General features: G+C 61.1%; 199 protein-coding genes, 2 tRNA genes, 9 pseudogenes and 1 riboswitch (2 of these 211 cut by a window edge). Of the genes and pseudogenes, 113 read left to right on the top strand and 97 right to left on the bottom strand.

From position 1 onward, the window contains the following. The 4 genes in view from BA011_RS19715 to BA011_RS19700 are tightly spaced (each overlapping or abutting the next) and all read right to left on the bottom strand, a layout consistent with a single transcriptional unit that may run on beyond the window. On the bottom strand, nt 1-252 hold the 5' portion of the coding sequence (locus BA011_RS19715; protein ID WP_017962632.1) for a helix-turn-helix domain-containing protein. 126 nt of this gene lie to the left of the window's left edge; 252 of the gene's 378 nt are visible here — the first part of the coding sequence; it begins with the start codon at nt 250-252; its stop codon lies beyond the left edge, outside the window. Then, on the bottom strand, nt 249-815 hold the full coding sequence (locus BA011_RS19710; protein WP_017962631.1) for a Smr/MutS family protein: 567 nt from the start codon (nt 813-815) through the stop codon (nt 249-251). The genes BA011_RS19715 and BA011_RS19710 overlap by 4 nt, the downstream gene beginning before the upstream one ends. Then, on the bottom strand, nt 815-1,933 hold the full coding sequence (locus BA011_RS19705; protein WP_017962630.1) for a murein transglycosylase A: 1,119 nt from the start codon (nt 1,931-1,933) through the stop codon (nt 815-817). Before BA011_RS19705 ends, BA011_RS19710 begins: the two co-directional genes overlap by 1 nt. Continuing rightward, entirely contained in the window at nt 1,926-2,630 is a 705-nt protein-coding gene (locus tag BA011_RS19700) for a Tim44/TimA family putative adaptor protein (protein WP_017962629.1), read from the bottom strand. Before BA011_RS19700 ends, BA011_RS19705 begins: the two co-directional genes overlap by 8 nt. Before the next feature lie 131 nt (nt 2,631-2,761). Between BA011_RS19700 and BA011_RS19695 the strand changes: the two genes are divergently transcribed. Together BA011_RS19695 and secB are read left to right on the top strand one after the other, a co-directional pair. Then, nucleotides 2,762-3,268 carry an FxsA family protein gene (locus BA011_RS19695; protein WP_065282599.1) on the top strand — a complete coding sequence of 169 codons (507 nt, stop codon included), beginning with the start codon at nt 2,762-2,764 and terminating at the stop codon, nt 3,266-3,268. A gap of 101 nt (nt 3,269-3,369) precedes the next feature. After that, nucleotides 3,370-3,852, top strand: coding sequence for a protein-export chaperone SecB (gene secB / locus BA011_RS19690; protein WP_003544086.1), 483 nt, complete (start codon nt 3,370-3,372; stop codon nt 3,850-3,852). A 66-nt stretch (nt 3,853-3,918) separates the two neighbouring features. On the opposite strand, the gene dnaQ is transcribed toward secB, so the two are convergent. The 5 genes from dnaQ to BA011_RS19665 are packed head-to-tail and all read right to left on the bottom strand — an operon-like array spanning nt 3,919 to nt 7,552. Then, entirely contained in the window at nt 3,919-4,641 is a 723-nt protein-coding gene (gene dnaQ, locus BA011_RS19685) for a DNA polymerase III subunit epsilon (RefSeq protein WP_065281687.1), read from the bottom strand. After that, entirely contained in the window at nt 4,634-5,245 is a 612-nt protein-coding gene (gene coaE, locus BA011_RS19680; protein WP_065281686.1) for a dephospho-CoA kinase, read from the bottom strand. Before coaE ends, dnaQ begins: the two co-directional genes overlap by 8 nt. Continuing rightward, nucleotides 5,245-6,102 carry a shikimate dehydrogenase gene (locus tag BA011_RS19675; RefSeq protein WP_065281685.1) on the bottom strand — a complete coding sequence of 286 codons (858 nt, stop codon included), beginning with the start codon at nt 6,100-6,102 and terminating at the stop codon, nt 5,245-5,247. Before BA011_RS19675 ends, coaE begins: the two co-directional genes overlap by 1 nt. Continuing rightward, on the bottom strand, nt 6,095-6,694 hold the full coding sequence (locus BA011_RS19670) for a Maf-like protein (RefSeq protein ID WP_065281684.1): 600 nt from the start codon (nt 6,692-6,694) through the stop codon (nt 6,095-6,097). Before BA011_RS19670 ends, BA011_RS19675 begins: the two co-directional genes overlap by 8 nt. A 36-nt stretch (nt 6,695-6,730) precedes the next feature. Further along, nucleotides 6,731-7,552, bottom strand: a complete 822-nt coding sequence (locus tag BA011_RS19665) for a pyruvate, water dikinase regulatory protein (RefSeq protein ID WP_011649834.1) — start codon at nt 7,550-7,552, stop codon at nt 6,731-6,733. 401 nt (nt 7,553-7,953) lie between these two features. On the opposite strand from BA011_RS19665, the gene hemE reads away from it, so the two are divergent. The 8 genes from hemE to BA011_RS19625 all read left to right on the top strand — a co-directional run bounded on the left by hemE (nt 7,954) and on the right by BA011_RS19625 (nt 16,733). Continuing rightward, nucleotides 7,954-8,985 (top strand): uroporphyrinogen decarboxylase, encoded by a 1,032-nt coding sequence (hemE, locus tag BA011_RS19660; RefSeq protein WP_065281683.1) that lies wholly within the window; start codon nt 7,954-7,956, stop codon nt 8,983-8,985. A gap of 2 nt (nt 8,986-8,987) precedes the next feature. Continuing rightward, the gene (hemJ, locus tag BA011_RS19655; protein ID WP_065281682.1) at nt 8,988-9,524 is read left to right on the top strand and encodes a protoporphyrinogen oxidase HemJ; all 537 of its coding nucleotides are present in this window, start codon (nt 8,988-8,990) and stop codon (nt 9,522-9,524) included. A gap of 197 nt (nt 9,525-9,721) precedes the next feature. After that, nucleotides 9,722-10,987, top strand: a complete 1,266-nt coding sequence (gene rho / locus BA011_RS19650) for a transcription termination factor Rho (RefSeq protein ID WP_012759538.1) — start codon at nt 9,722-9,724, stop codon at nt 10,985-10,987. A 103-nt stretch (nt 10,988-11,090) separates the two neighbouring features. Continuing rightward, a complete protein-coding gene (mnmE, locus tag BA011_RS19645) occupies nt 11,091-12,410 on the top strand; it encodes a tRNA uridine-5-carboxymethylaminomethyl(34) synthesis GTPase MnmE (RefSeq protein WP_065281681.1) in 1,320 nt (439 codons plus the stop codon). A gap of 74 nt (nt 12,411-12,484) precedes the next feature. Beyond that, nucleotides 12,485-14,362: a tRNA uridine-5-carboxymethylaminomethyl(34) synthesis enzyme MnmG gene (gene mnmG / locus BA011_RS19640; RefSeq protein WP_065281680.1), complete on the top strand. Its 1,878-nt coding sequence runs from the start codon at nt 12,485-12,487 to the stop codon at nt 14,360-14,362. 25 nt (nt 14,363-14,387) lie between these two features. Continuing rightward, nucleotides 14,388-15,005 carry a 16S rRNA (guanine(527)-N(7))-methyltransferase RsmG gene (rsmG, locus tag BA011_RS19635; RefSeq protein WP_065281679.1) on the top strand — a complete coding sequence of 206 codons (618 nt, stop codon included), beginning with the start codon at nt 14,388-14,390 and terminating at the stop codon, nt 15,003-15,005. Between the two features lie 19 nt (nt 15,006-15,024). Next, the gene (locus BA011_RS19630) at nt 15,025-15,819 is read left to right on the top strand and encodes a ParA family protein (protein ID WP_065281678.1); all 795 of its coding nucleotides are present in this window, start codon (nt 15,025-15,027) and stop codon (nt 15,817-15,819) included. 32 nt (nt 15,820-15,851) lie between these two features. Further along, entirely contained in the window at nt 15,852-16,733 is an 882-nt protein-coding gene (locus BA011_RS19625; protein ID WP_017962618.1) for a ParB/RepB/Spo0J family partition protein, read from the top strand. 193 nt (nt 16,734-16,926) lie between these two features. On the opposite strand, the gene holA is transcribed toward BA011_RS19625, so the two are convergent. The 3 genes from holA to leuS are packed head-to-tail and all read right to left on the bottom strand — an operon-like array spanning nt 16,927 to nt 21,119. Further along, a complete protein-coding gene (gene holA / locus BA011_RS19620; RefSeq protein WP_065281677.1) occupies nt 16,927-17,967 on the bottom strand; it encodes a DNA polymerase III subunit delta in 1,041 nt (346 codons plus the stop codon). Nucleotides 17,968-17,977: 10 nt separating this feature from the next. Further along, the gene (gene lptE / locus BA011_RS19615; protein ID WP_065281676.1) at nt 17,978-18,499 is read right to left on the bottom strand and encodes an LPS assembly lipoprotein LptE; all 522 of its coding nucleotides are present in this window, start codon (nt 18,497-18,499) and stop codon (nt 17,978-17,980) included. Further along, entirely contained in the window at nt 18,489-21,119 is a 2,631-nt protein-coding gene (leuS, locus tag BA011_RS19610; protein WP_065281675.1) for a leucine--tRNA ligase, read from the bottom strand. The genes lptE and leuS overlap by 11 nt, the downstream gene beginning before the upstream one ends. A 200-nt stretch (nt 21,120-21,319) precedes the next feature. Here leuS and BA011_RS19605 point away from each other — a divergent pair, with 200 nt between their 5' ends. The 3 genes from BA011_RS19605 (at nt 21,320) to BA011_RS19595 (ending at nt 25,056) form a co-directional block, all read left to right on the top strand. Further along, nucleotides 21,320-21,979: a YggS family pyridoxal phosphate-dependent enzyme gene (locus tag BA011_RS19605; RefSeq protein ID WP_065281674.1), complete on the top strand. Its 660-nt coding sequence runs from the start codon at nt 21,320-21,322 to the stop codon at nt 21,977-21,979. 75 nt (nt 21,980-22,054) lie between these two features. Further along, nucleotides 22,055-23,965, top strand: coding sequence for a propionyl-CoA synthetase (locus BA011_RS19600; protein ID WP_065281673.1), 1,911 nt, complete (start codon nt 22,055-22,057; stop codon nt 23,963-23,965). Between the two features lie 155 nt (nt 23,966-24,120). Next, a complete protein-coding gene (locus BA011_RS19595) occupies nt 24,121-25,056 on the top strand; it encodes a flagellin (protein ID WP_017962612.1) in 936 nt (311 codons plus the stop codon). A 76-nt stretch (nt 25,057-25,132) separates the two neighbouring features. On the opposite strand, the gene BA011_RS19590 is transcribed toward BA011_RS19595, so the two are convergent. Further along, nucleotides 25,133-25,837 (bottom strand): DUF1013 domain-containing protein, encoded by a 705-nt coding sequence (locus BA011_RS19590; RefSeq protein ID WP_032984599.1) that lies wholly within the window; start codon nt 25,835-25,837, stop codon nt 25,133-25,135. A 228-nt stretch (nt 25,838-26,065) separates the two neighbouring features. Here BA011_RS19590 and acs point away from each other — a divergent pair, with 228 nt between their 5' ends. Next, a complete protein-coding gene (gene acs / locus BA011_RS19585; RefSeq protein ID WP_065281672.1) occupies nt 26,066-28,021 on the top strand; it encodes an acetate--CoA ligase in 1,956 nt (651 codons plus the stop codon). 226 nt (nt 28,022-28,247) lie between these two features. On the opposite strand, the gene BA011_RS19580 is transcribed toward acs, so the two are convergent. Next, nucleotides 28,248-28,472: a DUF1674 domain-containing protein gene (locus BA011_RS19580; protein WP_065282598.1), complete on the bottom strand. Its 225-nt coding sequence runs from the start codon at nt 28,470-28,472 to the stop codon at nt 28,248-28,250. Between the two features lie 110 nt (nt 28,473-28,582). Here BA011_RS19580 and htpX point away from each other — a divergent pair, with 110 nt between their 5' ends. The 4 genes from htpX to purH all read left to right on the top strand — a co-directional run bounded on the left by htpX (nt 28,583) and on the right by purH (nt 34,635). After that, nucleotides 28,583-29,545 (top strand): zinc metalloprotease HtpX, encoded by a 963-nt coding sequence (gene htpX / locus BA011_RS19575; RefSeq protein WP_065281671.1) that lies wholly within the window; start codon nt 28,583-28,585, stop codon nt 29,543-29,545. Next, nucleotides 29,536-30,924 carry an RsmB/NOP family class I SAM-dependent RNA methyltransferase gene (locus BA011_RS19570; protein WP_065281670.1) on the top strand — a complete coding sequence of 463 codons (1,389 nt, stop codon included), beginning with the start codon at nt 29,536-29,538 and terminating at the stop codon, nt 30,922-30,924. Before htpX ends, BA011_RS19570 begins: the two co-directional genes overlap by 10 nt. Before the next feature lie 215 nt (nt 30,925-31,139). Then, complete coding sequence (locus BA011_RS19565) at nt 31,140-32,813, top strand: heparinase II/III family protein (RefSeq protein ID WP_065281669.1); 1,674 nt, start codon at nt 31,140-31,142, stop codon at nt 32,811-32,813. A gap of 205 nt (nt 32,814-33,018) precedes the next feature. Then, the gene (purH, locus tag BA011_RS19560) at nt 33,019-34,635 is read left to right on the top strand and encodes a bifunctional phosphoribosylaminoimidazolecarboxamide formyltransferase/IMP cyclohydrolase (protein ID WP_065281668.1); all 1,617 of its coding nucleotides are present in this window, start codon (nt 33,019-33,021) and stop codon (nt 34,633-34,635) included. Between the two features lie 46 nt (nt 34,636-34,681). Here purH and BA011_RS44855 read toward each other — a convergent pair whose 3' ends face one another. From BA011_RS44855 to BA011_RS19540, 5 genes and pseudogenes are all read right to left on the bottom strand, one after another. After that, nucleotides 34,682-35,200 (bottom strand): MFS transporter, encoded by a 519-nt coding sequence (locus BA011_RS44855; protein WP_151343501.1) that lies wholly within the window; start codon nt 35,198-35,200, stop codon nt 34,682-34,684. Then, nucleotides 35,186-36,130 (bottom strand): annotated as a pseudogene (locus BA011_RS19555) (IS481 family transposase); the annotation flags it as partial. The gene BA011_RS44855 and the pseudogene BA011_RS19555, both read right to left, overlap by 15 nt. Nucleotides 36,131-36,187: 57 nt before the next feature. Further along, nucleotides 36,188-37,078: pseudogene (locus tag BA011_RS19550) on the bottom strand (MFS transporter); the annotation flags it as partial. A 26-nt stretch (nt 37,079-37,104) separates the two neighbouring features. Next, nucleotides 37,105-41,880 carry an NAD-glutamate dehydrogenase gene (locus tag BA011_RS19545; RefSeq protein ID WP_065281667.1) on the bottom strand — a complete coding sequence of 1,592 codons (4,776 nt, stop codon included), beginning with the start codon at nt 41,878-41,880 and terminating at the stop codon, nt 37,105-37,107. A gap of 61 nt (nt 41,881-41,941) precedes the next feature. After that, nucleotides 41,942-42,184 carry a hypothetical protein gene (locus tag BA011_RS19540; protein ID WP_237352493.1) on the bottom strand — a complete coding sequence of 81 codons (243 nt, stop codon included), beginning with the start codon at nt 42,182-42,184 and terminating at the stop codon, nt 41,942-41,944. Here BA011_RS19540 and pdxY point away from each other — a divergent pair. From pdxY to BA011_RS19525, 3 genes are all read left to right on the top strand, one after another. Further along, complete coding sequence (pdxY, locus tag BA011_RS19535; protein WP_062940004.1) at nt 42,156-43,031, top strand: pyridoxal kinase PdxY; 876 nt, start codon at nt 42,156-42,158, stop codon at nt 43,029-43,031. The genes BA011_RS19540 and pdxY overlap by 29 nt on opposite strands. Nucleotides 43,032-43,102: 71 nt before the next feature. Further along, entirely contained in the window at nt 43,103-43,744 is a 642-nt protein-coding gene (locus BA011_RS19530) for a carbonic anhydrase (RefSeq protein ID WP_065281666.1), read from the top strand. A 96-nt stretch (nt 43,745-43,840) separates the two neighbouring features. Beyond that, nucleotides 43,841-45,460 carry a GGDEF domain-containing protein gene (locus BA011_RS19525; protein ID WP_065281665.1) on the top strand — a complete coding sequence of 540 codons (1,620 nt, stop codon included), beginning with the start codon at nt 43,841-43,843 and terminating at the stop codon, nt 45,458-45,460. 45 nt (nt 45,461-45,505) lie between these two features. Here BA011_RS19525 and BA011_RS19520 read toward each other — a convergent pair whose 3' ends face one another. The 3 genes from BA011_RS19520 to BA011_RS19510 form a co-directional block, all read right to left on the bottom strand. Continuing rightward, nucleotides 45,506-46,327 carry a lytic murein transglycosylase gene (locus BA011_RS19520; RefSeq protein ID WP_065281664.1) on the bottom strand — a complete coding sequence of 274 codons (822 nt, stop codon included), beginning with the start codon at nt 46,325-46,327 and terminating at the stop codon, nt 45,506-45,508. 278 nt (nt 46,328-46,605) lie between these two features. Beyond that, nucleotides 46,606-47,640 (bottom strand): aspartate-semialdehyde dehydrogenase, encoded by a 1,035-nt coding sequence (locus BA011_RS19515; protein ID WP_065281663.1) that lies wholly within the window; start codon nt 47,638-47,640, stop codon nt 46,606-46,608. 111 nt (nt 47,641-47,751) lie between these two features. Further along, nucleotides 47,752-47,961, bottom strand: coding sequence for a hypothetical protein (locus BA011_RS19510; RefSeq protein WP_065281662.1), 210 nt, complete (start codon nt 47,959-47,961; stop codon nt 47,752-47,754). Between the two features lie 273 nt (nt 47,962-48,234). Here BA011_RS19510 and BA011_RS19505 point away from each other — a divergent pair, with 273 nt between their 5' ends. Next, on the top strand, nt 48,235-50,121 hold the full coding sequence (locus BA011_RS19505; RefSeq protein ID WP_065281661.1) for an MFS transporter: 1,887 nt from the start codon (nt 48,235-48,237) through the stop codon (nt 50,119-50,121). A 152-nt stretch (nt 50,122-50,273) separates the two neighbouring features. On the opposite strand, the gene lpxE is transcribed toward BA011_RS19505, so the two are convergent. Together lpxE and leuB are read right to left on the bottom strand one after the other, a co-directional pair. Next, nucleotides 50,274-51,008 (bottom strand): lipid A 1-phosphatase LpxE, encoded by a 735-nt coding sequence (gene lpxE / locus BA011_RS19500; protein WP_186806464.1) that lies wholly within the window; start codon nt 51,006-51,008, stop codon nt 50,274-50,276. A 254-nt stretch (nt 51,009-51,262) separates the two neighbouring features. Next, nucleotides 51,263-52,375, bottom strand: a complete 1,113-nt coding sequence (gene leuB / locus BA011_RS19495) for a 3-isopropylmalate dehydrogenase (protein ID WP_065281659.1) — start codon at nt 52,373-52,375, stop codon at nt 51,263-51,265. A 166-nt stretch (nt 52,376-52,541) separates the two neighbouring features. Between leuB and BA011_RS19490 the strand changes: the two genes are divergently transcribed. Next, nucleotides 52,542-53,474: a pyridoxal-phosphate dependent enzyme gene (locus BA011_RS19490; RefSeq protein WP_065281658.1), complete on the top strand. Its 933-nt coding sequence runs from the start codon at nt 52,542-52,544 to the stop codon at nt 53,472-53,474. A 61-nt stretch (nt 53,475-53,535) separates the two neighbouring features. On the opposite strand, the gene leuD is transcribed toward BA011_RS19490, so the two are convergent. From leuD to BA011_RS19475, 3 genes are all read right to left on the bottom strand, one after another. After that, on the bottom strand, nt 53,536-54,144 hold the full coding sequence (leuD, locus tag BA011_RS19485; protein WP_065281657.1) for a 3-isopropylmalate dehydratase small subunit: 609 nt from the start codon (nt 54,142-54,144) through the stop codon (nt 53,536-53,538). A 134-nt stretch (nt 54,145-54,278) separates the two neighbouring features. Next, nucleotides 54,279-54,701 (bottom strand): VOC family protein, encoded by a 423-nt coding sequence (locus BA011_RS19480; RefSeq protein WP_011654037.1) that lies wholly within the window; start codon nt 54,699-54,701, stop codon nt 54,279-54,281. A gap of 130 nt (nt 54,702-54,831) precedes the next feature. Then, nucleotides 54,832-55,065 carry a hypothetical protein gene (locus BA011_RS19475; protein WP_017962593.1) on the bottom strand — a complete coding sequence of 78 codons (234 nt, stop codon included), beginning with the start codon at nt 55,063-55,065 and terminating at the stop codon, nt 54,832-54,834. 138 nt (nt 55,066-55,203) lie between these two features. On the opposite strand from BA011_RS19475, the gene BA011_RS19470 reads away from it, so the two are divergent. After that, the gene (locus BA011_RS19470; protein WP_065281656.1) at nt 55,204-56,124 is read left to right on the top strand and encodes an HpcH/HpaI aldolase/citrate lyase family protein; all 921 of its coding nucleotides are present in this window, start codon (nt 55,204-55,206) and stop codon (nt 56,122-56,124) included. Next, nucleotides 56,124-56,330: a DUF1737 domain-containing protein gene (locus tag BA011_RS19465; protein ID WP_017962591.1), complete on the top strand. Its 207-nt coding sequence runs from the start codon at nt 56,124-56,126 to the stop codon at nt 56,328-56,330. The genes BA011_RS19470 and BA011_RS19465 overlap by 1 nt, the downstream gene beginning before the upstream one ends. Nucleotides 56,331-56,434: 104 nt before the next feature. Here the strand turns inward: BA011_RS19465 and BA011_RS19460 are convergent, their stop codons facing one another. Further along, on the bottom strand, nt 56,435-56,872 hold the full coding sequence (locus tag BA011_RS19460) for a metallopeptidase family protein (RefSeq protein ID WP_003543974.1): 438 nt from the start codon (nt 56,870-56,872) through the stop codon (nt 56,435-56,437). Between the two features lie 161 nt (nt 56,873-57,033). Between BA011_RS19460 and BA011_RS45150 the strand changes: the two genes are divergently transcribed. The 5 genes from BA011_RS45150 (at nt 57,034) to bfr (ending at nt 63,869) form a co-directional block, all read left to right on the top strand. Beyond that, the gene (locus BA011_RS45150; RefSeq protein WP_065281655.1) at nt 57,034-57,978 is read left to right on the top strand and encodes an ImuA family protein; all 945 of its coding nucleotides are present in this window, start codon (nt 57,034-57,036) and stop codon (nt 57,976-57,978) included. Nucleotides 57,979-58,018: 40 nt separating this feature from the next. Continuing rightward, nucleotides 58,019-59,434, top strand: coding sequence for a Y-family DNA polymerase (locus BA011_RS19450; protein WP_065281654.1), 1,416 nt, complete (start codon nt 58,019-58,021; stop codon nt 59,432-59,434). Further along, a complete protein-coding gene (locus BA011_RS19445) occupies nt 59,431-62,895 on the top strand; it encodes an error-prone DNA polymerase (RefSeq protein WP_065281653.1) in 3,465 nt (1,154 codons plus the stop codon). Before BA011_RS19450 ends, BA011_RS19445 begins: the two co-directional genes overlap by 4 nt. 124 nt (nt 62,896-63,019) lie before the next feature. Continuing rightward, nucleotides 63,020-63,418, top strand: a complete 399-nt coding sequence (locus BA011_RS45145) for a (2Fe-2S)-binding protein (protein WP_017962586.1) — start codon at nt 63,020-63,022, stop codon at nt 63,416-63,418. Continuing rightward, nucleotides 63,384-63,869 (top strand): bacterioferritin, encoded by a 486-nt coding sequence (bfr, locus tag BA011_RS19435; RefSeq protein ID WP_003543950.1) that lies wholly within the window; start codon nt 63,384-63,386, stop codon nt 63,867-63,869. The genes BA011_RS45145 and bfr overlap by 35 nt, the downstream gene beginning before the upstream one ends. A gap of 166 nt (nt 63,870-64,035) precedes the next feature. Here the strand turns inward: bfr and BA011_RS19430 are convergent, their stop codons facing one another. The 6 genes from BA011_RS19430 to rsfS form a co-directional block, all read right to left on the bottom strand. Next, nucleotides 64,036-64,569, bottom strand: a complete 534-nt coding sequence (locus tag BA011_RS19430; RefSeq protein WP_065281651.1) for an RNA pyrophosphohydrolase — start codon at nt 64,567-64,569, stop codon at nt 64,036-64,038. Nucleotides 64,570-64,606: 37 nt separating this feature from the next. Continuing rightward, the gene (locus tag BA011_RS19425; protein ID WP_065281650.1) at nt 64,607-65,803 is read right to left on the bottom strand and encodes a divergent polysaccharide deacetylase family protein; all 1,197 of its coding nucleotides are present in this window, start codon (nt 65,801-65,803) and stop codon (nt 64,607-64,609) included. 77 nt (nt 65,804-65,880) lie between these two features. Continuing rightward, nucleotides 65,881-67,203, bottom strand: a complete 1,323-nt coding sequence (locus tag BA011_RS19420) for a S41 family peptidase (protein WP_065281649.1) — start codon at nt 67,201-67,203, stop codon at nt 65,881-65,883. Continuing rightward, nucleotides 67,193-68,596, bottom strand: a complete 1,404-nt coding sequence (locus tag BA011_RS19415; protein ID WP_065281648.1) for a murein hydrolase activator EnvC family protein — start codon at nt 68,594-68,596, stop codon at nt 67,193-67,195. The genes BA011_RS19420 and BA011_RS19415 overlap by 11 nt, the downstream gene beginning before the upstream one ends. Before the next feature lie 172 nt (nt 68,597-68,768). Beyond that, nucleotides 68,769-69,251, bottom strand: a complete 483-nt coding sequence (gene rlmH / locus BA011_RS19410) for a 23S rRNA (pseudouridine(1915)-N(3))-methyltransferase RlmH (RefSeq protein ID WP_027668015.1) — start codon at nt 69,249-69,251, stop codon at nt 68,769-68,771. A 117-nt stretch (nt 69,252-69,368) separates the two neighbouring features. After that, on the bottom strand, nt 69,369-69,812 hold the full coding sequence (gene rsfS, locus BA011_RS19405; protein ID WP_032984631.1) for a ribosome silencing factor: 444 nt from the start codon (nt 69,810-69,812) through the stop codon (nt 69,369-69,371). Between the two features lie 210 nt (nt 69,813-70,022). Here rsfS and BA011_RS19400 point away from each other — a divergent pair, with 210 nt between their 5' ends. Continuing rightward, nucleotides 70,023-70,400 (top strand): winged helix-turn-helix domain-containing protein, encoded by a 378-nt coding sequence (locus BA011_RS19400; RefSeq protein WP_062939935.1) that lies wholly within the window; start codon nt 70,023-70,025, stop codon nt 70,398-70,400. On the opposite strand, the gene modC is transcribed toward BA011_RS19400, so the two are convergent. The 7 genes and pseudogenes from modC to obgE form a co-directional block, all read right to left on the bottom strand. Further along, nucleotides 70,401-71,468, bottom strand: coding sequence for a molybdenum ABC transporter ATP-binding protein (gene modC / locus BA011_RS19395; RefSeq protein ID WP_065281647.1), 1,068 nt, complete (start codon nt 71,466-71,468; stop codon nt 70,401-70,403). After that, nucleotides 71,465-72,165 (bottom strand): annotated as a pseudogene (modB, locus tag BA011_RS19390) (molybdate ABC transporter permease subunit). Before modB ends, modC begins: the two are co-directional and overlap by 4 nt. Before the next feature lie 263 nt (nt 72,166-72,428). Further along, the gene (modA, locus tag BA011_RS19385; protein ID WP_065281646.1) at nt 72,429-73,220 is read right to left on the bottom strand and encodes a molybdate ABC transporter substrate-binding protein; all 792 of its coding nucleotides are present in this window, start codon (nt 73,218-73,220) and stop codon (nt 72,429-72,431) included. Nucleotides 73,221-73,747: 527 nt separating this feature from the next. Beyond that, complete coding sequence (locus BA011_RS19380) at nt 73,748-74,410, bottom strand: nicotinate-nucleotide adenylyltransferase (protein ID WP_065281645.1); 663 nt, start codon at nt 74,408-74,410, stop codon at nt 73,748-73,750. Further along, nucleotides 74,385-75,668, bottom strand: coding sequence for a glutamate-5-semialdehyde dehydrogenase (locus tag BA011_RS19375; protein ID WP_065281644.1), 1,284 nt, complete (start codon nt 75,666-75,668; stop codon nt 74,385-74,387). Before BA011_RS19375 ends, BA011_RS19380 begins: the two co-directional genes overlap by 26 nt. After that, nucleotides 75,661-76,830 (bottom strand): glutamate 5-kinase, encoded by a 1,170-nt coding sequence (gene proB, locus BA011_RS19370; RefSeq protein ID WP_065281643.1) that lies wholly within the window; start codon nt 76,828-76,830, stop codon nt 75,661-75,663. Before proB ends, BA011_RS19375 begins: the two co-directional genes overlap by 8 nt. Continuing rightward, nucleotides 76,817-77,905 (bottom strand): GTPase ObgE, encoded by a 1,089-nt coding sequence (gene obgE, locus BA011_RS19365; RefSeq protein ID WP_065281642.1) that lies wholly within the window; start codon nt 77,903-77,905, stop codon nt 76,817-76,819. The genes proB and obgE overlap by 14 nt, the downstream gene beginning before the upstream one ends. Nucleotides 77,906-77,989: 84 nt before the next feature. On the opposite strand from obgE, the gene BA011_RS19360 reads away from it, so the two are divergent. After that, nucleotides 77,990-78,856, top strand: coding sequence for an endonuclease/exonuclease/phosphatase family protein (locus tag BA011_RS19360; RefSeq protein ID WP_065281641.1), 867 nt, complete (start codon nt 77,990-77,992; stop codon nt 78,854-78,856). A gap of 191 nt (nt 78,857-79,047) precedes the next feature. Here BA011_RS19360 and BA011_RS19355 read toward each other — a convergent pair whose 3' ends face one another. The 4 genes from BA011_RS19355 to rplU all read right to left on the bottom strand — a co-directional run bounded on the left by BA011_RS19355 (nt 79,048) and on the right by rplU (nt 81,035). After that, nucleotides 79,048-79,635, bottom strand: a complete 588-nt coding sequence (locus tag BA011_RS19355; protein ID WP_065281640.1) for a GNAT family N-acetyltransferase — start codon at nt 79,633-79,635, stop codon at nt 79,048-79,050. Next, on the bottom strand, nt 79,632-80,288 hold the full coding sequence (locus BA011_RS19350; protein ID WP_065281639.1) for a GNAT family N-acetyltransferase: 657 nt from the start codon (nt 80,286-80,288) through the stop codon (nt 79,632-79,634). The genes BA011_RS19355 and BA011_RS19350 overlap by 4 nt, the downstream gene beginning before the upstream one ends. A 126-nt stretch (nt 80,289-80,414) precedes the next feature. Continuing rightward, nucleotides 80,415-80,684 carry a 50S ribosomal protein L27 gene (gene rpmA / locus BA011_RS19345; protein WP_003543909.1) on the bottom strand — a complete coding sequence of 90 codons (270 nt, stop codon included), beginning with the start codon at nt 80,682-80,684 and terminating at the stop codon, nt 80,415-80,417. 33 nt (nt 80,685-80,717) lie between these two features. Beyond that, nucleotides 80,718-81,035 (bottom strand): 50S ribosomal protein L21, encoded by a 318-nt coding sequence (gene rplU, locus BA011_RS19340; RefSeq protein WP_003543907.1) that lies wholly within the window; start codon nt 81,033-81,035, stop codon nt 80,718-80,720. Between the two features lie 304 nt (nt 81,036-81,339). Between rplU and BA011_RS19335 the strand changes: the two genes are divergently transcribed. Together BA011_RS19335 and BA011_RS19330 are read left to right on the top strand one after the other, a co-directional pair. After that, nucleotides 81,340-81,429, top strand: a tRNA-Ser gene (locus BA011_RS19335). A 901-nt stretch (nt 81,430-82,330) separates the two neighbouring features. Beyond that, nucleotides 82,331-82,840: a hypothetical protein gene (locus BA011_RS19330; RefSeq protein ID WP_151343499.1), complete on the top strand. Its 510-nt coding sequence runs from the start codon at nt 82,331-82,333 to the stop codon at nt 82,838-82,840. A 340-nt stretch (nt 82,841-83,180) separates the two neighbouring features. Here BA011_RS19330 and BA011_RS45140 read toward each other — a convergent pair. The 4 genes and pseudogenes from BA011_RS45140 to BA011_RS19315 form a co-directional block, all read right to left on the bottom strand. Further along, nucleotides 83,181-83,270, bottom strand: a pseudogene (locus tag BA011_RS45140) (thioredoxin); the annotation flags it as partial. 6 nt (nt 83,271-83,276) lie between these two features. Then, nucleotides 83,277-84,908, bottom strand: a complete 1,632-nt coding sequence (locus BA011_RS19325; protein WP_065281637.1) for an ArnT family glycosyltransferase — start codon at nt 84,906-84,908, stop codon at nt 83,277-83,279. Between the two features lie 300 nt (nt 84,909-85,208). Next, nucleotides 85,209-85,769 (bottom strand): DsbA family protein, encoded by a 561-nt coding sequence (locus tag BA011_RS19320; RefSeq protein ID WP_065281636.1) that lies wholly within the window; start codon nt 85,767-85,769, stop codon nt 85,209-85,211. A 34-nt stretch (nt 85,770-85,803) separates the two neighbouring features. Beyond that, nucleotides 85,804-87,237, bottom strand: a complete 1,434-nt coding sequence (locus BA011_RS19315) for a DUF6880 family protein (protein ID WP_065281635.1) — start codon at nt 87,235-87,237, stop codon at nt 85,804-85,806. A gap of 200 nt (nt 87,238-87,437) precedes the next feature. Between BA011_RS19315 and BA011_RS19310 the strand changes: the two genes are divergently transcribed. Next, nucleotides 87,438-87,692 carry a DUF2934 domain-containing protein gene (locus BA011_RS19310; RefSeq protein ID WP_026158941.1) on the top strand — a complete coding sequence of 85 codons (255 nt, stop codon included), beginning with the start codon at nt 87,438-87,440 and terminating at the stop codon, nt 87,690-87,692. 33 nt (nt 87,693-87,725) lie between these two features. Here BA011_RS19310 and BA011_RS19305 read toward each other — a convergent pair whose 3' ends face one another. Next, complete coding sequence (locus tag BA011_RS19305; protein ID WP_065281634.1) at nt 87,726-88,295, bottom strand: GNAT family N-acetyltransferase; 570 nt, start codon at nt 88,293-88,295, stop codon at nt 87,726-87,728. Between the two features lie 157 nt (nt 88,296-88,452). Beyond that, nucleotides 88,453-89,097, bottom strand: coding sequence for a ThuA domain-containing protein (locus tag BA011_RS19300; RefSeq protein ID WP_065281633.1), 645 nt, complete (start codon nt 89,095-89,097; stop codon nt 88,453-88,455). Between the two features lie 237 nt (nt 89,098-89,334). On the opposite strand from BA011_RS19300, the gene galE reads away from it, so the two are divergent. Further along, nucleotides 89,335-90,318 carry a UDP-glucose 4-epimerase GalE gene (gene galE, locus BA011_RS19295; RefSeq protein WP_025396443.1) on the top strand — a complete coding sequence of 328 codons (984 nt, stop codon included), beginning with the start codon at nt 89,335-89,337 and terminating at the stop codon, nt 90,316-90,318. Then, nucleotides 90,296-91,856 (top strand): annotated as a pseudogene (locus BA011_RS19290) (alkaline phosphatase family protein). Before galE ends, BA011_RS19290 begins: the two are co-directional and overlap by 23 nt. A 15-nt stretch (nt 91,857-91,871) precedes the next feature. Here BA011_RS19290 and BA011_RS19285 read toward each other — a convergent pair. Continuing rightward, entirely contained in the window at nt 91,872-92,369 is a 498-nt protein-coding gene (locus tag BA011_RS19285; protein ID WP_065282597.1) for a DUF1993 domain-containing protein, read from the bottom strand. A gap of 374 nt (nt 92,370-92,743) precedes the next feature. Between BA011_RS19285 and BA011_RS19280 the strand changes: the two genes are divergently transcribed. The 13 genes and pseudogenes from BA011_RS19280 to BA011_RS19225 all read left to right on the top strand — a co-directional run bounded on the left by BA011_RS19280 (nt 92,744) and on the right by BA011_RS19225 (nt 114,065). Continuing rightward, nucleotides 92,744-93,673 (top strand): sugar ABC transporter substrate-binding protein, encoded by a 930-nt coding sequence (locus BA011_RS19280; protein ID WP_065281632.1) that lies wholly within the window; start codon nt 92,744-92,746, stop codon nt 93,671-93,673. Nucleotides 93,674-93,742: 69 nt separating this feature from the next. Next, complete coding sequence (locus BA011_RS19275) at nt 93,743-95,284, top strand: sugar ABC transporter ATP-binding protein (RefSeq protein ID WP_065281631.1); 1,542 nt, start codon at nt 93,743-93,745, stop codon at nt 95,282-95,284. A gap of 34 nt (nt 95,285-95,318) precedes the next feature. Next, on the top strand, nt 95,319-96,344 hold the full coding sequence (locus tag BA011_RS19270) for an ABC transporter permease (protein ID WP_017962559.1): 1,026 nt from the start codon (nt 95,319-95,321) through the stop codon (nt 96,342-96,344). Between the two features lie 249 nt (nt 96,345-96,593). Further along, nucleotides 96,594-97,652, top strand: coding sequence for a dipeptidase (locus tag BA011_RS19265; protein WP_065281630.1), 1,059 nt, complete (start codon nt 96,594-96,596; stop codon nt 97,650-97,652). A gap of 37 nt (nt 97,653-97,689) precedes the next feature. Beyond that, entirely contained in the window at nt 97,690-99,333 is a 1,644-nt protein-coding gene (locus tag BA011_RS19260; RefSeq protein ID WP_065281629.1) for an ABC transporter substrate-binding protein, read from the top strand. 18 nt (nt 99,334-99,351) lie between these two features. Beyond that, nucleotides 99,352-100,419 carry an ABC transporter permease gene (locus tag BA011_RS19255; RefSeq protein WP_065281628.1) on the top strand — a complete coding sequence of 356 codons (1,068 nt, stop codon included), beginning with the start codon at nt 99,352-99,354 and terminating at the stop codon, nt 100,417-100,419. Next, on the top strand, nt 100,416-101,339 hold the full coding sequence (locus tag BA011_RS19250) for an ABC transporter permease (RefSeq protein ID WP_065281627.1): 924 nt from the start codon (nt 100,416-100,418) through the stop codon (nt 101,337-101,339). The genes BA011_RS19255 and BA011_RS19250 overlap by 4 nt, the downstream gene beginning before the upstream one ends. Beyond that, complete coding sequence (locus BA011_RS19245) at nt 101,336-102,169, top strand: ABC transporter ATP-binding protein (protein ID WP_065281626.1); 834 nt, start codon at nt 101,336-101,338, stop codon at nt 102,167-102,169. The genes BA011_RS19250 and BA011_RS19245 overlap by 4 nt, the downstream gene beginning before the upstream one ends. Next, nucleotides 102,166-102,915 (top strand): ABC transporter ATP-binding protein, encoded by a 750-nt coding sequence (locus BA011_RS19240; RefSeq protein ID WP_065281625.1) that lies wholly within the window; start codon nt 102,166-102,168, stop codon nt 102,913-102,915. The genes BA011_RS19245 and BA011_RS19240 overlap by 4 nt, the downstream gene beginning before the upstream one ends. 162 nt (nt 102,916-103,077) lie before the next feature. Beyond that, on the top strand, nt 103,078-103,266 hold the full coding sequence (locus BA011_RS19235) for a hypothetical protein (RefSeq protein WP_020052143.1): 189 nt from the start codon (nt 103,078-103,080) through the stop codon (nt 103,264-103,266). A gap of 127 nt (nt 103,267-103,393) precedes the next feature. Then, nucleotides 103,394-103,558, top strand: coding sequence for a hypothetical protein (locus BA011_RS44370; RefSeq protein WP_003543858.1), 165 nt, complete (start codon nt 103,394-103,396; stop codon nt 103,556-103,558). A 650-nt stretch (nt 103,559-104,208) separates the two neighbouring features. Beyond that, nucleotides 104,209-112,727 (top strand): annotated as a pseudogene (locus BA011_RS19230) (GH36-type glycosyl hydrolase domain-containing protein). A 99-nt stretch (nt 112,728-112,826) separates the two neighbouring features. Continuing rightward, nucleotides 112,827-114,065 (top strand): OpgC family protein, encoded by a 1,239-nt coding sequence (locus tag BA011_RS19225; protein WP_065281624.1) that lies wholly within the window; start codon nt 112,827-112,829, stop codon nt 114,063-114,065. Between the two features lie 49 nt (nt 114,066-114,114). Here BA011_RS19225 and BA011_RS19220 read toward each other — a convergent pair whose 3' ends face one another. Both BA011_RS19220 and BA011_RS19215 read right to left on the bottom strand, forming a co-directional pair. After that, the gene (locus BA011_RS19220; RefSeq protein WP_065281623.1) at nt 114,115-114,468 is read right to left on the bottom strand and encodes a VOC family protein; all 354 of its coding nucleotides are present in this window, start codon (nt 114,466-114,468) and stop codon (nt 114,115-114,117) included. Nucleotides 114,469-115,569: 1,101 nt separating this feature from the next. Continuing rightward, nucleotides 115,570-117,333 carry a glucan ABC transporter ATP-binding protein/ permease gene (locus BA011_RS19215; RefSeq protein WP_065281622.1) on the bottom strand — a complete coding sequence of 588 codons (1,764 nt, stop codon included), beginning with the start codon at nt 117,331-117,333 and terminating at the stop codon, nt 115,570-115,572. A gap of 319 nt (nt 117,334-117,652) precedes the next feature. On the opposite strand from BA011_RS19215, the gene BA011_RS19210 reads away from it, so the two are divergent. The 3 genes from BA011_RS19210 (at nt 117,653) to BA011_RS19200 (ending at nt 122,831) form a co-directional block, all read left to right on the top strand. Further along, nucleotides 117,653-118,408 carry a helix-turn-helix transcriptional regulator gene (locus tag BA011_RS19210; RefSeq protein WP_065281621.1) on the top strand — a complete coding sequence of 252 codons (756 nt, stop codon included), beginning with the start codon at nt 117,653-117,655 and terminating at the stop codon, nt 118,406-118,408. Nucleotides 118,409-118,623: 215 nt separating this feature from the next. Beyond that, the gene (gene pyc / locus BA011_RS19205) at nt 118,624-122,088 is read left to right on the top strand and encodes a pyruvate carboxylase (protein WP_065281620.1); all 3,465 of its coding nucleotides are present in this window, start codon (nt 118,624-118,626) and stop codon (nt 122,086-122,088) included. Nucleotides 122,089-122,258: 170 nt separating this feature from the next. Beyond that, entirely contained in the window at nt 122,259-122,831 is a 573-nt protein-coding gene (locus BA011_RS19200) for an NADPH-dependent FMN reductase (protein WP_065281619.1), read from the top strand. A 148-nt stretch (nt 122,832-122,979) separates the two neighbouring features. On the opposite strand, the gene BA011_RS19195 is transcribed toward BA011_RS19200, so the two are convergent. The 4 genes and pseudogenes from BA011_RS19195 to BA011_RS19180 all read right to left on the bottom strand — a co-directional run. Further along, nucleotides 122,980-123,741 (bottom strand): amino acid ABC transporter ATP-binding protein, encoded by a 762-nt coding sequence (locus tag BA011_RS19195; RefSeq protein ID WP_065281618.1) that lies wholly within the window; start codon nt 123,739-123,741, stop codon nt 122,980-122,982. Beyond that, nucleotides 123,738-124,418: an amino acid ABC transporter permease gene (locus BA011_RS19190; RefSeq protein WP_027668542.1), complete on the bottom strand. Its 681-nt coding sequence runs from the start codon at nt 124,416-124,418 to the stop codon at nt 123,738-123,740. The genes BA011_RS19195 and BA011_RS19190 overlap by 4 nt, the downstream gene beginning before the upstream one ends. Before the next feature lie 198 nt (nt 124,419-124,616). Further along, entirely contained in the window at nt 124,617-125,390 is a 774-nt protein-coding gene (locus BA011_RS19185) for an amino acid ABC transporter substrate-binding protein (protein ID WP_065281617.1), read from the bottom strand. Nucleotides 125,391-125,542: 152 nt separating this feature from the next. Continuing rightward, nucleotides 125,543-125,883 (bottom strand): annotated as a pseudogene (locus tag BA011_RS19180) (EamA/RhaT family transporter); the annotation flags it as partial. Between the two features lie 118 nt (nt 125,884-126,001). On the opposite strand from BA011_RS19180, the gene BA011_RS19175 reads away from it, so the two are divergent. The 4 genes from BA011_RS19175 to hisC all read left to right on the top strand — a co-directional run bounded on the left by BA011_RS19175 (nt 126,002) and on the right by hisC (nt 130,456). Next, a complete protein-coding gene (locus BA011_RS19175) occupies nt 126,002-126,778 on the top strand; it encodes a DeoR/GlpR family DNA-binding transcription regulator (RefSeq protein WP_065281616.1) in 777 nt (258 codons plus the stop codon). Nucleotides 126,779-126,840: 62 nt separating this feature from the next. Beyond that, a complete protein-coding gene (locus BA011_RS19170; RefSeq protein ID WP_065281615.1) occupies nt 126,841-128,031 on the top strand; it encodes an MFS transporter in 1,191 nt (396 codons plus the stop codon). A 96-nt stretch (nt 128,032-128,127) separates the two neighbouring features. Next, nucleotides 128,128-129,378 carry a flavodoxin-dependent (E)-4-hydroxy-3-methylbut-2-enyl-diphosphate synthase gene (ispG, locus tag BA011_RS19165; protein ID WP_017995512.1) on the top strand — a complete coding sequence of 417 codons (1,251 nt, stop codon included), beginning with the start codon at nt 128,128-128,130 and terminating at the stop codon, nt 129,376-129,378. A 16-nt stretch (nt 129,379-129,394) separates the two neighbouring features. Beyond that, on the top strand, nt 129,395-130,456 hold the full coding sequence (gene hisC / locus BA011_RS19160) for a histidinol-phosphate transaminase (RefSeq protein WP_065281614.1): 1,062 nt from the start codon (nt 129,395-129,397) through the stop codon (nt 130,454-130,456). Nucleotides 130,457-130,465: 9 nt separating this feature from the next. Here hisC and BA011_RS19155 read toward each other — a convergent pair whose 3' ends face one another. Continuing rightward, nucleotides 130,466-131,380 (bottom strand): polyprenyl synthetase family protein, encoded by a 915-nt coding sequence (locus tag BA011_RS19155; RefSeq protein WP_065281613.1) that lies wholly within the window; start codon nt 131,378-131,380, stop codon nt 130,466-130,468. 135 nt (nt 131,381-131,515) lie between these two features. Here BA011_RS19155 and mtgA point away from each other — a divergent pair, with 135 nt between their 5' ends. The 5 genes and pseudogenes from mtgA (at nt 131,516) to BA011_RS19135 (ending at nt 133,986) form a co-directional block, all read left to right on the top strand. Next, a complete protein-coding gene (gene mtgA, locus BA011_RS19150; protein ID WP_151343498.1) occupies nt 131,516-132,253 on the top strand; it encodes a monofunctional biosynthetic peptidoglycan transglycosylase in 738 nt (245 codons plus the stop codon). A gap of 92 nt (nt 132,254-132,345) precedes the next feature. Then, nucleotides 132,346-132,432, top strand: a pseudogene (locus tag BA011_RS45130) (DUF1868 domain-containing protein); the annotation flags it as partial. A 13-nt stretch (nt 132,433-132,445) separates the two neighbouring features. Beyond that, entirely contained in the window at nt 132,446-133,093 is a 648-nt protein-coding gene (locus BA011_RS19145; RefSeq protein ID WP_065281611.1) for a glutathione S-transferase family protein, read from the top strand. Between the two features lie 154 nt (nt 133,094-133,247). Continuing rightward, entirely contained in the window at nt 133,248-133,433 is a 186-nt protein-coding gene (gene rpmF, locus BA011_RS19140) for a 50S ribosomal protein L32 (RefSeq protein WP_003543812.1), read from the top strand. A gap of 145 nt (nt 133,434-133,578) precedes the next feature. Further along, on the top strand, nt 133,579-133,986 hold the full coding sequence (locus BA011_RS19135; protein ID WP_003543801.1) for a hypothetical protein: 408 nt from the start codon (nt 133,579-133,581) through the stop codon (nt 133,984-133,986). Here BA011_RS19135 and phaR read toward each other — a convergent pair. After that, entirely contained in the window at nt 133,981-134,553 is a 573-nt protein-coding gene (gene phaR, locus BA011_RS19130) for a polyhydroxyalkanoate synthesis repressor PhaR (RefSeq protein ID WP_017962532.1), read from the bottom strand. The two genes, BA011_RS19135 and phaR, sit on opposite strands and share 6 nt — an antisense overlap. A gap of 239 nt (nt 134,554-134,792) precedes the next feature. On the opposite strand from phaR, the gene BA011_RS19125 reads away from it, so the two are divergent. Both BA011_RS19125 and BA011_RS19120 read left to right on the top strand, forming a co-directional pair. Beyond that, nucleotides 134,793-135,974, top strand: a complete 1,182-nt coding sequence (locus BA011_RS19125) for an acetyl-CoA C-acetyltransferase (protein WP_025396413.1) — start codon at nt 134,793-134,795, stop codon at nt 135,972-135,974. 70 nt (nt 135,975-136,044) lie between these two features. Then, a complete protein-coding gene (locus tag BA011_RS19120; RefSeq protein WP_017962530.1) occupies nt 136,045-136,770 on the top strand; it encodes a beta-ketoacyl-ACP reductase in 726 nt (241 codons plus the stop codon). Nucleotides 136,771-137,181: 411 nt separating this feature from the next. On the opposite strand, the gene BA011_RS19115 is transcribed toward BA011_RS19120, so the two are convergent. Both BA011_RS19115 and BA011_RS19110 read right to left on the bottom strand, forming a co-directional pair. Beyond that, entirely contained in the window at nt 137,182-137,442 is a 261-nt protein-coding gene (locus BA011_RS19115; protein WP_003543792.1) for a YMGG-like glycine zipper-containing protein, read from the bottom strand. 27 nt (nt 137,443-137,469) lie between these two features. Then, nucleotides 137,470-137,625: a DUF3309 family protein gene (locus BA011_RS19110; RefSeq protein ID WP_017962528.1), complete on the bottom strand. Its 156-nt coding sequence runs from the start codon at nt 137,623-137,625 to the stop codon at nt 137,470-137,472. An 807-nt stretch (nt 137,626-138,432) separates the two neighbouring features. On the opposite strand from BA011_RS19110, the gene BA011_RS19105 reads away from it, so the two are divergent. The 5 genes from BA011_RS19105 to BA011_RS19085 all read left to right on the top strand — a co-directional run bounded on the left by BA011_RS19105 (nt 138,433) and on the right by BA011_RS19085 (nt 144,852). After that, the gene (locus BA011_RS19105) at nt 138,433-141,705 is read left to right on the top strand and encodes a helicase-related protein (RefSeq protein WP_065281610.1); all 3,273 of its coding nucleotides are present in this window, start codon (nt 138,433-138,435) and stop codon (nt 141,703-141,705) included. Nucleotides 141,706-141,707: 2 nt separating this feature from the next. Next, a complete protein-coding gene (locus BA011_RS19100) occupies nt 141,708-142,112 on the top strand; it encodes an RNA-binding S4 domain-containing protein (RefSeq protein WP_017962526.1) in 405 nt (134 codons plus the stop codon). A 194-nt stretch (nt 142,113-142,306) separates the two neighbouring features. Continuing rightward, nucleotides 142,307-142,645 (top strand): ferredoxin FdxA, encoded by a 339-nt coding sequence (fdxA, locus tag BA011_RS19095; protein ID WP_003567552.1) that lies wholly within the window; start codon nt 142,307-142,309, stop codon nt 142,643-142,645. Between the two features lie 393 nt (nt 142,646-143,038). Beyond that, nucleotides 143,039-143,611, top strand: a complete 573-nt coding sequence (locus tag BA011_RS19090) for a CarD family transcriptional regulator (RefSeq protein WP_003543775.1) — start codon at nt 143,039-143,041, stop codon at nt 143,609-143,611. Nucleotides 143,612-143,988: 377 nt separating this feature from the next. Next, the gene (locus BA011_RS19085) at nt 143,989-144,852 is read left to right on the top strand and encodes an RNA polymerase factor sigma-32 (protein WP_012759432.1); all 864 of its coding nucleotides are present in this window, start codon (nt 143,989-143,991) and stop codon (nt 144,850-144,852) included. A gap of 112 nt (nt 144,853-144,964) precedes the next feature. Here BA011_RS19085 and BA011_RS19080 read toward each other — a convergent pair whose 3' ends face one another. Together BA011_RS19080 and BA011_RS19075 are read right to left on the bottom strand one after the other, a co-directional pair. Continuing rightward, nucleotides 144,965-146,509 (bottom strand): M48 family metalloprotease, encoded by a 1,545-nt coding sequence (locus BA011_RS19080; RefSeq protein WP_065281609.1) that lies wholly within the window; start codon nt 146,507-146,509, stop codon nt 144,965-144,967. Between the two features lie 391 nt (nt 146,510-146,900). Continuing rightward, nucleotides 146,901-148,436 carry an MDR family MFS transporter gene (locus BA011_RS19075; RefSeq protein ID WP_065281608.1) on the bottom strand — a complete coding sequence of 512 codons (1,536 nt, stop codon included), beginning with the start codon at nt 148,434-148,436 and terminating at the stop codon, nt 146,901-146,903. 116 nt (nt 148,437-148,552) lie between these two features. Here BA011_RS19075 and BA011_RS19070 point away from each other — a divergent pair, with 116 nt between their 5' ends. From BA011_RS19070 to BA011_RS19055, 4 genes are all read left to right on the top strand, one after another. Then, entirely contained in the window at nt 148,553-149,080 is a 528-nt protein-coding gene (locus BA011_RS19070; RefSeq protein WP_027668531.1) for a MarR family winged helix-turn-helix transcriptional regulator, read from the top strand. Nucleotides 149,081-149,137: 57 nt separating this feature from the next. Further along, nucleotides 149,138-149,794 (top strand): thiamine diphosphokinase, encoded by a 657-nt coding sequence (locus BA011_RS19065; protein WP_186806462.1) that lies wholly within the window; start codon nt 149,138-149,140, stop codon nt 149,792-149,794. 3 nt (nt 149,795-149,797) lie between these two features. Further along, nucleotides 149,798-151,615 (top strand): ABC-F family ATP-binding cassette domain-containing protein, encoded by a 1,818-nt coding sequence (locus BA011_RS19060; protein WP_065281606.1) that lies wholly within the window; start codon nt 149,798-149,800, stop codon nt 151,613-151,615. Nucleotides 151,616-151,735: 120 nt separating this feature from the next. After that, a complete protein-coding gene (locus BA011_RS19055; RefSeq protein WP_065281605.1) occupies nt 151,736-152,365 on the top strand; it encodes a hypothetical protein in 630 nt (209 codons plus the stop codon). A gap of 71 nt (nt 152,366-152,436) precedes the next feature. Here BA011_RS19055 and BA011_RS19050 read toward each other — a convergent pair whose 3' ends face one another. Then, nucleotides 152,437-154,329 (bottom strand): ABC transporter ATP-binding protein/permease, encoded by a 1,893-nt coding sequence (locus BA011_RS19050; RefSeq protein WP_186806461.1) that lies wholly within the window; start codon nt 154,327-154,329, stop codon nt 152,437-152,439. A gap of 114 nt (nt 154,330-154,443) precedes the next feature. Then, nucleotides 154,444-154,521: riboswitch (SAM riboswitch) on the top strand. A 48-nt stretch (nt 154,522-154,569) separates the two neighbouring features. Between BA011_RS19050 and metA the strand changes: the two genes are divergently transcribed. The 6 genes from metA (at nt 154,570) to BA011_RS19020 (ending at nt 160,603) form a co-directional block, all read left to right on the top strand. Continuing rightward, on the top strand, nt 154,570-155,493 hold the full coding sequence (metA, locus tag BA011_RS19045) for a homoserine O-acetyltransferase MetA (protein ID WP_065281603.1): 924 nt from the start codon (nt 154,570-154,572) through the stop codon (nt 155,491-155,493). 225 nt (nt 155,494-155,718) lie between these two features. Next, nucleotides 155,719-156,741, top strand: a complete 1,023-nt coding sequence (locus BA011_RS19040) for an aldose epimerase family protein (protein ID WP_065281602.1) — start codon at nt 155,719-155,721, stop codon at nt 156,739-156,741. A 163-nt stretch (nt 156,742-156,904) separates the two neighbouring features. Continuing rightward, the gene (locus BA011_RS19035; protein WP_003543751.1) at nt 156,905-157,678 is read left to right on the top strand and encodes a GntR family transcriptional regulator; all 774 of its coding nucleotides are present in this window, start codon (nt 156,905-156,907) and stop codon (nt 157,676-157,678) included. After that, on the top strand, nt 157,675-158,706 hold the full coding sequence (locus tag BA011_RS19030; RefSeq protein ID WP_065281601.1) for an SIS domain-containing protein: 1,032 nt from the start codon (nt 157,675-157,677) through the stop codon (nt 158,704-158,706). The genes BA011_RS19035 and BA011_RS19030 overlap by 4 nt, the downstream gene beginning before the upstream one ends. Continuing rightward, nucleotides 158,706-159,857 carry an N-acetylglucosamine-6-phosphate deacetylase gene (gene nagA / locus BA011_RS19025; RefSeq protein WP_065281600.1) on the top strand — a complete coding sequence of 384 codons (1,152 nt, stop codon included), beginning with the start codon at nt 158,706-158,708 and terminating at the stop codon, nt 159,855-159,857. Before BA011_RS19030 ends, nagA begins: the two co-directional genes overlap by 1 nt. Before the next feature lie 17 nt (nt 159,858-159,874). Then, nucleotides 159,875-160,603, top strand: a complete 729-nt coding sequence (locus tag BA011_RS19020; protein WP_064649570.1) for an SIS domain-containing protein — start codon at nt 159,875-159,877, stop codon at nt 160,601-160,603. Between the two features lie 181 nt (nt 160,604-160,784). Here the strand turns inward: BA011_RS19020 and efp are convergent, their stop codons facing one another. After that, nucleotides 160,785-161,354, bottom strand: a complete 570-nt coding sequence (gene efp / locus BA011_RS19015) for an elongation factor P (RefSeq protein WP_017962511.1) — start codon at nt 161,352-161,354, stop codon at nt 160,785-160,787. Nucleotides 161,355-161,502: 148 nt separating this feature from the next. On the opposite strand from efp, the gene epmA reads away from it, so the two are divergent. The 9 genes from epmA to BA011_RS18970 all read left to right on the top strand — a co-directional run bounded on the left by epmA (nt 161,503) and on the right by BA011_RS18970 (nt 174,422). Next, a complete protein-coding gene (gene epmA / locus BA011_RS19010; RefSeq protein ID WP_065281599.1) occupies nt 161,503-162,564 on the top strand; it encodes an EF-P lysine aminoacylase EpmA in 1,062 nt (353 codons plus the stop codon). Further along, nucleotides 162,561-163,613 (top strand): lysine-2,3-aminomutase-like protein, encoded by a 1,053-nt coding sequence (locus BA011_RS19005; protein ID WP_065281598.1) that lies wholly within the window; start codon nt 162,561-162,563, stop codon nt 163,611-163,613. Before epmA ends, BA011_RS19005 begins: the two co-directional genes overlap by 4 nt. Nucleotides 163,614-163,876: 263 nt before the next feature. Then, entirely contained in the window at nt 163,877-164,128 is a 252-nt protein-coding gene (locus BA011_RS19000) for an acyl carrier protein (protein ID WP_017962508.1), read from the top strand. Beyond that, nucleotides 164,128-165,309, top strand: coding sequence for an acyl-CoA dehydrogenase family protein (locus tag BA011_RS18995; protein ID WP_065281597.1), 1,182 nt, complete (start codon nt 164,128-164,130; stop codon nt 165,307-165,309). The genes BA011_RS19000 and BA011_RS18995 overlap by 1 nt, the downstream gene beginning before the upstream one ends. 5 nt (nt 165,310-165,314) lie before the next feature. After that, nucleotides 165,315-166,223 (top strand): amino acid--[acyl-carrier-protein] ligase, encoded by a 909-nt coding sequence (locus BA011_RS18990; RefSeq protein WP_065281596.1) that lies wholly within the window; start codon nt 165,315-165,317, stop codon nt 166,221-166,223. Further along, a complete protein-coding gene (locus BA011_RS18985) occupies nt 166,214-167,206 on the top strand; it encodes a DUF1839 family protein (protein ID WP_186806460.1) in 993 nt (330 codons plus the stop codon). Before BA011_RS18990 ends, BA011_RS18985 begins: the two co-directional genes overlap by 10 nt. A 16-nt stretch (nt 167,207-167,222) precedes the next feature. Then, nucleotides 167,223-169,703, top strand: coding sequence for a glycoside hydrolase family 2 protein (locus BA011_RS18980; RefSeq protein ID WP_065281595.1), 2,481 nt, complete (start codon nt 167,223-167,225; stop codon nt 169,701-169,703). Between the two features lie 44 nt (nt 169,704-169,747). Continuing rightward, nucleotides 169,748-170,926 carry a glycosyltransferase family 4 protein gene (locus BA011_RS18975; protein ID WP_065281594.1) on the top strand — a complete coding sequence of 393 codons (1,179 nt, stop codon included), beginning with the start codon at nt 169,748-169,750 and terminating at the stop codon, nt 170,924-170,926. Between the two features lie 184 nt (nt 170,927-171,110). Then, nucleotides 171,111-174,422 (top strand): oligosaccharide flippase family protein, encoded by a 3,312-nt coding sequence (locus tag BA011_RS18970; protein WP_065281593.1) that lies wholly within the window; start codon nt 171,111-171,113, stop codon nt 174,420-174,422. A 69-nt stretch (nt 174,423-174,491) separates the two neighbouring features. On the opposite strand, the gene BA011_RS18965 is transcribed toward BA011_RS18970, so the two are convergent. The 3 genes from BA011_RS18965 to BA011_RS18955 all read right to left on the bottom strand — a co-directional run bounded on the left by BA011_RS18965 (nt 174,492) and on the right by BA011_RS18955 (nt 177,031). Then, nucleotides 174,492-175,670, bottom strand: coding sequence for a glycosyltransferase family 4 protein (locus tag BA011_RS18965; RefSeq protein WP_065281592.1), 1,179 nt, complete (start codon nt 175,668-175,670; stop codon nt 174,492-174,494). A gap of 147 nt (nt 175,671-175,817) precedes the next feature. Then, complete coding sequence (locus tag BA011_RS18960) at nt 175,818-176,054, bottom strand: Lrp/AsnC ligand binding domain-containing protein (protein ID WP_003543721.1); 237 nt, start codon at nt 176,052-176,054, stop codon at nt 175,818-175,820. A 68-nt stretch (nt 176,055-176,122) separates the two neighbouring features. Then, nucleotides 176,123-177,031 (bottom strand): LysR family transcriptional regulator, encoded by a 909-nt coding sequence (locus BA011_RS18955; protein WP_065281591.1) that lies wholly within the window; start codon nt 177,029-177,031, stop codon nt 176,123-176,125. 84 nt (nt 177,032-177,115) lie between these two features. Between BA011_RS18955 and BA011_RS18950 the strand changes: the two genes are divergently transcribed. From BA011_RS18950 to BA011_RS18925, 6 genes are all read left to right on the top strand, one after another. Further along, nucleotides 177,116-178,546, top strand: coding sequence for a VOC family protein (locus tag BA011_RS18950; RefSeq protein WP_065281590.1), 1,431 nt, complete (start codon nt 177,116-177,118; stop codon nt 178,544-178,546). A 68-nt stretch (nt 178,547-178,614) separates the two neighbouring features. Then, complete coding sequence (locus BA011_RS18945) at nt 178,615-179,898, top strand: NAD(P)/FAD-dependent oxidoreductase (protein ID WP_065281589.1); 1,284 nt, start codon at nt 178,615-178,617, stop codon at nt 179,896-179,898. Between the two features lie 26 nt (nt 179,899-179,924). Beyond that, a complete protein-coding gene (locus BA011_RS18940) occupies nt 179,925-181,463 on the top strand; it encodes an aldehyde dehydrogenase family protein (RefSeq protein WP_065281588.1) in 1,539 nt (512 codons plus the stop codon). A 211-nt stretch (nt 181,464-181,674) separates the two neighbouring features. Beyond that, the gene (locus BA011_RS18935) at nt 181,675-182,697 is read left to right on the top strand and encodes an iron ABC transporter substrate-binding protein (RefSeq protein WP_065281587.1); all 1,023 of its coding nucleotides are present in this window, start codon (nt 181,675-181,677) and stop codon (nt 182,695-182,697) included. 63 nt (nt 182,698-182,760) lie between these two features. Further along, nucleotides 182,761-184,428: an ABC transporter permease gene (locus tag BA011_RS18930; protein ID WP_065281586.1), complete on the top strand. Its 1,668-nt coding sequence runs from the start codon at nt 182,761-182,763 to the stop codon at nt 184,426-184,428. Beyond that, nucleotides 184,425-185,462: an ABC transporter ATP-binding protein gene (locus BA011_RS18925; protein ID WP_065281585.1), complete on the top strand. Its 1,038-nt coding sequence runs from the start codon at nt 184,425-184,427 to the stop codon at nt 185,460-185,462. Before BA011_RS18930 ends, BA011_RS18925 begins: the two co-directional genes overlap by 4 nt. Before the next feature lie 97 nt (nt 185,463-185,559). Here BA011_RS18925 and BA011_RS18920 read toward each other — a convergent pair whose 3' ends face one another. The 9 genes and pseudogenes from BA011_RS18920 to BA011_RS18880 all read right to left on the bottom strand — a co-directional run bounded on the left by BA011_RS18920 (nt 185,560) and on the right by BA011_RS18880 (nt 197,507). Then, a complete protein-coding gene (locus BA011_RS18920; RefSeq protein ID WP_065281584.1) occupies nt 185,560-186,894 on the bottom strand; it encodes a glucoamylase family protein in 1,335 nt (444 codons plus the stop codon). A gap of 254 nt (nt 186,895-187,148) precedes the next feature. After that, nucleotides 187,149-188,987 carry an ABC transporter ATP-binding protein gene (locus BA011_RS18915; protein WP_065281583.1) on the bottom strand — a complete coding sequence of 613 codons (1,839 nt, stop codon included), beginning with the start codon at nt 188,985-188,987 and terminating at the stop codon, nt 187,149-187,151. Between the two features lie 25 nt (nt 188,988-189,012). Next, nucleotides 189,013-189,768, bottom strand: coding sequence for a DUF1028 domain-containing protein (locus BA011_RS18910; RefSeq protein WP_065281582.1), 756 nt, complete (start codon nt 189,766-189,768; stop codon nt 189,013-189,015). Nucleotides 189,769-189,770: 2 nt separating this feature from the next. Continuing rightward, nucleotides 189,771-191,555, bottom strand: a complete 1,785-nt coding sequence (locus BA011_RS18905) for a gamma-glutamyltransferase family protein (RefSeq protein WP_065281581.1) — start codon at nt 191,553-191,555, stop codon at nt 189,771-189,773. 21 nt (nt 191,556-191,576) lie between these two features. Beyond that, nucleotides 191,577-192,452, bottom strand: a complete 876-nt coding sequence (locus tag BA011_RS18900; RefSeq protein ID WP_065281580.1) for an ABC transporter permease — start codon at nt 192,450-192,452, stop codon at nt 191,577-191,579. Further along, nucleotides 192,449-193,396 (bottom strand): ABC transporter permease, encoded by a 948-nt coding sequence (locus tag BA011_RS18895; protein ID WP_065281579.1) that lies wholly within the window; start codon nt 193,394-193,396, stop codon nt 192,449-192,451. The genes BA011_RS18900 and BA011_RS18895 overlap by 4 nt, the downstream gene beginning before the upstream one ends. A 125-nt stretch (nt 193,397-193,521) precedes the next feature. Continuing rightward, on the bottom strand, nt 193,522-195,030 hold the full coding sequence (locus BA011_RS18890) for an ABC transporter substrate-binding protein (protein ID WP_065281578.1): 1,509 nt from the start codon (nt 195,028-195,030) through the stop codon (nt 193,522-193,524). A gap of 92 nt (nt 195,031-195,122) precedes the next feature. Next, nucleotides 195,123-195,854 carry a FadR/GntR family transcriptional regulator gene (locus BA011_RS18885; protein ID WP_065281577.1) on the bottom strand — a complete coding sequence of 244 codons (732 nt, stop codon included), beginning with the start codon at nt 195,852-195,854 and terminating at the stop codon, nt 195,123-195,125. 211 nt (nt 195,855-196,065) lie between these two features. After that, nucleotides 196,066-197,507, bottom strand: a pseudogene (locus tag BA011_RS18880) (M81 family metallopeptidase). Between the two features lie 287 nt (nt 197,508-197,794). Between BA011_RS18880 and BA011_RS18875 the strand changes: the two are divergent. Then, on the top strand, nt 197,795-198,694 hold the full coding sequence (locus tag BA011_RS18875) for an HNH endonuclease (protein ID WP_065281576.1): 900 nt from the start codon (nt 197,795-197,797) through the stop codon (nt 198,692-198,694). Between the two features lie 134 nt (nt 198,695-198,828). On the opposite strand, the gene BA011_RS18870 is transcribed toward BA011_RS18875, so the two are convergent. Next, nucleotides 198,829-198,903: transfer RNA gene (locus BA011_RS18870), tRNA-Gly, on the bottom strand. Between the two features lie 256 nt (nt 198,904-199,159). Between BA011_RS18870 and BA011_RS18865 the strand changes: the two genes are divergently transcribed. The 4 genes from BA011_RS18865 to BA011_RS18850 all read left to right on the top strand — a co-directional run bounded on the left by BA011_RS18865 (nt 199,160) and on the right by BA011_RS18850 (nt 201,969). Beyond that, nucleotides 199,160-199,669, top strand: coding sequence for a prolyl-tRNA synthetase associated domain-containing protein (locus BA011_RS18865; RefSeq protein ID WP_065281575.1), 510 nt, complete (start codon nt 199,160-199,162; stop codon nt 199,667-199,669). 160 nt (nt 199,670-199,829) lie between these two features. Beyond that, nucleotides 199,830-200,804, top strand: coding sequence for a thioredoxin (gene trxA / locus BA011_RS18860; protein WP_065281574.1), 975 nt, complete (start codon nt 199,830-199,832; stop codon nt 200,802-200,804). Between the two features lie 280 nt (nt 200,805-201,084). Further along, complete coding sequence (locus BA011_RS18855) at nt 201,085-201,771, top strand: LON peptidase substrate-binding domain-containing protein (RefSeq protein ID WP_186806561.1); 687 nt, start codon at nt 201,085-201,087, stop codon at nt 201,769-201,771. A 9-nt stretch (nt 201,772-201,780) separates the two neighbouring features. Then, the gene (locus BA011_RS18850; protein ID WP_017962471.1) at nt 201,781-201,969 is read left to right on the top strand and encodes a Trm112 family protein; all 189 of its coding nucleotides are present in this window, start codon (nt 201,781-201,783) and stop codon (nt 201,967-201,969) included. 42 nt (nt 201,970-202,011) lie between these two features. Here BA011_RS18850 and BA011_RS18845 read toward each other — a convergent pair whose 3' ends face one another. Further along, entirely contained in the window at nt 202,012-203,226 is a 1,215-nt protein-coding gene (locus tag BA011_RS18845) for a ubiquinone biosynthesis hydroxylase (protein ID WP_065281573.1), read from the bottom strand. A gap of 84 nt (nt 203,227-203,310) precedes the next feature. On the opposite strand from BA011_RS18845, the gene tesB reads away from it, so the two are divergent. From tesB to BA011_RS18815, 6 genes are all read left to right on the top strand, one after another. Beyond that, a complete protein-coding gene (tesB, locus tag BA011_RS18840) occupies nt 203,311-204,195 on the top strand; it encodes an acyl-CoA thioesterase II (RefSeq protein ID WP_065281572.1) in 885 nt (294 codons plus the stop codon). 211 nt (nt 204,196-204,406) lie between these two features. Further along, nucleotides 204,407-204,757, top strand: coding sequence for a P-II family nitrogen regulator (locus tag BA011_RS18835; protein WP_017962468.1), 351 nt, complete (start codon nt 204,407-204,409; stop codon nt 204,755-204,757). 27 nt (nt 204,758-204,784) lie between these two features. Continuing rightward, on the top strand, nt 204,785-206,212 hold the full coding sequence (locus BA011_RS18830) for an ammonium transporter (protein WP_065281571.1): 1,428 nt from the start codon (nt 204,785-204,787) through the stop codon (nt 206,210-206,212). A 248-nt stretch (nt 206,213-206,460) separates the two neighbouring features. Then, nucleotides 206,461-209,154, top strand: a complete 2,694-nt coding sequence (locus tag BA011_RS18825; protein ID WP_065281570.1) for a DNA translocase FtsK — start codon at nt 206,461-206,463, stop codon at nt 209,152-209,154. Between the two features lie 139 nt (nt 209,155-209,293). Continuing rightward, complete coding sequence (locus BA011_RS18820) at nt 209,294-209,962, top strand: outer membrane lipoprotein carrier protein LolA (protein WP_065281569.1); 669 nt, start codon at nt 209,294-209,296, stop codon at nt 209,960-209,962. Between the two features lie 100 nt (nt 209,963-210,062). Beyond that, a complete protein-coding gene (locus BA011_RS18815) occupies nt 210,063-210,866 on the top strand; it encodes an exodeoxyribonuclease III (RefSeq protein ID WP_065282594.1) in 804 nt (267 codons plus the stop codon). A gap of 47 nt (nt 210,867-210,913) precedes the next feature. On the opposite strand, the gene BA011_RS18810 is transcribed toward BA011_RS18815, so the two are convergent. Continuing rightward, nucleotides 210,914-211,369, bottom strand: coding sequence for a cyclic nucleotide-binding domain-containing protein (locus BA011_RS18810; protein ID WP_011653915.1), 456 nt, complete (start codon nt 211,367-211,369; stop codon nt 210,914-210,916). A 112-nt stretch (nt 211,370-211,481) separates the two neighbouring features. Continuing rightward, nucleotides 211,482-212,165, bottom strand: a complete 684-nt coding sequence (locus BA011_RS18805) for a response regulator transcription factor (RefSeq protein ID WP_065281568.1) — start codon at nt 212,163-212,165, stop codon at nt 211,482-211,484. Nucleotides 212,166-212,332: 167 nt separating this feature from the next. Here BA011_RS18805 and BA011_RS18800 point away from each other — a divergent pair, with 167 nt between their 5' ends. Further along, nucleotides 212,333-212,854: a L,D-transpeptidase family protein gene (locus BA011_RS18800; protein ID WP_065281567.1), complete on the top strand. Its 522-nt coding sequence runs from the start codon at nt 212,333-212,335 to the stop codon at nt 212,852-212,854. Nucleotides 212,855-212,986: 132 nt separating this feature from the next. Continuing rightward, nucleotides 212,987-213,817, top strand: coding sequence for an aldo/keto reductase (locus tag BA011_RS18795; protein ID WP_065281566.1), 831 nt, complete (start codon nt 212,987-212,989; stop codon nt 213,815-213,817). A 156-nt stretch (nt 213,818-213,973) separates the two neighbouring features. Here the strand turns inward: BA011_RS18795 and leuC are convergent, their stop codons facing one another. The 11 genes from leuC to ffh all read right to left on the bottom strand — a co-directional run bounded on the left by leuC (nt 213,974) and on the right by ffh (nt 222,823). Next, nucleotides 213,974-215,383, bottom strand: a complete 1,410-nt coding sequence (gene leuC / locus BA011_RS18790) for a 3-isopropylmalate dehydratase large subunit (RefSeq protein ID WP_020052055.1) — start codon at nt 215,381-215,383, stop codon at nt 213,974-213,976. Nucleotides 215,384-215,685: 302 nt separating this feature from the next. Then, nucleotides 215,686-216,024 carry a hypothetical protein gene (locus tag BA011_RS41800; RefSeq protein WP_151343497.1) on the bottom strand — a complete coding sequence of 113 codons (339 nt, stop codon included), beginning with the start codon at nt 216,022-216,024 and terminating at the stop codon, nt 215,686-215,688. 11 nt (nt 216,025-216,035) lie between these two features. Beyond that, nucleotides 216,036-216,398 carry a hypothetical protein gene (locus BA011_RS18785; RefSeq protein WP_065281565.1) on the bottom strand — a complete coding sequence of 121 codons (363 nt, stop codon included), beginning with the start codon at nt 216,396-216,398 and terminating at the stop codon, nt 216,036-216,038. 71 nt (nt 216,399-216,469) lie between these two features. Further along, entirely contained in the window at nt 216,470-217,282 is an 813-nt protein-coding gene (locus BA011_RS18780; protein ID WP_065281564.1) for an amino acid ABC transporter permease, read from the bottom strand. 16 nt (nt 217,283-217,298) lie between these two features. Next, nucleotides 217,299-218,096 (bottom strand): transporter substrate-binding domain-containing protein, encoded by a 798-nt coding sequence (locus BA011_RS18775; protein ID WP_065281563.1) that lies wholly within the window; start codon nt 218,094-218,096, stop codon nt 217,299-217,301. A gap of 144 nt (nt 218,097-218,240) precedes the next feature. After that, the gene (gene rplS, locus BA011_RS18770; RefSeq protein ID WP_065281562.1) at nt 218,241-218,780 is read right to left on the bottom strand and encodes a 50S ribosomal protein L19; all 540 of its coding nucleotides are present in this window, start codon (nt 218,778-218,780) and stop codon (nt 218,241-218,243) included. Between the two features lie 286 nt (nt 218,781-219,066). Then, on the bottom strand, nt 219,067-219,798 hold the full coding sequence (gene trmD, locus BA011_RS18765) for a tRNA (guanosine(37)-N1)-methyltransferase TrmD (RefSeq protein ID WP_032987707.1): 732 nt from the start codon (nt 219,796-219,798) through the stop codon (nt 219,067-219,069). Continuing rightward, the gene (gene rimM / locus BA011_RS18760; RefSeq protein WP_026158926.1) at nt 219,798-220,367 is read right to left on the bottom strand and encodes a ribosome maturation factor RimM; all 570 of its coding nucleotides are present in this window, start codon (nt 220,365-220,367) and stop codon (nt 219,798-219,800) included. Before rimM ends, trmD begins: the two co-directional genes overlap by 1 nt. A gap of 112 nt (nt 220,368-220,479) precedes the next feature. Beyond that, nucleotides 220,480-220,851, bottom strand: a complete 372-nt coding sequence (gene rpsP / locus BA011_RS18755) for a 30S ribosomal protein S16 (RefSeq protein WP_012759371.1) — start codon at nt 220,849-220,851, stop codon at nt 220,480-220,482. Nucleotides 220,852-220,899: 48 nt separating this feature from the next. Continuing rightward, nucleotides 220,900-221,220 (bottom strand): chorismate mutase, encoded by a 321-nt coding sequence (locus BA011_RS18750; RefSeq protein WP_011427149.1) that lies wholly within the window; start codon nt 221,218-221,220, stop codon nt 220,900-220,902. 16 nt (nt 221,221-221,236) lie between these two features. Then, nucleotides 221,237-222,823, bottom strand: coding sequence for a signal recognition particle protein (ffh, locus tag BA011_RS18745; RefSeq protein ID WP_065281561.1), 1,587 nt, complete (start codon nt 222,821-222,823; stop codon nt 221,237-221,239). A gap of 492 nt (nt 222,824-223,315) precedes the next feature. On the opposite strand from ffh, the gene BA011_RS18740 reads away from it, so the two are divergent. The 6 genes from BA011_RS18740 to BA011_RS18715 all read left to right on the top strand — a co-directional run bounded on the left by BA011_RS18740 (nt 223,316) and on the right by BA011_RS18715 (nt 228,751). After that, on the top strand, nt 223,316-223,540 hold the full coding sequence (locus BA011_RS18740) for a hypothetical protein (protein WP_017962453.1): 225 nt from the start codon (nt 223,316-223,318) through the stop codon (nt 223,538-223,540). 118 nt (nt 223,541-223,658) lie between these two features. Then, nucleotides 223,659-224,564: a diaminopimelate epimerase gene (dapF, locus tag BA011_RS18735; protein WP_065281560.1), complete on the top strand. Its 906-nt coding sequence runs from the start codon at nt 223,659-223,661 to the stop codon at nt 224,562-224,564. Beyond that, a complete protein-coding gene (gene mtaB / locus BA011_RS18730) occupies nt 224,561-225,835 on the top strand; it encodes a tRNA (N(6)-L-threonylcarbamoyladenosine(37)-C(2))-methylthiotransferase MtaB (RefSeq protein ID WP_065281559.1) in 1,275 nt (424 codons plus the stop codon). The genes dapF and mtaB overlap by 4 nt, the downstream gene beginning before the upstream one ends. Nucleotides 225,836-225,851: 16 nt before the next feature. Continuing rightward, nucleotides 225,852-227,447: a signal recognition particle-docking protein FtsY gene (gene ftsY, locus BA011_RS18725; RefSeq protein ID WP_065281558.1), complete on the top strand. Its 1,596-nt coding sequence runs from the start codon at nt 225,852-225,854 to the stop codon at nt 227,445-227,447. 75 nt (nt 227,448-227,522) lie between these two features. Next, nucleotides 227,523-228,167, top strand: coding sequence for a septation protein A (locus tag BA011_RS18720; protein ID WP_065281557.1), 645 nt, complete (start codon nt 227,523-227,525; stop codon nt 228,165-228,167). Beyond that, the gene (locus BA011_RS18715) at nt 228,164-228,751 is read left to right on the top strand and encodes a DUF2585 domain-containing protein (protein WP_065281556.1); all 588 of its coding nucleotides are present in this window, start codon (nt 228,164-228,166) and stop codon (nt 228,749-228,751) included. Before BA011_RS18720 ends, BA011_RS18715 begins: the two co-directional genes overlap by 4 nt. A 186-nt stretch (nt 228,752-228,937) precedes the next feature. Here BA011_RS18715 and BA011_RS18710 read toward each other — a convergent pair whose 3' ends face one another. The 4 genes in view from BA011_RS18710 to ccmB are tightly spaced (at most 48 nt apart) and all read right to left on the bottom strand, a layout consistent with a single transcriptional unit that may run on beyond the window. Continuing rightward, complete coding sequence (locus BA011_RS18710) at nt 228,938-229,546, bottom strand: DsbE family thiol:disulfide interchange protein (RefSeq protein WP_065281555.1); 609 nt, start codon at nt 229,544-229,546, stop codon at nt 228,938-228,940. After that, entirely contained in the window at nt 229,543-229,722 is a 180-nt protein-coding gene (gene ccmD / locus BA011_RS18705) for a heme exporter protein CcmD (protein ID WP_017962446.1), read from the bottom strand. Before ccmD ends, BA011_RS18710 begins: the two co-directional genes overlap by 4 nt. Nucleotides 229,723-229,724: 2 nt before the next feature. Continuing rightward, on the bottom strand, nt 229,725-230,486 hold the full coding sequence (locus BA011_RS18700; protein WP_065281554.1) for a heme ABC transporter permease: 762 nt from the start codon (nt 230,484-230,486) through the stop codon (nt 229,725-229,727). A gap of 48 nt (nt 230,487-230,534) precedes the next feature. Further along, a protein-coding gene (gene ccmB, locus BA011_RS18695; protein ID WP_065281553.1) for a heme exporter protein CcmB crosses the window boundary here: on the bottom strand, nt 230,535-230,686 show its 3' end. 508 nt of this gene lie beyond the right edge of the window; the window shows 152 of its 660 coding nt (coding positions 509-660); the start codon falls outside the window, past its right edge; its stop codon occupies nt 230,535-230,537.

Genomic DNA, 230,686 nt, shown 5'->3' with positions numbered 1-230,686 from the left:
CAGGCCGGAGGTGTCGATCACGACGCGCGGGTCCGAGGAGCGGGCGAGCAGGAACAGTTCCTCGGCCTCATCCCAGATGATGTTGAAGTAACCGGCGATGCGCTGCAGCAGATCGAATGTCGGCAAACCACGCTTTCCATGTTCGAGCGCCGAGAGATAGGCAGGAGAGACATTCAGCGCTTCCGCCATCTCCTTCTGCGAGACGCCCTTGCGCGCCCGCAACCTGCGAACCGCCTCTCCGAAGGGTGTCATGGCCTTTCCCCATGCCGTCGCGACAGGCGAATGTAGAGCGCGCCCTCACCGCCATGATGCTGTGCGGCCGACTCATAGGAGGAGATCAGGTAGCGAAATTCCGGCTTCGAGAACCAGAGAGGCACTGCCCGCTTAAGCGCGCCGTCGCTGCCCATCGAGCTGCCCTTGCCCGTGATCACAAGCACATGGCGCATGCCGCGCTCGTGGGCGCGGATCAGAAAATCGAGAAGGATGGCATGGGCCTCGCTCTGCACCAGCCCGTGCAGGTCGATCCGCGCTTCGAGCGCCAGCCGACCCTTGGCGATCTTCCGCTTGACCGGCTTTTCCAGCGGATGATGCACCCCGGCCGATGGCTTTGCCATTGACGGTGCTGTCGGCTGCAGCGGCGTAGGTGTCGCGGGCGTCTGCTTTTCCTGTTCCCGTTCGGCCGCCGCTTCGGCTTCGGCAAGAAAGGCATCGAGTTCGGTCAACGCCCCCGCCTTGCCGGGCATCGGCCGCGTGCTGCGGGCGACCTTGCCCCAGAGGATCCTCTCGTCGGCGCTGAGCTTGCGATCCCTGGCCATCAGTCGAATCGTCCAGCGGCGGCATTGGTAATGAGGATGACGAAATCGGCCTCGTTGCGGACGGTGCCGGCACTTTCCCCGGCGATATCCCCCGAACCGGTAAAGATATCACCCCGCGCCGGCCCGACGATCGCCGAACCGGTATCGAGCGCCAGCATCAGCCTGCGGAACGGCCGGCCCTGGTCGAGATGGGTGAGGCTGTCGGCGCGAATGAAAAAGGGAAAGCCGAAGGTATGGATCATCCGGTCGACCGCAAGCGCGCGCCCAGCGAGAAGCGGCACCTTGGCGGCCGCGATCGGACCTGCCTGCGGATCGGCAACCGGTGCATCACGGAAAAAAATATAAGAGCGGTTATGCCATAACACTTCATCGACGCGCTCGGGATTGCGCGCCAGCCAGGCCCGGATCGCCTGCATCGAAATCTCGGCCCGATCGATCTCGCCGCGCTCGATCAGCAGCTTGCCGATCGCCGAGAAAGCATGGCCGGCCTTCGCCGCATAGGTGATGCGGCCGATACGACCATCCTCATAGCGTAGGCGGGCAGCACCTTGCACATGCACGAAGAAGACATCGACCTTCGACTTCGCCCAGGCGATTTCGAGGCCGCGGCCCTCGAGAAATCCCTGATCGATGGCGCGGCGGTCCGGATAGGCAGTGACGTGTCCCCCATGCAGACGCCCGAAAGCATAGGCCTTGTCGAGCCCGGCGGGCCGATTGGCGTCGTCGAGATCGATCAGATCGTCCGGACGCCGGTAGAAAGGAAAACGGAAAATTTCGTCCGGCCGATCCGACACGTCGATATCAGGTTCGTAGAAGGCGGTGACGAAACCGGAATTGCCGTCCTTGCGGCGAATCAGAAAGGGCCGGCAGTGCGTCTCGAAAAAGGCGCGCGCCGATTCCGGAGATGACGGCGTGAATTCTTCGGCGGCGGCGAGAAGCGGAAGGAGGTCTTCCGAGCTCAGGCCCAGCGATCCGGTGCGGTACGGTTTGACATCGGTGATCTGCCGCCGGCAGCTTCGCATGACTTCAAAAAGGCCGGAGGGATCATCATCCTTCCAGCCTTCCAGAGTGTCGAAGCTTATGGCCTGCAGGACGAAGTCCGATGCGTGGTCACTCATGTTCCGATTCGGTCGCCACGAGTTTCCAGTTCGGATCGCGCGAGCGGGTGTCGCGAGCAAAGGTCCAGACGTCGTTGACCTCGGCGACGTTTTCGGCGTCGCCTTCGATCAGCACATCCGCCTTGTCGTAGGTGGCCGATATCAGCTGGCTGGCGATGCGCACGGTGATCTGCGCTTCGCTGCCCTTCGTCTCCGCATGGGTGATTTCGGCCTTATCGATGCCGACGAAAGTGGACTTCACCTTCTCGCCCCGAGCTTCGCGCTCGCCGATCGCCGCATCGAAGCCGTCATAGACTTCGCGCGACAGCAAGTTCTTCAGCGTTTTCCGGTCGCCATCGGCATAGGCGATGACGATCATCTCGTAAGCCATGCGGGCGCCGTTCAGAAACTCCTTCGGGCTGAAGGCGGGGTCGGCCTTGTTCAGCGCACGCAGCGATTCGTTGAGCGGCGTTCCGGGCGCCGCGAAAGCATCGATGGCGGCGAAGCGATCTTCATCCTCCGTCGTCGCATCGCGCCGCGGCAGCGTCACGACCTTGCCGGCATCGGCGGCTTCGGCCGGAGCAGCATCCCGCGGTGTATAGAGATCGCGCGGCGGCTTCTCATTTCCTGTACGGCGCCCGAGCACGGAGCGGAGCTGAAAGAAAATCAGCACAGCCGCTACCAGGAAAAATAATGTGATGAAGTCGTTCGAACTCATATCGTATCGCAGCCGCCGTTAACATCTCTGATTTGTACTCCCATATAGTCTGCCTATACAGATGATTCAAATGATGGCTGGCATCTTCGCCGGCGCCAAGAGGAGACCGGCGAGCCCGGGACATGACGGACATGCGTTTTTCGATCCTGCCGGCCTTCATTCTGCTGCTGCCGTTCGCCGAAATTGCCGGTTTCGTCGTCGTCGGCCAGGCTATCGGATTGTGGCTGACGCTTGTTCTCGTCATGCTGGGTTTCGTTCTCGGCGTGGTTCTGCTGCGCCGGCAGGGCATCGGTATTTTGCGCCGCATGTCGAGCGAAGGACGAAATGGGATGATGCCGGGCCGCGACCTGCTGCGGCCGGCGATGAACGTTATCGCCTCGCTGCTCCTGATCATTCCCGGCTTCCTCACGGATATCATCGCGATCCTCATTCTCATTCCGCCGGTGCGCGATCTCGTCTGGCGGGCGATCGCCAAACGCTTCGTCGTCGTCAATGCCAAGGGCGGCTCTTCCTCCGGTCCGCAATCCGATTTCCGCGACCGCAAGCCGAACTCGAAGGTGGTCGATCTCGACGAGGAGGACTATCATAGGGAGCCGGATCGCAACTCGCCGTGGTCCGGCAAGCATCTTAGCGATTGAGGCACTGCGGCTGATCAACCGAGCCAAGCGCCCAGGGTTGTAAGCCCTTCCCTGAAATGTTAGATGGCGGCACCATTCCCATGCCCCTCGAGGAAAAGCCAATGGCAGACGATAACAACAGCAACGGTGCGGCCAACCCCACCCTTTCGATCCTTGCGCAATATACCAAGGATCTGTCCTTCGAAAATCCCGGTGCGCCGCGTTCGCTGCAGGCCCGCGACAAGGCGCCGACGATCAACATCAATGTGAACGTCAACGCCAACCCGCTTTCCGATACGGATTTCGATGTCGTGCTGTCGCTGAATGCCGAAGCCAAGGACGGCGACAAGACGGTTTTCCATGCCGAACTCACCTATGGCGGCGTTTTCCGCGTTGCCGGTTTCCCGCAGGAACACATGCTGCCGGTTCTCTTCATCGAGTGCCCGCGCATGCTCTTCCCCTTCGCTCGTCAGATCATCGCCGACGTCACCCGCAACGGCGGTTTCCCGCCACTGATGATCGACCCGATCGACTTCACGCAGATGTTCGCTCAGCGCGTTGCCGAAGAACAGGCCCGCGCCAAGGTTCAGGCCGTTCCGAACTGACCGGCTCTTTCTTGTCTGAGATGCGGATGCCCGGGCTGGTCCCGGGCATTTTCAATTTAGGACGGTTTAATCGAGATTGGCGTATTTCGCCCAGACGCTTTTTTCACCGAGCTTGGCGACGAGCGCCTCATGCGCCTGCTCCTCGGTTTGGCTGAGGCGCGGGGCGAGCGGCCGGGGCCGCTCGAGCACGGCGGCAATCACCACGTCGTCTTCCATCCCCGTGTCACCGCGAGCTGCGTGGTTGGATTTGCCGACCATGCCGAGCCCGAGGGCTGCCTGTCTGCCGCCGATCATCTCGATATAGACTTCGGCAAGCAGTTCGGAGTCGAGCAGCGCGCCGTGTTTGGTGCGGTGCGAATTATCGATGCCGTAGCGCCGGCAAAGCGCATCGAGCGAATTCGGCCCCATCGGATGTTTGCGCCGCGCCATCGACAGCGTGTCGAGCACCCGTTCCGGCAGGATTGGCGGCAAACCGATCCGCGCGAATTCTGCGTTGATGAAGCCCATATCGAAGGTGGCGTTATGGGCAATCCACTTCGCATCGCCGAAGAAGGTGAGGATTTGTTCGGCAACCTCCGCGAAAGGCTGTTTGTCCTTCAGGAATTCATCGGTGATGCCGTGCACCGCGAGCGCATCCGGATGAACCTTCTGATCTCCAGGATTGATGAAGATATGGATCGTGTTGCCCGTGGGGAAATGGTTGAAGAGCTCAATGCCGCCGATTTCGATGATGCGGTCGGCGCGGTTGTCGAGGCCGGTGGTTTCCGTATCGAAGATGATCTCACGCATTCCGGAAATCTCCCTTGGCAATCCGCGTTTTCAGGTCGGCGACGATCTCGAACACCCGTCCCCTCGTCGTCGCGATACTGTGACTGGTGTCGATCAGATAATCGGCCCGCCGCCGTTTTTCCGTGTCCGGCGTCTGGCGTGAGAGAATCATGTCGAACTTTTCCTCGGTCATGCCTTCGCGCGCAAGCACCCTTTGGCGCTGAATCTGTGGATCAGTGCTGACGACGACGACGACGTCCACTCTCGCCTCGGCGCCGGTTTCGAAAAGTAATGGAATATCGAGCAATACCATGTCGGCGCCGGCGGCGCGTTGTCGCTTCAGAAATTCCGCCTCGCGTTTGCTAACCAGCGGATGGACGATCGCTTCCAGGCGTTTGAAGCCGTCAGGATCAAGAGCGAGCTGGCGGCCGAGTTCACGCCGGTCGACTGCTCCATCCTTCATCGTGCCGGGGAAAGCGGCATTCACCAGGGGTGCAGCCTCACCGGCATAGAGATCGTGGACCACGGCATCCGAATCATTCACCGGGATTCCGGCGTCGGCGAAGAGCTTTGCCGCTGTCGATTTTCCCATTCCGATGGAGCCGGTGAGGCCGATCTTCAGCATCAGTGTGCTTCCATATCCGCTATGATGAGCGCGCGCAGCGCAGCGTCGACGATGGGGCGCTGGCCGAACCATTTCTCGAATCCGGGCACGGCCTGGTGCAAGAGCATGCCGAGACCATCGACGATGGGAAATCCTTGCTCTTCCGCTTGGGCCAGGATCGGCGTCTTCAAGGGCACGTAGACGATATCGGTGACGACGGCATCGGCTGCAAGGGGCGAGAAATCGAGTTGCGGCGCCGGCTCACCGTCCATGCCGAGCGAGGTGGTATTGATGAAGAGGCCGGCGCCTTTCATGACTTCGGCAAGCGCCCCGGCCGGATGGGCCTGGACACGCGGGCCAAAACGATCCGCGAGCTCATGCGCGCGTTCGACGGTGCGGTTGACGACGTGGATCTCCTTGAAACCGCGATCACGGACCGCCTGGATGATCGCCCGGCTGGCGCCGCCGGCGCCAAAGACGACGGCCGTGGAATGCCGGTCCCAGCCCGGATGGCGTTCGTCGAGATTGGCGATGAAGCCGCGACCGTCGGTATTCGTCGCATGCAGGGCGCCATCCTCCCGCCAGAGTGTGTTCGCGGCGCCGAGTTCGCGCGATAGCGCGTCCGGCTTGTCGGCGAGCCGGAATGCCAATTCCTTGTGAGGAATGGTGACATTGCCTCCGGTAAAACCGGAACTGCCATCCTTCAACGAGTGAATGAAATCGGCAAAGGCCTCGGGTGCCACTTCATGAGCGCGGTAGCTGCCTGGCAGGCCGAGCGTCTTCAACCAATATCCGTGGATCAATGGCGAGCGCGAATGCTTGATGGGAAAGCCCGTGACAAATGCTTTCGGCCCCAATGTTTCACGTGAATCACCCATCGATCGCTCCGAGTTCTCGCAATTCTTTTAAGAGCGGCAGCATCGGCAGGCCGAGAATGGTGAAATAATCACCCGCGATCTTTTCGAAGAGCTGGATGCCCTCCCCCTCCAATTGATAGGCGCCGACGCTGGAAAGCGCCCGCTCGCCAACCCGGGCCAGATGCCTGTCGATGAACTCCGCCGTTAGCGGCCGCATCGTCAGTTCGGCATGGGCGAGATGTTCCCACAAGACCACGCCATCGCTGACGATCGCGACGGCGCTGTTCAATCGGTGAGTTACCCCGGAAAGAGCCTGAAGATGGCTAGCCGCGTCGGCCAGGTCCTTCGGCTTATGGAAGACGTTGTCGCCGAGCGACATCGTTTGATCCGAACCGATGACCAGGCTTTTCGGAAAACGGCTGCTGACTTCCTCGGCCTTGGCCCTGGCCAGGACGAGGGCCACGGCATCAGGCTTAGCGCCGGCTTTTTCCAGCGGCGCTTCAACGGCCCGTTCATCGATCCTTGCGGCATGCGCCTCGAAGGATAGACCGGCATTTTCCATCAGCATCCGGCGAAAGGAGCTCGACGATGCAAGGATGAGTTTCGGCGTCATGGGTGGTTCCTCGGCGTGCCGGCTTTTCGTCAGCGCTTAGCGCAGCTTCGGCCGCAGGGCAACGATTGCCGCGGCTGTTTCCTCGATTGAGCGACGGGTAACGTCGATCAGCGGCCAGTTGTGGCGGGCGCAGAGAGAGCGGGCATATTTCAGCTCCTCCGAAATCGCGGCGCGATCGGTGTAGTGTTCGCGATCGAAACCCTGCGTCACCCCGAGCACACGATTTTCCCGCACCTGGGAAATACGGTCGGTGGTGGCGATCAGGCAGACGATCAGCGGTTTGCTCGCCACGAAGAGGCTCTCGGGCAATGGCACGCCATAGACGATTGGAATGTTCGCCGTCTTGATGCCTCGGTTGGCGAGATAGATGCTGGTCGGTGTTTTCGACGTACGGCTGATGCCGATGATCACGACATCGGCATCGTTGTAATCGTCGGGCATCTGGCCGTCATCGTGATCCATGGTGAAATTCAGCGCTTCGATGCGCGCGAAGTAGCCGGCATTCATGACATGCTGGGCCCCGACACGACGGCGAGACGGGGCGCCGAGATAGATCTGGAAGGCATTCATCACCGGCTCCAGCACATTCACCGAGGCGACGCCCATCTCGATGCAGCGTTCATCGATCAGGCTCGCAAGCTCCCGGTCGACAATGGTGTAGAGCACGATGCCGGGGGCGTCATCGATCGCCTGCAGAACCGGCAGCAGCTGCTTGCGATTGCGGATCAGCGGATAAACATGTTCGATCGGCTGCGCCGATCTGAACTGTGCCGACGCGGCGCGCCCGGCGGAGATCAGAGTCTCTCCCGTTGAGTCAGAAATCAGATGCAGATGAAAGAAGTTCGTTCTGTTCTCCACGCTATTTTCCGCTGCCTGTTGAAAAGACTGGATGAAACAGAGCTACGGCGGCGAGGCAGTCTCCGGCAAGGGAAAACATGCCTCCTTGTCCACATTTCGGATTCTGCGGATCGGTTTCGATTGGCCCTGTGGACGATGGGGAAGGGCTAGGCTTCTTGAATGCTCGTCCACAGCCTATCCACAGTTATGAGAAAAATCGCCGAGCTGGAAGGATTTGGAATCATTTTCGGATTCAGCTTCTCCCCGAAATTCGGACGAGATCGACAAATCTTTCCAATGTTCTTTTGCAGCCGCGCGACAAATGGCATCGGCGGTGGATGGATTTTAATCCTTGATAGTCACCGACTCTAAGAAATAGAAACCTTTTAAAAGATCTTTGTTTTTTTATAGGGAAGAAGCGCTTGAGCGATACGCGGCGAAAGATCATGAGGGTTTTGAGTGGCGAAAGCCTCTCCCCTCCTCCTCTCTGGCTGATGAGACAGGCTGGACGTTATCTTCCGGAATATCGGGAGACTCGGGCAAAGGCAGGGAGTTTTCTCGATCTCTGCTACACGCCTGAGCACGCCGTCGAAGTGACATTGCAGCCGATCCGCCGCTATGGCTTCGATGCGGCCATTCTGTTTTCCGATATCCTGGTCATTCCAGACGCAATGAAGCGAAATGTCCGGTTCACGCAGGGCCATGGCCCGGAGATGGATCCGATCGATGAAGCCGGGATCGGCAGTTTGAACGGCGAAGAGGTTGTCGATTATCTCAGGCCGGTTCTGGAAACGGTACGGCGGCTGCGTGAAGAGTTGCCAGCGGAGACGACGCTGCTCGGTTTCTGCGGCGCGCCGTGGACGGTTGCGACATACATGATCGCCGGTCACGGCACGCCGGATCAGGCCCCTGCCCGTCTCTTCGCCTACAAGCATGCCCGCGCTTTCGAGCATCTGCTGATGCTGCTTGCCGACGTATCGGCCGATTATCTCGTCGCCCAGATCGATGCTGGCGCCGATGCAGTGCAGATCTTCGATTCCTGGGCAGGTGTTCTCGGCGAGAAGGAGTTCGAGGCGTTCGCGATCAAGCCGGTTGCGCGGATGATCGCTTCGGTCAAATCACAACGGCCACATGCTCGCATCATCGCCTTTGCCAAGGGCGCCGGCTACCAGCTGAAAACCTATCGCCAGAAGACGGGTGCTGATGCGATCGGCCTCGACTGGTCGGTCCCGCTGGCCTTTGCGGCCGAACTTCAAAAGGATGGACCGGTTCAGGGCAACCTCGATCCGATGCGTGTCGTTGCCGGCGGCCGGGCGCTGGAGGAAGGCATCGATGATATTCTGCAGCATCTCGGCAATGGTCCGCTGATCTTCAATCTCGGTCACGGTATTACACCGCAGGCCGACCCAGAGCATGTGCGTCTGCTGGTGGATCGCGTGCGAGGCGGGGCGTGACGATGGAAAATCAAACCGATCGGAGATCTGGCGCCTACGCCCGGCGCCGGGCTCATTTTGCGCTGGCCTTCTTTGCGCTGATGGCGGTCGGGCTTTTTGCCTGGAACCCCGATAATCTCTACCTCTGGATCAAGGCGCTACATATCATCGCAGTCATTTCCTGGATGGCTGGGCTGTTCTACATGCCTCGGCTGTTCATCTATCACACCGATGCGGAGCCCGGCTCGGTGCAGTCGGAAACCTTCAAGGTGATGGAGCGCCGGCTGCTTCGAATCATCATGACGCCGGCGATGATGCTGACGTGGATTTTCGGCCTCTATCTCGCCTGGTCGGTTTATGGATTCCAGGGCGGCTGGCTGCAAGCCAAGATCGGTCTCGTTGTATTGCTGACCGCTGTTCATATGTTCTTCAGCCGCGCCGTCGGAGCGTTCGAGCGGGATGAAAATCGCCGCTCGGCGCGTTATTGGCGGTTCATGAACGAGGCCCCGACAGTGCTGATGATCCTGATCGTCATCCTCGTCGTGGTGAAGCCGTTCTGAGGAAAATCGTCCTCAGGTTAAATTTGCTTCATTTTAAGCAGCCCTCTTGCGGCAGCGATTGCGAGTCGCTATTTTCCGCGCATCTCATCTACGTGGCATGTGTGTAGAGTTCAGTCGTCTGCGAGCCCTTTCGCGGTACCGAATACGACCCAACATCGCCTTTCCCCTTTGAAATTAAAAAGAGTATTGGTCACTTCATGGCTGAAATGAAGCTTCAGGAACTTAAGAGTAAATCCCCGACGGATCTGCTGGCATTTGCCGAATCGCTCGAGGTCGAGAATGCAAGCACGATGCGCAAGCAAGAGCTGATGTTTGCGATCCTCAAGATGCTTGCCAGCCAGGATGTTGAGATCATCGGCGAAGGCGTCGTCGAAGTGCTGCAGGACGGTTTCGGCTTCCTGCGGTCGCCCAATGCGAACTACCTGCCGGGCCCGGACGATATTTATATCTCCCCGTCGCAGATCCGCCGTTTCTCGCTGAAAACCGGCGATACGGTCGAGGGCCCGATCCGTGGGCCGAAGGAAGGCGAGCGCTACTTCGCGCTGCTCAAGGTCAACACCATCAATTTCGACGATCCGGAACAGATCCGTCACAAGGTTCATTTCGACAATCTGACGCCGCTCTATCCGAACGAGCGCTTCAAGATGGAACTCGATATTCCCACCACCAAGGATCTGTCGCCACGTGTGATCGACCTGGTGGCGCCGCTCGGCAAGGGCCAGCGTGGATTGATCGTCGCACCGCCGCGTACCGGCAAAACCGTGTTGTTGCAGAACATCGCGCATTCGATCACTGCCAACCATCCGGAGTGCTATCTGATCGTCCTGCTGATCGATGAACGCCCCGAAGAAGTGACCGACATGCAGCGTTCGGTTCGCGGCGAGGTAATCTCCTCGACCTTCGACGAACCGGCCGTGCGTCACGTGCAGGTGGCCGAGATGGTCATCGAGAAGGCCAAGCGCCTGGTCGAGCACGGACGCGACGTTGTCATCCTGCTCGATTCGATCACGCGCTTGGGCCGTGCCTATAACACGGTCGTTCCCTCGTCAGGCAAGGTCCTGACCGGCGGTGTGGACGCCAACGCTCTGCAGCGGCCGAAGCGCTTCTTCGGCGCGGCGCGTAACATCGAGGAAGGCGGCTCTTTGACGATCATCGCGACGGCGCTGATCGATACTGGCAGCCGCATGGACGAAGTGATCTTCGAAGAATTCAAGGGTACCGGCAACTCGGAAATCGTCCTCGATCGCAAGGTCGCCGATAAGCGCATCTTCCCGGCAATGGACATCCTGAAGTCCGGCACGCGTAAGGAGGACCTTCTGGTTCCGCGCCAGGATCTGCAGAAGATCTTCGTGCTCCGCCGTATCCTGGCGCCGATGGGCACGACCGATGCGGTCGAATTCCTGATCGACAAGCTCAAGCAGACGAAGAACAATTCCGACTTCTTCGAATCGATGAACACATAATCCTTAGCCGGATTCACCCCTAAAGCTGGAGGCATCTCGCGATGCCGCCAGCTTTTCTATTTGAGAGGAATCGATTTCGATTCCAACCGATGAACCAGGCGATATGGCCATGTTGAACGATACCATATATGCACTATCGAGCGGCGCCCTGCCTTCGGGTGTTTCTGTCGTTCGAATCAGCGGCCCGCTGACCAGAGACATATTGGTGAAGCTCGTCGGATCCGTTCCGGAAGCCCGGTATGCGTCTTACCGAACGATTCGGACTCGTAACAATCAGCCGATCGACAGCGGCCTGGTGCTGTTTTTTCCTGCTCCGAATTCGTTTACCGGCGAGGATGTTGCCGAGCTGCAGATCCACGGCAGCAGAGCCGTGCTAGCGGCGCTGTTTCAGGTCCTTGGCGATATTCCGGGCTTGCGGATGGCGGTCGAGGGTGAGTTCTCCCGCCGGGCTTTCGAGAACGGCAAACTTGATCTGGTCGAGGTGGAAGGGCTGGCCGATCTCATAGGCGCCGAGACCGAAATGCAGAGACGTCTTGCGGTCGAACATAGCGCAGGCGGGCTTTCCGCAATTTACGATTCGTGGGCGGAACGATTGACGCGCGCTCGCGCGCTGATCGAGGCGGAACTTGATTTCCCCGACGAGGATGACGTTCCAGGGTCGGTATCGGATGCGGTCTGGGCCGATATGGCGAAGCTTCGCAGCGATATCGAGGATCACCTGGCGGCAGCTTCGGCCGGCGAGATTATCCGAGACGGCTTCAAGGTGGTCATCGCTGGTGCTCCGAACGCTGGAAAATCGAGCCTGTTGAACGCTTTGGCGCGTCGAGACGTCGCAATCGTGACGGAGATTGCCGGAACCACCCGCGATGTCCTGCAGGTTGATCTCGACATTGATGGTTACCTGATCAAGCTCTATGACACTGCGGGTCTTCGCGAGGCGGACAACAAAGTCGAAATGGAAGGTGTGCGGCGCGCGCGCGTGGCACTCCGTGATGCCGATCTTGTCCTGTTGTTAATCGACATGACGAAACCGCTGATCCCCGACGACTTGGAGCAGTCCTCTCCGCATGTTACTGTCGGGACAAAGAAGGATCTGACCGAAATAGCTTCGGGTCGGTATGATCTGCAGATTTCCACCGCGACGGGTGACGGTCTGCCGGAATTACGGCGGTTGATCGGCGATATCGTCGAGAGACGTTTTGCCGGCCTGTCTATGGCAATCCCCAGCCGGCAGCGGCATAAGGATTCGCTCACGAAATGTTTAGCGGCGCTCGATGCGGCAATATCGCAGCCGGGTGTGAATCTTGAGCTCCGGACCGAGCAGCTGCGAATTGCCGCGGAGTATTTGGGTAGAATTACCGGACGAGTGGATGTCGAACAATTGCTCGGGGTGATCTTCTCGGAGTTTTGTATTGGCAAATGATTCACGTGAAACCTTTGGAGCCAAAGGCCCCGGACGGTTTCACGTGAAACGCCTGCCGGATATGGAGTCTTGAATTGACGGATAATGTCTTCGACGTGATTGTGATCGGTGGCGGCCATGCGGGGTCGGAGGCTGCCAGCGCAGCTGCGCGCCTCGGGGCAAAAACCGCTCTGATTACGCATAGGCGGGACACGATCGGGGTCATGTCCTGTAATCCGGCGATTGGCGGGCTGGGCAAGGGCCATCTTGTTGGGGAGATCGATGCGATGGATGGCCTTATGGGTCGGGTCGCCGACGTTGCAGGCATTCAATTCAGGATGCTCAACAAGAAGAAAGGCGCGGCTGTCCGAGGACCGCGGACGCAGGCCGATCGAAAGCTTTATCGCCTGGCAATGCTGGCGGCGATCGAAGCGACGCCGAACTTGGATATCATCGAGGGTGATGCGTTTGATCTGGACGTTGTCGATGGTTGCGTTGCCGGCGTGATCATGAAGGATGGTCGGGCACTGAAAGCACCGGCGGTGGTTTTGACCACTGGAACGTTTCTGCGCGGTCTTATTCATATCGGGTCGGAAAAGACACCGGCCGGGCGTGTCGGTGAAGCGCCGTCGATCGGATTGTCTGCGACCCTCGCCCGCCTTGGGCTGCGGCTGGGACGTCTGAAGACCGGCACACCCGCCCGGCTGGACGGAAAGACGATCGACTGGCAATCCATCGGTCGACAGGGGGCTGACGAGGAGCTTGTCCCCTTTTCCTTTATGACAGACACGATTACCACGCCACAAATCGAATGCGGGGTCACCAGGACGACCGAAGCGACCCACCGCATCATTGTCGACAACATCATGCGCTCGGCAATGTATTCCGGGCAGATCGAAGGCGTCGGGCCTCGTTATTGCCCGTCAATCGAAGACAAGCTGGTGAAATTCGGAGAGCGGGATGGACACCAAGTCTTTCTCGAACCCGAGGGACTGGACGATGACACGGTCTATCCGAACGGGATTTCGACCTCCTTGCCGGCGGAGGTGCAGGCCGACTTCATCAAAACGATTCCCGGCCTCGAAGCGGCAAGAATACTGCAACCGGGCTATGCGATCGAATATGATCATGTCGATCCGAGAGAGCTGACTCCATCGCTGGAGGTCAAACGGCTGAGAGGCTTGTTTCTGGCAGGCCAGATCAATGGCACCACCGGATATGAAGAGGCGGCCGCGCAGGGGTTGGCAGCCGGGCTGAATGCCGCATTGCGAAGCGGCGATTCGGATCCGTTCCATTTCAGCCGGACGAGTTCTTATATTGGCGTCATGATCGACGATCTCACGTCGCGAGGCGTTACGGAGCCGTATCGAATGTTTACATCGCGTGCGGAGTATCGGCTGAGTTTGCGGGTTGACAACGCCGATATGCGCTTAACGCCGCTGGCCATGCGGCTTGGTTGCGTCAGTGACGCGCGCATACAGCGATTCACATCCTATCAAGCAGAGATCGAAACCAGTCGGGCGCTGTTACAGTCGCTGGCGGTTACACCGAATGAGGCGCGTCGCGCGGGCTTGAATATCAATCTCGATGGGCAGCGCCGAACCGCGTATGATTTATTGTCCTATCCGAATTATGATTTCGCCGCGCTCCGGCATGTTTGGCCGGATAAGCTCGGCATGATTGGACGGAAAGTTGCGGAGGCGCTGGAAATCGAGGCAGGCTATTCGGTTTATCTCGATCGACAAGCCTCGGCGATTGCCGATCAGCAACGCGACGAGGAGCGGCAGATACCGCTTGATTTCAACTACGACGCACTGTCCGGTCTCTCGAACGAGCTTAAGGTCAAGCTCAGTGCTGCTCGCCCGTTCAATATCGCCCAGGCTGCAATCGTTGAAGGGATGACGCCGGCGGCAATCGCGTTGCTGCTCGTGCACTTGCGTCGACTATCCTCTGCCGAGCGCCATAGCGCTTGATTACAAGATTTGAGAGTCTTTCAGAATGGAATTAAACGGTTTGCGTGTTTCACGTGAAACACAGGAACGGTTGCAACACTTTGCAGCGCTGTTTCAGAAGTGGGCAAAAGCAATCAATCTGGTGGCGCCGTCGACACTGGATGATCTGTGGCACCGGCACATCGCTGATAGCAGCCAGGTCTTTCAGATTCATCCTCAACCGATTACTTGGGTTGATCTCGGCAGTGGGGGCGGCTTTCCCGGCATTATTACGGCGATTTTTCTGGCCGAGCTGCAAGGTGGATGGGTCCATCTGGTCGAAAGCAACCATAAAAAGGCAGCGTTTCTGCGGACAGCGCTACGGGAGACACATGCGCGCGGCAGCGTCCATAGCATTCGAATCGAGGATGCCTATACGGAGGTTGGCGAATGTGGTGCGATTTCTGCGCGCGCCCTTGCGGATCTTGATGGGCTCATCGGTTATTCATCCCAATGGATGCTTGGCAAGGAAGATTGTCGTGGCTTCTTTCATAAAGGCCGGGATTACCTCAAGGAAATTGACAAAGCACGTGGTCGGTGGGAATTCGATCTGGTAGAACATAAGAGCGCCGTCGAGAAGGAATCTGTCATTTTGGAAATATCAAATCTCCGGCGCTTGGTTTAACAGATCGGATATTGCGGCAATGGCTGGCGAACGACATCGGATTATCACCATCGCAAATCAGAAAGGTGGCGTTGGCAAGACGACCACAGCAATCAATCTGGCAACGGCACTTGCTGCTATCGGCGAGCGCGTCCTGATCGTCGATCTCGACCCGCAGGGCAATGCCAGCACAGGCCTCGGTATCGATCGTCGTGATCGCAAGCTTTCCTCCTACGATCTGATGGTCGGTGATCGCGGGATCCCCGAAGTGACTCTCGAAACAGCGGTTCCTAATCTGTTTATCGTCCCGTCGACGATGGATCTTCTTGGCATCGAGATGGAAATCTCGCAGCAGAGCGATCGGGTGTTTAAATTGCGGAAAGCGCTGTCGTCGCCCGAAGCCGTGGCGTTTTCTTATATTCTTCTGGATTGCCCGCCGTCGTTCAATCTGCTGACGATGAATGCTATGGCGGCGGCGCATTCGGTCTTGGTGCCGCTGCAATGTGAATTTTTTGCGCTGGAGGGGTTGAGCCAGCTGCTTGAGACCGTCAGCCAGGTTCGGCGGACGGTGAACCCGCGTCTGGATATTCAGGGTATCGTCTTGACGATGTTCGATGCGCGCAACAATCTTGCCCAGCAGGTTGTCAATGACGTGCGTACGCATCTCGGGGACAAGGTTTACCACACGTTAATTCCGCGCAACGTCCGGGTTTCCGAGGCTCCGTCCTACGGTAAGCCGGCTATTCTCTATGACTTGAAGTGCGCGGGCAGTCAGGCCTATCTGCAGTTGGCCTCCGAGGTCATCCAGCGAGAACGGCAAAGACTGGCCGCGTGATATCATTTTAGGGGTGTAGGTGAGTGTAGATCATGAATGACGATGTATCAAAGAGGCGATTGGGCCGCGGTCTTGCGGCGCTGATTGGTGAAATGGATCAGCCTGTCCCGGTGGAAGCCGAGCGGACTATCAGCGCCGACAGAATGATCCCGATCGAGTTCGTCAGCCGCAACCCCCGCAATCCCCGTCGGTTCTTCGATGACTCGGAGCTGCACGATCTCGCAAGCTCCATTCGTCAACACGGTATCGTTCAGCCGATTGTTGTGCGGACGATGTCGCGGGATCGATATGAGATCATCGCCGGCGAACGACGCTGGCGCGCAGCTCAGCTTGCCGGGCTGATCGAGATTCCGGTCATTATCCGTGATGTGGATGATAAGACGGCGTTGGAAATCGCCATTGTTGAAAACGTGCAGCGCGCGGATCTCAATGCCCTCGAAGAGGCCTTGGGCTATGAGCAGCTGATCGCGGAATACGGCTACACCCAGAACGACCTCGGCGAAATTATCGGTAAAAGCCGCAGCCATGTTGCCAACTCGTTGCGCCTGTTGAAATTGCCTGATCCGGTTCGCGATCTGCTTGCTGCTGGCAGTCTATCGGCTGGCCACGCGCGCGCACTGGTTTCGACATCCGATCCGGCAAGTCTTGCCCGTACGATCGTTGCCAAGGGCATGTCGGTGCGTGATGCGGAAAAGCTGGCGCAAAACAATATCAAGGCCCAATCGGAGCCGCAGCAGGCGGCCTTGCGGCGAGATCAGAAAGATTCAGACACGCTGGCGCTGGAACGGACACTTTCCGATGCGCTCGGCCTTGATGTTGCGATCAATCACAAGGCAAGCGGTGGCCAGATCAAAATTTCCTATAAGTCGCTAGAGCAGCTCGAGGAAATCTGCCGCTTGCTCGAGAGGCGCTAGAACAGGATGATTTTAGGCCGGGTCGGCCTAAAATCTGAGTCCTGTTCTACATTATATAGTGAGAGCATGATGTCTCCGAAAACCGCTCACACTTTTCGGCATCATGCTCTAGAGCACCGACGCTTTAACTCCTTGAAACAAGGCATAGTGCTTCCGAAAATCGGTTATGATTTTTTGGGCCGACGTGCGCTGGTCAGGCGGATTTCCGGCCTGATTGAAGGGTAGTGGACAGAAGCGTTTGCATCGCCACGCTGTCTTCCAGCACCTGCCGCCGTCTGGTTTGCAGAATAGCGGCCTGTAGCCGATTGGATTCACGGGCGATGCTTTCCGCGGTCCACTGGCGCAGCGCCTGTTCGATGATCGGCTTGCGGCGGAAATGCAGATGCCGCCCCATTGTCTGCATGATTTGAGGCGGCTGCAGCCGTTTTTCATCCATTTCGGCGCGCATCGAATCCAGAAGCTGGAATTGCTTCAGGCATGCCTGCAGCACGAGAAAAATTGCAGTTTTCGAGCTGGTGATTTTTTGCATGGCGTGAAGAAAGGCGTTGAGATCACCGCCGAGGATGGCATCGACGGCGTCGTCAACCGAGATGGCGCTGGCGTCACCGATTATTTCGGTAACGTGATGTTCTTCGACCGTATCGAAGCCCCGGCAGTAAAGAGCAAGCTTGCGCACCTCGCTTCGGGAAGCGATCCTGTCGCCGCCGATCAACGCGATCAGCGCTTGTCGCGCGGGCGGCGTAATGCCGAGCTTCTCTGCACCGAGCTCCGTGTCGATCAATGCATTCAGGGCGCGGCTGTCATCAGCGTAGGAGGGGATCGTCATGACGGATCGGGCGGCTTCCGCGGTCTTGCGCAGCAGGGAACCCTTCTTGAGGTCACCGGCCTCGACGATCAGATTGGCGGCTTCGAGTGGTTTTTCGGCCAGCAGTGCCAAGGAATCGACGAGGTATTTCTCGTTGGCGGCACCGCGGATCCAGATCAGTTTCTCGCCGCCGAACAGACCGATCGACTGGACCTCGTCGACCAACCGACCGGGGTCTTTCTGCAGGTCGCCGATATCGAGCTTGGTCAGCGAGAAGGGATCATCGAGAGCAACACCGCTCTTGCCGGCGAGCAGGCTTGCCCGTTCGGAAACAAGACCACGATCCGGCCCGTAGATGACGTAAATCCGATAGTTCCGCGCCGATTTCTGCAGGAACGTCTCGAATTCGTGGGATTTTATCTCTGCCACATCTCCGCCCTCAGCGGCTGAGGGCAGCGGCGATATCGGCTCCCACGAATTCCGCCACCTGATCCGCCGCGCGGTTCTGGGCATCACGGATCGCGCGCTGCTTGGCGAATTCCTGTTCGGAAAAATCCACCAGCGCCGTGGTAGCGCGGCTGCCGGCCTTGATCACGTGATTGTCGCTCGCCGAACGCAGCGTGTAGGTGACGCTGACGGTCACACGGCCGGCGCGCGACGTGTCCGAGGAATCCGTCAGGAGCGTATCGGTAACAGACGAGGTAGCGCGAATCTCAACCTGATATTGCGGGTTTACCGCTTCACCGGCACCGCGCGACGCAAGGAAGATAAGGCGATTGCGCACCTGCTGCTCGACGCGGCTGCTTGCTGGGGAAAAGCCGACCGAGGAAAGCTTTTCGACGACACCGGAACTCTCGGAATAGAGCGGTCGGACCTGGCAGGCGGAGAGAAAAGCCGCCGAGGCAAGGATCATGGCGATGCCGGCATTGCGGGCCAGCTTGCAAGCGATATCAAACGACAATGTTTACAATCCTTTGGGGAACCACGATGATCTTCTTCGGTGCCTGTCCGTTCAGCGCGTTCTTCACCGCATCCAGATCCAGCACAGCGTTGGTGACGGCATTCTGATCTGCATCGCGAGAAATTGTCAATTCAGCGCGTTTCTTGCCGTTGATCTGTACCGGCAAGACGACATCGTTTTCGATGACGAGTGTTTCGTCGTATCGCGGCCAGCTTGTCCGGGCAAGCAGGCCTTCATTGCCGAGCGCGGCCCAGCATTCCTCAGCCAGATGCGGCGTCATCGGAGAGACGAGCTGAATCAGAATCTCGGCGGCATCGCGCACCGCCGCGCGATAGGTGGCATCACCCTCACCTGCCGCAACCCTCGTCATCGGTGCGGCCAGCGCGTTGACGAGTTCATAAATTCGGGCAACGGCCTTGTTGAACCAGAGCTTGTCATAGTCGTTCTCGACAGCCTTCAACGTCTTGTGGGCGGCCTGGGAGATCGACAACGCCTCCCCATCGGTTGCCGGCGCAGGTACCACGGCGGAGAGCGCGTCGGCTGCTTCGGAAATCAAGCGCCACAGACGCTGAGTGAAACGATGAGCGCCTTCGACGCCCGCTTCGGACCAGATGACGTCACGCTCGGGTGGAGAGTCGGACAGAACGAAGAAACGGGCGGTATCGGCGCCGTAGGAGGCGATGATATCGTCGGGATCGACAACGTTCTTTTTCGATTTCGACATCTTCTCGATCGAGCCGATCGCAACTTCCTCATTGTTCGCCAACAGGAAGGCTCGGCGTTTGCCGTCGAGTTCGTCGATGCGGATATCGGCGGGTGCCACCCATTCGCGGTTGGCGCCGGCGCCGCGGCTATAGGTTTCGTGGACCACCATGCCCTGGGTGAAAAGACCTTTGAAAGGTTCGGTGGCGGCGACGTGACCGGTCTCGCGCATGGCGCGGGTGAAGAAGCGGGAATAGAGCAAGTGCAGGATCGCGTGCTCGATGCCGCCAATATACTGGTCGACCGGCAGCCAGCGGTTTGCCGCCTCCGGATCGGTCGGCTTTCCTTCCCAGGGCGCGGTAAAGCGGGTGAAATACCAGCTCGAATCGACGAAGGTATCCATCGTATCCGTCTCGCGGCGGGCATCCTTGCTGCAGTTCGGGCAGGAGACATGGCGCCAGGTCGGATGACGGTCGAGCGGATTGCCCGGCTGGTCGAAGGTGACGTCGTCGGGCAGCTTGACCGGCAGGTCCGCCTTCGGCACCGGCACGACGCCGCAATCATCGCAATGGATGACCGGGATCGGGCAGCCCCAATAACGCTGGCGGGAAATGCCCCAGTCGCGCAGTCGGAAATTGACCTTGCGTTCGCCCTGCGGCGCATTGCCGAGCGAAGCGGCCGACAGCCGGTCGGCAACGATATTGAAGGCTTCCTCGGTCGTCTTGCCGTCGAGGAAGCGCGAATTGATCATCACGCCATCGCCGTCATAGGCGGTATCGCCGACGGCAAAGCTTGCCGCATCGCCATCCCTCGGCATGACGACTGCCACCACCGGCAGGCCATATTTGCGTGCAAAATCAAGGTCGCGCTGATCGCCCGATGGGCAGCCGAAGATGGCGCCCGTGCCGTAATCCATCAGGACGAAATTGGCGATATAGACAGGCAGCTCCCAGGAGGGATCAAGCGGATGCCTGACGCGGATACCGGTATCCATGCCCTTCTTTTCGGCGGTCTCGAGTGCTGCGAGCGAGGTGCCGGCGCGGCGGCACTCGTCGCAGAAGGCGTCGATATCAGGGTTCTTCGCGGCGGCATCCTTCGCCAGCGGATGATCGGCGGCGATCGCCAGGAAGGAAGCGCCGAACAGCGTGTCCGGCCGGGTGGTATAGACCGTCACTTCGCTCTCGCCGGCAGGTGCCGTTTCCGGCACGATCTCCCAGCGGATCGTCAGGCCTTCCGAACGGCCGATCCAATTCTTCTGCATCAGACGCACTTTTTCCGGCCACTGGTCGAGGGTATCCAGTGCGTCCAGCAGATCCTGGCTGAAGTCGGTGATCTTGAAGAACCATTGCGTCAGTTCGCGCTGTTCGACCAGCGCACCGGAACGCCAGCCGCGGCCATCGATCACCTGTTCGTTGGCGAGCACGGTGTTGTCGACAGGATCCCAGTTCACCTTCGACTGCTTGCGATAGACCAGGCCCTTTTCCAGGAAATCCAGGAAGAGGTGCTGCTGATGCTGGTAATATTCGACGTCGCAGGTGGCAAACTCACGGCTCCAGTCCAGTGAAAGCCCCATGGCCTTCAGCTGCGCCTTCATCGAGCCGATATTCTGGTACGTCCAGGATGCGGGATGCACGCCGCGCTCCATGGCGGCATTCTCCGCCGGCATGCCGAAGGCGTCCCAGCCCATCGGATGCAGCACGTTGTAGCCGCGGGCGCGCTTGTAGCGGGCGACGACGTCGCCCATGGCGTAATTGCGGACATGACCCATATGGATGCGCCCCGACGGATAGGGGAACATTTCGAGGACGTAATATTTTTCGCGCGGATCGGCGTTGTCGGTCTCGAAGACCTTGTCTTCATTCCATTTCTGCTGCCAGCGGGGCTCGGCATCGCGCGGGTTATAACGTTCGGTGGCCATGGTATTCGTATTTCCGGAAAATCAGGGGAGTTGGTCGAGACCTTCACCATGAAACCACCGTAGCGTCAAGTTTCGCAGGCGCTGCAAGCGTCCGATCTTGATCACGCGCAAGCGATTTCGCGAAGGCGGGCCTTGGCAAGCACAGGTTGGCTGGTTAGTTCATTGCCAATCCTTTCATGCTGGTATGTCGAGGCAAAACGATGGAACTTCAAGAGCGGTTGAACGACGTGCGGTCGCGGATCGCCGCCGCGGAACGCGAAGCAGGCCGATCGGCGGGCTCCGTTCAGCTCGTCGCGGTGTCGAAGACCTTCGAGGGGGACGCGATCCGGCCGGCCATCGAAGCCGGGCAGCGTGTGTTCGGGGAAAACCGGGTGCAGGAAAGCCAGGGCAAGTGGCCGGCGCTGAAGGCCGAGCATCAGGATATCGAGCTGCATCTGATCGGACCGCTGCAATCGAACAAGGCGGCGGATGCCGTCGCACTCTTCGACGTCATCGAGACGGTGGACCGGGAAAAGATCGCCCGCGCACTTGCCGAGGAGATGAGGCGGCAAGGCAAGGCGCTGCGGCTCTATGTCCAGGTCAATACCGGGCTCGAACCGCAGAAGGCGGGTATTGCTCCTGACGACACTCCAGCCTTCGTCGCCCTCTGCCGCGACGAACTCGGCCTTTCGATCGAAGGTTTGATGTGCATTCCGCCGGCCGAGGAAAATCCCGGACCGCATTTCGCCCTGCTGGCAAAGCTCGCGCTTAAATGCGGCGTCGAAAAACTTTCCATGGGCATGTCGGGCGACTACGGGACGGCTATCGCCTTTGGCGCCACCAGCGTACGTGTGGGATCAGCGATTTTCGGCACGCGCTGAAACGCTGCTTTGGTCGGGCTTCCTGTTCCCCTCAATGCCGCCTAGATTAGGTTTGCATGTCCTGGGGAGGAGCAGATGCGGAACGGCTATCATCAGGCCTATGCGGCCTGGAAACGCGATCCCGAAGCCTTCTGGCGCGAAGCGGCCAGTGACATCGATTGGTTCAAGCCAGCGGAGCGGGTGTTCTCGCCGAATGACGGCGTCTATGGCCGTTGGTTCTCAGACGCCGAAACCAATACATGCCACAATTGCCTGGACCGGCATGTGGCTGCCGGCCGCGGCGGCGAGACGGCGGTCATCTTCGACAGCGCAATGAACGGCGAGAAGCGCCGTTTCACCTATGATGAGATGCTTCGGGAGGTGATGGCCATCGCAGCAGCACTGGTCGAGCGCGGCATCGGCAAAGGCGATCGCGTCATCCTTTATATGCCGATGGTGCCGCAGGCGGTCTTTTCGATGCTCGCCTGCGCCCGCATCGGTGCGGTTCACTCCGTCGTTTTCGGCGGGTTTGCCGCCAGCGAACTTGCGGCGCGCATCGACGATTGCGCTGCGAAGCTGGTGATCACCGCGAGCTGCGGGCTCGAGCCTGGTCGCATCGTCGCCTACAAGCCACTGGTCGATCAGGCGATCGAGATCGCGCGTTCGAAGCCGGAGTGCTGTCTGGTGCTGCAGCGGCCGGAGCTTCGGGCAGATCTCGTCAGCGGTCGAGATCACGATTTTGAGGTGGCGATGGCGCAGCATCGTGGCGATGAGATCGCCTGTGTCTCCGTCAAGGCGACCGATCCGCTCTACATCCTCTATACCTCGGGCACGACAGGCCAACCGAAGGGCGTCGTGCGCGACAATGGCGGCCATATGGTCGCGCTCAACTGGTCGATGCGGAATATCTACGGCTTGAAGCCGGGCGAGGTCTTCTGGACGGCTTCGGATATCGGCTGGGTCGTCGGGCATTCCTATATCGTCTATGCCCCGCTGCTATCAGGCGTAACCACTCTGATCTTCGAGGGAAAACCGGTCGGCACTCCGGATGCCGGCACATTCTGGCGCATCGTTTCGGAATATCAGGTGCGGGTGCTCTTCACGGCGCCGACGGCATTCCGCGCCATCCGGCGGGAGGACGGTGACGGTGAACTGATGCGCCAATATCCCATGCCGGATTTGCGCGCACTGTTTCTTGCCGGCGAGAGGGCCGATCCGGAGACGTTGAAATGGGCTGAGCGCATGCTTGGCATACCCGTCATCGATCATTGGTGGCAGACGGAGACTGGCTGGCCGATCGCCGCAAATCCGCTTGGTCTCGGCGCTCTTCCCGTCAAGCACGGGTCGCCGGCGCTGCCGATGCCCGGCTACGATATCGCGGTGCTCGACGATGCCGGTCATCCGCTCGAGGCGGGAACACTCGGCAATATCGTCGTGAAGCTGCCCCTGCCGCCCGGCTGCCTGCCGACCCTCTGGAACGCCGACGAGCGTTTTCGCTCGGCCTATCTCGATGAGTTTCCCGGCTATTACAAGACGGCCGATGCCGGCTATGTCGATGAGGACGGCTATCTCTTCATCATGTCGCGCACCGACGACATCATCAATTGCGCCGGTCATCGGCTCTCGACGGGGGCGATGGAGGAGGTCTGTGCGCGTCATCCAGATGTCGCCGAATGCGCGGTCATTGGCGTGGTCGATGCGCTGAAGGGTCAGGCGCCCTGCGGTTTCCTGGTGCTGAAACGACATGTTTCCCGCGACGCGACGGCGATCGAATCAGAGGTCGTGGCGATGATTCGTGATTCGATCGGACCTGTCGCCGCCTTCAAGACGGCCATCACCGTTAACCGGTTGCCGAAGACACGCTCCGGCAAAATACTGCGCGGCACGATGCAGAAGATCGCCGACGGCATACCCTGGAAAATGCCTGCAACTATCGATGATCCAACGATTTTAGAGGAAATTGCCGAGGCGCTGCGCGGACGCGGTTTAGGCTCCTTGCCGATGTGAATTAAACTTTCGGTAAGCCTAATTGAGGAATTGTTAACCATGTTGATGCAAGCATTTGTTAACGGCAATGGCTTGCATAGCAGGCTTTGCATGACGCGGTCGCCGTTACCGGCTTAGTCCGGATTGCCCCTTTCTCAACGATTGTGGAACGGATCATGACAAGCATCCTCACCAACAACGCTGCCATGGCAGCGCTGCAGACTTTGCGCGGCGTAAACGATAGCCTCAAGGACACCCAAGGTCGCGTTTCATCGGGTTATCGTGTCGAAAAGGCGGCGGACAATGCCGCCTATTGGTCGATTGCGACGACCATGCGTTCTGACAACAAGGCGCTTTCGGCCGTCTCCGATGCGCTCGGACTTGGTGCAGCCAAGGTCGATACCGCCTATTCGGCCATGGATAGCGCGCTCGATGTCGTCAGCGAAATCAAGGCCAAGATCGTCGCCGCCACGGAAAAGGGTGTCGACAAGACGAAGATCCAGCAGGAACTCGACCAGTTTCAGGAGCAGTTGCTCAGCATTGCCCAATCGGCGTCCTTCTCCGGCGAAAACTGGGTTGCCGGCGCCTCCGGCACGAAGAGCGTCGTCTCGTCCTTCGTGCGCGATGGCAGCAATGCCGTCTCGGTCAAGACGACGGACTACGTGCTCAATTCAGGCACGCTTGGAAATGTGCTTTTCGGCATGACGAGCACCGGTGCGATCGAGACGAGCAGCGGTATCATTGGTACGGCCTTCAACGGAACCTATGGCGGTACCGTCATCGTCATGCCGTCGATATATGCTCTCGACATCACCGGTTTCACTCAGGGTCAGCTCGACGCAGCCCTGGCCGGTATCGAACTGGTTCTCGGCGCCATGACCGCCGCCGGCTCGGCGCTCGGCTCGATCTCGACCCGTATCCAGCTGCAGGAAACGTTTGTCAGCGGCCTTCACGATTCGATCGACTCCGGCGTCGGACGCCTGGTCGATGCCGATATGGAGGAGGAATCGAGCAAGCTCACGGCGTTGCAGACGCAGCAGCAGCTTGCCATCCAGTCGCTTTCGATCGCCAATAGCTCGGCGCAGAACATCCTCACCCTGTTCCGCAACTAATCGAAACAGGCAATCCGCAACAAAAACCCCGCCGGTCAGCTCATACCGGCGGGGTTTTTCATGAGATCGTGATATCTCAGTACTGATCGTCGTCTTCGTCCTTCGGGGCCGAGCGCAGCGAGCTCAGCTTGCGGAAGACGGCGTCGGCATCGATTTCCTTTTCCTTTTCCTCCTCGCGCTCGTAGCTCGGGGTCAGGCGCTCGGTGTCCTGGGCCGATTGCAGCGTTGCGCCCAGCTCGGCAGCGGTCGGCAGCGGACGGCCCTTGGAGGCCTTTTCCACTTCCATGTCGAGATCGATCTGGCTGCAGAGGCCAAGCGTGACCGGATCCATCGGCGCCAGGTTGGCGGAGTTCCAGTGGGTGCGCTCGCGGATCTGCTCGATCGTCGATTTCGTCGTGCCGACGAGGCGGGAAATCTGCGCGTCCTTCAGCTCCGGATGGTTGCGAACGAGCCAGAGAATGGCGTTCGGGCGGTCCTGACGCTTGGAAACCGGCGTATAACGCGGACCGCGGCGCTTGGATTCCGGCACCCGCACCTTCGGTTCGGAAAGCTTCAGCTTGTGGTTCGGATTGGCCTCGGCGCGGGCAATCTCGTCGCGGGAAAGCTGTCCTGTCGAGATCGGGTCGAGGCCCTTGATGCCCTGCGCCGCTTCGCCGTCGGCGATCGCCTTGACTTCGAGCGGGTGCAGTTTGCAGAACTGCGCGATCTGATCGAAAGACAGTGCCGTATTGTCGACGAGCCAAATGGCTGTCGCCTTCGGCATGAGCAGTGTTTGAGCCATGGATATAGTCCTTCTATCGTCCGCGCCGGTCGCGGTCCGTGGATTGTCACCACAATGTCCGGGAAATATGGCGCTATATAACCGCACTGTCGCAGAATTGCAATTCTTCCGAAATGAAATGACCTTTGTCTAATTGCCGTGACGATGCGAACTGCTATGAATTGCCGTGATTTCAAGTCCGGGCCATAGCTCACGCGGCCCGTCGCATGTCCCATGAGGAGGAGTTGCATGTCGGAGAAGATCTATCCGGTCACGAAGCCGGTGAAAGCGCGCGCCCTGATCGATAAGGAAAAGTACCTGAAATGGTACGAGGAAAGCGTCGAGAACCCCGACAAGTTCTGGGGCAAGCACGGCAAGCGGATCGACTGGTTCAAGCCCTATACCAAGGTCAAGAACACTTCCTTTACCGGCAAGGTTTCGATCAAGTGGTTCGAGGACGGTCAGACAAATGTCTCCTACAACTGCATCGACCGTCATCTGAAAACGAATGGCGACCAAGTGGCGATCATCTGGGAGGGCGACAACCCCTATATCGACAAGAAGGTCACCTATAACGAGCTCTATGAGCATGTCTGCCGGATGGCGAACGTGTTGAAGAAGCACGGCGTCAAGAAGGGCGATCGCGTCACCATCTATATGCCGATGATCCCGGAAGCGGCCTATGCGATGCTCGCCTGCGCCCGCATCGGCGCGGTGCATTCGGTCGTCTTCGGCGGTTTCTCGCCCGAGGCGCTGGCCGGGCGCATCGTTGACTGCGAATCCACTTTCGTCATCACCTGCGACGAAGGCCTGCGCGGCGGCAAGCCGGTGCCGCTGAAGGACAATACCGATACGGCGATCCATATCGCCGCCCGCCAGCATGTCAATGTCAGCAAGGTGCTGGTCGTTCGCCGCACCGGCGGCAAGACCGGCTGGGCGCCCGGCCGCGACCTCTGGTATCACCAGGAGATTGCTACCGTGAAGGCGGAATGCCCGCCGGTGAAGATGAAGGCGGAAGATCCGCTCTTTATTCTTTATACGTCCGGCTCGACCGGCAAACCGAAGGGCGTGCTGCACACGACGGGCGGTTATCTCGTCTATGCGGCGATGACGCATGAATATGTCTTCGATTATCATCACGGCGACGTCTATTGGTGCACGGCCGATGTCGGCTGGGTGACCGGCCACTCCTATATCGTCTATGGGCCGCTTGCGAACTGCGCGACGACGCTGATGTTCGAGGGCGTGCCGAACTTCCCGGACCAGGGCCGTTTCTGGGAAGTCATCGACAAGCACAAGGTCAACATCTTCTATACGGCGCCGACGGCGATCCGCTCGCTGATGGGTGCCGGCGACGACTTCGTCACGCGCTCCTCGCGCTCCTCGCTGCGCCTGCTCGGCACGGTCGGCGAGCCGATCAATCCCGAGGCTTGGGAATGGTACTACAATGTCGTCGGCGACAAGCGTTGCCCTGTCATCGATACGTGGTGGCAGACGGAGACCGGTGGCCACATGATCACGCCGCTGCCTGGCGCCACCGATCTGAAGCCCGGTTCTGCGACGATCCCGTTCTTCGGCGTCAAGCCGCAGTTGGTTGACAATGAAGGCAAGGTGCTGGAAGGCGCGGCCGACGGCAATCTCTGCATCACCGACAGCTGGCCGGGTCAGATGCGCACGGTCTATGGCGATCACGAGCGCTTCATCCAGACCTATTTTTCCACCTACAAGGGCAAGTATTTCACCGGCGATGGCTGCCGGCGCGATGCGGACGGTTATTACTGGATCACCGGCCGCGTCGACGACGTGCTGAACGTCTCCGGCCACCGGCTCGGCACGGCGGAGGTGGAATCCGCCCTCGTCTCGCATAATCTGGTTTCGGAAGCCGCGGTCGTTGGTTATCCGCATCCGATCAAGGGCCAGGGCATTTATTGCTATGTGACGCTGATGTCCGGTCACGAGGGATCGGATACGCTTCGCCAGGAACTGGTGAAACATGTGCGGGCCGAAATCGGCCCGATCGCCGCGCCCGACAAGATCCAGTTTGCGCCCGGCCTGCCGAAGACGCGCTCCGGCAAGATCATGCGCCGCATCCTGCGCAAGATCGCCGAAGACGATTTCGGTGCGCTCGGCGACACTTCGACGCTTGCCGATCCGGCAGTCGTCGACGATCTGATCGCCAATCGGCAGAACAAGGCGACCGCCTGATAGACCGAGCCGTTCCGGTCCCCTTTCGGGCTTCCGGGACGGCTCTTTTGTTTCCGCGTATTCGATGCGTGGTTTGCGGCATCCAAGCATGTTTACGGGCGAAGCCCTGAGAACACCGGCGAGCACGCCCGCTAGATGTGGCTGAAATACTTGTCGCTTAAGATGTAGTTAGCCGGATTCTTAACTCCATTCTGCTGCGGCCGGAGAAGCCAATAGCAATATCGGCTTAGAAATCGATCGCCCTGCCATTGATTTCGTAATCGCCGAAACGCGCCGGCTCAGCTCCGCCGCGGCCGCCGATCTCCGGCGGTAGCTCCAGCGGCTTCTGGTTTTTTCGCCGCTCCTCGGCTTCGGCAAGGGCGCGTCTGGCAGCCGGGGACAGCATCTTGCGCGGCGGCTCGGATCCCTCGGCCGTCGGCGTTTCGCTGTTGTCGTTATCGGCGTCCTGCATGGCCGTCTCCTGCCGGAAATATTGAAAATGGCTGATGAATAACCAAATCATAATGTGCCGGTGCCGGGATTGAAAGCTTGTGACGCCGAAATCGGAGATGGAGATCCGCCATGAACCTCGTTCGCACTGCCATGTTGCTTGCCTTCATGACGGCGCTTTTCATGTTTATCGGCTTCCTGATCGGCGGTCGGGCCGGCATGATGATCGCATTCGTCATTGCCGCCGGCATGAATTTCTTCTCCTATTGGAATTCCGACCGCATGGTGCTTTCGGCCTATCGCGCGCAGGAGGTCGATGAGCGCAACGCGCCGGAATTCTTTGCGATCGTGCGCGATCTCGCCCGCAATGCCGGCTTGCCGATGCCGAAGGTCTATCTCTACGACAGCCCGCAGCCGAATGCCTTCGCCACCGGCCGCAATCCCGATAATGCCGCCGTCGCCGCCTCGACCGGCCTGCTCAGCGCCTTATCTGCCGAGGAGGTCGCAGGCGTGATGGCGCATGAACTGGCCCACATCCAGTACCGCGACACGCTGACGATGACGATCACGGCAACGCTCGCCGGCGCGATCTCCATGCTCGGCAACTTCGCCTTCTTCTTCGGCGGCAACCGTGAGAACAACAGCAATCCTCTCGGCTTCGTCGGCGTCATCGTCGCGATGATCGTGGCGCCGCTCGCCGCCATGCTGGTGCAGATGGCGATCAGCCGCACCCGCGAATATTCGGCCGACCGCCGCGGCGCCGAGATCTGCGGCAATCCGCTCTGGCTTGCCTCGGCGCTCGGCAAGATCGCGCGCGGCGCTGCCCATGTGCCGAACGAGGATGCCGAGCGCAACCCGGCGACAGCGCATATGTTCATCATCAATCCGCTCTCCGGCGAACGCATGGACAATCTGTTTTCCACGCATCCGAACACGGAAAACCGCATCGCCGCGCTGCACGACATGGCGCAAGGCGGCATGAATGTCTCGACGCAGCCTGCTCGTGCTGCTAATCCGTCGCGCAAATCGCGCTCTGTTCCGGATACGGGTCTTGGTCGCGGTGGTTCGCAACCGCCAAAAGGTCCGTGGTCTTGAATTCAGACGGCACGAAGAAGCCATTCCGCAAGCATAAGCCCTCCACCGAGCGATCTGCTCCAGCAAAGCCCGGCCTGCAGGCCAGGGCCGCGGCGGCGAAAATTCTCGCTGCCGTCGTCGACCGCAAGCTGCCGCTCGACGGTGCTCTCGATCATGAACACGGCAATCCGGCCTATAGGGCGCTCGGCGAAAGCGACCGGGCGCTCGTCCGCGCCATCCTGAACACGACGCTACGCCACCTGCCGCGCATCGATGCCGCGATTGCCGGGCTGCTGGATTCGCCGCTGCCGGAGGGCGCAAGGGCGCTGCATCACGTGCTCGCAATCGGGGCGGCGCAGATCCTCTATCTCGACGTCCCGGATCATTCTGCCGTCGATCTCGCCGTCGAGCAGGCCAATCAGGATCCGCGCAATCGCCGTTTTGCCAAGCTGGTCAATGCCATTCTTCGCCGGCTCGGCCGCGAGAAGGAACAGGTTCTCGATGAGATCGGCAAGGTCGCGCCGATGCCGGCCTGGTTCATCGCCAGGCTGGAAAAGGCCTATGGCCGGGACGCGGCGCTGGCAATTTCGGAATCCCAGCTCGAACCGGCAGCAATCGATCTGACCGTCAAGTCCGACCCCCAAGGCTGGGCGAAGCGGCTGAACGGCGTCGTCCTGCCCACGGGCGGCGTGCGTCTCGCCGCCTTCGACGGCGGTATCCCCTCGCTCGAAGGCTTCGACGAGGGCGCGTGGTGGGTGCAGGATGCAGCGGCAAGCATCCCTGCGAAGCTTTTCGGCGAGCTCTCGGGCAGACGTACCGCCGATCTCTGTGCCGCACCCGGCGGCAAGACGGCGCAGCTCATCCTTGCCGGCGGCGTGGTCTCCGCCCTCGACCAGTCGGAAAACCGGCTGAGACGGCTGCGGTCGAATCTCGACCGGCTCGGTCTCAAAGCGGAGACGATTGCGGCAGATCTTACGACATTCGAGCCGGCGGAGTGTTTTGACGCGATTCTGCTCGATGCCCCTTGCTCTTCTACCGGCACGACACGCCGGCACCCTGACGTGTTGTGGACCAAGGGGCCTGAGGATATCGCCAGGCTGGCGGTGCTGCAGGAACGGCTGCTGCGGCATGCGCTGACATTGCTGAAGCCGGGCGGCACGCTGGTTTTTTCGAATTGTTCGCTCGATCCTGTCGAGGGTGAGGACGTTGTCGCCCGTGTTCTTTCCGATACGGATGCGGTCGAGCGCGTTCCGATCGGCGCCGGTGACTGGCCGGGCCTTGAGACGGCGATCACGCCGCTCGGTGAATTCCGCACGCTTCCCACCATGCTGAAAATGCCTGACGGCATCGGCTCCGGCCTCGACGGCTTCTATGCGGCGGTGCTGCGGCGCCTGGCCTGATTGCAAGGCGTGAGCGCTCGCGGCGAGCCTGCACTATACGAGGTGCTTCATAGCCTCGTGTCACGCATGCCGTTCTCCAAACCGCTCGCATGATTTCAGGTGAAACGCGTCAATGTGCGTATATTCGAACTTTGTCACGAATTAATTCATTGCGGACGATGAAATCGGCCACTTTTCACCTATTCTTAACCACGAGGGTCAATAGACAATAGAATATGCAGTCCGGTCGGCGTTTTGCGAGCATGTATGTTCGGGAGGCTTGGCGGCGCGCCTTGCGCCGCGTCGCGTTGTTGCGCCTGAAGCTCTTTCGCCATTCGATCAAGGTGCCGGAGCGTCTGATCGTCGCACCGACCGATCTGCGCAGCATCGATCCGCATGTGGCCGACGAGATCCTCAACGGACGGTTTCTCCTGGCCGGGCGCATGCTGGAAACCAACGAGAAGTCGCCCTTCACCTTCACCCTGCCCTCACGCCCCTTCGCGATCCGTCTTCACAGCTTCGGCTGGCTGCGGCATATGCGGGCGAACAAGACGGAGCGTAGTTCGGCTGTCGCCCGCGCGATCGTCGACAGCTGGCTTTCCATCCATGCCGGTCGCATGGAGGGGATTGCCTGGGAAACCGACGTCACCGCCCAGCGCGTTATTGCCTGGCTGTCGCATTCGCCGGTGGTACTGCAGAATGCCGATCGCGGCTTTTATCGCCGCTTCATGAAGTCGCTGGCGTTCCAGGTGAGGTTCCTGCACCGGATGGCGCCGTTCACCCTCGGCGGCCTGGAGCTGTTTCGGCTGCGTATCGCGCTGGCCATGGCCTCCGTCGCCATGCCGGCGCGCGCCTCTACGCTCAAAAGAGCGGCGCAGGCGCTCGACCGCGAATTCGATAGCCAGATTCTGCCGGATGGCGGCCATGTGTCGCGCAATCCGCGCGTCGGGCTGGAATTGCTGCTCGATCTGCTGCCGCTCCGGCAGACCTATGTCAATCTCGGCCATGACCTGCCGCAGAAGCTGATCTCCGGCATAGACCGCATCTATCCGGCATTGCGGTTCTTTCGCCATCAGGACGGGGACCTGGCGCTCTTCAACGGGGCGACCTCCACGCTCGCAAACGAGCTGATGTCCGTGCTGCGATATGACGAGACCGCCGGTCAGCCGTTCAAGGCCTTGCCGCATTCGCGCTATCAGCGGCTTTCCGGCGGAAAAACGGTGATCATTGCCGATACCGGCACACCACCTTCAGGAGGCGCGCTTCGCACCGTGCATGCCGGCAGCCTCTCCTTCGAGATGTCGTCCGGCCGTCATCGCTTCATCGTCAATTCGGGTTCGCCGAAATTTGCCGGGCACCGTTATGTCCAGATGGCGCGCACGACGGCGGCGCATTCGACCGTTATCCTCAACGACACCTCGTCCAGCCGTTTTTCGCCCTCGCCTTTCCTGAACCACGCAATCACCGAACCGGTGAGGACAATCACCGTCGAGCGTGCCGAAACCGAAGACGGACGCGACGGCATAAAGCTCAGCCATGACGGTTATCTCAGGGTGTTCGGGGTGCTGCACGAGCGTGAGCTGACACTCAATGCCGCAGGTTCGATCGTGACCGGCCGCGACCGGCTCGCCGTCCGCGAAGGATATGAGAGTGACGAGCCCCTGAAGGCCGTCGCCCGTTTTCATATCCATCCTTCGATCGTCCTGCATCAGAGTGACGGGGAGTCCGTGCTGCTGACGGCGCCGGACGGCGAAAGCTGGCTGTTTTCCGCGCCGGGCAATGAAGTGCTGATCGCCGAGGACATCTTCTTTGCCGACAGCTCCGGCATCTGCGGCTCGGACCAGATCGAGATCGATTTCGATCTTGCCGAGAAGACCGAAATCCGCTGGTTTTTGTCCCGCAAAGGCTAGAAGCGGATGATTTTGAGCCGAGCGGCCAAAATCGAGATCGCATCCACATCACGGAAGTAAAGTGCGATGCCGTCCAAAATGGCTCGTGCTTTTTGGCGTCATGCGCTGACGCCTGTTTGCGCGGCGGCAAAGCTGTGCTAACGCGGCGCCAGCATGCGAACATCCCTTGCGGATGTCCTCCCGAAGCCCGAACGGAGAAGGTTACATGGCCGTCATTTCCAAGAAGATCCCCGCCCCCGACAAGGTCGAAATCAAGACCGCGCTCATCTCCGTCTTCGACAAGACCGGGATCGTCGACCTCGCCCACGCCTTGTCTGCCAGAGGTGTGCGCCTGCTTTCGACCGGCGGCACGTTTAAAGCGATCACTGCTGCCGGTCTTGCCGTCACCGATGTTTCCGAAATCACCGGTTTTCCGGAGATCATGGATGGGCGTGTGAAGACGCTGCATCCAACGGTGCATGGCGGCCTGCTGGCGATCCGTGACGACAGCGAACACCAGGAAGCGATGAAACAGCACGGCATCGAGGGCATCGACCTCGCCGTCATCAACCTCTACCCCTTCGAGGAGGTGCGCGCAGCCGGCGGCGACTATCCGACGACCGTCGAGAATATCGATATCGGCGGTCCGGCGATGATCCGCGCATCGGCCAAGAATCATGCCTATGTGACGACCCTGACCGATCCAGCCGATTATGCCGAGCTGCTGGAGCAGCTTTCCGCAGATGACGGCAAGACGGCCTATGCCTTCCGCCAGCGGATGGCCGCCAAGGCCTATGCCCGCACCGCCGCCTATGATGCAATGATCTCCAACTGGTTCGCCGAGGCGCTGTCGATCGACACGCCGCGCCACCGGGTCATCGGCGGTGCGCTGAAGGAAGAGATGCGTTACGGCGAAAACCCGCACCAGAAGGCCGCCTTCTATGTGACCGGCGAGAAGCGTCCGGGTGTTTCGACGGCCGCTCTTCTCCAGGGCAAGCAGCTCTCCTACAACAATATCAACGATACGGATGCGGCCTACGAGCTCGTCGCCGAGTTCCTGCCGGAGAAGGCGCCGGCTTGCGCGATCATCAAGCACGCCAATCCCTGCGGCGTCGCCACCGGATCGAGCCTGGTCGAGGCCTACCGGCGGGCGCTTGCCTGCGATTCCGTTTCCGCCTTCGGCGGCATCATCGCGCTTAACCAGACGCTCGATGCCGAAACGGCCGAAGAGATCGTCAAGCTCTTCACCGAAGTGATTATCGCGCCGGATGTCACGGAGGAGGCGAAGGCGATCGTCGCCCGCAAACCGAACCTGCGGCTGTTGTCTGCCGGTGGCCTGCCCGATCCGCGTGCCGCGGGCCTGACGGCAAAGACCGTTTCCGGCGGGCTGCTCGTCCAGAGCCGCGACAACGGCATGGTCGAGGATCTGGAACTCAAGATCGTCACCCGGCGCGCGCCGACGGCGCAGGAACTTGAAGACATGAAGTTCGCCTTCAAGGTCGGCAAACACGTGAAGTCGAACGCCGTGGTCTATGCCAAGGACGGCCAGACGGCCGGCATCGGCGCCGGCCAGATGAGCCGCGTCGATTCCGCCCGCATCGCCGCGCTAAAGGCCGAAGAGGCCGCCAAGGCCCTTGGCCTTGCAGTCCCGATGACGCATGGCTCGGCGGTTGCCTCAGAGGCCTTCCTGCCTTTTGCCGACGGTCTTCTGTCGATGATCGCCGCAGGGGCGACGGCGGTTATCCAGCCGGGCGGCTCGATGCGCGACCAGGAAGTCATCGATGCCGCCAACGAACACGGCGTCGCAATGGTCTTTACCGGCATGCGCCATTTCCGGCACTGATCGGGTGCCGGCGGTGGCCGGCGCTCTTCCTTGAGCAGGTTCGTCCCTATGCGCGATCGGCCGGATAGGGTGTGCGGATCAAGAGCACCAGTCCGCCGGCGAGGAACAGGATCAGCGTTGCCATTCCGAGCCGCGGTGATCCGCTCATATAGGTCACCAGCGAGAAGAGCAGCGTCGCCATGAAACTGGTGGCGCGGCCCGAAAGCGCGTAGATGCCGAAGTAGCGGCCGGCTTCCTCGATGTTGACGCTGCGGGCGAGATAGGAGCGCGACGAAGCCTGCACCGGCCCGAAGGCGAGCCCGATCAGCAGGCCATAGAGGATATAGGCCTTTTCCGCCGCCGTGCCGAAGAGGCCGCCGGAATCTGCCGTCGGCAGCGGCATCAATCCGAACAGGGTGTAGCCCGGTCCTGTCGAAATGATACCGATGGTGGCGAGCAGCAGCATCGTGAGGCTGATGACGACGGTCACCTTCGAACCGACCCCCTTGTCGATGCGGCCGGCGATCAGGCAGCCGAAGATCGCAACGACATTCAGGATGATGCCGTAGATGTTTAGTCCCGGCATTTGATGGATAGGATCGATGATGAATCGATCTGGCTCGGAAGTCCACCTTTTGCAGATGAACTCGTAGGGGGTGAGGCCCTTTAGTGTCTTGAGCCTGCGCCCAAAATTGTAGGCGTCGATGAAGTCGGCGAGATGCTTTTTCAGTTGTGCGTGATCGTCGTAGTGGAAGCGCTTGACAGTCGCTTCCTTGATCGTCCGGTTCATCCGCTCGACCTGCCCATTGGTCCATGGGTGCTTAACCTTTGTCAGGCGATGCTCGATCTCGTATTCCTCACAGACTCGGTCGAAGATGTGCTGGAAGGCATTTTGGTCACAGGCCCGGTTGGTGAACTGGATGCCATTATCGGTCAGGATAGTATGGATGGTGTAGGGCACCGCCGCGATCAGGTTGCGCAGGAACTGGGCGGCATTCATCTTGCCAGCTTTGGCATAGAGCTCAGCGAAGGCGAACTTGGACGTGCGATCAATCGCCACGAAGAGATAGAGCTTGCCCTCAGCCGTCTGCACCTCGGCAATATCGACGTGGAAGTAGCCGATCGGGTAGCTTTTGAACTTTTTCTTCGGTTCTTTGTCGCCTTTCACTTCCGGCAGGCGTGAAATGCCGTGGCGCTGCAGACACCTGTGCAGGGACGAACGTGTCAGATGCGGGATCGTCGGTTGAAGGGCATAGAGGCAGTCATCAAGAGGCAGCAATGTATGCCTGCGAAAGGCGACGATGACGGCTTCTTCTTCAAGGGAGAGGATTGTCGAATGCGGGTCCTTCGGGCCTGTCGGAAGATCGGCCAATGATGTCCGTCTCTTCCATTTGGCTATTGTCTTCTGATTGACCCCATACCGCTTTGAAAGCGCTCTCAGGCTCTCTTCACTATTTTGTATTGCTCGACGGATTGCCTCTGTCGTTGTGGCGCTCCCGTGTAGAACCTGGCCCATAGTGCCTCCCTCCATTCTAAGGAAAATAATGCACCATCAAATGCCGGGACTAAACACGTAGATACCGATCTCGATCGTCGCCCAGCCAAACATGCCGGCCGCGAAGATACCGCCAAGGATCAGCAGGCCGTTGACGCCGTCCTGATAGATCATGCGGGCTATGAGGAATTTCAGGATACCGCGGCGCTCTCTGAGCTCGCCAAGCGTGTTTTTGAGTTCCCGCAAACCGGAGCGCACCGCGGTGCCGAAGGGAAGACCCTTGCCGACATCGGGCGTGAAGAAGAACATCGGCAGGGTGAAGATGAGATACCAGACGGCCGAGATCGGCCCGGTGATGCGTGCATCCTGGCCGGTCGCAGGATCGAGGCCGAACAGCGGATCAAGGCCGAGGATGGTCTTGCCGGTCTCAGGGCTCGCCGCCAAAAGCGTCACGACGGCAATGAGTACGATGATGCCGCCGAGGTAGCCGAGCCCCCAGGCGGTGTTGGAGAGCCTGCCGACCTCGTGCTTGCCGACCAGGCGCGGCATCATCGAATCGTTGAAGACGATCGAAAACTCGGCCGAGATCGAGGCGAAGATCATGAAAATGACGGGATAGAGAACGGGTGAACCCGGTGCGGCGAACCACAGGCAGAAAAGGCTGGCGATCTTGATGATCGCGAAGAAGCCGATCCAGGGTTTGCGTGCGCCGGACTGGTCGGCGATCGAACCGAGAACCGGTGAGAGCAGGGCGATGATCACCGAGGAGATCGTCGCCATGTTGCTCCACGTCGTCTGCGCGGAAACCGGGTCATCGGTCAGGCGGGAAACGAAATAGGGTCCGAAGATAAAGGTTGTGACCACGGTGAAGAAGGGCTGTGCTGCCCAATCGAAGAACATCCACCCCCAGATGCCCTTCTCCGTGGCCTTCGGCGGTTGCGTTCCTGTCCAGTCAATGCGATTCAACATCCGCTCCTTCTTTGACGCGGACTGTCTCACCTCACCCGGTCGCGCGCAAGATCGGTCAGGATACCTGCAGCAACGGTAATACGCGCGAGATTGGGATCGCCGCCGTCGCTTAGGGTTGAAAGCTCCTCGAGGATACGGTTGATGCGGATACGATCCTGCGCATGCCAGGCTTGAACGGGAAGCTTTTCCTTGCCGTGATCGGAAAGGGCCGAGATGACGATGTCGCGCCTTGCACTGGCGATCTGGTCGATGCTGCGGGCAAGCGCCAGATTCTCGTAATGGTCTGAGGTGAGGATCCGCCCGCCCGCCGCCAGCAGCCTGCCGATACGGAAGGTCTGCGACACGGCGATGTAGTTCTCGGCGGCGCGCACCAGCGGTTCGCCGGTGCGCTCGGCGATCTGCATGATCTCCGGCACCAGTGCGAAGATCGGGAGGCTGGCGATGTCGGCGGCGAGTTTTTCGGGCAGGCCCGCCTGGCTGTACTCCGCCTGGCGCACGGCGACCTCGCTGGCCACCTGTCCGGCGAAGGCGGTTTTCAGCTTCTTCAGGGCCGCCTGCAGCCGGCTAATCACTTCCGCCATATCGGCCTTGGTCATGCCCGTTTTCAGCAGCAGGCGCGTCAGCACGATAAAGCTGTGGCTGATCTCCTCGTAGATGCGGTTCTGCATGTCGCCTGATACCTTGCCGTCCAGGGCGTCCGTCTCGGCCCAGAGGTGGGTCAGGCCGAAACCGTCTCTAGCGACGATCGCGGCGCGCACCACTTCCGGTGCTGAAGCCGCCGTTGCGTCCATCATGGCGACGGTGAAGCTTGGCCCGCCGCGGTTGATCGCTTCGTTGGCAAGCACGGTCGCGACGATTTCGCGTTTCAGCCGGTGGCTGGCGATATCGCCGGCGTTCGACTTCTGCATCTTCACGGGGAAGTAATTAAAAAGCGTCGCGGCAAAATAGGGATCGTCCGGCAGATCGCTGGCGATCAGCGCGTCGAAGAGCACGATCTTGGCATAGGAAAACAGTACGCCGATTTCAGCCCGCGTCAGCGGCTTGCCGGCCGTATAGCGTTCTGTGAGAGTCTGGTCGTCCGGAAGAGTCTCCACCTTGCGGTTCAATTGCTTGGCGCCTTCTAGAACCGTCATGAAGCGCGCAAGTTCCAGGCCGTTTGCCGTGCCTTTGCGTTCCGTCAGCGAGATCGCCAGCGATTGCAGGTAGTTGTTGCGCAGAACCAGAGTCGCCACTTCGCCGGTCATCGAGGAAAGAAGCTGGTCGCGTTTTGCGCGCGTCAGGCGTCCGTCATGCATGGCGGCTGCCAGCGCGATCTTGATATTGACCTCGACGTCCGAGGTATTGACGCCGGCCGAGTTGTCGATGGCGTCGGAATTGCAGCGCCCGCCCTTCAGACCATAGGCGATACGGCCCTTCTGGGTGACGCCGAGGTTTGCGCCCTCGCCGATCACCTTGGCGCGCACCTCCGCCGCCGTGATGCGGATCGGGTCGTTGGCGCGGTCGCCGACTTCGGTGTCGGTTTCGGATGGCGCTTTCACATAGGTGCCGATGCCGCCAAACCAGAGCAGGTCGACCGGGCTCTTCAGGATCGCCATCATGATCTCGAAGGGCGTGGCCACGGTCTTGTCGATGCCGATCGCGGCAACCGCTTCCGGCGTCAGCGTGACCGATTTCGCTGCGCGCGAGATGATCATTGCACCCTTCGACAGTACGTTTCTGTCGAAATCCTGCCAGCTTGAACGCGGCAGGTCGAAAAGCCGCTGGCGCTCAGTCAGCGTCTTTTCCATATCGGGGTCGGGATCGATGATGATGTCGCGGTGATCGAAGGCGGCAATGAGCCGGATCTTCGGAGAGAGCAGCATGCCGTTGCCGAAGACGTCGCCCGACATGTCACCGACGCCGGCGACGGTGAAGGGCGTCGTCTGGATGTCGATGTCCATTTCGCGGAAATGGCGTTTCGCGGTTTCCCAGGCGCCGCGGGCGGTGATGCCCATCTTCTTGTGGTCGTAACCGGCCGATCCGCCGGAAGCAAAGGCGTCGTCCAGCCAGAAGCCGGCTTCCTGCGCCAGTGCATTGGCGGTGTCGGAGAAGGTCGCTGTGCCCTTGTCGGCGGCGACGACGAAATAGGGGTCGTCACCGTCGAGCCTGACCGTGTCCTTCGGCGGGACGATATCGGCGCCCGCTATATTGTCGGTGATCGAAAGCAGCGTGCGGATATAGGTCTTGTAAGCCTCACGGCCGGCATTGAAGATCTCGTCGCGGCTGCCGCCGACGGGGAGTTTCTTCGGATAGAAACCACCCTTGGCGCCGACCGGCACGATCACTGCGTTCTTGACCTGCTGCGCCTTGACGAGGCCGAGCACCTCGGTGCGGTAATCCTCGGCGCGATCCGACCAGCGCAGGCCACCGCGCGCCACCTTGCCGAAGCGCAGGTGTACGCCTTCCACCTCGACGCCATAGACGAACATCTCGCGGAAGGGTTTCGGCTGCGGCAGCCCGTCCACCAAATGCGGATCGAGCTTGAAGGCCAGCATCGGTTTCGGCGAGCCATCCGGGTTCTTCTGGAAATAATTGGTGCGTAGCGTCGCATCGACGATATTGACGTAGCGGCGCAGGATACGGTCGTCGTCGAGGCTCGGCACGTCGGCAAGCTCGGCCTCGATCGCCTGGTGCAGTTCGGCAAGCTTCTTGACGCGGGCCTTCTCCGAAAGCCTGGTGTCGAGCGTGTCATGAAAGAGACGAAAGATAGCAGCGGCGACACCGGGATATTTGTCGAGCGTCGTGGCGATATAATCCTGCGAATAGGCGATGCCGGCCTGGCGGAGATAACGCGCATAGGCGCGCAGCACGTTCGTCTCGCGCGCCGACAGCCCGGCCGAAAGGATCAGCCGGTTGAAGCTGTCATTGTCGATCGTGCCGGCGAAGGCGGCGACGAAGCCTTCCTCGAGGGCGGCCCCGTAACGCTGCAGATCGATCTCACCGCCATTGCGGGCCTCGAGTTCCATATCGTGCAGCACGACGAGTTTCTTTTCTCCATCGGCGACCGGCACCCCGATGTCGAAAGTGCGTTCACTGACGACGTTGAAGCCGAGATTCTCGAGAAGCGGCACGCGGCGCGACAGCGCCAGCTGGCCGCCAGCGTGGAAGATCTTCAAGGAAAGGATGCGGCCCTGTTCTTCCTGACGGTGGTAAAACTGAATGCGCAGCGGCTCGCCGGCGGCGCAGGCACCGATATCGGCGAGGTCGGCCACGGTTTCCTCCGGCGTGAAGGAATCCTGGAAGGCTTGGTCGACCGATATCTTCGGCGCCTTGGCGCCTGCCAGCGCCTCGAAACGGTCGTCCCAGCGGGCCGTGATTTCGCGGATAACCTGCTCGAGCTTTGACTGCGGAATGCGTGGCGTCTTGCCGCCCGAGCGGCCGATGATGAAATGCACGCGCGCCACGCCGCCTTCCGGGAAAGCCGGGTAATAGGCGGAGACACGGCCGTCATAGACAGTCTTCAGATAGGTGCCGATCCGTTCGCGGACGATCGAGTCATATTCCTCGCGCGGCACGTAGACGATTACCGAGACGAAGCGGTCAAAGTGGTCGATGCGCGGCAGGACGCGGACGCGCGGCCGATCGGCCAAGTCGTTGATCTGTTCGGCAAAACTTGCAAGCAGCGTTGTGTCGATCTGGAAAAGATCGTCGCGCGGATAGGATTCCAGCGTGTTGTCGAGCATGCGGCCGGAATGGCTCATCGGGTCGAAGCCGAAATGTTCCTTCACCTTCTCGATCTTGGAACGCAGCAGCGGGATTTCGGAGGCGAGCGAGGTATAGGCGGTCGAGGTGAAAAGGCCGACGATGCGCAGCTCGCCGGTGACGTTACCCTCCGCGTCGAAGCGCTTGACGCCGACATAATCCATATAGGCCCGGCGATGAACGATCGACTTAACATTCGCCTTGGTGACGATCAGGAAGTCGGGACCGTCGAGGAAGGCAAGGATCTCAGGCGTCGTCGTCACGGCGTCCTTGCCGGTGCGCAGCACCAGAACATCGGGGTTGGAAAGGATGCCGAGGCCTGCACCCTTGTCGCGTTCGACCCTGGCATCGGCGCCCTTGCCGGAATAGACATATTCCCGCATGCCGAGGAATGTGAAATTCTCATCGCGCAGCCAGGTCAGGAAAGCGACGGCTTCGTCGCGATCAACCTTCTTCCGGCTGGCGCCATTGGCCGCGAGCTCGGCAATCACTCCGTCGATCTTGGAAAGCATCGGCTTCCAGTCGGAAACCGACAGGCGGACCTGTTCGAGGACTTTTTCGATGCGTTTGACGAGATCGGCGGCCTGGGTGGAGTTGAGGGGTGCAATATGAAGCTGGATATGGCTGACGCGGTTGGCCGGGTCGCTCGGGTGATCGGCGGAATACGTCGTCGGCGCCTTGCCCTTTTCCATGATCAGGATGGGATGCACGGCCATGAACAGGTCGCGATAGGTGCTCGTCACTTCGCCCATGACCGATTCAAACAGAAAAGGCATGTTATGGTCGGTGACTGAAAGCACCGAGACGGCGATGCCATCAGGCGTCACATCGGCAATCGTGTCGATGCTGACGCGGGGCGCCTTGCCGTTCCAGACAGCAAGTTCCTTTGCCGAATGCACCGCGGAGAGCGCCAGCATTTCTGGTGTATAGAGTTCGAGATCGTCATTGCTTGCCCGGCCGAAGAGAATTTCCGGATCGAGATGCGCCTCGCCTGTCGCCTTGGCGATCTTGCGCGCGCTTTCGATCTGCTTTTCCCGTTTCGGATTGTGTCTGGCAGCCATGGATCGCCTCCCTCAATGTCTGATTTTCCGCAAGCTAGCAGAAGATTCTTCGAAAAAATCTCTAAAAGAGAGGTCCGGAGGATTGTTTTGACGCTTTTTTGGCGCTGGAAAAGAGAAATTGTAAGAGATTTTCCGTTTTCTTCGCCAAGTGAAAGCGAAAGTCCGTCTTCCGGATTTTCGTTCCGCCGAACATTTCCACGCCCGCATGAAGAATGGTTGACAGCGTGGCGTCAAAAAGATCATCAAACGCCGTCATCATTCGGATCTTGGATATCATGTCGGAAAATGCAGCGGGCGCAGTCATCGTCATTTCCAGCCATGTGGTGCGGGGCTCGGTCGGAAACCGGGCAGCCGTCTTTGCGCTGGAGACACTCGGTCATCCGGTCTGGGCCTTGCCGACCATCGTGCTGCCCTGGCATCCCGGCCACGGCCGCTCGACGCGGCTGACTTTTGCGGAAACGGATTTCGATGCGGCAATCGACGATCTGATCCGCGCGCCGTGGATCGGCGAAGTCAAGGCGGTGCTTTCGGGCTATTTCGGCAATGCCGCCCAAGCGCGCTCCGTCGCCCGGCTGATCGGTGCGCTGAGGCAAAACAATCCCGAGCTGCTCTATGTCTGCGATCCCGTCATGGGCGATCTTGGCGGTCTTTACGTGCCGGAAGCGACCGCTGAGGCCATTCGCGACCATCTCATTCCGCTCGCCTCGCTCGCGACGCCGAACCGCTACGAGCTCGCATGGCTTTCGGGGGCAGCCCTCGAAGACAACAGCGCGATCATGGAGGCGGCGCTCGCGCTCGGACCATCGCGCATGCTCGTCACTTCGGCGGTGCCGATGATGGCGGGCGGTACCGGCAATCTCTATCTTTCCGGCCGTCACGCCCTTCTTGCCGAGCATCGCGTCGTCGACAACCCGCCGAATGGTCTCGGCGACCTCATTGCCGCTGTCTTCCTGTCGCGCCTGCTTTCCGGGATCGAGGACGAAAAGGCGCTGCAGCTTGCCACCGCCAGCGTCTTCGAGGTGCTTGCGCGTGCCGTCAAGCGCGGCAGCAACGAGTTGATGCTGGCAAGCGATGCTTCCAGCCTTTCGACGCCGATGGCCATGGTGCAGATGCGCCGCCTCGTGCACCCGGCGCAGCGGCGGAAAAAGTGACGCATCTGCCAATATGTTCATTTTGCGGTGCAGCAGTTGATCTTGTCTTCGGCGCGCGCTAATCCAGAAGCATGCAGCGTTTTCCAAATCCCCTTCTGGACGGCTATCGCAACTTTATGAACGGGCGTTATGCCGACGCCCGCGACAGGTATCGACAGCTGGCCGAAAATGGTCAGAGTCCCCATACGCTTGTCATTGCCTGTTCGGATTCTCGCGCGGCACCGGAGCTGATCTTCGATGCCGGCCCGGGCGAGCTCTTCGTCATCCGCAACGTCGCCAACATGGTGCCGCCGTACGAGCCGGACGGGCATTTCCACTCGACCTCGGCCGCGCTCGAATTTGCCGTACAGGCGCTGAAGGTCTCCGATATCGTCGTGATGGGCCATGGCCGCTGCGGCGGCATCCGCGCAGCGCTCGACCCGAATGCCGAGCCATTGTCGCCCGGCGATTTCATCGGCCGCTGGATGTCGCTGGTCAAACCGGCCGCCGAGCAGATCCAGAGCAACGACGTGATGACGGCCGCCGAGCGGCAGACGGCGCTGGAGCGTGTCTCTATCCGCAATTCGATCAACAATCTCAGAACCTTCCCCGATATTAAGGCGCTCGAAGAAGCAGGAAAAATGCATCTTCACGGCGCCTGGTTCGACATCTCGACCGGTGAACTCTGGGTCATGGACGCCGAGACACGCGATTTCATTCGTCCCGAAATCTAGGGACATGCCAGTTTATCAGTTTTTTAAGGATTGTTGTTAAGCTCGCCGTCAATTGGTCGCGCACGACCGACGTTTTGATCACCGTGGCGATTGGCGATGAAGTTCGAAACAATCAAAAGGGTTATCCTGGCCGCCATCATGCTGCCCTTCGTCTTCATGCTCATTGAAGGCGTGGTCGTCATACGTTCTTCGGTCAAGCAATACTGGAACCTCGAAAAGGACCGGCAGTTCGCCGACGTGCTTGCCCGCGGCGGGTCGATCGCCGCCACGGAGATTCTGACTGAAATTGGCGCCACCCGCCGCTACCTCGCACATCCCAGCAGCAGGACTGCCGTCGACATGCAGCAAAGCCGGGTGACGCTCGATCGCGAACGTCACGCTTTCTATGCCAGCCTGCCCTCCCGCGATGCGCTCGACGAAGGGCTCGTCGGCGAATTATCGATTCTCAGCCTTGCCTACAGCCGCATCGTTGCTACGCGCAGTGCCGTCGACCAGGGCCGTTATGCCGGCAGTGATCCCGGTTCCATCTACTGGTATGCGGCTCTCAAGCAGCTTGCCGTCGTCGATGCGCTTTCGCCGCTGATCAGCGATCCGGTGCTGCTTGAGAAATCCAACCAGCTGATGGGCATCCTGCTGACCTACTACGGCGAAAGGCTGATCACCGGGATCGGCACCCGTTATCTCAACCAAGGCGTTTCCGCCAGATTGCCGGTGGAGCTCTTCGTGCAGGGCAAGGTCATGCTGGGCGAGGGTATGGATCACATGGTTTTCCATTCTTCCGCGCCGGTCGTGCGCAACATCGTTGCTTATCTTGGCCGCAGCAGCCAGGTAAAGGCGAATGCGATCACCGATGCCATTCTCGCCGGATCGCGGCCGACACCCGCCGTGCATGACGTCTGGGCCGCCGCGCAGAGCGAGCGCATGGCCTTCCTGCAGCAGAAGATGATCGAGGCTGCACAAGATATTCACGAGACCGGCGAAAATCTTTCGACGCGCTCGCACATACACCTGACGCGGATCCTGGCGCTGTGTGCCGGCCTGCTGATTCTCGCCACATTGGTGCTGCTGCTGGCGGCAAAGGGCCTGCGCCTGATCGACCGGCTGACCCAGGATCGGGAGACGCTGGTGGACGAGTTGCGCAGCGCCGCCCAGACCGATCTTCTGACCGGCCTCTACAACAGGCGCGGCTTCGAGGTCGCCGCATCCGCACTTCTCACGCAGGCCGAGCACGGATCACGCTGGATTTCCGTCGTGCTGTTCGACCTCGATCATTTCAAGAAGATCAATGACGTTCACGGGCATGACGCCGGCGATGCCGTGCTCCGGCAGGTCGCGGGCATCGCGCGCCAGAATTTCCGTTCCTTCGATCTGCTGGTGCGCCATGGCGGCGAGGAGTTCCTGGCGCTTCTGCCGGATTCGACGCCTGACGATGCGGCAATCGTTGCCGAGCGCGTACGGCTGGCGATCGAGGCGGCGGACATCCCCCTGCCGAGCGGCGATGTTCTCAAGGTGACGGCGAGTTTCGGATGCGCCGGACGGGCAAATGAAGCCACCAACCGGAACTTCGAGGATCTGGTCAAACGCGCCGACCTGGCACTTTACGCCGCCAAGGCCTCCGGCCGCAATTGCGTCGTCTCGGGACCAATCATCCAGGCCCCGGTGCAGGAGGAGCGACGCAAGGCGGCTTCCGGCGGCGGCTTTGATTCCCGCATATGAAAAACGCCGCATATCGCAGCGGCGTTTTGGCGTATTCAGTCGGGCCTATTTGCCGTCGATCTGCTGACCGATATAGGCGATCGCCTGCTGGTAGACGCTGGCGGCGTTCCAGCCCTGGATGGCGACGAAATTCGGCTCTCCAGGCTGATAGCCGGCGCCGGCGCGCCAGCCGTGGCCTTTGAGGAAATTCGCCGTCGAGGCCAGTGCATCGGCGCGGGAACCGACCATGTCGACGCGGCCGTTGCCGTCGCCGTCGGCGCCGAAGCGCACGACATTGCGCGGCAGAAACTGCGTCTGGCCGATTTCACCATGGGCAGCGCCCTTGGCCTGTGGGCTCAGATAACCCTCGGAGACGAGCTGGAGTGCTGCATAGAGCTGGTCGGTGAAATATTCCGAACGACGGCAGTCATAGGCAAGGGTCGAAACAGCCGACAGCGTATGCTGGTTGCCCATATAGCTGCCGAAACCGGTCTCCATGCCCCAGATCGCGATCAGCGGGCCGGCCGGAACGCCGAAACGGCGCTCGATCGAGGCAAAAAGCGCCTGGTTGGCTGCCTTCATGCTGCGACCGCGGGAGATGATCGTGGCACCGCCGCGCTTCTGCATGAAAGCGTCGAAGGAGAGCTTGAAGCTCTTCTGGCCGCGGTCGGCGGCAATCGTCGGCCTGTTGTAATTGACGTTGGCGAAAGCGCGGTCGAGGACCGAGCGGCTGACGCCGTTGGCTGCCGCTTCCTGCTTGAAGTCGGCGACCCATGCACCGAAACCGCTGCTATTATTGCCGCATTGAGCGCCCTGGGCCGCTGCCGGCAGCGCGTGGAGGACGCCCGCCGCCGTAAACGCCGCCAGAAAGAATGTTGTCATGCGCATGAGAAACCCCGCTTCCGATCTACTGAAGCGCGCCGCAGCCGATCGGGGCTATGCGACGCGCTCAAAGTCTTCGTTCTGTTCATGTCGCTGTCCCGAACCGCTGCACGGTTTTGGACGGCATGCTTTGGCTTGATGCCGGGCAGAATGCCAGCCGAAGGCGATCTTGTCACGAGCACCTTTTTCAGCAAGCGCTTATGGACAGAGGCGTCCACAACTCGGCAAAAAGCCCTGCCTTCATCATCAGCAGGGCTTTAGCATATTATGGTTTACAAATGGTATCAGGCGGCCTGCTTGCGCGGCTTGACGAGACCACGATTGACGAGCAACTCGGCGATCTGGATGGCGTTCAACGCCGCGCCCTTGCGCAGATTGTCGGAGACCACCCAGATGTTGAGGCCGTTTTCGACCGTCGCATCCTCGCGGATGCGCGAGATGTAGGTCGCATCCTCGCCGGCGGATTCATATGGCGTGATGTAGCCGCCATCCTCGCGCTTGTCGATGACGAGGCAACCCGGTGCATCGCGCAGGATGTCGCGGGCCTGGTCGGCGGTGATCTCGTTTTCGAATTCGATGTTGACCGATTCCGAATGGCCGATGAAAACCGGCACACGCACCGCGGTGCAAGTTACCTTGATCTTCGGGTCGAGCATCTTCTTCGTCTCGGCCAGCACTTTCCATTCTTCCTTGGTGTAGCCGTCCTCCATGAAGACGTCGATATGCGGAATGACATTGAAGGCAATACGCTTGGTGAACTTCTTGTTCTCGATCGGATCAGCGACGAAGACGGCGCGCGTCTGATTGAAGAGCTCGTCCATGCCGTCCTTGCCGGCGCCGGAGACCGACTGGTAGGTCGAGATGACGACGCGCTTGATCTTGGCAAAGTCGTGCAGCGGCTTCAACGCCACCACCAGCTGGGCGGTCGAGCAATTCGGATTGGCGATGATGTTGCGCTTGGTGAACTGGGTGATGGCATCCGGGTTGACTTCCGGCACGATCAGCGGCACGTCGGCGTCATAGCGCCAGGCCGAGGAATTGTCGATGACGATGCAACCCTGCTGGCCGATCTTCGGCGAGAACTTCTTGGAGATCTCGCCGCCGGCCGACATCAGGCAGATGTCGGTATCGGAAAAGTCGTAATTCTCCAGATTGGAGACCTTCAGCGTCCGGTCACCGTAGGAAACCTCGGTGCCCTGCGAACGCGAGGAGGCGAGGGCCACGACCTCATCGGCGGGGAAGCCTCGCTCCGAGAGGATGTTGAGCATCTCCCGGCCGACATTTCCGGTCGCTCCAACAACTGCTACTTTGAAACCCATTTCTCAAGCTCTCTTTCTCTTCTCTCCTCTTGTCCGGTGAGGGGAAAGGCGCGACTGATCGCGTCTTCCTGTCCCCAGCCGAGCCGGGGAGAGAGCGGCAGGCCAGAGACGTCAGACGGTTTTCGTCGTCGTTTTGGCCTTGGTTTTGGAAGAAACCGGAACGGCAATGTCCACCCCGGCAACTCGTGCCCGGTCACTGCGATCAGCAATGGCGTATTCGTCGCGAACCATGGAGATTCCTTTTCCGCTGTTGCTCTTAGAAGGTTTTCCACAGGAGTCAAGGTTTTTGCGTGAGCAGGCTGCTTCCGCCTGCCGCCGCAATCTCCGGTGCAGGCGCCGAGGGCGTAGCAGGTCTGTTTCGTGAAGCAGCAGAACCTTCCGATCCCCAAAATAGCATTGCCGGTAGGAGGCGACGCAGCGGCCTGATGGGGACGACGGAACGTGGTCTCATTAGACTAAAGTCATAATCCGAAAGCCTCTCTCTTTTTGATCTATCGTTTCTGGCACACTCCCGTCAGGCGTGTCGCGGCCAGGGATATGCTTTGAGGAGAAGTAGGCCGCACGCGTTGATCATCACTCTGTGGAGGACAGACAATGGCAAATGTCGCAAGCATCGACGGCGCGAAGGCCGGTCCGATGACCGGCGAGGAGAAGAAAGTCATCTTCGCCTCTTCGCTCGGCACCGTTTTCGAATGGTACGATTTCTATCTCTATGGTTCGCTCGCCACCTATATCGGCGCGACCTATTTCACCCAATACCCCGAGGCAACGCGTAACATCTTCACGCTGCTTGCCTTTGCCGCCGGCTTCCTGGTCCGCCCCTTCGGCGCGCTGGTGTTCGGCCGTCTCGGCGATCTCGTCGGCCGTAAATACACCTTCCTGATGACGATCATGATCATGGGTCTGTCGACCTTCCTCGTCGGCATCCTGCCGGGTGCCGCCACGATCGGTATCGCAGCCCCGATCATCCTGATTGCGCTTCGCCTGCTCCAGGGTCTGGCGCTGGGCGGTGAATATGGCGGTGCGGCAACCTATGTCGCCGAACATGCGCCGAACGGACGCCGCGGCTACTTCACCTCATGGATCCAGACGACGGCGACGCTCGGCCTGTTCCTGTCGCTGATCGTCATCGTCTTTGTTCAATATCTGATGGGTGCGGCTGAGTTCGCCGCCTGGGGCTGGCGCATTCCGTTCCTGCTCTCGTTCGTCCTGCTCGGCATTTCCGTCTGGATCCGCCTGAAGATGAACGAATCGCCGGCTTTCCAGCGGATGAAGGCGGAAGGCAAGGGCTCCAAGGCGCCACTGACCGAAGCCTTCGGGACATGGAAAAATGCCAAGATTGCGATCATCGCGCTGCTCGGCGCCACCATGGGCCAAGCGGTCGTCTGGTACGGCGGCCAGTTCTATGCACTGTTCTTCCTGCAGAACGTGCTGAAGGTGGACCTGTTCTCGGCCAATGTCATGGTCGCCATCTCACTTCTCCTCGGCACGCCGTTCTTCGTGATCTTCGGCGGCCTCTCCGACAAGATCGGCCGCAAGCCGATCATCATGGCTGGCCTTCTCATTGCGGCGCTGACCTATAATCCGCTGTTCAAGGCGATGACCTGGACGGCGAACCCGGGGCTTGCCGAAGCTCAGGCTTCGATTCGGGCAACGGTGACGGCTGATCCGGCGGACTGCAGGTTCCAGTTCAACCCGACCGGCACGGCGAAGTTCACCAGCTCTTGCGACGTGGCGACGGCGTTCCTGACCAGGAACTCGGTGCCTTACGACGTCGTGCCAGGTACCGCCGGACAGCCGGCAACGGTAAAGGTCGGCAACGCGACGATCCCAAGCTTCGACGTCGCTGCCGCTGGCGACAAGGCGAAGGGCATGACCGCCGGCTTCGAAAAAAGCGTGAACATTGCGCTTCAAGACGCCGGCTATCCGCTGAAGCGCGGTGTTGCCAAGGTACCGGATTCCAAGCTCGATGCCTTCATCGCCGCCAATCCGGAACTGGCGCTCAACGCCGATACCGTGCGCGCCGGCGAGAAGGAAGCAATGCCGGCAGCCAAGTTGGTCGAAGGCAAGCTGCTGACGGCGGATGAGGCCAATGGCGTCACCGACATGGCGGTCTACAACATCGCCAATGGCGGAAGTTTCGCCATGACCGCCGATCCCGCCCGCGTCAACTGGATCGGCACGATCGCCGTGCTGTTCGTCCTCGTCCTCTATGTGACGATGGTCTACGGCCCGATCGCCGCTCTGCTGGTCGAGCTTTTCCCGACCCGCATCCGCTACACCGGCATGTCGCTGCCCTATCACATCGGCAACGGCTGGTTCGGCGGCCTGCTGCCGGCGACGGCCTTCGCGATGAGCGCTGCCGCGGGCGATATCTACTACGGTCTCTGGTACCCGATCGTCTTTGCGACGATCACGCTGGTGATCGGCCTGATCTTCCTGCCGGAAACGAAGAACAGGGATATCCACGCAATGGATTGATGACGCATTCGCGTTCTGCAAACTTGAAAGAGGCCTGGCGCTCACAAGGCGCCGGGCTTTTTCGTCTTACCGCGCCGCGCGTCTCTTTGAACATGCAAAGTACTGTAACGACCGCATAATTTTTATTCGTAAATCAATTCTGATTTAAGGCATTATGCAGTGCGGAACAGGCGCTTGGCGAGCGGCCAACCATCCGGCGCCAGTTTGAAGAGCAGGCCACAGCGGGCATAGACGATCGCCGTCAGTAGCGAGAACCAGCCGCCGAAGGCGAGACCGGCGATGACGTCGCTTGGATAATGGGCGCCGACCATGACACGTGTCATGCCGAACCAGATCGCGCAGGCGATGAAGGCAACGCGGTAGCGCGGAAACAGAAGCGCAAAGGCGGCGAAGAAGGCACCGACCGTGGTGGAATGGCCGGACGGGAAACTTTCGAAAGCGGAATGGCCCGAAAAGGGTGCGAAGGAAAACATGCCATGATCGTGGAATTGATCGGGACGCGCCCTTCCGATCGCCCGTTTCAGGAGGTTGGCGAGAAGTCCTGACAAGACGACTGTGGTGAAGAGATAGGCACCGATCCAGCTGACATAAAGCGCCTGTGCCCTGGATCGCGCCGTCTTCAGGAGCTTGTAGCCCGCCCGGCCCTGAAAGAAGAGCAGGATGCTGCTGTATATCAACCACGCGGAATCGCCAAAACCGGTCAGGAGCTCGCCGAGTTGCTTCACCAGCCCGTGAGGTTCGCTGGCGCCAATCGGCGCATCGAAGAGAAGCATGGAAAGGATTACGGCGTTGATCGTGATGAAGAGACAGGCCTGCCAGCGCAAAGGCGGCATCGCAACATCGCTCCGGCGCCAGCGCCTATCCAGGGAATTCCAAAATGCCCGCATTAAGTCGTCCGTTCGATTTTAACCTCGAGGCCGCGCGTTCGAGAGCCGCCCTATCAGTTTGCACTGGCGCATAAGCCGGAAAATCGCGTCCAGCTTGCGAGTATGCGCTTGTGAAATCCCGCGCAAAAATACACGAGATTACGGCAGAGGCTAGGCGGTTGCGGATAATTCGACCGAGCCCGGCGGGTTGTCTTCCCTGAAAAGCCCCCGCATGCACGACACGAAGGGCAAAGGATTGTTTCACGTGAAATATATCAGACTGCTAGCGCCTTGAACTCGGCGAGGATTGCATCGCCCATCTCGACAGTGCCGACCTGAATGCAGCCGTCGGCCATAATATCGCCGGTGCGAATGCCCTTATCGAGCACATTGGCGATTGCTTTTTCCAGATCGTCGGCTTCCTTCACCATGTTGAAGGAGTAACGCAGGCACATGGCGAAAGACGCAATCATGGCGATAGGATTTGCGACGCCCTTGCCGGCAATATCCGGGGCGGAGCCATGCACCGGCTCATAGAGCGCCTTGCGCTTGCCGGTCTTGCCGTCCGGGGCACCGAGCGAGGCTGAAGGCAGCATGCCGAGCGAACCGGTCAGCATGGCGGCAACGTCGGAGAGCATATCACCGAAGAGATTGTCGGTGACGATCACGTCGAACTGCTTGGGCTGACGCACCAGCTGCATGCCGCCGGCATCGGCCAGCATGTGTTCGAGCTGGACGTCGGAATATTTCGCCTTATGCGTCTCGGTTACCACCTGGTTCCAGAGCACGCCCGACTTCATGACGTTGCGCTTTTCCATGGAGCAGACGCGATTCTGCCGCGTGCGGGCCATTTCAAAGGCGACGCCGGCGATGCGCTCGATCTCGTAGGTATCGTAAACCTGCGTGTCGATGCCGCGCTTCTGGCCGTTGCCGAGGTCGATGATTTCCTTCGGCTCGCCGAAATAGACGCCGCCCGTCAGCTCGCGGATGATCAAGATATCGAGGCCTTCGACCAGCTCCGGCTTCAGCGACGAGGCCGCAGCAAGGGCCGGATAGCAGATGGCGGGGCGCAGGTTTGCGAAGAGCTGCAGATCCTTGCGCAGGCGCAGCAGGCCGGCTTCCGGGCGCACTTCGTAAGGCACGCTATCCCATTTCGGGCCGCCGACGGCACCGAACAGAACGGCATCGGCGGCAAGCGCCTTCTGCATGTCGGCTTCCGAGATGGCAGCGCCATGCGCATCATAGGCGCAGCCGCCGACAAGGCCTTCGTCGGTGACGAAACCGGCATTCATCGCCTCGTTCATATAGGCGATGATCTTGCGGACCTCGCCCATGGCCTCGGGACCGATGCCGTCACCCGGCAGCAGGAAAAGATTGCGCGCTGTCATGAAACCCTCCTGGGAAAAACAAGTTGCGGTTTCTTAGACCCCGGAAATGGGCATTTCAAGCGACAGAAGCGGTGAATCGGTACGCTTCGCTCCGAGCCGCGGTAGTTGCTCCTGCGTCCGCAAACGGATTAGAACGGTGACCCTATCTTTATCCTGGATGGTTCCCATGCCTTTCGCGCCTCTCCACCTCGACACGCCCTTGCTCCAGACGGCACCTGGCTACAGCGCCAGCGGTAAACCGCTCTGGCTGAAGCTCGATGCGCTGCAGCCTTCCGGCAGCTTCAAGCTGCGCGGCGTCGGTCGGCTTTGCCAGCATGAGGTGGAGAATGGGGCGCGCGAAATCTTCTGCGCTTCCGGCGGCAATGCCGGCATTGCAGCGGCTTATGCCGGCCGGGCGCTCGGTGTGCCGGTCACGATCGTCGTGCCGGAGACGACGGCGGCCGACGTACGCCAGACGATTGCCGCAACGGGCGCGAATGTCCTCGTTCATGGTTCGGTTTTCGACGAGGCCAACGTCCATGCGGTCGAACTCGCCCGGAGCCGCAAGGCAACCTATGTGCACCCCTTCGACCATCCGCTTCTGTGGGATGGCCATGCCACGCTGATCGACGAGGTGGTGGCGAAAGGGGCAAAATTCGATTGCGTCATCACCAGCGTCGGCGGCGGCGGGCTGCTTGCCGGCATCGTCGAGGGCTTGAAGCGCAACGGGCTTTCCGATGTGCCTGTTATCGCCGTCGAAACGGAAGGGGCGGCTTCGCTGAACGCCAGCCTCAAGGCGAATGAGCGTACCACCCTTCCCGCCATTACCTCGATTGCCAATTCGCTCGGCGCGCGGCAGGTGGCGCAGCATGTCTTCGACCTGCCGAAGCAGCATCCGATCGAAAGTGTTCTCGTCAGCGACGCCGATGCCGTTGCCGCCTGCCTGAAATTCGCCGATGCGCAGCGCATTCTGGTCGAGCCGGCTTGCGGTGCGGCCCTTGCGGTTGCCGATGTGCATGCCGGGCTGCTTCAGCGCTTCGATAATCCGCTTATCGAAGTCTGCGGCGGCATCGGCGTGTCGCTCGACAAACTCAGGGGCTGGAAAGAAAAATTTCTTTGACCCACACTAAAGAAAAAGCCGGGCGTAAGCCCGGCTTGATGCGGTAACCGATTGGAAGGGCTCAGGCTGCCCAAGGGTGCGAAGCGGCGTTCTTCTTTTCGAAGCTGTCGATCGCCTTGCCCTTTTCCAAGGTCAGGCCGATATCGTCGAGGCCGTTCAGCAGGCAGTGACGCTTGAACTCGTCGAGATCGAACTTGATCAAACCACCATCGGGGCCGGTGATCTCGAGGTTTTCGAGGTCGACGCTCAGGATGGCGTTGGAGCCGCGCGAGGCGTCGTCCATCAGCTTGTCGAGATCTTCCTGGCTGACCTTGATCGGCAGGATGCCGTTCTTGAAACAGTTGTTGTAGAAAATATCGGCGAAGCTGGTCGAAATAACGCAGCGGATGCCGAAATCCAGAAGCGCCCAGGGCGCGTGCTCGCGCGAGGAGCCGCAGCCGAAATTGTCGCCGGCAACCAGGATCTTGGCATCGCGATAGGCCGGCTTGTTCAGCACGAAATCCGGGTTTTCTGAGCCGTCTTCGTTATAACGAGCCTCCGCGAAGAGGCCGGTGCCGAGGCCGGTGCGCTTGATCGTCTTCAGATAATCCTTCGGAATGATCATGTCGGTGTCGACGTTGACGACCGGCAAGGGCGCTGCAACGCCCGTGAGCTTCACGAATTTATCCATGACCCATGCTCCATTTCAGCAAATCTACTTCCTGAATTTGCATCTAGTCCAGTTTTTCGCCGAAATGAAGGAGAATCTTTCACAGACGGCGGCCACGCGACGTTTCGCGCGGTCCGCCCAATTGCGCCTGTCCCTTATTTGGACGGTGCGTTCAACCCCCAAAGGACGCCGAACGGATCACGAAGCTGGCCATAGCGGTCGCCCCAGAACATCAGTTCGACCGGCATGACGACTTCGGCGCCGGCGGCAACCGCGCGATCCCACCAGAAATCGATATCATCGATCACCAGCTGGATTGCAAAGCCTTCATGGCCTTTGAAGGGATGGCCGTATTCGGGATAGGCGTCCGACAGCATCAGGGAACTGCCGTTGATGTAGAGATGCACATGCATCGTTCTGCCGCTCTCGTCGACCGGCACGAGATATGCCTCTTCGGCGCCGAAAGCCTTTTTGTAGAACTCCGCAGCTTTCACCGCGCCGCCGACCGTCAGATAGGGCAGCAGGCCGTTCTTGACCGGTGGCATCTTGGTCGGGTTGCTCTCTGTCGTCGCATCCATGCTTGTCCTCCATTCGTTTTTTGAACGCCGGCTGAATGCCTGGCTGCTTCAAAGGACGTAGCATGGAAGCGTGATCCGACAGTGTCGGCCGAAATTTTTCAGCGAACTAAAATTTTCAGCGAAAAGGTGATCAGAGATCGATGATCGTGCCGCGACCGTCGTTCCACACCCGCATCTCGCGCTGGCCGTTGTTTGCCTTGGCGCGGACCGGAGCGGGCTTCATCTTCATCGAAAGCGCGCGTCCGACCATGAGCACGGTCAGGATGCCGCCGACGGCAAGCGTCACCGAAAAGGTGAGAAGCAGCATGGCCACGAAAACGGTGGCGCCGGCAAGCATGAGGAAGATGGAGCGAATGTTCTGCATGATTAGAGACCTTTCTTCGGAAAGGAATGTGGTCCTTCTCCTTCCTCTCTGCAAGGCAAGCATGGCTTTTTGTTGTTCTGCTAGATGTCTGGGGGCGGGCTGCTTGCTTCGGCTTTCAAAGCTTGGCACTAATTCGCCATGAGCCGAAACCCTACGACCCGCTCCATCCGCCTGCGCCGTTCGGTGCTGAGCGTGCCTGCCATCAATCCCCGCGCCCTCGAAAAAACCCATGCGGTCGATTGCGATGCGGTGATCTTCGATCTTGAGGATTCCGTGGCGCCGGAAAAGAAGGCGGAAGCGCGGGAAAATCTGAGGAATTTCTTTTCGGCTCGGCCGCTTCAAGGCAAGGAGCGGATCATCCGCATCAACAGTCTGTCCACCGATTTCGGTCTGGCGGACATGGAGCTGGTGACGGCGCTTGGTCCCGATGCCGTGCTGCTGCCGAAGGTCGACGAACCGCAGGATATCATGGCGCTCAGTGACCTTCTCTCCGAGGCCGATGCACCGGAAGATCTGCGCATCTGGGCAATGATCGAGACACCGCGCGGCATCCTGAACACGGCGGCCATTGCCGAAGCTGGGCGCACGCCGGGCTCACGGCTCGATTGTCTCGTCGTCGGGCTGAACGACCTGCGCAAGGAAACCGGCGTGCTGCCGCAGCCGGGGCGGGCCTATCTCGTGCCGTGGCTGATGCAGGTCGTCCTTGCGGTCAGCGCCTATGGGCTCGATGCGATCGACAGCGTCTTCAACGATTTCAGGGACGAACAGGGTTTCGATGTCGAATGTCTGCAGGGCCGGGCCATGGGCTTTGCCGGCAAGATGCTGATCCATCCGGCGCAGATCGAGCCCGCCAACCGGCATTTCGGCCCGGATCCGGCAGCGATTGCGGAAGCGGAGGCGATCATATCAGCCTTTGCCGACCCCGCCTCCGATGGGCTGAACGTCATCAATGCAGGCGGGCGGATGGTCGAGCGGCTGCATCTTGTCCAGGCGGAAAGTCTGGTCCATAAAGCGCGCCTGATAGCAGCCCGCCAGGCTGCAGCACGAAAGACGATGTGATGAAACTCTACCGCTTCCTGACCGGTCCCGACGATGCTTCCTTCTGCCATAAGGTCACCGCCGCCCTCAACAAGGGCTGGTCGCTGGAGGGCTCGCCGACCTATGCCTTCAATGCCGCAACCGGTGCGATGCAGTGCGGCCAGGCCGTCGTCAAGCATGTCGAAGGCAAGGACTACGATCCCGAGATGAAACTCTCCGAGCAGTGAGGTTTCAGCGCATAACCCCGAAAATCGTAATCGATTTTCGGAAAGGATTATGCGTGATTGAAAGTGATAGAACGTCCTTAGCGCGTCCTTGGACGCGCGGCGCTCTATCGCTCGGCGGCTTCCTCGGCGCTTGCCTCGATCCGCTCCATGTCATCGTCGCTCAGCCCGAAATGGTGGCCGATCTCGTGGATCAGGACGTGGGTGATGATATCGCCGAGCGTCTCGTCGTTCTCAGCCCAGTAGTCGAGAATGGGACGGCGGTAGAGGCGGATGCGGTTCGGCATCTCGCCGGTTTCCACCGTGAAACGTTCGGAAATGCCCCTGCCCTCGAAAAGGCCGAGCAGATCGAAAGGGGTTTCCAGCGCCATGTCCTCGAAAACGTCGTCATCGGGGAAATCCTCGATCTCGATCGTGAGGTTGGTCGTCAGCTGGCGGAATTCATCCGGCAGATGGCTGTAGGCCTCCATGGCCAGCGACTCGAAGGCGCTGATCGTCGGCGCATGGCGGTCCCGCCAATCATCGCTCTGGTCTATGCGGGCCATGAATATTCCTTCCTTTGGGGGCCCATATAGAACCTTTATCGCCGATTTTCGAGTGCGGAATCAAAGGCAGGAATATTTTCATAGAAAATGGCCGTTGACTCTTCATTAGCTCTCTGGAATCTATAAGAACATAACAGGAACAAGACGGATTGGAGAACGCCATGGCGCAGCACGCCCTGGCGCGCGAGCGGCTTTTTGCGCTCCGCGAAACCATCGCCAGGCTGGAGGGAAGGCCCGCGCCGGCGCTTGCCGCAGCGGAACGGGAAGCCTTGGCGGAAGGACATAAGGCCCGCCAGGAGCGCACGCTGCCGCCCCTGCCGTTTGGGGTGGAGGTTCTCGACGGGGCGCTGGAAGGCGGCCTGCCGCTCGATGCGATCACCGAATTCCGTTCCGCTCTGTCTCGCGATGCCGGTGCTGCAAGCGGGCTGGCGATGGCTGTTGCCGCGCGGCTGCAAAAACAGGAAGCGGATGCCGGCCGCCTTCTGCCGTTGCTCTGGATCGGCGATGCCGTCGGCACGCTGGAGGCCGGTCGTCCCTATGCCCCCGGGCTTCGGGATTTCGGCCTAAGCCCGGAGCGGTTTCTCCATGCCGCGCCGCGCAAGCTGGACGAGGCGCTCTGGCTGGCGGAGGCCGCGGTGGAAAGCGCTGCCTTCTCGGCCGTCATCTTCGAAGTACGGGGCAATCCCGCCCATTTCGGCCTGACCGAAAGCCGCAGGCTTAGTCTCAGGGCGCATGCTGCCCGCCGTCCGCTCTTTCTTGTCCGTCAGGCCGGGGCGGAGGAGGCAAGCAGTGCGTCCTTGCGTCTGCATGTCGAACCGGCCCCGTCCGCTCTGCGGCCGTTGCCGGATGGATCGAAACTTTCCGGCAGCATCGGCAATCCGATTTTTCGTCTGACGCTGGAGAAGAGCCGCAATCCGGCCGCTCTGTCCTTTCTTCTGGAGTGGAATCCCCATGAACGCGAATTTTTCCCTGTCGCCGAACCAAACCTCGTTCGTCCTCCAGGCGAACAGTCAGCGCATTCTGGCGCTCAGCTTCCCGCATCTGCCAACGGACCGCATCGCCCGCAGGCGATGGGGGCTCTCCTGGCGTTCGAAAGGGCGTCCTGAGACGCCGCCTATCGTCTGTTCCGGCAAGCTCAACAATGCCATGCGGCTGACGGCACTGGACGAGTTGGCCGAGAGGCTGGGGTTGAAGAAGGAGCTGGGCGTTGCCGAAGCGCGCGCCATGTACCCGCTGCTCGAGGTCGCGGAAGAGGATCCGGCAGCCGACCGCCGGTTGCTGGAGGCAATTGCCGACTGGTGCGACCGTTATACGCCGCTGGTGGCGTTCGACGGCAAGGACGGGCTGTTTCTCGACATTAGCGGCTGCGCCCATCTCTTCGGCGGTGAAAAGGCGCTTCTTAGGGATGTGCTGTCGCGGCTTTTCCATATGGGGTTCGATGCCCGCGGCGCGGTCTCATCGTCGCCCGGCCTTTCCTGGGCCGCGTCCCGCTTCGGGCAAGGCGGCGTGATCGAGGACGAAGAGACGGAACATGTGCTGATGTCCTTGCCGGTCGCAGCCTTGCGGCTGGAAGGACAAACCGTCGATGCCCTGAAGAAGCTCGGTCTGAAATATGTCGGCGACGTTATCGATGCACCGCGAGCGCCGCTGACCCGCCGGTTCGGCCCGGAACTGCTTCTGCGTCTCGACCAGGCGCTGGGACGTGAAGAGGAGCCGGTCTCGCCCCGGCGTCCTGTTGCCAGCCTTTCGGCCGAAAGCCGGCTGATCGAGCCCATCGGGACGGAAGAGCAGATCCTTGCCGTCACCAGGCAGGTCGCCTTATCGCTGCAGCCGTCGCTGGAGGTGCGGGGGGCTGGCGGGCGGGTGTTCGAACTGGTCCTGTTCCGCGTCGATGGCAGGGTCTTTCGTATCTCCGTCGGCGCTTCGCAGCCGCTTCGCGAACCAAAGTTCATCGCCGGGCTTTTTTCCGAGAGATTGCAGGCGGTCTATGACGATCTCGATGCCGGCTATGGCTTCGAGATCCTGCGGTTGAATGTGTTGCGGCACGATCCCTTCAACGAGACGCAGGGTGATTTCGAGGGCGACCGGCAGGGAGAGATCTCGCTTTCGGCCTTCGTCGACCGGGTCTCGGCCCGGCTTGGTGCGGATTGCCTGCAAAGCTTTCAGCTCCGCGAGAGCCATGTGCCGGAACGCGCCGTCATCACGGTTCCTGTGATGGAGAGCCTTCCCAGGCGGAAGGCAGCGCAGGACATCCAGCTTCCTTTCCGCGAAGAGCGCCCGCTACGGCTCTTTGCAACGCCGGAGCCCGTCGAGACCATACTTGCCGAAGTGCCCGATGGTCCGCCGCAGATCTTCCGCTGGCGGCGGATGCAGCATCAGGTGGCAAGAAGCGAAGGGCCGGAACGGATTGCCATGGAGTGGTGGATCGATGGGGATGACGCCGAGGCGCGTGACTATTTCCGCATCGAGGATGAGACCGGACATCGCTTCTGGATCTATCGGCGGGGCTTTTATGGTCAGGAGCTTGACCCTCGCTGGTTCATGCATGGCGTGTTCGCATGACAACCACGCGCGCATTCTTTGAGATCGGCACAAGGACGAATTTCTCGTTTCTTGAAGGCGCCTCTGGCCCGGAAGAGATGGTCGTACAGGCCGCTTATCTGAAGCTTGGCGGCCTCGGCATAGCGGACCGGAATTCGGTTGCTGGCGTGGTGCGGGCGCATGCGCAGGCGGAGCAACTTGAGGAGAGATACAAGAACAGGGATGAGATTCTGGCCGAAGCGAAGAAGGAAGGAAAAATGGAGGTCATCCTCGATCCTATCCGGGTTCAACCAGGCGCCCGTCTCGTCTTTTCCGACGGAACGCCTGATATCCTTGCCTATCCGCAAAACCGGCGAGGCTGGGCAAACCTCTGCCGCCTTCTGAGCGCCGGCAATCTGAAGGAGGAAGCGGTCAAGGGAAGCTGCATTCTGACGGAAGCGGAACTCATGGAATGGGGGGACGAAATGATGCTTGCCCTCGTTCCCGATCGCACCCTTGTCGATCATCAGGCGGCTCAGTCGACGCTGGAAGATTACCTGGAACGGTTTCGCAGACGCTTCCGCAAGGCTTTTTTTATGGCGCTGGCGCCAGCCTATGACGGCCGCGACAGGCAGGTCTTTGCGGTGCTTGCCATGCTTGCTGCCCGAAACCGTGTGCCGCTGATTGCCACCAACCAACCGCTTTACCATCATCCCGAACGCCGGCCGCTTTCGGATGTCGTGATCGCGATCCGGGAGCATGTACAGATAGCGCAAGCCGGTTTCCTGCTGGCGCCGAATGCCGAACGCTACCTCAAGGATTCACGTGAAATGGCCCGGATCTTCCGGGACTATCCCGGTGCGGTCGAGAACACGCAGGTATTTTTCGACAGCTTGACCTTTTCGCTGAAGGAACTGGAGCACAATTATCCGCCAGAAAACGATCCCGGCGAAACGCCGCAGGAGACTCTCGAAAGGCTGACGAGAGCGGGAGCGGTAAGACGCTATCCCGAGGGTATCCCGCCCAAGGTGGCGCAACAGATCGATTATGAACTGAAACTCATTGGGGATAAGAAATATGCCTCCTATTTCCTGACGGTGCACAGGATCATCCAGCACGCCCGCTATGAACTCAAGGTCTTGTGCCAGGGGCGCGGATCGGCGGCAAATTCGGTCATCTGCTATTGTCTCGAGATAACGGAAGTCGATCCCGAAAAGAGCACACTGCTCTTCGACCGCTTCATTTCGATGGATCGCGACGAACCGCCGGATATCGATGTCGATTTCGAGCATGACCGGCGTGAAGAGGTCATCCAGTTTATTTACAAAAACTACAAAAGAGAACATGCGGGACTGACGGCAGGGGTGACCACCTACCGCACCCGTTCGGCCGGCCGCGAGGTCGCCAAGGCCTTCGGGCTGTCGGAGGATGTCCAGTCGGCGATCAGCAGTCTCGTCTGGGGGTGGTCGGAGGACAATCTTTCCGAACGCGATGCCAAGGCGGCCGGCCTCGACGTCAAGGATCCGGTGACGCGGAACGTGCTGAAATATGCCTCCGAGCTTCTCGGCTTCCCGCGCCACCTCACCCAGCATGTCGGCGGCTTCGTCATCACGCGGGATCGGCTCGACGAGGTGGTGCCGATCATGAAGACGGCGATGCCGGATCGCTACATGATCGAGTGGGACAAGGACGACCTCGACAACGTCAAGATCCTCAAGGTGGATGTGCTGGCACTCGGCATGCTGACCTGTCTGCGAAAGGCTTTTTCGCTGCTTGAATTGCATTACGATGTGAAGAAGACGCTCGCAGACCTTGGCAATAAGGAACATGGGAACGAAGGCGAGCCGGTTTACGAGATGATGGGCAGGGCCGATACGCTCGGGGTCTTCCAGATCGAAAGCCGGGCGCAGATGAGCATGCTGCCGCGTCTCCGGCCGACGCGATTCTACGACCTCGTCATCGAGGTGGCGATCGTGCGGCCGGGTCCGATCCAGGGCGACATGGTGCATCCCTATTTGAAGCGCCGGGAGCAGCGGGCCAAGAACATTCCGATCGAATATCCGAGCAAGGAGCTGGAAACTGTTCTGGAAAGAACCCTCGGCGTGCCCTTGTTCCAGGAACAGGCCATGCAGATCGCCATTACCGCAGCAGGATTCAGGCCGGCGGAAGCCGACAAGCTTCGCAGAGCGATGGCAACATTCAAGAGAACGGGTACGATCGGTAACTTCGAAAAGCGGTTCATCGAAGGAATGGTCTCAAAGGGCTATGCCCAGGAATTCGCGCAGCAGTGTTTCAACCAGATCAAAGGCTTCGGCGAATACGGTTTCCCGGAAAGCCATGCCGCCTCCTTCGCGCTGCTCGTCTATGCCTCCTCATGGCTCAAGGCCTATTATCCCGACGTTTTCTGTGCGGCGATGCTGAATTCCCAGCCGATGGGGTTTTATGCACCGGCGCAACTGGTGCGGGATGCACGCGAGCACGGGGTCAAGATCCTGCCGGTCGATATCAATGAATCGAACTGGGATTGCGGCCTGGAGGAAGCTGCCTTCGATCGGAATGCCATCGATTTCCGGCATGAGAAGATGCGCGAGATCATCAAGACCCGCCATGCGGTGCGGCTGGGTTTCCGGCAGATCAAGGGCCTTTCGACAGACGATATGGAACGGCTCGTCAGCAATCGAGGCGAAGGCTACAGCTCGGTCCGCGATCTCTGGCTACGGTCGGGTCTGCAGAAATCCGTCATCGAGCGATTGGCGGATGCGGATGCATTCCAATCCCTCAAACTATCGCGACGCGACGCGCTCTGGGCGGTGCGGGCGCTGGATGTGAAGAGTGCTGCCGAGGAGCTGCCGCTTTTCGAGCAGGTCCGTCATGTCGACCTCCAGATCGAGCCTGCAGCAAAGCTGCCGGAAATGCTGCCCGGAGAGCAGGTCATCGAGGATTACCGTTATCTCTCTTTGTCGCTGAAGGCGCACCCCCTGTCCTTCCTGCGCGAGGAATTGCGCAAGGCCGGTGTGACACGCAATGTCGATCTGTTGAAGGTCGCGAACGGAAAGAGGGTGACGATCGCGGGCCTCGTGCTGGTGCGCCAGCGGCCGGGTTCGGCCAAAGGTGTGATCTTCATGACGCTGGAAGACGAGACCGGCGTGGCCAATGTGATTGTCTGGTCGAAAATGTTCGACAAATACCGCTCGGTCGTGATGGGCGCCCGGCTGGTGAAAATCCGCGGCAGGCTGCAAAGCCAGAGCGGGGTGATCCATACCGTCGTCGAGCATATCGAGGACATGACGCCGGCGCTCGGTATCCTGCAACGCGAGGCCCGGCGTTTCGGCGTCTGCGAGCGGGCAGACGAGGTGCTGAGGCCGGGTGCTGATCAGCGGCAGAAAAAGCTTGTAAATGCGCAGGAGAGGGCCGAGCTGGAAAAACGGGTGGTTGCCTCGGGCCGCCATGCGGGCGCGGCAGAAACGGCTCAGGTGATGCCGCGCGGACGCAACTTTCATTAAAAATGCATCGCATCGATCAAGACCATGCGGCGCGCTTCAATTGCCTTTATGGTTGTCATCACACTGAAACCGCTGCATAATCCCGGACGATATGCATGAAGGCCTCACCGGACACCGCTATTCAATGATGCGGGGCTCGAATTTTTTCTTGACAGCCACCATCTTCTTTAGCAGAAAACACGATAGTCAGTGTCATGTTTGGAATGAAGACGTGCTTGTCTGCAGCTGCAATTACATAACCGATAAAGAAATCCGGGAGGTTATCACCAACCTTCTCGATGAAGACTGTTGGCAGCTTATCGTGCCTGCGAAAGTCTACCACGCTATGGAAAAACGCGGCCGCTGCTGCGGCTGTTTCCCCAACGTCGTCGACCTCATTATCCAGACAACCGAGGAATATCACGCCCGTCGCCACTCGACGGAGGCCGAAATATTTGATTTCATGTCCCGCTTGAAACAATTCCATGAGGAAAACAGGAGAGCGGACATTGAAAGGCGACAAAAAGGTCATCGAGCGGCTTAACGAGGCGTTGTTCCTCGAACTCGGTGCGGTCAACCAATACTGGGTTCATTATCGTCTTCTTGAGGACTGGGGTTACACCAAGCTCGCCAAGAAGGAGCGCGCCGAATCCATCGAAGAGATGCACCATGCCGACCGGCTTGTTGCACGCATCATCTTCCTCGAAGGCCATCCCAATCTGCAGACCCTTGCACCTCTTCGCATCGGCCAGAACGTCAAGGAAGTTCTGGAAGCCGATCTTGCTGGCGAGTACGACGCCCGCGCGGCCTACAAAAAGTCGCGCGATATCTGTCATGACGCCGGCGATTACGTTTCCATGAAACTTTTCGAGGAGCTGCTGGCGGACGAGGAAGGTCATATCGACTTCCTCGAAACACAGATCGACCTGCTCGAGAAAATCGGCGAGAGCAAATACGGCCAGCTTAACGCCGATTCCGCCAACGAAGCCGAATAATATTCGAACGGGATGCCGGCCGCCTATGGCGGCGGCCGGTGTTATCTATCGAATTATCAGCTGCCAGCCACCGCGATCGGCTGCATCAAACCGGATTGAAACCGGTGCGCCTTATTTCCCTGCTGAAATTAAATGGAACTGATCAATCGCGATCACGCTGTATCGATCAGTCTTCCGAATGTAGTGCTGCTAGATGCTGGAACTCGGCCACCACCTGCTCGTAGACGGCGCGCTTGAAGGGGACGATCAGCCCCGGCAGTTGCTGCATCGGCTTCCATTCCCAGGCATCGAATTCCGGCTCGTGGCCGCCAGGCGGCGGATTGATGGCGATCTCGCTGTCGTCGCCGTCGAAGCGGAAGGCGAACCAGCGCTGCGTCTGGCCGCGGAATTTCCCCTTCAGCCCGATGCCGATCAGTGCCGGCGGCAGATCATAGTTGATCCAGTCTCTCGCTTCGGCAAGCAGGGTCACCGTCTTGATGCCGGTCTCCTCGTAAAGCTCGCGGTAGGCGGCGTCCAATGGATCCTCGCCCTTGTCGATGCCGCCCTGCGGCATCTGCCAGAGCTGTGGCGAGCCGTCATATTCGGAATTGCCGTCGGAGATGCGTCTTCCCGCCCAGACGAGGCCATCGCGGTTCAGGATCATCACGCCGACGCAGGGGCGGTAGGGCAGATCCTCGGCTTTCACGGTCGCCTGGCTCATCTTCTTCTCCGTTCCGGGATTCTTCTCAAGGATACTCTCAAGGATTCTTGGGGTCGTTGGAAAGGGCGGCAACGCCGACGATCTCGATGCCGCGCATCGCGGCCTCCTCGCTCCATTTGGCGATGGCGTCAACGCTCTCATCGAAAGCCGAGGCGACGCCGATCGCCTGGCCGTTCTTGCGGGCGATGCGCTCGAGCTCGTCGAGCTTCTTCAGGACGGCGTTGACATCGAGCTGGCCGTCGAGCTGCAGGTCGGCGAAGGCATAGGGCAGTTCGGTTCCCTTGGCGATCGCCGCCGTCTTCGACTGCGCCGATGTGCCGTCGTCGAGAAACAGCAGCCCGCGCTTGCCAATGTCGCGCATGACAGGTTCCATGGCGGCGGGATCAGAGAGGAAACGGCCGCCGAGATAATTCATGACGCCGGTATAGTTGGTGATCTCGCCCATCGCCTTGTGCAGGTTCTCGAGGTTGCGGGCGGCCGGTTTCGTGGTCAGCAGCGTTTCGGGGCCTGGATCGTTCGCCGGGTAATCAAAAGGTTCGAGCGGCACTTGGAGAAGGATCTCGTGACCGCCGCGGCGGGCTTCCTGCATCCAGCGCTGAAGGCTGTTGCCGCTTGCGGCAAAAGCGAAGGTGATCTCTTCCGGCAATTCCGCGATGGCGCGCTGCGTTCCGGTCTGGCTGAGCCCGAGGCCGCTGACGACAATGGCGATGCGGACGCCACGCGCGCCAGACGAGGGACGCGCATATTGATCCATCGGCCGCCGGCCATCGGGGCCGATAATCGGCAGCCTGCCAAAAGGTGTCTCTTCGAGCAGTGCTTCATTGGGTTGGGCTGCCATGCGCGGATCCTGGCCGATCTGCATGGCGTCGACCAGCACCGGCCCGCCGCCGTCGCGCGGGCGAGGGCTGTATTTGGTGACGACCGAGCCGTCGCCGGTGACCATCTGCTCGACATTGGCGCCCGAGCGCGGGTCGGCGCGGGGCATACCGTCTGCCGCTTGGCCCGTGGTGGCCGTCGGCGGCTGAGGGGTATTGGCAGGGGGTGTTGCGGCTTGTTCGCCCGCCGGCGGTTTGGTGCGTTCGAGCCCGTCGCCGCGAAATGCCGTATAGAGGGAAAAGCCGCCTATCGCAAAAAGGCAGAGACTGGCGGCGATCCGGCCGAGACGCAGGACACCTGGGCGCCGGCGGCCGGTTTTGCGGTTGCGGCCCAAAGGCGCATGCAGGTCCGTTCCCAATTTTTTGCCCGCTCCAAAACCGGGAAACAGCAGAAAGGCTCAAGGCCGGGCGAGGTGCCCGGCCTTGAGCTGATCGATTACTTGGCGACGACGGCCTTGTCCGGGTTCGGCGGGAAGGCCGGATCGGTCTTCTTGCCGCGCAGAAGGTCGAGCGCGTAGTTCAGCTGAACGTCGTCCTTCGGGTCCGGCGGGACGTAGGCAACGGAGCCCGAACCTTCGTCCGTCTCGCTCTGGCCCTTGATGTGGCCGCGCAGGCTGGATTCGCCTTCGGTCACCATCTTGCCTTGCAGTTCCTCCGGCAGCGGCTCCTCGACCTTGATGTCGGGGGCGATGCCGGTGCCCTGGATCGAGCGGCCCGACGGCGTGTAGTAGAGCGCCGTGGTCAGGCGCAGCGCGCCGTTTTCGCCAAGCGGAATGATCGTCTGGACGGAGCCCTTGCCGAAGGAGCGCGTGCCGAGAACGGTGGCACGGCGCAGATCCTGAAGAGCGCCGGCGACGATTTCCGATGCGGAAGCCGACCCGCCGTTGATCAGCACGATCACCGGCTTGCCATCCGTCAGGTCGCCCGGGCCGGCATTGAAGCGGCGGGTTTCATCGGGATTGCGGCCGCGGGTCGAAACGACTTCGCCGCGCTGCAGCAGGGCATCGGAGACGTTGATCGCCTGGTCGAGCAGACCGCCCGGATTGAGGCGCAGGTCGAGAACATAACCCTTCAGCTTGTCGGCCGGAACGGTGTCCTTGATCTTCTTGATCGCCTTTTCCATGTCGGGATAGGTCTTCTCGGTGAAGGAGATGATGCGGAGATAACCGACATCATCCTCGACACGCGACTTGACTGCCTGGACGGCGACGACGTCACGGACGATCGTCAGCTCGATCGGCTTGTCGGCACCCTTGCGGATTAGCGTCAGCTTGATCGGCGTGTTGACGGCACCGCGCATCTTCTCGACTGCATCTTCCAGCTTCAGGCCGCGCACGGACTGGCCGTCGATCTCGGAGATGTAGTCGCCAGCGAGAACGCCGGCCTTGGCGGCAGGCGTATCGTCGATCGGGGTGATGACCTTGACGAGTTCGTCTTCCATCGTAACTTCGATGCCGAGGCCGCCGAACTCACCCTTGGTCTGGGTGCGCATATCCTCGGCGTCCTTCGCATTCATGTAGCTCGAATGCGGATCGAGCGAGGAGAGCATGCCGTTGATGGCGTTCTCGATCAGCTTGTCTTCCGCAGGCGGCGTCACATATTGCGCACGCACACGCTCGAAGACATCTCCGAAAACCGAAAGTTCCTTGTAGGTCGAGGATCCGGCCGCTTCTGCCGGCACACCCGCCGAGTAAATGACGCTCATTGCGGTCGCACCCATCAATGCGCCGACCAGAACAAGAGAAGCCCTACGAATCATTGCGTGCCTTTCCAGTGTCTTTGGCGGTCCACCACGGCCGGGAATCGACCGGTTTACCGTCCTTTCGAAATTCAATGTAAAGCGTTGGCCGGTTCGTTTCCAGCGCCAATGCAGTTGCGCTTGCCACTCTTTTCGCGCCCATCACGGCAAGCGGCTCGCCGGAGAAAACGAATTTTCCCTGACGGGTATTGATCGTATCCATTCCCGAGAGAACCAGGTGGTATCCATCGCCCGCGTCGAGGATGATCATCTGGCCGTAACTGCGAAATGCGCCGGCGAAAACCACCAGACCATCCGCAGGCGCCGTCACCACTGTCTCTGGATTGGTGGCGACCGTCATTCCCATGGCCTCGTGCCCGGTGCCGTCGGCATCGCCGAACTGGCGCAGGATATCGCCCGTAACGGGCACCTCCAATTTCGCCTTCAATTCTCCGAAGGGATATGCGGGCGCAATGCGGTTTTTATCGGGCACGCCGCTGTCGGCAAGCGCCTTGGCCTGGGCGCGCTGCTCGTCCGTCAGCAGCTTGCGGTTCTCCTCCGCCTGGCGGGCGGCAGCGGCGGCGTCGCGCACCGAAGCGATCTCGGATTCCATCGATGCGACCAGGCCTTCAAGGCTCGTCGCCTTGCCCGCCAGTTCCTCCGAGCGTTTCCGTTCGGCCCCGAGTTCGGCGGCGTTGCTGCGGCTGAGCTTGTCGTTTTCGGCAAGCAACAGGTCCATGCGCCGCTCTTCCTCGATGCCATTGGTCATGGTCGCTGTCAGCGAGGTTTTCTCGGCAGCACTTGCGGTCTGCAATGCGGCGAGGCTTGCGAGGTCTGCGGCAAGCTTGTCGGTCTCCTTGCGGATGCCGGGCACGACGGCGCCGAGCAGAATGGCGCTGCGCACGGAGCCAAGCGCGTCATCGGGGGTGACGAGCAAAGCGGGCGGCGGGTTGCGGCCCATGCGCTGGAGCGCTGCCAGTACCTCGGCCAGCAGGCCGCGGCGGTCGTGCAGGGAGCGGCGGATGCCGTCCTCCTTGACGCCGAGATCGGCAAGCTTCTTCTCGCTTTCGAGGATCTGCTTTTCGAGCGCCTTGCGGCGGGCAGCGGAATCGATGAGTGCCTGGCGGATGCTTTCCGTGCTCTTTTCGAGATCGGCGATGCTCTGCTGAAGCGCGCTCACCTTGTCGGTGGAGAGGCTGATCGTTTTCGACAGAGTTTCGAGTTCGGCACGGGTCTGATCACGCTTGGCGGCAAGTTCTGCCGCCGGATCGGGCGGCGGCGCGGGCTCGGCTACCCGCTGCGGCGCAGGTTGTGCCGCCTCGGGCGCGGCATCCTGCGCCCGGACGATGAACGGATTTGCCAACATGACAACCACCGCCACACCGACGCCGGCCGCGATAGCCGGCAGGATCATGCGGTGTCGCCTGGTGGATGCTCTCGTCATGCGTGTTGGGGCACTTTCTCATATCGCGCGGAGACTAAGCTGATTTGGTACGCTTTGCCAGAAAGTTTGAAGGAGAACCGGCTGCCTAGCAAAACACGGCTGCGTGACATTGCGATTGCCGTCACATCAGGCCGATGCGGCATCAGACGCGGTGATAGGGGTGACCGGACAGGATGGTAACGGCACGATAGAGCTGCTCGGCGATCAGCGTGCGCACGAGCTGGTGCGGCCAGGTCATCTTGCCCAGGCACAGCGTCGCGTCGGCACGGTCGTAAAGCGAGGGATCGAGGCCATCGGCACCGCCGATCGCGATGGTCAGCTCGCGTTTGCCTTGGTCGCGATAGGAGCCGAGCAGGTTCGCGAAGGCTTCGCTGTCGAGCGCCTTGCCGCGTTCATCGAGAAGAATGAGGATGCTGCCATCGCCAAGCGATTTCAGAAGCATCGCCGCCTCTTCACGCTTGCGGGTCTCCGCGTTGGAGGCCCGGCTTTCGGCAACTTCGGCAACGCGGGTCAATTCGAGGCCGACGGCAGGGCCGGCCTTGGCAAAACGGTCGAAATAACGGGCGGCAAGATCCTTTTCCGGGCCGGACTTCAGCCGTCCCACCGTAAAAAGACCTATTCGCATTCATCCGCTCCCGCTCATGCGGCACATCGGGCGCACACTGCGCCACCGGCCGGCTTATCTGTTTGCCGGCCAGCCAATGCCACGTCTCAGGCGCCGGACAGAATGCCGGCTTGCCTGTCAGTGCCGTGTTTCTTCATCCATATCCGGAGCCGCCCACATCTTTTCGATGTTGTAAAACTCGCGGATTTCGGGACGGAACACATGCACGATAATGTCACCGGTGTCGATCAGGACCCAATCGCCGCCTTCCTGACCCTCGACGCGGGCCGTACCGAGGCCGTCGTCCTTAAGGTCGGTGAGCAGGTGATCCGAGATCGCCATGACATGCCTGTTCGAGCGGCCGGAGACGACAATCATGTAATCTCCCAGCGCCGATTTTCCGGCAATGTCGATGGTGACGATATCTTCAGCTTTGGAGTCCTCGAGGCTGGCGAGGACGGTTTCTAGGGCACGGGCGGCGGCATCGGCGCCACGTTCCGCACTCTTCGGGATAACGGCGAGCGTTTTTCCCTTGGCGTGTACTGTTGTCAGTGCTTTCCCTTTCCTGGAATGACAAACTATGCACAACACAGATCCGATCGAGACCGGATCATGGTTAAGATAGGCATCAAACCATTAATGTTTCAAGACATGCTAAGGTACAGAACGGCCGAAAATCCGATCTGCCGTTCGAATTGAAGTATTTGGCTGCTCGGGGCGGCCTCGTGCGGGCGGTGTACAGTTTCCATGCCGCAGCGTAAAGTGCGGCAAATTTCACGATCTCCAGATTCAATGACCGACTCAGCCGCAAAAACACTCGTGCCCGTCCTGCGAATCAGCTTCCCGGATGAGGATCGCCTCGGCCATGGCAAGATGGAACTGCTGGAGCATATCCGCCAGACCGGATCGATCTCGGCGGCCGGGCGGGCAATGGACATGTCCTACCGGCGGGCATGGCTGCTGGTCAGCGAGATGAACCGGATGTTCAACGAACAGGTGGTGGAATCGCAGCGCGGCGGGCAGAAGGGCGGCGGCGCGGCGCTGACGCCGTTCGGCGAGGAATTGCTCGGGCGTTTCCGCCGGATGGAAAGCACGATGCGCACGAGCCTTGCCGAAGATCTCGCCTGGCTCGAGGCCAAGCGCAACCTGCAGCAGGGCGAGCGCAGCTGATCAGGCCTCCAGGGCCACTGTCTTGATGACGGCGAAGACCGCCTTTCCCGGCCGAAGATCCAGTCGCTCGCAGGAGAGGGTCGTGATCCGGGAAAGAATGCTATCGCCGCCGCAATCGAGCCGGATTTCCACCGTTCCGTCCTCGGCCGAGGACATCCCTTCTATCCTTGCTTCCAGGATATTCAGCGCGCTGAGCCCCTCGGGCCTTGCGGTCGCCAGCATGACATCGCGGGAGGGAATGCGAATGCGGACCGATTTGCCGGGCGCAAGGGCGGCTCCCGGAATATGGAGCTGACAGGATTTCAGCGCGACCGTCGATAGATGGTGCCGCGCATCGAAGCTTTCCACCGTGCCTTCCAGCAGTGCGCCTGCCTCGCGCCGGTCGGAGGCGGTGGAGGGGCGGCTCAATATATCGACGGCGGGGCCCGTCGCTTCCACCTTGCCGTCGCGCATGACGACGACCTGGTTTGCCAGCCGCGCCACCTCGGCGATCGAGTGGCTGACATAGACGATCGGTATGTCGGTTTCGTCGCGCAGTCGCTCGAGATAAGGCAAAATCTCGGCCTTACGGGCATCATCGAGGGCGGCGAGCGGCTCGTCCATCAACAGCAGGCGAGGGGAGGAGAGAAGCGCGCGGCCGATGGCGACGCGCTGCTTCTCGCCGCCGGAAAGTTTCGCGGGGCTGCGCTCCAGCAGTGTCTCGATGCCGAGCAGGTCGACGATGTGGTCGAAGCTCTCGCCGCGCGCTGTTCTCGCCGCGAACCATCGGCCGTAGAACAGATTGGCGCGAACGCTGAGATGGGGGAAAAGCCGGGCCTCCTGGAAGACATAACCGAAACGGCGGCGATGTTTCGGGACGAAGGTACCGGTTTCCGTTTCGGTCAGGGGCTCGCCGTCGAGGATGACGCGGCCTTCGTCCGGGCGGGCAAGGCCGGCAATGATGCGGATCATCGAGGTCTTGCCGGAGCCGGAACGGCCGAACAGCGCGGTGACGCCCCGCTCGGAGGTGAAGGCGGCATCGAGCGAAAAGGCGCCGAGCCTCTGTTTTGCCTCGACGATCAGCGTCATTCCGGATCGATCCTCCGGCCGGCGAGACGGGCGAGGAATTCGGAGGCGAGCAGGGCGGCCATGGAAATAACGACGGCGACGAGGGTTAGGCGGAGCGCACCGGCATCGCCGCCCGGCACCTGGGTGAAGGTGTAGATCGCCGCCGACAACGTCTGGGTTTCGCCGGGAATGTTGGAGACGAAGGTGATCGTCGCGCCGAATTCGCCCATCGCCTTGGCAAAAGAGAGAATCATGCCGGCGATGATGCCGGGCAGGGTCAGCGGCAGGGTGATCGTCAGGAAAACCCAGACAGGGCCGGCGCCGAGCGTTCCGGCCGCCTCTTCCAGCTTGCGGTCGACCGCCTCGATCGACAGGCGGATGCTGCGCACCATCAGCGGGAAGGCCATGATGGCGCAGGCCAGTGCAGCACCCGTCCAGCGGAAAGACAAGACGATGCCGAAATACTGGTCGAGCAGGCTGCCGATCGGACCGCGGCGGCCAAACAGGATGAGGAGAAGGAAACCGGTGACCACCGGGGCAGGACCAGCGGCAGGTGAACGACGCCGTTCAGCACCGACTTGCCCCAGAACCGGCCGCGGGCAAGCAGCAGGGCGACAAGGATGCCGAAGGGCAGGCTTGCCAGCATGGCGACGATCGAGACGCGCAGGCTGAGCAGGATCGCCGTCCATTCCTCATTGCTCAAGCCCAGAGCGTCCAACAAGCGCTTCTATTCCTCTCAAAAATGAAGGCTCGCACATACAAGCCGTTTGTTGACAAATCTCGCTCTTTACTCAGCGTCGTCCTCGGCCCTGTGCCGAGGATCTGCTGCCTATCCAAAAATCGACCGGATGCAGATGCTCGGGACAAGCCCGAGCATGACGATAGAGTAGTTAGCGGTCCTCGTCAGCAGACTGACGCATCGCGATGTTGAGCCTCAAGTCAGGCCCTGACGTGCAAATCCGCAATCATTTCAAGCCTCGATCATTTCAGTGTGGTGAAACCCTGCGCCGTGAAGAAGGCGGCTGCCTTGTCGGATTTCAGGAAGTCGAGATAGGCTGTCGCATCCGGGTTCTCGCTCTCGGCAAGAATTGCGATTGGATAGATGATCGGCGGATGGGAATCGGGGGGGAAGGTGCCGACGACGGCGACACCCTTATCGGCTGCCGCATCCGTCTGGTAGACGATGCCATAAGGCGCTTCGCCGCGCGAAACGAGGGCAAGGGCAGCGCGCACGCTTTCGGCGCCGGCGACCTTGGTTTCGACCGATTTCCAGACGCCGAGCTTTTCGAGTGCGGCCATGCCGTATTTGCCGGCCGGAACCGATTTCGGCTCGCCCATGGCAAGCTTGCCGTCACCCAAAAGCCCGGCGAGATCGAAGCCTTGCTTGATCTCGACCGGCTTTGCCTTGGCCTTTTCGGCAACGAGCACGATGTGGTTGCCGACCAGGTTGAAACGGGTATCGGCCTTGATAAGGTTTTTCGTGGCGAGATAATCCATCCAGTCGAGGTCGGCGGAGATGAAGATATCGGCGGGTGCGGCGTTTTCGATCTGTCTGGCCAGCGCGCCGCTCGCCGCATAGGATACGACGGCGTTCTTGCCGCTTTCCTTCGCCCAGGCGGCATTGGCGGCGTCGAGCGCATCCTTGAGGCTCGCCGCCGCAAAGACGGTAAGTTTTTCAGTTGCGGCGGCAGGCGCCGGGAGCGCTGCTGCGCCAAGCCAGAGGACTGCGATTGCGGCGGTTGCCAGTTTCATCCATCGGCGGCTGTTCTGCATGATTCATTGCCCGAGTTCGAAATATTGCGACGAATATAACGGCCGAGGCGTCTTGGCTAGGGATATATCCAAGAAAATATAACCGTACTGAACCGCGGTGTTCGCAACGATCCTATAGTTACGCATTGTTGAAGTGCATGGCTTGAACCGCAGCGTGAGATCCATAGGTGAAAATACCCGAGCGACAGGTTGGCAAACCGCAAGGGCGCCCGGCGGCACAGCATGCTCCGCCGATTTCTGCCAAGAAAAACGGCAATGCCAAAGCCGGAAGGCTGTATAGGGTTGCAGGCAATGCATTGCTGCAATGCACCAATCGGTATTCATCTTCCTGCGAAATATGCTATAACACACTCATCGACACGGCTTCTCCTCCTCCCATAGCCGTTCGATAGGGTCGACAACACTCCTCCTCCCAGTTGTCGATCGAGTTTATAAGCCCGACGGATCTCCTCCCCCGTCGGGCTTTCTCGTTTTCGGGATCTCCTGAAATCAGGCTGGCGTATGCGTCTTGCGGTGCGCGCGGCGCTCTATTCGACGCCGCCCGGCGACGAGCCGTTGCGGATTGCCGTCGAGCTCAGGCCGGAGCGCGGTCCGTGGATGAAGGTCCAGGCCGGGGCACGTTTCTTCCAGAGAATACGGGCATCATCCTCGTCGACACGGGCGAAATCGAAGGTCCTGGCCATTTTCGAGGAGAGGAAGGACAGCGTCGCGCCCGGCCGGTCGATCACCGCGATCGGAAACGTGCGGGCAATCTCCTGCCATTTCTGCCATTTGTGAAAGGTCTGCAGGCTGTCTGCGCCCATGATCCAGATGAAATACACATGCGGATTGCGCGCCTTGACCCGGGCAAGCGTGTTGGCGGTGTAGCTGGTGCCGAGCGTCTGTTCGAAGGCGGTGACCTTGACGCGCGGATCGGCTGCAACACGCTCGCTTTCGGCAATGCGCTCGGCAAGTGGAGCGAGCTGGTTGCGGCTCTTCAGCGGATTGCCCGGGGTGACCATCCACCAGAGCTGGTCGAGGCCAAGCCGCTTGAGGGCGATTTCAGCGACGAGCGCGTGGCCCTGATGCGGCGGATTGAACGAACCGCCGAACAGTCCGACGACCATGCCGCGCTCGCTGTGCGGCATGCGAAGATAGTGGCGGTCCACATTCTCGGTCGTCACGTCAGGGCCGCGTCTGTCCGGCACCATGCACCCGATATTTGAAAGAGGTGAGCTGTTCGACGCCGACGGGGCCACGGGCATGCATCTTGCCGGTGGCAATACCGATTTCCGCACCCATGCCGAACTCGCCGCCATCGGCAAACTGCGTCGAGGCATTGTGCAGGAGGATCGCTGAATCGACTTCGGTGAAGAAACGCGCGACGACGGCAGGGTCCTCTGCGATAACAGCCTCGGTATGGTTGGAGGAATATGTCTGGATATGGGCGATGGCGCCCGATATGCCGTCGACGACGGCAACCGAGATGATCGCGTCGAGATATTCCGTCGACCAGTCCTCCTCGGTCGCGGGCTTCATGCCGGGTGCGACTTTCAGCACCGTTGCCGAAGCACGGATCTCGCAGCCGGCCTCGGTCAGAACCTCAAGCAGCGGCGTCAGATGCGTGCCGATCGCGGCGCCATCGACGAGCAGGGTTTCGGCCGCCCCGCAGATGCCGGTGCGGCGCATCTTGGCGTTGACGATGATCTTCTTGGCCATTTCGATATCGGCCGAAGCATCGACATAGATATGGCAAAGGCCTTCGAGATGGGCAAAAACCGGCACACGAGCCTCGCTCTGCACGCGGGCAACCAGGCTCTTGCCGCCGCGCGGCACGATGACGTCGATCGCGCCGTCGAGGCCCCGCAGCATGGCGCCGACGGCGGCGCGGTCGGTGACCGGCACGAGCTGGATAGCATGCTCTGGAAGTCCCGCTGCCTTCAGGCCCTCGACCAGGCAGGCATGGATAGCCTGCGATGAACGGCGCGAATCCGAGCCGCAACGCAGGATAACGGCATTGCCCGCCTTGAGGCAGAGGGCGCCGGCATCCGCGGTCACGTTCGGCCGGCTTTCGAAGATCACGCCGATGACGCCGAGCGGCGTGCGGACGCGCTCGATCTTCAGCCCGTTCGGCCGGTCCCAGGCAGCGATGACTTCGCCGACCGGATCGGCAAGGGCGGCGATGGCGCGGATTCCCGCAGCCATTTCGGCGATGCGCTTGTCGTTCAGCGTCAGCCGGTCGACGAAGGAAGCGAGCATCTCGGTGCCTTCGATATCCTTCAGGTCCTTGGCGTTCTCGGCAAGAATATGCGCTTTGTCCGCCAGGATCGCATCGGCCATGGCGTTCAACGCGCTGTTCTTAGCCTCGGTGGACGCAAAGCCCAGCGGTCGTGCGGCAGCCTTTGCCTTGCGGCCGATGTCGTTCATCAGCACGTCAATGTCAGGGCCTGGCGCAACGGTATCAAGCATAGCTCGCGTCCTTCTTCTGCCTTTCCGATTTCGAACCGATCTGCGCGGTCATCACCATGTCGTCGCGATGGACCATGGCGGCGCGCCCGGCATAACCGAGAATGGCCTCGATCTCGGCCGACTTGCGGCCGGCGATCCGACGGGCGTCGTCGGCATCGTAGCTTACCAGACCGCGGGCGATCTCACGGCCGGCCGGGCCGATGATCGCCACCGTGTCGCCGCGGCTGAAGAGGCCGGAAACGCTGCGCACGCCGGCGGGAAGCAGGCTCTTGCCGGCCCCGAGGGCGACGACGGCGCCGTCGTCGACATGCAGTTCGCCGGCCGGCTGCAGCTGCCCGGCAATCCAGGTCTTGCGGGCGGTAACGGGTGTGCCCGACGGCGCGAACCAGGAGGAACGCGCGCCGCTTTCGATTGCCGACAGAGGATTGTCGGTCTTGCCGGAGGCGATGATCATGGCGCAGCCTGATGCCGTCGCAATCTTGCCGGCATCGATCTTGGTGCGCATGCCGCCACGCGAAAGCTCGGAGGCCGCGCCTCCGGCCATTGCCTCGATCTCGGGGGTGATTTCAGCAATTGTCTCGAGGAACGTCGCGTTCGGATCGAGATGGGGCGGCGCGGTGTAGAGGCCGTCGATATCGGAGAGAAGAATGAGCAGATCGGCGCCGGTCATCGTCGCGACGCGGGCGGCCAGCCGGTCGTTGTCGCCATAGCGGATCTCGCTGGTGGCGACCGTGTCGTTCTCGTTGATGATCGGCACGGCGCCGATCTTCAAAAGCTGATTGATGGTGGCGCGCGCATTGAGATAGCGGCGGCGTTCCTCGGTGTCGCCGAGCGTCAGCAGGATCTGGCCGGCGACGATCTCGTCGCGCGACAGGCTTTCCGACCAGGCGCGCGCCAGCGCAATCTGGCCGACGGCGGCGGCCGCCTGGCTTTCCTCAAGCTTCAGCGCACCTGACGGCAGGTCGAGCACCGAGCGGCCGAGCGCGATTGCGCCCGAGGAGACGACGAGCACGTCGATGCCCTTGGCCTTCAGGCCCGAGATATCGGCGCACATGGCGTCGAGCCAGGCTTTCTTCAGCCCGGCCTTGCGGTCAACCAGAAGCGCGGATCCGATCTTGATGACGATGCGGCGGTAGCGGCCAAGCGGCTTACGGCTGGTCATCGTCCTCGCCCTTGTCCTCGCCCTCATCGGTGACGACCATGTCGCGATGACGCAGCTTCGGCACCTTGGCGGGCTTCTCCTCGGTATTGGCTTCGACGATGATGTCGCGTAGCGCACGCAGCACCTCGGTCATGCCCTTGCCGGTGACGGCCGAAATCTGGAATGGCGTCTTGCCGCAGGCCTTGGCCAATTCCTTGGTCTTCTTCTTCAGTTCGGCATCGTCGAGCACGTCGATCTGCGACAGCGCCACAATCTCCGCCTTGTCGGTCAGCTCGTTTCCGTAGGCTTCGAGCTCGTGCTTGACCGTCTTATAGGCCTTGCCGACCTTTTCCTCCTGGGCGGAGATGAGGTGGAGCAGCACGCGGGTGCGCTCGACATGGCCGAGGAAACGGTCGCCGATGCCGACACCTTCATGGGCGCCTTCGATCAAGCCCGGAATGTCGGCCAGGATGAATTCGCGCTCGTCGATGGTGGCGACGCCGAGATTGGGATGCAGCGTGGTGAAGGGATAGTTGGCGATTTTCGGCCGTGCACGGGTGACTGATGCCAGGAAGGTCGACTTGCCGGCATTCGGCATGCCGACGAGGCCGGCATCGGCGATCAGCTTCAGGCGCAGCCAGATGGTCTTTTCCTCGCCGGGCAGGCCGGGATTGGCCCAATCCGGCGCCTGGTTGGTCGAGGTTTTGAAATGGGCGTTGCCGAAGCCGCCATTGCCGCCATGGGCAAGACAGTAACGCTGGCCTTCGACAGTCAGGTCGCAGATCAGCGTTTCCTGGTCTTCCTCGAAGATCTGGGTGCCGACCGGAACCTTCAGCGTCACGTCGCTTCCGTTGGCGCCGGTGCGGTTCCGGCCCATGCCATGGGTGCCGATCGTCGCCTTGAAATGCTGCTGAAAGCGAAAATCGATCAGCGTGTTGAGGCCGTTGACGGCCTCGACCCAGACGTCGCCGCCGCGTCCGCCGTCGCCGCCATCGGGGCCGCCGAACTCGATGAATTTCTCGCGTCGGAAGGAAACGCTGCCGCCGCCGCCGTCCCCGGACTTGATATAGACCTTTGCTTCGTCGAGAAATTTCATTTTACTTCCAATATTCAGTGGCAGTTGGACGGCCCGTCTTGGCCCATTCGATATAGGCGGTTCCGACGGAGGTCAAAGATTATCGTGAATTTTGCGAGCTATAACATACAGTACGGCTTCGGTCTCGACGGCAGATACGATCTGGCGCGCATTGCCCGGAGCCTCGAGGGAGGCGATGTCATTGCGCTGCAGGAGGTGACCCGCGGCTTCTCCCGCAACGGTTTTGCCGACATGGTGGCCGATATTGCAGCCTTCTTTCCCGACTATTTCTGGGTGTATGGGCCAGCCTGCGACATGCATGTCGAAGCTGATGAAGACGGGCTGCAGCCGGCGAGCGGCACGCGATTCCAGTTCGGCAACATGGTGCTGTCGCGCTGGCCGATCCTCTCGACCCGGACGCTGCTTCTGCCGCGCAGCCGGACGATCGGCAAGATCAACCTGCAGCGCGGCGCAACCGAGGCGGTGATCGCAGCACCCGGCGGTGCGATCCGCGTCTACTCCGTCCATCTCGACCATGTCTCTGCCGACGAGCGCATCCGCCAACTGCAATTCTTGAACGCGCGTATCAATGCCTTCGTCCAGGAGGGTGGGTCGCTGACGGGGGGTGGTGAATTCGATCTGCCGGAGCCGCCGCTGCCGGAGGATTACGTGATCATGGGCGATTTCAACATGGAGCCGGAATCGCCGGAATATTGCGCGCTTGCCGGGGCTGGCGGCGGATATTACGGCCGTGTGGCGAGGATCGGCACGCCGGTCGACGCCTTTGCGGCGCTGGAGGCTTACTCGCCGGAGAGCTACAGCTGGATGGATCCCGAAGATCGCGGCAAACGCATGCATCTCGATTATTGCTTCGTCAGTTGCGGCCTGCAGAGCCGGTTGAAATCCGCCCGGATCGATACGCAATCCGTCGGTTCCGATCATTTCCCCGTATGGGTCGAGATCGGCGATTGAAGGAGACGCCGCCGGTGCGGCGGCGTCTCCTTTCTAGTCCTGGAGCATGATGTTGTCCGAAAACCGCATACACTTTTCGGCATCATGCTTACAGCGCCGCGCGTCTTTTCAGACGCGCAAAGGACGCTGTAACACTTTGAAAGCTGCATAATTTTATCCTTAAATCGATTCCGGTTTAAGGAATTATGCAGTCAGGCGACCTTCCGCGGCTGCAGCATGCCCGGCTGCAGCACGGTTTCGATGTGCGACACCATGGTGTTGCGGGCGAAACAATAGATTTCGCCGCAACCCGTCATGCGGAAACCGAGCTTCTCCTGCAGTCGCAGCGAAGCCGGGTTGTCGGCGAAGACGCCCGAATGAACAGGCGTCTCCGGCATGCGGCGCGAGAAGCGCTCGATGATCGCCGCCACCGCCTCGCTCATATAGCCGCGCCGCCAGTAATAGCGGTTCAGCCAGTAGCCGAGGTGCCAGCGGCCGTGGCGCAACTCGATCGACACGTTACCGATATGGACATCGTCCTTACCGGTAATCGCCAGCGGCCAGTCGGGCAGGGTGCCTGATGTGACCGGGATCAGCCAGTCCAGCGCATCCTGCCGGTCGAACGGCGCGGGTACGCGGGACAGCATGCGCGTGACCGCGAAATCGGAGAGCGATTCCGCGATATCAGGCGCATCGCTCAGCCTGTGGGGGCGGAGCGTCAGCCGGGCGGTCGAGATAACAGGCGCAGGACCGGGCATCATCGGCTTGACCTCAGGCCTTTGCAGTGCCGTCGTGCTCATGCGATGTTCCCCCAGCTTCGGAGGGACATCCAGGTCTTGCGGTCGAGCCTATACCATTCTACCGGCACATTGCTGCCGAGCGCCAGCGAGGCGGCGAGCCCCGAACCCTGGAACTGGAAGCCGCACTTCTGGATGACGCGGCGCGAGGCGACATTCATGACCCGGCAGCGGGCGTCGATCTGATCGACGTCCTGACGGGTCCTGAACACCATATCGACCAGGGCATGGCAGGCCTCGGTCGCATAACTCTTGTTCCAATAGGGCTCGCCCAGCCAGTAGCCGATCTCGACGGTCCTGCCGTCAGTCTGCGGCTCCACACCGCAGCAGCCGATAAAGGCGCCGTTTTCGGCTTTGGTGATCGCATAGACGCACTTGCTAATCTCGCCATTTTTCGTGCGACGCACGAAGTCGGCAGCATCATCGGCGGTATAAGGGTGCGGCATACGCGATACCATGGTGGCGACTTTGGCGTTATTGGCGAGATGGGCAAGGGCGTCGATGTCTTCTTCGTGGGGCGCGCGCATGACGAGCCTTTCCGATAACAAGACAGGGCAATCGGTCCTTAACCGTTCCGGCCTCAGCCGCTCCGTGGAAGACCGCTGGTCTTCCCGGGGAGACCGTGATTGGTCTACCCTTAACAATTCGCCTTGCATGGTTCAGTCCTCCTTGAGGGGTAAAGAAAAAGGGGAGATGGCGCCCCATCTCCCCTGTTTTCTAGACTGAACCTGATACGGCCAGCCGGGTCGATGAGACGCCGGCTGTTTTTGAGCGCTACCGGCTTATTCCGCTGCTTCCGCTTTCGGCATGACAGACACGTAGACGCGACCGTTGGCCTTGGTTCGGTAGTTCACATTGCCGGCGGTAAGTGCAAAAATCGTATGATCCTTGCCGAGGCCGACGTTGGAACCCGGATGCCACTCAGTACCGCGCTGACGCACGATGATGTTGCCTGCGATGACGGCTTCGCCGCCGAACTTCTTCACGCCAAGGCGCTTGGACTGAGAATCGCGACCGTTGCGCGATGAACCGCCAGCTTTTTTGTGTGCCATTGGAGTTCTCCTTTAAACCTTGTCCCGTTGATCTTACTTGGCAGCCACGATGTCCGTGATACGGACGACCGTGTGATGCTGACGATGGCCGCGCGAACGCTTCGAATTCTGACGGCGGCGCTTCTTGAAGGCGATGACCTTCTTGCCGCGGTTCTGTTCGACGACTTCTGCCTTGACAGAGGCGCCGGTAACGAAGGGCGCACCGATCGCAGCGTCGGCGCCTTCGCCGATCACGAGCACTTCGGTGAATTCAATGGAGTCGCCAGCGGTGGCTTCCAGCTTTTCGATGGTCAGCACGTCGTTGGCTGCCACACGGTACTGTTTACCGCCGGTCTTGATGACTGCGAACATTTTTTATCCTTTCATGTTCGTTCCAGCGCTCCCCGCTCATCCAGCAGGTGGCTGTCTTTTTATCAGTCGAAGTTAAGCAGGGATTTCAGAGGTGTAATCCTCGAACTCGTCCTGCCGGTGAAGCCCCGCGCGAGCGCGGGACGGCCAAGGCGCGGATTTCTCCAAACCTATTGCGCAGCCGAGATACGCGAGTGACAAAAAGGTGTCAAGGCAAAAGGATGGAATGCTTCGACTTTTCGGCTTGCCAGCCTGTCATTTGCCCGTTATGAGAACGCCCGCGCCGAACAAGCGCCGACCAGACCGCGGAGAGGTGGCAGAGTGGTCGAATGCACCGCACTCGAAATGCGGCATACCTGCAAGGGTATCGTGGGTTCAAATCCCACCCTCTCCGCCATATTTAAATGAAATTCGCCTTTTTTGTCTCGCCCCACGAGAATACCCGGCGAATCATGTCTGACGCATCGAAAAAGCGACGCCCCTTTTCAGATTGTCGTTCCCATCGAGCTCCTTGCTGGTCGAACCCCGCTACGAATGCCCTTAGGAATGATTTCGGTCGTCTCATTGAGGCGTGTCCTGCGTTTACTCTCCACCGTCTTGCCGGTGAATTCGATTCCCCGCAACGGCACCTTCGCACCGAGTCTCCAGACGCGATGCGCCACTTCGAAATCCGCCTGGAAAGCTCCCGGATCAAGTCCCGGAGGTCGCCGTCGATCGGAACCGGCGCGGCAGGCGAAGACCGCACCTGAAATGCTTGGCGCTCGGTGCCCTGCGCGACGGCGCGACGGTGGATGTTTCCAGCGCACCGAGCGCGGCGGCGGCAAGTTTGCTCAAGCCCTGCGTGCGGTGGTCAACAAATTTGGCTGGCTGGGTAAAGTTTGGCTTGGCGCCGGAGGTGTCGTATCCGAGCTGGGCTCAAATTATCGTCAACGGCGGCTCTACAATGTCACGAGTGTCGCTCAGCATTTGGAGCACCTTGTGAAGACCGCCGGAGGGTTGTGAGCTCTGTCATGGGTTTCCATGTTCAATGCGGTACGACGCATGCGTCAAGCGCCGACAGATGCAATGCTATTCGGGATACGAATCGATAGGTGCTTCAGGATGAGCAATACATCTGTGAATCTGATGGCGAGAGCCATCAGCATTTGGATAGCAGCCCTTGAAAAACACCCCGGTTGGAAAGATTACCGGAGAAAGCGCCTCGGCCATCGTTGCATTATGACGATCCCTTTTCTACCAGAGAACAGGTTGGCGATTTCGTTTTTCCGGCGGAGATTGAGCTTCAACACGACGTCATCATGAACTACCTGGGGCTGACCCAAACGCTAAACGTCTTAAAGCAGACGGAATATTACTTCAGGAACTATCCGTTCCGGAGCAAAGAGGTGAGTAAATACGATCATTTGACTAATGTTTGTGAGATGTACTTTAGTAGATTTTATGAAATGAAGGAGAGGCTTAAAAAACACTTCAAGGCGGTAAAGGTCGCAGTACCGGGCTACCAGCTTGATGTAGGTCCATTCATCAAGCTGTTTGAGCGCTCGTTCGATGAAGAACTACGAGCAAGGAATGGGATCCATCACCACGAGCGTTTTCAAGACCTGGCACTCGATCGAATCTTCCTGACAGAATCAATTGCGACCGCCAGAGAAGGTTCAGGATGGCGGCGCGAGCACAATGCTGATTATCGGCGAGTCTCGAAGGAGTGGGCAGAACGTGTTCGCCAAAGGGCAGCCATCTTGGATCTCTTCATGGAAGAGGTGGCCCGAGTTACTCTGGCCACTTGTAGCTTCTTGAAAGTGCCATAACTGTTGACATGCCTCGTTTGATAAACACCCGAATGGCGAATGATGTGTCTGGATATCAACGAGTTACAGCCAACTTGGTAGAGAGTCCCACGCTCTCCACCATAAGCTTCCCGGGCTTCAGTGTTTTGTGATTGCCGGGTTACTGCCGTGGCGGGCGCAGAATCACATCCATTCCAGGGCCGTACCAGAGTCGATTACGGAACTCGAAAGATTGCAAACGCCTATCCCGCTTGCAATGCGTCCTGCCTGATATCCATGACTGGAGAGAATTAGGCAGAAGACAAATACGCCGGTGGAATAATCTTGGCACACGGTCGGCTTCAGTTGCCCAGCGCCTTCTTCAGGCTCCAACCTCATCGCCGCCATCCATGTCGAGCTGCACCAGCCCGTCGATCATGAAGGTCGGCGAAACATGGATGCCAGATTGTCGCGGCTCTCATGGACGGGTGATCCTATAGATCAGCAAATTATGTAAATCCGCAAGCTTGGTTGCAGTCCTGTCCAGATGGTCGATAACCCCATCATGATGCTCGACGAACAGCCGGCCTTCCTTGTCGGTGGCATTCTTGGCCACGCCGAACAGATCCGCGCCCTGCGCGCGCAGTTCCTCGAGCTGCGCGATCGCAGTGGCGTCATCGGCAACGAATTTCGACCATTCCGCATCGCCTCCGCCGGGCGGGAACACCCAGCCGCGCGCCCTGCTGTAGTAGACTGCGACGGGATCGCCGACCTCAGGCGCGATGGCGACGACGAGGTCGCCCGGTTGCGCCAACCGTGCCAGTTCCTCGCCAAGCAGCTTGCCGTTCATGGCGATTGGCTTCTTCATCGTCCTGACGAGGGGTAAGGTCGACCAGGCAAGCGCGATGGCCACGATGAAGACCGAGCGAAGCACCACCGCCGGCGTCAGAACGGTTCTCGATGCAAGCGTTGCCAGAAGAAGCGCGCCGTGGCCGCAGAACATCGCGATAGGCACGTGGAAGATATGGAAGTTCCACACATTGCTGGTGATCTCGCCCGCCGCCGCCAGATAGAGGATGATGGCCGCAGTCAGCCACACATAGGGAATGGCCGAAAGGCTGCGTTGCTTAGGGTCTTCGGCGCGGCTGAGCGGTATCCACAAGCCGACGGCCAGCAGCACCAGGAACGGATAGCCGTAGAACCACAAGACTGAGGTGTTCCACAAGGATTTCAAGTAGAATCTGTCCCTGACATAAGTCCAGAAGCCGTAATCCCAGATATAGCCGCCGGTGCCGGCGACATGAAACGGCGGATAGCTGCGGCCGAGATAAATCGCCCAGCTGAAGTAAGCGCCGATGATGGCCAGGCTCAAAAGCCCCGACAGGAAGACCCAGGTCGCCTGCTTTTGCTTCTTCTCCCGAATCCAGCAGACCATCAGATAGAAGATGGCGGCGCCGGCCGCGATGCCTGGTGGCTTTGACAGCACGCCGAGCGAGAAGCTGACCGTGGCGAGCGGCAAGAGCCAGCCGCTGCCGCCGGCCCAGTATTTGGCGAACAGCCAGACGCCAAGAGTGACCAAGGCCAGCATCGCGGGATCGGGAAGAAAGGAGCTGTCGATCATGATCGCCGCCGGCATCAGCGCGTAGGCAAGTGCCGCCGCGTGGGCGTGCATCTCGTTCCAGCATAGCGCCGTCAGCCTGTGGAGCGAAAACACCGTCACCAGACCGAAGAATGCCGCAACCACGCGGCCGAACCAGTCCTGCCAGCCGAAGAGTTGGTAGAGCAAGGCTGTGAGATAGCTGACGATCTGGAACTCGCGGCCCTGATAGCTTGGCCCGGGCCCGGTCCAGCTGACCTCCGGAAAGAAGATGTTCCAGCTGCGCTGCTGGAAATTGTCGGCCATCATTGCGGTGCTTATCTCGCGCCAGCTGAAGCCGTCGACCAGCGGTAAGGTGATCTTATGAAACCTGAAGACGATGGCAATAAACAGGATCCCCAGCAAGATCGCAGTGTCGAGGCTCGGGTATTTGCGAGCAACCATGTCGCAGTCGCTCGTCTGCTGCAGACATTGCTGACCTTCGGCACGATTCAATTTCGGGTCGTCGCTCATCTGAACCGTGTCCTTCCCACTGACGCCCGACACGGCGCGATAGGTGCCGGCATCCGATCGAGAGGAAGATTTGGTTGAGCGGGATTAGGCCGTCGGCGCTGTCGGCTGCGAAGTGGCTCGTAGGCTTCACCGAGCAGCGGTTTGAAAGGCTTGCGGGGCGGCTTTTTCATGAGGGCAGTTCACCAGCAAAGCCTTAAAAAGCAATTAGCCCAGATTCATTACTGATTCCATCCCCGTACGAACACAATAAGGGCAGCGGCGAGACGGCTCACCTTGATAGTCTCTGGCACATGGCCAGCGTCAGCTCCCCAGCGCCTTCTTCACCCAGGATCCAACCTCGTCGCCGCTGCTCATGTCGGACTGCACCAGCCCGTCGATCATGAAGGTCGGCGAGACATGGATGCCGTTCTGCCGGGCATATTTGCAGTGCCATTTGATCTCCCGGTCGAGATCCGGGATGGCGAGGGCATCCTTCAGCTTGACGCCGCTGTAGCCTTCCAAGCGCTCGATGATCTGGTTCGGCGTTACATCCATATTCGGGCCGCCGGCATGGCGTTCAAACTCGAACTCCTCGCGATGGGCGGCAATGGCTGATATCACTTTCTTTGCTGTCTGCTTGCCGCCTTCCAGCGTCGAGGCTGCGATGATGCAGCGGACGAGGACGCCCGAATACATATGCCAAGGTTGCGACTGCAGGCGGATCTTCACGGTGATCTTGTCTTCGCCGGCCTGGCTCAGCAGTTCGTCGAACTTGTTGAACGCCCTGACCGAATAGGGGCAAGTCGGCTCCAGAAAGGCTTCGAAGATGCGGGGTCCGTTGTCCCAAGTCAGTGGATCGGCGTGCCAGGCGATGGTGGTCATGGAATTCCTCCGGAGGTGAGATGTCTGAAGCGACTTAGGTCACCAGGCTCCAGAAGCCATACCTCTTGCCGTGCCGACGTTTGAGTTCTGTGACATAGGCGTCATGGGATCTTGCGTTGCCGAAGTCATCGATATGAGGCGCAAAGGACGCGCAGTCCGCAAGATGCCTCGCCGCATGCTTATAGCGGCTGGAGCGGCCGCTCTCGAGCGTGAAATCGATCATGGAGCGCAAGACGATGGTTGCCGCAAGCGGATGTTTCTCCGCCAGAGCTTCGGCCGCCGCCGACATCAGCTCATAGAGATTGCCGTCCAGTTCCGCCTTCCGCCTCATCACGAGTTTCGCTGCTTCGGCGGGTGCCGGCCAAAGCAGGAAAAATGCAAGCGCCTGGTGGACGTCCGGGAAAGCCTGGGCATGGGCGAATGCCTTCTCCTCCGCCTCCAGATCGTCGAAGTCCGGCAGTCGCTTGAGGAAGGTGCGGAGATGCTGATCGTGCAGCGACTGCTCGAAGCACGTCCATCGATAGGTTTGAGCCTCCTCTCCCCGCCCCAGGGCCTCGAGTGTCTCGACGCGGGCGCGCTGCCATTCGAATGGCATGGCCCGGCTCTTCGTATCGACCTCATTCAGCATCTCAAGCGCTTCTTTCGCCCGGCCGGCCGAGACCAGACGATTGGCGATGTCGGCCGCAATCACCGGCATCCTGCGTGTTTTCTCGGGTTGCTGAGCGATGTAGGCATCAACATCGCCCTGGGCGTCGGCAATTTCCTGCAAGGCTATGCGCACCGTCAGATCCCGGTGCGTGCCGAAGATCTCATCTTCGTAAAGGGGGCTTGCGCTGCCCCAGCCGACGACCTTGCGCTTGTCATTAGCCGGCTTGTCGTTTGGCTCCTTGGACCATTGGACGAAGAGGGTCTTCAAACAATCGAGGCCATCCTTACCGAGAGCGGGCGCCATCGCCGCAATGAGGTTGTCGTACTGACCGTAACCATCATCTTGCACGGCTTTGAACACCTTTTCGGCCAGGACATTGGAGTCGATCTTGGCGGACGCGGCGATTGCGGCAGCATCCTCGCAAGCCTGATGAAAACTTTCGATGAGAGAACCGCTGCTGTCGCTGGATCTCTCAAAAATCGGATTCGCCAATGTGAGGAACTGCCATATCAGTTCGAAAGCCTCCTGGGGATCATCGGCGGCAACCGTTTCTGCAATCGTCTTGCGCTGGGTTTCCAGATCGCTTTTCAGCGCTTTCACTTTGTGCCAGTTGATGACGGTGCGAGCACGGGCAATGCTGGAAAGCCGCTTTCGCACTTCACGCGCCACCTCGGCACTGCCGTGATTGCCGGCAAGCTCCATTCGAAGCCGTCGCTTGTGGGCGGCACTGCCCATGCTGATCTCGATCAGCAGCTCGGCAAGGCGCTGTGCACCAAGGGATTCGAGATTTTTCGCATTGAGTGTTGTCTTGGCTGCCATCGGTCATCGCTGTCGTTTCTGCGGTGACCCTATCCTGGAGCCAGTACGGGGCCAAGGTCCGAGAATGTGTACGCGGGATAATCCTTCGGCACGTCGCTATTAGCTAAAAACTAACGCTGCCTCGTAACGACTCCTAAAGCCGGTTTTGGCACCTTGTTGCCTGTCGAATATTGCTTCCAAATTTCTCGCTGGGGTTGATTATGAGTCATAATAAAGACGCCTGGGTCAGCCAGCGCGCTTATTCACTATGGGAATCGGAAGGCAGGCCGGATGGGCGTGGGGAAAGCCATTGGGCGCAGGCGCTGAGGGAGTTCGAGCAGTTGGAGCGGACGAAGGCCTCGCCTGATGGAAACGACCTCATCGAGAAGCTCAAGGCCGCCGGGCGGCTGATGCGGATCTATGACGAGGCGGGTCCCGCCTTGGAGAACGACCGGCAGATCAAGGCGGCCCGCTAAGTCATATTATCAATCCCTGGGTTGCCGAAATATTCAGCGGCATTCGAGGCGAACGACCGGTCTTGCAGGCAGGCGTCTTGCCACTTCGGTGAAACCGGCATCCAGAAACATCGAGAGCGTTCCCGGATAAAGCTCGGCTCCGTTCGAGGCACGGGCTGCCTGGTCGACGGGGTATGCCTCGAGACATTCGGCTCCGTTTACCGTCGCAAATTCGACGGCATATTTCAGCAATAATCGCGATAATCCCTGCTGCCGGAACGACTTACGGACGATGAAGCAATTGATCGACCAGGCCGGCCTGTCATCGACTGGAGCAAAGGGTTTTGAACGGCGCAGCCGGTCGAACACGACGCGCGGCGCGACACCGCACCATCCGGCCGGCTCATTTTTGCAATAGCCGAGAATGCCGGGCGGGCGCGGTTGGGTGAGGAGGCTTCGGAACCAGTTACGATTCCCCTCGCCCCATCCTGCCTTGTAGTCGGCATTCGGAAGATACCAGTAGGCGCAGCGACAATTCCGGCCGTCGGCGCAATCGTCGAATACCGCTTCTATGTCGGCCAGGCGGTCGGCGGTGGCGGGGAAGAAAGAGAAGCGATCCTGCATCGGGGCAAGTTATGGCGCGGGCGGACGATCGGCAAGCGGCCGCCCCATGCCGGCCGATCAGGCGAGGCTGCCCTCCAGCCTGAAATCCGCGTTCTTTAGCCGCCGACATCGCCCGGATATCGTTGCCGATCCTCATCCGCGGGCGATCGTTCTGGCGCTACTGGCGTGCGGCCCAGCTGAGGCCACGCCGCAGGATGAGGGGCATATAGGGATGGTCGAACTCGGCCGCGACATGGCCGAGGGCGGAATAGAAGATGCGGCCGGCGCCGAAATGGCGCTTGAAGACGACGGGCATCACCACATTGCGGGCTGCCGGATCGTAGGCGCCGGTGAAGGTGGTGGTCGCCAGGATTTCGACGGTCGGATCGTAATGGAGATAATATTGCTCCGAACGATAGTCGAAATCGGGAATGCCCTCCATGACGGGATCGTCCTGGCGGGTGACGGCAACGCGGAAGTCGATGATGTTGCCGGGATGGGCGACCCAGGTGACGCCGGAGACATAGCGAAAAGGCGCGCTTTCCTTGAAGGACGTGGCGAGCGCGCCGTGATGGCCGGCGAGCCCGAGCCCGCCGCGCACGGCTTCGACGAGGCCAGCGGCATGCTCCTTCTCAAGCTTTTCGCCGGTAATGATCGGCACCAGCAGATCGGCTTTCGCCAGCGCCGCAGACCCGAATACGCCGAGATCGTCGGTCACCTCGACCGTAAAATCGTCTTCGCGCAGGAGATCGGCGACGATATCGGCGCATTGCTCCGGCTCGTGGCCTTGCCAGCCGCCCCAAACGATCAATGCCTTTCTCATTCGCGCTCTCCTAGACCGTTGATCATCACATGGTGGTGGGAAGCCCATTAGATCGGGCGACTGTGCAAATCACGCGAATAATTCAAGACTACTTGCTGATCCGGCACAAACCGCACGAATGGGACGACTTCGGCATTTAACGTATTGTCCATTGACGCCGATCGCAGTTCCTTCTTTTTATTGACGTGTATCTCGTCTAGGTTTCTTCCATCTCTCAATGAAAAATAAGGGTGGTGCATGGCAGGTGAAACGGTTCTTGTCGTCGGCGGTGCCGGCTATATCGGCTCGCATACATGCCTCGATCTGGCGAACAAGGGCTATAGGCCTGTCGTCTTCGATAATTTTTCGAACGGCCATCGCGAGTTCGTCCGATGGGGGCCGGCCGAGGAAGGCGATATTCGCGATCGCGCCCGGCTGGATGAGGTACTGGCCAAACACAAGCCGGCGGCGATCCTGCATTTCGCGGCGCTGATCGAGGTCGGGGAATCGGTCAAGGATCCGGTTTCCTTCTACGAGAACAATGTGATCGGCACGTTGACGCTGCTTTCGGCGGCACAGGCGGCCGGCATCAACGCCTTCGTCTTCTCCTCCACCTGCGCCACCTACGGCCTGCCGCAGAGCGTGCCGCTCGACGAGACGCACCGGCAGGTGCCGATCAATCCTTACGGGCGGACGAAATATATCGTCGAGCAGGCGCTTGCCGATTACGACCAGTACAGGAGCCTGCGCTCGGTGGTGCTGCGCTACTTCAATGCCGCCGGCGCCGATTTCGAGGGCCGGATCGGCGAATGGCATCAGCCGGAAACGCATGCGATACCGCTGGCGATTGATGCGGCGCTCGGCCGCCGCCAGGGTTTCAAGGTGTTCGGCAGCGATTACGAGACCCGCGACGGCACCTGTGTGCGCGACTATATCCATGTGCTCGATCTTGCCGATGCGCATGTGCGCGCCGTCGAGTATCTGCTGAAGGGCGGCGATTCCGTTGCGCTCAATCTCGGCACCGGCACCGGCACGACGGTGAAGGAATTGCTCGGCGCGATCGAGGATGTGTCGAACCGGCCTTTCCCGGTCGAATATATCGGCCGTCGCGAAGGCGATTCGCATACGCTGGTCGCCAATAACGACAAGGCGCGCGACGTGCTCGGCTGGGTGCCGCAGTATGATCTGTCTCAGATCATTCGCTCCGCCTGGGACTGGCATGCAAAATCCAACCAGCATTGAGAAAGCCCGCATTGAGAAAGCCCGCCGGCCGAACATCCTGCTGATCACGGCGGATCAGTGGCGCGGCGATTGCCTGTCGGCCGTCGGCCATGCCTGCGTAAAGACGCCTGCCGTCGATGCGCTGGCGCGTGAAGGCACCCTCTTCCGGCGGCACTATGCCGGGGCGGCGCCCTGCTCGCCGGCGCGGGCCACACTCTTATACCGGTCTCTATCAGATGAACCACCGCGTCTGCCGCAACGGTTCGCCGCTCGATGCTCGCTTCGACAATCTGGCACTGGCCGCCCGGCGGGCGGGATACGACCCGACGCTGTTTGGCTACACGGATACGGCGCCCGATCCGCGCGGGATGGATGCCGGCGATCCGCATCTGACGACCTACGAAGGCGTGCTGTCGGGTTTTACCGCCCGCCAGCTTTTACCGGAGCATGAGAAACAATGGCTCTCCTGGCTCAGGTCCCGCGGCCATGCGGATGCCGTCAGCCGCGACATCCATATTCCGGTTGGTGTCAGAGCTGGAGACATTTCCGATGCAGCGCCGGCCTATTCCAGCGAGGAGACCCAGACGGCGTTCCTGGCCGGCGAATTCATTCGCTGGATGGGCGAACAGGATAGGCCGTGGTTTGCGCATATCTCTTTCTTACGTCCGCATCCGCCATTCTCCGTGCCGGAGCCGTTCAACCGCATGTTCAAGCCGGGGGACGGACCGGTTTTTGCACGCGCGGCAAACTTCGAAGCCGAACAGGACAGTCATCCCTACCTCGCCTATGCCATGCCACGCTCCGACAAGGGCAACTTCATCCACGGTGCAGCGGGGCCGCTCAGCGGCTGGAACGCTGAGGATTTCGCCGCGATCCGGGCGATCTATTACGGCATGATATCAGAGGTCGATGCGCAGGTCAGCCGCATCTGGCAGGCCCTCAAGGATGCGGGCGCCTGGGACGACACACTTGTTATCTTCACCTCTGATCACGCCGAGATGGCGGGCGATCACTGGACGCTCGGCAAGGGTGGCTTCTTCGACGGCAGCTATCATATTCCGCTTGTCATACGCGATCCCGCAAGCAGTGCTGCGGGTGGGGTCGTCGACAAATTCACCAGCGCTGCCGATATTTTTCCGAAACTTTGCCAAAGGCTCAGCATCGACGCGAAGAACGGGCTCGATGGCCGGTCGCTCATGCCGTTTGTCAGGGGTGGGAGCGGACAGGGCTGGCGGGATGCGGCATTCTGGGAATTCGATTTCCGCGACATTGCGCATGGCGAGGCCGAGCGGCATTTCCGGCTGCGGCCCAACGAATGCAATCTCGCGGTGATCCGCGACGCACGGTTCAAATATGTGCATTTTACCGCTTTGCCACCGCTGCTCTTCAATCTTGCCGACGATCCGATGGAGCTCGACAATGTCGCGGCGGATTCGGCCTATGCGGCGATACGGCTCGACTATGCCGAGAAGCTGCTGTCGCTCAGAGCACGCCATCTCGATCAGACGCTCGCCTATACCGAGCTGACGGAAAGGGGGCCGGTGACGCACCGGCCCTGATATTCACTCAATCACTCAACCGAGATAATCGCGTTTGCCGATCGGCGCACCCTGGCTACGCAGGATGGCGTGGGCCGTTGCGACGTGGAAATAGAAATTCGGCAGGGCGAAGGTGGCGATATAGTCGTCACCCGGCAGCACGATACCACTCTTTCCCGGCAGGGTGATCTGGCGGGTTTGCGTGCCTTCCAATGCTTCCAGCGAGAAACCGGCGAGATAGGCTTCAGTCTTTGCCAGGCGCTCACGAAGGTCTTCGAACGCCGTTTCGTTATCCTCGAACTTCGGGGCGTCGGTCGCCGTCAGGCGGGCGAGCGCAAATTTGGCGGTGTCGCTGGCGCGCTGATACTGGCCGGAGAGCGGCAGCATGTCGGGCGCCAGGCGAGCGGCTACCAATATGGCAGGATCGATATTCTTCTCCTTGGCATAGGCTTCGGCCTTGTCGAGGTAGGTTTTCAGGCTGGCGAGGCCGCGCTGGAACATCGGAACGGTAAGGCGATACATCGAAATGGACATCTGTCCTGTCTCCAAAATCTTCAAATGATTGGGTCGCGGCGAGAGGTCGAAGGCGTCTGCGGCCGTGAGCCCGTCTTCGACCTCCCATAGATGGATGCTCGCCTGGTCTTTCACAACAGAGGGAATGCGGGCGTCGGTCCTGAAGCCTCGCATGGCATTGCGCTCTCTCCATATCTCGTCGCCGCTAAAGATACTTGACGTCGTCCCCAGAAAATGGAATGAATATTCCGCAGAACAGATTTGACGGTTTGTTTGTTCCGTTTTGCGGAGCGCCGCGGGAGAGGTGGCGCGGAGAATTGCGGCTTCAGAGCAAATGCCTGGAGCTCCGGCGTGAGGAGGGTGCAGCCGGGCACCGCTTTGTGGAGGAAGTGAAAATGAAAAAGTTTATCTTGGGCACTGCGATGGCGCTCGTCCTGTCGACGGCCGCTCACGCAGAAACGGTCGGCGTCTCGATGGCGAAATTCGACGACAATTTCCTGACCGTTCTGCGCAACGGCATGACCGATTATGCAAAGACACTGAGCGGTGTGACGCTGCAGGTCGAAGACGCGCAGAACGACGTTTCCAAGCAGCAGAGCCAGATCCAGAATTTCATCGCCTCCAAGGTCGATGCAATCATCGTCAACCCTGTCGATACCGATGCGACCACGGCGATGTCGAAGCTCGCAGCCGATGCCGGCATACCGCTGGTTTACGTCAACCGTCAGCCGGTCAACGTCGACACGCTGCCGGACAAGCAGGCCTTCGTCGCTTCCAACGAGCTGGAATCCGGCACGCTGGAAACCAAGGAAATCTGCCGTATTCTCGGCGGCAAGGGCAAAGCTGTCGTCATCATGGGCGAGCTCTCCAACCAGGCTGCGCGCATGCGGACCCAGGACGTCCATGACGTCATCAAGACCGATGAGTGCAAAGGCATCGAGATCGTCGAAGAGCAGACGGCCAACTGGGATCGTACCCAGGGTGCCGACCTGATGACCAACTGGCTCTCCAGCGGCATCGAGTTCGACGCCGTCATCTCCAACAACGACGAAATGGCGATCGGCGCCATCCAGGCGCTGAAGGCAGCCGGCAAGGACATGAGCAAGGTCGTCGTCGGCGGTGTCGACGCCACGCAGGACGCGCTTGCCGCCATGCAGGCGGGCGATCTCGACGTCACGGTGTTCCAGGATGCCGCCGGCCAGGGCAAGGGCTCTCTCGATGCAGCGCTCAAGCTCGCCAAGGGCGAAAAGATCGAGAAGAAGGTCTACATTCCCTTCCAGCTCGTCACGCCTGCCAACGTCAAGGACTTCGTCACCAAGAACTGAGGCGAATGCCACAAAGGATGCGGGCTTTGCCCGCATCCTTTTCGCCTACCCGTATCTGGAGGAGATGATATGGCCGTCAGCCCGACAACCATGGCCGCCGTGCGTGCAAGCGGCGCCGTCCCGAATGCGGAATATCTCTTGAGCGCAGAGGGTGTCCGCAAGGAATTTCCTGGTGTCGTCGCACTCGACGACGTGCAGTTCCGGCTGAAGCGCGCTTCCGTGCATGCACTGATGGGCGAAAACGGCGCCGGCAAATCGACCTTGATGAAGATCCTCGCCGGCATCTACACGCCCGATAAGGGCGACATTCGCCTGAAGGGGATCGAGATCCAGCTGAAATCTCCGCTCGACGCGCTGGAGAACGGTATTGCCATGATCCACCAGGAACTGAACCTGATGCCGTTCATGACGGTCGCGGAAAATATCTGGATTCGCCGCGAACCGAAGAACCGCCTCGGCTTCATCGATCACGGCGTGATGCACCGCATGACCGAGGAATTGTTTACTCGGCTCAATATTGGAATCGATCCTGATATCGAGGTCCGGCACCTCTCGGTCGCCAACCGGCAGATGGTCGAGATCGCCAAGGCGGTTTCCTATAATTCCGACGTGCTGATCATGGACGAGCCGACGTCAGCGCTGACGGAGCGCGAGGTCGAGCATCTTTTCCGTATCATCCGCGACCTCAAGGCCCAGGGCATCGGCATCGTCTACATCACCCACAAGATGAACGAGCTTTTCGAGATCGCCGACGAATTCTCCGTCTTCCGCGACGGCCGCTATATCGGCACGCACGCCTCGACCGACGTTACCCGCGACGACATCATTCGCATGATGGTCGGGCGCGAGATCACCCAGATGTTTCCCAAGGAAGAGGTGCCGATCGGCGAGGTCGTGCTCTCCGTCAAGGATCTGTGTCTCAAGGGCGTCTTCAACAATGTCTCCTTCGAGGTCCGGGCCGGCGAAATCCTCGGCGTGGCCGGCCTCGTCGGCTCCGGCCGGTCGAATGTCGCCGAAACGTTGTTCGGGGTTACGCCGGCAAGCTCCGGCTCGGTCGAGCTCTACGGCAAGCCGGTGACCATTTCTTCGCCGACCGAGGCCATCCGCAATCGGATGGCGTTCCTGACCGAAGACCGGAAAGATACCGGCTGCCTGCTGATCCTCGATATTCTCGAGAACATGCAGATCGCCGTTCTGCAGGACAGATACGTCAAGGGCGGCTTCGTGCAGCAGGGTGCAGTCGAGGCAACCTGCGAAGAGATGGCAAAAAAGCTGCGCGTAAAAACGCCCAATCTTTACGAGCGGGTGGAGAATCTTTCGGGCGGCAACCAGCAGAAAGTGCTGATCGGGCGCTGGCTGCTCACCAATCCGCGCATCCTCATCCTCGACGAGCCGACGCGCGGTATCGATGTCGGCGCCAAGGCGGAAATCCACCGGCTGGTCACGGAGATGGCGCGAGACGGTGTGGCGGTGGTGATGATCTCGTCCGAGATGCCCGAGGTTCTTGGGATGAGCGACCGCATTATGGTCATGCACGAGGGACGCGTGACCGGTTTCCTCAATCGCGATGAAGCAACGCAGATCAAGGTGATGGAGCTGGCTGCGCAGTGATGCGTTGACGGCGATTGCCCAAGGGAGGTTTGACATGACTACCAAGGCAGCAGAGGGCGCGGCTCCGCTCGCAACCCGGCAAAGGCGGCGGCGCATACCGACGGAGCTCAGCATTTTCCTCGTGCTCGTCGGCATCGCGCTCATCTACGAGGTGCTCGGCTGGATGTTCATCGGCCAAAGCTTTCTGATGAATTCGCAGCGTCTGACGATCATGATCCTGCAGGTCTCCGTCATCGGCATCATCGCCGTCGGCGTCACGCAGGTCATCATCACCGGCGGCATCGATCTTTCGTCGGGTTCGGTCGTCGGCATGACGGCGATGATCGCAACAAGCTTCGCCCAATCCTCGACCTGGGGACGAGCCGTTTTTCCCTCGCTGACCGACCTGCCTGCTTTCGTGCCTATCGTCGTTGGTCTGCTGATCGGGGCGGCCGCTGGCCTCGCGAACGGCGCGCTCATCGCCTACACGAAGATCCCGCCGTTTATTGCCACGCTTGGTATGTTCGTTTCGGCCAGAGGTGTCGCGAAGTGGTATACGAAGGGACAGCCGGTTTCCGGGGTCACCGAGCAGTTTCATTTCATCGGAACGAAAGCCTGGCCGGTTGTCGTCTTCCTGGTCGTTGCACTGATCTTTCACATTGCGCTGCGCTATACGCGCTATGGAAAGTTCACCTATGCCATCGGCGCAAACCCGCAGGCCGCGCGTGTTTCCGGCATCAACATCGAGGCGCATCTCGTCAAGGTCTATGTGATTGCCGGATTGCTTGCCGGTCTTGCCGGTATCGTCACGGCGGCACGTGCGGAAACCGCACAGGCCAGCATGGGCGTCGGATATGAACTCGACGCGATCGCTGCGACCGTCATCGGCGGCACTTCGCTCACCGGCGGCGTCGGTCGCATCACCGGCACTGTCATCGGCACCATCATCCTCGGCGTCATGACTTCCGGCTTCACGTTCCTCAGGATCGACGCCTATTACCAGGAGATCGTCAAGGGCCTCATCATCGTCGCGGCTGTCGTCATCGACGTCTACAGACAGAAGAAACGCCGCAAACACTGATCTCTGGCATGCGATGGTATTTGCGGGGGCTTCGGCCCCCGTTTCATTTTCAGCGCCGACGGATTTCTAAAAAAAGAGGTGGCGAATTCCGTCAGCTTTTCTATTCTGGCCGCTTCATTCGCCCTCTACAGCGCCGCGCGTCTGAAAAGACGCGCAAAGGACGCTGTAGCACTTTGAATGCTGCATAATTTTATTCTTAAATCGATTCCGATTTAAGGAATTATGCAGTAGGGCAGCGCAGGAAGACAGATGCAATTCGTATTTGACGGTCACAACGACGTTCTCCTTCGGCTCTGGACACATTCAAAAGACGGCAGCGATCCGATCTCGGAATTCGCAGACGGTACGACGGTCGGCCATATCGATGCGCATCGGGCTAGAGAGGGCGGTCTTTCAGGCGGTCTCTGCGCCATCTATATTCCTTCGGGCGATCTCGTCTTCGCCGATCCGGATGCCAGCGGTCGCTATATCACGCCGATGGCGGCGCCTCTCGATCCGCTGCCTTCGCTTGCCATCGCCAATGAAATGGCGGCGATCGCGCTGCGGCTCGACCAGGCCGGCGCCTGGCGGCTCTGCCGGACGGTGAAGGATATCCGCAGCGCCATGGCGGACGGCATTTTCGCCGCCGTCATGCATATGGAAGGCTGCGAGGCGATCGGCGCCGATCTCTCGGCGCTCGAGGTATTCTATGCGGCGGGGCTGCGGTCGCTCGGTCCGGTCTGGAGCCGGCACAATGTCTTCGGTCACGGCGTGCCCTTCGCCTTCCCGATGTCGCCGGACACGGCGCCGGGCCTCACCGATGCCGGCTTCGCGCTGGTCAGGGAATGCAATCGCCTCGGTATCCTGATCGACCTTGCCCATATCACCGAGAAGGGTTTCTGGGACGTGGCGAAGAAGACGGACCAGCCGCTGGTCGCCAGCCACTCCAATGCCCACGCCCTGACGCCGGTCGCGCGTAACCTGACGGACAGGCAGCTTGATGCGATCCGCGAAAGCCGCGGGCTCGTCGGCATCAATTATGCCACCGCCATGCTGCGTGCCGACGGCCGCTCGGACAGCGACACGCCGCTTGCCGACATGATCCGCCACATCGACTATCTTGTGAACCGCATCGGCATCGACTGCGTGGCGCTCGGATCGGACTTCGACGGGGCCACCATTCCCGAGGAAATCGGCGATGCAGCCGGTAATCAGAAGCTGATTGCCGCTCTCAGAGAGGTTGGCTATGCTGATGCCGACCTGGCAAAACTTGCCCGTGAAAACTGGCTTCGCATTCTGGCCCAGGCTTGGCGGGAGGACCACGCCTAAGCCTTTCGTATCCAATCAAAAAACAGGGGAACAGACCATGATGATGACCAAGCTCAACCGTAATTTCCGCCTGCTTTCCGCGGGAGCTGCGTTTTCACTGCTGATGATGGCCGCACCCTCGGCCTTTGCCGAGACGCCGAAGGATACGCTGGTCGAAGGTTTCGCCATCGACGATATCATCACGATGGATCCGGGCGAGGCTTTCGAGCTTTCGACCGCCGAAATCACCACCAACAGCTACAGCCTGCTCGTCCGTCTCGACATGGACGACACGTCCAAGGTGAAGGGCGATCTGGCCGAGAGCTGGAGCGTTTCCGATGACGGCCTTACCTATACGTTCAAGCTGAAGTCAGGCCTGAAATTCGCCTCCGGCAACCCAATCACCGCCGAAGATGTCGCCTGGTCGTTCGAGCGTGCCGTCAAGCTCGACAAGAGCCCGGCCTTCATCCTCACCCAATTCGGCCTGACCGGCGACAACGTCACGGAAAAGGCCAAGGCGGCCGATGCCGGCACCTTCGTCTTCACGGTCGACAAGGCCTATGCGCCGAGTTTCGTGCTCAATTGCCTGACGGCAACTGTCGCTTCCGTCGTCGACAAGAAGCTGGTGCTGGAGCATGTGAAGGCGGTGACGCCCGATGCCGACCACAAATACGACAATGATTTCGGCAATGAATGGCTGAAGACCGGCTATGCCGGCTCCGGCGCCTACAAGTTGCGCGAATGGCGCGCCAACGAAGTCGTCGTGCTGGAGCGCAACGACAATTATTATGGCGACAAGGCAAAGCTCAACCGCGTCATCTACCGCTACATGAAGGAAAGCGCTGCCCAGCGCCTGGCGCTCGAAGCCGGCGATATCGATATCGCCCGCAATCTTGAGCCGGGCGACATCGACGCCGTTTCGAAGAATCCCGATCTCGCGACAACGAGTGCGCCGAAGGGCACGATCTATTATGTCAGCCTGAACAACAAGAACGAGAATCTGAAGAAGCCGGAAGTCCAGGAAGCCTTCAAATATCTGGTCGACTACGATGCGATCGGCGCAACGCTGATCAAGGGGATCGGCGAGATCCACCAGACCTTCCTGCCGAAGGGCCAGCTCGGCGCGCTCGATGAGAATCCCTACAAGCTCGATGTCGCCAAGGCCAAGGAGCTGCTGGCCAAGGCCGGCGTACCCGACGGTTTCTCGATCACCATGGACGTGCGCAACAGTCAGCCGGTAACCGGTATCGCCGAATCCATGCAGCAGACGCTGGCGCAGGCCGGCGTGAAGATGGAAATCATCCCCGGCGACGGCAAGCAGACACTGACCAAATACCGCGCCCGCACCCACGACATGTATATCGGCCAGTGGGGCTCGGACTATTTCGATCCGCATTCCAATGCCGATACCTTTACCGGCAATCCCGACAATTCCGATGCCGGCACGGTGAAGACGCTCGCATGGCGCAACAGCTGGGAAGCGCCGGAGCTCGACAAGCAAGCCAAGGCAGCCCTTCTGGAACGCGATGCCGCCAAGCGCGCCGCCATATATCAGGACATCCAGAAGAAGTACCTGGCAAACAGCCCCTTCGTCTTCATCTTCCAGCAGACCGAGGTGGCCGGCTACCGCAAGAACCTGAAGGACTTCAAGCTGGGTCCGAGCTTCGACACCAATTTCGTCGGTCCGATCGCCAAGGAATAGTCCGGCAGGATTGGTCGCTTGAGCACCGTCGAAACAACGCAGGAAGCGCGGCCCCGAAAGGGCCGTGCTAGGGCCTTTGCAAAGGCGCTAGGGCGGTTTCTGTTTGCCGCCGTCACCACCTATCTCGGCCTTCTGGCCGTCACCTTCTTCATCGGCCGCGTCGTGCCGATCGATCCCGTGCTCGCCATTCTCGGCGACCGCGCGCCCAACCACGTCGTCGAGCGCGTACGCCAGGAAATGGGCTTCAACCTGCCGCTCTATCAGCAGTTTTTCATCTATATCAAAGGCATCCTGTCCGGCGATTTCGGCAATTCGGTGCTGACGACCAATCCTGTGATGGTCGATATCCGCCGTGTGCTGCCGGCAACAATCGAGCTCGCGACGCTCGGGACGCTCATCGGCGCCTTCGTCGGCGTACCGCTCGGCGTTCTCGCAGCGGTGCGCCGCGGCAGCATTGCCGACCAGGTGGTGCGCGTCGTCGGCCTGATCGGTTATTCGGTGCCGATCTTCTGGCTGGCGTTGATCTCGCTCGTCATCTTCTATGCGCGGCTGCGCTGGGTGGCTTTCCCCGGCCGCATCGACATCGTTTTTGAATATACCTTCACGCCGATCACCGGCCTTTACCTGCTAGACAGCGCCTGGCAAGGGCAATGGGACGTCTTCTACGATGTCTTCCGCCACATCATCCTGCCTGCCTCGCTGCTCGGCTATTTCTCGCTCGCCTATATCAGCCGCATGACGCGCAGCTTCATGCTGAACGAGCTTTCCCAGGAATATATCGTTGCCGCGCGCGCCAAGGGGCTTTCGGAAACGCGGGTGATCTGGGGCCACGCGCTGCGCAATGCCGCCGTGCCGCTGGTCACCGTGATTGCACTTTCCTATGCCGGCCTGCTCGAAGGATCGGTGCTGACGGAGACCGTTTTTTCCTGGCCGGGCATCGGGCTCTACATCACCAATTCGCTGCAGAACGCCGATATGAACGCCGTGCTCGGCGGCACGATCGTCATCGGTACTGTTTTCATCGGCATCAACCTTCTGTCCGATCTTCTCTACCGGACGCTCGACCCGAGGACGCGAAACCGATGACGGTTCCCGCCAACCCATCCCAGCCGATGAGCCGCCGTGAATGGCTGCTTTCCGACCGGCCGCAATCGCGCCTGCAGGCTCGCCTCGGCCGCACCTACGTCACCTGGCGGCAGTTCACGGCCAACAGGCTCGCCGTTGTCGGCCTGCTGATCATCGTGGCGCTGCTTTTTATCGCCGCCTTTGCCGATGTGCTCGCCACGCACAATCCCGTCGTCGGCGATCTTCGCAATGCCCGGCTGCTGCCGCCCGGCACGGGGGGATTCTGGCTCGGTTCGGATGACCAGGGCCGTGATATCTATTCGCGGCTGATCTATGGATCGCGATTGACGCTGCTCGTCGCCGTCATCTCGGCGCCGGTCGGGCTGATCGTCGGTACGGTCTCCGGTTATGCCGGAGGCTGGGTGGATGCGACGCTGATGCGCATCACCGATATCTTCCTCGCCTTTCCGAAGCTGGTGCTGGCGCTCGCCTTCGTCGCAGCCCTCGGCCCCGGCATTCAGAACGCGATCATCGCCATCGCCATCACCTCCTGGCCGCCCTATGCCCGCATCGCGCGCGCCGAGACGCTGACGGTCCGGCGTTCCGACTATATTTCGGCGGTGAAGCTGATGGGCGCCTCGCCTTTCCGCATTATCGTCCGCCACGTCATGCCGCTCTGCATCTCCTCGCTGATCGTGCGCGTGACGCTCGACATGGCGGGCATTATCCTGACGGCTGCCGGTCTCGGTTTCCTAGGCCTGGGGGCGCAGCCGCCGCTGCCGGAATGGGGGGCGATGATCGCCTCGGGACGGCGCTTCATCCTCGATCAATGGTGGGTCGCGGCGATGCCCGGTATCGCCATCCTCATCGTCAGCCTCGGCTTCAATCTCCTGGGCGACGGCCTGCGCGACGCGCTCGATCCGAAGGAGAGCGGCCAATGACGACACTTCTGACCGTGGACAAGCTCAAGGTCAGCTATGCCACGCGCACAGGCGTGATCGAGGCCGTGCGCGACGTCTCCTTCACCCTCGGCAAGGAAAGGCTCGGCATCGTCGGCGAATCCGGTTCCGGCAAGTCGCAGACCGGACGGGCAATCATGGGCCTGACGCCGAAACACGGCATCGTCACGGCCGACAGGCTTAATTTCAACGGCATCGATCTTATCAATGCCTCGGCCGGCGAAAGGCGCAGGCTGCGCGGCAAGCGCATCGCCATGATCCTGCAGGATCCGAAATATTCGCTCGATCCCGTCATGTCGATCGGGCGGCAGATCTGCGAAACGCTGCGCACGCATGAGAAGGTCGGCAAGACGGAGGCGCGCGAGCGCGCGCTCGCCATGCTGGAAGCGGTGCAGATCCGTGATGCGAAACGTGTCTTCGACCTGCACCCGCACGAGGTCTCGGGCGGCATGGGGCAACGCGCGATGATCGCCATGATGCTGATTGCCGGGCCGGAACTGCTGATTGCCGACGAGCCGACCTCGGCGCTTGACGTGACGGTGCAACTCGACGTGCTGAGGATCATGGACAGGCTGGTGTCCGAGCGCGGCATGGGGCTGATCTTCGTCTCCCACGATCTGAGGCTGGTCTCTTCCTTCTGCGATCGCGTCATCGTCATGTATGCCGGAAAGATCGTCGAGGAGCTGGCGGCGGCCGATCTCAAACATGCGCAGCATCCCTATACGCAGGGGCTGCTGAACTGCATGCCCGAGATCGGCGCAAACCGCCACCCGCTGCCGGTGCTCGACCGCAAGCCGGAGTGGGCGGCATGAGCGCAGCTCTCGAGATCGACGATCTCAGCGTCGTCTACGACCATTTTCATGCCTTGAAGAATGTCAGCATAACTGTCAAACGCGGCGAATCCTTTGGTCTCGTCGGCGAATCCGGCTCGGGAAAATCGACCTTGCTGCGGGCCGTTGCCGGACTTGCGCCGGTCAGCGGCGGCGCGATCAACATCGATGGCGAGCCGCTGAAAGGTTCGAAACGCAGCAAAGTCTTCTACCGGCGCGTGCAAATGGTCTTCCAGGACCCTTATGGTTCGCTGCATCCGCGCCAGACGATCGACCGGCTTCTGCTCGAACCGCTAGCAATCCACGGCATCGCCGACGGCGAGAAGCGCATCGCGCGCGCGCTTGACGAGGTCGGCCTCGGCAATGGTTTCCGTTTCCGCTACCCGAACCAGCTCTCCGGCGGCCAGCGCCAGCGCGTGGCGATCGCCCGGGCGCTGATCGTGGAACCGTCGATCCTGCTGCTTGACGAGCCGACATCGGCGCTCGACGCCTCGGTGCAGGCCGAGGTGCTGAACCTGCTGGAAGAGATCCGGCGCGACCGCAAGCTCACCTTCGTGATGGTCAGCCATGATCTCGGTGTCGTCACCCATATGTGTGAAAGGCTCGCCGTGATGCGCAACGGCGCCGTCGTCGAGCGGCTGAGCTCGCAGGAACTGGCGCAAGGCGCGGTTCACGAGGACTATACGAGAAATTTGATGATCGCGAGCAAGGGTTTCGTCAAAGCCTGAAAGTCAATCTTTTCAAACCGTTGAAAAGAAAAGACCGGCGGCGGTGTTAAGGATAATGCTTCCCTAAAAGACGACCATTCAGCTAGACTATTGACAGCTGCCTCGCTTCTGTCATGATCCCGTTAACGATTGTTAGCTTTCGTGATCGATGGAGGTTGATGCATGTTCTTTCTCGGTGGGATGACCATGGGTTACCTCGATCCTCCTGTTCGAGCCGATCGCCGGGAACAGATTTCGGCATCCATTCCTGCGGAAAAGGACCGTCGGCTGATCGAGACTTCCTCCAACCCGTCGCAGAACGAGAACGCCGTCGAGCGCTCGTTGATCTGGGCATGGCGCACGCTCTGCTAAAAGGGCTGGTTGAATTTTCTCTTCCGCTCGCTCTGGACGGAAATTTATCTCTACCTACTTGATAGAGAAGATAAGAATATAAGCGCGAGCCGCACAACCGGCCGCACGAGAACAACGGAGGCGACATATGGCAGATCTGGGTATTTCGCATGCTCACGTGAACCAATATGGTTCCGTACCGACCAAGAAGCCGCTCACCACGCGCCACAGGCTTCAGACGATGCTCCACGGCGCGATCTTCACTGCGGCGTTCCTGTTCGTCGTAGCCATGGTTTGCGGCGTCGTCGGGTAATCCGGCGGATGATTAAGCGTCGGCAGATGCCGGCGCTGCGGCGGTTTCTGCCTTTATTGAATTCCGGAACATTTAATTTGTCTCGGCATTCTCCTGACACTCGAATGTCAAAAGGAGAATGGTCACGAGAGACATTTTGTTATGGTGATCGGCATTCTGATCCCCATCGTTCTTCTGTACTTTTTTCACGCCATCCAAAACACGCCCGAGCGACCTTGATCTCGAGCGGAAGCGGCGTGGGCCACAACCGCCCAACCCGCCGCCAGACGCATGGTCAGGCGATCAGCGTCTTTCGTTTTTCTCGAATCGAAGAGCTCTTGCATTGCTGGAACCAGGTGCCGGCATTTTCGTCATTTCCGCCGCCCAGACAAGCTCGCCGGGCGGCGGCGCATGCCGCTTAACTTGAATTTTCCCGAGGGTGTCCAAATTTTCGACATGGCTTTCCCAGAGAGGGTATCGATGGTCTTGATCCCGTCGGGTCACGTCCTGAATAGGGCTTAGCCCGTTTGCATTGCTTGGCCCGAGTGTCGTTCACCCCCAGCTTCATCGATCTTTGAAGAATAGGGCTCCGTTCATGTAGCAGTCATGATAAGCAGTGCAAAAGGCTGAGCAAAACAGCCATAACTTTGTTTGGATCCAGAACCGAACCCATGTCTATTTCTCATCTTTCTCCGAGCCTTCCGCGCGAATCCGAGACGAAGCAGATCGATCACAATGGTTCGATCCGCTCGACCTATCTTTCGAACGAGGACATCAAGGCGATGGGCGATGCAGTCGCCCGCAACGGCGTCGACAAGCTGCCGGCTTTCGCCCCCTTCGATTTCTTCGCGCGTCATAAGGAAAACGAGAAGGAAATCCTGCGCGTCTACCGGACCACGGCGACCGACGTCGAGGCCGGCGAGACGATCACGCCGGCGGCAGAATGGCTGCTGGACAATCACTATATCGTCGAAGAGGCGATCCAGGAGGTGCGGCGCGACTTCCCCCGCCGCTTCTATCGCGAATTGCCGACCATGGTCGTCGGCGGCGTCGAAGTACCGCGGACCCTCGTGCTTGCCTGGCTCTATGTCGCCCATACCCACAGCACGATCTCGCAGGAAAGTCTGACGGCGCTGGTCGACGGCTTCCAGGCCAGCGAGACGCTCAGGATCGGTGAACTCTGGGCGCTACCCTCCCTCGTGCGCTACGTGCTCGTGGAAAATCTTCGTCGCATTTCGAGCCGTGTCGAAGCCAGCCGCCGCCTGCGTCGCCGCGCCAACGAGGCGGCCGACGAATTGGTGCGCCTTACCGATCCAGCCGCGGCGGCCGCCTATCTGAAGACGCTGGAACCGCTTGCTGAGGACAATACCTTCTCGACGCAGTTCCTCTATCGCCTGCGCGACGGCTCGCAGACGTCGAGCTTGGCGATCACTTGGCTCGACGAGCGGTTGGAACAGCTCGGCCGCAACACCGAAGAGGCGACGACGGCCGAACACAGCCGGCTCTCTTCCGGCAATGTGACGATGGGCAACATCATCCGCAGCCTTCGCGAGATCGACGATGCCGAATGGTCGGTCTGGGTCGAGCAGGTCAGCCATGTCGACAAGCTGCTCTGGGCGCATTCGGATTACGGCATCCTCGATTCCGGCTCGCGCAACAAATATCGCAAACAGATCGAGAAGCTGGCCAAGCGCTCGCCGCTGTCGGAAATGGAAATCGCCCAGTTGGCGCTCGACATGACCGATGCCGCCAAGGCCTCCGACGAGCCGCAGCCGCATGAACCGAATGTCGGCGGCTTCCTGTCGGGCGCACAGCGGCCGAAGCTCGAGGCGCGGGCGAATTATCGCCCGACGGTCACCCAGCATTTCGTGCGCGCCGTGCGCCGGTTCAACTGGCTGGCGATTGCCGTGCCCGTCATGCTGCTGACGGTCATCGCCATGGCGATCGTCGGCAAGTTCATGGCGAATGCCGGCATGGGTGCGGTCGAAATCGCCCTGCTGCTGATCATGTTCTCAGTGCCGGCGTCGGAGGGGGCGACAGGTCTCTTCAACACCTTGCTATCCTTCTTCGTGACGCCGGCGCGCCTCGTCGGCTACGAGTTCAAGGAAGGCATTCCGGAAGATGGGCGCACGCTGCTCGTCGTGCCCTGTCTGATCTCGAACCGTGACAGCGTCGACGATCACGTGCGCAATCTCGAGGTTCATTATCTCGCCAATCCGCGCGGCGAGATCTATTTCGCGATGCTCAGCGACTGGCCGGACAGCGACGTCGAGGAAACGCCTGCCGATCTCGAGGTTCTCGACTATGCGCGACGCGAGATCGCCAACCTCTCCGCCCGCTATGCTTATGATGGCAAGACGCGTTTCTATCTGTTGCATCGCCGCCGCCTCTACAATCCCTCGGAAGGCGTCTGGATGGGCTGGGAACGCAAGCGCGGCAAGCTGCACGAGCTGAACATGCTTCTGCGCGGCGACCGCGACACGACCTACCTGCCGGGCGCCAATACCGTGCCGGCCAACGTGCAATATGTCATGACGCTCGATGCCGATACGCGCCTGATGCGCGATGCCGTCACCAAGCTCGTCGGCAAGCTCTATCATCCGATCAACCGCCCGGTCATCAATCCGAAAACCGGCCGCGTCGAAAGCGGCTATGGCGTGCTGCAGCCGCGTGTCACGCCGTCGCTGACGACGGGCAAGGACGCGTCGGTCTTCCAGCGCGTCTTTTCGATCAACCGCGGGCTCGATCCTTACGTCTTCACCGTTTCCGACGTCTATCAGGATCTCGCCGGCGAGGGCACCTTCACCGGCAAGGGCCTTTACCATGTCGATGCCTTCGAAGCGTCGTTAAAGGGCCGGATCGACGAGAACTCCGTGCTCAGCCACGATCTTCTCGAAGGTTCGATGGCGCGTTGCGCGCTCGTCACCGATCTCGAACTGGTGGAGGATTTCCCGATCCGCTACGAGGTGGAAACCTCGCGCCAGCATCGCTGGGCACGCGGCGACTGGCAGCTTCTCCCCTACATGTTCAATCCGAAATACGGCGTCACGGCACTCGGCCGCTGGAAGATGTTCGACAATCTGCGCCGTTCGCTGACGCCGATCGCCTGGTTCTTCGCCTCCGTGCTCGGCTGGTATTTCATGGGGCCGCTCGGCGCGCTCATCTGGCAGATTCTGCTGATCTTCTGCCTCTTCGTCGCGCCGACGCTGTCGCTCATCAACGGCATCATCCCGCGCACCAGCGATATCATCGCCCGCGCTCATCTCTATACGGTCTGGTCCGATATCACGGCCGCCAATGCGCAGGTTGCGCTGCGCATCGTCTTCATCGCCGATTCGGCCTGCATGATGGCGGATGCGATCGGCCGTTCGCTCTACCGCCTGTTCGTCAGCCGCAAGCTGATGCTGCAGTGGCGGACCGCCGCCAGCGTTCAGGCCGGCGGCCAGGGCACGCTGATCTCCTATTACACGGCGATGTGGCATGCACCGGTGCTGGCGCTGCTGGCGCTCGGTTTCGCAGCCCTTCCCGGCGACAACGCCTTCCTCGTCGGCATTCCCTTCGCGCTGCTGTGGATCCTGTCGCCTGTTATCGCCTGGTATGTCAGCCAGTCGGCGGAGACCGAGGACCGGCTCGAGGTCGCCGATTCCGTGTCGAGTGAACTGCGCAAGATCGCCCGGCGCACCTGGCGTTATTTCGAGACCTTCACGACGGCCGAGCAGAACTATCTGCCGCCGGACAATGTCCAGGAAACGCCGCATGTGATCGTCGCCGCGCGCACCTCGCCGACCAATATCGGCGTCTATCTGCTGTCCGTCGTTTCCGGACGGCATTTCGGCTGGTTCTCCTTCGAGGAGACCCTCGAGCGGCTGGAGCAGACGATCGCGACGATCGATAGAATGGAGAAATTCCGCGGCCATCTCTTCAACTGGTATCACACCGATACGCTGCAGACGCTTGGGCCCCGTTACGTCTCGGCCGTCGACAGCGGCAATCTCGCCGGCCATCTGATCGCCATTTCGTCGGCCTGCCGCAACTGGGCCGAGGCGCCGTCCGCCCATATGCAGGGCAATCTCGACGGCGTCGGCGACACCGCCGGCATTCTCGGCGAAGTGCTGGCGGACCTGCCCGATGACCGCAAGACCGTGCGCCCGCTGCGCCGGCGCCTGGAGGAGCGTATCGTCGGCTTCCAGAACGCGCTTGCCGCCGTCAAGCGTGAGCATGAGTTCGCCTCGATCCGCATCATCAACCTCGCCGTTCTCGCGCGCGACATCGAGAAGCTCGCCGCTAACCTTGACCACGAGGTCAAGTCGAAGCAGAGCGAAGAGGTCACGTTGTGGGCGGCATCGCTGGTGAAGGTCTGCGAGGCGCATATTTCCGACAGCACCTTCGATCTTTCCAAGGTCGATGCGCTGAGGCCGCGCCTGGTGGCGCTGCGCGACAAGGCGCGCGATCTCGCCTTCTCGATGGATTTCGGCTTCCTGTTCCGGCCGGAGCGGCGTCTGCTGTCGATCGGCTATCGCGTCGAAAGCGGTGAACTCGACCAGGCCTGCTATGACCTTCTCGCCTCGGAATGCCGCCTGACCAGCCTCTTCGGCATCGCCAAGGGCGACCTGCCGACGGAACACTGGTACCGCCTTGGCCGCCAGGTCGTGCCTGTGGGGTCGCGCGGTGCGCTGGTTTCCTGGTCCGGCTCGATGTTCGAATATCTGATGCCGCCGCTCGTCATGCAGGAGCGCGGTGGGGGTATTCTCAACCAGACCAACAATCTGGTCGTCGTCGAACAGATGAATTACGCCCGCAAGCTCGGTATTCCCTGGGGCATTTCGGAAGCGGCCTTCAATGCCCGCGATCATAACCTCAATTATCAGTACACGAATTTCGGCGTGCCGACGCTCGGCCTGAAGCGCGGTCTCGGCCACAATGCCGTCATCGCGCCTTACGCCTCGCTGCTCGCCGCGCAGTACGACCCGCCGGGGGCGCTTGAAAACCTGCAGAGGCTGCGCAAGGTCGGTGCGCTCGGTAAGTTCGGCTTCCACGACGCCGTCGACTTCACGCCGACACGCGTGCCGGAAGGCAAGAAATGCGCGGTGGTCTACAATTATTATGCCCACCATCACGGCATGTCGATCGCGGCGGTCGCCAATGTCGCCTTCAACGGTCATCTGCGCGAACTCTTCCACGCCGATCCCGTCATCGAGGCAGCGGAGCTGCTGCTGCAGGAAAAGGCGCCGCGCGACATTCCCGTCATGAGCGGCAAGCATGAATCCGACACGCCTGCCAGCATTCAGGACGATCTCCTGCGGCCGGAGCTCCGGAAGATCAGCGATCCGGCTTCGCGCGACCGCGAACTCGTGTTCCTGTCGAACGGCCATTATTCGCTGATGCTGACGGCGACAGGCGCCGGTTATTCCCGCTGGAACGGCCTTGCCGTTTCGCGATGGAAAGCCGATCCGACCGAAGACCGCTGGGGCAGCTTCATCTTCCTGCGCGATACCGCCACCAACGAATGGTGGTCGACGACATCAGAGCCGAAGGGCGTCGAAGGCGAAAAGATCACGGTCGAATTCGCCGACGAGAAGGCGCAGTTCACCAAGACGGTCGGTGACCTCACAAGCGAGGTGGAGTGCATCATCGCGACCGAGCATGATGCCGAGGCCCGCCGCGTCACCCTGCTCAACATGGGCGCGGAAGACCGTTTCATCGAGGTCACCTCCTATCTCGAACCGGTGATAACCTCCGACGATACCGACAATGCGCATCCGGCATTCGCCCGCATGTTCGTCAAGACAGAGATCGGCAAGCGCGGCGACGTCATCCGCGCCGAACGCAACAAGCGCGATCCGAACGAGCCTAACATCAGCATCGCACATCTGATCGTCGACAATGCCGGCGACACCCGCCATACCGAATTCGAGACGGACCGGCGCAAGTTCATCGGCCGTGGCCGCAGTCTTGCCGATGCGGCCGCCTTCGATCCGGGTGCTACGCTTTCCGGCAGCGACGGCTTCATGCTCGATGCCGTCATGTCGCTGCGTCGCACCGTCCGCGTACCGGCCGGCAAGAAAGTCAGCGTGATCTTCTGGACGATCGCCGCGCCAAGCCGCGAGGAAGTCGACAAGGCGGTCAATCGCTACCGTCATCCCGACGCCTTCACCCACGAGCTCGTCCAGGCCTGGACACGCACGCAGGTGCAGATGCGCCATGTCGGCGTCACCTCGCAGCAGGCGGCGGCCTTCCAGCATCTCGGACGCTATCTCGTCTATCCCGACATGCAACTGCGCAAGGACGAGGCGACCGTCGAGGCCGGCCTGCAGTCGCAATCGGCGCTCTGGCCGCTGGCGATCTCCGGCGACTTCCCGATCTTCACGCTACGCATCAACGACGACATGGATCTCGACATCGCCCGTGAGGCGCTGCTGGCGCAGGAATATCTGCGCTCGCGCGGCGTCACCGCCGATCTCGTCATCATGAACGAACGCGCCTCTTCCTATGCGCAGGACATGCAGCATGCGCTCGACGCCATGTGCGAAAACGTGCGCCGCATGGGCCAGGCCGACGGATTGCGCCAGCATATCTTTGCGGTTCGCAAGGACTTGATGGAGGAAAGCACCTACCATGCGCTGATCGCGGCTTCCCGCGTCACGCTGCATACCAAGAACGGCAAGGTGGTCGACCAGATCAACCGCGCCGTGGCGCTGTTTGCACCCTCCAAGGAGGAGTTGCAGGAGATGGAACGGGCCGAGCGCAACAAAGCCCCCGTCAAGCGTATCGCGCCGGTGCCGCCAGCTGTCGTGCCAGCCGTCGTCATCGAGGAGGAAGGCGATCTCGACTTCTGGAACGGCATCGGCGGCTTTGCCCGCGACGGGCGCGAGTATGTCGTTCGGCTGCCCGGAGGCCACGCGACGCCGCAGCCCTGGATCAATGTCATCTCCAATGACAAGTTCGGCTTCCATGTGTCGGCCGAGGGCTCAGGCTTCACCTGGAGCGCCAATTCGCGCGACTATCAGCTGACCTCTTGGTCGAACGATGCCGTGGTCAACCGTTCGGGCGAGGCGTTCTATCTCACCGATCTGGACAGCGGTGCCGTCATGACGCCGTTCGCAGCGCTTTCCCGCCGCCCGGACATCCGTTTCGAAGCCCGCCACGGGCTCGGCTATTCCGTCTTCTCCAGCGTTCAGCACGATATCGCGCTCGAGTTGACGCAGACGATCGACCGCGAAAAGCCTGTGAAACTGCAGCGCCTGCGCCTGCGCAACACCGGTTCGGCCAGCCGCAAGCTGCGTCTCTACGGTTATGTCGAATGGGTCCTCGGCAGCAATCCGGCACGTACGGTGCCTTTCATCCTGTCGAGCCATGACGAGGAGACGGGGGCGCTGTTTGCCACCAATCCCTACAGCATCGATTTTTCCAACCGCACCGCCTACTTCGCGGCGAGCGAGACGCTTTCGAGCTTCTCGGCAAGCCGGCGCGAATTCATCGGCAAGGCGGGAACGATCCAGGCGCCGCAGGCCGTCACCTCCGCCGCTGCCCTTTCCGGTACGACCGATCTCGACGGTGATCCGGCCGCGGCTCTTGCGATCGACATCGAGCTCGGCGCCGGCGAGGAGCGCGACTTCACCTTCTTCCTCGGCGATACGCCGACAGAAGAAGAAGCGCGCGCCGTCATCGCCGATATCCGCAAGGCTTCGTTCGACGATGCCGTCGAGGCAAACCGCGCCTTCTGGCGGGACTTCACCGGCAGGCTGCAGATATCGACGCCGGATCGCGGAATGAACAATCTCGTCAACACCTGGCTGCCGTATCAGAGCCTCGGCTGCCGCATCATGGCTCGCACCGCCTTCTACCAGGCAAGCGGCGCCTTCGGTTTCCGCGACCAGTTGCAGGACACCCTGGCCTTCGTGCTGCACGAACCCTCGCTTGCCCGCCGGCAGATCCTGAATGCCGCTTCGCGGCAATTCCGCGAAGGCGATGTACAGCATTGGTGGCTACCGGGAACGGGTGCCGGCGTGCGCACGCTGATCTCCGACGACGTCGTCTGGCTCGCTTACGCGATCCATCACTATTGCAGCGTCACCGGCGACAAAAACGTGCTCGACGAGGAGATCGCCTTCCTGGAAGGGCCGGCCCTGCTCGAAGGCCAGCACGACTCGTTCTACAAGCCGGAGATTTCCGAGGATAAGGCGAGCGTCTACGAACACGCGGCGCTGGCGCTCGATCTCGCCATCGCCCGCAAGGGGACAAACGGCCTGCCGCTGTTCCTTGGCGGCGACTGGAACGACGGCATGAACCGCGTCGGCATCGGCGGGCGCGGCACCAGCGTCTGGCTCGGCTGGTTCCTGGCGGGCGCATTGCGCTCCTTCATTCCCTATGCCGAAGAGCGCGGCGACACGGTCCGTGCAGAGCGCTGGGCGGCGCACCTCGCCGAGCTGAAGAAGGCGCTCGAAACTGCGGCCTGGGATGGCGGCTACTATCGCCGCGGCACGTTCGACGACGGTACACTGCTCGGCTCCCTCGAAAGCCCGAATGCCAGATCGATTCGATCGCGCAGTCCTGGAGCGTTCTGTCCGGCGAGGGCGATCCGGCCCGCGCCGTCACGGCGATGGATGCCGTGCTCGATCAGCTGGTTGACGAGGATGCCCGCATCATCCGGCTGTTCACGCCGCCTTTCGCCAATTCCGCCAAGGATCCCGGCTATATCAAGGCCTATCCGCCGGGTGTGCGCGAAAACGGCGGGCAATATACCCATGCCGCGACCTGGGTGGTGATGGCGCTGGCGGAGCTGAAGCGGGGCGACGATGCCTTCCGCTGCTTCCAGATCCTCAACCCGGTCACCCATGCGCTCGACAAGGCTTCAGCGGAGCAATACCGCGTCGAACCCTATGTCGTGGCGGCCGACGTCTACGGACATGAGCCCTATACGTCGCGCGGCGGCTGGACCTGGTATACCGGGTCTGCCGGCTGGCTCTACCGCGCCGCCGTCGAGGGCATCCTCGGCATCCGGCTGAGGGACGGCCGGCTCTATGTGCGCCCGTCGCTCCCGTCGGAATGGGACGGTTTTGCGGCAGAGGTGGAGCAAGGCGGCGGCAAATACCGCATTTCGGTCTCAAAAGCGTCCAATGACAGCGGCTACACTCTGTCAATCAACGGCTGCGAAGTCACCGATCCCGAAGAGGGATATCCGCTCGGATAACAGCGTTCCCCACGCTGAAAACACGGCGATTCGCGACGGCCAAAAGGGAACCCTTTTGGCCGTCGTCGCGTTTGCAAATCGGATAATAAGGAGAGACTCATGGCAAGCACGCCGACCGAAGCCATCGTCACGGGGCGCAGTTCCCTATCCGCAGCTGCGCCATTGCGTGACACGAGGCTCGACGTCTTGCGCGGCGTGGCCCTGATCATGATCTTCATCAATCATGTTCCCGGACAGATCTTCGAATATGTAACGACGAAGAATTTCGGTTTCTCCGATGCCGCCGAAGCCTTCGTGCTGATCTCGGGCATTGCCGTCGGCCTTGCATACGGGTCCCGCTTCCAGCCGGGCAACCGGCTCACGGTGGCGATCAAGGCGGTAAAGCGCGCCTTCACGCTCTATCTGGCCCATATGATCACTACCTTCATGACGCTGGCGCTCTTCATCTGCGGTGCCTGGCTGTTCCATCGGCCGGGATTGCTGGTTGAAATCAATATCCTGGCGGTTCTGATGAACCTGAAGGAAGGCATTCCGGCGCTGCTCCTGCTCGGCCACCAGATCGGCTACAACAATATCCTGCCGATGTATGGCGCGCTGATGCTGATGGTGCCGATCATCCTGCTGTTGAATGCGCGCAGCCCGTGGCTGGCGCTTGGCGTCTCGGCCACGGTCTGGCTGCTTGCGGGCATCTATGAAGTGGCGCCGCACAACATGCTGATCGAGAGTTACTGGTTCCTCAATCCGCTCTCCTGGCAGTTCCTGTTTTCGATCGGCATCGTCTCGATGCTGCATATCAAGCGCGGCGGCACGATCCCGCGGCATCCGCTGTTGCTTGCGGCCGCTGGCGGCTACGTCATGCTGTCCTTCATCTGGGTGACCGGACATCTCTGGATCTGGGGCAATTCGCTGGCGGCACTCGGGCTGCCGACGGTTATCACCGGTTTCGACAAGACCTTCCTGTCGCTGCCGCGGTTGCTGCATGTGCTGGCGCTGACCTATCTCGTCATCAGCATCCCGGCGCTGTCACGGATCCTGCGCCGTCCTGCCGACCATCCGCTCACGATCCTCGGCCGTCATTCGCTGAACATCTTCGTCGCCGGCACGATCCTCGCCATGATCGGCCAGGTGGTGCTCTACATCACCAACAAGGATCAACTGGTCGGTCCGCTCTTTGTGATTGCAGGGATCGCGATACAATTCGCCTATGCCTATTATCTTGAGCGCAAGCGCCAGCAGGGCAAGGTCAAGGGGAAACTTGTCGCCGATACCGCCACCATCCCCGTTCGCGTCCGCATTGGCGGGACGGCAAATGCCTATCGCCGGAACGATCGGAAATAGGGCTGGGATTTGCCCGACATGAAGGAGCCGGTGGCCGATGGCCGCCGGCTCAATTTTTATGTATGAGGATGTTCACCAACTTGCCGAAGGGATCTCGGACATAAAAGCGTCTGACGCCCCAAGGCTCGTCGGCCGGGCCGTACTCGATCGGGAAGCCTGAGGCCGACATTGCCTCGAAAGCGGCATCGAGGTCATCAACCTCGATCGAGAGGTCCGGCACCTCCGTTCCGGAACCGCCTTCACTGGCGATGCTGAGCTGAACGTTCATCGAGCGCGCGGCGCCGAACGTCGTGATCCACCCGTGATCCATGATGACGTCAAGACCGAGGATATCCTGATAGAAGCGCCGGGCCAGGGTGACATCCGCTGCCTGGATATTGGCGACGATGCGCAGGACCTTCATGGGTTCGCTCCCGAGGTACTCCGTGATGGGAAACGATAGCGGGGATCAGCGCGGTGATCAATCATGTGGACAGGTGTGGAGACACCGTATCGTACGGCGATCCTCCTTTGCTCCGCGCGGCATGTCCCCACAAGGAGGGTGATCGGGAGGAGGTTTGCTCTGACGCAAAGCACCAAACGCCTGGAAGGCTTGACCCAGCCAAATGCTATCGCGGTGGGAAGCCCGCGCGGCATCCCATCTCCCTCCTTGTGTAAAGTCCGGAGACATAGCTGACCGATGTTCGGAGACATGCCTGACACTTCCGTGATGATTTCTCGCGAGGTCGGGCATGGTTTGGCGGAGAGATTCCCGGCAGGTGCGACAGCGTCGCTCGGTTTTTCGCCAACGGTTTGAGGGTATGACCACCTCGGCCTCCATCTTCGCGATCGTTGCGCGCAAGGAATTGCTGTCATACGCTTTATGGCCCAGATGGCATGACCTGCCGGGTTGTTGAGAAAAGCGGACCTTGCGTGATGTCGCCGACCTGGCCGGCCGCCACGATAAAGCGCAGGGGGAGCGCATCGGCCAGCATATGGACCTTGTCGTCAGCCTATCTCTGGAACGCCCCAGCACCTGATCCTTTGCCCCCATTTCCGCTCGCCGCCTGTTGATGGGTGCGCATGATGGTGCTGTCGATCATTTAAGTTCCGATTGTCCAGTCAGCAGTGAGGGCATCAAAGGCCCGCTCCCATACTCCGGCATGGCACCAGCGACTGAACCGGCGGTGGACCGCCTTCCACTTGCCATAGCGCTCCCGGCAGGCCCTGCGAGGGTGCGCCCGAGCGCAGGATCCACAAACATCCGATCACAAAGGACCGGTTGTCTACCCCTACCCCCGTTCGACCCGGATGGCTGGCTTTGTCTGGCAACAGAGGCGAAATCCTCAACCATTTGCGCCTCGTTCAACTCCCATCAAAGGCCTCCGTGCTGCATACGGTACCCTATGGATCAGCGATCCACCGATTTGGGAATCGTGTATGTCGATTGGTCCTCAGTCCGAGAGCAAACAAAAAGGCCGGAAGGGCGTCACCCTTCCGGCCTTTATCTTGAAACCCGAACCAATCAGGCGGCTTCGGTGGTGTGGGCCTTGCGGACCTCGTCGTCCGTCAGGATGCCGCTGGCGCGCAGCAGGGCGGCGAAGCGGCCGTTGCTGTGGCTGAGTTCGTCGAAGCTGCCCTGTTCGACGACGCGGCCGTCATCCAGGAAGAGCACCATATCGGCTTCGCGGACCGTCGACAGGCGGTGGGCGATGATGAAGGTGGTGCGATTCTGGCGCAGATTGTCGATTGCGGCCTTGACGCGAGCTTCGGTTTCGACGTCGAGCGCCGAGGTCGCCTCGTCGAGCACCAGGATCGGCGCGTCCTTGAGGATGGCGCGGGCGATCGCGATGCGCTGGCGCTCGCCGCCGGAGAACTTGTTGCCGCGTTCACCGACATGCGTATCATAGCGATCCTCACGGGTCTCGATGAAGTCGGCGGCGGCGGCGGCTTCGGCCGCACGGCGCATTTCTTCTTCGCTGGCGCCTTCGCGGCCAAGGCGAATATTGTCGCTGATCGAACGGTTCAGCAGGCCCGCATCCTGGAAGACAGTGGCGATGTGGCGACGCAGCGACTTGCGGGTCACCTTGGTGATATCGGTGCCGTCAACGAGGATCTTGCCGGCCTGGGCGTCGTAGACACGCTGCAGCAGGTTGACGAGTGTCGTCTTGCCGGCGCCGGTCGGGCCGACGATCGCCACCGTCTGGCCTGCCTTCACCGAGAAGGAGACATTATGCAGGCCCTGTGAGCTGTTGCCGAAGCCGAAGGAGACGTCGCGGAATTCGATCGCACCCTTGACGTCCTTGATCTCGCCGTTGCCGGCCGGCTCTTCACGCTCACGCACCGAGTCTTCAAGCGTATAGAAGTCCTCGAGCTTGGAACGGGCCTCGAAAATCTGCGTGGCGAACTGGCGCATCAGGTCGAGACGGCCGATCAGCAGGTTGGCAAAGCCGATGAAGGCGATGACGTCGCCGACGCGCAGCTGGCCGGCCTGCACGAGCATGGTGCCGATAATCAGGACCACCATCATCGCGATGGTCGACGCCATGCGGTTCAGTGCGCTGGCGATCGCCCACCAGTCGAGCACCGGATACTGAGCTTCGAGTAGACGGTCGGCAAAGGATTTCAGCGCTCTGGTTTCGGCCTCGATGCGGTTATAGCTATGCAGGACCGAAACGTTGCTGATCGAGTCGCTGACATGCGAGAAGACGGTATGATAATGGTTCTCGACCGAAGCTTGGCCGTCCTTGGTGCGGCTCATCACGACGCGGCCGATCAGCCAGTAGGCGATGGCGAGCACCATGAGGACGGCGGAAAGGCGCAGGTCCATCGACATTGCGGTCGGTATCAGAAGGGCAAGCGCGATGACCGTCGACAGGTGGTTGCGCATGAATTCCAGCCAGAGGCCGAACAGCGTTTCGCAGGCGCGCAGCAATGTGTGCAGCGCGTTTGAGGTGCCGCGCTGATGGTGCCAGCCAAGCGGCATGGAAATGATGCGGCCGAAGGCTTCCGTCAACAGCGTCGCCCGCCGGCCATGGGCCAGCCGGTCGGCCTCGCGGGCCACCAGAACGAAAGCAATGGTGTTGAAGACGGCGAAAGTCGCCCACATGAAGAGGATGGGCTTGACCTCACCCTTGCCCGAAATCGCATCGATGATACGACCGAACAGGATCGGCTCCGCGATGGTGATCGTCGCAAGAACAATGTTTGCGACAACGACCAGGGATACGCGCAGCTTGTAGGCGCCAAGATAGCGCAGAGCCCTTGCATAGACCTTGAATAGCGTCACGTTGAAACCTCTTGTGCATCTGCGAAAAACGGGATGATGCGATGCTACAAAAGGCTACCTGAACGGGCGATTAACGGCGTATTCAGAGTTCGACCGATGTGACGATTGATACGATCGTATTATTGCAGACGCGACGAGATGGCTATGGCGCCGAAATTGCCGTTCGGCTATATCTCGCGACAATTTGCGCTTGCATTTTATTAAATGTTTAGCGCAGCATTAAATTACAGACTGCATTTATTGAAGACCGTTTCGCGACCAGCTTGACCAGCCGCCGACGGCCTCATGCGGGCATCAGGTCCGGGCAAGGGGCATATTTGTGAAAATTAATTCGTTAATTCAATTGCTTGTAATTCTGGAAGAATGCTCAAACCCTGAAGCCGTCGTCACCGAGTTGGAGCAGGTCCTCCACGGTTGCGGCTTCGAATATTACGGCCTGCTGCGCCATTTGCCGCAGAGCCCGGTACAGCAGAATCCGGAGCTTTGGGCTGCGGCGCTTGCCGGCCGCTGGCCGGAACAATGGCCGCAGATATATGCCGCGAAAAAATATGCTCTGATCGATCCGATGGTGCGCTATCTCGCCCACGCGCAGCGGCCTTTCGGCTGGCGAGAGGCGATGGCGGCCTTCCACAAGGATACCCACCAGCGCCGTATGGAGCAGATGATGGTCGATGCCTTTGGGCACGGGTTGGAGGACGGTTACATCTTTCCGATCCACGGACGCAACGGCACTCTCGCCAGCCTCAGTCTCGCCGGCAAGCCGATCGACCTGTCGCCGGTGGAAATCGCATTGCTGGAGGCGGTGGCGCGCAAGGCCTTCTGGCGGTTGCTCGATCTGAAAGGCGAGGCGCAGGCACTGGAAACCGTGCTCCCGGCCGACACGCCGCTGACGCGGCGCGAGATGGAAATCCTGCATTATCTCGCCGAAGGCATGACGTCGATGGAGATCAGCAAGATGCTGAAGATCTCAAACCACACCGTCGACTGGTATATGAACGGCCTGCAGGACAAGCTGAAGGCGAAAAACAGGCAGCAGGCGGTAGCGCTTGCCTTCCGTCATGGCCTGATAAGTTAGAGCAATTCCGCTTCTCATCGAAGCGAAACCGCTCTGCTTTTATTTTTTACGCAAGTCCGGACGGAAACCGCTTCGCACTTTTCCTGGAATTGCTTCAGCATGTCGAAAAATTGCATTTCGCAGTCGCAAGATAAATTGAACTTTCTGTGACAAGAAGTTAAGAATTTCCTTCGCGGGTGCAGCATTCCCGCGTCTGAACGTCTGAGGAGACCGTTTTGCCCATTTCCAAGATTCTCGTTGCCAATCGCTCTGAAATTGCCATTCGCGTGTTCCGCGCGGCCAACGAGCTTGGAATAAAAACCGTGGCGATCTGGGCGGAAGAGGACAAGCTGGCGCTGCACCGCTTCAAGGCGGACGAGAGCTACCAGGTCGGCCGCGGCCCGCATCTTTCCAAGGACATGGGCCCGATCGAGAGCTATCTGTCGATCGAGGAGGTGATCCGCGTTGCTAAACTCTCCGGCGCCGATGCCATCCATCCCGGCTATGGCCTGCTGTCGGAAAGCCCGGAATTCGTCGATGCCTGCAACAAGGCCGGCATCATCTTCATCGGCCCGAAGGCCGATACGATGCGCCAGCTCGGCAACAAGGTCGCAGCGCGTAACCTGGCGATCTCGGTCGGCGTTCCCGTGGTGCCGGCCACCGGGCCGTTGCCGGAGGACATGGCCGAAGTGGCGAAGATGGCGGACGGGATCGGCTACCCCGTCATGCTGAAGGCCTCCTGGGGCGGCGGCGGGCGCGGCATGCGCGCGATCCGCGATCCAAAGGATCTCGCCCGCGAGGTGACGGAAGCCAAACGCGAGGCGATGGCGGCCTTCGGCAAGGACGAGGTCTATCTGGAAAAGCTCGTCGAGCGCGCCCGACACGTCGAAAGCCAGGTTCTCGGCGATACGCATGGCAATGTCGTGCATCTCTTCGAGCGTGACTGCTCGATCCAGCGCCGCAACCAGAAGGTCGTCGAGCGCGCACCGGCGCCCTATCTCTCGGAGGCGCAGCGCCAGGAACTCGCCGCCTATTCGCTGAAGATCGCGGCCGCGACCAATTATATCGGCGCCGGTACCGTCGAATATCTGATGGATGCCGATACCGGCAAATTCTACTTCATCGAAGTCAATCCGCGCATCCAGGTCGAGCATACGGTGACCGAAGTCGTCACCGGCATCGATATCGTCAAAGCGCAGATCCACATTCTCGACGGCTTTGCGATCGGGACGCCGGAATCGGGCGTGCCGCGCCAGGAGGATATCCGTCTCAACGGCCATGCGCTGCAGTGCCGCATCACCACGGAAGATCCGGAGCATAATTTCATTCCGGATTACGGCCGCATCACCGCCTATCGTTCGGCGTCCGGTTTCGGCATCCGCCTCGATGGTGGCACCTCCTATTCGGGCGCGATCATCACCCGCTTTTATGATCCGCTTCTCGTCAAGGTCACGGCATGGGCGCCCAATCCGTCCGAAGCGATCGCCCGCATGGACCGGGCGCTGCGCGAATTCCGCATTCGCGGCGTGGCAACCAACCTGACCTTCCTCGAAGCGATCATCGGCCATCCGAAGTTCAGGGATAACAGCTACACGACACGCTTCATCGACACGACGCCGGAACTCTTCCAGCAGGTCAAGCGCCAGGATCGCGCCACGAAGCTGCTGACCTACCTCGCCGACGTCACCGTCAATGGCCATCCCGAGGCGAAGGACAGGCCGAGGCCGCTGGAAAATGCGGCCGAGCCGGTGGTTCCCTACGCCAACGGCAATGCGATCAAGGATGGTACGAAGCAGCTCCTCGACACGCTCGGCCCGAAGAAATTCGGCGAATGGATGCGCAACGAGAAGCGCGTGCTTTTGACCGACACGACGATGCGCGACGGCCATCAGTCGCTGCTCGCCACCCGCATGCGCACCTATGACATCGCCCGCATTGCCGACACCTATGCGCATGCGCTGCCGAACCTTTTGTCGCTCGAATGCTGGGGCGGCGCGACCTTCGACGTCTCCATGCGCTTTCTGACCGAGGACCCGTGGGAGCGCCTGGCGCTGATCCGCGAGGGCGCGCCGAACCTTCTGCTGCAGATGCTGCTGCGCGGCGCCAACGGCGTCGGCTACACCAATTATCCCGACAATGTCGTCAAATATTTCGTCCGCCAGGCGGCCAGGGGCGGCATCGATCTCTTCCGCGTCTTCGACTGCCTGAACTGGGTCGAGAACATGCGCGTCTCGATGGATGCCATTGCCGAGGAGAACAAGCTCTGCGAGGCGGCGATCTGCTATACCGGCGATATCCTGAACTCGGCCCGTCCGAAATACGATCTGAAATACTACACCGACCTTGCGGTCGAACTCGAGAAGGCGGGGGCGCATATCATCGCGCTCAAGGATATGGCGGGCCTTCTCAAACCTGCGGCTGCGAAGGTTCTGTTCAAGGCGCTGCGCGAGGCGACCAGCCTGCCGATCCATTTCCACACGCATGATACATCGGGTATTGCGGCCGCGACCGTTCTTGCCGCCGTCGATGCCGGCGTCGATGCCGTCGATGCCGCCATGGATGCGCTGTCCGGCAATACCTCGCAGCCCTGTCTCGGCTCGATCGTCGAGGCGCTGCGCGGCACGGAACGTGATCCGGGCCTCGATCCGGAATGGATCCGCCGCATCTCCTTCTATTGGGAAGCGGCGCGGAACCAATATGCCGCCTTCGAAAGCGATCTGAGGGGCCCGGCATCCGAAGTCTATCTGCACGAAATGCCGGGTGGCCAGTTCACTAACCTCAAGGAACAGGCCCGCTCGCTCGGGCTCGAGACCCGCTGGCATCAGGTCGCGCAGGCCTATGCCGACGCCAACCAGATGTTCGGCGATATCGTCAAGGTGACGCCGTCTTCCAAGGTCGTCGGCGACATGGCGCTGATGATGGTGTCCCAGGACCTGACGGTTGCCGACGTCGTCAGCACCGACAAGGAAGTCTCCTTCCCGGAATCGGTGGTCTCGATGCTGAAGGGCGATCTCGGCCAGCCGCCGTCAGGATGGCCCGAAGCGCTGCAGAAGAAGGCGCTGAAGGGCGACAAGCCCTATACCGTGCGCCCCGGCTCGCTGCTCAAGGAGGCTGATCTCGATGCGGAGCGCAAAGTCATCGAGACGAAACTCGAGCGCGAGGTCAGCGACTTCGAATTCGCTTCCTATCTGATGTATCCGAAGGTCTTCACCGACTTCGCGCTCGCCTCCGATACCTACGGACCGGTCTCGGTGCTGCCGACACCCGCCTATTTCTACGGTCTCAAGGACGGCGAGGAACTGTTTGCCGACATCGAGCGCGGCAAGACGCTCGTCATTGTCAACCAGGCGATGAGCGCCACCGACAGCCAAGGCATGGTGACCATCTTCTTCGAGCTCAACGGCCAGCCGCGCCGCATCAAGGTGCCGGACCGGGCCCACGGGGCGACGGGTGCGGCCGTCCGCCGCAAGGCCGAACCAGGCAACGCCGTTCATGTCGGCGCGCCGATGCCGGGTGTCATCAGCCGTGTCTTCGTCTCGCCCGGCCAGGCCGTCAATGCCGGCGACGTGCTCGTCTCCATCGAAGCGATGAAGATGGAAACGGCGCTGCATGCGGAAAAGGATGGGACGATTTCCGAAGTACTGGTGCGGGCCGGCGATCAGATCGATGCCAAGGATCTGCTCGTCGTCTACGCAGGCTGAAGGCGCCCATCGGCCGACTTGGCGTGCGGGCTCCATTCACTCGATTGTGTACGATCGGCCTGTCAAAAAGCTGATTTTTCGAAGCCTTCGTGCCTTGCCCGGCGCGGAGGCTTTCTCATAAAGTTGCGCTCCCATTATCCGCCCCCAAGACCCATCAGGAAATGATACCCATGAGCAAGTTGAAGATTGCCGTCATCGTCGGCAGCACGCGTATTGGCCGTTTTGCCGAGCATCCGGCCAAGTGGATTGCCGCTATCGCCGGCGAACGGCAGGACATCGAGGTCGAGGTTCTCGACCTGCTCAACTACCCCATGCATTTTTTCGGCGAGCAGCGCGCGACGACCGCTGAAAGCGAGACGGCGGAGCGCTGGAAAAAGAAGCTGCGTGAATTCGACGGCTTCATTTTCACCGTCGCCGAGTACAATCACGCTCCGACGGCGGTTCTGAAGAACGCCATCGACCTCGGCGAGTTCATCCACAAGCCGGTCGGCTTCGTCGGTTACGGCGGCGTCGGCGGCGCACGTGCGGTCGAGCATCTCCGGCTGATCTTCGTGGAAATGGGGGCGGCTTCAGTGAAAACCGGCGTGCATATCGCGCTTGGCGAATATCTCGGCGTCCTCAAGGAAGGCAAGAGCCTCAGCGATTACGCGCATCTCAACGAAGCGGCGAAGAACCAACTCGACCAGCTCACCTGGTGGGGCAATGCGCTGAAGGCGGCGCGCGCGGTCGTCACGGCCTCCTGATTGGAGTTCCAGCAATGCCGGATCCCGGCAATGGATCCGGATGATTTTAGGCCAGGTCAGCCTAAAATCTGAATCCGGATCTAAATCAAAGAAATAGAGCATGATGTCGTCCGAAAACCGCTCACACTTTTCGGCATCATCCTCTAGCTCAGATATCGTAAGTATGGGCGGCGTTGATCGTCGAGATGAAACGTTTGGTGCGTTCGCGCTCCGGCGCGCTGAAGATCGCTCTGGCGCTGCCCGTTTCCACCACGCTGCCGGCTTCCAGGAAAACCACGTCATTGGCGATCTTCGAGGCGAGCCGGAGATCGTGGGTCGCCATCACCATCGTCGTGCCTTCGCTGGCAAGTTGGCCCAGCACATCGACCACTTCGGCCGAAAGCTCGGGATCGAGGGCGGATGTCGGCTCGTCGCACAGAAGCACGCGCGGCGAGGGCGCCAGCGCGCGGGCGATCGCGACGCGCTGCTGCTGGCCGCCCGACAGCGTCGAAGGCCAGGCATCGGCCTTGTGGGTCATGCCGACCTTGGTCAGCAATTCCATCGCACGCTCGCGAGCTTTTGGCCTCGGCCATCTCAGCACCGTCACCAGGCCTTCCATGACATTCTCGATCGCGGTCTGATGCGGAAAGAGCTGGAAGTTCTGGAAGACCATGCCGGTCTGGCGGCGGATCTTCTGGATCGCCGGCCAGCTCGTTCGTTTGCCCGGCGCAAAGGCCAGCGTTTCCTCTCCGAGGCGGATGGAGCCGGCGGTTGGAATTTCGAGCAGGTTGATGCAGCGCAGCAGCGTGCTCTTGCCGCCGCCCGAAGGCCCAACCAGCGCGGTGACGCTGCCTTCGGGGATGCGGATGCTGATATCCTTGAGGATGACGGCGTCGCCGAAACGCTTTTCGATGTTGGCAAGCTCGATCATGCATTTGCCTCCAGCATGCCGCCGTACCGCGCGAAGCGGCGTTCCAGCCGCACCTGCAGCTGCGAGAGGACGGAGCTCAGGACGAGATAGACCAGCGCTGCCTCGATATAGAGGATCAACGGCTCATAGGTGGTGGCGACGATGCGCTGTGCGGCCTGGAACAGCTCGGGCACGGTGATGGCAGCGGCAAGCGAGGTGTCTTTGACCAGCGAGATGAAGGTGTTCGACAAAGGTGGCACGGCGACGCGGGCGGCCTGCGGCAGGATGGTGCGGCTCATCGCCTGGCGCCAGCTCATGCCGATCGAATAGGCGGCTTCCCACTGGCCCTTCGGTACCGAGGAAATGACGGCGCGGATGATCTCGGAGCTATAGGCGCCGATATTCAGCGTGAAGCCGATGAGGGCGGCTGGAAAGGCATCGAGCAGGATGCCGAGGCTCGGCAGGCCGTAGAAGATGACGAAGAGCTGCACAAGCAGCGGCGTGCCGCGAATGACCCAGACATAGAAGCGCGCGATGGCGGACAGCGGCATCGGCCCGAAGAGCCGGGCGATCGCGGTGGCGAGCCCAAGCGTCAGGCCGAAGGCGAAGGATAGCAGGGTCAGCGGAATGGTGAAGATCAACCCCGCCCAGAGGAGCGAGGGGAGCGATTCCGCCATCAGTTGGAGCCAGTGCGGCAAGGGCGTTCCTTCTGGTCGGGTTGGGCCGTTGAAGTGGAATACCCCTCCCCAACCCCTCCCCACAAGGGGGAGGGGCTAATAGGAGGCCCCGGCGCACCAAATAGCGACCGTACTGTTGGCTGGGAGGCTGTTTTGAGATGTGAACGGCAGCATCCCAACCCCCTCCCCTTGTGGGGAGGGGTTGGGAAGCGGTCTAAATTACTTGGAAACGTCCTGGCCGAAATATTTGTCGGCGATCTTCTTGTAAGTGCCGTCGGACTTGATGTCGGCAAGCGCCTTGTTGATTTCGGCCAGAAGCTCCGGCTCGTTCTTGCGGATGATGATGCCGGAGTAATCGGCATTTTCCTGCTCGGCGACGATCTTTACCGGCGCGTCCGGCTTGTGCTTCTTGAAATCGAGGAAGGAGAGGCTGTCGTTGATCGTGGCGTCGGCGCGCTTGGTCAATACCAACTGGATCGATTGATCGAAACCGTCGGTGCCGACGAGTTCGGCACCGGCTTCGGTTGCGAGCTTGCCGAAGTTGCTGGTCAGCGACTGGGCGGCCTTCTTGCCCTTCAGATCGGCGAAGGACTTGATGCTGTCGTCGCCGTCGCGGGCGATCAACACGGCCTTGGAGGCGATATAAGGCTCGGAGAAATCGTATTTCTGCTTGCGGGTCTCGGTGATGCCGACCTGGTTGATGACGGTGTCGTAGCGCTTGGCGTCGAGACCGGCGATCAGGCCATCCCACTTGCCTTCGACGAATTCGGCCTTGACGCCGAGCTTGGCGGCGATGGCTTCGCCGATCTCGACATCGAAGCCGACGAGCTTGCCGCTTTCGTCATGGTAGGTGAAGGGCGCATAGGTGCCTTCGGTGCCGATCTTGAAGACGCCGGCCGATTTGATGGCGGCGAGATTTTCATCGGCATGGGCAGGCAGCAGGGCTGCAGCCTGAATGAGAGCAGCGGCGGCGACGGTTTTCAACCAGTTCATTGTTTTATCCATCCTTGGGAGGTTGTCATCGGGTGGGGATAGTTTGCAGAAAATTAGGGCGCCGGAAGCGTAGAAAACTGCGAATAAAAGCAGCAACTGCAAATATTTTTCTCAAGCGGCCGTCTGAATCACGAATCCTGCAGAAACAGGCATCAGGCCGCGATGCGGCGGCGCAACTTTTCGCTGACGATGATGATCAATCCGGCGCCGAGGATCATCGCCGCGCCGACGACCACATTGGGCGTGGGGATATCGGCCCAGATGAGACAGCTATATTCGAATGGCGCAAGCACCGAGACGGGCGCCTGGCGCATGCCTTCGAAAAGGGCGAACTGCGCGCAGCCCGCAACGACGCCGGTGGCGATGAGGAGGGCGAGCTGCGTCATATCGGGTGTCTGCAAAGTGTAGAGAACGGCAATGCCGGTCATGGCAAGAAAAAGACGTTGGAAACGGCGAGCTGGATGATGGTCTTTTCGTGCAGCGAGGTCTTGCGCTCTGGCGGTGGAGCTTTGTTTCGAAACGTCAGAAAACGTGTGACCGTGCATGTTGCCTGCATGATCATAAGCGGTTATGCACGTTTTCGGTTTATGAGGTCTCGAATCGGTAGGAACATGCAGGATTTTCTGTTGCGAGAGCGCCAAGGCGTGATTTCCGAGAGGTTGCGGCTGAATGGCCGCGTGCTGGCGACGGAGCTTGCGCTCGAATTCGGTGTCTCCGAGGATACGGTGCGGCGGGATCTGCGAGAGATGGCGGCGGCAGGGCTCTGCGAGCGGGTTTATGGCGGTGCATTGCCGGTCTCGCCGGCGCATGGAAGCATGACGCAACGCATCGGCTTTGCCGCTGACCGGAAACAGGCGCTGGCGCGCGCTGCGGCAAAGCAGATTGCCGCCGGTTCGACCGTGTTTTTCGATGCCGGCAGCACCAATCTGGCGATTGCCAACGCATTACCGGCCGAGCTTGCGCTCACGGCTGCGACGAATGCGCCGGCGATTGCCGCAGCGCTGATCGACAAGCCTGCCGTCAACGTCATTCTGATCGGCGGGATGGTCGACCGGCAGACGGGCGGTTCGCTCGGCGCCAAGGCCTTGCGGGATATGGAACAGATTTCGCCCGATCTCTGCATTCTCGGCGCCTGCGGCGTCGATCTCGAGGCCGGCATCACGGTGTTCGGCTTCGAGGATGCGGAATTCAAGCGGTTTGCGACATCCAGGAGCAAAAGGGTGTTGGTGGCTGCAACCTCGGAGAAATTCGGCACTGCTGCCCCCCATAGCATCCTGCCGGTCGCCCATTGCGAATGCCTGGTCGTCGAGCACGATGCCGATCCGGCCATTCTCGCCGGCTACCGCGAGCGCGGATGCAGGACTGTTCTCGCCGAGAAAACGAACTGAGGCGCCATCATAGAGTTTAGGGAAACCGGGCCAAGCAAGCCCGGCAATGAGGAAGACCGGAAATGGATAGTCATGTGAGTGCGCCGGGAGCCAGAAGTGGCTTCATTACCAGAAGCAGGGCGGCGGTTTCCCTGCTCTTTCTTATGAACGGTTTTGTCGTCGGCTGCTGGGCGCCGAAGATCCCGGATTTTGCCGAGCGCCTGGCGCTGACCAAGTTCGAGCTTGGGCTGATGATCCTGGTCTTCGGCGTCGGCTCGCTGGTCATGATGCCGATCGCCGGTGCGCAGATCGCCAAACACGGCTCGCGTGTCGTCGTTCAAGTGCTGGCCGTCTGCGTGCTGCCGTTGCTGCTGGCATTGACGCTGGCGCCAAATGTGCTCACCGGGGCAATCTCGCTCTTCCTGTTCGGCGGCTTCATCGGCGCAATGGATGTGGCGATGAATGCCAATGCGGTGTCGGTCGAGAAATCCATGCGCCGCGCCATCATGTCGTCCTGCCACGCTTTCTGGAGCCTTGGCGGACTGATCGGCTCCGGTCTCGGCGGCATCGTAATCGCCAAGCTCGGCATTCTCGGCCATGCGCAACTGGCGACGGTGCTGGCGGCAATCTTCCTTGCCGTCGCCTGGCCGATGATCCTTGCCGATCCGCCGCATCCCGACACCAAGAAGGAAAAGACGAAGCTGCCGATGGTGCCGCTGCCGTGGCTGCTCGGATTGATGGCGCTGTTCAGCATGGTGCCGGAAGGTGCTGTTCTCGACTGGGGCGCGCTCTATCTTCGGCAGGAAATGGATGCGTCCGTCGCGCTTTCCGGTCTTGGTTTCGCAGCCTTTTCGGCCACTATGGCAATCATGCGCTTTGGCGGCGACCTGGTGCGCGACCGTCTGGGCGGCGTCAAGACGCTACGCATCTGCACTTTATTTGCCATTGTCGGCATGCTGCTTGCTGGCCTGGCGCCCAATGCCGAGCTTGCCATCCTGGGCTTTGCGTTTTGCGGTATCGGCATTTCCAACATGGTGCCGATCGCTTTCTCGGCGGCGGGCAATATTCCCGGACTCAAGCCCGGCATCGGCATCTCGGTGGTCACCACCATGGGCTATTCCGGCATGCTGGTTGCGCCATCGTTGATCGGCTTCGTCGCCGAGCATATCGGTTTTGCCGTCGTTTTCATGGCGCTGCCAGTGCTGCTCATCGTCGTTCTGCTGCTGTCCAACCTGGCCCATTATGCCGATGAGACCTCCGGAGGCGGTCACTGAGCCACCTCCCAACAAAAGTGATATCAGGGGCGGTTGACAAGCAGCCGGCCTTGATCCACCTGAAAAGCACTGTTTTTAGGGGTGCAAGAACTCTCCATGTTGTCAGCCGCCGATTTTGATCCGAAACCGCGCCGCGCTTCCGTTGCCGTCGATGTCGGCGGCGTCATCGTCGGCGGCGGGGCGCCGGTCGTCGTGCAGTCCATGACGAACACCGATACGGCCGATATCGATTCCACCGTCGCGCAGGTCGCCGCTCTCCACCGGGCGGGTTCGGAACTGGTGCGCATTACCGTCGACCGCGACGAGAGTGCGGCCGCCGTGCCGAAGATCCGCGAGCGGCTGCTGCGCCTCGGCATGGACGTGCCCTTGATCGGCGACTTCCATTATATCGGTCATAAGCTGCTTGCCGATCATCCGGATTGTGCCGAAGCGCTGGCGAAATACCGCATCAACCCCGGCAATGTCGGCTTCAAGGACAAGAAGGACAAGCAGTTCGCCGAGATCATCGAGATGGCGATCCGCTATGACAAGCCGGTGCGCATCGGCGTCAACTGGGGCTCGCTCGATCAGGATCTGCTGACGGCGCTGATGGACCGGAACGCCGAAGCCGGGTCGCCGCTTTCGGCCCGGCAGGTAACGCGCGAGGCGATCGTGCAGTCGGCGCTGCTGTCGGCAGCCCTTGCCGAAGAGATCGGCCTGCCGCGCAACCGCATCATCCTGTCGGCCAAAGTCAGCCAGGTTCAGGACCTGATCGCCGTCAATTCCATGCTCGCCGAACGCTCCAATCATGCGCTGCATCTCGGCCTGACCGAAGCCGGCATGGGCACCAAGGGCATCGTCGCCTCGTCGGCGGCGATGGGCTTCGTGCTGCAGCACGGCATCGGCGATACGATCCGCGTGTCGCTGACGCCCGAGCCGAACGGCGACCGCACGCGTGAAGTCCAGGTGGCGCAGGAAATCCTGCAGGTCATGGGCTTCCGCCAGTTCATTCCCGTGGTTGCGGCCTGTCCGGGCTGCGGACGCACGACGTCGACGGTATTCCAGGAACTTGCCCAGAACATCCAGAACGACATCCGCAAAAACATGCCGGTCTGGCGCGAGAAATATCCCGGCGTCGAGGCGCTGAACGTCGCCGTCATGGGCTGCATCGTCAATGGGCCGGGCGAAAGCAAACATGCCGATATCGGCATTTCGCTTCCGGGCACCGGCGAGACGCCGGCCGCCCCCGTCTTCATCGACGGCAGGAAGGCGCTGACGCTGCGCGGTCCCAATATCGCCGCCGATTTCGAGGCGCTTGTCGTCGACTATATCGAGAAGCGTTTCGGCCAGCGGACGGCGGCGGAATGACCGCCCGCAACTTCGGATGAGCCAGTACTGGTCGCCAATCGTTAGCAAGCTTCGGCCCTATGTCGCGGGCGAGCAGCCCCGTATCGCGAACATGGTCAAGCTCAATACCAACGAAAATCCTTACGGGCCGTCTCCGAAGGCGCTCACGGCGATCCGGGAGGCGGCGGACAATCGTCTGCGGCTCTATCCCGATCCCACTGCCACGGAATTGCGCGAGACGATCGCGGCTCGTTTCGGCCTGAGGGCGGAGGAAGTATTCGTCGGCAATGGCTCCGACGAAGTTCTCGCGCATGCGTTCCAGGCGCTGCTGAAACATGAGCGGCCGCTTCTCTATCCCGATGTGACCTACGCCTTCTATTCGACCTATAGCCTGCTATACGGTGTCGAAGCGATCGAGGTGCCTGTTGACGATGGGTTCCGGATCCGGCTGGCCGATTACGACAGGCCCTGCGGCGCGATCATCATCCCCAATCCGAATGCGCCGACCGGCATCGGCCTGCCGCTCACCGGTATCGAAGCACTTCTTGCCGCCCACGCGGATGCGGTCGTCGTCATCGACGAGGCCTATATCGATTTCGGCGGCGAGAGCGCCACCGGGCTCGTTTCAACCTATCCCAACCTGTTGGTGATCCAGACCCTGTCGAAGTCCCGTTCGCTTGCCGGTCTGCGCATCGGCTTCGCGCTGGGGCAGCGGCCGCTGATCGAGGCGCTGGAGCGGGTCAAGGACAGTTTCAATTCCTATCCACTCGATCGTCTGGCGCAGCTTGCCGCGACGGCGGCGATCAAGGACGAGGCGTGGTTCGAGACAGGCCGGAGGAACATCATCGCCAGCCGGGAAAGCCTTGTTGGGGAACTCGAAGCGCTTGATTTCGACGTGCTGCCGTCCCAGGCGAATTTCGTTTTCGCGAGGCACGAAAGCCGTTCGGGAGCAGCGCTTCAAGCCGCCCTGCGGGAGCGCGGCATTCTCGTCCGGCATTTTGCCAAGCCGCGTATTTCGGACTTCCTGCGGATCAGCATCGGCACGGATGAAGAGTGTGCCCGTCTGGTCTCCGCTCTCAAGGAGATACTGGCGGCCTGACCTGTCGCTTCAGCTCTTCCGGTCGGCGATGAAATGCGCTGCAGAAGTGAGGATCGAGGCACGGGCGCCGTAGGGGGCAAGCAGCGCTTTTGCATCGCGGACATGCTCGCGGAGCTGGGCTTCGGCCCATTCCATGCCGCGCAGGGCCACAAGTGTTCCCTTGCCGCGGGCTGCATCCTTGCCGGTCGCCTTGCCCATGGTCGCCGCATCCGAGGTCAGGTCGAGAATGTCGTCGGCAAGCTGGAAAGCAAGACCGATCTTTTCGCCGAAGGCGCGCAGGCGGCGGCGATCTTCCGGCGGGCTTGCCGCGATGACGGCGCCGGCTTCGCAGGCGAAGCGGATCAGCGCGCCCGTTTTCATCGCCTGCAGGCGGATGATGCCGGCCTCGTCGGGCGCCTGCTTTTCCGCCGCGAGATCAAGCGCCTGGCCGCCGGCCATGCCGCCGAGACCGGCTGCACGGGCAAGGGCCAGCACCAGCGATGCCTTGCTCGTATCGGCAAGGGTCGTTTCCGGCGCGGCGATGATGTCGAAGGCATAGGTCAGCAGGCTGTCGCCGGCGAGGATCGCCGTCGCTTCGTCGAACTTGATGTGTACCGTCGGTTTGCCGCGGCGCAGGTCGTCATCGTCCATGGCCGGCAGGTCGTCATGCACGAGGGAATAGCAGTGGACGCATTCGAGGGCGGCGCCGACACGAAGTGCCGCCTCGGCGTCGCCGCCGAGAAGGGCTGCACTTTCGACGACGAGAAACGGGCGCAGCCGCTTGCCGCCGTTCAGCACAGCATAATGCATGGCATCGCGCAGCGTCTCGGGCCTGGCGATTTCATCGGAAAGGGCACTCGGTGAAAGCAATGCGTCGAGCAGCGCCTCGATGTCGCGGGCGTTGTTCTTCAGCCTCGTCTCGAAAGTGTCCCGGTTCGCGTCCATGGGCGCTGTTTGGCATGAGCGCCCCCGGGCTTGCAACGGAATTGTCGATGGCGGCAGCAAGATTCGCCGCGCACTCTGGCATAAGCTCCGCACAGGCGTTATGAGAACGACAGGAGCGAAATCGGACTGGGAACATTGGATATAGCGCCGGAGAGAGAGGACAGCGTCGACATGCCGGCTCGTCGGCGATGGTTCGAAGACAGGCGTGTGTTGAAACGCGTTGTTCTTGCCGTGCTGATCGTGCTGATCCTTCCCTATGCGCTGATCTTTTTCTATCTGCTGCCCTTCATTCACCCCGTCTCGACACTGATGCTGCGCGATCTCGTGCTGCTGCGTGGCTACGACAGGCAATGGGTGTCGCTTGATAAGATCGCCCCTGTTGTGGTGCAGTCGGTGATGATGTCGGAGGATGGGCAATATTGCTTTCACGGCGGTGTCGACTGGGCGGAAATGCGCATGCTGGTCGAGGATACGCTGAAAGGTCAGGCGACGCGTGGCGGCAGTACGATCCCGATGCAGACGGCGAAAAACCTCTTCCTTTGGAACGGCCGCTCCTTCGTACGCAAGGCGCTGGAACTTCCGCTCGCGGTGACCACGGATTTCGTTCTGTCGAAACGGCGGTTGATGGAAATCTATCTCAATATCGCCGAATGGGGTCCCGGTATTTACGGCATCGAGGCGGCGGCCCAACACCATTTCAAGGTGCCGGCCTCGAAGCTGACGCGGCGCCAGGCATCGCTGCTTGCCGTCTCGCTGCCGAACCCGATCGACCGCAATGCCGGCAAGCCCGGACGAGGCCTTCGCCGGCTCGCCGGCTTGATCGAGAGGCGTGCGCAAGGTTCGGGCGATTACATCAAGTGCATCTACGATTGAGACCAGAACTTGTCATTAGAGCATGATGATGCCCGAAAACCGCTCACAGTTTTCGGCATCATGAGAAGCGGCAAGCGTCATCGAGGCGCCCTGTTTTCGAGCTTGCCCCGCCGGTATTCTGCGTGCTCAAGGACATGAACCATCTTCACGAATTGCTGATCTTCGATTTCGAAGCCTGAACGGGAGAGGCCCATGGACAGACCGACGCTCTACATCGCCAACAAGAATTATTCCTCCTGGTCGTTCCGGCCGTGGATGGCGCTGACGGGCGCCGGTGTCGATTTCGAGGAAGTCCTCATCCCCTTCGACTATGCGGGTGGCAATCCCAACATCAAGGCCATCTCACCCACCGGGCGTGTGCCGTTGCTGCAGCACGGCGCATTGAAGGTCTGGGAATCGCTGGCGATCATCGAATATGTCGCCGAGCTTTATCCGGACGCCGGCCTTCTGCCGAGGGATCGCGCTAAGCGGGCGCTCGCCCGTTCGGTTTCGATGGAAATGCTGTCGAGCTTTCGGGCGCTGCGCAGTGCCTGCCCGATGAATATTCGCCGGCCGAAGGGCAGGATCGCGTTGCCGGATGGCGTCGACGCCGATATCAGCCGCATCGAGACGATCTGGCGCAACCTACTGCAGCAATCCGGCGGACCGTTTCTGTTTGGCGCGTTCAGCGGGGCGGATGCGATGTTTGCGCCTGTCGTCAACCGGTTCGACATTTATGACCTCGTCAGCCGAAACGATACGCTGGCCTATATGGAGACCATGAAGGCGCATCCGGCCTGGCGGAAATGGGAAGAGGCGGCCCGCGCCGAGCCTTGGATCGTGCCGGAAGACGAAGTCTGAGCCTGGAATCATCGGCTTTGCAAAAAATACGCATGGGGACTGGTCAAGGTCACCCCTTGCATGTATAAGCGCGCCAAATTCCGAAATCGCGACATGTCCGTTTCGGCCGCCGGTGTGGCCGTGGGAATGTTTTGCCCGCAAGTGGAGAAGAGAAATGGCTGTACCGAAGAGAAAAACAAGCCCGTCCAAGCGCGGTATGCGCCGTTCGGCAGACGCCCTTAAGGCTCCGACCTATGTCGAAGACAAGAACTCCGGCGAACTGCGCCGCCCGCATCATATCGACCTGAAGACCGGTATGTATCGCGGCCGCCAGGTTCTGACGCCGAAGGAAAGCGCGTAATTTCCCGATTCGGCTTGTCCGATCGAAGTTTCAAGGCCGGCGTCATGCCGGCCTTTTGCATTTCGACAATATAATATTTGCAATGACTTGCGGTGGGGCAAGGGTTTGCGGCAGTATTCTTCCATGATGCGCTGGGAGATTGCCGATGATAGCCGCCATGCCCCTAATGATTATCCCGTTTATTCTTTACAATCTTGCGATGCTGGGCCTGATGGGCGATGGCGGAATTCCGGCACTGCAACATGATATCATCGTGCTGTCGATGATCTCGGGCGCGATCTGGAGCATGGCGCTCGGCGATCTTTTCATCGTCATCGCCCTTGTCGTGCTGTTCTTCGAAATCCTCAAGGCGACCAGAACCGGTCCCGGCAATCTCGTCAACCACATGCTGTCGATGCTGGTGTTCATCGCCTTCCTGGTCGAGTTTCTGCTCGTCCGGGATGCTGCGACACAGGTCTTCTTCATTTTGATGACGATCGCTCTGATCGATGTCATCGGCGGTTTTGCCGTGTCGATCCGGAGCGCCGGGCGGGATGTCTCGATCGGATTATAGGTTGTCGAGCTTGTTCTGAAGGGCGCGGAGCTGTTCCTTCAGCTCGTCGATATCCTTGGCCTCGGCCTTGCGGCTTTCCTTGGCGGGCGGCGTCATGAAGGGCGAGAACATCTGCATCGCCTGCTGAAACAGCTCGGTGTTACGGCGAACATGGTCCTCGACCATCTGCATCGGCAACTGCAGGTTCTTGCCGAGCGGCGTTTCGCCGAAGGCGCGGTTCACCTGCTCGCGCATCTGAGCCTGCTGTTCGGTAAAGGAGCGCATCGAATGTTCGAGAAAGCTCGGCACGACCATCTGCATCTGGTCGCCGTAATAGGTGATGAGCTGGCGCAGGAAGGAGATCGGGAGCAACGTATTGCCGGTCTTCGATTCCTGTTCGAAGATGATCTGGGTCAGCACCGAATGGGTGATGTCATCTCCGCTTTTTGCATCCTGGACGGTAAATTCTTCGCCCTTCTTCACCATCTCCGCCAGGTCTTCCAGCGTCACGTAGGTGCTGGTGCCCGTGTTGTATAGGCGTCGATTGGCGTATTTCTTGATAACGATCTGACCCTCATGCTTCGCCATATCAGTCTCCTGAACCCCCGTCTGATTTATGGATATTCCTCCATTTGAGACTGTAAACGCAAAAGAAGGCCGGTGACAATCTCTTTGTGCGATGCGGCAAACCTTTCACGGAGCAGATGAATCGGGCTCCGGCGGGCTGCTGCCGAAAAATGGCCGCAGCCGGTCTTCGCGTTTGACTTGTGCTCCAAGCTTTGCCAGTTTCCAATTATGTAAGTGAGACGAAAACGAGGAGCGTCCCCATGAGCAATCCATCCATCGTCATCGCCAGCGCAGGGCGAACAGCAGTCGGCGCCTTCAACGGTGCTTTCGCGACGGTTCTCGCGCATGAGCTCGGGGCGGCCGTCATCAAGGGCGCGCTCGAGCGCGCCGGCGTCGATGCCGGCGAGGTGGATGAGGTGATCCTCGGCCAGGTGCTTGCCGCCGGCGAGGGCCAGAACCCGGCTCGGCAAGCGGCGATGAAGGCCGGCATTCCGCAGGAAGCGACGGCCTGGGGCGTCAACCAGCTCTGTGGCTCGGGCCTGCGCGCGGTCGCGCTCGGCATGCAGCAGATCGCCACCGGCGATGCCAAGATCATCGTTGCCGGCGGCCAGGAGTCCATGTCGATGGCGCCGCATGCCGCGCACTTACGCGGCGGCGTCAAGATGGGCGACATGAAGATGATCGACACGATGATCAAGGACGGCTTGACCGACGCCTTCCATGGCTACCACATGGGCATCACCGCCGAGAATATTGCGCGCCAGTGGCAGCTTTCGCGCGACGACCAGGATCAGTTCGCGGTCAGCTCTCAGAACAAGGCGGAGGCCGCGCAGAAGGCCGGCCGTTTTACCGACGAGATCATCCCCTACGTCATCAAGACACGTAAGGGCGACGTTACGGTCGATACCGATGAATATATCCGTCACGGCGCGACGATTGAAGCGATGGGGAAGCTGCGCCCGGCCTTCGACAAGGACGGCACGGTCACGGCCGCGAACGCGTCCGGCCTCAACGACGGTGCTGCTGCGGCCGTGCTGATGAGCGAAGCGGAGGCGGTCCGGCGCGGTATCCAGCCGCTCGCCCGCATCGTTTCCTGGGCAACGGCGGGTGTCGATCCGCAGATCATGGGCACCGGACCGATCCCGGCTTCGCGCAAGGCGCTCGAGAAGGCCGGCTGGTCGGTCAACGATCTCGATCTCGTCGAAGCCAACGAGGCCTTCGCGGCGCAAGCCTGCGCCGTCACCAAAGATCTCGGATGGGATCCGTCGATCGTCAACGTCAATGGCGGAGCGATCGCGATCGGCCATCCGATCGGCGCCTCGGGTGCGCGCGTTCTCAACACGCTGCTGTTCGAAATGAAGCGCCGCGGCGCAAAGAAGGGTCTCGCGACGCTTTGCATCGGGGGTGGCATGGGTGTGGCTATGTGCTTTGAAGCACTTTAAATAGCATACGATCCATGTTTGATTGAAGATCCGCCAAGCGGCGGGGCGAAAAACAAAAGGGGAGCGGAACATGAGCAGAGTGGCTTTGGTCACCGGGGGTACACGCGGCATCGGCGCGGCAATATCCATGGCACTGAAAAATGCCGGATACAGGGTCGCCGCCAGCTATGCCGGCAACGACGAGAAGGCCAAAGCCTTCCACGACGTTACCGGCGTTCCGGTGTTCAAATGGGATGTTTCGGATTACCTCGCCTGCGGCGAGGGAATTGCCCGGGTCGAAAGCGAGATCGGCCCAGTCGAAATCCTCGTCAACAATGCCGGCATCACCCGCGACGCGATGTTCCACAAGATGACGCAGCAGCAATGGCACGAGGTGATCAATACCAACCTCACCGGCCTGTTCAACATGACCCATCAGGTCTGGACCGGCATGCGTGACCGCAGCTTCGGCCGTATCGTCAATATCTCGTCGATCAACGGGCAGAAGGGCCAGATGGGCCAGGTGAACTATTCGGCGGCCAAGGCGGGCGATCTCGGCTTCACCAAGGCGCTGGCCCAGGAAGGGGCGAACAAGAACATCACCGTCAACGCCATTTGCCCCGGTTACATCGGAACGGAAATGGTGCTTGCCGTGCCGGAGAAGGTGCTGAACGAACGCATCATTCCGCAGATCCCCGTCGGTCGTCTCGGCGAACCGGAAGAGATCGCGCGTTGCGTCACCTTCCTCGTCTCCGACGATGCCGGCTTCATCACCGGTTCGACGCTGACGGCCAATGGCGGACAGTTCTTCGCCTAGGCATTTCTGTCTTCGAGTCGACAGTAGAGATCAGAGTCAAAGCAATTGGCGCGTCCGGCCGGACGCGCCAATTGCTGTTTATGAACGTCGCTGTGGCCGAGCTCTGGCCGGCACTTTGCGCAGCGAAGGATCATCGGTGCTGAGGGCTGATATCGCGGTCGTCAGGAAAGCCGATGCGATGAGAACGGCGATGAGGGAATTCAGCAAAATCTGAATCATGGAAGCGTTTCCTTTCCGGTGCGCTGGGCGGCTCTGCCTGTCCGTTGCGCTCTGAAGGAAATATGTGCCTGGCCGTTGGGCGGCGGTAGGTTTGACTTTCGCAACCGATTGTCAACGTCTCGTTGACGGATGCGGCGGGCCAAAAGAAAACGGGCGCCGAAGCGCCCGTTGGGAGTCCGATATGCTTGCCGATCAGTAGCGGCAACGGGCCTCGTAGCGGCGGCCGTAACGGTCGCGATAGACGCAGTAGCCGCGGCGTTCGACCGACTGGCCGATCAGAGCGCCGGTCAAACCGCCAGCAACGGCGCCGACGGCGGCACCACCCCAGCTGTTGGTGACGGCACCGCCGATGACCGCACCGGTGCCGGCCCCGATCGCCGTACCTTGCTCGGTCGCTGTGCAGGATGCCAAGGCGCCGACGAGGGCACCAATAAGAACAATCTTCTTCATCATGTCGTAACTCCCCAGGTTAGTTGGGCTTTAGATGCGGCCCATTAGTACAAGGATAATGATAATCACGAGAACTAGCCCCAAACCGCCGGAAGGTCCATAGCCCCAGCCACGGCTATAACCCCAATTCGGCAAGGCTCCGATCAAGAGCAGAATGAGGATAATAAGAAGTATCGTGCCAAGCATGGTGTGTTTCCTTCATTTCATCCGCAATTTGGATGGACGAGAAACACGCATTGGCGATTTTTGTTCCCGGTTGAGCTCTGGAAATGTGACGAAGCCTGATTCACGGTTTAATTTCCGTCTTCTCGTAAAAATGCCGCTATGGTTAAAAAGACATTTAAATACAATATGTTGCGGTGAACAAAGCGGGAAAATCGCGATGTCGCCGATTCGTCAGCGATTCGTTCCGTTTTTGATCGGCGAGCCGAGATCGACCGCCCTGCTTAACGCTATCTGAATCCGGCGCTTGAAAGATTAATACTGATACGACGAGGCGGAGCGAGGCGATCTGCCGCCAATGCGCATCTAGGGCCTGGACCTGATAGCGCTACCAGATGTGGCCGTGAACGAAAGGCGAAAATGGCGGCGTCAGCGATTCGTCTCCGATTCGTTCCGGCTTTGGTCGAGAGGTTAATTTCGGTCGGATTTTCGCCCGTTCGAGATCGGGCGAAGATCGTCACTCACGACGACGAAAATAGGAACAGGAGGGAGTCTTGCGATTCAGCATGTAGTGGGAAAAAGTGATTCAAAATCAATACTTAGCCGTGAACAAAAGCTGAATCAGCGGGAGTCGTCGATTCGTCGCTGATTCGTTCTCACGCTGTTCCGAATCGGAAATTCGCGCGTTTCGGACGACTCGCAAAGGTCGTAATCCCCGAGGCATTTTGAAATCTGCCCTTGCGTTTGCGGCGGCAGCTGTCCATGTGTTGTCCAGCTTCCATCGGGAGCCAAGATTTTCCTGGGGCCACCCCGCCTCATTTGCATGGACCCATGACTCTGACTTCGCAGCCGATGATTCTGAGTGGGCGCGGTGTGACCGCGGTGCTCGGGCCGACCAATACCGGCAAGACCCATTATGCCATCGAGCGCATGGTCGCGCACGGGACGGGCGTGATCGGCCTGCCGCTCCGGCTGCTGGCGCGCGAGGTCTACACGCGGGTGGTCGAGAAGGTCGGCGTGCAGAATGTGGCGCTGGTCACCGGCGAGGAAAAGATTTCGCCGCCCAATGCCCGTTTTTCCGTCTGCACCGTCGAAGCGATGCCGCGCGAAACCAAGGCCGCCTTCGTCGCGATCGACGAGGTGCAGCTTGCCGGCGATCTCGAGCGCGGCCATATCTTCACCGACCGCATCCTGCATCTGCGCGGCCGCGAGGAAACGCTGCTGCTCGGCGCGGCGACGATGCGGCCGATCCTGCAGCTGCTGCTGCCCGGCATCACTATCGTCGAGCGGCCGCGGCTTTCGCATCTTTTCTATGCCGGGCAGAAGAAGATCACCCGGCTGCCGCAGCGCTCGGCCATCGTCGCCTTCTCCGCCGACGAGGTCTATGCCATCGCCGAGCTCATCCGCCGGCAGCGCGGTGGAGCGGCGGTGGTACTCGGTGCGCTCAGCCCGCGCACCCGTAATGCGCAGGTTGCGCTCTATCAGGCGGGCGACGTCGAATATCTGGTGGCGACCGATGCGATCGGCATGGGCCTCAACCTCGATGTCGATCACGTCGCCTTTGCCCAGGACCGGAAATTCGACGGTTACCAGTTCCGCAATCTCAATCCGGGTGAACTCGGCCAGGTCGCCGGGCGCGCCGGGCGCGCCGGGCGGCACGTGCGGGACGGGACCTTCGGCGTCACCGGGCAAGTCGCGCCCTTCGACGACGAGCTGGTGCAGCGCATCGAAGGACACGAATTCGACAACGTCAAGGTTTTGCAGTGGCGGACGACGGAGATGGACTTCGCCTCCATCGCGTCGCTGCGCGCCAGCCTCGAGGCGGGTCCGCGCGTGCCGGGGCTGACACGGGCGCTGCCTGCGGTCGACCAGCAGGCGCTCGAACAGCTTTCGCGTTATCCCGAGGTCATCGATCTCGCCGATAGGCCGGCGCGCGTCGAAAAACTCTGGGAGGCTTGCGCGCTTCCCGACTATCGGCGTATCACCCCAGCACAACATGCCGATCTTATCTCGACCCTCTTTTCCGATCTCGTCCGCTATGGCACGGTGAACGAGCAGTTTCTTGCGGAGCAGGTTCATCGCTCCGATCGAACAGATGGCGAAATTGACACGCTTTCGGCGCGAATCGCGCAGATAAGGACCTGGACCTACGTTTCGAATCGGCCCGGTTGGCTTGCCGATCCGACACACTGGCAGGAAAAGACGCGGGAAATCGAAGATCGATTGTCCGACGCGTTACATGAAAGGTTGACGAAACGCTTTGTTGATCGCAGGACATCTGTGCTCATGAAGCGCCTGAGAGAGAATGCGATGCTGGAAGCTGAAATCAGTGTGAATGGCGATGTCTTCGTTGAAGGACATCATGTAGGGCAGTTGAGCGGATTCCGTTTCACGCCGGTGGCGGGAACGGACGGACCGGATGCCAAGGCGGTTCAGGCTGCGTCGCAGAAGGCGCTCGGGCTCGAGTTCGAAGCCCGCGCGGCGCGGATGCATGCCGCCGGCAACAGCGATCTGGTGATCGGTTCGGATGGGTTGATCCGTTGGCTGGGCGACCCGGTGGCGCGGCTTTCGGGCAGCGATCACATCATGCGCCCGCGCGTGATCCTGCTGGCCGACGAGCAACTGACGGGCAATGCCCGCGATCACGTTGCCGCCCGGATCGAGCGCTTCGTCAATCATCATATCAGCACGGTGCTGAAGCCGCTCGACGACCTGTCGCGCGCCGAGGACCTGCAGGGTCTCGCCAAGGGGCTTGCCTTCCAGCTCGTCGAGAATCTCGGGGTGCTCTTCCGCCGCGACGTGACCGAGGAGGTGAAGTCGCTGGACCAGGAGGCCCGCGCCTCCATGCGCCGCTATGGCGTGCGTTTCGGCGCCTACCATATCTTCGTTCCCGCACTTCTGAAGCCGGCGCCTGCCGAGCTCATCACGCTGCTCTGGGCGCTGAAGAACGACGGCCTCGACAAGCCGGGCTACGGCGATCTCATTCCGGTGCTCGCCGCCGGCCGCACCTCCGTCGTCACCGATCCGAGCTTCGAGCGGATGTTCTACAAGCTCGCCGGCTTCCGTTTCCTCGGCAAGCGCGCCGTGCGTATCGACATCCTGGAACGGCTTGCCGATATCATCCGTCCGCTGCTGCAATGGAAGCCCGGTCAGAACAACCGTCCGGAGGGCGCCTATGATGGCCGCCGCTTCACGACGACGACGGCGATGCTGTCGATCCTCGGTGCGACGCTCGAGGACATGGAAGAAATCCTCAAGGGTCTCGGCTATCGCGCCGATGCCGTGAAGGCGGAAGAGGCATCAGTCCATCTTGCGGCGCAGGATGCGGCCTCAGTGCCTGCCGCCAGCGCGCAAACGCCTGCGGAAGAGACAGCCGAGAAGGCCGATCACGACGATGCCGATGGCGCCGCGGAAGAGACTGCTGCCGAGCCAGCCACAACCGAGGCGGCTTCGGCGGTCGCCGACGCGCCGGTGACGGAAGCCGTCGAAAGCCCCGCTCCGGCCGAAGCGATCGAGGCAGCCGCTCCGGCGGAAGCCTCTGCTGCCGGGGGAATCTCCGCTCCTGCGGAAGCGGAAGCGGCTTCCGAGGAAACAGGACCTGCTCCTGGGGAAGCCGGCGAGCCGACGGAACCGAAGCCGGTTCTTCTGTGGCGTCTTGGCGGTCGCAACGACAATCAGCGCCAGGGGCGCGGCGGGCATGGCGAACGCCGTGGCGCCCAGGGCGAGCAGCGCGGTCAGAACCAGGAGCGCGGCGACCGCAATCGCCGGCCGGGCGGCGGTGAAGGCGGCGAGGGCAATCGCGGCGGCGACGGCCGCGACAACAATCGCCAGAATCGCGGCAAGGAAGGCGGCGGTCGCGATGGTGGCCGGCCGCAGCAGGCAAGAGGCGATCGCAACAACCAACCACGGGGCGACCAGCCGCGCGGCGACCGGCAGGATCGTGGCGATCGCAAGGATCGCGGCGAGCGTAACGATCGCAACAACAATCGTGGCGGCTCGCAGCCGTTGCGCTTCGAGGCCAAGCCGCCGCGCAAGGAGAAGCCGATCGATCCGGATTCGCCTTTCGCCAAGCTCGCAGCTCTCAAGGAGCAGATGAAGAAGTAATCATGAGCGGGGAGACACAGCCGACAAGCGGTTCGCGCCAGCGCATCGACAAGTGGCTGTTCTTCGCGCGCATGGTGAAGTCGCGCTCGCTGGCGCAGAGCCATATCCAATCGGGCCATGTGCGCATCAACGGCGAGCGTTGCAGCCATCCAAGCCAGATGGTCAAGCCGGGCGACCGTATCGAGCTGACGATGGAGCGGCGCGATGTCGTTCTCGTCATGCGCCTTGCCGGCGAACGGCGGGGGCCTTACGAGGAGGCGCGCCTGCTCTACGACGACCAATCCCCGCCGCCCGATGAGGCAAAACGTCTCACGCCCTACGAGCAGGCGATCCGGGCGACCGGCACCGGCCGTCCGACCAAAAAGGAAAGACGTGCAATTGACAGGCTGATGTCGGACGAGGATTAGAAAACTCTGTCTGCGGCGGCGGCTTTTGCAGATCGTTTATCCTTGAAATCCGGCGATAAAGCCGATAGGTCACTGACAACCTGCCGGAAGCGTGCTTGCCTCCCAAGCCTGCTCACGCTTTTCCTCCGGCACGGGGATAGGCGCGACGTTCCAGGTTGCCCGGCCCCATCCGCATGGAAATCCTGGAGTTCTTCATGACCTATGTCGTGACCGACAATTGCATCAAGTGCAAATACACCGATTGCGTGGAAGTCTGCCCTGTCGACTGCTTCTACGAGGGCGAGAATTTCCTCGTCATCCATCCCGACGAATGCATCGATTGCGGCGTCTGCGAACCTGAATGTCCCGCCGAGGCGATCAAGCCCGATACTGAGCCGGGCCTCGACAAATGGCTGAAGATCAATACCGAATATGCCACGATCTGGCCGAATATCACGGTCAAGAAGGACCCGTTGCCCGAGGCCAAGGAAATGGATGGCGAGACCGGAAAATTCGAGAAGTATTTTTCGGAGAAGCCCGGTTCCGGCGATTGAGACAGCGCCCGCATCCGGTCCCCGGATTCGGGCGACCGCGGGGCGAAACGTTTTAAAAGCTGCGTGAGGCATATGGGTGACATGTGTTGCCCGCATGACTCAAGCGAAGCAAATTATTGATTTCCTCATATTTTTATGATAGGTTTCGTCTACTGTTCCATTTGTGGCATGACGCATGCCCAAAACCATCACGAAAGCAAAACAAATCCGTACACGGTTTCCGTGACATATCAACGCTTTGAGCGCCGGGTCCCAAGATCGTGCGCAAGAAGTCTTTGCTTTTGCCCGATGGGACCAGAGTGAAGTCACCCGACGGATACTACCGTCTCACCCGGGCCTGACTGACCCGGCTCCGGCCGCCGCCGGAAGCGTAACAGGGAGTTTTTGAATAGAATGACGACTCAGCAGAAAAAGCCTTCTACAGCACGTCACGGCTTCAAGACCGGTGAATCAATCGTCTACCCCGCTCATGGCGTCGGTACCATCACCGCTATCGAAGAGCAAGAAGTTGCCGGCATGAAGCTCGAACTTTTCGTTATCGATTTCGAGAAGGACAAAATGCGTCTGAAGGTTCCGGTCGCGAAGGCCATGAGCATTGGTATGCGCAAGCTTTCGGAAACGGATTTCGTCGAGCGTGCTTTGAAGGTTGTGCAGGGCAAGGCGCGCGTCAAGCGCACCATGTGGTCCCGCCGCGCCCAGGAATATGATGCCAAGATCAATTCCGGCGACTTGATTTCCATCGCTGAAGTCGTGCGCGATCTCTATCGTGCCGAGAACCAGCCTGAACAGTCCTATTCCGAGCGTCAGCTTTATGAGGCTGCGCTCGACCGCATGGCGCGCGAAATCGCCGCGGTCAACAAGATGTCGGAAACCGAAGCCGTCCGCCTCGTCGAGACCAATCTCAACAAGGGTCCGAAGCGCGGCAAGGCGATCGAAGAAGACGATTCACAGGACGAAGCCGCATAAAGCGACCCTGTTTTTCTGTCAAAAAACCCGGCCTTCGAGCCGGGTTTTTTTATTGGAACTTTTTCCCGATTGCCGCGTTTACCACACGTAATTGCGGACTGCTCGTCGGGCAATGGCCTCACGGGCGAACTGCTATTCCGTCAATGTTCGATGAGGAGCGGATCATGCCTTTTCTATATTGCCCATCCGGCAAGGTGAAGAAACAGATCCTGCCCAGCCGTCTTACCGGCACATGATGAGAAATAGGGCCTCCCCCTGAAAAGTCCAGGGGCGAGGCTTTTATGCATTCAGAACCCCATTCAATCCGGACAGCGATGTTCCGGAAGATGAGTTTTATTGTTCATTTCAGGGCGAGAGGCCTGTTTCGGGAGATTGAAATGAAGAACATGTCTGCAGATCGGCGCATGATCAAAATCGCGATGGCCGCGCCTTATCTCGCCCGCCAGGAAGAGCACGATCTCGCCACCCGTTGGAAGGATCATGACGACCGCGGTGCGCGCAACCAGATCGCCATGGCCCATATGCGTCTCGTCATATCCATGGCGGGCAAGTTCCGCAATTTCGGCCTGCCGATGAGCGATCTGGTGCAGGAGGGTTATGTCGGTCTGCTCGAGGCCGCCGCCCGCTTCGAGCCGGAACGCGACGTGCGCTTTTCCACCTATGCAAGCTGGTGGATCAGGGCGTCGATCCAGGATTATATCCTGCGCAACTGGTCGATCGTGCGCGGCGGCACCAGTTCGGCGCAAAAAGCGCTGTTCTTCAATCTGCGCCGTCTGCGCGCCAAGCTCGCCAAGGGTGACACGCAGCTGACGCTGCAATCCATTCACCAGGAAATCGCCGCGGCCCTCGGCGTCAGCCTCTCGGATGTGCAGACGATGGATGCCAGGCTTTCCGGCAATGACGCCTCGCTGCAGGCGCCTTCGGTCTCCGGCGATGCCGAGAGTGCCGAGAAGATGGACTTCCTCGTCAGCGACGATCCCCTGCCGGACGAGCAGGTGTCCAACATGATCGACGGCGAGCGCCGCCGCGTCTGGCTCGCCTCGGCGCTGAAACATCTCAACGAACGCGAGATGAAGATCATCAGCGCCCGGCGACTGGCGGAAGACGGTGCCACGCTCGAAGAGCTCGGTGCCGATCTCGGCATTTCCAAGGAGCGCGTACGTCAGATCGAAAGCCGGGCGATGGAGAAGCTTCGCAGCGCGCTCGTCAGCGCCGATCCGCATATGGCCGCCTACGCCTGAACCGAAAGCGCGTCGCGCTTTCGGTGATTGTCGCAAAACCGCCGCACAGTTTTGCGCGAGATGTTTATCCCCTCCAGCAGCACAGACTGGCCCGGCGCAAACCGGGCCTTTTTTATTCGGCGATGATCTTGACGCGATCGCCTGTTGCAACGGCTGCACCCGTGGGCAGGGCGTTGATGAGCTTGAAGAGATCGAGCTTGCGGTCTGTGCCCATCATGCGGGCGGCGAGTGTCGAGATGTTCTCACCCGGCCGGACGGTGACGACGCGGATGCGCAGCGGCTTCAGCGAGGCGGTCTCTGCCGGCGTCATGCGGCGGAAGCTCGCCCGCAGCACATTCGCCGTTGGCTCAAGGGCGCCGCTGCCTTTCGGCACGGCGGTCAGGAAACGGAAGATCTGCGAATTGTTGCGGATCACGGTCACATCGAAATCCCAGCGGTCGGCGCTGGCGCGCGCGGTGGCTGCTTCCATGCCGTTGATGGTGATCGGCTGGATGGTCGACGGGTCGAGCCCTGTCACCCAGCCGCTGGAAATATAGTTGGTGAGGCTCTGTTTCTCGTTGTCGGCGACGCCGTCGAAGCGGACTGCGATGTCGTTCGGGCCGGTGGCCATCACCGCTTCGACCTTGTTGTCGATGTGGAAATCCGGCGGCACGTCGAAACGGATACCTAGGCCGCCATGCAGGAAAGTCTGGCCGCGCACATAGCCTTCTTCCGGGCTGTCGCCGTAGAGCAGTCCGTCTATGCCGTCGAGATAATAATTGCGACCCTTGTCGCCGACCGAGCCTTCCTGGCCGAAGGCGCGGGCGTGGGTGCGGGCAAGTTCGATACGCTGGGCCGAATTCGGATGGCTCGACAGGAAGTCGAGGCTCTGGTCGGCTTCGGGATCAACCGACATGAAGCGACTGTAAGCGGCCATCGAATCGAGGAACCGGGCGGCGGCATAGGGGTCGTAGCCGGCTTCGCCGAGCATGCGCACGCCGATGACATCGGCCTGCAGTTCCTGCTGGCGGGAGAAGGCGGCGAGCCGTAGTTTGCCGCGGGCAAGCGCCTGCTTGCCGGCGATGTCGCTGGAAAGGACTTCGGCGACGACGCGGCTGGCGATGACCTCAGCCTCTTCGCGCTTCTGCCGCTCGATGCCGTGGTTTGCCGTCACATGGCCCATTTCGTGCGACAGCACGGCGGCGACTTCCGAGGCGTCGTTGGCAAGGGCGAGCAGGCCGCGGGTGACGTAGAGATAACCGCCCGGCAGCGCGAAGGCGTTGATCGCCGGCGAATTCAGAATGGTGATGCGGTAGGACTGGCTCGGATTTTCCGACACAGCCGTCAGCGCGCCGGCGATGCGGGCGACCAGGCGCTCGGTTTTGGCGTCCTTGTATTCGCCGCCGTAGCTGGCCACGATGCGCGGATGCTCACGAGCGCCCATCGCCGCGCGCGGATCGTTCTTCTGCACCTCGTCGACGATCTGCGGATTGGAAGAAGGCGAAACACTGGGCTGATAGGATTGGTCGATCAGCGATTGACAGCCATTCAGCGCCATTGCGAGGGCCGAAAGCAGCATCATGCGACGCGCGAAGCGCCGCGGCGCGGAGATGGCATCACTGGAAAGCGCGGGCGATTTCCACGTCGTCAAGCTGTCCAGTCTTATTCTCCGCATCATGTCGCTGTTTTGCCGGTTTGCCGCAGATTCGGACCGACCGTGGCAAGGGGAACTCAACAGGTGCGCACCCCTGATCTCGCGCTGCACAATCGGCCGATACAAGTCGTTGCTGTAGCTGATTTACGCATCGGTTGCATAGCGAGACTCTGTTTAAATGTGGCGCCGTTGCATTTTAGCAAGCCTCAGGCATTAAGGCTTCCTTTCGCTCGGATGAAATTATGGCGAAAGTTCCGTCACAAAGCCGAGATTCGACGACGGTGCGGAAAAAGAACGGCCCGATTGAAGCAACCGGCTCGATAGCGACAGTCCTGCGAGAAAATTGCAACCCTTGATACAGGCATCGAGAGGGAACGCCTCCTGATGAAGCATTCTCTTGCAGGTAACGATTCGACTATTCGGCAGCTTCCGCCGCCGGTTGCGGCTTCGTCGTCTCGCCGGCGCGGGGCAGTTGCACGGGTTTCAGCATGATGGCAGCGGCAAGGCCGATCAGCGCAATGGCGCAGGAGGTCATGAAGAGCGGCGAGAATGCGGCAGCATAGGTGTCGGCGACGGCCTGGCGGCTCGCTTCGGGAAGGGCGGCCATCATTTTCGGCGTCAGCTGCTTGATATCGGCGACGCCGGGAATGGAGACGCCGACCTTGCCGAGCTCGGAGGCGATGATGGCGCCGTAGATGGAAATGGCGATCGAGGCTCCGCCCATGCGCGACAGCGTCACCGAGCCGGTGGCGGCGCCGACGTCGCGGGCGGGTGCTGCATTCTGTACGCCGATGACGGGAACCTGCTGGGCAAGGCCGATGCCGATGCCGTGCAGCATCATGACCGCGCCGATGAAGGCGATCGGCGTTCCGGCGTGGATCTGCGACATCAGCGCAAAGGCGATGGCGCTGCAGGTGAGGCTTGCGATGGCGAAGGGCTTGTAGCGCCCCGTCTTCGAGATGATGCGGCCCGCGGAAAGCGACCCGCAGACGAGGCCGCCCGTCAGAAGGATGAAGAGCAGGCCGGCGGCAGACGGCGAAAGGCCGGTCGTGGTCTGCAGAAAGAGGGCGAGATAATTGACCATGCCGATGGCGATCGCGCCGCCCATGATCGAGATCACCAGGAGCAGGCTGACGGTCGAATTGCGAAACAGCTGCAAGGGAACTATCGGTTCGGACGCGCGGCGCTCGACGAACACCCAGGTGACGGCGCAGACGACGCCGAAGACGACGATGCCGATACTCTCAGGCGAAATCAATGCACCGAACAGTTCGCTGCTGTCGGTGGCAAGCACGATGCTTGTCGTCGTCATGGCAAGCAGGAGCGCACCGGCATAATCGATCTTGGGGCGGCGATGCGGTTTGCGGTACGGCAGCATGAAGGCAAGGCCGGCGAGCACGATGAAGCCGATCGGCACGTTGACGAGGAAGATCGAGCGCCAGCCGAAGAGATCGCTCATCGTACCGCCGAGCACCGGGCCGATCGCGCCCGATGCCATCAGCACGAGGCTGGAATAGCTTTGGTAGCGCGCCCGCTCGCGCGGCTCGAACAGGTCGGCGTTGACGGCGAAGATCGATACCATGATGCCGCCGCCGCCAAGGCCCTGCAGCACGCGGGCGGCGATCAGCGTGTCCATCGAGACCGCCAGGCCGCAGACTGTCGATCCGACAGTGAAGATCATGATCGCCGTCATCATCACGTATTTGCGGCCGAACAGATCGCCGAGCTTGCCGTAGACCGGCATGACGGCGCTCAGCGACAGGAGATAGGCCGAGCCGATCCAGCCGAAGCGCTCGAGATGGCCGAATTCGCCGACGATCGTCGGCAGAGCCGTGGAGACGATCTGATTATCGAGCGTCGCCATGAACATGGCGGTCATCAGGAAGAAGAAGAGAATAAGCCGGCGACGAGGATCCGTCACGAGCGGCGCAGGCGCGAGTTGCATGTCCATGGGAGGCATCGTTCCGGGTTTACGTACTTTTATGTGCTAACAGCATATAGTTGTCAATGGCACATTAATGACATCGGCATATTCAATTTTTGAATCGGCTCTGTTATGGTCATGTGATGAGCGACGTCCTGACCAAGACCCCTTCTGTGGAGCCGGCCGAGCCGGATCGTGAAAACGTGCCGCGTATCGGCCGGAGCATGGCGCGCATGCGGCTGATGACCGGGCGGCGGCTGATCGGCCGGCTGGCGATCCAGAGTGCTGCCCCAGGCCTCGAGCTTTCGCATCTCGACGTGCTCGATGCCGTGCGCAGGGCGCAGCCTGCCGGCGAGGTCACGGTCGGCATGATCGCGGAGATGCTGCGCATCGATCCGTCACGGGCAAGCCGGGTGGTGGCCGACATGGTCGGGCGCAACGTGCTGCGCCGCGAGGCCTCGCAGGCCGACGCGCGGCGGATCGTCGTTGTCATGACCGAGGTCGGCCAGGACCTGCTTGCCGAGATCGTCGCGCAGAAGCTTGCGATCATTTCCGAGATCGTTTCCGACTGGCCGCAGGAAGATGTCGAGCGCTTCGCAGCGCTTTTCGAGCGCTTCATCGGCGGCTACGAGGCGGTTTTCCTGTCGCGCGACAAGGATACACCGGGCTGAGGCAGACGCCGGCGTTCGCCGGCCCTTCCCCTCGACCCCTCGTTTGCGCTAAGGGCAATGCCCATGAGCCAATCCACCTTCACCATTCTCCTTGGCGGCGAACTCAGCCTGACGGAGCGCCTGCGCGATGCCATCGAAGACAGCCGCTTCATTGCGGCCGATGGCGGCATGCGGCATGCGGCAGCACTCGGTATTGCGCCGGAGCTCTGGGTCGGCGATTTCGATTCGACGCCTGATGATCTCGCTGGTGCATTTCCCGATGTGCCGAAACAGCCCTATCCGGCCGCGAAGGCGGCGACGGATGGCGAAATCGCCGTGGCGGAAGCAATCGCGCGCGGCGCGCGGCGGCTGATCCTCGCCGGTGCGCTCGGCGGTGAACGTTCCGACCACGCGCTTCAGCATCTGTTGTCGGCCGTCAGTCTGGCGGAAGAGGGTTTCGACCTGCTGCTGACCTCGGGCAAGGAAGAGGCAGTGCCGCTGGTGGCCGGTACGATCGAACTGGACCTTCCCAAAGGCAGCCTGTTTTCCGTGCCCGGATTCAGCGAGCTGAGAGGGCTTTCCCTCGAAAATGCGCGTTATCCGCTCACGGATTTCCATCTGCCTTTCGGCTCGTCGCGCACCATTTCCAATGTTGCGGAAGGCAAGGTTCGCTTTTCGCTCCGCAGCGGCCGGGCAATTGTGCTCGCCCGGCCCTATGATCTTTCCGGAGTCTGATTTTTGGCCCCTCCCATTCTGAAACTCGACGATATCTTCCTGAGCTTCGGCGGTGCACCGCTTCTGGCGGGTGCTGGCCTGCAGATCGAGCCCGGTGATAAAATCTGTCTCGTCGGGCGCAACGGCTCGGGAAAATCGACGCTGCTGAAGATTGCCGCCGGCCTGGTCGAGGCGCAATCCGGCGAGGTCTTCCGCCATCCGTCCTCGACGGTGCGCTATCTCGAACAGGCGCCGGATTTTGCCGGCTTCAACACGGTGCAGGCCTATGCCGAGGCCGGCCTCGGGCCAGGCGATGACCCCTATCGTGTCACCTATCTGCTGTCGCATCTCGGTCTGAGCGGCGATGAAGACCCCAAAATGCTGTCCGGTGGCGAATCGCGGCGCGCAGCCCTTGCCCGGGTTATGGCACCGGAGCCGGACATTCTTCTGCTCGACGAACCGACCAACCATCTCGACCTGCCGACCATCGAATGGCTGGAAGGCGAGCTGCAAAAGACGCGCAGCGCCTTGGTGCTGATTTCGCACGACCGGCGTTTCCTCGAAAAGGTCTCGACGGCAACCGTCTGGCTCGACCGCGGCACCTCGCGGCGGCTCGACAGAGGTTTTGCGCATTTCGAAGCCTGGCGCGACCAGGTGCTGGAGGCCGAGGAGCTGGAGCAGCACAAGCTCGGCAAGTCGATCGAGCGTGAGGAGCACTGGCTGCGCTACGGCGTCACGGCGCGGCGCAAGCGTAACATGCGCCGTCTCGGCGAGCTGCAGACGATGCGCTCGAACTATCGCGGCCACAAGGGGCCGCAGGGCACGGTGCAGGCGACGGTTTCGGACGCGCAGGAATCCGGCAAGCTGGTGATCGAGGCCGACAACATCACCAAGAGCTTCGGCGAGCGGGCAATCGTCACGCCGTTTTCGATCCGGGTGCATCGCGGCGACTGCATTGGTCTGGTCGGGCCGAACGGCGCCGGCAAGACGACGCTGCTGAAGATGCTGATCGGGCAGCTTTCACCCGATAGCGGCATCGTCAAGCTCGGTACCAATCTGGAGATTGCGACGCTCGACCAGAAACGCGAGGATCTTGATCCCGAGGATACGCTTGCCAACTATCTCACGGATGGGCGCGGCGAAAACCTGCTCGTCAACGGCGAGCAGCGCCATGTCACCGGCTACATGAAGGAATTTCTGTTCCAGCCGGAACAGGCGCGTACGCCGATCAGAAACCTCTCTGGCGGCGAACGCGCCCGGCTGATGCTGGCACGCATCCTTTCGCGCCCGACGAACCTCTTGATCCTCGACGAGCCGACCAACGATCTCGATATCGAAACGCTCGATCTTCTGCAGGAAATTGTCGCCGGCTTTCCCGGCACCGTCATTCTCGTCAGCCACGACCGCGATTTCCTCGACCGCACCGTGACCTCGACGATTGCACCCGCCGTGCCGGATGCGCCTGATGGTCGCTGGATCGAATATGCCGGCGGCTACTCGGACATGCTTGTACAGCGCAAGGGCGCGCTCGAGGAGCGTAAGAGGGCCGAGAAGGCGGCGGAGAAGCCGAAGACCCAGCAAGCAACAGCTTCAGGCAGCTCGAAGGTCAAGCTCTCCTTCAAGCAGAAATTCGCACTGGAAAACCTGCCGAAGGAAATGGCGAAGGCCGAAGCCGAAATCGCCAAGCGCGAACAGGTGATGGCAGATCCCAATCTTTTCACGCGCGATCCTGCAACCTTCAACCGGCTTGCCGGCGAGATGGAGAAACTGCGCGCCAGCCTGACTGACATGGAAGAAGAGTGGCTGGAGCTCGAAATGCTGCGGGAAAAGCTGGAAGGCTGAGATTTTCTCGAGGCTCGAGGCTCACTTTTCCTTGATTCGTCAGCGTGTCGTCCTGCGGCATAAGGTGCCGTCCGGCAGCCGGGGATATTGCCGATCGCAATGGCGACAAGGAAAAGTCATATGTCTCGCAAGCCACATTCCCGTTTTCTCACAGCACTTACCGCCGGCAGCCTCGTTGCGCTTGCCCTGTCGCAAGCCGCACAGGCGCAGGCTGCCCAGCGCATTCGTGTTCGCGGCGCAATCGAAAGCCTCACCGGCGATACGCTCGTCGTCAAGACGCGCGAGGGCAAAGATGCGACGGTCGCGCTGAAGGCCGGCTGGAAGGTCGGCGGCATCAGACAAGCTTCCGTCGAGGATATCAAACCCGGCGATTTCGTCGGCGTCGCTTCGCTTCCGAAGGGCACGGGCCCGGACGGGGCGATCGAGGTGCTGATCTTTCCGGCGTCGATGAAGGGAACCGGTGAGGGCAACCGTCCTTGGGATGCGCAGCCGAACAGCCAGATGACCAACGCGACTGTCAGCAACGCCGTCAAATCCGTCGACGGCCACACGATCACGCTGACCTATCAAGGCAAGGAAAAGACCATCACGATTGCCGATGGCACGCCGATCGTGACGTTGACGCCTGCGACCAAGGATGATCTGAAGCCCGGCGCCGGCGTCGTAGTCACCGGCGAGACGGCGGCGGATGGCAGCATCTCGGCCAGCCAGATCGCCGTCGGTCTCAACGGCGTCATACCGCCGATGTGACCAGCGGCTCAAATCCTCGTCTTATGCATGCCGTCATCCCAAAACCGCTCCACACTTTTGGACGGCATGCATTAAAGCGCCGGCGCGGGCACGGCGGCAGCGCCGGCACTGGCGCTGGCGCCGGTCTGGACGGCAGGCGGCGGTTCCTCGGATTTTGACGGCAGCGCCTGCAGATGCAGCACGCGCGGCTTCAGCGCCTCGAGATAGGCCTCGGAGCGGCCGATATAGATCATGCCGCTTTCGGGCATCGAGGTGAGCAGTTTGGCCATTGTTTCCTGCAATTCCGGCTCCATGCCTTCCAGCACTTCGTCGAAGATGATCCAGCGCGGGCGCACGAGAAGCAGCCGGGCAAATCCGATCGCTTTCTGCTGGTCGCTGTCGAGCAGCTTGTCCCAGCGGGCGCGGGTTTCGAGCCTTGCGATCAGCGAATGCAGACCAACCTTGTCGAGGGCCGCCTCGACGTCGGCTTTCTCGTAGGCTTCGGGACGTTCGGGAAAGGCCAGCGCCTCGCGCAATGAGCCGCCGGGGACATAGGCCAGCTGAGGAACGAAGAGCATGTCGTCGATCGGCGGCAGGCCTATCGTGCCGCTGCCGCACGGCCAGAGGCCGGCCATCGCCTGGAAGAGCAGCTTGCGGTTGACGCTGTGATCGCCGTTGATCATGATCTTTTCGCCGGCCTTGATCACGACACTGGTTTCACGCAGGCGGAAACCGCCGCATTCCTCGATGTCTTCGCCGACCTTGGCGACGATCACCACGTCCTTCAGCGTCAGCGTGTCGGGCGCGGCGTTTTCATAGGCGATGCTGTCCTTCAGGTCGAAGTCCTCTTCCATCTCGACCAGCGCCTGGCGGAAATCGGTGACGCGCATCAGCGTGGCGCGCCATTCGGCGATCGGGCCGAAATTGGACACGTACCAGCGCAGCGCCGTGTTGACCTGGTTGAAGGCACCGACGGACATCATCAGCTGGCCGAGGGTGAGACCGCCGGAGAAATAGGCGGGGGCGGCGACGATGATCGGAATGACGATCACCAGCCAGCCATAGCCGGCCGAAACCCAGGTGAGATTGGTATTGGCCATGGCAAGCCGCTTGACGACTGTCAGGACCGAGCTGATATCGGTGTTGATGCGCCGGCGCTCGTTCTCCTCGCCGCGGGCAACAGTAATTGCCGGCATGTTCTCATTGGCATGCATCAGCGTGAAGCGAAGCTCGGCTTCTTTCGAAAAACGGTCGGCATTGAGCTTCACCAGCTTCCGACCGACGACCTGACTCAGCACCGAGGCGGAAGCGGCATAAAAAATCGCCGCCCAGACCATGTAGCCCGGAATGGAGAAGCTATGGCCGCTGATGCGGAAGATGAAGCCGCTGGAAAGTTCCCAGAGCACGCCGATGAAGCTCACCAGAAGAATGGTCGACTGCAGCAGGCCGAGAACCAATCCCGTCGTGCTTTCGGCGAGGTTGCGGGAATCTTCGTGCAGGCGCTGGTCCGGATTGACGCCGATCAGGCCGCTGGAGGCGAGCCGCAGCGCTCGCTTGCGCTTCAGCCACTGGTCGACCAGATCGCGCGACAAGCCTTCGCGCATATAGAGCGCCGTCATCTGATTCAGCCAGGCCTGCAGCACGTTGAGCAGCAGCAGTGTGCCGGCGATCATCGCGAAGATTTCGAGTTGGTGGAAGAATTCGCCGAGGTCGCGGCGCTCCAGCGAGTCGTAGAAGGGCGCATTCCACTCGTTCAAAATGACCTGGCCGTAGGACGTCGCCAGGATAACGAGGATCAGCACGGTCGCCAGAAACAGCACCTTGCCACGCACTTCCGAATTCCAGAATGCTGAGAACATGACGCCGAGGCGATATGTCAGGCTTAAATCATACCCTACCCTATCCTGCCTCCGGATGCCCGGCCTCCCCTCGATTTTATCTGCCATTACGCTTTTCCAAATCGCCCATACCCTTATAAATAACATGGTGGCGTTACCGGTCTATCAACAGATTCTATCAGTCATTAAAGTGTGATGATGCTTGCATGAGTCTCTCCTGCATGTATTCGCCAGTTGATTCGCAATCCGACTGGGTCTAATTAAGGCCTCCGTGGTGATTTGGCCGGCCGGCTTGCAGCCACGTTAAAAAAGTCGCTAAAGGGCCGCGTGCGGACCGGTAGCGATTTTTGTCGCCGCCGGTTTTTTGTTTTTGATCGAGTGTCCGCAATGCCCATCAAGATCCCCGATACGCTGCCCGCCTTCGAAACCCTGGTTCAGGAGGGTGTGCGGGTGATGACCGAGACGTTGGCGATCCGTCAGGATATCCGACCGTTGCAGATCGGGCTGCTCAACCTCATGCCGAACAAGATCAAGACCGAACTGCAGATGGCCCGCCTCGTCGGCGCCTCGCCGCTGCAGGTGGAGCTGTCGCTCATTCGCATCGGCGGCCACAAGGCGAAGAATACGTCCGAGGATCATCTTCTTGCCTTCTACCAGACCTGGGAGGAGGTGAAGCACCGCAAGTTCGACGGCTTCATCATCACCGGGGCGCCGATCGAGCTTTTGCCCTATGAGGACGTCACCTATTGGCCGGAGATGAAGGAGATTCTCGACTGGACGGAAACGAATGTCCATTCGACGATGAACGTCTGCTGGGGCGCGATGGCGGCGGTCTATCATTTTCACGGCGTTCCGAAATACGAGCTGAAAGAGAAGGCCTTCGGCGTCTACCGCCACCGGAACCTGAAGCCTTCCTCGATCTATCTCAACGGCTTTTCCGACAATTTCGAAGTGCCGGTGTCGCGCTGGACCGAGGTGCGCCGCGCCGATATCGAGAAATCCGAAAGCCTGGAGATCCTGATGGAGTCCAGCGAAATGGGCGTCTGCCTCGTGCACGAGAAGAGAGGCCGGCGGCTCTACATGTTCAACCATGTCGAATATGATTCCACCTCGCTTTCCGACGAGTATTTCCGCGACGTCAATGCCGGGGTGCCGATCAAGATGCCGCACAATTACTTCCCGCATAACGATCCGGCGCTTGCGCCGCAGAACCGCTGGCGCAGCCATGCGCATCTTTTGTTCGGCAACTGGATCAACGAAATCTACCAGACCACGCCCTTTGATGTGGAAGAGATCGGCACCGATCTCTGACCGTTGCCAATCGCGCTGCGAGCCGATGCCGCGCACTACTGCTGAGGCTCTTCTTTCTGATCCGCCGGTTGCGGATCGAAGCAAATCCGGGCAGGTTCCTGTCCTGAAGCCTACCACACCGCGCGTCTTCGTCGGACGTGCAATGCACACTTTCAATCGCTGCACATTCCTCAAATCGATTCCGAATTGAGGAATGTGCAGCAGGGACAGAATGGACGGTCGATCATGTCGGATAAGTTGGAGCGGGACGTTTTCGGGCAGACGCAGGCGGGCGAGACCGTCTATCGCGTCGTGATCAAGGGCGGCGGGCTGACGGCCAAGATCATCAGCTGGGGCGCGGTCATCCAGGATCTGCGCCTCGAGGGACATGACGCGCCGCTGCAACTCGGTTTCGACGATTTTGACAGCTACCCTCTCTATTCGTCCTACTTCGGCGCGACGCCCGGCCGCTGCGCCAACCGCGTCGGCGGCGGCAGGTTCACGCTTGACGGCAAGGACTATCAGCTCGAGCCGAATGAAAACGGCGTCACGCATCTGCATGGCGGCAGCGACAATATCGCCAAACGCAATTGGACGATCGTCGAGCATGACGTCGACCGCGTGGTGCTGAAGATCGTCGATCCCGATGGGCGCGCCGGCTATCCCGGCAATTGCACCATCCAGGCGACGTTCTGGGTGCATGGCAATGGTGAACTGTCGATCACCTACGAATCGACCAGCGACCAGCCGACGCTCGCCAATGTCTGCCAGCACGCCTATTTCAATCTCGACGGCCGCGAAGATGCGCTTGGCCATGACATCATGATAGCCGCCGATCACTATCTGCCGACCGATGAGAAGCAGGTGCCGACCGGCGAGATCCGTCCCGTCGAGGGTACGGAATTCGATTTCCGCGAGATGGCGCCGATGAAGCGTTTCGTAGGCAGCCAACAAGCCTTTTACGACCATAATTTCTGCCTGTCGGGCGAGCGTGCCGCCAAGCGGAGCGTCGCGCTTGCCCGCAGCCTGTATTCCGGTGTGTCGCTGGAAGTGCGCAGCACGGAGCCAGGCGTGCAGTTCTATGCCGGCTTCAAGCTCGATGTCGGGGCGCCCGGCATCGGCGGGCGCAAATACGGCCCATTCGCCGGCTTTTGCCTGGAGACACAGGTCTGGCCGGATGCCATCAATCACCAAGGTTTTCCGAATGCGGTCCTGCGCCCCGGCGAAGTGCTGCGCCAGGAGACGGATTATATCTTCACCAAGAACTGAGCATCCTCCAGCGCCGCGCGTTCTTAAACGCGCGGCGCTGTCGACGCACGGCTGCCAAATTTGAGCGCTATGAAACCCTTGCTGGTCCGCCGGCGAGGGTTTTTTCGTTCCGCGCTCGATTCCGTCTTGCCGATTGGTTCTATATAGGTTCTATTGTGCGCCCATGGATAGAACCAGTCTGATAGCGGAACTGAACAGCCGCGGCCTGCGTGACGAGGCGCTGACCGGGCCGCTCTACAAGCGGCTGGCGCAGACGCTGACCGGCCTCATCCAGGAAGGGCTGCTGAAGCCCGGCACCGCGCTGCCGGGTGAACGAGACCTTGCCGAGGCTCTGAAGCTCGGCCGTGTCACCGTGCGCACCGCCTATCGCGATCTGATGGCATCCGGCGCACTGGAATCGCGCCACGGAAGCGGTACTTTCGTATCGAGCAGGGTGGAGCGCATGGAACAGTCGCTGTGGCGGCTTTCCTCCTTCTCCGCCGACATGCGCTCGCGCGGGCGTCTGCCGGCCGCACGGATATTGTCGCGGGCGGTCAACACGCCGTCGCCGGAGGAATCCTTCCTGCTCGGCCTCGGCGGCGACGAGCCGGTGCTGAGGCTCGACCGCTTGCGCCTTGCCGACGGCCTGCCGCTGGCGATCGAACGCGCCGTGGTGCCGATCAAGTTCCTGGGACACGATGCCGGCGGTGAGGGATCGCTCTACGATGCGTTGACGGCCAGCGGCCACAGGCCCGTGCGCGCGCTGCAGCGGCTGACCGCGGTCACGCTCGACCCCTCCTCCGCCGCGATCCTGAACGTCAAATCAGGCGCGCCGGCGCTTCTGATCGAACGTGTGTCGCGCTTGGAAGACCAGCGCGTCGTCGAATACACCCGCTCGCATTATCGCGGCGATGCCTATGATTTCGTTGCCGAATTGAGAATCGGAGATGACCTATGAATGACAACCAGTCACTGATGCTGCAGGAAGCCGGCCAATCGCCAGAGGTGGTCGCCACGCTGCTCGAAAAGGAAAAACCGGTCTTTGCCGAGATCGCCCGGCTGTTTTCGTCCGCTCGCCCGAGCGTGGTGACGACGGCGGCGCGCGGCTCCTCGGACCACGCCGCCACCTTCTTCAAATATCTCTTCGAGATCACCTGCGGCGTTCCGGTCGCCTCGGTCGGCCCGTCGATCGCTTCCGTCTACGGTGCGGCGCTGCATCTGAAGGGCGGTGTCCATTTCACCGTCTCGCAGTCGGGTGCCAGCCCCGACATCGTCGCGCTGCAGGATGCGGCGAAGAAGGGCGGAGCAACGACGATCGCCGTCGTCAACGTCACCGACAGCCCGCTTGCGAAGCAGGCCGATATTGTTCTCGGTCTCAATGCCGGTGCTGAAAAGAGTGTCGCGGCGACAAAATCCTTCATCGCCTCGGTCGCAGCCCTTTCCGGGGTGACGGCTGCGATCGGCGGTGCGCCCGACCTGCAGGCCGCGCTCGGCAAGCTGCCGGAGGCGTTGTCGGCGACCGCCGGGATCGATACGGCGGCAGCCGAGGACGTGCTCTTCAACGCGACCTCGCTTTATACGGCCGGCCGCGGCCCGGCTTTCGCGATCGCGCTCGAAGCGGCGTTGAAGGCCAAGGAGACCTCCGGCCTGCATGCCGAGGCTTTCTCGCTGGCGGAATTGATGCATGGTCCGATGCGCCTGGTGCAGCCGGGCTTCCCGATCGTCGCCTTTGCGCCCGACGATGCGGCCTTCGCCAACAATGTGCAGGCGCTGGAACGCCTGCAGAAACTCGGCGCCACCACCGTCGGTTTCTCGACGCAGCCGCTTTCCGGCGTCCATCTGCGCGTGCCGACGACGGGCAACGGCCTCGTCGATCCGCTGGTATCGCTGCTTGTCTATTACCGGCTGATCGAGTCGGTGACGCGCCGCAAGGGCTTCGATCCCGACAAGCCGGCAAACCTGCTCAAGGTGACGGAGACGGTCTGATGGGACGCAAGATCTTCCTCGGCGCCCGCATCTTCGACGGTGAGCGCTTCCATGACGACAAAGCCCTCATCGTTGCCGGCGGCCGCGTCGAAGCGATCATGGCAAGAAATGATCTGCCGGACGGCGAGCTGGTGACGCTTGCCGGCGGTGTTCTGTCGGCCGGCTTCATCGATGCGCAGGTCAATGGCGGCGCCGGGTGGATGCTGAACGACGAGCCTTCCGTTGCCTCGATGGACATTATCGCCGGCGGGCACCGACCCTATGGCACGACGTCGTTGCTGCCGACGCTGATCACCGATTCATCAGAGGCCTCCATTGCCGCCATCGAGGCGGCCAAGCAGGCAGTGAAAATGAACCGCGGCGTTGCCGGCCTGCATCTCGAAGGCCCGCATCTGGCGCCTGCGCGCAAGGGCGCGCATCTCGCCGAACTGATGCGGCCGGTGGAGGACCGCGATGTCAAGGCCTTAATCCGGGCCCGCGAGGCGATCGGCACGCTGCTCGTCACCATGGCCGCCGAGCAGGTGACGGTTGCCCAGGTGCGCGAGCTTGCGGAAGCCGGCGTCACCGTCAGCATCGGCCATTCCGATTGTTCGAGCGAGGCGGCGGAAGAACGTTTCGATGCCGGCGCGCGGGGCGTCACGCATCTCTTCAATGCCATGAGCCAGTTGGGACACCGGGCGCCCGGTCTCGTCGGCGCGGCGATCGATCATCCTTCGACCTGGTGCGGTATTATCGCCGACGGCCATCATGTCGATCCGAAGGCCCTGCGCACGGCGCTGCGCGCCAAACGCGGCGAAGGCAAACTGTTCTTCGTCACAGACGCGATGTCGCTCGTCGGGTCGGAAAAGGACTCGTTCACGCTGAACGGGCGCATCGTCCGGCGCGAAAGGGGCGGCTTCTGCTCCAAGCTGGTGCTGTCCGACGGCACGCTGGCCGGTTCCGATGTCGACATGATCTCGACGATCCGTTACGGCGTCACCTATCTCGACCTGACGCTCGCCGAGGCCTTGCGCATGGCGACCCTTTATCCCGCGCGGTTCCTCAGGCTTGGCGATCGCGGCCATCTCTCGCCGGGCGCGCGTGCCGATCTCGTGCATCTCACCGATGCGCTTGCCGTCACCGCCACCTGGCTCAGCGGCGAAGCGACCTGAAATCAAGGATAAGCCGGATGACTGATATCACCGATGCCTATTTCTCCAACCTCATCGGTCGGCTGGAAGAACTGAAGCAGACGCTTGCCGAGCCGATGGCGCAGGCAGCAGCCGTCATCCTCGATGCCGCCCGCGGCGACAAGCGCGTCTATGTCTTCGGCACCGGCCATTCGCATATGCTGGCGGAAGAGGTGCATTATCGTGCCGGCGGGCTCGCCTTCACCGTGCCGGTGCTCGTCGGCTCGGCCATGCTGCACGAGGGTGCGGTCATCAGTTCGGTCTATGAGCGCACGCAGGGCCTGGTGCGGCCGATGCTGGAGCGTTACGGCATGCAGCCGGGCGATGTCATCATCATCGCCTCCAATTCGGGCGTGAACGCCGCGCCGATCGAGGCCGCCGACTATGCGCGCGAAATCGGCGCAAAGGTGATTGCCATCACGTCGATTGCCTATTCCTCAGCGATTGCCAATGGCCGCCGGCGGCTTGCCGACGTGGCCGATGTGGTGCTCGACAACGGGCTGCCACCGGGTGACGCCGTTCTCGATCTCGAAGGCACGGGGCTTCGGGTTGGGCCGGTCTCGACGGCGGTCGGGGTGACGGTCATCAATGCCATCTTCGCCGAGGTCGCCTCCGAGCTTTCGAAATCCGGCGATGCGCCAATTTATCTCAGCGCCAACATGCCGGGTGCCGCTGAGATCAACCAGAAACTCGTCAAGAAATACCGGCCGCGCAACCCGCATCTCTAGAGCAATTCCAGCAAAAGTGCGTAGCGGTTTTGCGTCCGGAATTGCGTGAAAACAAAAAGATAGAGCATGATGCCGAAAAGTGTGAGCGGTTTTCGGACGACATCATGCTCCGATTATTAATCGAGACGGCGGATACAAAAAAGCCGGCGTGAGCCGGCCTCTTCGGTAGGCTGAACCAGGATCAGTCCTTGGCGCGTTCGACGTAGGAATTGTCTTCCGTCGCGATGACGACGCGGGTGCCGGCATTGATGTGCGGCGGCACCATGGCGCGCACGCCGTTCGACAGTATGGCCGGCTTGTAGGAAGACGAAGCCGTCTGGCCCTTGACGACCGGTTCCGTCTCCATGATTTCGAGCGTGACGTGGCGCGGCATCTGGATCGCAAGCGCAATGCCTTCATGCATTGATAGAACGCAGGTCATGCCTTCCTGCAGATAAGCCTTGTCGTCCCCCATCGTGTCGACATCGACGACGACCTGATCGTAGTTTTGAGGGTTCATGAAGTGAAAGCCTTCGCCGTCCTCGTAGAGGAATTGATGGTTCACGTCCTCGACGAAGGCGCGCTCGACCTGTTCGGTGGTGCGCCAGCGCTCGGAAACCTTCACGCCGTCGACGATGCGGCGCATGTCGACCTGGGTGACCGGCGTGCCCTTGCCCGGATGAAAGTTCTGGGCGGTGAGAACGACATAGAGCTTGCCGTCGACATCGAGAACGTTGCCCTTGCGGACCGAAGAGGCGATGACCTTGACCATAAGACTTCCTTGTAACTCGGCTTTCGGCGTCGTAGATGACTGTCGAGACGCTCCGAAGACGCAAATGTTTTTCTTTGGGGCGCAACTAACCTAAAATCCGGGAAATAGCCACCCCCCATACCGGCCTCTCCGGCGAAGAAAGCTTGGAATGAACTCTTCGGCGAAAGCGTCCCCCTGGTGGACCCCGTCCGTGCATGCCGACCGCCGTCGGTTCCTGATCGGACGCAATGCGATCCAGGCGGCGTTGCGCGGGTTTTTCGCGCGCGAGGATTTCATCGAGGTGGATACGGCGGTGCTGCAGGTCTCCCCCGGCAACGAGGCGCATCTGCATGCCTTCGCGACGGAAGCACTGACGACGGATGGGCAAAAGGCGCCGTTCTACCTGCACACCTCGCCGGAATTTGCCTGCAAGAAGCTGCTGGCGGCGGGCGAGGAGCGCATCTCGTGTTTTGCGCATGTCTATCGCAACCGTGAGCGCGGGCCGCTGCACCATCCCGAGTTCACCATGCTCGAATGGTATCGGGCCGGCGAAGGCTACGAGAGCCTGATGATGGATTGCGTGCGGATCCTGGCGCTGGCGACTGAGACGGTGAAGACCGGGAAGCTCGCCTATCGCGGCGGCGAGAGCGATCCCTTCGCCGGGCCGGAGCGGATCAGCATTGCCGAAGCGTTCGAGCGTCATGCCGGCGTCGATCTTCTCGCCTCGGTCGCCGCCGACGGTTCGACCGACCGCGACCATCTAGCGGCCGAACTCAGGCGCGTCGGTGTGCGAGTTGCCGAAGACGACGGCTGGGCCGATCTCTTCAGCCGGGTGCTGGTCGAAAAGATCGAGCCGCGTCTCGGTTTCGGCCGCATCACCATCCTCGACGAATATCCGATCTCGGAGGCAGCCCTTGCCCGTCCCTCGGCGCGCGACCCCAGAGTTGCCGAACGTTTCGAGCTCTATGCCTGCGGCGTCGAGCTTGCCAACGGCTTCGGCGAACTCACCGACGCTGCCGAACAGCGGCGACGGTTCGAGATCGAAATGGCCGAGAAGGCGCGGGTCTATGGCGAGACCTATCCGATCGACGAGGATTTTCTCGCCGCGCTGTCGCTGATGCCTGAGGCAAGCGGTATCGCGCTCGGCTTCGACCGGCTGGTGATGCTCGCGACGGGAGCATCGCGCATCGACCAGGTGCTCTGGGCGCCGGTGGCGGAGGTTGGAAGATGAATGTCGTCAAACCGATCAAGAGCGTCGACGATCTTGTGAAGGCGGGGCTGGTCGCGCCTGCCGATCGCGTAGCGCTCGAGGAGGTGGCGGCGCGTTACGCGGTTGCGCTGACGCCTGCGATCAGTAAGCTCATTGATCGAGCCGATCCCGATGATCCGATCGCTCGGCAATTCGTGCCCGATGCGGCCGAACTCACGATCGCCCCGGAAGAACGCGCCGATCCGATCGGCGATCATGCCCACAGCCGCGTCGAAGGTATCGTTCACCGCTATCCCGATCGTGTCTTGCTCAAGGCCGTGCACGTCTGCCCGGTCTATTGCCGCTTCTGCTTCCGGCGCGAAATGGTAGGGCCGCAGGGCCTCGGCACGCTCGATGCGGCGGCGATGCAGGCCGCTTTCGATTATATCCGCAGGCACGAGGAGATCTGGGAGGTCATCCTCACCGGCGGCGATCCGTTGGTGCTTTCGCCGCGCCGTCTCGGCGAGATCATGGAGGCGCTTGCCGGTATCGCGCATGTGAAGATCATCAGGTTCCACACGCGTGTTCCGGTCGTCGATCCCGAGAAGATCGATGCGGCGCTGATCGCCGCGCTGAAGGCGAGCGGCAAGACGGTGTATGTGGCGCTGCACGCCAACCATCCGCGCGAACTGACGCCGGAAGCGCGGGCCGCCTGCGGCCGCCTCGTCGATGCCGGCATCGCCATGGTCAGCCAGTCGGTGCTGCTCAAGGGTGTCAATGACGATGCCGACGTGCTGGCGAAGCTGATGAAGGCCTTCGTCGAAATCCGCGTCAAACCCTATTACCTCCATCATCCGGATCTGGCGCCCGGCACCAGTCATTTCAGGGTGACGATCGAGGAAGGGCAGGAGATCGTCGCGGCGCTGCGCGGCCGGATTTCCGGTCTCTGCCAGCCGGCCTACATCCTCGATATCCCAGGCGGTCACGGCAAGGCCGTCATCAGCGGAAGCGCGATGCGGGCGACAGGCGACGGATGTTATTCCGTCACCGATTATCGCGGCGGCGAGCATTCCTATCCGCCGGCCGATTGAGACAAAACGCGGCGTTTGCGTGTCATTTCTGTACTCTCCACGCCAGAAACCAGAGTGTGTCGCAGTATCGAAATTACCTTAAGTCATTGATTTAACCTGGTTGTTTACGACGGTGCGGGAATGATCGCTAAAGTCCTAACTATGAGCCTCAGCCATATTTAACTCAATAAATTAGCGGAATGTTCTGTTTTCCGCACTAAAAGAACGCTCATGACAAGGCGATGAACGCCGGATCGGGATCATGAGAATCTTGGAGTGATGGGATGAATAAGGCAATCCGCGACCTCGTAGCCAAATTCGGCAAGCTTCCTGGGTCGATCGACCAGGTCGCCGACGACGCCGATCTTTATGCGGCAGGTTTGACGTCCTTTGCTTCTGTGCAGTTGATGCTTGGCCTCGAAGAGGCCTTCGACATCGAATTTCCCGACAATCTCCTGAACCGCAAATCCTTCGCGAGCATCTCGGCGATCGCCAGGACCGTCGATCTCATCCGGGACGGCCGGAAGGTCGCCTGATGAATTTCCCTGTCAAGATCATGCAGGACGGTCTTGTCACAAGGGTGGCCCGCGTCGCCGAAATTGCGGCGAAACACGCGGATACCGTTGATGCCGAGGCCCGCTTCCCCCGGGAAGCCGTCGATGCGATGAAGGCCGAAGGGCTGCTCGGCATCCAGGTGCCGCGCCATCTCGGCGGCGAATCCGCCTCGATCACCGAGATCGCCGAATTGTGCTCGATGCTCGGCCAGGCCTGCGCCGCGAGCGCCATGGTCTTCGCCATGCACCATATCAAGCTGTCGAGCCTCGTTGAACACGGCGCCGACAGCGAATGGCATCGCAGCTTCATGCGCCGCATCGCCGCCGAGCAGCTGCTGATCGCATCCGCCACCACCGAAGGCGGTATCGGCGGAAACCTGCGCAACAGCATCTGCGCGGTCGAGGTCGATGGCGACACGTGCCGCCTCGAAAAGGATGCGACTGTCATTTCCTATGGCTCGCACGCCGACGCCATCCTTATCACCTCGCGTGCCCACGCGCAGGCGGCTTCCTCCGATCAGGTGCTGACGGCCTTCCTCAAGGACCAGTACACGCTCGATAAAACGCATGTCTGGAATACGCTCGGCATGCGCGGCACCTGCTCCGACGGCTTCCTGTTCAAGGGCGAAGCGCCAGCTTGCCAGATCCTGCCGAAGCCTTTCGCGGAGATCGCGGCGCAATCCATGCTTGCTTCCTCGCACCTCTTGTGGAGCGGCGTCTGGTACGGCATCGCCGTCGACGCCGTTGTGCGCGCCCAGGCTTTCGTGCGTGCCGCAGCCCGCAAGGCGCCGGATGCCCAGCCGCCGGGAGCGCTGCGCCTCGCCGAGGTTTCGAACCTGCTGCAGATGGTGAAATCCAACGTGGTCGCCGGCCTCAAGGCCTATGAGGATGCCAAGGCCGATGCCGACAGGCTGTCTTCGATGGGATTTGCGGTGGCGATGAACAACGTCAAGATCGCTTCGTCCGAGACGATCCTGGAGATCGTCAACCATGCCATGCTGATCTGCGGCATCATGGGCTACAAGAACGGCACGCCCTTCAGCCTCGGACGCCATCTGCGCGACGCGCATTCCGCACAGCTCATGATTTCGAATGACCGCATCCTCGGCAACACGTCGAGCATGCTTCTTGTCCATAAGCAGGACACTAGCCTACTGGGGTGACAGTCATGGATATGCAGACCTCGTTTTTGGACCGGCTTTTCGAATCCGGTCTGCTGATCGATACCGGCATCGACGGGCTCTACGGCCGCAGCGGCCAGTTCGAAGACGTGATCGCTGCCTTCGAGCGCCTGATCGATACGTTCGGCGGCGCCGATGGTGCCGAAGCCATGCGCTTTCCGCCCGGCATGAACCGCGCCTTCTTCGAAAAGAGCGGCTACATGAAGAGCTTTCCGCAGCTCGCCGGCACGGTGCACAGCTTCTGCGGCAGCGAGCTCGATCATGTCAGCCTGCTGCAATGCATGGAAGTCGGCGAAGACTGGACCAAGGGACAGGAGGCGACCGACATCGTGCTGACGCCGGCTGCCTGCTATCCGCTCTATCCGACGATCGCCAAGCGCGGCAACCTGCCGGCGACGGGCGGCCTCTTCGACCTGCAATCCTATTGCTTCCGCCATGAGCCGTCGAAAGACCCTGCCCGCCAGCAATTGTTCCGCATGCGTGAATATGTCTGCATGGGCACCGAGCTGCACGTCACCGATTTCCGCCAGCGCTGGATGGATCGCGGCGTCGAGATGATGAAGGCCGTCGGCCTCGAGGTGACGATCGACGTCGCCAATGATCCGTTCTTCGGCCGCGCCGGCAAGATGCTCGCCAATAATCAGCGCGACCAGAACCTGAAGTTCGAGCTGCTGATCCCGATCACCTCGGCTGCCAACCCGACCGCCTGCATGAGCTTCAACTACCATCAGGATGCCTTCGGCACGAAATGGGGTCTCAATCTCGAAGACGGCAGTGTCGCGCACACCGCTTGCGTCGGCTTCGGACTGGAGCGCATCGCCCTTGCCCTCTTCCATCATCACGGACTCGATGTGAAGCAATGGCCGGCCAGCGTACGGAAAGCGCTGTGGGGCTGAGCAAATCGATGACGTCGGTATTTTCGGGGGTATTTTCGGGAATCGACCCCGAAACCTACCGGGCGCATGCGCTGCATTCCGGCGAGCGCGCCTGGCCGGAAACCAATTGTTATGTCGATCTCTGGATCGAGGTTCTGGCGACATCAGGCGTTGCGCCGGAGGCGATGCTGGGTTTTACCCTGACGCAGGATTTCGAGGGCGACCAGTTCACTTTCTTCAAAGTGCCGCTAGAGGATCTCGAGGCGCTCTACGGCATTCGTGCGACCGAGCTTGCCATCTACGACCGTGTCGAACGCCATGTCGAGGTTCAGATCGCGCGGGGCCGCCTTTGCCTGATCGAAATGGATTCCTTCTACATGCCGGATACGCGCGGCACCGCCTACCGGCAGGAGCACGGCAAGACGACGGTTGCGATCAACCGTCTGGACGTCGCGGCCAAGCGCGTCGATTATTTCCACAATGCCGGCTATTTTCGTCTCGAAGGCGAGGATTTCGACGGGCTGTTCCAGCGGCATCTGACGGAAAACGACCCGCCGTTCCTGCCCTATACGGAATTTGCACGATTCCCGGAAAAACCGGCAGACGAAGCGCATCTGCGCGCGACCGCGCGGCGGCTTGCCGGTTTTCATTTTGCCCGGTGTCCCCGCGAAAACCCGATCCACGCCTTTGCAAGCGTCTTTCCGCAACAGGTCGAAGCGGTGGCGGAACGGCCGTTCGGCTTCTTCCACAAATACGCCTTCAACACGCTTCGCCAGGTGGGCGCCAATTTCGAGCTGGCGGCCGATTACCTCACCTGGCTTTCCCCTGGTGAATTCGCGGCTGCCGCCGAGCATGCCGGGCGCATTTCGGAGGTGGCGAAATCGGTGCAGTTCCAGCTTGCCCGCGCCGTCACCCGCAAGAAGTTCGAGCCGTTGCAGGCAGCACTTGATCCGGCCGCCGATGCATGGGATTCCATGATGGCGTCGCTTGCGGGGCGAATCTGAGGCCGGAGATCTGACCATGCGGGGGCGTTTGGCGAGCATCGGTGCCGCGGAAAGTCTACTTTCCGAAGGCTGGAACCTGATCCTGACGGAGCCGGGCGCCTGCGCCGTGCCGCACGACATCCCGTTGTCGGCACAGTTCATTCCAGCACCCGTTCCAGGCACCGTCGCCGCCGCGCTCGAAAAAGCCGGGCTCTTCGACCGGGAAAATCCCGAGCCGCTGAACACGCGGGATGCCTGGTATCTCTGCCGGCTTTTCGATGCCGAGCCCGGCGACGCGATCCTGCGTTTCGCAGGGCTGGCGACACTCTGCCACGTCTTCCTGAACGGCCAGGAAATCCTGTTTTCCGAGAGCATGTTCACGGCGCACGAGATTCCGGTGACGCTTTCGGGCGGCGATGAGCTGGCACTGTGCTTCCGGGCGCTCGGCCCCCGCCTGTCGGAGCCGGGCCCGCGCGCGCGCTGGCGGCCGCAAATGATCACGCCGCCAGGCTTGAAGAATTTCCGCACGACGCTACTCGGCCATATGCCGGGCTGGTGCCCCGATATCCATGCCGTCGGGCCATGGCGGCCGATTTCGATGGTGCAGCGTCATCCCGTCTCGATCGACAATGTCTCCATCCGCGCCGTATTGGAGGAGAGTGGCGTCGGCCGTCTCAGCGTGTCCCTGCATAGCAATGCGGAGGATCCGGCAATGCTGCTGCGCTGCGGCGGGATGGAGCAGCCCTTCGAAAAGGTCGGCGACAGTCATTACTCGGCTATCCTCAAGCTTTCCGACATCGAGGCCTGGTGGCCGCATACGCATGGCGCTCCGCGTCTCTACGCGCTGACGCTGGTTTCCGACGGCGTGGAATATCCGCTCGGCAGGAGCGGCTTTCGACGTGTCGACGTCGACCGTGGTGCCGATGGCGACGACTTCGCGCTCCTCGTCAACGGCGAGCGGATATTCTGCCGCGGCGCGGTGTGGACGACGGCCGATATCGCGCGATTGCCGGGCGGGCGGGCGGATTATGAGCCGTTCCTGCGGCTTGCCGCTGCAGCCGGAATGAACATGATCCGCATCGGCGGCACCATGGCCTACGAAACGCCTGATTTCTTCGCGCTCTGCGACGAACTCGGTCTGCTCGTCTGGCAGGACTTCATGTTCGCCAACTTCGATTATCCGCGCAACGACAAGGCTTTTCTCGGCCACGTGCATGCGGAGGTCGAAGAATTCCTGCACGGCGTGCAGGCGTCGCCTTCGCTGGCCGTGCTTTGCGGCGGCAGCGAAATCCATCAGCAGGCGGCAATGCTCGGCCTGCCGGCGGAATTCTGGAGCGGGCCGGTCACCGATGAAATCATCCCGGCGGTCGTCGCGCGAATGCGTCCCGACGTGCCCTATGTCCCGAACTCACCATATGGCGGAGCGATGCCCTTTTCGCCCAATGCCGGTATCGCGCATTATTACGGCGTCGGCGCCTATATGCGGCCGATTGCCGATGCGCGCCGCGCCGATGTGCGTTTTGCCTCCGAAAGCCTCGCCTTCGCGCATGTGCCGCAGCAAAGGACGCTGCAGCGTCATCTCGATGTGCCCGCCGTCCACAGCCCGCTATGGAAGGCCCGCGTGCCCCGCGACCGGAGCGCATCGTGGGATTTCGAGGATGTTCGCGACTTCTACCTACAGCTTCTCTACGGTTTCGATCCGGCTGAGCTGCGCCGCGAAGATCCGGAACGCTATCTCGATTTCTCCCGCGCCGTTACCGGCGAGGTGATCGAGGAAACTTTTGCCGAATGGCGGCGCAAGGGCTCCGCCTGCAACGGCGCGCTCGTCTGGACGCTGCAGGATCTGCTGCCCGGCCCCGGCTGGGGAGTGGTCGACTCCACCGGAGAGCCGAAGCCCGTTTGGTATGCGATGCGCCGTGCATTCCGGCCAGTGCAAGTGGCCTTCACCGACGAGGGAACGAACGGTCTCGACGTGCATGTCGTCAACGAGACGGATGCAGCACTCGATGTCGAGCTCGATGTCGTCTGTCTGCGCGGCGGAAAACAGCAGGTCGTCAGCGGCAGCAGGGCCTTCAAGCTGGCGGCAAGGGACACGGAGCGCCTTGCCTGCACCGCGCTGTTCGGCGCCTTCTTCGACACGACCTATGCCTTCCGTTTCGGGCCGCCGGCGCATGATGCCAGTGTGGCGCGCCTGCGCTCGCTGGCGGACGGCACCATTCTCGCCGAGAGCTTCCACTTCCCGTGCGGACGGGGGAAGGCGCTGCATGATGCAGGTATCGAAGCATCATTCACCAGAGACGGCGACGACTGGTTCGTTGACCTCAGGACCGACCGGCTGGCGCAATCTGTGCATATCGACGTCGAGGGCTATCGGGCCGACGACGACTGGTTCCACGTTGCCCCCGGCGCGATGCGGCGCGTGACGCTCCACGCGCTGTCCGGCGTGGAAAGCGATATTCCGCCTGCGGGCGAGATCAGAAGTCTAGGCAGTTCGCATCGCGTCGCAATCGAGGGCTGACGCCCATGCGATGAATGATGCCGATCCATGGGAAAGACCGTGATTTGAGAACGATATACCGCCTTCTGCGCGCCCATGTCCTGCAGCGGCTAATCCCGCGGTCGCGTCTTGCCTTCAATCCGCGCAGGCCGGTGGAAATCGTCGGCTATCTCTCGATGGCGGTCGGCGTCGGCGAATCGGCAAGGCTCTGCGCCGGCGCTCTTTCGGAGGCTGGGCGGGCGATTTCGCTCTCCGACGTCAGCACGCATCCTGACGAGAATTCCTTCGCCGGATGGATGCCGTCGCATCTCTCCACCGAACCCGCGGGAAGCCGGATCTGGCATCTCAATCCGCCGATGCTGCCGCGCGCCATCCTGAAGAAGGGCGTTGCGGATTTCACCCGCGCCTTCAACATCGGCTATTTCGCCTGGGAGCTCGAAGTCGTGCCGGCCGAGTGGCGCAATGCGATGCACTACATGAATGCCGTCTTCGTGCCGTCGGAATTCACCAGGCGGGCGATTGCACCCCTCACTGCGGCACCGGTCATCGTCGTTCCGCATCCTGTCACCGAGAAGCCGGCGACGGAAGGCATGCGCCAAAAATTCGGCATCGAGGAAGACGCCTTTCTCGTCAGCTTCATCTTCAGCGCCGGCTCCTCGATCAACCGAAAGAATCCGCAGGCCGTCATCGAGGCCTTCAGGATATTTGCCGCCGAATGCCCCAGCGCCTTCCTGTTGATGAAGGCCAGCGGCGATATCAACAAGGATAAGGGCCTGCGCGAATTGGTCGCCTCGGTCGCGGGCAATACCCGGATCAGGATCGTCACCGACAGGATGTCGGACTCCGATATCAACGGCCTCATCCGCTGTTCAGACGCCTATCTTTCGCTGCATCGTTCCGAGGGTTTCGGACTGACGGTGGCCGAGGCGATCATACAGCGTACACCCGTCATTTCCACGGCCTGGTCGGGCACGGTGGATTTCTGCGATCCCGACAATAGCTGGCTGGTTGCCTCTCCCCTCATTCCGGTGGTCGATACCCATCCCGAATTTGTGGGGCTCGAAGGCGCGGTCTGGGCCGACCCCTCATCCGAGGCGGCGGCCGCGCACCTGCGAGACATCTTCCGCACACCCGAGCGTGCACGGGAGAAGGCCGAGAAAGCGCGGGAGTTCCTGCTGCGTTACCTCGCTGAAAACAGCTACGAGAAGGCGCTTCAGACGCTGGCGGCGATGCAGGCCAGCTAAGGTGCCACTCCGCTTTATTTTAACATTTTCGCATTAGAGATGGCGGGTATGCGGCTTTAGAGCATGTCGCGCAAAAGTGTGCAGCGGTTTTGCGATAACGACATGCGTAAAAACAAAAACCTAAAGTGCGAGGAGCGATCTGAAGATCGCGACGCGCTTTAGGCCGATCCTGACGGATGGACAGATGTCGAAGGGTATTATCGCAAACTCGGTGATGAATGGCGCGGCAGGCATGCTGCTGCTTCTGACGGGCTTCGTTTCCTCGATCATAACCGCGCGGCTGCTCGGGCCGGAAGCCAACGGCATCGTCGCCTTTTCGCTCTGGCTGGTGGTGACCGGCGCCTCGATCGCCGAGCTCGGCTCCAGCATCACGCTGCTGAAGACCTTGCCGCAACTTTCGGCGGAAGGCTTCGACGCGCGCCGCCGACGGGGTTTTGCCGCCATCCTCGTCAGCTTCATGATGTTCTCGACCGTCGTGCTGCTGGCGCTCTACGCGCTGTTCTTCCTCACCTCCGAAAAGATGCACTGGGCCGACACCGCGCCCTCCGTCGCTCTGGTCACGGGCGTGCTGTTCTTCGTCCAGGCGATCGGTTCCTTCGTCAAATTCTACCTGATCGGCGAAAAGAAGCTCGGCGCCTTCTTTAAGCTGACGGTCGCCGTCTCGATCGTGCAGCTTGCCGGCGTTGCCGTCGGCGCCGTTTTCTACGGCGTCGAAGGCGTTCTCGTCGGTTATGCGCTCGGCCAACTGGTGCTGTTTTTCGCCACGCTGCCGATCCTTCTGGCGCGGCGCGACTGGTGCGGAGTCTCGCTGAAATATCTCGCCTCCTCCTCCGTCATCCTGTCGATCCAGTTCATCATCGATTCCATTTTCCTCAACCGGCTCGAGCTGCTCTTCCTGCAGCAGTTCTGGTCGGTGGAGATGGTCGGCTATTATGCCGTCGGCCTGTCGATCGCGAATATCGCGCTGCAACTGCCGATCCAGATGACCGGCAGCTTGCTGCCCTATTATTCCGAGCGGCGGCATAACAGCGACGATTCGACGTTGCCGGTCGAGGTCTTTACCGCCGTCACCCGCAGCATGGCCTATATCGTGCTGCCGCTGAGCCTCGGGCTTGCCGCGATCTCCAGCGAACTGGTGCTCGTGGTGTTCGGTGAAGCGTTTCGCCGCAGCGGCACGGTGGTGGCGCTGCTTGCGCTCGTTGCTCCCGCCTATACCTTCATGCAGATCCTCAGCCTCTACCTGCTGTCTATGGACAGGGCCCGCTCCCGCCTGAACATCAGTGTGATAGGTGGCCTTCTGATGGTAGCGGGTTGTTTACTGATCATACCTAGGCTTGCAGCCGAGGGTGCCGCACTCGTGCGCATCCTCGTATTCGTTGCGATGTCGGTGATGATGATCAGACAGACAGGATTCGGATCCCAGCTTTCGGGTCTCTACGCAAGCCTGACGAAGGTGACGCTCGCCTCCGTCCTCTGCGCTTGCGGAGCGACTTCAGTGCTGGAATTCGTCCAGGGTCCGGCCGGATTGGTCGGCGCGATCATCGCAGGCGCATTCTGCTATTTCGCAGCACTCCGCGTGCTGCGCGCCGTGCCGGGCGAGGATGTCGAAGTCATGCGTTCCATTCTCGAGAAGATGCCGTCCCTGCTGCGGCGACCGGTCCGCCACGCGATCAATTTCATCGCGCCGCGGCTTCCAGGCGATCCCGATCGCGCCAAGGTCGCGCCTGGCGAATTCTCACTCGAACCGGCCGAAGGTGCGGGACGGAGTGCCGCCCTGCCTGTCGTCTTCGACGGCACGATCGGGCTGTTCATGCCTGAAAATCCTCTCGCCAAGAAACGTTCGGCCGCGGTGCTCTTCGTCAGCCCCTGGGGTTTCGAGGAGATGTGCAGCCGTAAATTCTTCCGCGTCGCGGCCGAGCATTTCTCGGATATCGGCGTGGCGAGCCTGCGCTTCGACTATCGCGGCACCGGCGATGCGCTCGATTTCGACGCACTGCCGGCGAGGCTGGAAACCTGGGAAGGTTCGATCCGTGCGGCCGCCGACAAGCTGAAATCACTGAGCGGCTGCGACCGCGTCATCCTCATCGCCCAAGGCCTCGGCGCGACCCTTGCCCATCGCGTCGGTTCCTCGATCGACGGCGTCGACAGCCTCGTCATGCTGGCGCCGGTGCTGAGCGGCAGAGCCTATCTTCGCGAACTCAACATGTGGTCCAAGATCATCGATGCCGATCTCGGCCTCGGCAAGGAGCATGTCCAGACCGCCAAGGTGCAGATCGCCGGGCTCGTCATGCCCGAAGAGATCGCTGCCGAGCTCGGCAAGCTCAACATCACCTCGCCGCAGGGGCTCGCAACCTCCCGCTACCTGATCCTCGAACGTCCTGCCAAGGCCGAGGATACAGGTTTTGCCGATGCGCTGAAGGCGCTTGGCGCCGATGTCGAGCAGAAGGCTTTCGAAGGTTATGACGAGCTCGCCACCAATCCGCTGTTTGCCAAGACGCCGATGGCTGTCGTGGCGCTGCTGACGGCGTGGCTGGAGGCGACGACGACGGAAACATCCGCCGCCCATTCGCAGTCAGCGATCGACAACCTGCCGCTTGCCGGCGAAGGTTTTGAGGAAACGCCGGTGCGTTTCGGAAGCCATAACCATCTGGTCGGCGTCGTCAGCCGGCCGCTCGGCGAGATCAAGGGCAATGCCGTGCTCTTCCTGTCGACGGCCTATGACCGGCATGCCGGCTGGGGACGGACGACGGTTGATATGGCGCGCGAGCTCGCCCGCCAAGGGTTCGTTTCGCTGCGCTTTGATTCCGCCAATGTCGGCGACAGCCCGCCGCGGCCGGATGCGCCGGAACAGGTGCTTTATTCGGACACGCAGACCGCAGATGCTGTCGCCGCGCTCGATCTACTCGAAAACGTCGTCGCCGGTCCCGTCATGGTCGCCGGCCGATGCAGCGGCGGCTATGTCGCCTTCCGCGCCGGCGTCGCCGACGAACGCCTGAAGGCAGTCGTGTCGATCAATCCCTTCGTCTATTACTGGGATCCCGACGTGCCGGTGCGCCGGGAGCATGTCGTCTCGGTCCCGCGTAGCCTTGATGATTACAGCCAGCGCCTGGCGCGACTCGACACGCTGAAGCGGCTGCTGCGCGGCCAGGTCGACGTCGTTGCGGCGCTGCGGAACATCGTCATAGCCGCCGGCCGCCGGCTGTCGCCGTGGATCGCGCCGCTGCTCGAGCTGCTTCCCGGCCGGCGCTATATCGCCCGCGAAGTCCGGCACTCATTCGCGCTGTTCGGCAAGCGTAAGGTACCGCTGACGCTGATCTACAGCGTGGCCGATGTCGGGCTCGACCATGTCTATTTCCACTTCGGGCCGCGCGGCGCCAGGCTTTCCCGCTATCCGAACGTGCGGCTGCTGATGCTGCCGGATGCCGATCACAATCTGACGCCGCCGCAATCGCGTAAATTCGTGCTCGACGAGATCATCCGTCTGGCGAAAGCATAACCGGCGATTTTACAGCGCCGCGTCGTTTCACACGCGCAATGCTGTAGCTTATGCGGCAGGAAGACAGGATCAGATGCTTTTCGCGGCGACGACATCAAGCGACCTGTAGAGATCGATGTAACGTCCGGCGACGATATCCCAGGAATAGCCGCGGGCGGCGTCGAGAAGCTCTGTTCGAACGGTGTCCGGTTGGCGCCAAAGGTGTTCATAGGCCGTTTCGAGCGCCGTGGCGGCGGTCTCAGGATTGGTGAAATCGGCAAGCATGAGAACGGGATGCCGGGCGGCAAGCGTCGCAAAGGCATCGTTGGCGTTCAGCACCGGCAGGAGACCGGCGCTCATCGCCTCCAGCGCCACCAGGCCAAACCCTTCATATTCCGAGGCGGAGGCGAAAATCGAGGCTTCTGCGATGACGCGTCGGATGGTGTCGTTGTCGGGCGACACATGCAGGGTGACGCGGCCGGAAAGATGGCGGCTTTCGATTGCGCCTTCGACATCCGCCCGGTCCAGGTCGGATTCGGCGCCGACGATGTCGAGTTGCCATTCCGGGTCGCGGGTCTTCAGCGCGGCCATCGCATCGAGCAGATGGTCGATGCGCTTGTTCACCGAGAACCGGCCGATCGTGACGATGCGGCGCTTTGCCCGGCGCGAAGCGGTGTCGGCGAATTTGCCGATATCGGCGCCGTTTTCGATCAGGAGGCTGTCGGGCACGATCTCGGAAAACTGCTTGAGGTCGGAGGCGCTGCAGCAGACGACGCGGCGGTAGGCCATCGCCGAAGCACGGGTCAATGTCCGGAACCAGATCTTCTTAATCGTCGCGTATTTCCGCGTGTGGAAGAAGCCGCCATGGGTGGTGACGATCATCGGCTTGCCGTGCAGCAGCCGGCCCCAGGCGAGCACGTCGAAGAAGAAGTCGATGGCATGGACATGCACGAGATCGGCATCGGCGAGATGGCGGAAAACCTGCGGTGCCAGAGGATAGCGGCTGGTGCCGAACCAGGGAATGCGAACCACCTCGATGCCGTCGATATCTTCGCGAAGCGGCAGCTTGTCTTCAGGCGCGGTGAAGAGCGAATCCAGCGTGACGACGCGCACGCGGTAACCGCGGCGCACGGTCTGGCGGGCGAGATTGGCGACGACGTCTTCCAATCCGCCGCGGTTGGGCAGGAACTGGCGCACGACATGGACGATCAGGGGGCCCGTTCCCAACTGCGGGCTTTCGCGTACCCTATCTGCCTCGATAATCGACATTTTCCACCTATCGCTGCACGCCGGCCCGTATTGATGCGGGCTCTTAACACAGCAACGACCAGATATGTCCGGCGTTAAGGCACGGTTTAAGCGACCGCTTGCGAAGGCCAATCTTCGCCAAAAAGGTTAACCGCGTCTGACGGGAATTCAGAAGGCCTTGAAGGTCAGCGTCGTCAGCGAACGGACGATGCCGGGAATATTGGCGATGTTGTCGTTGATGAATTTGCCGATATCCTGGCCTTCCTCGATATAGACCTTCAGCAGCAGATCGTAGTCGCCGCTGGTCGAATAGAGCTCCGAGACCAGTTCGGTCTGGTAGATGGCGTCGGCGACATCATAGGTCTTGCCGGGTGCGCATTGGAGCTGGACGAAGATCGGCTTCATGGAGATTTCCTGCAAAGTTGTTTGGTAGGCATAATGGTCGAAAGCGCCATGCCGATGCAAGCCGTTCGTCACGCAGTCGGATTGGCGGTGGCTTCTGCGACGATCCAGTCACGAAAGGCGGCAAGCGGCGCATAATCGGCGCGCTCGGGCGGAGAGGCGAGATAATAACGCTCGCGACTTTCCATTTCACGGTCGACAGCGGCGACGAGATCGCCGCGCCTGATCTCCTCCTGCATCAGGAATGTCGGCAGCAGGGCAACGCCGAGGCCGGCGATTGCGGCCTGCGCGGCGGTAGCGAACTGGTCGAAGAGCATGCCGTGCACGCTTTCGAAGGAAACGCCATTGCCTGCGAACCATTGCTCCCAGGCGTCGGGACGCGTCGTCAGGTGCAGCAGCGGAACGGCGAGCAGATCTTCCGGCTCGGCGATCGCGTATCGCTTCAGAAAATCAGGACTGCATGCCGGCACCGTGCGCTCCGACATCAGAAACGCGAGTTCGGCGCCTGGCCAGTGCGGATGGCCGAAATGGATGGCGGCGTCGATCGAATCGAGGCGGAAATCGAAAGGCGAAAGCCGGGTCACCAGATTGATGGTCACGCCGGCATTGGCAGCGAGAAAGCGTCCCAGGCGCGGCGCCAGCCAGCGGGTGCCGAAGGTCGGCAGGATGGCGAGATTGAGCGTGCCGCCGTGCGGATTGGCGCGCAGGTTCAGCGAAGCGCTCGATATCCGTCGCAGGGCCTCGCGAATCTCACGGGCATATCCGTCGCCGGCAAGCGTCAGCCGCATGGTCTGGCGTTCGCGCAGGAAGAGCTCGACGCCAAGCTGCTCTTCCAGCGCGCTTACCTGGCGGCTGACGGCGCTCTGCGTCAGATCGAGTTCGCGCGCCGCTGCCGTCACGCTGCCGGTGCGGGCGACCGCCTCGAAGGCGGCGAGATGCGAGATCGATGGCAGAAAACGTCTAGACGTCAGCATGGTCATTCCGTTTCAGAATGGACTATTTCCGAAATAGCGATATTTGCGGCTTTGTCGCGCGTGTAAAGAGGTTCATCCTGCAAAAACGGAATGAGCCGGAGTTTCCCAATGCCGCAAGCCTTCGTTTCCCCGGACCGCATCCGATCGTTGTTTACCGAGGCGATGTCGCAGATGTACCGGGCGGAGGTGCCGCAATACGGCACGCTGATCGAACTGGTGGCGGATGTGAATGCCGGCTGCCTCGAAAAGGATCCTGACCTGCGCGATCGCCTGGCCCGCGCCGGCGAGCTGGAGCGCATCGATGTCGAGCGTCACGGCGCCATCCGGCTCGGTACGGCCGACGAACTCTTCACCATTCGGCGGCTGTTTGCGGTCATGGGCATGCAGCCGGTCGGCTATTACGATCTTTCGGTCGCCGGCGTGCCGGTTCATTCCACCAGCTTTCGGCCGATCGCCGAGGCAGCGCTCAACGTCAATCCATTCCGTGTCTTCACCTCGCTGCTGCGACTGGACCTGATCGAGGACGAGGGGTTGCGCGGCGAGGCCGAAGCCATTCTGGCGAAACGGCGGATCTACACGCCGCGCGCCGTCGCGCTGGTCGAGCGCCACGAGCAGAACGGCGGCCTGACCGAGGCGGAGGCGACGGAATTCGTCGCCGAGGCGCTGGAAACCTTCCGCTGGCATGGCGAAGCAACAGTCAGCGCCGAAACCTACAAGCGGCTGCACGATGCGCATCGGCTGATCGCCGACGTCGTCAGCTTCAAGGGGCCGCACATCAACCATCTGACGCCGCGCACGCTCGATATCGATGCGGTCCAGGCCCGCATGCCGGAACGCGGCATCACGCCGAAGGCGGTCATCGAAGGGCCGCCGCGCCGTCATTGCGATATCCTGCTACGACAGACGAGTTTCAAGGCGCTGGAGGAAACGATCGCCTTTTCCGGTGATGACGGTGCGATACAAGGGACGCATACCGCCCGCTTCGGCGAGATCGAACAGCGCGGCGTGGCGCTGACGGCGAAGGGCCGGGTGCTCTATGACCAACTGCTCGCCTCGGTTCGCGGTGAGGTGCAGGTCGGCGCCGGCGGCGCCAAGGCCGGCGCCTACGACCACGAACTCGCCGCGCGTTTCAAGGCGCTGCCGGACAGCTGGGACGAGCTGCGCAGGGCGGATCTGGCCTTCTTCCGCTATTCCGCGACGCCTGCGGGCATTGCTGCTGCGGCCGGCAGCACGCTGCCCGGCGATCCGGAGGCACTGATTGCCAAGGGTTACCTCGCCTTCACTCCGATCGTCTACGAAGACTTCCTGCCCGTCAGCGCCGCCGGCATCTTCCAGTCGAACCTCGGTACCGACCAGCAGCAGAACTACGCGACCCGCTCGAACCGCGACGCCTTCGAGACAGCACTCGGCGCCACCGTCCAGGACGAGTTGGCGCTCTACGCCGAACGCCAGGCGGCATCGCTGGATTCAGCGCTGGAAGCGCTCGGCCTTGCGGGCTTGCCGTTGAAGACCGTTGCGTGAAATGGCAGGTTCAACACCTTCTTTTTTGCATTAGAGTATCCGCGATTTCGCTCTGATCGGACTGAGCCATGCTGAATGATCCGCGCTCCCACGGCCTCTGGGAAAAGACCGCGCCCGAAGCGCCGACGACCTCGCCTCTCGAAGGCGCGGTATCGGCCGATGTCGTCATCGTCGGCGGCGGTTACACCGGGCTCTCTTCCGCCCTGCATCTTGCCGAAGCCGGGTCGAAGGTGGTGCTGCTGGAGGCCAAAGAGATTGGTTTCGGCGGCGCCGGGCGCAATGTCGGGCTGATCAATGCCGGTATGTGGGTGATGCCGAACGATCTGCCCGACGTGCTCGGCCCGGTGCATGGCGAACGTCTGCTCGATCTGCTCGGCAATGCGCCGAAGCTGGTCATGGAGCTGATCGACAAACATCAGATTGCCTGCGAACTCGAACGGAACGGCACGCTGCATTGCGCGGTCGGCGCGGACGGGCTGAAGGAAATCGAAAATCGCGCGGCGCAATGGTCCGCCCGCGGCGCAGCCGTGACGCTGCTCGATGCGGCGGAAACGGCAAAACGTATCGGCAGCGATGCCTATACCGGTTCTCTGCTCGACAACCGCGCCGGCACCCTGCAGCCGCTTGCCTATGCGCGCGGCCTTGCCCATGCCGCCGTCAGGGCTGGCGTCGCCATTCACACATCCAGCCCGGTCATCGCGACGGAGCGTAACGGCAGCCGCTGGACCGTGAAGACATCAAGAGGCGAGGTCAGCGCCGAGTGGATCATCGTCGCGACGGATGCCTACAGCACCGGTCCGTGGGAGCAGGTGCGCAGCGAACAGGTGCATCTGCCCTATTTCAATTTCGCCACCGTGCCGCTCGGCCACAATCTGCGCCAGTCGATCCTGCCCGGGCGGGAAGGCGCATGGGATACCAAGGAAATCCTCTCCTCCTTCCGCATGGACCAGGCCGGCCGCCTCGTTTTCGGCAGTGTCGGGGCGTTGCGCAATACCGGACTGGCCGTACACAAGGGTTGGGCCAAACGCGCGTTGAAGCGGCTCTTCCCAGTTATCGGCGACGTCGAATTCCAGTGTGAATGGTATGGCCAGATCGGCATGACCGACAATGCGCTGCCGCGCTTCCACAAATTCGCGCCTGGTGTCGTCGGCTTTTCGGGCTACAATGGCCGCGGCATTGCCCCCGGTACGGTCTTCGGCCGTACGCTGGCGGAGCATATCCTCGGCCGGCTTCCGGAAGCCGATCTGCCGCTGCCGCTGACTTCGCCCACCGAGCCAAGCTTCCGTGCACTCAAGGAAATATGGTACGAAGCCGGCGCTCAGGTCGCCCATTTCGCCGATGCCCGCTTCTAAAGAAGAATAAGATTGGAAACACGACAATGACCATCGCCGTCCTCGATCTCGCCACCGAAACCGCCAAACTGCTCGCCGAACTCGGCGTCGATGCCGGCCGCTATCACGGCGGCACGCTTTCCGTCACTTCGCCGGTCACCGGCAAGGAAATCGGCAAACTCAGGGAACATTCCGTTTCCGAGACGAAGGCGGCGATCGAAGCGGCGCATCAAGCCTTCCTCGAATGGCGTGCCGTGCCGGCGCCGAAGCGCGGCGAACTGGTCCGCCTGCTCGGCGAGGAACTGCGCGCCGCAAAGACGGCGCTCGGCCGTCTGGTTTCGATCGAGGTCGGCAAGATCACCTCGGAAGGCCTGGGCGAAGTGCAGGAGATGATCGACATCTGCGATTTCGCCGTCGGTCTTTCCCGTCAGCTCTACGGCCTGACGATCGCCACCGAGCGCTCCGAGCACCGGATGATGGAAAGCTGGCATCCGCTCGGCGTGATCGGCATCATCTCCGCCTTCAACTTCCCGGTTGCCGTCTGGTCGTGGAACGCCGCACTTGCGATGGTCTGCGGCAATTCCACCGTCTGGAAGCCCTCGGAAAAGACGCCGTTGACGGCGCTTGCCGTGCAGGCGCTGTTCGAGAAGGCACTGAAGCGTTTCGTCGCCGAGGGCGGTAGCGCACCGGCCAATCTGTCGACGCTGATCATCGGCGGCCGTGAGGTCGGCGAAGTGCTGGTCGACCATCCGAAGATCCCACTCGTCTCCGCGACGGGCTCGACCGCCATGGGCCGCGCCGTCGGTCCGCGCCTGTCGCAGCGTTTTGCCCGCGCCATTCTCGAACTCGGCGGCAACAATGCGGCGATCGTCTGCCCGAGCGCCGATCTCGACCTAACGCTGCGCGGCGTCGCCTTCTCCGCCATGGGCACGGCCGGCCAGCGCTGCACGACGCTGCGCCGTCTCTTCGTGCATGACAGCGTCTACGACCAGCTGGTGCCGCGCCTGCAGAAGGCCTACGGCTCCGTCACCATCGGCAACCCGCTCGAGACCGGCACGCTTGTAGGGCCGTTGATCGACGGTCAGGCTTTTAAGAACATGCAGGCAGCGCTCGGCGAGGCGAAATCGGCCGGCGGCACGGTGACCGGCGGCGACCGCGTCGAAACCGGTTCGACCGAGGCCTTCTACGTTCGCCCGGCGCTTGTCGAAATGCCCGATCAGACCGGCCCGGTCGAGCACGAGACCTTCGCGCCGATCCTCTATGTGATGAAGTATAGCGATTTCGACGAGGTGCTGGCACTGCACAATGCCGTGCCGCAGGGGCTGTCGTCGTCGATCTTCACCAACGACATGCGCGAGGCCGAAACCTTCGTCTCCGCTCGCGGTTCGGATTGCGGCATCGCCAACGTCAATCTCGGGCCGTCGGGCGCCGAGATCGGCGGCGCCTTCGGTGGCGAGAAGGAAACCGGCGGCGGCCGCGAATCCGGCTCGGATTCCTGGAAGGCCTATATGCGCCGCTCCACCAACACCATCAATTACGGCAGGACGCTGCCGCTTGCGCAGGGCGTCAAGTTCGACGTCGAATAAGTCGGCGGCAAAAGGCTGCAAAAGAGAGGCGGCGCTCGGGAAGCGCCGCCTTTTTGCCAATTCGAGATTTATTCCCCTGTAATATGAAATATTTAGTCAAGATATTGTGATGGCTTTTCCGGCCAAGCCAAACTTGAAATCGGCAGTCAGGAAAAATATACGCCTCTCATCGCCCTTGGAGAGCTCGGGTGACATCGCCATGGAGGCCATCATGAACATTGCTCTTAACCGTTTTTCTGGCGCACTCGCGCTTGCCGCTTCGCTTCTCGCCGCCACCGCGCTCGCAGGCAGCGCCCATGCGCAGGACGAAGGTCTCGTTGTTTACAATGCCCAGCACGAAAGCCTGGGCCGCGAATGGATCGCTGCTTTCACCAAGGAGACCGGCATCAAGGTCACCATGCGTCAGGGCAGCGACATGCAATTCGCCAACCAGATCATCCAGGAAGGCGACGCCTCTCCCGCGGATATCTTCCTGACCGAGAATTCGCCGGCAATGACGCTGGTCGATGGCGCGGGCCTCTTCGCCCCCATCGAAAAGGAAACGCTGGATCAGGTTCCGGATCAGTATCGACCGGCTGACGGCATGTGGACGGGCATTGCCGCCCGCACCACCGTTTTCGCCTATGACAAGACGAAGCTCATCGAAGACAAGCTGCCGAAGTCGATGCTCGACCTTGCAGATCCGGCCTGGAAGGGCCGCTGGGGTGCAGCACCTGCCGGCGCCGATTTCCAGGCCATCGTCGCCGCCCTGCTGCAGCTCAAGGGCGAGCAGTCGACGGCCGACTGGCTGAAGGCTCTCAAGGAAAACGCCACGCCCTATAAGGGCAACAGCGTCGCCATGAAGGCCGTCAATGCTGGCGAAGTCGAAGGCGCGATCATCTATCACTATTATTGGTTCGGCGATCAGGCCAAGACCGGCGAGAACAGCAAGAATGTCGGCCTGCACTACTTCAGGAACCAGGATCCGGGCGCTTTCGTCAGCGTTTCGGGCGGCGGCATCCTGAAGTCCACGCAGCACATGAAGGAAGCGCAGGCTTTCCTGAAGTTCCTCACCAGCAAGCCTGGCCAGGCAGTCCTCAAGGATGGCGATTCCTATGAATATGCCATCGGCAAGGATGCGCCTTCCAACGACAAGCTCACTCCGCTTGCCGATCTCAATGCTCCGAAGGTCGAAGCTTCGACCCTCGACAGCAAGAAGGTCGTCGAGCTGATGACGGCCGCCGGCCTGATCTAGCTTTTCTGCCGCAGGCTTCCTCCGGCCAAAACTATTGCTTTTGGCTCAAGAAAACCTTAGGGCATGACGATATCCGGCAACCGCCTTTCAAAGGCGGTTGCCTTCCTTTTTCAGCGTGTAAAGGCATCGGCCTTGCTGCAGGACAACAGATTGCTCGCATCCGGCAACGAGGCGCCGGTCGCGCCAAGAGCCGCGCGAATGGTTTTGCCGCGCGGACGCATGCCGCACGCTTCCGTGATCCTGCTTGCAACCCTCGTCGCGATCTTCAGTCTCGTGCCGCTCGGCTTCATCGGCTGGGTCACCTACGATGTCGGCTGGGAAACAGTGAAGGCCCTGGTCTTCCGGCCACGCGTCGGCGAACTTCTCGTCAATACGGTTCTCCTGGAATCGATCACCATCCCCCTGTCGATCGCGCTTGCCGTGACGCTTGCCTGGCTGACGGAACGGACGGACATTCCTTTCGCGCGGCTCTGGGCCTGGCTTGCGATCGCCCCGCTCGCCGTGCCCGCCTTCGTCCACAGCTATGCCTGGGTCAGCCTCGTTCCCGGCATGCGCGGCCTGCAGAGCGGCGTCTTCATCTCGGTCATCGCCTATTATCCGTTCCTCTACCTGCCGGTCGTCGCAGCATTGCGCCGTCTCGATCCGGCCATCGAGGATGCCGCGGCCTCGCTTGGCCTCAATCCCTGGCGGGTCTTCTTCCGCGCCGTGCTGCCGCAGCTGAGACTTGCCATCTGCGGCGGCTCGCTGCTGATCGCGCTGCATCTGCTTTCGGAATACGGCCTGTTCGTCATGATCCGGTTCGACACGTTCGCGACGGCGATCGTCGATCAGTTTCAGTCCTCCTACAACAGCCCGGCCTCCAACATGCTCGGCGGCGTGCTCGTCGCCTGCTGTCTTTTTCTGCTCGGCTTCGAGGTGCTGGTGCGCGGCAATGAACGTTATGCCCGCGTCGGCTCCGGCTCGCCGCGTCCGGCGGACCGCCGTCGGCTCGGCTGGTTCGTGGTGCCGGCCATGTTGCTGCCCGTCATGCTGACGGCGCTGACGCTCGGCGTGCCGCTGGTGACGCTTGGCCGCTGGCTCTATCTCGGCGGCCCCGATATCTGGCGCATCGAAGTCGGCACCGCCTTCCTGCAGACCATCGTGCTTGCCGTTGTCGGCGGCGTGCTGGCGACGATTGCCGCAGCACCGATGGCCTGGCTTTCCGTGCGTGCGCCGGGCCGCTTCCAGCGCGTGCTCGAAGCCTGCCATTATTATGTCGGCTCGCTGCCGGGCGTCGTCGTGGCGCTGGCGCTGGTGACGATCACCGTGCGTCTCGTACTGCCGCTCTATCAGACCTTCGCAACGCTGCTCGTCGCCTATGTGATGCTTTTCCTGCCGCGCGCCATGGTCGGGCTGCGCGCCAGCATCGCTCAGGCCCCGGTGGAGCTGGAGCGCGCCGCGATGGGCCTCGGCCGCACCCCGGGCCAGGCGGTGCGGCAGATCACCATGCGGCTTGCCGCACCGGGAGCGGCCGCCAGCGTCGCGCTGGCCGCACTCGGCATCACCAATGAACTTACGGCGACACTGATGCTGTCGCCCAATGGCGTCGATACACTGGCGACGAAGTTCTGGTCGCTGACCAGCGAGATCGACTATGTCTCCGCCGCCCCCTACGCCTTCATGATGGTCGTGCTGTCGCTGCCGCTCACCCTGATGCTCTATACCCAATCGAAACGGACCGCCGGCCAATGACGCTGCTCACGATCGAGAACATCAGCAAGCGCTATGGCCCCGTCCAGGCGCTGAAGGATATTTCGCTCGAGGTCTCGGCCGGAAGCCGCACCGCCGTCGTCGGCCCGTCCGGTTCAGGCAAGACGACGCTGCTGCGCATCATTGCCGGCTTCGAGCAACCCGATGTCGGCAGGGTGACGCTGGACGGCGACCTGCTCGCCGACGGTCCGGCGACAGTGCCGGCACACAAGCGCGGCATCGGCATCGTCTCGCAGGATGGCGCGCTGTTTCCGCACTTAAGCGTTGCCGAGAATATCGGCTTCGGCTTCGAACGAAGGGCCCCGGATCGCGAGCAGCGCGTACTTGAACTGCTCGATATGGTCGAGCTCGACCGCGGCATGCTGGCGCGGCGCCCGCATCAGCTTTCCGGCGGCCAGCAGCAGCGCGTGGCGCTTGCCCGCGCGCTCGGCCGCAAGCCGCGGCTGATGCTGCTCGACGAACCTTTCTCCGCCCTCGATACCGGTCTGCGGGAAAATATGCGCAAGGCGGTTGCGCGCGTGCTGCAGGCGGCCGGCATCACCACCATCCTCGTCACCCACGACCAGGAAGAGGCGCTGACCTTTGCCGATCAGGTCGCGGTTCTGAGGGAGGGACGGCTGATCCAGGCCGGGTCGCCGCAATCATTATATCTGCATCCGCGCGATCGCGAGACGGCACTGTTTCTCGGCGATGCCGTGCTGCTTCCCGCCATCATTCGTAACGGTTTGGCAGACTGCGCCCTTGGCCGCGTCGCCGTCGAAGGCAGCCGTCAGGGCAAGGCGGAGATCATGCTGCGGCCCGAGCAGATCCGCGTCGTCGCCGATGAAAGCGATAGCAACCACGGCGGACGTGTCGTCGAGGTGGAATTCGGCGGCGCGGTCTGCACCGTCGCCGTGTCGCTCGACGGCGTGGCGCTGCCGCCGATCCTGATCAAGACCTCGAGCGTCGCCCTTCCGGCGCGAGGCGATCTCGTTCGCCTCGACATCGCCGGCAAGGCGCATGTCTTCGAGAGCTGAACTAAAAGCCGCGCCTCCTATTGAAGGCGCGGGCTCTATCATTTTTAGTTTTCGCGTCATCCTTTCCGGAAATCCATTTCGTTTCCGGACTTATGCGCTAACCGAACTTGCGCACCACTTCTTCCGGCTCGATGCCTTCGAGCCAGCCGCCGGTAAAGCCGGCGCGTTCGAGGCCGAGGCGGATGACCGGCGATTGCCGCATCAGCTTCCAGATGAAATCCGAACGGTCGTTCTCGATGGTCATGACGACAAGCCCCTGGTCGATGCCGACGGTACGGTCGTCCACCCAGCCTTCCGGCCGCTTTGTCTTGACCGTCGGATTGAAGCCGCCGGGAAAGCCGCCTTCCAAGAGCAGGTTCGGATAGGTGGTCAGAAGCGCCTTGGTGCCGTCGAGAGCCGCCTGCCGATCGTAAGGCAGGCACGCAAGGGCTGCCCAGGGTGCGATCGTGCCGTCATCGGGGCCGAGCGGGGCGCCGCGGGCGGCGTAACCCAGAACCTTCGGCTGGCGGCCGCCGCGCATGCGCCGTGTCGGCGGCGGGCCGTCACAGGCGGAGAAACCCCAGATATTTCTGTTATAGCCGACGAACTGGCCGGGATTGCGCTCGGCATAGTCACGCTGGACGTTGATCATCACCTGCGTGTTGCGGAAATAGTCCCAGTTCCGCTCCGCCATCGGCTTGTCCTGAATGGTGCGGAAATCGATCCAGGCATGCGAGAAGAGGTGGATGAAGAGCGGCCCGGCATAGAGATAGGACTGCTCGCCATGCAGCATCCAGGAATAGCTTGACGTGAAGGCGTCGTAGCTCGATTGCGGAATGGGGTGCGTCGGCGAAGCGAGCGCCAGCGTATAGAGGATGATCGCCTCGTCGAAGCCGTGATAGCGCCAGCGCAAGAAGCCGGAAGAGGGTTTCCAACCCATGGCAATCGTGTCGCCCTTGTTCAGCGCCCAGCGCCAGTCGACGCGCTCGTAGATGAAGGTGGCGAGTTCCCGGATTTCGGTTTCCGTCTCGTCGTCTTCGCGATCGAAATATTGCGCGGCCGTAAGGATGCCGGCGACGAGCAGCGCCGTATCGATGGTCGAAAGTTCGCTGTTCCAGGCGCGATGGCCGGTATCCATATGCAGGAAATGGTAGAAGAAGCCGCGATGGCCGGTCGCGTGGCGTTCGTCGCCCTGGCGCGCCTCGGCGAAGAACCGCAGCGTATTGACCGTGCGTTCGGCTGCCTCCTCGCGGCTGATCCATAAACGCTCGACACCAACAGGATAGGAGGAAAGCGCAAAGCCGACGGCTGCGATGCTGCACGGAACCCCGCCGATCGAGGTATCCGCCACAAGGCCGTTTTCGGGATTGGTATATTTCAGGAAGTAGTTGAACGCCGAATGCTGCAGCCTGTCGACGAGCGCTGCATCAATGTCTTCAATCCGTTGCAGCATAGGCTCCTACCCAACTGTTGCATCGCCCCATGCTTCAACATGGTGGCCGTCCCCGGGCAAATCAAACCTTTTTGATTCGCAAGGATAAGAGAACACAAAAGGGTGGAATCGGTCGTTAATAATTATCGGTAAAATAATATCTAGCAGAAGTCATATAAGCGGTGCAGCAAAAAAGACGGCCTGCGCGCCACCGGCACGGATTATTTTCCCGCAATACTTGTTTTCCTGATGCTTTGGAGAATGGGTTTTCATGTTCAGGCGGCTTCATCGAGCCGCACCAGATGACCTGCCGACACTTCCCGATATCGGCGCGGCGGCGCGACGTACCCAACCGGGCGAATGGGGCTCTTGAGTTCGTCGGTTCCGAGATTGCGCTTGATGCCGCGCCGTGAGGGGTCGGGAACGGGCACGGCTGCCATCAGCTTCTTCGTATAGGCGTGCTGCGGGTTGCTGAACAGTTCCGCGCGCGGGCCGATCTCGACGATTTCGCCGAGATACATCACCGCGACCCGGTGGCTGACGCGTTCGACCACCGCCATATCGTGGGAAATGAACAGGAAAGCGAGGTTGAGGCTTTGCTGCAGGTCCATCAGCAGATTGCAGACCTGCGCCTTGATCGACACGTCGAGGGCCGAAACGCTTTCGTCGGCGACGATCACCTTCGGATCGAGTGCCAGCGCGCGGGCGATGCAGATGCGCTGGCGCTGACCGCCGGAGAATTCGTGCGGATAGCGTTTCATCATGTCGGGGTTCAGCCCGACGCGTTCGAGAAGATCGGCCGCCTTGTCGCGGGCCTGGGCGCCAGTACCGAGGCCGTGCTCCGTAATCGGTTCGGCGACGGCGGCGCCGACGGTCATGCGCGGGTTGAGGCTGGCGAAGGGATCCTGAAAGATCATCTGGATGCTGCGGCGCATCCGTCTGAGACTGGCCGCGTCAAGGCTCAGCACGTCATAGCCGTCGAGGCTGACACTGCCGCCGTTCGGCTGGACGAGGCGGGTGATCGAGCGGCCGGTGGTCGACTTGCCGCAACCGGATTCGCCGACGAGCGACAGAGTCTCGCCCTGGAAGAGATCGAAGGAGACGTCCTCGACCGCATGGATCGCGCCGGTCTTGCGGCCGAGCAGGCCGCCGCGGATGTCGAAACGGGTAACGAGGTTCTTGACTTCGAGGATCGGCGTCCGGCGGCGGTCGACGGTATCGGCCACCTCGATCGGCTCGCGGCGTTCGCCGGTCGTGGTATCGACGACCGGGAAACGCAGCGGCCATTTCCGGTCGGCCATCGAGCCGAGGCGCGGCACGGCCGAGAGCAAAGCGCGGGTATAGGGGTGCCTGCCGCGATGGAAGATGTCGTCGGTCGTACCCGTCTCCACCGCCTCGCCGCGATACATGACGATGGTGCGGTCGGCGATTTCGGCGACGACGCCCATGTCATGGGTGATGAAGAGCACGGACATGCCCTCTTCTTCCTGCAGCATCTTGATCAGGTCGAGGATCTGGCCCTGGATCGTCACGTCGAGCGCCGTCGTCGGCTCGTCGGCGATCAGCAGTTTCGGCCGGCTGGCGAGCGCCATGGCGATCATCACGCGCTGGCGCATGCCGCCTGAGAACTGGTGCGGATATTCATCGAAGCGCGAGGCGGCGTTCGGGATGCGGACCTTTTCCAGCAGGCGCACGGTTTCGGCCCGCGCCTCGGCCTTGCCGATATCACCGTGGCAGGTCAGCGCTTCGGAGATCTGGCGGCCGATGGTGAAGATCGGGTTGAGGGATGTCATCGGCTCCTGGAAGATCATGGCGGCGTCGTTGCCGCGCACCCGGCGCATCTCCTTTTCCGAAAGAGCAAGAACATCCTTGCCGTTCAAGGTGATGGCGCCATCGATGCGGCTCGATCCCTTGGCGAGAAGCCGCATGATCGAAAGGGAGGTGACGCTCTTGCCCGAGCCGCTTTCGCCGACGATCGCCACCGTCTCGCCTGGCATGACGTCGAAGGAGACGTCGCGCACCACCGGCTTCCAGTCGCCATCGACAAGGAAAGAGGTCGTCAGGTTCCGGACCGACAGAACCGGAGAGGCGGGGGCCGAAGAAACATCAAGCATGTCGTTGCCTTGTTCTTGTCTGGGTTTACGTCTTCAAAGGCGTGGCAAAGGAGGAGGATGGCCTGCCTTCGGCGATACGAGTTGTTTCCAGACCGGCGATCTTTTCATCGATCTCGCGCCTGTCGCTCATGCCGTTCGGATTTTGCCGCGTCGCCATCGTCTCGGCGACATGCAGGTAACGTTCACCCGCCACCGCGTGCAGGCGGAGAAGTTCGGCGAGCGGATCGGGATGATCGTCGGCGCGGATGCTGAGCCACGGATAATCCTGGTCGCGATGGATGACGAGGGCGGCGGACTGCCTGCCGCGCTTGTCGCCGCCGGCATCTTCGCCTGCCTGCATCGCCAGGAGCAGGCGTTCGGCCAGCGGCTTGTCCATCGCCTTGTTGTAGGTGGCAAGCGTCTCAGTGATGACATCAGGGCCTGCGAGCATGTTGCCGGCGACCGAGACGTTTTCGTCGATCAGATGCCCCGCCCAGTCGATGCATGCGGGACCGGTGAAGACGGTGTTGCGCCCCTTCGCATCGATAAGGTGCAGCTGCCGCTGATTGCGGCCGGCGTCACGCGCAGTCAGCTCGGCGATGATCTCCTCCGGCGCCTTGCCGGCGGCAAGCAGCGACAGGCCGTCGAAGCCGTAAAGCGGGCTGACGAAGGCCTGGGTGGCGACGGCGCCGATGCCGCCGCGAATATGCGGCACGAGGGCGCCGACGGCGAAGAAGCGGCTCGCGACCGCGATGCCGAGATGACCGGTCAAGGGATCACGGGCGACGATCGACCAGGTCATGGCTATCTCCCGATCGCATAGGCCTGCATCAGGCGTGGGGTGGCTGCGGCGCGCAGCAGTCCGTCGGCATCGCGTCTTGCGGCGGTCAGCCGGCCGATCGTCCAGGGATCGGCGACCGTCAGCTTGTGGCCTTTGCGGCGCAGGGCATCGAGGACTTCAGGGCCGAAATTCGCTTCCGCCATCAGGCTGCCGGGCTCGCGGGTGCGTGGATAGAAAGAGCCCGGAAAATGCGAAGTGTGGAACAGCGGTTGGTCGATCGCCGCCTGCAGGTTCAGCTTGTGATTGATATAACGCAGGAAGAAGGAGAGCTGCCACTGCTCCTGCTGATCGCCGCCCGGTGTGCCGAAGGCGAGCGTCGGGCGGCCCTCATAGAGGCCGAGCGACGGTGTCAGCGTCGTGCGCGGCCGCTTGCCGGGCGCAAGCGACGTCGGCAGGCCTGATTTCAGCCAGAACATCTGGGCGCGGGAATTGAGGCAGAAGCCGAGGCCGGGCACGGTCGGTGAGGATTGCAGCCAGCCGCCTGATGGCGTGACGGAAACCATGTTGCCGTCGCGGTCGATGACGTCGATATGCACGGTGTCGCCGCGCTTTTCGGAAAGATGCGCCATGGTCGGCTCGTAGACGGCGCCGGTCTTCGAATCCGCGCCGAGCATCTTCATCGTCAGATCATGCTGCGCTTCGAAGCCAGGCACGATGCCGGGGCGAAGATCGAAGGAGGCGTCCGCGCCGACCAGCTTTCGGCGCTCGGCGGCATAGGTTTCCGACAGCAGATGCGCGATGGGAACCTCCGAAAAATCAGGATCGCCGTAATAGACCTCGCGGTCGGCGAAGGCGAGCTTCATCGCTTCGACGACGGTATGGACGAAATCGGCGCCAGCGGGATCCATCGCGGCGAGATCGAAGCCTTTGAGGATCGACAGGGTCTGCAGGAAGACCGGGCCCTGGCCCCAGGGGCCGATCTTGGCGATGGTCCAGCCATGATAATCATAGGTCAGCGGCTCCTCGATCGTCGCCGACCAGTTGGCCATGTCGTTGGCGGTCAAAACGCCCTTGTGGCGGTTGCCGCTTGCATCCATCACCTCTGCGGTCTTGAGATAATCGTCGATCTTCTCGGCGACGAAGCCGCGATAGAAGGCGTCGCGGGCCGCCTGCACCTGCGCTTCTCGGCCGCTTTTCACTTCCGCCTCGGCGATGACGCGCTTCCAGGTTTCGGCAAGCACCGGATTCCTGAAATTCGCATGCGCTTCGGGGGCGCTGCCGCCTGGCAGCCACGTCTCGTAGGATGTCGGCCATTCCTTCTCGAAGAAGGCGGCGAGCCCCTTGATGGTGGCGGAGACGCGCGGCAGCATCGGATGGCCGTGCTCGGCGTAATAGATCGCCGGTTCCAGGACATCGCGCACGCTCATCGAGCCATAGTCGCGCAGCATCAGCATCCAGCCATCGAAGGAGCCCGGGATGACGGTCGCAAGCAGGCCGTCACCGGGGATCAGGCTCAGGCCCTCCGCCGTATAGTGTTCGATCGTCGCGCCGGCGGGGGCGGGGCCCTGCGCGCAGATGACCTCGACCTTGTCCTTCCTCTTCGAATAGATCACAGCCGGCATATCGCCACCCGGACCGCAAAGATGCGGCTCGACGATCTGCAGCACGAAGCCCGTCGCCACTGCCGCGTCGAAAGCGTTGCCGCCCTTTTCGAGAATGCTCATGCCGACGGCCGAGGCGATCCAGTGCGTGGAGGTGACGACGCCGAAGGTGCCGAGGATTTCTGGACGGGTCGTGAATGCGGTCATGTCAAATGTCCTTTCGAGAAATCATGCTTCGCGCGGATCGAGCGCATCGCGCAGGCCGTCGCCTAAAAGATTGAAACCGATGACGATGAGGAAGATCGCGGCACCCGGCCACATCGCCATCCATGGCGCCTGGGAGAGGAAATTCTTGGCGACGTTCAGCATCGAGCCCCAGCTCGGCGCCGGCGGTTGCTGCCCGAGGCCAAGAAAGGAGAGGCTCGCCTCGGCGATGATCGCCGTTGCGATGGTCAATGTCGCCTGCACGAGGATCGGCGCAAAGACGTTCGGCAGGATATAGCGGGTGATGATGCTCGAGGACCGGAGGCCGATCGAGCGGGCGCCCTCGACATATTCCTCGGTCTTGACCGAGAGCACCTGGCCGCGCGTCAGCCGCACGAAGACAGGCATGGCCGAAAAACCGATCGCAATCATCGCATTGGTCAGACTCGGGCCGAGAAAGGCTGCAAGCGCAATCGCGGTGATGAGGAAAGGCATGGCCAGAAAGGCTTCGGTGATGCGGGAGATCACCATGTCGATCCAGCCGCCGAAATAGCCGGAGATCAGGCCGAAGGGCACGCCGATGATAACGGCGATCGCCACCGAAAAGACGCCGGCCATCAGCGAGGCCTGCGCCCCCCAGATCATCCGGGAAAGAATGTCGCGGCCGATGTCGTCGGTGCCGAGCCAATGGGCGGCGGAGGGCGCCTTGCGGATCGCCGACCAGCTTGTGGCGTTCGGATCGGGAATCGGAAGAAGGGGGGCGGCAACGGCGAGAACGGCGAAGAAGGCGATGATTGCAAGGCCGACGAGGGCGCCTTTGTTGGCCTTCAGCTTGCGCCAGGCGCGGCTCGGCGTGCGGCCGATCGCGGAGGGAATGCCGGTTTCTCCGATTGCGGTCATAGGGCAGCCCTCATGCGCGGATTGAGCAGGACATAGAGAATATCGGCCAAGAGGTTCATCAGGATGAAGCCGATCGCCGTGCAGATCACCACGCCCTGGACGACGGCATAGTCGCGGTTGAAGACAGCGTCGACGATGAGCTTTCCGAAGCCCGGAATGGTGAAGATCTGCTCGGTTAGCACGGCGCCGGCAAGCAGTTCGCCAAAGAGCAGCGCGGTCAGCGTCACGATCGGCAGCATCGCGTTGCGGAAGCTGTGTTCGAGCACGACAGTGCTTTCCGGCAGTCCCTTGGCGCGCGCGGTGCGGATGTAATCGGCGCTCAGCACGCTGAGCATTGCCGAGCGGGTATGCCGCATCAGCGTCGCGGCCAGCGCATTGCCGAGCACGAAGGAGGGCATCAGCATGGTTTCCAGCGAACGCAGCGGGTTGCTGAAGAAGGGTTCGTAGCCGGATGCCGGCAACCAGCCGAGATTGACCGAAACCAGCAGGATCAGCATGATGCCGAGCCAGAAATTCGGGATCGACAGGCCGGTCAGCGCGATGATGTTGGCGAGATAGTCGATCATCGTGTTCTTCTTGACGGCCGCCAGGATGCCCATCGGCACGCCGATAACAAAGGCGAAGACCATCGACATGATGGCGAGCTGGATGGTGACCGGCAGCTTTTCGCCGATGAGCTGCAGAACCGGCTGGTTGGTGCGCAGCGAGATGCCGAGGTCGCCCTGCAGTGCCGCACCCAGCCAGCGGACATATTGATAGGGCACGGGATCGTTCAGTCGGTACTTCTCGCGCAGGAATTCGAGAACCTGCGGGTCGCGTTCCTCCCCGGCCATGGCAAGGATCGGGTCGCCGGGCAGCAGCTTCTGCAGTGAGAAGACGAAGATCGAAATGATCAAAAGCGTCGGTATGGCGACCAAGAGCCGTTTGGCGATGTAGGTGTACATGGGCGATCCTGACACGACTGGGGTCATGCGGCGGAGGATTTCCGCCGCATGATTTGCTAGATCAAAAAGTAGAGCATGATGTCGTCCGAAAACCGCTCACACTTTTCGGCATCGTGCTCTAGGGATCAGCCGGCTTTCTTGACGCCGACGAGGCGGATCATGCCATCCGGCGACGGAACGAAGCCGGTGATGTTCTTGTGCAGCGCCCAGATCCAGGACTGATGGCCGAGATAGATGATCGGCAGATCGTCGTTCAGGATGACCGCGGCGGCATCATACTTCTGCTTGCGCACGGCCTCGTCGGTCGACGCACGGGCTTCGTTCAGCAGCGTGTCCACCTCGGCGTTGCAGTATTTCGTGTCGTTGATGCCGCCCTTGCAGGTGATGAACTGATGGATGTTGCCATCGGGATCGACGCGGCCGGACCAGTCGGAACGGCTGAGCTGATAATTGCCGGCGGTCTGCTCGCTGAGCAGCGTGGCGAATTCCGTCGACTTCAGGCTGACGTCAAAGCCGGCTTCGCCGACCATCGACTGGATGATCTGCATCATCTGCATGGCGACAGGATTGTTCGGGATCTGCAGCTCGATCGGCACGCGGTCGAAGCCGGCTTCCTTGATCAGCGCCTTGGCCTTGTCGAGATCACGGGCGGGGACGGGAATATCCTTGTCGAACCACGGGCTGCTTGGCGGAAAGGGCTGGTTGCCGGAAACCGCCGTGCCTTCGTAGACGATCTGGTTGACGGCATCGCGGTCGATCGCCAGCGAGAAGGCCTGGCGCAGGCGCTTGTCCTTGCCGAAAGGATTGTCGGCACGCGCACCATTGCCGATATTGGTGTAGAGCGCCATGTAGCCGGTGCCGACGGCATCTGCATAGACCAGGCTCGAATCCGCCTTCACGGCTTCAGCGTCGGTCGCAGCCAGGCGCTCGATCATGTCGAGATCGCCGGACTGCAGATTGGCGAGGCGCACCGTCGTATCCGGGATCGGCAGATAGGTGAGCTTGTCGATGAAGATCTTGTCCCTGTTCCAGTAGTCCTGGAACTTTTCGAGCACGATGCGGTCCTGTTGGACGCGCTCGACGAACTTGAACGGGCCGGCGCAGACCGGGTGATCGCCGAACTTGGCGCCGAGCTCCTTGGCGGCCTTCGGCGAGACGATCATGCCGGCGCGGTCGGAAAGCTGGGCTAGAAGGGTGACGTCGGGCGCCTTGAGGGTGAACTTGACCTCGTATTCGCTTGCCGCCTCGACTTTTGCGACCGAGGCAAGCTCGCTCTTGCGGCGTGATTCCGGCAGGGTGATGTTGCGCTCGATGGTGGCGACGACGGCCTCGGCGTTGAACGGGGTCTCATCATGGAACTTGACGCCTTGTCGCAGCTTCATGGTGAGCTCTTTGCCGTCGGCCGACCAGCTCCATTCGGTGGCAAGCTGCGGCACGATCTTCAGATCCGGTGAGACGTCCACCAGCTTGTCGCACATCGCAGTATAGACGATGCGGCCGACGAAGGTGCGCGACTGCGCGGGATCGAGCACGTCGGCATCGTCCTGCAGGCCGATCTTCAGGTCGACGGCGAAGGCAGGAAGTGCAAACAGTGCGCCGGCAACGGCGGTGGTCAGCAATTTGGCGATCTTCATTCCATTCTCCTCTGTCTATTTTTGTTTGGTTTTTGCTTCCATTCCGGCGGTTATGGCCCGCCCGTCTCTTTTTTCCCTGCTCACTTCGCTGCTCAGGCGAGGGTCTTGTCGACCTCCGTTTCGCTGGGGTCGAGCGAGGTGATGCGGATGAGGCTTTCCTGCAGCGTCAGCAGATGCTGGCGCATTGCTTCGCCTGCCCTGGCCGGATCGCGGGCGGCGATCGCATCGACGATCGCCGTGTGCTGGTTGAAGGTGACGGGCCGCGTCCGGCTGGCGCTGCGGGCGCGCTCGCGGATCGTCTGCCAGGCTTCGTCCTGACGCACCCGGTTGATGACGTCGAAAATGGTCAGGAAGAAACCGTTGCCGGCGCATTGGGCGATATGGCGGTGCAGCGCCCCGTCCCAGAGTTCGCGCCCGTCGGCATCGGTGCTTTCGTAGATCTTCTTCACCAGATCATACATGCGCTCGATATCGGCGGCCTTGGCGCGCATGGCGGCAAGCTGGGCGAGCTGCGGTTCGATGCGCAGGCGCACTTCCATGACTTCCATGAGATCGGTGCCGGCAACGATCGAGCCGACATGATCGCTCCAACCGTTGGGGCGCGGGCCGGCATAGGTGCCGGAGCCTTGGCGGCGCCAGACGCGGCCTTCTGCCTCCAGCACTTCCAGGGCGCGGCGGACGGCACGGCGGCCGACGCCAAGCATTTCCGAAAGGGTGCGCTCGGTCGGCAGCTTGCCGTCGGCGTCGAGAGTGTCGGACCGCAGCAGAGCCCTCAGCCTCTCCAGCGCATAATTCGAATTGCCCTGCGTCTCATCCATCGGCATTCACTTAAAATGGTCCGTACCAATTTTCTATTGGTTCAGTCCAAACCAAATCGCGCCGACCGTCAAGCGCTTTTTTGTGCAAATCCAAATCTGCCCGTTTTTTGCTCAAATCCCGCTATTGCCGCGATACGGGAAGCAGTCGATCGCGGCGACGGGGCGGCGCCGCGATCGACAATGTCATCCCAGAAAATGCAATTGGTTCAGGTGAAGCTCAGGCCGGCGTCGAGCGGGCGGAGAGAAAGACCTGCGGCTCGAAGGCGAAATCCTTGTCGAAAGGGTAGGTCGGATGCTGCTTGCGCAGACGCGGCAGGCGCTCGACGAACTGGTCGACGACACCTGTCGACAGCGCCATCAGGTTGGGATTGGCAATCGGCGCCAGTTCCGGCGAGAGATAGCCCGATTTGACGACGATGATTTTCGCCCGGTGCGGGTCGAGGCCGAGCCGGGTGAAATCGGCGATATTGTGATAAGGCCGGCGCTTGGCGGAAAGCACGAGATCGATGCCACTGACCGACACCACCGCCTGGCGGTCAGAGGGATCTGAGGTTTCGTGGAGGAATTTGACAGTGAAGCGGTCGTGAACGGGCTTGCTGCCTTTGGTGTCGAGCGAGGCGCCGACGCTGAGGTCCAGTTCCGCGCCGATGCCGGCGGCATAACAGGCCTCGGTTGCCGCCTTGTCGGCGATGCCGGCAAAGACGACGCCGGTGGCGCCCCTGGCCATCAGTTCGGCAAGCACATCGGCCCGGTCCCCGACGCCGCCGCCGGTCGGATTGTCGCCCGATTCGGCAAGCACAACAGGGGCGGTCGGGCATGCGATCGCTCTTTCCACGCATTCCTCGACTGAGCCGGTCTCGCAGCCGAAGACAAAGTCTTCGCGCGCATCCCAATAAGCCCTCGCGAGACGTTTGGCCTCGCGCTCCAGCACGGCGCGGTCGGTGCCCGTCATGATCGCGGCAGCCGTGGCGCGCGGTTCGTCGGCCCAGACATAGCCGACCATCAGCGATGCATCCCAGACGCCGTCGATCGCATCGATCCCGGGCAGCATGTCATAGAGGCTCTTTGCCGGCTCATCGACGGTGCTGGTGCGCTCACCGGGCAACACGACGGGATCGGCGCCCAGAGGAGGCTCGGCCTCTCGCCGGTTTTCAGGCTCTTTACCAGCATGGAGACGGAACGGCGCATCGTCTCCTCGACATCGATATGCGGCGCGGTGCGATAGGTGGAATAGATGTCGAGCGCATCGATGATGCGTTGGGTGACGTTGCCGTGCAGGTCGTAGCTTGCCGAGACCGTGCAATCCTCACCGACCAGCGCGCGGGCCGCACTGATCCAGTCGCCTTCGGCATCCTCCATGCCCTCGACATACATGGCGCCGTGCATGGCGAGATAGAGACCGTCAAGCGGCAGCATCGGTTTCAACCGCTCGAGGAATTCACCCTTGAAGGCCTCGTAGGTGGCGCGTGAAACCGGGCCACCGGCAATGGCCCGGGCGTGGATCGTCGGCAGGAATTCGGCATCGTAATCTCTGAGGAAGGCGAAATACGGCGCGTCCAGCAGCGCCTCGCCGCGCAGCACGCGGAAATCCTTCTCCTCGTTCAGGACGGGATTGTATGTGCTGCACTCGATATGAATGCCACCGACGGCGATGCGCATGGGAAACCTCAGTTGATGTTGGGAGCAGTCAGGAAGTTATGGGGGATGCTGGCAACCCGGCTCCAGCGCCGGTATCGACGCGCCGGGTGCGGATCTGTGTCGGTCGACGGAGTTTGTGCTGCGATAAACTGAACATTCAGGGTCCGATCCGAAGACGCGTCCTTTTGCCTCGACAATAAGTTTACAAACGAACCAATCAACCAAAATAAATTACAATCTTGAACCCGGTCTGCCGGCGGGTTGCTCGGTGCCATGTGCAGCCAAAACGGATATGCTATACGACGATCATGGGATTAGGGGTTTTCATCCACCGCTCAGATTCGATCTATGACGACAGCCCGGCGGAGCAATATCAGTTTCCCAGCCAGTATCTCCATCGTGTCCAAGCATGCGTCGGCGACTGGATCATTTACTACGAGCCTCGAAAGGTCTCCGAGACTCGAGGTTATTTTGCCGTCGCGAAGGTGCAGCAAGTCATTCGAGATCCCAACACATCGGGCATGTATCTGGCGCTGATCGAACCTGGAAGTTATCTCGACTTCGTCCACCCAGTTCCCTTCAGCGGTGCCGACGGTGTCGTCGAGCGCGGTGTACTAAACGCGGAAGGTCGGATTTCCGGCCGCGCGCAGTCGGCGGTTCGCCCAATCTCCCCAGACGACTTCAGCCGTATTGTTGCGCTGGGCCTCGATGATCGCGAACCATTGTTGCCACGCGTCGATGCGAGCGCATCGCCTCCAGGCTTTGAGGAAGAGCAAGCGCCTTTCCAATTCGAACAGAGCCGCGACCGGGTGAGCTATATCGCGTCCCGAATCGTGCGAGATCGCGTCTTTCGCCAAGTCGTTTTGAGTGCCTATGATAAGCGCTGCGCAATTACCGGGCTCAAGTTGATCAATGGCGGAGGGCGGGCAGAAGTCGATGCGGCGCATATCCGACCGGTCGAGGCGAACGGTCCCGATATCGTCAGCAATGGAATTGCTCTATCCGGCACGGCCCATTGGATGTTCGATCGAGGATTGATTGGTCTGACCGACAATCTGGAAATTCTGATTTCACGACAGGTCAATGATCCCGATGCGGTACGGGGTTTTATTAACAAGACTGGTCGCGCGCTCGTACCCCGGCGAGTATTTGAACGACCGCATGCGCATTTCCTGCAATGGCACCGCGAACACTGCTTCAAGCAATAAAATACATCGACCGTTATTTTCGGGATCACAGGACGAATAAGCTGCCTCGACCAGCATAAAGGCATGGATGGCCCGGACTTAAAGGAACAGGACGGACGTATTGTCCATCTTTTCATGTTGCAATCTGGAGAAACTGGAGCGGGCGAAGGGATTCGAACCCTCGACCCCAACCTTGGCAAGGTTGTGCTCTACCCCTGAGCTACACCCGCTCAATCCGCATCGGTCCGGGGTAGTTGTTGGACCGTGGGCGCCGCCTCGCGGCGACCGGCGCTATATGGCCTAACGGGTTTTCAAATGCAACAGGGAAATGACGGAGAGGCGAAGAAAAATTCCAGTGTTCGCGGGCGCCCGGCGGAAAGGCCGCAAATGCGGGGCAAAGCGTCGGTCGCAAAGATTGCCAAACGATGTGGACCGACTTAATCAGGACGCCTTGCTTTTTTCCCTTCCTGCCCAATGGATTGCCCCATGTCCGAAAATGCCCCGAAGACAAGAGAAGAATTATTTGCCTTTCTCGACGGGCTCGGCATTGCCCATAAGACGGTCGACCATGCGCCGGTCTTCACTGTGGCGGAATCGGTGGCGCTGCGCGATGAAATCCCCGGCGGTCACACCAAGAACCTGTTCGTCAAAGACAAGAAGGACAGGTATTTTCTGCTGACCGTGGAGGAAAATGCTGCCGTCGACCTCAAGCAGGTGCATAATGCCATCGGCGGGTCCGGCCGGGTTTCCTTCGGCAGACCGGAGAAGCTGATGGAATATCTCGGCGTTGCTCCGGGTTCGGTAACGGCCTTCGGCGCGATCAACGATACCGCAGAGAATGTCACCTTCGTGCTCGATGCCGAGCTGATGCGCGAGGAGATCGTCAACTGCCATCCGCTATCCAATGATGCGACGACCTCGATTGCGAGCAGCGACCTTATCCGTTTCATGGAAGCGACCGGACATAAGCCGCTTGTCTTGAAACTGACGTCCTGACATACGATTTTAGCGCTAAAGCGCGTCGCGATCTTTTAGATTCGCTTGCCGCGCTTTAGTCTTTGGTTTTGCGCATGTCTTTATCGCAAAACCGCCACACAGTTTTGCGCGACATGCTTTAGCAAAGACGCCGGCAGGATCGGCGCGGCGGGAGATACCTATGAGCGGCAGCGACAACCCCTATAACGCTTCCTTCGGAAATCAGATGACGGCGACGACAAGCTTCAGTGCTACGCCGGAACCCGCGGCTGCGGCCGGCAGCTACATCACGGAGACGACGACCGCGAATTTCGCCAAGGACGTCATCGAGGAATCGCGCAAGCAGCCGGTGCTGGTCGATTTCTGGGCGCCCTGGTGCGGTCCGTGCAAGCAGCTGACGCCGGTCTTGGAGAAGGTCATAAACGAAGCCAAGGGCCGTGTCCGGCTGGTCAAGATGAACATCGACGACCATCCCTCGATCGCCGGCCAGCTCGGCATCCAGTCGATCCCCGCCGTCATCGCCTTCGTCAACGGCCGTCCTGCCGACGGTTTCATGGGCGCGGTGCCGGAAAGCCAGATCCAGCAGTTCATCGACCGGATCGCCGGTCCGGCCGGCGCCGACGAGGCGGCCGAAATCGAAGCCGTACTCACGGAAGCGGCGGAACTGCTTGCCGCCGGCAATATCAACGAGGCCGCTCAGCTCTATGGCGCCGTGATGCAGGCCGATCCCGAAAATGCAAAGGCGATTGCCGGCATGGCCGAATGCATGATTGCCGCAAACCAGCATCAGCGGGCGCGCGACATACTGACGGCGCTGCCGGACGAGCTGGCGAAAGACGCCGGCATCCAGGCTGCGCTGAAGAAACTCGACCAGATCGAGGAGGCCCGCAAGCTCGGCGATCCCGTTGCGCTCGAGCGCGAACTGGCTGCCAATCCCGATGACCACGAGGCGCGGATCAAGCTCGCCAAGATCCGCAATGTCGAAGGCCGGCGCGACGAGGCGGCCGAACATCTGCTGCTGATCATGCGCAAGGACCGTGCCTTCGACGATGACGGCGCCCGCCGCCAGCTGCTGCAGTTCTTCGAGGTCTGGGGCTTCAAGGATCCGGCGACGGTTGCAGCGCGGCGCAAGCTTTCGGCGATGCTGTTCTCGTAGGGCGCCGCGCGTTCGAAGGACATGCCACGGATGGTCTATCGCATTAAAATCCGTGCATGATCTTTTTCGAAAATCGATTCCGATTTTCGAGGTATTCGCCACTGCATAATTCCTTAAATCGGAATCGATTTAGGGATTAAATCATACAGTGATTCAAAGTGTTACAGCGTCCTTTGCGCGTCTAAAAAGACGTGCGGCGCTGTAAGTTTCGAGCATCTGCCCTTGCGTTTTCGGACGAGGGCACCACATTCTCGTGAAGACGGGCATGCCCGTTACAAGAATGCGGGACGGTTTCATGCAAGTCGGGAATGCCAGATACCTGAAGCCGGGCGATCTGCCTGATGCGATCGCTGTCTTCCCCCTGACCGGCGCCCTCCTTCTGCCGGCCGGGCAGCTTCCCCTCAACATTTTCGAGCCGCGTTATCTGGCGATGCTGGATGCAGCACTGACCGGAAACCGGCTGATCGGCATGGTGCAGCCGGCGCTCGGCGAACACGAGGACAAGGGCGGCGAGCCCAACCTTGCTGCTGTCGGTTGCCTCGGCCGCATCACCTCCTTCGCCGAGACCGGCGACGGGCGCTATATCGTATCGCTGACCGGCGTCTGCCGCTTCCGGCTGCTGGAGGAGAAAGCGACCAGCGACCCCTTCCGCACCTTCCGCATCGCCCCTTTTATCGCCGACCTCTCGGCCGAGAACGAGGAGGAGGCGGTCGACCGCGCTGCGCTCCTGACCGCCTTCAAGGCCTATCTCGATGCCAACAAGCTGGAGGCGGATTGGGAGAGCGTCGAGCGGGCGAGCAATCTGACGCTCGTCAATTCGCTGGCGATGATGTCGCCCTTCGGGCCGGCGGAAAAACAGGCGCTGCTGGAGGCTCCCGACCTGAAGACACGGGCCGAGACGTTGATCGCCATCACAGAGATCGTGCTGGCGCGCGTCTTCGGTGACTCCGACACGGTTCTGCAGTAGACTTCAGCCATGGACGAAAAACTCAGCCGCGTCGATCCAAAGCTGCTCGATCTCCTGGTCTGCCCGCTCTCCAAGGGCCGGCTTTCCTATGATCGCGAGCACAATGAGCTCGTCTCGGAAAAGGCGCGGCTTGCCTATCCGATCCGCGACGGCATTCCGATCATGCTGGTGTCCGAAGCCCGCCGCCTCGACGATTGAAGCAATTCCAGGAAGCGCTTTTGCCGCGTATTGCGTAAAAGGTTAAATCGTCTGGCCGGCAAGCAGCCGCGGATTGTCCTTTGCCGTCGTTCCGGCCGCCTGGCCGATGAAGAAGGATTTGAGACGCGGCAGCCGGTCGACGATGCCGAGGCCGACGTCGCGGGCGATGCGGATCGGCGTCGCGTCGTTGGAGAAGAGCCGGTTCAGCACGTCGGTCGTCACCCCCATGCGGAAAGTGTCGAAGCGCCGCCAGGTCTGGTAGCGCTCGAGAATGTTGATCGAGCCGATATCGAGGCCGAGGCGATCGGCCTCCACGATGGTTTCGGCAAGTGCCGCCACATCCTTGAAGCCGAGATTGAGCCCCTGACCCGAAATCGGGTGGATGCCGTGGGCGGCGTCGCCGGCCAGCGCGAAACGCGGCGCGACGAAGGCGCGGGCGAGTGTCAGGCCGAGTGGGAAGACACGCTTTTCGCCGATCACTTTCAGGCTCCCAAGCTTGTGGCCGAAGCGGCGCTCGAGCTCTTCCTCGAAGATCAGGTCATCGGCGGCGACCAGCCGGTTGGCATCCGGCGTCCGCTCCGTCCAGACGAGCGAGGAGCGGTTGTTCTTGAGCGGCAGGATAGCGAAGGGGCCGGCCGGCAGAAAATGTTCCTCGGCGCAGCCGTCATGCGGCCGCTCGTGTTCGACGGTCGCAACGATGCCGGACTGGCCGTAGTCCCAGGTGACGGTCCTGATGCCGGCGAGATCGCGCAGCGTCGAGCGCACGCCGTCACAGGCAACCAGCAGCCGGGTTTCCAGCGCGCTGCCGTCCGAAAGCGTGACGGTGGCATGGGTATCGTGGGTCTTCAGCTCCGTCGCGCTGAGCCCATGGCGGATATCGATGCCGAGCCGGTCGCAGGCACCGCGCAGGGCTGCGACCATCGCGACATTTGGGATCATGTGGGCGAAGGGCCGGCCGTCGGCCACTTCGCCGTCGAAGGTCAGAAACACCGGACGCACCGGATCGGAGGTCTTGGAGTCGGTGACGATCATTTTGGTGATCGGCTGGGCTTCCGGCTCGATCTCGTTCCAGATGCCGAAGACCTCGAGCATCTTCGCCGCCGCCGCGATGATGGCGGAAGCGCGCGTATCGTTTTTCCAGACATGTTCGGGAGCCGCCTCGACGACCGCGACATTCAGATGGGGTGCTGCCTGTTTGACCGCGACAGCGGCGGAAAGGCCGACATAACCCCCGCCCACAACCAGCATGTCCAGCATCGCGCCGCTCCCGTACCTTATGCCTCAGATGTGCTCTATATAGATCATCGCAACTTCACTTCCTACCGCTGGGAGACATAGAAAATGACGGGCGAGACATCAGGGCCTTCGGCGATGGAGACGCTGCTTTCGACGCTCGACCTCGAGCCGATCGAGGTCGATATCTTCCGCGGCCGCAGCCCCAAGGTCGGTTGGCAGCGGGTCTTCGGCGGCCAGGTGATCGGCCAGGCGCTGATGGCGGCACAGCGCACCATCGAGGGCGAGCGTTTCGTCCATTCGCTGTATGCTTATTTCATGCGTCCCGGCGATCCCACGGTGCCGATAATCTACCGGGCAGAGCGCATCCGCGATGGGTCGAGCTTCAACACGCGGCGCGTCGTCGCCATCCAGCATGGCAAGGCGATCTTCGCGCTGTCGGCCTCCTTCCAGGTGGAGGAGCCAGGCTTCGAGCACCAGATCGCGATGCCTAAGGTTGAAATGCCGGAGGCGCTGCTCGGCGAGCAGCAGATCAAGGAGCAGTATCTCGCCCATGCGCCGGAAGCGATCCGGAAATATTGGCAGCGTGAGCGGCCGATCGAGATCCGCCCCGTCTCGCTGACGCATTATTTTTCCGACAGGAAGCTCGATCCGAAGCAGGACGTCTGGGTGCGCGCCACCGGCCCGGTCCCCGACGACCGGCTCTACCAGGCGGCAGTGCTTGCCTATCTTTCGGACATGACGCTGCTCGATACGTCGCTCTATGCGCACGGAACGTCCATCTTCGACCAGAGCCTGCAGGTGGCGAGCCTCGATCACTCCATGTGGTTCCACAGACCCTGCAAACTCGACGACTGGCTGCTTTATACGCAGGACAGTCCGTCGGCTTCAGGCGCCAGAGGATTAACCCGGGGTAGCCTATTTACACGATCCGGTAGCCTGATCGCATCGGTCGCGCAGGAAGGCCTGATTCGGAAAAGGGCAAATGAATAAATAATGTGCAACTTTACAAATTTGCGCGTTATTTGTGCGCTTATTGGCCAATCATTTGCCTGTTTATTGGCACTATTTATTATAACCTTTACTTTTCAATGACTTACGTCTTGCCTCGAATCTGGCACGTCCCTTGAATGTGTATTGGCCGGTCGCTGTTCAGGAACGTCAGCGGCAAGGAGAGTCGGCTCCGCGCCGAGGATAACGAAGGATGGGAAACCAGATGAAAATTGTGATGGCCATTATCAAGCCGTTCAAGCTCGATGAGGTCCGCGAAGCCCTTACGGCGATCGGTATTCAGGGGCTGACCGTAACCGAGGTGAAGGGCTACGGGCGCCAGAAGGGGCACACCGAAATCTATCGCGGCACCGAATATGCAGTCAGCTTCCTGCCGAAGCTCAAGATCGAAATCGCGGTTGCATCGGAACTCGTCGACAGGGCGGTTGAGGCCATCGCGGCAGCGGCCAAGACCGGCCAGATCGGCGACGGCAAGATCTTCGTCTATTCGATCGACCATGCCGTGCGCATCCGTACGGGCGAAACCGATTCAGAAGCGCTGTAAGAACGGCAGATCAAGGAGCTTTTTCCAATGTCAATTTCGAAGTTTTCTTCCACCTTTGCGCGGCTTTGCGCAGCTTCGGCCGCCCTTCTGGCGCCGGCCGTCGCTTTCGCGCAGGAGGCTGCGCCAGCCGCCACTGCCGCTGCTGCTCCTGCTCTCACCATGGACAAGGGTGATAATACCTGGATGCTCGTCTCCTCGGCGCTCGTCCTTCTGATGACCATCCCCGGCCTTGCGCTTTTCTACGGCGGTCTCGTTCGCGCCAAGAACATGCTCTCGGTGCTGATGCAGGTCTTCATGATCACGGCCGTCGTGGCGCTGATCTGGGTGACCTACGGCTATTCGCTCGCCTTCACCGATGGCGGTTCGCTGAACAGCTTCGTCGGCGGCTTCTCCAAGGCCTTCCTCGCCGGCGTCAACACCTCGTCGCTCGTAGAAACCTTCTCGAAGGGCGTCGCCATTCCGGAATACACCTTCATCGTGTTCCAGATGACGTTTGCCTGCATCACGCCCGGCCTGATCGTCGGCGCGTTCGCCGAGCGCATCAAGTTCTCGGCCGTCATGCTCTTCGTCGTGCTCTGGGTCACCTTCATCTACTTCCCGATGGCGCACATGGTCTGGTTCTGGGGCGGTCCGAGCTCCTACACCTCGCCGGCCGGCCTGATCTTCTCCTACGGCGCAATCGACTTTGCCGGCGGCACGGTCGTTCACATCAATGCCGGTATCGCGGGCCTCGTCGGCGCCATCATGCTCGGCAAGCGCACGGGCTATAAGAAGGAAATCATGGCTCCGCATTCGATGACGCTGACCATGGTCGGCGCCTCGCTGCTCTGGGTCGGCTGGTTCGGCTTCAATGCCGGCTCCAACCTCGAAGCCAATGCCTACGCTTCTCTCGCTATGATCAACACCTTCGTTGCAGCGGCTGCCGCCGCTGTGTCCTGGTGCATCGTCGAAACCCTCACCCGCGGCAAGGCTTCCATGCTCGGTGGCGCTTCCGGCGCGGTTGCCGGTCTCGTTGCCATCACTCCGGCGGCAGGCTTTGCCGGCCCGATGGGCTCGATCGTTCTCGGCCTCCTCGTTTCGCCGGCCTGCTACTTCTTCGTCGACGTCGTGAAGAACAAGTTCAACTACGACGACAGCCTCGATGTTTTCGGCGTCCATTGCGTCGGTGGCATTATCGGCGCTCTCGGCACCGGTATCCTCGTCAACCCGGCGCTCGGCGGTGCAGGCATCGTCGATTATTCGACCGCCGATTTCGCAGCCTCCTATGCCGGCACGGCAACCCAGGTCTGGAACCAGGCCAAGGGCGTGCTGACGACGCTGCTGTGGTCCGGTATCGGCTCGGCGATCCTCTACAAGATCGTCGACGTCGTCATCGGCCTGCGTGTCACCGTTGAAGCCGAACGCGAAGGTCTCGACCTTTCGACCCACGGCGAAGCCGCCTACCACTCTTCCTGATCACAGGGTTTGCGGCGCCCGGCAGAAGGGCGCCGCTTCACGGCCCGTCGCGGCCTATCTAACCATAGACCGCATTTGGCCCGGACCTTTCAAGGTTCGGGCTTTTTTCATTTCCCGGTTCGGAATGCACGTCCAGGCATGCATGGTTAACATCGCTTTAACCCGGCTCTGATTAGGTAGAGCGGACGCATTTTGGCACCGAAGCTTCAGCGATTCGCGTGTCCTCAGGCATTGGACGGGTTAGACACATGGCAAGAAGCACGTCGCCGGCGATGGATGGCCGTCCGGATCGGTTTTCCTTCTCGGCATTCATGCTGCGGCAGATCCAGGCGCTCATCGGCTTTGCGATCTTTCTGCTGCTGGCGTTCTGCGTCGCGGCACTGGCGACATGGAATGTTGCGGATCCGAGCTATTCCTATGCGACCGCCAACCTGCCGACGAATATTCTCGGTTACAGCGGGGCTGCCTTTGCCGATATCGTCATGCAGTTCCTCGGGCTTGCCAGCGTCGTTTCGATGCTGCCGATCGTCGCCTGGGCGCTGACGCTGATCTCGGGCCGCCGCTTCAGCCGCATTCCTGCCCGTGCCGGCGCCTGGTTCGGCGGTTCGGTGCTTTCCTGCGCCGTCCTCGGCTGCTTTCCGCCGCCGCTCACCTGGCCGATCCCGAACGGCATCGGCGGTGTCATCGGCGACATGATCCTGCGTTTTCCCGCACTCTTCGTCGGCGCCTATCCGACGGGCACCTTCGCCATGGTCGTCGGCTGCATCTTCGCCGCGCCGACCGCCTGGCTGATGCTCTTTGCATCAGGCCTTGTCGGCCGCAGCGACGTCGACGAGGAGATCGAGGAGGACTACGTCGATACGCGCAGCAAGGCCCGCGTCGTCGGAGACGAGGACGAGGAGGAGGACGAATCCCGCTGGGTCGCTCTCAGCGGCGCCGTGACGCATGCCTGGTACATGAGCCAGGGCCGACTGCGTCGGCTCTTCGGCATGGGGCCGCGCAAGCGGCGCCATGGCGATTACGAATCACCTTATGATTTCAACGATGACGAGTTCGGCACGCTGAACGAACCCGTCCGCGCCAAGGCGTCGACCGTCCGCGGCGAGCGCATGGAACCGTCGATGGAGCCATCGATGGGGTCAAGAACGGCTTCGCCGCGGCGTATCGTCTCCGCGCCGTCGATGTCCATCGATGACGATGATGAAAATGACGACGACCTGCCCTTCGATAACGACATGCCGCCGCGCCCGGCCGATATCCTGCCCGACGACGATGACGACGACTGGATGATCCGCGCACCGGCAAAAGCGGCCGGCAAGCCGGAACCGCGCGTCGTTCCCGTCGTCGCACGTCCGAAGCCCAGCGCCCGCATCGAGCGGGAGGCGCAGGGCTCGTTCATCCGTCCCGAGGGTTTCCAGCTTCCGTCGATGCATCTGCTCGCCGAACCGAAGAACGTCGTGCGCGACTCCACGCTTTCGGCCGATGCGCTGGAGCAGAATGCCCGCATGCTCGAAGGCGTGCTCGAAGATTTCGGCGTCAAGGGCGAGATCATCCATGTCCGTCCCGGTCCCGTCGTCACGCTCTACGAACTGGAGCCGGCGCCCGGTATCAAGTCGTCGCGCGTCATCGGCCTTGCCGACGATATCGCCCGCTCGATGAGCGCGATTGCCGCCCGCGTCGCCGTCGTGCCCGGCCGCAACGCGATCGGCATCGAATTGCCGAACCAGACGCGCGAAACCGTCTATCTGCGTGAACTCATCGCCTCCCGGGATTTCGAAGGCAGCAAGGCGAAGCTCGCCATGGCGCTCGGCAAGACGATCGGCGGCGAAGCCGTCATCGCCGATCTTGCCAAGATGCCGCATCTGCTCGTCGCCGGCACCACCGGCTCCGGCAAGTCAGTCGCCATCAATACGATGATCCTGTCGCTGCTCTACCGCATGACGCCGGAACAGTGCCGACTGATCATGATCGACCCGAAGATGCTCGAACTCTCCGTCTATGACGGCATCCCGCACCTGCTTTCGCCTGTCGTCACCGATCCGAAGAAAGCCGTCGTCGCGCTCAAATGGACCGTGCGCGAGATGGAAGAGCGCTACAAGAAGATGTCGAAGATCGGCGTGCGCAACATCGACGGCTTCAACAGCCGCGTCGAGCAGGCGCTGTCGAAGGGCGAGGCGATCTCGCGCACGGTGCAGACCGGATTCGACCGCCATACCGGCGAGGCGATGTACGAGACCGAGGAATTCGATCTGCGGCCGATGCCCTATATCGTCGTGATCATCGACGAGATGGCCGACCTGATGATGGTCGCCGGCAAGGATATCGAAGGCGCCGTCCAGCGTCTGGCGCAGATGGCGCGTGCGGCCGGCATTCACGTGATCATGGCGACACAGCGTCCGTCGGTCGACGTCATCACCGGCACGATCAAGGCAAACTTCCCGACCCGCATCTCCTTCCAGGTGACGTCGAAGATCGACAGCCGCACCATCCTTGGCGAACAGGGCGCCGAACAGTTGCTCGGCATGGGCGACATGCTCTACATGGCGGGTGGCGGGCGTATCCAGCGCGTGCACGGCCCGTTCGTTTCGGATGTCGAGGTGGAAGAGATCGTCTCCTACCTGAAGACCCAGGGCTCGCCGCAATATCTCGACGCGATAACCGCCGATGACGACGAAGACGGCGATTATGGCGGCGGTGGCGGCGGCCCGGCCGGCACGTCCAATCTTTCCGAATCGGAAGATCCCTACGACCAGGCGGTCGCCATCGTGCTGCGCGACGGCAAGGCGTCGACCTCCTACGTGCAGCGCCGACTTGGCATCGGCTACAACCGTGCCGCCTCGCTCGTCGAGCGCATGGAGAAGGAGGGCATCATCGGACCGGCCAACCATGCCGGCAAACGCGAAATTTTGGTTCCGACCGAAGGCGACATCCTCGACCGCTGACATAACAGGCATATATTTCCGATGCAGCCGCTTTTGCGGAAACCTGATAGCATCGAAGCCGTTACCTCTCGCAGGCCGATCGCAACGCCTTGAAGACGCCGCCTTTCGGCAGCATGCAGATCGCATAAAGGAGATTTAGATGAGTCACTCCGATACCTTCCTCTCCGGCCTGACGGTAACGCGCCGCGACCTTCTCCGCGCCTTTGCAGTCGCTGCGATAGCGAGCGCCATTCCCCTTGGCGCTTATGCGCAGGCGGCAGCTCCCGCCTCCGGCACGGCGCAGGCGATCGCCGATCATTTTTCCGGCGTCACGACGATGCAGGGCGAATTCGTGCAGTTCGGCCCGCGCGGCGAACAGACCGGCGGCAAGTTCTTCATCCAGCGCCCCGGCAAGCTGCGCTTCAACTATGATGATCCGTCGCCGATGCGGGTGATCGCCGACGGCAGGAACGTCGCCATCGGCAATATGAAGCTCAAGACCTGGGATCTCTATCCGCTGTCCAAGACCCCGCTCAGCCTGCTCCTGGCGCAGCGCATCGATCTGTCGGCCGGCATGGTGAAGGGCGTGAAGGAAGAGTCTGACCTGACGACGATCGCACTCGGCAACAATACGGTGTTCGGAAACTCGACCATTACCATGATGTTCGACCCGAAGACCTACGACCTGCGTCAGTGGACGATCACCGACAATCAGGGCAAGGACACCTCGGTGATGATCTTCAACGTCAAAACCGGCATGCAGTTCGACGATCGCGTCTTCCGCGTGCCCTATGAGACCATTCCAGGCACGCCTCAATCGCGCGATTGAACCTTTTCGGTTGATCGGCCGCTCCTTTTACAAGCGGCCGGTTCCCTCGCGTCCGCCTTTGTTTTAAAGCCCTTTCATGAAAGCGTGAAGGGGTATGGGCATGGGTTTTTCGATCACCACCTGGAACATAAATTCGGTGCGGCTACGCATGCCCATCGTCGAGCAGCTCGTTCTCAAGTACAGGCCCGATATCCTTTGCCTGCAGGAAACCAAGGTGACGAACGATCTGTTTCCCGCGGCACCGCTCCGGGCGATGGGCTACAATCACATCATCATCCATGGCCAGAAGGGCTATCACGGCGTGGCGATCGCCTCGCGCATTCCGTTGACCGAGGATCACCGGCAGGATTTTTGCGGCGTCGGCGATGCGCGCCACATCTCGGCGATCTTCGAGCACGGCAATCGCCGCGTTCGGCTGCACAATTTCTATGTCCCTGCCGGCGGCGACGAGCCGGATCGCACGATCAATCCGAAATTCGGCCACAAGCTCGATTTCATCGAGGAGATGAAGCTGCTGAAAGCCGATGGCGAGGCCAATACCTCAGCCATCCTCGTCGGTGACCTCAACATCGCGCCGCTGGAGCATGACGTCTGGTCGCACAAGCAGCTTCTGAAGATCGTCAGCCATACGCCTGTCGAAACCGAGGGGCTGCTCGAGGTGATGAAGCGCGGTGCCTGGCTCGATCTGATGCGCCAGCATGTGCCTGAAAGCGAGAAACTCTACACTTGGTGGAGCTACCGCGCCAAGGACTGGGAAGCCGCCGATCGCGGCCGCCGTCTCGACCATATATGGTCGTCGTCGGATCTCGGGCCGCATCTGAAGCGGATAGAAATCCTGAAGGAGGCGCGCGGCTGGGACCGGCCCTCCGACCACGTACCGGTGACGGCACATTTCGATTTCTAAGCGGTGCAGCTTCGTCGAAGCGCAGGGATCCTTATCGCGAACTGGGATCAGCTGAAGCGGTAGAACTGGCTTGCGGCCTTTGCCGCGAGTTCGGCAAGATTGTCGCGGATGCGGTTCTCGATCAGCCGGGCTGCGTCAGGATATTCCTCGATCAGCCGGTGGAAGAGGGCGCGGGTGATGCGGATGATGCTGGTGTCCTCGCGCGCTACCGCGGTGAACTTGCGCTCCACCAGCGTCACCAGCGCCAGCTCGGAAACCAGGGTGCCGGGGCCGGCGATCCCCTCTGTCCTCTGCATACCGTCGTTGCTCGTCGCGCTCAGCTCCAGGCTGCCGCTGAGGATGACATAGGCGCTCTCGGCGGGCGAGCCCTGGCGAAACAGCATCTGGCCGGCAGCGATCATGCGCCGGTCGGCGCCGAAGGCGATCAACCGCAGCTGATCCTCGTTCATGTCCTTGAACAGAGGAAGCTGCGCGAGCATGTGGATGTCGTCGGTCAGCGCCATGCGGGCTTTTCGCCTTAGAGAAATTCCAGCAGAAGTGCGTCCGGTTCTGCGTCCGGAATTACGTGAAAACAAAGAGATAGGCATTTCCGTCATTCGGAGAAAAACGGAAATACTAGGGTATGATCTTGTAGCCGCCGTTTTCCGTGACGAGGATTTCGGCATTGGAGGGATCTCGCTCGATCTTCTGGCGCAGGCGATAGACGTGGGTTTCCAGCGTATGCGTCGTCACGCCGGAATTATAGCCCCAGACCTCTTCAAGCAACACGTCGCGGGTAACAACCTTCTGTTCGGCGCGGTAGAGATAGCGGATGATCGCCGCTTCCTTTTCCGTAAGCCGGATCTTCTGGCCGTTATCGGTGGTCAGGAGCTTCTGGCTCGGCTTGAAGAGGTAGGGGCCGACAGTGAAGGTCGCGTCCTCGCTCTGCTCATGCTGGCGCAGCTGCACGCGGATGCGGGCGAGCAGCACGGCGAAGCGGAAAGGTTTGGTGACATAGTCGTTGGCGCCGGCTTCGAGGCCGAGGATTGTGTCCGAATCGGTATCGTGGCCGGTCAGCATGATGATCGACGCCTTGAAACCACCCTTGCGCAGCAGCTTCACCGCCTCGCGGCCGTCCATATCGGGCAGGCCGACATCCATGATCAGCAGGTCGATCGGCATCGAACGGGCGGTCGCGACACCCTTGCCGGCATTGGCTTCCTGCAGAACCGTGAATTCCTCATACAGCGACAATTGCTCCGTCAGCGTCTGCCGAAGGTCATTGTCGTCATCCACCAGAAGAATGGTGCGTGCGGTCATGCCGTTTGCGTCCTCATGTTAAGTTCCCTAGTCCTACGCCAAATTCCTGGTTTGGCAAGGATCGGGCAGCGGGCTGTTGCCGGGTCGGTTTTGATATGATTTCAATCGAAGCCCCAGACAAGGCACGACATGCGAGAAAAATGGAAAAAGCAAGGCAGAGGCGGGGTATGACGCCGTCGACGATGGTGGTGCGTCCTGCGCCGGGGCGCAAGAGCCGGGCGATCGTCCGGCTCGGCACCATCACCGTGCCTGCTGCGATCGGCCGCTCCGGCCGCACAGTGATGAAACGCGAGGGCGACGGCGCCACGCCGATCGCTTCGATGAAGCTGATATCAGGCTTCCGGCGCGGCGAGCGGAACGGCCGGCTCGTCACTCCACTGCCCATCCGCAGCATCCGCCCCGACATGCTTTGGTGCGATCAGTCTGACAGTGCCAGCTACAACCGCCTCGTCAGGGCGCCGTTCAGTGCAAGTCACGAGGAAATGCGGCGCAGCGACGGGCTCTACGATATCTGCCTGGTGATGGACTGGAACATCTCCTCGCGTGCGCGCAATCGCGGCTCGGCGATCTTCTTCCATCTCATTCGGCCGGGCTACGAGCCGACGGCGGGCTGCGTGGCGGTGAGCCTGCGCGACATGCGCCGCCTGTTGCCCCACCTTCGAAAGGGAACGATTGTCCGCGTCGTCTGATTGTCTTCCGGATGCGGCCGCCTATATGCTTCCGGTGACCGAACGCTCCGGCTGAAATGCGTTCTGGGACGTCCGCAAGCGCGGGCGCAATTCATGCCTCGTCCAATTCTTCCAAGCTCCCGGAGATAGATTGTGACCGCTCAACCCATCATTACTTTCCATGACGGACATTCCATTCCCCAAGTCGGCCTCGGTGTCTGGCAGACGCCGCAGGATATTGCCGCTCCCACCGTGCGCACGGCGATCGCCGCCGGCTATCGTCATATCGATACGGCTTCCGGCTACGACAACGAAGAGGGCGTCGGCGAAGGCATCCGCTCTTCCGGCCTCGACCGCAAGGACATCTTCGTCACCACCAAGCTCAGGAATACCGATCAAGGCTACGACAATACGTTGCGCGCCTTTGACGGCAGCCTGAAGAAGCTCGGCTCCGAATATGTCGACCTCTATCTCATTCATTGGCCGTCGCCGCATCGCGGCCTTTATACGGAGACCTGGAAGGCTTTCGTCCGCATCCGGGAAGAGGGCCGCGCCCGCTCGATCGGCGTGTCGAATTTCAATCCTGAACATCTCGAGCGCATCATCGGCGAAACCGGCGTCGTTCCCGCCATCAACCAGATCGAGCTGCATCCCGATTTCCAACAGAAGGCGGCGCAGGAGGTTCACAAAAAACTGGACATCGCCACCGAATCCTGGAGCCCGCTCGGCCAGGGCAAGTTCATCTCGAACGCCGATATCGGCGCGATCGCCAAAAAACATCAGAAGACACCGGCTCAGGTCATTATTCGCTGGCACATCGACACCGGCCTCGTCGTCATCCCGAAATCGGTGACGCCGTCGCGTATCGAGGAGAATTTCCAGGTGTTCGACTTCAAGCTCGACGCCGATGATATGGCCGCGATCGCCAAGCTCGACAACGCAAACGCCCGCATGGGGCCTGATCCGATGACGGCAACCTTCTGATCGTCGTCTCGATTATCGCCAAGCCAAGGTCGTCCCGCAAAAGACCGCCTGCGGTGTCCGTTGTAAAAGACGACCGAGGGCGGGCGGCATAAAATGTGAAGCCCACCGATGCGCAGCGGCATCGGTGGGCTTTTGATTGTCATCTGTTTTGACGGATCAGTTCCACTCGCGGATATCGACGAAGTGACCGGCGATAGCGGCTGCAGCGGCCATTGCCGGCGAGACGAGGTGCGTGCGGCCCTTGAAGCCCTGGCGGCCTTCGAAGTTGCGGTTCGAGGTCGAAGCGCAGCGTTCGCCCGGCTTCAGGCGGTCGTCGTTCATCGCAAGGCACATGGAGCAGCCCGGCTCGCGCCAGTCGAAACCGGCGGCCTTGAAGATCTTGTCGAGACCTTCGGCTTCCGCCTGTTCCTTGACGAGGCCGGAGCCCGGCACGATCATCGCGTCGACAGTTGGGGCAACCGTCTTGCCTTCGACGACCTTGGCGACTTCGCGCAGATCCTCGATGCGGCCGTTGGTGCAGGAGCCGATGAAGACGCGGTCGAGCGTGATATCGGTCATCTTCGTGCCCGGCTTCAGGCCCATATAGTCAAGCGCGCGCCACTTGGAGGTGCGCTTGGTTTCGTCCGGAATGTCGTCCGGGTTCGGAACGATGCCCTGGACCGAGATGACATCCTCGGGCGAGGAGCCCCAGGAAACGATCGGCGGCAGGCTGGCGGCGTCGAGCACGACGACGCGGTCGTAATGAGCGCCCTCGTCGGTCTGCAGCGTCTTCCAGTAGGCGATCGCCTGTTCCAGCGCCTCGCCCTTCGGCGCGCGCGGCTTGCCCTTGATATATTCGAAGGTCTTTTCGTCAGGGGCGATCAGGCCGGCGCGAGCGCCGCCTTCGATCGTCATGTTGCAGATGGTCATGCGGCCTTCCATCGACAGCGCGCGGATCGCTTCGCCGGCAAATTCGATGACGTGGCCGGTGCCGCCGGCCGTGCCGATCTCGCCGATGATGGCAAGGATGATGTCCTTGGCGGTAACATGCGGCGGAAGCACGCCGTCGACCCGCACCAGCATGTTCTTTGCCTTCTTCTGGATCAGCGTCTGGGTCGCCAGCACATGCTCGACCTCGGAGGTGCCGATGCCGTGCGCCAGCGCGCCGAAAGCGCCATGCGTCGAGGTGTGGCTGTCGCCGCAGACGATGGTCATACCGGGCAGGGTGAAGCCCTGTTCCGGACCGACGATGTGGACGATGCCCTGGCGCTTGTCGCTTGCCGAATAATATTCGACGCCGAATTCGGCGGCATTGGTCGCCAGCGCTTCCACCTGGATGCGGCTTTCCTCGTTCTTGATGCCGAGATGGCGGTCGGGCGAGGTCGGAACGTTATGGTCGACGACGGCGAGCGTCTTTTCCGGCGCGCGAACCTTGCGGCCGGTCATGCGCAGGCCTTCGAACGCCTGCGGCGAAGTCACTTCGTGGACCAGGTGGCGGTCGATGTAGAGAAGACAGGTTCCGTCTGCCTGTTCGTCGACCAGATGATCGTCCCAGATCTTGTCGTAGAGGGTACGCGGTGCGCTCATGGCGGTAAGTCCGTTTTTCTAAAGCTTTTGGAAAATCGAGAAATGGCGGATCAGGCTCCGCCGGCCGTCATTCGATCAACGAAGTCGGCTGTTGAGCGCACCAGACACGCACGCAAAAAACCGTGCCGGCAGGCGATAATGGTCCTGCAGCACGAAAATATGCGCACCAATGCATCTGAACTTGGATTCCATGGCCTGCATATACCAACTTTCCGCCGCCTGGGCAATGTTCTGCAAAGTCACATGGGCCAATGGATAGAGCGGGTGACAGAGTCGAATATTTCTCAGGCGAACTGTCGGCCTCAATTCCAATTACAGCTTAGTTCGTCTTGAAAGCAACGATAGCCGACATTGCTTGCCAAGCAGCGTAGGAGTGGTCGATAAGATCCCTGGCCTAAAGTGCGGCAGTAAGTAAGTGATTTTTCCGAGACGATCGCCCAGTGCTCAGCGAGCTTTTTCTTTGCGTCGGCTTCATCCTGAAGACACTTGTTTGTCTCGACGTTTTTTTCATCCGCATTCAGCATCTTTGAGGTTAGCCGGACACAGAACGAGCCGTCATATTCAGGCAACTCTGCCGCTTGCAGAGAATTCGGTGTTGCAACAACGGTTACCAAAAGAAGCGACGCGACCGAAAATTCCAAGAATGATATTCTCATAGCGTTTTTCCGCGACAGGTCAGCTTTCCCGAATAGCATTTTTCGCCGACAGCCTGCGAAAGACAGCCCATAAGCTGCTGATATGATTTCGTTTCGTTCTTGGTTCCCTTGTATTTCATACAGATTTTCATGTCATCGTCGGTGACCAGGAACCAATGTTTCTGCAATTGCTCCTTGAAGCGATTTTCGAAATTATTGCATTGCATATAGGCAAGGAAACGCTGGGCGGGCTTGATCGGATGTTGCGACACTTCTTCACAGTAACCCTGGAAGACGGGCAGTTCGGCAGCCTTGGTCGAAAATGATATCGTGCTGATAAGAACAAAGGCCGCCAAGAAAAGGGAGATGGGCGCTGTCATTCAAAAATGCTCCAAGATTTATGCAACCTAAAAATTGCTCTTGGGGAAATGCAAGCAAAAAGTTGATGCATTCACCGCGACTTCATCCATTTCTCCGTCCGCCGCAGCGCCAGCGACAGGCCGATCGTCAGGATCAGATAGATATAGGTGACGATCGAATAGGTCTCGAAGAAGCGGAAGGAGCCGGCGGCATAGACCTTGCCCATCTGGGTGATGTCGGCGACGCCGAGCACCGAGACGAGCGAGCTGTCCTTCACCATCGAGACGAAATCATTGGAGAGGGGCGGGAAGATCACCCGGATCGCCTGCGGGAAGACGACGGAGCGAAAGCGCCGGTAGCGCGACAGGCCAAGCGCCTTGGCCGCCTCGATCTGGCCGAGATCGACCGATTGGAAACCGGCCCGGAAGATTTCGGCGATGAAGGAGGAATAACCGACCGTCAGCGCGATGATCGCCCGCCACATCAGCGACAGGTCGCGCACCAGAATGGGCTCGGTCACGCCGGATGTCACCAGCGGCGAAATCAGGAAATTATAGGCTGCGACCAGAGCCGGCGCGCCGACGAAGGCGACGTAGAACAGCAGCACGAGGATCGGTATGCCGCGGATGATCTCGATGTAGAATCGCGCGATCTGACGCAACACCTGGCTGTCGGCCATGCCGAGCAGGCAGATGCCGAGGCCAAGCACGGTGGCGAGCACGAAGGCGACCAGCGTGACGAAGACAGTGACGCCGACACCGTTGACGACGGTGCGGAAGACCTGGGCATAGATATCGTTGGCGACGATGACGGCGGCAAGGACGATGCCGATCGTGACGAGGGCGACCAGCCACCAGGGATAGTCGTCCTTGACGTGTCTGTCTGGAGATGGTCGCAGGGCCATCAGCAGTTGCTCGGCGTCATTCGCCCATCTTGTAGTCGAGGAACCACTTCTTGTTCAGCCCATCCAGCGTGCCGTCGGCCTTGAGTGCGGCGATGGCGGCGTTGACAGGGGCGACGAGCTCGGACCCCTTCGGGAAGATGAAGCCGAAATCTTCGGTGCCGAGCGGTTCGCCGATCAGCTTGAGGGCGCCGTTCGAGGCATCGACATAACCCTTGCCGGCGGTGCCGTCGGTCAGCACGACGTCGACGTCGCCGGCCTTGAGCGCCTGGACGGTGGCGCCGAAGGTTTCGAAGAGCTTGATGCGCGGGTTCTGCTCGTTGCCATCAAGCACTTCGTAGACTGCGGTGTAGAAGGGCGTGGTGCCGGGCTGCGCGCCGACCAGGCCGTCCTTGAATTCGCCGAAGGACTTGGCGTCGGTGAAGCGCTTCTCATCGCCGCGCACCAGCATGAATTGCTGCGAGCGCATATAGGGATCGGAGAAATCCACCTTCTGCTTGCGGTCATCCTTGATGGTGATGCCGGTCATGCCGATGTTGTACTGGCCGTCGGACACCGCCTGGATCATCGCGTCCCAGCTGGTGTTCTGGTATTCGACCTTGACATTCAGCCGCTTGGCGATCTCGTTCATCGCATCATATTCCCAGCCGATCGCCTTGCCGGATTTCGGATCGACGAATTGCAGCGGCGGATAGGCATTCTCGGTGACGACGACGACGCTCTTGCCGTCGAGATCGGGCAGCTCGGCCGCCGATGCGGCGAGGGGTAGAAGAGCAAGGGCGGCGAAGCTCGCAAGAACGGTACGACGAAACAACATTGAACGGTTCCCCAAATTGAACGGCAAAAACTGTCACGGAAGATAGGCCCGAGGCAAGGCCGCCACTGCGTGCCCGCGCAAAAAATAGAAAAGGCGACCCGAAGGCCGCCTTTCCAAGCAAAAGAATTTTGCGTGGCGCAGATCTTATTCTGCTGCCGGTTCCGCTGCAGCGGCGGCCTTTTCCGCAGCGGCCTTGGCTTCCGCAGCTTCTGCTGCTGCCTTCTCGGCGGCGAGCGCCTGGGCTGCTGCAACCTTTTCAGCTTCGATGCGTGCCTTTTCCTCGGCAATGGCGGCGCGCTCGGCGTCGTTGAGCTTGCGGGCGCGGACGCCGGTGTCTTCAACGATACGGGCAGACTTGCCGCGACGGTCGCGCAGGTAATAGAGCTTGGCGCGACGGACCTTACCGCGGCGAACGACGTCGACGCTTTCGATCATCGGCGAGTAGATCGGGAATACGCGCTCGACGCCTTCGCCGTAGGAGATCTTGCGGACCGTGAAGTTTTCCTGCAGGCCGCCGCCGGAGCGGGCGATGCAGACGCCTTCATAGGCCTGAACGCGGGTACGGGTGCCTTCCGTGACCTTCACGTTGACGCGGACGGTGTCGCCCGGCGAAAATTCGGGAAGCGTGCGCTTGGCTTCGATCTTGGCGGCCTGTTCGGCCTCAAGCTGCTGAATGATGTTCATCGTCTTAACCTTTGGTTCTTCTGAAACAGCCAGAGCGCTCAACACTGATCCTTCGGAACTGGCCTCAGGACTTTGCCCGTCAAGGGCGGGAGCGGATTCGCCATTCTTTGTTTGCTGGCAGACGGGGATAAACCCCATTTCCGCGTGCGCCAATACACGAAAGGCCAGGGCTTGTCATCCCTTGGACGGCATTTTTGTGAAAAGGGCTGCGAAATCAGCCGTTTTTCTCACTTTACAGCGCCGCGCACCTTTTCAGACGCGCAAAGGACGCTGTGACACTTTGAATCTATGCATCGTGCTTTCCGAAATTCGATCCCGATTTTCCGGGCGATGCACCAGCCTTTTCGAGCAGATCCGGCCGCCGCTCCCGCGTCAGCCGCACCGCTTCCTGATGCCGCCATTTTTCGATGGCGCCGTGGTTGCCCGAGGTGAGGATCGCGGGGATTTCGCGGCCTTCCCATTCCTGCGGCCGGGTATAATGCGGGTGTTCCAGCAGTCCGCCTTCGAAACTTTCGTGCAGGCCGGAAAGATCGTTGCCCATGACACCGGGCAGGATGCGGATAATCGCATCGAGCACGATCAGCGCCGCCGGCTCGCCGCCCGATAGGACGTAGTCGCCGATCGAGACCTCTTCCAGTCCGCGCGCCTCGATCACCCGCTGGTCGACGCCCTCGAAGCGGCCGCAGACGATGATGACGCCGTCACCCGCCGCTAGCTCGCGCACACGCTCCTGCGTCAGCGGCCGGCCGCGCGGGCTCATCAGCAGCCGCGGGCGGGTATCGTTTTCTGAGGCGCTGTCGATCGCACGTGCAAGAACGTCGGCCTTCAGCACCATCCCGGCGCCGCCGCCGGCCGGGGTGTCGTCGACGGTGCGGTGTCTGTCGGTGGCGAAGTCGCGGATCTGAACCGTGTCCAGCGACCATTGCCCCCGCTCCATCGCCTTGCCGGCCAGCGAGAAGCCCAGATGCCCCGGAAACATTTCCGGATAAAGTGTCAGCACGCTCGCCCGGAAAGCCATTACTTCTTCTTTTTCGGCTTGTCGGGAGTGAATTTCGAAAGCTCTTCGGGATCGTCGACCAGCCCCGCCGCCAGCGGATCGATCAGCAGCGTGCCGGCCTCGAGGTCGATCTCCAGCACCGAGGCTTCCGAGAAGGGGATCAGCACCGGACGTTTGCCCGGACCTTTAAGTTCCAAGAGGTCGCCAGCGCCGAAATCGAAGACGCCGGTGACGGTGCCATAGCTGACACCCTTGTCGTCGCGCGCTTCGAGCCCTTCGAGATCGGCATAGTAGAACTCGTCTTCGTCCAGCTCCTCGTCCGGCAGGTTGTCCCGCTCGATATAGAGCTCAAGCCCGTTCAGGGCCTCGGCGGCATTGCGGTCGTTGACGCCGCGGAAACGGACGACGACGACATTCTTCATCTCGCGGATTTCGAGGACTTCGAAGCTGCGGCCGTCCATGCTGTGCAGATGGCCATAGTCGCCAAGCGCGCCGGGATCGGCCGTATAGGCCTTGGCGCGCACCTCGCCCCGAAGGCCTTGCGCGCCACCGATCGTCGCCATCAGAACGGGGTTTTCAAGCTTTGTCATGGGTTCCTTCATGTGAAGCCGAAAGACAGGTTTCTCATAAACGAAGTGCGTGCGATTGGAAACGAAAACGGGCGGCATGTCGCCATGCCGCCCGCTCTAAGGGATATCGCGATTATTCCGCGGCGTCTGCAGCAGCAGCGGCGGCGTCGGTGACCTTCTGAGCCTTTTCGGCGGCGCGTTCCTGGGCGCGCTTGCCGGGCTTTGCCTTGACCGGGTTGTTCTTGACTTCGCGCTTGGCAACGCCGGCCTCATCGAGGAAACGCAGAACGCGGTCGGTCGGCTGGGCGCCGTGTTCGATCCAGTGCTTGATGCGCTCGGCGTTCAGCTGAACGCGCTTCTCGTCATCCTTGGCAAGCATCGGGTTCCAGGAACCGAGGTTTTCGAGGAAGCGGCCGTCACGCGGGCTGCGCGCATCGGCGAGAACGACGTGGTAATACGGGCGCTTCTTGGAACCACCGCGGGCGAGACGAATTTTTAGTGCCATGTTCTTTACTCCTTGGGCTTTTCTTGACCGCTTTCTTGAGCGGTACGGTTATCGGGCTGCAGCGCTCTGTTCAGCGTGATCCGCAGCGATCTGCTCATGATGCCGGATGACTTCCTTGATGACGAAGTTCAGGAACTTCTCGGCGAAATCCGGGTCCAGATTGGCGGCTTTCGCCAGCTGGCGAAGGCGTTCGATCTGGTATTCCTCGCGCGCCGGGTCGGCCGGCGGCAAATTGTATTTGGCCTTCAGCACGCCGACCTCTTTGGTGCAGCGGAAGCGTTCGGCCAGCATGTGCACGAGAGCGGCATCGATATTGTCGATCGACTGACGATAGCTCGCGAGCTGGGCTTTGACGTCTGGATCAATCATGGGGCAAGCGATCCTTTCACTTCTTCTTCGGCAATCCGGGCAATCCCGGGAAACCACCGCCAAGTCCCGGCAGCTTGGCGCCGCCGAGGCCCGACAAACCACCCGGCAGACCGCCGAGACCGGGCATGCCCCCACCCGGTTTTCCAAGCCCCGCCGCTTCCGCCTGCTTCTGCAAGGCCTCGAGCTGCCGGGGATCGATATTCGAAAGATCGGGCATGCCGCCACCCATGCCGCCCATGCCGCCGCCGAGCCCCATCTTGCCGGCAAGGCCGCCCATCATCTGCTTCATCATGCCGCCTTTGCCCTTGCCGCCCATCATCTTCATCATGTCCGCCATCTGGCGGTGCATCTTCAGAAGCTTGTTGATGGCGGCGGCATCGGTGCCGGAGCCGGCGGCGATGCGCTTCTTGCGCGAATGCTTGAGCAGGTCGGGATTGGTGCGCTCGGCCTTGGTCATCGACTGGATGATGGCGATCTGGCGACCGAAAAGCTTATCGTCGAGGCCGGCTGCGGCCATCTTGTCCTTCATGCCGGCCATGCCGGGCATCATCCCCATGATGCCGCCCATGCCGCCCATCTTCTGCATCTGGCGCAGCTGGTCGGCCAGGTCGTCGAGGTCGAACTTGCCCTTGGCCATCTTGGCGGCCATGGCGGCCGCCTTCTCGGCGTCGATGTTTTCGGACGCGCGCTCGACGAGCGAGACGATGTCGCCCATGCCGAGGATGCGGTCGGCGATGCGGCGGGGATGGAATTCCTCCAGCTCGCTCATCTTCTCGCCGACGCCGATCAGCTTGATCGGCTTGCCGGTGACGGCACGCATCGAAAGGGCGGCGCCGCCGCGGCCATCGCCGTCCATGCGGGTCAGCACCAGACCGGTGATGCCGACGCGTTCGTCGAAACTGCGGGCGAGGTTGACGGCGTCCTGGCCGGTGAGGCTGTCGGCGACCAGCAGGATTTCATGCGGGTTCGACCGCTTCTTGATGTCGGCCATCTCGACCATCAGGGGCTCGTCGATATGCGTGCGGCCGGCGGTATCGAGGATGACGACGTCATGGCCGCCAAGCTTGGCCGCCTGCACGGCGCGGGCGGCGATATCGGTCGGCGACTGGCCCGATATGATCGGCAGCGTGTCGATATTGGCCTGCGCGCCGAGCTGGCGAAGCTGCTCCTGGGCTGCCGGACGGCGCGTGTCGAGCGACGCCATCAGCACCTTCTTCTTCTCGCGCGTCGACAGGCGATGGGCAATCTTCGCCGACGTCGTCGTCTTGCCGGAGCCCTGCAGGCCGACCATCATGACGACGACGGGCGCCGGTGCATGCAGATCGATGCCGACCCCTTCGCCGCCCAGCATCTCGATCAGTTCGTCATGCACGATCTTGACGACCATCTGGCCGGGCTTGATCGACTTCAGGATCTCGGCGCCGACGGCCTTTTCACGCACGCGGTCGGTGAAGGAACGCACGACGTCGAGCGCGACGTCGGCCTCCAGCAACGCACGGCGAACCTCGCGCAGCGCTGCGGAAACATCGGCTTCCGAAAGCGCGCCACGGCCTGTCAGTCCATTCAGAATGGATCCAAGACGGTCCTGGAGGTTTTCAAACATCGGCTCTTCCTTGATACGTTTCGGGCGGGTTCTTACCTGCCCGGAAACGTCGTGCTTTTCCTTGACGAAAACAAGACGCAAAGCCAAAAAGCACCCGAGGGCGCATCGCGCTGTCGGGTGTTGACCTCCGGGATCTCTAAGTCCCGGTCGGCGGCTCGGAGTCATGTGGCTCGTCGCGGATTGGGCGCGATAAACAGGAAAGCCGCGCGAAAGTCAAGGCAATGCGGACAAATGACCGCATGACCGACTTCTAAGAAGCCGTTTGAAAAGAGAGCGGCAGTGTTTCATTCAGTGGTTGCGGCGAAAGTACATATTCAAACAATGTGATGTATTGGCTTGCGCAATCTGCCAGGGTTTCAGGTTTGCCGATAAATATTGCTACCCCGGCGGCCGAATTCGCTGTCAATGCCAGTTGCAAATTATTCTGCTTATGATTCTACTTTCTACTTAAGTGCGTCCTGTAAAATGATTCGTGAATATCCTTGATGCCGAATGAATCGGCGGAGATATCGAATGCTAAATGCTGATATTGAGAGCTGGGCGCTGGCGCGGGCCCATCATATTGTCCTGAATGAAGGCCTGAATCTTGCGAAGGCGGCACAGGATCTGGATCGCAAGCGGTCCCGCTCGCTGGTCTACGAGCTGAGAAAGGTCATCACCGCAGCCATTGTCGAAGCCCATGCTGCGTCTTTCGATCCTGACGGTGCACAGCGGTAAAAGTCGAACTGCTGCCTCGAAGGGGTCAGCGGGCCGCAACGTCTGCCCGGCACTCACCCACTGGTAATTCCTTCGCATTTCCGCCATATACACCGGAAAGACAGACGGAATGATACCCATGAGCGCAACGGTCGAATTTGCGAGGATGAACGGGCTTGGCAACAAGATCCTGGTGGTCGACATGCGCGGCCGGCCGGACAAGGTGACGCCGGCGGCGGCGGTCGCGCTCAATGCCGATCCGCAGACTGAGTTCGATCAGATCATGGCGATCCATGATCCGAAGGCCGACGGCACCGATGCCTTCATCGATATCCTGAATTCCGATGGCTCGAAGGCGCAGGCCTGCGGCAACGGCACGCGCTGCGTCGTGCAGGCGCTTGCCGCCGAGACCGGCCGGAAGGCCTTTACCTTCCAGACGGTCGCCGGCATCCTCAACGCCGTCGAGCACGAGGACGGGACGATCTCGGTCGATATGGGCCGGCCGGTGTTCGATTGGGACAGGATCCCGCTGGCGGAAGAATTCCACGACACCAGCCGCATCGAGTTGCAGATCGGCCCGATCGACAAGCCGGTGCTGCATTCGCCGTCGGCGATGTCGATGGGCAATCCGCATGCAATCTTCTGGGTGGACAGGGACGTGATGTCCTATGATCTCGCCCGCTTCGGACCGCTGCTCGAAAACCATCCGATGTTTCCCGAGCGCGCCAATATCACGCTGGCGCAGGTGACGTCGCCGACATCGGTGACGACGCGCACCTGGGAGCGCGGCGCGGGACTGACGCTTGCCTGCGGCTCGGCTGCCTGTTCTGCTGCCGTCAGTGCCGCGCGCACCGGCCGCACCGGCCGCACGGTGACGATCAATGTGGCAAGCGCCAAGCCGCCGGCCACGCTTTCCATCGAATGGCGCGAGCGCGACGATCATGTCATCATGACCGGCCCGGCCGAATGGGAATGGTCGGGCAGGCTCGATCCGTCGACCGGTCTCTGGGCGCGCGATGGTATCCGAGAGGCGGAGGCGCAGTGAGCGGCATCGAGGTCATTACCTTCGGCTGCCGCCTCAACACATATGAATCCGAGGTGATGAAGGCGCAGGCTGAGAAGGCCGGGCTCAACAACGCCATCCTGGTCAATACCTGTGCCGTGACCGGCGAGGCCGTGCGCCAGGCCCGCCAGGCGATCCGCCGGGCACGGCGCGACAATCCGCATGCCCGCATCATCGTCACCGGCTGCGCCGCGCAGACGGAAAAGCAGACCTTCGCCGCGATGGCGGAGGTCGATGCCGTGCTCGGCAACGAGGAGAAGCTGACGAGCGCCTCCTATCGCAGCCTGCCGGATTTCGGCGTTTCGGCCGAAGAGAAGCTGCGGGTCAACGACATCATGAGCGTCAAGGCGACGGCGCCGCAGATGGTCAGGCACATCGACGGCCATGTGCGTGCGTTCATCCAGGTGCAGAATGGTTGCGACCATCGCTGCACCTTCTGCATCATTCCCTATGGCCGCGGCAATTCCCGCTCGGTGCCGATGGGAGCCGTCGTCGATCAGGCCCGCAATCTCGTCGACGGCGGTTATCGCGAGATCGTGCTGACCGGGGTCGATGCCACCAGCTATGGCAGCGATCTGCCGGGCGCCCCGACGCTCGGGCTGTTGGCGAAGACGTTGCTGAAGCAGATCCCCGATATCCGCCGGCTCAGGCTTTCCTCGATCGACAGCATCGAGGCCGACGCCCACCTGATGGATCTGATTGCCGACGAGCCACGTTTCATGCCGCATCTGCATCTGTCGCTGCAGCATGGCGACGACATGATCCTGAAGCGCATGAAGCGCCGGCATTTACGCGCCGATGCGTTGCGTTTCATCGAGGATGCGCGCCGCCTCCGCCCCGAGATGAGCTTCGGCGCCGATATGATTGCCGGCTTTCCCACCGAAACCGAAGAGATGTTCGAGAATGCCGTGAGGCTGGCCGAAGAGGCTGGCATCGCCCATCTGCATGTCTTCCCCTACAGTCCGCGTCCCGGCACACCGGCCGCCCGCATGCCGCAGCTCGACCGGTCGCTGGTCAAGGATCGCGCCGCAAGGCTACGCGCCGCTGGACATATGCTGCATCAATCCCATCTCGATGGGATGATCGGAACCCGGCAATGGCTGCTTGTTGAAAACAACGGCCTGGCGCATACGGAGAACTTCACGCTGGTCGCTGCCCCCGGCCTTCGTCCCGGTGAACTTGTGCCGGTCACGATCACCGGCCACAATGGCAAGCATCTCGACATGCAATTGACGGCCGCAGCAGCGGCCTGACTTTCACGGAATCCCCATGGCGCTCAGTTTCATCAAAAAGGTCTTTACCTTCGGCAAGCCGGCTGAAGAACCTGTGCCTGCGGCCGTGGAAAAGGAGTTGGAGCCGCGTTCGCGCGACGAAGATCTGCCGGTTGCTGACGATCCAGTGCTGGCCGAGGAAATGGATACTGCCGGCGGGCCCGCTGCAGATATTGACGAGGGCTGGGTCGAGGCGCCGGTTGCTGACGATGATGTCGAATCCGCAATCCTGCCCGCCGCCGACCAATTGAGCGATATGGGTGTCGTGCCGCTTTCATTGCTGGAAGCCGAGGCAGCAGCGGAGGCGGAGACTGAAAGCCAGGCGGCCGCCGAAACCGTTACGGAACAACCACCTTCTGTCCCTCTGGGACATCTCCCGCACGAGGCGACAGATCCTGGGGAGACCGCAGCGCTGGAACAGCCGGCTGACCTCGAAGAGAGCGTCGAAAAGCCTCCGGAAGAGATTCCGACCGAGCCGGAAGAGATTCCGACTGAGGATGACGCAGGGCTGGATTCGCCCTCCCAGCCAATCTCCCCACCTGTGGGGGAGATGCCCGGCAGGGCAGAGGGGGGCAACCCCGCGGCCGAACCGGAGACCGGCTCTCCCATCCTCCCCAGAGGCTTTGCCACCGGCCCGAAGGTCGTCGAGCCGGAGCCCGTTGTCCTGCAGCCGAAACTCAGCTGGTTCCAGCGCCTGCGCAACGGCCTTGCACGCACCTCTTCGCAGCTGACCGGCCAGATCACCGCGCTCTTCACCAAGCGCAAGCTCGATGACGAGACGCTGCAGGATCTCGAGGATCTGCTGATCCAGGCCGATCTCGGCGTCGAGACCGCCATGCGCGTTACCGACACGCTTGCTTCCGAGCGCTATGGCAAGGATGTCACCGGCGAGGATGTCAGCCGGATCATGGCGTCGGAAATCGCCAAGGTCCTGAAGCCGGTCGCCAAGCCGCTGCAGCTCGACCTCTCGCACAAGCCGCATGTCATCCTCGTCGTCGGCGTCAACGGCACCGGCAAGACGACGACGATCGGCAAGCTTGCGGCAAAGCTTTCCGGCGCCGGGCTGAAGGTGATGCTGGCTGCCGGCGATACGTTCCGGGCGGCGGCGATCGAGCAGCTGAAAATCTGGGCCGACCGGACGAAATCCGAATTCATCGGCACCAAGCTCGGCGCCGATGCCGCCGGCCTTGCCTATGATGCCTTCGAACAGGCAAAGGCAAAAAAATGCGACGTGCTGATCGTCGATACCGCCGGCCGCCTGCAGAACAAGGCAGAGCTGATGGCCGAGCTCGAGAAGATCGTCCGCGTGCTCGGCAAACTCGATCCCGATGCGCCGCATACCGTGCTGCAGACGCTTGATGCCACGACGGGGCAGAACGCGCTCAGCCAGGTCGAGATCTTCCGCAACGTCGCTGGTGTCAACGGGCTGATCATGACCAAGCTCGATGGCACGGCCCGCGGCGGCATTCTCGTCGCCATCTCCGCCAAGCACAAGCTGCCGGTCTATTTCATCGGCGTCGGCGAGGGCGTCGAGGATCTGGAGCCGTTCGAGGCCGAGGATTTTGCCCATGCCATTGCCGGACTTGGGCAATGATGCCACAGATATGCCGCCGAAAGCCTGCAGGGCACGGCCGGAAACAGTTTCCAGGAAAACAGGTTTGAAGAACGCATGAGCACCGAGAGCGATATCACCCCGTCTGCTGCCGACCGGCATCACCCGCTGTTGAAACTGGCGCTGGAACTCGGGCCGCTGATGATCTTCTTCTTCGCCAATCTGCGCGGTCAGTGGCTGGTGGAGACGTTTCCTGCTCTTTCCGAATTGGGCGGACCGCTGTTCGTTGCGACCGGCCTCTTCATGGCGGCGACGATCATCTCGCTGATCGTTTCGAAGATCGTGCTCGGCCATCTGCCGATCATGCCTTTTGTATCGGGCATCGTCGTCGTCATCTTCGGCTCGCTGTCGATCTGGCTGCAGAACGAGACCTTCATCAAGATGAAGCCGACCATCGTCAACGCGCTCTTCGGGGTGGCGCTGCTCGGCGGGCTGGCCTTCGGCAAGTCGCTGCTCGGCTATGTCTTCAACGCCGCGTTCCAGCTCGATGCCGAGGGCTGGCGCAAGCTCACCATCCGCTGGGGCATCTTCTTTCTCTTCCTCGCGGTGCTGAACGAAGTCGTCTGGCGCAATTTTTCCGACAGTACCTGGGTCGCCTTCAAGGTCTGGGGCACGATGCCGATCACCATCATCTTCACGCTGGCGCAGATGCCGCTGGTGCTGAAACATAGCGTCAACCTGGAAACGGAAGGCGAGAAGTGAGCGCTGTCGACGTAGAAACTCGCGTAAGACACCAGAACTTCTGGTTTATCGCCTGCCTTGCGGTGCTGATCATTCAGATCGTCGCCGAATATATGATGGGCCGCGTGCCGATCTGCGCCTGCGGCACTGTCAAGCTGTGGGAGGGCGGGGTCAATACCAGCGGCAATTCGCAGCATCTGACGGATTGGTACACGCCGTCGCACATCATCCACGGCTTCCTGTTCTACGGGCTCGCGCATCTCATCCTGCGCGGCAAGCCGTTGGCGGCAAGGCTGCTGCTGGCGCTGGTGATCGAATCCGGCTGGGAGCTGCTTGAAAATTCACCTCTCATCATCGACCGCTACCGTACGGCGACGATCGCGCTCGATTATTACGGCGACAGCATCCTGAATTCGGCGATGGACACCGTCTTCATGTGCGTCGGCTTCTTCTTCGCGCGGCGCGCACCGGTGGCGCTGACGGTGGCGATCGCCATCTTCTTCGAGATTTTCACCGGCTACGTGATCCGCGACAACCTGACGCTCAACGTGGTGATGCTGATCTGGCCGGTGGAGGCGATCAAGGTCTGGCAGGGTGGGGTGTAGGGCTTCTTTGTCCCGATAAACCCCTCCCCAACCCCTCCCCACAAGGGGGAGGGACTAACTCGTGGCACCGCCTCGCAAACCAGACCAACTGCACACTGGACGTTCGATAGGACGCACGGCAAGAGCCGCACGTTAAGTCCCTCCCCCTTGTGGGGAGGGGTTGGGGAGGGGTCTTTTGTGGATCACTCAGGAAGTCGGCTTGCCGAGCGTCTTTTCCATCGCTGGAAAAAGCCCTTCCTTCAGACTGATATCGTCGAAGGGGCCGACGCGCTTGTAGAGGATCGTGCCGTCAGGCCCGACCAGATAGCTTTCCGGAATGCCGTAGACACCCCAGTCGATCGCTGCCTTGCCGTTCGGATCGATGCCGATCGCCCGAAAGGGGTTGCCGAGCTCGCCGAGGAAACGCAGGGCGTTGTCGCTCTGGTCCTTGTAATTGATGGCGACGATGTTCAGCCGTCCGTCTTTCGCCAGTTCTTTCAGTATCGGATGTTCTTCCCGGCAGGGGAGGCACCATGAGGCGAAGACGTTGACGAGGGTCAGCTTGCCCTTGATTGCCGCATCGGTCAGCGCCGGCAGGTTGGCGCCGTCGAGCGGCGGCAGGTTCAGCGCCGGGGCCTTGGTGCCGATCAGGGCGGAGGGAATTTCGGCGATGTTCTTGCCATGGAAATCCTGGTCGTAGAGCATCTTTGCGGCCGTGGCAGCAATGCCGCCGAAGACGACGAGCGGCAGCAGCGCCAATGCGTAACGGCCAAGCCCGCGCGGCTTGGCGGCGATGTTTTCCGGCGTGTCGTTCATTCGCCATCCCCCACACTGTCCTTGGGGCGCGCCGAACGGCGGCGAATGCCGGCAGCCTCAAGGGCGGCGAGTTCCGTGCGGCGGGCGCGGCCGTCGGCCCACGTCCAGGCCGTTACGGCGATCGTCACCAGGGCTGCAAAGCCATAGGAAGCGTAGACGTAAAAGGCATGTGTCACGATTAATCCTCCCGGCTCGCCATGCGGGCGGCAAGACGGCGCTGGGCGGCGATGCGGCGGCGCCAGATCTCGTTCCTCATTGCCATGATGTGCAGCGTGAAGAAGAGCAGGGTGAAGGCGATCGCCATGACAAAGAGCGGCCGCAGGAATTCCGGATCGATCGCCGGGCCGTCGAGGCGCAGCACGCTTGCCGACTGGTGCAGCGTGTTCCACCACTCCACAGAAAATTTGATGATCGGGATGTTGACGAAGCCGACGAGGATGAGCACGGCGCTGACGCGCGCGGCCTTCGACGGATCGTCGATGGCACGGCCGAGCGCAATCAGCCCGAGATACATCAGGAAGAGAACGAAGACGGAGGTGAGCCGCGCATCCCAGACCCACCAGGTACCCCACATCGGCTTGCCCCAGAGCGAACCGGTGACGAGTGCAAGCAGGGTAAAGGCGGCGCCGAGCGGGGCTGCGGCCTTGGCGGAGACATCGGCCAGCGGATGGCGCCAGACCAGCGTGCCGATCGCCGAGACGCTCATGATCGTATAGCACATCATCGAAAGCCAGGCCGAGGGCACATGCACATACATGATGCGCACAGTCTCGCCCTGCTGGTAATCGCCTTCGGTGGCGAAGCTCAGATAGAGGCCGGCCGCGAAACAGAGGGTGGTGATGCCGGCCAGCCACGGAATGGCGCGCGCCGCCAGCGCCAGAAACCGCGTCGGATTGGCGAGATCACTGAATTTGCTGATGGCAAGGCTCGTTTCGCTCATGTCCGCTTCCTTACCTTGATCCGGCTTTTCCCGCAATCGAATGGCCCATCAATCCGCTGTGTTTCGCAGCGCCAGGGCGGCGGCTGCCGGGCCGATGACCGCGAAGAAGAGTGTCAGCGCAATGAGGATCAGGAAGGGCGGCAGGAAGGGGGCGGGATCCTCGATTGCGGCATAGGTGGCGCTGACGCCGAAGATCAGCA

The sequence above is a fragment of the Rhizobium leguminosarum genome (assembly GCF_001679785.1).
Taxonomy (GTDB): domain Bacteria; phylum Pseudomonadota; class Alphaproteobacteria; order Rhizobiales; family Rhizobiaceae; genus Rhizobium; species Rhizobium leguminosarum_R.
Note: the sequence above shows the minus strand (reverse complement) of the source record. Positions and strands in the feature narration are given on the sequence as shown.

Excerpts from the sequence above, each read along its gene's own strand:
- BA011_RS19710 (WP_017962631.1), bottom strand. The coding sequence starts at position 815 with ATGGCCAGGGATCGCAAGCTCAGCGCCGACGAGAGGATCCTCTGGGGC.
- BA011_RS19705 (WP_017962630.1), bottom strand. The coding sequence starts at position 1,933 with ATGAGTGACCACGCATCGGACTTCGTCCTGCAGGCCATAAGCTTCGAC.
- BA011_RS19700 (WP_017962629.1), bottom strand. The coding sequence starts at position 2,630 with ATGAGTTCGAACGACTTCATCACATTATTTTTCCTGGTAGCGGCTGTG.
- BA011_RS19695 (WP_065282599.1), top strand. The coding sequence starts at position 2,762 with ATGCGTTTTTCGATCCTGCCGGCCTTCATTCTGCTGCTGCCGTTCGCC.
- secB (WP_003544086.1), top strand. The coding sequence starts at position 3,370 with ATGGCAGACGATAACAACAGCAACGGTGCGGCCAACCCCACCCTTTCG.
- dnaQ (WP_065281687.1), bottom strand. The coding sequence starts at position 4,641 with ATGCGTGAGATCATCTTCGATACGGAAACCACCGGCCTCGACAACCGC.
- coaE (WP_065281686.1), bottom strand. The coding sequence starts at position 5,245 with ATGCTGAAGATCGGCCTCACCGGCTCCATCGGAATGGGAAAATCGACA.
- BA011_RS19675 (WP_065281685.1), bottom strand. The coding sequence starts at position 6,102 with ATGGGTGATTCACGTGAAACATTGGGGCCGAAAGCATTTGTCACGGGC.
- BA011_RS19670 (WP_065281684.1), bottom strand. The coding sequence starts at position 6,694 with ATGACGCCGAAACTCATCCTTGCATCGTCGAGCTCCTTTCGCCGGATG.
- hemJ (WP_065281682.1), top strand. The coding sequence starts at position 8,988 with ATGGAAAATCAAACCGATCGGAGATCTGGCGCCTACGCCCGGCGCCGG.
- rho (WP_012759538.1), top strand. The coding sequence starts at position 9,722 with ATGGCTGAAATGAAGCTTCAGGAACTTAAGAGTAAATCCCCGACGGAT.
- mnmE (WP_065281681.1), top strand. The coding sequence starts at position 11,091 with ATGGCCATGTTGAACGATACCATATATGCACTATCGAGCGGCGCCCTG.
- rsmG (WP_065281679.1), top strand. The coding sequence starts at position 14,388 with ATGGAATTAAACGGTTTGCGTGTTTCACGTGAAACACAGGAACGGTTG.
- BA011_RS19630 (WP_065281678.1), top strand. The coding sequence starts at position 15,025 with ATGGCTGGCGAACGACATCGGATTATCACCATCGCAAATCAGAAAGGT.
- BA011_RS19625 (WP_017962618.1), top strand. The coding sequence starts at position 15,852 with ATGAATGACGATGTATCAAAGAGGCGATTGGGCCGCGGTCTTGCGGCG.
- leuS (WP_065281675.1), bottom strand. The coding sequence starts at position 21,119 with ATGGCCACCGAACGTTATAACCCGCGCGATGCCGAGCCCCGCTGGCAG.
- BA011_RS19605 (WP_065281674.1), top strand. The coding sequence starts at position 21,320 with ATGGAACTTCAAGAGCGGTTGAACGACGTGCGGTCGCGGATCGCCGCC.
- BA011_RS19600 (WP_065281673.1), top strand. The coding sequence starts at position 22,055 with ATGCGGAACGGCTATCATCAGGCCTATGCGGCCTGGAAACGCGATCCC.
- BA011_RS19595 (WP_017962612.1), top strand. The coding sequence starts at position 24,121 with ATGACAAGCATCCTCACCAACAACGCTGCCATGGCAGCGCTGCAGACT.
- BA011_RS19590 (WP_032984599.1), bottom strand. The coding sequence starts at position 25,837 with ATGGCTCAAACACTGCTCATGCCGAAGGCGACAGCCATTTGGCTCGTC.
- acs (WP_065281672.1), top strand. The coding sequence starts at position 26,066 with ATGTCGGAGAAGATCTATCCGGTCACGAAGCCGGTGAAAGCGCGCGCC.
- BA011_RS19580 (WP_065282598.1), bottom strand. The coding sequence starts at position 28,472 with ATGCAGGACGCCGATAACGACAACAGCGAAACGCCGACGGCCGAGGGA.
- htpX (WP_065281671.1), top strand. The coding sequence starts at position 28,583 with ATGAACCTCGTTCGCACTGCCATGTTGCTTGCCTTCATGACGGCGCTT.
- BA011_RS19565 (WP_065281669.1), top strand. The coding sequence starts at position 31,140 with ATGCAGTCCGGTCGGCGTTTTGCGAGCATGTATGTTCGGGAGGCTTGG.
- purH (WP_065281668.1), top strand. The coding sequence starts at position 33,019 with ATGGCCGTCATTTCCAAGAAGATCCCCGCCCCCGACAAGGTCGAAATC.
- BA011_RS44855 (WP_151343501.1), bottom strand. The coding sequence starts at position 35,200 with ATGCCGGGACTAAACATCTACGGCATCATCCTGAATGTCGTTGCGATC.
- BA011_RS19545 (WP_065281667.1), bottom strand. The coding sequence starts at position 41,880 with ATGGCTGCCAGACACAATCCGAAACGGGAAAAGCAGATCGAAAGCGCG.
- pdxY (WP_062940004.1), top strand. The coding sequence starts at position 42,156 with ATGTCGGAAAATGCAGCGGGCGCAGTCATCGTCATTTCCAGCCATGTG.
- BA011_RS19540 (WP_237352493.1), bottom strand. The coding sequence starts at position 42,184 with ATGACTGCGCCCGCTGCATTTTCCGACATGATATCCAAGATCCGAATG.
- BA011_RS19530 (WP_065281666.1), top strand. The coding sequence starts at position 43,103 with ATGCAGCGTTTTCCAAATCCCCTTCTGGACGGCTATCGCAACTTTATG.
- BA011_RS19525 (WP_065281665.1), top strand. The coding sequence starts at position 43,841 with ATGAAGTTCGAAACAATCAAAAGGGTTATCCTGGCCGCCATCATGCTG.
- BA011_RS19520 (WP_065281664.1), bottom strand. The coding sequence starts at position 46,327 with ATGCGCATGACAACATTCTTTCTGGCGGCGTTTACGGCGGCGGGCGTC.
- BA011_RS19515 (WP_065281663.1), bottom strand. The coding sequence starts at position 47,640 with ATGGGTTTCAAAGTAGCAGTTGTTGGAGCGACCGGAAATGTCGGCCGG.
- BA011_RS19505 (WP_065281661.1), top strand. The coding sequence starts at position 48,235 with ATGGCAAATGTCGCAAGCATCGACGGCGCGAAGGCCGGTCCGATGACC.
- lpxE (WP_186806464.1), bottom strand. The coding sequence starts at position 51,008 with ATGCGGGCATTTTGGAATTCCCTGGATAGGCGCTGGCGCCGGAGCGAT.
- leuB (WP_065281659.1), bottom strand. The coding sequence starts at position 52,375 with ATGACAGCGCGCAATCTTTTCCTGCTGCCGGGTGACGGCATCGGTCCC.
- BA011_RS19490 (WP_065281658.1), top strand. The coding sequence starts at position 52,542 with ATGCCTTTCGCGCCTCTCCACCTCGACACGCCCTTGCTCCAGACGGCA.
- leuD (WP_065281657.1), bottom strand. The coding sequence starts at position 54,144 with ATGGATAAATTCGTGAAGCTCACGGGCGTTGCAGCGCCCTTGCCGGTC.
- BA011_RS19480 (WP_011654037.1), bottom strand. The coding sequence starts at position 54,701 with ATGGATGCGACGACAGAGAGCAACCCGACCAAGATGCCACCGGTCAAG.
- BA011_RS19475 (WP_017962593.1), bottom strand. The coding sequence starts at position 55,065 with ATGCAGAACATTCGCTCCATCTTCCTCATGCTTGCCGGCGCCACCGTT.
- BA011_RS19470 (WP_065281656.1), top strand. The coding sequence starts at position 55,204 with ATGAGCCGAAACCCTACGACCCGCTCCATCCGCCTGCGCCGTTCGGTG.
- BA011_RS19465 (WP_017962591.1), top strand. The coding sequence starts at position 56,124 with ATGAAACTCTACCGCTTCCTGACCGGTCCCGACGATGCTTCCTTCTGC.
- BA011_RS19460 (WP_003543974.1), bottom strand. The coding sequence starts at position 56,872 with ATGGCCCGCATAGACCAGAGCGATGATTGGCGGGACCGCCATGCGCCG.
- BA011_RS45150 (WP_065281655.1), top strand. The coding sequence starts at position 57,034 with ATGGCGCAGCACGCCCTGGCGCGCGAGCGGCTTTTTGCGCTCCGCGAA.
- BA011_RS19450 (WP_065281654.1), top strand. The coding sequence starts at position 58,019 with ATGCGGCTGACGGCACTGGACGAGTTGGCCGAGAGGCTGGGGTTGAAG.
- BA011_RS19445 (WP_065281653.1), top strand. The coding sequence starts at position 59,431 with ATGACAACCACGCGCGCATTCTTTGAGATCGGCACAAGGACGAATTTC.
- BA011_RS45145 (WP_017962586.1), top strand. The coding sequence starts at position 63,020 with ATGATGCGGGGCTCGAATTTTTTCTTGACAGCCACCATCTTCTTTAGC.
- BA011_RS19430 (WP_065281651.1), bottom strand. The coding sequence starts at position 64,569 with ATGAGCCAGGCGACCGTGAAAGCCGAGGATCTGCCCTACCGCCCCTGC.
- BA011_RS19420 (WP_065281649.1), bottom strand. The coding sequence starts at position 67,203 with ATGATTCGTAGGGCTTCTCTTGTTCTGGTCGGCGCATTGATGGGTGCG.
- BA011_RS19415 (WP_065281648.1), bottom strand. The coding sequence starts at position 68,596 with ATGATCCTGCCGGCTATCGCGGCCGGCGTCGGTGTGGCGGTGGTTGTC.
- rlmH (WP_027668015.1), bottom strand. The coding sequence starts at position 69,251 with ATGCGAATAGGTCTTTTTACGGTGGGACGGCTGAAGTCCGGCCCGGAA.
- BA011_RS19400 (WP_062939935.1), top strand. The coding sequence starts at position 70,023 with ATGACCGACTCAGCCGCAAAAACACTCGTGCCCGTCCTGCGAATCAGC.
- modC (WP_065281647.1), bottom strand. The coding sequence starts at position 71,468 with ATGACGCTGATCGTCGAGGCAAAACAGAGGCTCGGCGCCTTTTCGCTC.
- modA (WP_065281646.1), bottom strand. The coding sequence starts at position 73,220 with ATGCAGAACAGCCGCCGATGGATGAAACTGGCAACCGCCGCAATCGCA.
- BA011_RS19380 (WP_065281645.1), bottom strand. The coding sequence starts at position 74,410 with ATGGTGCCGGACAGACGCGGCCCTGACGTGACGACCGAGAATGTGGAC.
- BA011_RS19375 (WP_065281644.1), bottom strand. The coding sequence starts at position 75,668 with ATGCTTGATACCGTTGCGCCAGGCCCTGACATTGACGTGCTGATGAAC.
- proB (WP_065281643.1), bottom strand. The coding sequence starts at position 76,830 with ATGACCAGCCGTAAGCCGCTTGGCCGCTACCGCCGCATCGTCATCAAG.
- obgE (WP_065281642.1), bottom strand. The coding sequence starts at position 77,905 with ATGAAATTTCTCGACGAAGCAAAGGTCTATATCAAGTCCGGGGACGGC.
- BA011_RS19355 (WP_065281640.1), bottom strand. The coding sequence starts at position 79,635 with ATGAGCACGACGGCACTGCAAAGGCCTGAGGTCAAGCCGATGATGCCC.
- BA011_RS19350 (WP_065281639.1), bottom strand. The coding sequence starts at position 80,288 with ATGCAAGGCGAATTGTTAAGGGTAGACCAATCACGGTCTCCCCGGGAA.
- rpmA (WP_003543909.1), bottom strand. The coding sequence starts at position 80,684 with ATGGCACACAAAAAAGCTGGCGGTTCATCGCGCAACGGTCGCGATTCT.
- rplU (WP_003543907.1), bottom strand. The coding sequence starts at position 81,035 with ATGTTCGCAGTCATCAAGACCGGCGGTAAACAGTACCGTGTGGCAGCC.
- BA011_RS19330 (WP_151343499.1), top strand. The coding sequence starts at position 82,331 with ATGAACTACCTGGGGCTGACCCAAACGCTAAACGTCTTAAAGCAGACG.
- BA011_RS19325 (WP_065281637.1), bottom strand. The coding sequence starts at position 84,908 with ATGAGCGACGACCCGAAATTGAATCGTGCCGAAGGTCAGCAATGTCTG.
- BA011_RS19320 (WP_065281636.1), bottom strand. The coding sequence starts at position 85,769 with ATGACCACCATCGCCTGGCACGCCGATCCACTGACTTGGGACAACGGA.
- BA011_RS19315 (WP_065281635.1), bottom strand. The coding sequence starts at position 87,237 with ATGGCAGCCAAGACAACACTCAATGCGAAAAATCTCGAATCCCTTGGT.
- BA011_RS19310 (WP_026158941.1), top strand. The coding sequence starts at position 87,438 with ATGAGTCATAATAAAGACGCCTGGGTCAGCCAGCGCGCTTATTCACTA.
- BA011_RS19305 (WP_065281634.1), bottom strand. The coding sequence starts at position 88,295 with ATGCAGGATCGCTTCTCTTTCTTCCCCGCCACCGCCGACCGCCTGGCC.
- BA011_RS19300 (WP_065281633.1), bottom strand. The coding sequence starts at position 89,097 with ATGAGAAAGGCATTGATCGTTTGGGGCGGCTGGCAAGGCCACGAGCCG.
- galE (WP_025396443.1), top strand. The coding sequence starts at position 89,335 with ATGGCAGGTGAAACGGTTCTTGTCGTCGGCGGTGCCGGCTATATCGGC.
- BA011_RS19285 (WP_065282597.1), bottom strand. The coding sequence starts at position 92,369 with ATGTCCATTTCGATGTATCGCCTTACCGTTCCGATGTTCCAGCGCGGC.
- BA011_RS19280 (WP_065281632.1), top strand. The coding sequence starts at position 92,744 with ATGAAAAAGTTTATCTTGGGCACTGCGATGGCGCTCGTCCTGTCGACG.
- BA011_RS19275 (WP_065281631.1), top strand. The coding sequence starts at position 93,743 with ATGGCCGTCAGCCCGACAACCATGGCCGCCGTGCGTGCAAGCGGCGCC.
- BA011_RS19270 (WP_017962559.1), top strand. The coding sequence starts at position 95,319 with ATGACTACCAAGGCAGCAGAGGGCGCGGCTCCGCTCGCAACCCGGCAA.
- BA011_RS19265 (WP_065281630.1), top strand. The coding sequence starts at position 96,594 with ATGCAATTCGTATTTGACGGTCACAACGACGTTCTCCTTCGGCTCTGG.
- BA011_RS19260 (WP_065281629.1), top strand. The coding sequence starts at position 97,690 with ATGATGATGACCAAGCTCAACCGTAATTTCCGCCTGCTTTCCGCGGGA.
- BA011_RS19250 (WP_065281627.1), top strand. The coding sequence starts at position 100,416 with ATGACGGTTCCCGCCAACCCATCCCAGCCGATGAGCCGCCGTGAATGG.
- BA011_RS19245 (WP_065281626.1), top strand. The coding sequence starts at position 101,336 with ATGACGACACTTCTGACCGTGGACAAGCTCAAGGTCAGCTATGCCACG.
- BA011_RS19240 (WP_065281625.1), top strand. The coding sequence starts at position 102,166 with ATGAGCGCAGCTCTCGAGATCGACGATCTCAGCGTCGTCTACGACCAT.
- BA011_RS19235 (WP_020052143.1), top strand. The coding sequence starts at position 103,078 with ATGTTCTTTCTCGGTGGGATGACCATGGGTTACCTCGATCCTCCTGTT.
- BA011_RS44370 (WP_003543858.1), top strand. The coding sequence starts at position 103,394 with ATGGCAGATCTGGGTATTTCGCATGCTCACGTGAACCAATATGGTTCC.
- BA011_RS19225 (WP_065281624.1), top strand. The coding sequence starts at position 112,827 with ATGGCAAGCACGCCGACCGAAGCCATCGTCACGGGGCGCAGTTCCCTA.
- BA011_RS19220 (WP_065281623.1), bottom strand. The coding sequence starts at position 114,468 with ATGAAGGTCCTGCGCATCGTCGCCAATATCCAGGCAGCGGATGTCACC.
- BA011_RS19200 (WP_065281619.1), top strand. The coding sequence starts at position 122,259 with ATGAGCAAGTTGAAGATTGCCGTCATCGTCGGCAGCACGCGTATTGGC.
- BA011_RS19195 (WP_065281618.1), bottom strand. The coding sequence starts at position 123,741 with ATGATCGAGCTTGCCAACATCGAAAAGCGTTTCGGCGACGCCGTCATC.
- BA011_RS19185 (WP_065281617.1), bottom strand. The coding sequence starts at position 125,390 with ATGAACTGGTTGAAAACCGTCGCCGCCGCTGCTCTCATTCAGGCTGCA.
- BA011_RS19175 (WP_065281616.1), top strand. The coding sequence starts at position 126,002 with ATGCAGGATTTTCTGTTGCGAGAGCGCCAAGGCGTGATTTCCGAGAGG.
- BA011_RS19170 (WP_065281615.1), top strand. The coding sequence starts at position 126,841 with ATGGATAGTCATGTGAGTGCGCCGGGAGCCAGAAGTGGCTTCATTACC.
- ispG (WP_017995512.1), top strand. The coding sequence starts at position 128,128 with ATGTTGTCAGCCGCCGATTTTGATCCGAAACCGCGCCGCGCTTCCGTT.
- hisC (WP_065281614.1), top strand. The coding sequence starts at position 129,395 with ATGAGCCAGTACTGGTCGCCAATCGTTAGCAAGCTTCGGCCCTATGTC.
- BA011_RS19155 (WP_065281613.1), bottom strand. The coding sequence starts at position 131,380 with ATGGACGCGAACCGGGACACTTTCGAGACGAGGCTGAAGAACAACGCC.
- BA011_RS19145 (WP_065281611.1), top strand. The coding sequence starts at position 132,446 with ATGGACAGACCGACGCTCTACATCGCCAACAAGAATTATTCCTCCTGG.
- rpmF (WP_003543812.1), top strand. The coding sequence starts at position 133,248 with ATGGCTGTACCGAAGAGAAAAACAAGCCCGTCCAAGCGCGGTATGCGC.
- BA011_RS19135 (WP_003543801.1), top strand. The coding sequence starts at position 133,579 with ATGATAGCCGCCATGCCCCTAATGATTATCCCGTTTATTCTTTACAAT.
- phaR (WP_017962532.1), bottom strand. The coding sequence starts at position 134,553 with ATGGCGAAGCATGAGGGTCAGATCGTTATCAAGAAATACGCCAATCGA.
- BA011_RS19125 (WP_025396413.1), top strand. The coding sequence starts at position 134,793 with ATGAGCAATCCATCCATCGTCATCGCCAGCGCAGGGCGAACAGCAGTC.
- BA011_RS19120 (WP_017962530.1), top strand. The coding sequence starts at position 136,045 with ATGAGCAGAGTGGCTTTGGTCACCGGGGGTACACGCGGCATCGGCGCG.
- BA011_RS19115 (WP_003543792.1), bottom strand. The coding sequence starts at position 137,442 with ATGATGAAGAAGATTGTTCTTATTGGTGCCCTCGTCGGCGCCTTGGCA.
- BA011_RS19110 (WP_017962528.1), bottom strand. The coding sequence starts at position 137,625 with ATGCTTGGCACGATACTTCTTATTATCCTCATTCTGCTCTTGATCGGA.
- BA011_RS19105 (WP_065281610.1), top strand. The coding sequence starts at position 138,433 with ATGACTCTGACTTCGCAGCCGATGATTCTGAGTGGGCGCGGTGTGACC.
- BA011_RS19100 (WP_017962526.1), top strand. The coding sequence starts at position 141,708 with ATGAGCGGGGAGACACAGCCGACAAGCGGTTCGCGCCAGCGCATCGAC.
- fdxA (WP_003567552.1), top strand. The coding sequence starts at position 142,307 with ATGACCTATGTCGTGACCGACAATTGCATCAAGTGCAAATACACCGAT.
- BA011_RS19090 (WP_003543775.1), top strand. The coding sequence starts at position 143,039 with ATGACGACTCAGCAGAAAAAGCCTTCTACAGCACGTCACGGCTTCAAG.
- BA011_RS19085 (WP_012759432.1), top strand. The coding sequence starts at position 143,989 with ATGAAGAACATGTCTGCAGATCGGCGCATGATCAAAATCGCGATGGCC.
- BA011_RS19080 (WP_065281609.1), bottom strand. The coding sequence starts at position 146,509 with ATGATGCGGAGAATAAGACTGGACAGCTTGACGACGTGGAAATCGCCC.
- BA011_RS19075 (WP_065281608.1), bottom strand. The coding sequence starts at position 148,436 with ATGGACATGCAACTCGCGCCTGCGCCGCTCGTGACGGATCCTCGTCGC.
- BA011_RS19070 (WP_027668531.1), top strand. The coding sequence starts at position 148,553 with ATGAGCGACGTCCTGACCAAGACCCCTTCTGTGGAGCCGGCCGAGCCG.
- BA011_RS19065 (WP_186806462.1), top strand. The coding sequence starts at position 149,138 with ATGCCCATGAGCCAATCCACCTTCACCATTCTCCTTGGCGGCGAACTC.
- BA011_RS19055 (WP_065281605.1), top strand. The coding sequence starts at position 151,736 with ATGTCTCGCAAGCCACATTCCCGTTTTCTCACAGCACTTACCGCCGGC.
- BA011_RS19050 (WP_186806461.1), bottom strand. The coding sequence starts at position 154,329 with ATGTTATTTATAAGGGTATGGGCGATTTGGAAAAGCGTAATGGCAGAT.
- metA (WP_065281603.1), top strand. The coding sequence starts at position 154,570 with ATGCCCATCAAGATCCCCGATACGCTGCCCGCCTTCGAAACCCTGGTT.
- BA011_RS19040 (WP_065281602.1), top strand. The coding sequence starts at position 155,719 with ATGTCGGATAAGTTGGAGCGGGACGTTTTCGGGCAGACGCAGGCGGGC.
- BA011_RS19035 (WP_003543751.1), top strand. The coding sequence starts at position 156,905 with ATGGATAGAACCAGTCTGATAGCGGAACTGAACAGCCGCGGCCTGCGT.
- BA011_RS19030 (WP_065281601.1), top strand. The coding sequence starts at position 157,675 with ATGAATGACAACCAGTCACTGATGCTGCAGGAAGCCGGCCAATCGCCA.
- nagA (WP_065281600.1), top strand. The coding sequence starts at position 158,706 with ATGGGACGCAAGATCTTCCTCGGCGCCCGCATCTTCGACGGTGAGCGC.
- BA011_RS19020 (WP_064649570.1), top strand. The coding sequence starts at position 159,875 with ATGACTGATATCACCGATGCCTATTTCTCCAACCTCATCGGTCGGCTG.
- efp (WP_017962511.1), bottom strand. The coding sequence starts at position 161,354 with ATGGTCAAGGTCATCGCCTCTTCGGTCCGCAAGGGCAACGTTCTCGAT.
- epmA (WP_065281599.1), top strand. The coding sequence starts at position 161,503 with ATGAACTCTTCGGCGAAAGCGTCCCCCTGGTGGACCCCGTCCGTGCAT.
- BA011_RS19005 (WP_065281598.1), top strand. The coding sequence starts at position 162,561 with ATGAATGTCGTCAAACCGATCAAGAGCGTCGACGATCTTGTGAAGGCG.
- BA011_RS19000 (WP_017962508.1), top strand. The coding sequence starts at position 163,877 with ATGAATAAGGCAATCCGCGACCTCGTAGCCAAATTCGGCAAGCTTCCT.
- BA011_RS18995 (WP_065281597.1), top strand. The coding sequence starts at position 164,128 with ATGAATTTCCCTGTCAAGATCATGCAGGACGGTCTTGTCACAAGGGTG.
- BA011_RS18990 (WP_065281596.1), top strand. The coding sequence starts at position 165,315 with ATGGATATGCAGACCTCGTTTTTGGACCGGCTTTTCGAATCCGGTCTG.
- BA011_RS18980 (WP_065281595.1), top strand. The coding sequence starts at position 167,223 with ATGCGGGGGCGTTTGGCGAGCATCGGTGCCGCGGAAAGTCTACTTTCC.
- BA011_RS18970 (WP_065281593.1), top strand. The coding sequence starts at position 171,111 with ATGTCGAAGGGTATTATCGCAAACTCGGTGATGAATGGCGCGGCAGGC.
- BA011_RS18965 (WP_065281592.1), bottom strand. The coding sequence starts at position 175,670 with ATGTCGATTATCGAGGCAGATAGGGTACGCGAAAGCCCGCAGTTGGGA.
- BA011_RS18960 (WP_003543721.1), bottom strand. The coding sequence starts at position 176,054 with ATGAAGCCGATCTTCGTCCAGCTCCAATGCGCACCCGGCAAGACCTAT.
- BA011_RS18955 (WP_065281591.1), bottom strand. The coding sequence starts at position 177,031 with ATGACCATGCTGACGTCTAGACGTTTTCTGCCATCGATCTCGCATCTC.
- BA011_RS18950 (WP_065281590.1), top strand. The coding sequence starts at position 177,116 with ATGAGCCGGAGTTTCCCAATGCCGCAAGCCTTCGTTTCCCCGGACCGC.
- BA011_RS18945 (WP_065281589.1), top strand. The coding sequence starts at position 178,615 with ATGCTGAATGATCCGCGCTCCCACGGCCTCTGGGAAAAGACCGCGCCC.
- BA011_RS18940 (WP_065281588.1), top strand. The coding sequence starts at position 179,925 with ATGACCATCGCCGTCCTCGATCTCGCCACCGAAACCGCCAAACTGCTC.
- BA011_RS18935 (WP_065281587.1), top strand. The coding sequence starts at position 181,675 with ATGAACATTGCTCTTAACCGTTTTTCTGGCGCACTCGCGCTTGCCGCT.
- BA011_RS18930 (WP_065281586.1), top strand. The coding sequence starts at position 182,761 with ATGACGATATCCGGCAACCGCCTTTCAAAGGCGGTTGCCTTCCTTTTT.
- BA011_RS18925 (WP_065281585.1), top strand. The coding sequence starts at position 184,425 with ATGACGCTGCTCACGATCGAGAACATCAGCAAGCGCTATGGCCCCGTC.
- BA011_RS18920 (WP_065281584.1), bottom strand. The coding sequence starts at position 186,894 with ATGCTGCAACGGATTGAAGACATTGATGCAGCGCTCGTCGACAGGCTG.
- BA011_RS18915 (WP_065281583.1), bottom strand. The coding sequence starts at position 188,987 with ATGCTTGATGTTTCTTCGGCCCCCGCCTCTCCGGTTCTGTCGGTCCGG.
- BA011_RS18910 (WP_065281582.1), bottom strand. The coding sequence starts at position 189,768 with ATGACCTGGTCGATCGTCGCCCGTGATCCCTTGACCGGTCATCTCGGC.
- BA011_RS18905 (WP_065281581.1), bottom strand. The coding sequence starts at position 191,555 with ATGACCGCATTCACGACCCGTCCAGAAATCCTCGGCACCTTCGGCGTC.
- BA011_RS18900 (WP_065281580.1), bottom strand. The coding sequence starts at position 192,452 with ATGACCGCAATCGGAGAAACCGGCATTCCCTCCGCGATCGGCCGCACG.
- BA011_RS18895 (WP_065281579.1), bottom strand. The coding sequence starts at position 193,396 with ATGTACACCTACATCGCCAAACGGCTCTTGGTCGCCATACCGACGCTT.
- BA011_RS18890 (WP_065281578.1), bottom strand. The coding sequence starts at position 195,030 with ATGAAGATCGCCAAATTGCTGACCACCGCCGTTGCCGGCGCACTGTTT.
- BA011_RS18885 (WP_065281577.1), bottom strand. The coding sequence starts at position 195,854 with ATGCCGATGGATGAGACGCAGGGCAATTCGAATTATGCGCTGGAGAGG.
- BA011_RS18875 (WP_065281576.1), top strand. The coding sequence starts at position 197,795 with ATGGGATTAGGGGTTTTCATCCACCGCTCAGATTCGATCTATGACGAC.
- BA011_RS18865 (WP_065281575.1), top strand. The coding sequence starts at position 199,160 with ATGTCCGAAAATGCCCCGAAGACAAGAGAAGAATTATTTGCCTTTCTC.
- trxA (WP_065281574.1), top strand. The coding sequence starts at position 199,830 with ATGAGCGGCAGCGACAACCCCTATAACGCTTCCTTCGGAAATCAGATG.
- BA011_RS18855 (WP_186806561.1), top strand. The coding sequence starts at position 201,085 with ATGCGGGACGGTTTCATGCAAGTCGGGAATGCCAGATACCTGAAGCCG.
- BA011_RS18850 (WP_017962471.1), top strand. The coding sequence starts at position 201,781 with ATGGACGAAAAACTCAGCCGCGTCGATCCAAAGCTGCTCGATCTCCTG.
- BA011_RS18845 (WP_065281573.1), bottom strand. The coding sequence starts at position 203,226 with ATGCTGGACATGCTGGTTGTGGGCGGGGGTTATGTCGGCCTTTCCGCC.
- tesB (WP_065281572.1), top strand. The coding sequence starts at position 203,311 with ATGACGGGCGAGACATCAGGGCCTTCGGCGATGGAGACGCTGCTTTCG.
- BA011_RS18835 (WP_017962468.1), top strand. The coding sequence starts at position 204,407 with ATGGGAAACCAGATGAAAATTGTGATGGCCATTATCAAGCCGTTCAAG.
- BA011_RS18830 (WP_065281571.1), top strand. The coding sequence starts at position 204,785 with ATGTCAATTTCGAAGTTTTCTTCCACCTTTGCGCGGCTTTGCGCAGCT.
- BA011_RS18825 (WP_065281570.1), top strand. The coding sequence starts at position 206,461 with ATGGCAAGAAGCACGTCGCCGGCGATGGATGGCCGTCCGGATCGGTTT.
- BA011_RS18820 (WP_065281569.1), top strand. The coding sequence starts at position 209,294 with ATGAGTCACTCCGATACCTTCCTCTCCGGCCTGACGGTAACGCGCCGC.
- BA011_RS18815 (WP_065282594.1), top strand. The coding sequence starts at position 210,063 with ATGGGTTTTTCGATCACCACCTGGAACATAAATTCGGTGCGGCTACGC.
- BA011_RS18810 (WP_011653915.1), bottom strand. The coding sequence starts at position 211,369 with ATGGCGCTGACCGACGACATCCACATGCTCGCGCAGCTTCCTCTGTTC.
- BA011_RS18805 (WP_065281568.1), bottom strand. The coding sequence starts at position 212,165 with ATGACCGCACGCACCATTCTTCTGGTGGATGACGACAATGACCTTCGG.
- BA011_RS18800 (WP_065281567.1), top strand. The coding sequence starts at position 212,333 with ATGACGCCGTCGACGATGGTGGTGCGTCCTGCGCCGGGGCGCAAGAGC.
- leuC (WP_020052055.1), bottom strand. The coding sequence starts at position 215,383 with ATGAGCGCACCGCGTACCCTCTACGACAAGATCTGGGACGATCATCTG.
- BA011_RS18785 (WP_065281565.1), bottom strand. The coding sequence starts at position 216,398 with ATGACAGCGCCCATCTCCCTTTTCTTGGCGGCCTTTGTTCTTATCAGC.
- BA011_RS18780 (WP_065281564.1), bottom strand. The coding sequence starts at position 217,282 with ATGGCCCTGCGACCATCTCCAGACAGACACGTCAAGGACGACTATCCC.
- BA011_RS18775 (WP_065281563.1), bottom strand. The coding sequence starts at position 218,096 with ATGTTGTTTCGTCGTACCGTTCTTGCGAGCTTCGCCGCCCTTGCTCTT.
- rplS (WP_065281562.1), bottom strand. The coding sequence starts at position 218,780 with ATGAACATCATTCAGCAGCTTGAGGCCGAACAGGCCGCCAAGATCGAA.
- trmD (WP_032987707.1), bottom strand. The coding sequence starts at position 219,798 with ATGGCTTTCCGGGCGAGCGTGCTGACACTTTATCCGGAAATGTTTCCG.
- rimM (WP_026158926.1), bottom strand. The coding sequence starts at position 220,367 with ATGACAAAGCTTGAAAACCCCGTTCTGATGGCGACGATCGGTGGCGCG.
- rpsP (WP_012759371.1), bottom strand. The coding sequence starts at position 220,851 with ATGGCACTAAAAATTCGTCTCGCCCGCGGTGGTTCCAAGAAGCGCCCG.
- BA011_RS18750 (WP_011427149.1), bottom strand. The coding sequence starts at position 221,220 with ATGATTGATCCAGACGTCAAAGCCCAGCTCGCGAGCTATCGTCAGTCG.
- ffh (WP_065281561.1), bottom strand. The coding sequence starts at position 222,823 with ATGTTTGAAAACCTCCAGGACCGTCTTGGATCCATTCTGAATGGACTG.
- BA011_RS18740 (WP_017962453.1), top strand. The coding sequence starts at position 223,316 with ATGAATCGGCGGAGATATCGAATGCTAAATGCTGATATTGAGAGCTGG.
- dapF (WP_065281560.1), top strand. The coding sequence starts at position 223,659 with ATGAGCGCAACGGTCGAATTTGCGAGGATGAACGGGCTTGGCAACAAG.
- ftsY (WP_065281558.1), top strand. The coding sequence starts at position 225,852 with ATGGCGCTCAGTTTCATCAAAAAGGTCTTTACCTTCGGCAAGCCGGCT.
- BA011_RS18720 (WP_065281557.1), top strand. The coding sequence starts at position 227,523 with ATGAGCACCGAGAGCGATATCACCCCGTCTGCTGCCGACCGGCATCAC.
- BA011_RS18710 (WP_065281555.1), bottom strand. The coding sequence starts at position 229,546 with ATGAACGACACGCCGGAAAACATCGCCGCCAAGCCGCGCGGGCTTGGC.
- BA011_RS18700 (WP_065281554.1), bottom strand. The coding sequence starts at position 230,486 with ATGAGCGAAACGAGCCTTGCCATCAGCAAATTCAGTGATCTCGCCAAT.